At 45.3% G+C, this 230686-nt stretch carries 145 protein-coding genes, 2 pseudogenes and 1 riboswitch (2 of these 148 only partly in view); of the genes and pseudogenes, 95 read left to right on the top strand and 52 right to left on the bottom strand.

Annotated features, from left to right (window positions below):
• The 18 genes and pseudogenes from ACXAD8_RS07320 to ACXAD8_RS07235 all read left to right on the top strand — a co-directional run.
• Nucleotides 1-2073, top strand: partial view of an amino acid adenylation domain-containing protein gene (locus ACXAD8_RS07320; RefSeq protein ID WP_475226700.1) — the 3' portion only. Its footprint begins 4353 nt before the window's first position; 2073 of the gene's 6426 nt are visible here — the last part of the coding sequence; its start codon lies off the left edge, out of view; the stop codon is at nucleotides 2071-2073.
• A 2-nt stretch (nucleotides 2074-2075) separates the two neighbouring features.
• Nucleotides 2076-13421, top strand: a complete 11346-nt coding sequence (locus tag ACXAD8_RS07315) for an amino acid adenylation domain-containing protein (protein WP_475232907.1) — start codon at nucleotides 2076-2078, stop codon at nucleotides 13419-13421.
• A pseudogene (locus tag ACXAD8_RS07310) lies at nucleotides 13387-22746 on the top strand (amino acid adenylation domain-containing protein); the annotation flags it as partial. The gene ACXAD8_RS07315 and the pseudogene ACXAD8_RS07310, both read left to right, overlap by 35 nt.
• Nucleotides 22732-24681: a non-ribosomal peptide synthetase gene (locus ACXAD8_RS07305; protein WP_475232905.1), complete on the top strand. Its 1950-nt coding sequence runs from the start codon at nucleotides 22732-22734 to the stop codon at nucleotides 24679-24681. The pseudogene ACXAD8_RS07310 and the gene ACXAD8_RS07305, both read left to right, overlap by 15 nt.
• A gap of 3 nt (nucleotides 24682-24684) precedes the next feature.
• Nucleotides 24685-40668 (top strand): amino acid adenylation domain-containing protein, encoded by a 15984-nt coding sequence (locus ACXAD8_RS07300; protein ID WP_475226697.1) that lies wholly within the window; start codon nucleotides 24685-24687, stop codon nucleotides 40666-40668.
• Nucleotides 40665-56978 carry a non-ribosomal peptide synthase/polyketide synthase gene (locus ACXAD8_RS07295; RefSeq protein ID WP_475226696.1) on the top strand — a complete coding sequence of 5438 codons (16314 nt, stop codon included), beginning with the start codon at nucleotides 40665-40667 and terminating at the stop codon, nucleotides 56976-56978. The genes ACXAD8_RS07300 and ACXAD8_RS07295 overlap by 4 nt, the downstream gene beginning before the upstream one ends.
• Entirely contained in the window at nucleotides 56975-64603 is a 7629-nt protein-coding gene (locus ACXAD8_RS07290; RefSeq protein ID WP_475226694.1) for an amino acid adenylation domain-containing protein, read from the top strand. The genes ACXAD8_RS07295 and ACXAD8_RS07290 overlap by 4 nt, the downstream gene beginning before the upstream one ends.
• A gap of 160 nt (nucleotides 64604-64763) precedes the next feature.
• Nucleotides 64764-66302, top strand: a complete 1539-nt coding sequence (locus ACXAD8_RS07285) for an NAD(P)-binding domain-containing protein (RefSeq protein ID WP_475226692.1) — start codon at nucleotides 64764-64766, stop codon at nucleotides 66300-66302.
• A gap of 73 nt (nucleotides 66303-66375) precedes the next feature.
• Complete coding sequence (locus ACXAD8_RS07280; protein ID WP_475226689.1) at nucleotides 66376-67392, top strand: TauD/TfdA family dioxygenase; 1017 nt, start codon at nucleotides 66376-66378, stop codon at nucleotides 67390-67392.
• Nucleotides 67393-67398: 6 nt separating this feature from the next.
• A complete protein-coding gene (locus tag ACXAD8_RS07275; RefSeq protein WP_475226687.1) occupies nucleotides 67399-68226 on the top strand; it encodes a DUF6875 domain-containing protein in 828 nt (275 codons plus the stop codon).
• A gap of 72 nt (nucleotides 68227-68298) precedes the next feature.
• The gene (locus ACXAD8_RS07270) at nucleotides 68299-69249 is read left to right on the top strand and encodes a TSUP family transporter (protein WP_475226685.1); all 951 of its coding nucleotides are present in this window, start codon (nucleotides 68299-68301) and stop codon (nucleotides 69247-69249) included.
• Nucleotides 69242-70033: a 4'-phosphopantetheinyl transferase family protein gene (locus ACXAD8_RS07265; RefSeq protein ID WP_475226682.1), complete on the top strand. Its 792-nt coding sequence runs from the start codon at nucleotides 69242-69244 to the stop codon at nucleotides 70031-70033. Before ACXAD8_RS07270 ends, ACXAD8_RS07265 begins: the two co-directional genes overlap by 8 nt.
• 120 nt (nucleotides 70034-70153) lie before the next feature.
• Nucleotides 70154-70393, top strand: coding sequence for a TIGR02647 family protein (locus ACXAD8_RS07260; protein ID WP_229528940.1), 240 nt, complete (start codon nucleotides 70154-70156; stop codon nucleotides 70391-70393).
• Nucleotides 70394-70530: 137 nt separating this feature from the next.
• Nucleotides 70531-71280 (top strand): ABC transporter ATP-binding protein, encoded by a 750-nt coding sequence (locus ACXAD8_RS07255; protein ID WP_475226680.1) that lies wholly within the window; start codon nucleotides 70531-70533, stop codon nucleotides 71278-71280.
• A complete protein-coding gene (locus tag ACXAD8_RS07250; protein WP_475226677.1) occupies nucleotides 71273-73750 on the top strand; it encodes an ABC transporter permease in 2478 nt (825 codons plus the stop codon). The genes ACXAD8_RS07255 and ACXAD8_RS07250 overlap by 8 nt, the downstream gene beginning before the upstream one ends.
• Nucleotides 73751-73864: 114 nt before the next feature.
• Nucleotides 73865-74986 (top strand): type 1 glutamine amidotransferase domain-containing protein, encoded by a 1122-nt coding sequence (locus tag ACXAD8_RS07245; RefSeq protein WP_475226675.1) that lies wholly within the window; start codon nucleotides 73865-73867, stop codon nucleotides 74984-74986.
• 44 nt (nucleotides 74987-75030) lie between these two features.
• Nucleotides 75031-75732, top strand: a complete 702-nt coding sequence (locus ACXAD8_RS07240) for a response regulator transcription factor (RefSeq protein ID WP_475226673.1) — start codon at nucleotides 75031-75033, stop codon at nucleotides 75730-75732.
• Between the two features lie 4 nt (nucleotides 75733-75736).
• Complete coding sequence (locus tag ACXAD8_RS07235; RefSeq protein WP_475226671.1) at nucleotides 75737-77023, top strand: sensor histidine kinase; 1287 nt, start codon at nucleotides 75737-75739, stop codon at nucleotides 77021-77023.
• Between the two features lie 16 nt (nucleotides 77024-77039).
• On the opposite strand, the gene ACXAD8_RS07230 is transcribed toward ACXAD8_RS07235, so the two are convergent.
• Nucleotides 77040-77858, bottom strand: coding sequence for a hypothetical protein (locus tag ACXAD8_RS07230; protein ID WP_475226668.1), 819 nt, complete (start codon nucleotides 77856-77858; stop codon nucleotides 77040-77042).
• Nucleotides 77859-78138: 280 nt separating this feature from the next.
• On the opposite strand from ACXAD8_RS07230, the gene ACXAD8_RS07225 reads away from it, so the two are divergent.
• Genes ACXAD8_RS07225 through ACXAD8_RS07185 form a run of 9 tightly spaced genes read left to right on the top strand, consistent with a single transcriptional unit; the run spans nucleotide 78139 to nucleotide 89189 of the window.
• Entirely contained in the window at nucleotides 78139-79767 is a 1629-nt protein-coding gene (locus ACXAD8_RS07225; RefSeq protein WP_475226666.1) for a TldD/PmbA family protein, read from the top strand.
• Between the two features lie 32 nt (nucleotides 79768-79799).
• On the top strand, nucleotides 79800-81167 hold the full coding sequence (locus ACXAD8_RS07220; RefSeq protein WP_475226663.1) for a TldD/PmbA family protein: 1368 nt from the start codon (nucleotides 79800-79802) through the stop codon (nucleotides 81165-81167).
• 6 nt (nucleotides 81168-81173) lie between these two features.
• Nucleotides 81174-81872, top strand: a complete 699-nt coding sequence (locus ACXAD8_RS07215) for a DUF4159 domain-containing protein (RefSeq protein WP_475226660.1) — start codon at nucleotides 81174-81176, stop codon at nucleotides 81870-81872.
• A gap of 10 nt (nucleotides 81873-81882) precedes the next feature.
• Nucleotides 81883-82878, top strand: a complete 996-nt coding sequence (locus tag ACXAD8_RS07210) for an AAA family ATPase (protein ID WP_475226658.1) — start codon at nucleotides 81883-81885, stop codon at nucleotides 82876-82878.
• A 15-nt stretch (nucleotides 82879-82893) separates the two neighbouring features.
• Complete coding sequence (locus tag ACXAD8_RS07205) at nucleotides 82894-83790, top strand: DUF58 domain-containing protein (protein ID WP_475226656.1); 897 nt, start codon at nucleotides 82894-82896, stop codon at nucleotides 83788-83790.
• Complete coding sequence (locus ACXAD8_RS07200) at nucleotides 83787-84890, top strand: BatA domain-containing protein (protein WP_475226654.1); 1104 nt, start codon at nucleotides 83787-83789, stop codon at nucleotides 84888-84890. The genes ACXAD8_RS07205 and ACXAD8_RS07200 overlap by 4 nt, the downstream gene beginning before the upstream one ends.
• Nucleotides 84887-87166 carry a hypothetical protein gene (locus ACXAD8_RS07195; RefSeq protein ID WP_475226652.1) on the top strand — a complete coding sequence of 760 codons (2280 nt, stop codon included), beginning with the start codon at nucleotides 84887-84889 and terminating at the stop codon, nucleotides 87164-87166. Before ACXAD8_RS07200 ends, ACXAD8_RS07195 begins: the two co-directional genes overlap by 4 nt.
• A complete protein-coding gene (locus tag ACXAD8_RS07190; protein ID WP_475226649.1) occupies nucleotides 87163-88914 on the top strand; it encodes a hypothetical protein in 1752 nt (583 codons plus the stop codon). The genes ACXAD8_RS07195 and ACXAD8_RS07190 overlap by 4 nt, the downstream gene beginning before the upstream one ends.
• Nucleotides 88872-89189, top strand: a complete 318-nt coding sequence (locus tag ACXAD8_RS07185; protein WP_475226648.1) for a GIY-YIG nuclease family protein — start codon at nucleotides 88872-88874, stop codon at nucleotides 89187-89189. Before ACXAD8_RS07190 ends, ACXAD8_RS07185 begins: the two co-directional genes overlap by 43 nt.
• A 45-nt stretch (nucleotides 89190-89234) precedes the next feature.
• Here the strand turns inward: ACXAD8_RS07185 and ACXAD8_RS07180 are convergent, their stop codons facing one another.
• The 4 genes from ACXAD8_RS07180 to ACXAD8_RS07165 all read right to left on the bottom strand — a co-directional run bounded on the left by ACXAD8_RS07180 (nucleotide 89235) and on the right by ACXAD8_RS07165 (nucleotide 93121).
• The gene (locus tag ACXAD8_RS07180; protein WP_475226646.1) at nucleotides 89235-89837 is read right to left on the bottom strand and encodes an NADPH-dependent FMN reductase; all 603 of its coding nucleotides are present in this window, start codon (nucleotides 89835-89837) and stop codon (nucleotides 89235-89237) included.
• On the bottom strand, nucleotides 89834-91606 hold the full coding sequence (locus ACXAD8_RS07175; protein ID WP_475226643.1) for an aromatic amino acid hydroxylase: 1773 nt from the start codon (nucleotides 91604-91606) through the stop codon (nucleotides 89834-89836). Before ACXAD8_RS07175 ends, ACXAD8_RS07180 begins: the two co-directional genes overlap by 4 nt.
• Nucleotides 91607-91804: 198 nt before the next feature.
• Nucleotides 91805-92497, bottom strand: a complete 693-nt coding sequence (locus ACXAD8_RS07170; protein WP_475226641.1) for a substrate-binding periplasmic protein — start codon at nucleotides 92495-92497, stop codon at nucleotides 91805-91807.
• A gap of 96 nt (nucleotides 92498-92593) precedes the next feature.
• Nucleotides 92594-93121: a nicotinate-nicotinamide nucleotide adenylyltransferase gene (locus tag ACXAD8_RS07165; protein ID WP_475226639.1), complete on the bottom strand. Its 528-nt coding sequence runs from the start codon at nucleotides 93119-93121 to the stop codon at nucleotides 92594-92596.
• A gap of 368 nt (nucleotides 93122-93489) precedes the next feature.
• Here ACXAD8_RS07165 and ACXAD8_RS07160 point away from each other — a divergent pair, with 368 nt between their 5' ends.
• The 6 genes from ACXAD8_RS07160 (at nucleotide 93490) to ACXAD8_RS07135 (ending at nucleotide 107180) form a co-directional block, all read left to right on the top strand.
• Nucleotides 93490-94959, top strand: a complete 1470-nt coding sequence (locus tag ACXAD8_RS07160; RefSeq protein ID WP_475226637.1) for a COG3014 family protein — start codon at nucleotides 93490-93492, stop codon at nucleotides 94957-94959.
• Nucleotides 94960-94975: 16 nt separating this feature from the next.
• Nucleotides 94976-95596 carry a penicillin-binding protein activator LpoB gene (lpoB, locus tag ACXAD8_RS07155; RefSeq protein WP_475226634.1) on the top strand — a complete coding sequence of 207 codons (621 nt, stop codon included), beginning with the start codon at nucleotides 94976-94978 and terminating at the stop codon, nucleotides 95594-95596.
• A 76-nt stretch (nucleotides 95597-95672) separates the two neighbouring features.
• The gene (locus ACXAD8_RS07150; RefSeq protein ID WP_475226632.1) at nucleotides 95673-97097 is read left to right on the top strand and encodes a DUF6844 domain-containing protein; all 1425 of its coding nucleotides are present in this window, start codon (nucleotides 95673-95675) and stop codon (nucleotides 97095-97097) included.
• Nucleotides 97072-98304: a CsgG/HfaB family protein gene (locus ACXAD8_RS07145; protein ID WP_475226630.1), complete on the top strand. Its 1233-nt coding sequence runs from the start codon at nucleotides 97072-97074 to the stop codon at nucleotides 98302-98304. The genes ACXAD8_RS07150 and ACXAD8_RS07145 overlap by 26 nt, the downstream gene beginning before the upstream one ends.
• A 239-nt stretch (nucleotides 98305-98543) precedes the next feature.
• Nucleotides 98544-102506, top strand: coding sequence for a reprolysin-like metallopeptidase (locus ACXAD8_RS07140; RefSeq protein ID WP_475226628.1), 3963 nt, complete (start codon nucleotides 98544-98546; stop codon nucleotides 102504-102506).
• 210 nt (nucleotides 102507-102716) lie between these two features.
• Nucleotides 102717-107180, top strand: coding sequence for a S8 family serine peptidase (locus ACXAD8_RS07135; protein ID WP_475226625.1), 4464 nt, complete (start codon nucleotides 102717-102719; stop codon nucleotides 107178-107180).
• Between the two features lie 89 nt (nucleotides 107181-107269).
• Here the strand turns inward: ACXAD8_RS07135 and ACXAD8_RS07130 are convergent, their stop codons facing one another.
• On the bottom strand, nucleotides 107270-108190 hold the full coding sequence (locus ACXAD8_RS07130) for a TIGR01777 family oxidoreductase (protein ID WP_475226623.1): 921 nt from the start codon (nucleotides 108188-108190) through the stop codon (nucleotides 107270-107272).
• A 2-nt stretch (nucleotides 108191-108192) separates the two neighbouring features.
• Nucleotides 108193-108558 (bottom strand): dihydroneopterin triphosphate 2'-epimerase, encoded by a 366-nt coding sequence (folX, locus tag ACXAD8_RS07125; protein ID WP_475226621.1) that lies wholly within the window; start codon nucleotides 108556-108558, stop codon nucleotides 108193-108195.
• A 143-nt stretch (nucleotides 108559-108701) separates the two neighbouring features.
• On the opposite strand from folX, the gene ACXAD8_RS07120 reads away from it, so the two are divergent.
• Nucleotides 108702-109778 (top strand): AI-2E family transporter, encoded by a 1077-nt coding sequence (locus ACXAD8_RS07120; RefSeq protein ID WP_475226619.1) that lies wholly within the window; start codon nucleotides 108702-108704, stop codon nucleotides 109776-109778.
• On the opposite strand, the gene ACXAD8_RS07115 is transcribed toward ACXAD8_RS07120, so the two are convergent.
• The 3 genes from ACXAD8_RS07115 to pdsR all read right to left on the bottom strand — a co-directional run bounded on the left by ACXAD8_RS07115 (nucleotide 109760) and on the right by pdsR (nucleotide 113543).
• Nucleotides 109760-110530: a hypothetical protein gene (locus ACXAD8_RS07115; RefSeq protein ID WP_475226617.1), complete on the bottom strand. Its 771-nt coding sequence runs from the start codon at nucleotides 110528-110530 to the stop codon at nucleotides 109760-109762. The genes ACXAD8_RS07120 and ACXAD8_RS07115 overlap by 19 nt on opposite strands.
• A 146-nt stretch (nucleotides 110531-110676) precedes the next feature.
• Nucleotides 110677-112827 carry a proteobacterial dedicated sortase system histidine kinase gene (gene pdsS / locus ACXAD8_RS07110; protein ID WP_475226615.1) on the bottom strand — a complete coding sequence of 717 codons (2151 nt, stop codon included), beginning with the start codon at nucleotides 112825-112827 and terminating at the stop codon, nucleotides 110677-110679.
• Between the two features lie 23 nt (nucleotides 112828-112850).
• The gene (gene pdsR, locus ACXAD8_RS07105; RefSeq protein WP_475226613.1) at nucleotides 112851-113543 is read right to left on the bottom strand and encodes a proteobacterial dedicated sortase system response regulator; all 693 of its coding nucleotides are present in this window, start codon (nucleotides 113541-113543) and stop codon (nucleotides 112851-112853) included.
• A 427-nt stretch (nucleotides 113544-113970) separates the two neighbouring features.
• On the opposite strand from pdsR, the gene pdsO reads away from it, so the two are divergent.
• From pdsO to ACXAD8_RS07085, 4 genes are all read left to right on the top strand, one after another.
• Nucleotides 113971-114741 (top strand): sortase-associated OmpA-like protein PdsO, encoded by a 771-nt coding sequence (pdsO, locus tag ACXAD8_RS07100; protein WP_475226610.1) that lies wholly within the window; start codon nucleotides 113971-113973, stop codon nucleotides 114739-114741.
• Nucleotides 114742-114750: 9 nt separating this feature from the next.
• Complete coding sequence (locus ACXAD8_RS07095; protein ID WP_475226608.1) at nucleotides 114751-116889, top strand: VIT domain-containing protein; 2139 nt, start codon at nucleotides 114751-114753, stop codon at nucleotides 116887-116889.
• A complete protein-coding gene (locus ACXAD8_RS07090; RefSeq protein ID WP_475226606.1) occupies nucleotides 116879-117484 on the top strand; it encodes a class GN sortase in 606 nt (201 codons plus the stop codon). The genes ACXAD8_RS07095 and ACXAD8_RS07090 overlap by 11 nt, the downstream gene beginning before the upstream one ends.
• Before the next feature lie 198 nt (nucleotides 117485-117682).
• A complete protein-coding gene (locus tag ACXAD8_RS07085; protein WP_475226603.1) occupies nucleotides 117683-119332 on the top strand; it encodes a methyl-accepting chemotaxis protein in 1650 nt (549 codons plus the stop codon).
• Here the strand turns inward: ACXAD8_RS07085 and ACXAD8_RS07080 are convergent.
• From ACXAD8_RS07080 to ACXAD8_RS07060, 5 genes are all read right to left on the bottom strand, one after another.
• The gene (locus ACXAD8_RS07080) at nucleotides 119329-120660 is read right to left on the bottom strand and encodes an ATP-binding protein (protein WP_475226601.1); all 1332 of its coding nucleotides are present in this window, start codon (nucleotides 120658-120660) and stop codon (nucleotides 119329-119331) included. The two genes, ACXAD8_RS07085 and ACXAD8_RS07080, sit on opposite strands and share 4 nt — an antisense overlap.
• Nucleotides 120657-121331 carry a response regulator transcription factor gene (locus ACXAD8_RS07075; RefSeq protein ID WP_475226599.1) on the bottom strand — a complete coding sequence of 225 codons (675 nt, stop codon included), beginning with the start codon at nucleotides 121329-121331 and terminating at the stop codon, nucleotides 120657-120659. The genes ACXAD8_RS07080 and ACXAD8_RS07075 overlap by 4 nt, the downstream gene beginning before the upstream one ends.
• Nucleotides 121331-121576, bottom strand: coding sequence for a PepSY domain-containing protein (locus ACXAD8_RS07070; RefSeq protein WP_475226596.1), 246 nt, complete (start codon nucleotides 121574-121576; stop codon nucleotides 121331-121333). Before ACXAD8_RS07070 ends, ACXAD8_RS07075 begins: the two co-directional genes overlap by 1 nt.
• Before the next feature lie 98 nt (nucleotides 121577-121674).
• Complete coding sequence (locus tag ACXAD8_RS07065; protein ID WP_475226594.1) at nucleotides 121675-122259, bottom strand: glycine zipper 2TM domain-containing protein; 585 nt, start codon at nucleotides 122257-122259, stop codon at nucleotides 121675-121677.
• 89 nt (nucleotides 122260-122348) lie between these two features.
• Complete coding sequence (locus ACXAD8_RS07060; RefSeq protein ID WP_475226592.1) at nucleotides 122349-122792, bottom strand: hypothetical protein; 444 nt, start codon at nucleotides 122790-122792, stop codon at nucleotides 122349-122351.
• A gap of 309 nt (nucleotides 122793-123101) precedes the next feature.
• Here ACXAD8_RS07060 and ACXAD8_RS07055 point away from each other — a divergent pair, with 309 nt between their 5' ends.
• Complete coding sequence (locus ACXAD8_RS07055; RefSeq protein WP_475226590.1) at nucleotides 123102-123698, top strand: 1-acyl-sn-glycerol-3-phosphate acyltransferase; 597 nt, start codon at nucleotides 123102-123104, stop codon at nucleotides 123696-123698.
• An 81-nt stretch (nucleotides 123699-123779) separates the two neighbouring features.
• Here the strand turns inward: ACXAD8_RS07055 and ACXAD8_RS07050 are convergent, their stop codons facing one another.
• The 7 genes from ACXAD8_RS07050 to ACXAD8_RS07020 form a co-directional block, all read right to left on the bottom strand.
• A complete protein-coding gene (locus ACXAD8_RS07050; protein ID WP_475226588.1) occupies nucleotides 123780-124493 on the bottom strand; it encodes a SapC family protein in 714 nt (237 codons plus the stop codon).
• A gap of 132 nt (nucleotides 124494-124625) precedes the next feature.
• Entirely contained in the window at nucleotides 124626-125750 is a 1125-nt protein-coding gene (locus ACXAD8_RS07045; RefSeq protein ID WP_475226586.1) for a GGDEF domain-containing protein, read from the bottom strand.
• 55 nt (nucleotides 125751-125805) lie between these two features.
• Nucleotides 125806-126417 (bottom strand): PqiC family protein, encoded by a 612-nt coding sequence (locus tag ACXAD8_RS07040; RefSeq protein ID WP_475226584.1) that lies wholly within the window; start codon nucleotides 126415-126417, stop codon nucleotides 125806-125808.
• A 7-nt stretch (nucleotides 126418-126424) separates the two neighbouring features.
• Nucleotides 126425-128086, bottom strand: a complete 1662-nt coding sequence (gene pqiB, locus ACXAD8_RS07035; protein WP_475226582.1) for an intermembrane transport protein PqiB — start codon at nucleotides 128084-128086, stop codon at nucleotides 126425-126427.
• Nucleotides 128083-129201, bottom strand: coding sequence for a paraquat-inducible protein A (locus ACXAD8_RS07030; protein WP_475226579.1), 1119 nt, complete (start codon nucleotides 129199-129201; stop codon nucleotides 128083-128085). Before ACXAD8_RS07030 ends, pqiB begins: the two co-directional genes overlap by 4 nt.
• Nucleotides 129202-129327: 126 nt before the next feature.
• On the bottom strand, nucleotides 129328-130764 hold the full coding sequence (gene pyk / locus ACXAD8_RS07025; RefSeq protein WP_475226577.1) for a pyruvate kinase: 1437 nt from the start codon (nucleotides 130762-130764) through the stop codon (nucleotides 129328-129330).
• A gap of 189 nt (nucleotides 130765-130953) precedes the next feature.
• Nucleotides 130954-131799 (bottom strand): MurR/RpiR family transcriptional regulator, encoded by an 846-nt coding sequence (locus ACXAD8_RS07020; protein WP_475226575.1) that lies wholly within the window; start codon nucleotides 131797-131799, stop codon nucleotides 130954-130956.
• Nucleotides 131800-132055: 256 nt separating this feature from the next.
• Between ACXAD8_RS07020 and zwf the strand changes: the two genes are divergently transcribed.
• The 5 genes from zwf to ACXAD8_RS06995 are packed head-to-tail and all read left to right on the top strand — an operon-like array spanning nucleotide 132056 to nucleotide 137699.
• Nucleotides 132056-133546 (top strand): glucose-6-phosphate dehydrogenase, encoded by a 1491-nt coding sequence (gene zwf / locus ACXAD8_RS07015; protein WP_475226573.1) that lies wholly within the window; start codon nucleotides 132056-132058, stop codon nucleotides 133544-133546.
• A 22-nt stretch (nucleotides 133547-133568) separates the two neighbouring features.
• On the top strand, nucleotides 133569-134249 hold the full coding sequence (gene pgl, locus ACXAD8_RS07010; RefSeq protein WP_475226571.1) for a 6-phosphogluconolactonase: 681 nt from the start codon (nucleotides 133569-133571) through the stop codon (nucleotides 134247-134249).
• A 9-nt stretch (nucleotides 134250-134258) separates the two neighbouring features.
• Entirely contained in the window at nucleotides 134259-136088 is a 1830-nt protein-coding gene (gene edd, locus ACXAD8_RS07005) for a phosphogluconate dehydratase (protein WP_475226570.1), read from the top strand.
• Entirely contained in the window at nucleotides 136085-137038 is a 954-nt protein-coding gene (locus ACXAD8_RS07000; protein ID WP_475226569.1) for a glucokinase, read from the top strand. The genes edd and ACXAD8_RS07000 overlap by 4 nt, the downstream gene beginning before the upstream one ends.
• A gap of 4 nt (nucleotides 137039-137042) precedes the next feature.
• Nucleotides 137043-137699, top strand: coding sequence for a bifunctional 4-hydroxy-2-oxoglutarate aldolase/2-dehydro-3-deoxy-phosphogluconate aldolase (locus ACXAD8_RS06995; protein ID WP_475226567.1), 657 nt, complete (start codon nucleotides 137043-137045; stop codon nucleotides 137697-137699).
• A gap of 80 nt (nucleotides 137700-137779) precedes the next feature.
• Here the strand turns inward: ACXAD8_RS06995 and ACXAD8_RS06990 are convergent, their stop codons facing one another.
• The 9 genes from ACXAD8_RS06990 to gap all read right to left on the bottom strand — a co-directional run bounded on the left by ACXAD8_RS06990 (nucleotide 137780) and on the right by gap (nucleotide 147075).
• Nucleotides 137780-138685, bottom strand: coding sequence for a hypothetical protein (locus tag ACXAD8_RS06990; protein ID WP_475226565.1), 906 nt, complete (start codon nucleotides 138683-138685; stop codon nucleotides 137780-137782).
• A gap of 2 nt (nucleotides 138686-138687) precedes the next feature.
• Nucleotides 138688-141069 (bottom strand): fimbria/pilus outer membrane usher protein, encoded by a 2382-nt coding sequence (locus ACXAD8_RS06985; RefSeq protein WP_475226563.1) that lies wholly within the window; start codon nucleotides 141067-141069, stop codon nucleotides 138688-138690.
• Nucleotides 141059-141775 (bottom strand): fimbrial biogenesis chaperone, encoded by a 717-nt coding sequence (locus tag ACXAD8_RS06980; protein ID WP_475226560.1) that lies wholly within the window; start codon nucleotides 141773-141775, stop codon nucleotides 141059-141061. The genes ACXAD8_RS06985 and ACXAD8_RS06980 overlap by 11 nt, the downstream gene beginning before the upstream one ends.
• 118 nt (nucleotides 141776-141893) lie before the next feature.
• Entirely contained in the window at nucleotides 141894-142400 is a 507-nt protein-coding gene (locus ACXAD8_RS06975) for a Csu type fimbrial protein (protein WP_475226559.1), read from the bottom strand.
• Between the two features lie 56 nt (nucleotides 142401-142456).
• A complete protein-coding gene (locus ACXAD8_RS06970; protein ID WP_475226557.1) occupies nucleotides 142457-142951 on the bottom strand; it encodes a hypothetical protein in 495 nt (164 codons plus the stop codon).
• A gap of 481 nt (nucleotides 142952-143432) precedes the next feature.
• On the bottom strand, nucleotides 143433-143930 hold the full coding sequence (locus tag ACXAD8_RS06965; protein ID WP_475226555.1) for a Csu type fimbrial protein: 498 nt from the start codon (nucleotides 143928-143930) through the stop codon (nucleotides 143433-143435).
• A gap of 282 nt (nucleotides 143931-144212) precedes the next feature.
• Entirely contained in the window at nucleotides 144213-144719 is a 507-nt protein-coding gene (locus ACXAD8_RS06960; RefSeq protein WP_475226553.1) for a hypothetical protein, read from the bottom strand.
• A gap of 21 nt (nucleotides 144720-144740) precedes the next feature.
• Nucleotides 144741-144835, bottom strand: a riboswitch (cyclic di-GMP riboswitch).
• Nucleotides 144836-145141: 306 nt separating this feature from the next.
• On the bottom strand, nucleotides 145142-145981 hold the full coding sequence (locus ACXAD8_RS06955; protein ID WP_475226551.1) for a D-hexose-6-phosphate mutarotase: 840 nt from the start codon (nucleotides 145979-145981) through the stop codon (nucleotides 145142-145144).
• Between the two features lie 98 nt (nucleotides 145982-146079).
• Complete coding sequence (gene gap / locus ACXAD8_RS06950) at nucleotides 146080-147075, bottom strand: type I glyceraldehyde-3-phosphate dehydrogenase (RefSeq protein ID WP_475226548.1); 996 nt, start codon at nucleotides 147073-147075, stop codon at nucleotides 146080-146082.
• A 380-nt stretch (nucleotides 147076-147455) separates the two neighbouring features.
• Here gap and malQ point away from each other — a divergent pair, with 380 nt between their 5' ends.
• The 5 genes from malQ to msrB all read left to right on the top strand — a co-directional run bounded on the left by malQ (nucleotide 147456) and on the right by msrB (nucleotide 156114).
• Nucleotides 147456-149660, top strand: coding sequence for a 4-alpha-glucanotransferase (gene malQ / locus ACXAD8_RS06945; protein WP_475226547.1), 2205 nt, complete (start codon nucleotides 147456-147458; stop codon nucleotides 149658-149660).
• A 54-nt stretch (nucleotides 149661-149714) separates the two neighbouring features.
• Nucleotides 149715-151904 (top strand): 1,4-alpha-glucan branching protein GlgB, encoded by a 2190-nt coding sequence (gene glgB / locus ACXAD8_RS06940; RefSeq protein WP_475226546.1) that lies wholly within the window; start codon nucleotides 149715-149717, stop codon nucleotides 151902-151904.
• A gap of 2 nt (nucleotides 151905-151906) precedes the next feature.
• A complete protein-coding gene (gene glgX, locus ACXAD8_RS06935; protein ID WP_475226544.1) occupies nucleotides 151907-153970 on the top strand; it encodes a glycogen debranching protein GlgX in 2064 nt (687 codons plus the stop codon).
• A gap of 219 nt (nucleotides 153971-154189) precedes the next feature.
• Complete coding sequence (gene gndA, locus ACXAD8_RS06930) at nucleotides 154190-155716, top strand: NADP-dependent phosphogluconate dehydrogenase (RefSeq protein ID WP_475226542.1); 1527 nt, start codon at nucleotides 154190-154192, stop codon at nucleotides 155714-155716.
• An 11-nt stretch (nucleotides 155717-155727) separates the two neighbouring features.
• Nucleotides 155728-156114 carry a peptide-methionine (R)-S-oxide reductase MsrB gene (gene msrB / locus ACXAD8_RS06925; RefSeq protein WP_475226540.1) on the top strand — a complete coding sequence of 129 codons (387 nt, stop codon included), beginning with the start codon at nucleotides 155728-155730 and terminating at the stop codon, nucleotides 156112-156114.
• A gap of 120 nt (nucleotides 156115-156234) precedes the next feature.
• On the opposite strand, the gene ACXAD8_RS06920 is transcribed toward msrB, so the two are convergent.
• Nucleotides 156235-157053 (bottom strand): DUF2989 domain-containing protein, encoded by an 819-nt coding sequence (locus tag ACXAD8_RS06920; RefSeq protein WP_475226538.1) that lies wholly within the window; start codon nucleotides 157051-157053, stop codon nucleotides 156235-156237.
• Between the two features lie 200 nt (nucleotides 157054-157253).
• On the opposite strand from ACXAD8_RS06920, the gene ACXAD8_RS06915 reads away from it, so the two are divergent.
• From ACXAD8_RS06915 to ACXAD8_RS06865, 11 genes are all read left to right on the top strand, one after another.
• Entirely contained in the window at nucleotides 157254-158702 is a 1449-nt protein-coding gene (locus tag ACXAD8_RS06915) for a glyceraldehyde-3-phosphate dehydrogenase (protein WP_475226535.1), read from the top strand.
• A gap of 90 nt (nucleotides 158703-158792) precedes the next feature.
• The gene (locus ACXAD8_RS06910) at nucleotides 158793-159323 is read left to right on the top strand and encodes a TlpA family protein disulfide reductase (protein WP_475226534.1); all 531 of its coding nucleotides are present in this window, start codon (nucleotides 158793-158795) and stop codon (nucleotides 159321-159323) included.
• Nucleotides 159324-159398: 75 nt separating this feature from the next.
• Nucleotides 159399-160526, top strand: coding sequence for a M14 family metallopeptidase (locus ACXAD8_RS06905; RefSeq protein ID WP_475226532.1), 1128 nt, complete (start codon nucleotides 159399-159401; stop codon nucleotides 160524-160526).
• 30 nt (nucleotides 160527-160556) lie between these two features.
• The gene (locus ACXAD8_RS06900) at nucleotides 160557-162233 is read left to right on the top strand and encodes an alanine/glycine:cation symporter family protein (protein ID WP_475226530.1); all 1677 of its coding nucleotides are present in this window, start codon (nucleotides 160557-160559) and stop codon (nucleotides 162231-162233) included.
• An 86-nt stretch (nucleotides 162234-162319) separates the two neighbouring features.
• Complete coding sequence (locus tag ACXAD8_RS06895) at nucleotides 162320-162649, top strand: zinc ribbon domain-containing protein (protein ID WP_475226528.1); 330 nt, start codon at nucleotides 162320-162322, stop codon at nucleotides 162647-162649.
• 11 nt (nucleotides 162650-162660) lie between these two features.
• The gene (locus ACXAD8_RS06890) at nucleotides 162661-162942 is read left to right on the top strand and encodes a YeaC family protein (RefSeq protein ID WP_475226525.1); all 282 of its coding nucleotides are present in this window, start codon (nucleotides 162661-162663) and stop codon (nucleotides 162940-162942) included.
• Nucleotides 162932-165739, top strand: a complete 2808-nt coding sequence (locus ACXAD8_RS06885) for a DUF349 domain-containing protein (protein WP_475226523.1) — start codon at nucleotides 162932-162934, stop codon at nucleotides 165737-165739. Before ACXAD8_RS06890 ends, ACXAD8_RS06885 begins: the two co-directional genes overlap by 11 nt.
• A 487-nt stretch (nucleotides 165740-166226) precedes the next feature.
• The gene (locus ACXAD8_RS06880) at nucleotides 166227-166535 is read left to right on the top strand and encodes a hypothetical protein (protein ID WP_475226521.1); all 309 of its coding nucleotides are present in this window, start codon (nucleotides 166227-166229) and stop codon (nucleotides 166533-166535) included.
• A gap of 249 nt (nucleotides 166536-166784) precedes the next feature.
• Nucleotides 166785-166937 carry a hypothetical protein gene (locus ACXAD8_RS06875; protein ID WP_475226519.1) on the top strand — a complete coding sequence of 51 codons (153 nt, stop codon included), beginning with the start codon at nucleotides 166785-166787 and terminating at the stop codon, nucleotides 166935-166937.
• A gap of 872 nt (nucleotides 166938-167809) precedes the next feature.
• Entirely contained in the window at nucleotides 167810-168235 is a 426-nt protein-coding gene (locus tag ACXAD8_RS06870; RefSeq protein WP_475226518.1) for a hypothetical protein, read from the top strand.
• Between the two features lie 115 nt (nucleotides 168236-168350).
• The gene (locus ACXAD8_RS06865) at nucleotides 168351-169040 is read left to right on the top strand and encodes a hypothetical protein (protein WP_475226516.1); all 690 of its coding nucleotides are present in this window, start codon (nucleotides 168351-168353) and stop codon (nucleotides 169038-169040) included.
• A gap of 326 nt (nucleotides 169041-169366) precedes the next feature.
• On the opposite strand, the gene ACXAD8_RS06860 is transcribed toward ACXAD8_RS06865, so the two are convergent.
• Nucleotides 169367-170350, bottom strand: a complete 984-nt coding sequence (locus ACXAD8_RS06860; protein WP_475226515.1) for a transposase — start codon at nucleotides 170348-170350, stop codon at nucleotides 169367-169369.
• 20 nt (nucleotides 170351-170370) lie between these two features.
• On the opposite strand from ACXAD8_RS06860, the gene ACXAD8_RS06855 reads away from it, so the two are divergent.
• Nucleotides 170371-170910, top strand: a complete 540-nt coding sequence (locus tag ACXAD8_RS06855) for a GNAT family N-acetyltransferase (protein WP_475226512.1) — start codon at nucleotides 170371-170373, stop codon at nucleotides 170908-170910.
• Between the two features lie 112 nt (nucleotides 170911-171022).
• Here ACXAD8_RS06855 and ansA read toward each other — a convergent pair whose 3' ends face one another.
• Together ansA and sppA are read right to left on the bottom strand one after the other, a co-directional pair.
• Nucleotides 171023-172033 (bottom strand): asparaginase, encoded by a 1011-nt coding sequence (ansA, locus tag ACXAD8_RS06850; protein ID WP_475226510.1) that lies wholly within the window; start codon nucleotides 172031-172033, stop codon nucleotides 171023-171025.
• Nucleotides 172034-172288: 255 nt separating this feature from the next.
• A complete protein-coding gene (gene sppA / locus ACXAD8_RS06845) occupies nucleotides 172289-174148 on the bottom strand; it encodes a signal peptide peptidase SppA (protein WP_475226508.1) in 1860 nt (619 codons plus the stop codon).
• A 139-nt stretch (nucleotides 174149-174287) separates the two neighbouring features.
• Here sppA and ACXAD8_RS06840 point away from each other — a divergent pair, with 139 nt between their 5' ends.
• Together ACXAD8_RS06840 and ACXAD8_RS06835 are read left to right on the top strand one after the other, a co-directional pair.
• Nucleotides 174288-176318 (top strand): oxidoreductase, encoded by a 2031-nt coding sequence (locus tag ACXAD8_RS06840; RefSeq protein WP_475226505.1) that lies wholly within the window; start codon nucleotides 174288-174290, stop codon nucleotides 176316-176318.
• 161 nt (nucleotides 176319-176479) lie between these two features.
• Entirely contained in the window at nucleotides 176480-178042 is a 1563-nt protein-coding gene (locus ACXAD8_RS06835) for an FG-GAP-like repeat-containing protein (protein WP_475226503.1), read from the top strand.
• Nucleotides 178043-178105: 63 nt separating this feature from the next.
• On the opposite strand, the gene ACXAD8_RS06830 is transcribed toward ACXAD8_RS06835, so the two are convergent.
• A complete protein-coding gene (locus ACXAD8_RS06830) occupies nucleotides 178106-178657 on the bottom strand; it encodes an NAD(P)H nitroreductase (protein ID WP_475226501.1) in 552 nt (183 codons plus the stop codon).
• Between the two features lie 147 nt (nucleotides 178658-178804).
• Here ACXAD8_RS06830 and ACXAD8_RS06825 point away from each other — a divergent pair, with 147 nt between their 5' ends.
• Nucleotides 178805-179008, top strand: coding sequence for a hypothetical protein (locus ACXAD8_RS06825; RefSeq protein WP_475226499.1), 204 nt, complete (start codon nucleotides 178805-178807; stop codon nucleotides 179006-179008).
• A gap of 48 nt (nucleotides 179009-179056) precedes the next feature.
• On the opposite strand, the gene ACXAD8_RS06820 is transcribed toward ACXAD8_RS06825, so the two are convergent.
• Nucleotides 179057-179317 (bottom strand): helix-turn-helix transcriptional regulator, encoded by a 261-nt coding sequence (locus tag ACXAD8_RS06820; protein ID WP_475226497.1) that lies wholly within the window; start codon nucleotides 179315-179317, stop codon nucleotides 179057-179059.
• 484 nt (nucleotides 179318-179801) lie between these two features.
• Between ACXAD8_RS06820 and ACXAD8_RS06815 the strand changes: the two genes are divergently transcribed.
• On the top strand, nucleotides 179802-180197 hold the full coding sequence (locus ACXAD8_RS06815; RefSeq protein ID WP_475226495.1) for a hypothetical protein: 396 nt from the start codon (nucleotides 179802-179804) through the stop codon (nucleotides 180195-180197).
• Between the two features lie 2 nt (nucleotides 180198-180199).
• On the opposite strand, the gene asnS is transcribed toward ACXAD8_RS06815, so the two are convergent.
• The 5 genes from asnS to ACXAD8_RS06790 all read right to left on the bottom strand — a co-directional run bounded on the left by asnS (nucleotide 180200) and on the right by ACXAD8_RS06790 (nucleotide 185304).
• Nucleotides 180200-181597: an asparagine--tRNA ligase gene (asnS, locus tag ACXAD8_RS06810; protein WP_475226493.1), complete on the bottom strand. Its 1398-nt coding sequence runs from the start codon at nucleotides 181595-181597 to the stop codon at nucleotides 180200-180202.
• 180 nt (nucleotides 181598-181777) lie between these two features.
• Nucleotides 181778-182524: a substrate-binding periplasmic protein gene (locus tag ACXAD8_RS06805; protein WP_475226491.1), complete on the bottom strand. Its 747-nt coding sequence runs from the start codon at nucleotides 182522-182524 to the stop codon at nucleotides 181778-181780.
• Between the two features lie 232 nt (nucleotides 182525-182756).
• Nucleotides 182757-183035, bottom strand: a complete 279-nt coding sequence (locus ACXAD8_RS06800; RefSeq protein WP_475226489.1) for an eCIS core domain-containing protein — start codon at nucleotides 183033-183035, stop codon at nucleotides 182757-182759.
• A 184-nt stretch (nucleotides 183036-183219) separates the two neighbouring features.
• Nucleotides 183220-184410 (bottom strand): amino acid aminotransferase, encoded by a 1191-nt coding sequence (locus ACXAD8_RS06795; RefSeq protein ID WP_475226487.1) that lies wholly within the window; start codon nucleotides 184408-184410, stop codon nucleotides 183220-183222.
• Between the two features lie 120 nt (nucleotides 184411-184530).
• The gene (locus tag ACXAD8_RS06790) at nucleotides 184531-185304 is read right to left on the bottom strand and encodes an NRDE family protein (protein WP_475226484.1); all 774 of its coding nucleotides are present in this window, start codon (nucleotides 185302-185304) and stop codon (nucleotides 184531-184533) included.
• A gap of 366 nt (nucleotides 185305-185670) precedes the next feature.
• Between ACXAD8_RS06790 and ACXAD8_RS06785 the strand changes: the two genes are divergently transcribed.
• Nucleotides 185671-186915, top strand: a complete 1245-nt coding sequence (locus ACXAD8_RS06785; protein ID WP_475226481.1) for a cystathionine gamma-synthase family protein — start codon at nucleotides 185671-185673, stop codon at nucleotides 186913-186915.
• A 50-nt stretch (nucleotides 186916-186965) separates the two neighbouring features.
• Here the strand turns inward: ACXAD8_RS06785 and ACXAD8_RS06780 are convergent, their stop codons facing one another.
• From ACXAD8_RS06780 to ACXAD8_RS06770, 3 genes are all read right to left on the bottom strand, one after another.
• Nucleotides 186966-187280: an isoamylase early set domain-containing protein gene (locus ACXAD8_RS06780; RefSeq protein ID WP_475226479.1), complete on the bottom strand. Its 315-nt coding sequence runs from the start codon at nucleotides 187278-187280 to the stop codon at nucleotides 186966-186968.
• A 217-nt stretch (nucleotides 187281-187497) separates the two neighbouring features.
• Nucleotides 187498-189852: a carbohydrate binding family 9 domain-containing protein gene (locus ACXAD8_RS06775; RefSeq protein ID WP_475226476.1), complete on the bottom strand. Its 2355-nt coding sequence runs from the start codon at nucleotides 189850-189852 to the stop codon at nucleotides 187498-187500.
• 219 nt (nucleotides 189853-190071) lie between these two features.
• Nucleotides 190072-190356 (bottom strand): RNA recognition motif domain-containing protein, encoded by a 285-nt coding sequence (locus ACXAD8_RS06770; RefSeq protein WP_338292025.1) that lies wholly within the window; start codon nucleotides 190354-190356, stop codon nucleotides 190072-190074.
• Between the two features lie 427 nt (nucleotides 190357-190783).
• Here ACXAD8_RS06770 and ACXAD8_RS06765 point away from each other — a divergent pair, with 427 nt between their 5' ends.
• The gene (locus ACXAD8_RS06765) at nucleotides 190784-191722 is read left to right on the top strand and encodes a GGDEF domain-containing protein (RefSeq protein ID WP_475226474.1); all 939 of its coding nucleotides are present in this window, start codon (nucleotides 190784-190786) and stop codon (nucleotides 191720-191722) included.
• Between the two features lie 4 nt (nucleotides 191723-191726).
• Here ACXAD8_RS06765 and cysZ read toward each other — a convergent pair whose 3' ends face one another.
• Nucleotides 191727-192467, bottom strand: a complete 741-nt coding sequence (gene cysZ, locus ACXAD8_RS06760) for a sulfate transporter CysZ (protein ID WP_475226471.1) — start codon at nucleotides 192465-192467, stop codon at nucleotides 191727-191729.
• A gap of 179 nt (nucleotides 192468-192646) precedes the next feature.
• Here cysZ and smc point away from each other — a divergent pair, with 179 nt between their 5' ends.
• From smc to ACXAD8_RS06740, 4 genes are all read left to right on the top strand, one after another.
• The gene (gene smc / locus ACXAD8_RS06755) at nucleotides 192647-196114 is read left to right on the top strand and encodes a chromosome segregation protein SMC (RefSeq protein WP_475226469.1); all 3468 of its coding nucleotides are present in this window, start codon (nucleotides 192647-192649) and stop codon (nucleotides 196112-196114) included.
• Nucleotides 196115-196174: 60 nt separating this feature from the next.
• Nucleotides 196175-197458: a cell division protein ZipA gene (zipA, locus tag ACXAD8_RS06750; RefSeq protein ID WP_475226466.1), complete on the top strand. Its 1284-nt coding sequence runs from the start codon at nucleotides 196175-196177 to the stop codon at nucleotides 197456-197458.
• Between the two features lie 85 nt (nucleotides 197459-197543).
• Nucleotides 197544-199580: an NAD-dependent DNA ligase LigA gene (gene ligA, locus ACXAD8_RS06745; protein WP_475226464.1), complete on the top strand. Its 2037-nt coding sequence runs from the start codon at nucleotides 197544-197546 to the stop codon at nucleotides 199578-199580.
• Between the two features lie 290 nt (nucleotides 199581-199870).
• A complete protein-coding gene (locus ACXAD8_RS06740) occupies nucleotides 199871-200695 on the top strand; it encodes a flagellin N-terminal helical domain-containing protein (RefSeq protein WP_475226461.1) in 825 nt (274 codons plus the stop codon).
• Between the two features lie 15 nt (nucleotides 200696-200710).
• Here ACXAD8_RS06740 and ACXAD8_RS06735 read toward each other — a convergent pair whose 3' ends face one another.
• A complete protein-coding gene (locus ACXAD8_RS06735; protein ID WP_475226459.1) occupies nucleotides 200711-201508 on the bottom strand; it encodes a PhzF family phenazine biosynthesis protein in 798 nt (265 codons plus the stop codon).
• 102 nt (nucleotides 201509-201610) lie between these two features.
• On the opposite strand from ACXAD8_RS06735, the gene ACXAD8_RS06730 reads away from it, so the two are divergent.
• From ACXAD8_RS06730 to ACXAD8_RS06720, 3 genes are all read left to right on the top strand, one after another.
• Nucleotides 201611-202189, top strand: a complete 579-nt coding sequence (locus ACXAD8_RS06730) for a pyridoxine/pyridoxamine 5'-phosphate oxidase (RefSeq protein ID WP_475226456.1) — start codon at nucleotides 201611-201613, stop codon at nucleotides 202187-202189.
• Between the two features lie 16 nt (nucleotides 202190-202205).
• Complete coding sequence (locus ACXAD8_RS06725) at nucleotides 202206-202667, top strand: GNAT family N-acetyltransferase (protein ID WP_475226453.1); 462 nt, start codon at nucleotides 202206-202208, stop codon at nucleotides 202665-202667.
• A gap of 121 nt (nucleotides 202668-202788) precedes the next feature.
• Nucleotides 202789-203166: a hypothetical protein gene (locus ACXAD8_RS06720; RefSeq protein WP_475226450.1), complete on the top strand. Its 378-nt coding sequence runs from the start codon at nucleotides 202789-202791 to the stop codon at nucleotides 203164-203166.
• On the opposite strand, the gene bioA is transcribed toward ACXAD8_RS06720, so the two are convergent.
• Nucleotides 203151-204434, bottom strand: coding sequence for an adenosylmethionine--8-amino-7-oxononanoate transaminase (gene bioA / locus ACXAD8_RS06715; protein ID WP_475226447.1), 1284 nt, complete (start codon nucleotides 204432-204434; stop codon nucleotides 203151-203153). The two genes, ACXAD8_RS06720 and bioA, sit on opposite strands and share 16 nt — an antisense overlap.
• Before the next feature lie 123 nt (nucleotides 204435-204557).
• On the opposite strand from bioA, the gene bioB reads away from it, so the two are divergent.
• From bioB to bioD, 4 genes are read left to right on the top strand one after another with little or no spacing between them, the layout of a single operon-like run.
• Entirely contained in the window at nucleotides 204558-205619 is a 1062-nt protein-coding gene (gene bioB, locus ACXAD8_RS06710) for a biotin synthase BioB (RefSeq protein ID WP_475226445.1), read from the top strand.
• A 6-nt stretch (nucleotides 205620-205625) separates the two neighbouring features.
• Nucleotides 205626-206804 carry an aminotransferase class I/II-fold pyridoxal phosphate-dependent enzyme gene (locus tag ACXAD8_RS06705; RefSeq protein WP_475226442.1) on the top strand — a complete coding sequence of 393 codons (1179 nt, stop codon included), beginning with the start codon at nucleotides 205626-205628 and terminating at the stop codon, nucleotides 206802-206804.
• The gene (locus ACXAD8_RS06700) at nucleotides 206798-207700 is read left to right on the top strand and encodes a methyltransferase domain-containing protein (protein ID WP_475226439.1); all 903 of its coding nucleotides are present in this window, start codon (nucleotides 206798-206800) and stop codon (nucleotides 207698-207700) included. Before ACXAD8_RS06705 ends, ACXAD8_RS06700 begins: the two co-directional genes overlap by 7 nt.
• Nucleotides 207697-208386, top strand: a complete 690-nt coding sequence (bioD, locus tag ACXAD8_RS06695) for a dethiobiotin synthase (RefSeq protein ID WP_475226437.1) — start codon at nucleotides 207697-207699, stop codon at nucleotides 208384-208386. The genes ACXAD8_RS06700 and bioD overlap by 4 nt, the downstream gene beginning before the upstream one ends.
• Before the next feature lie 130 nt (nucleotides 208387-208516).
• On the opposite strand, the gene ACXAD8_RS06690 is transcribed toward bioD, so the two are convergent.
• Together ACXAD8_RS06690 and gloB are read right to left on the bottom strand one after the other, a co-directional pair.
• Nucleotides 208517-210187 (bottom strand): lytic transglycosylase, encoded by a 1671-nt coding sequence (locus ACXAD8_RS06690; protein ID WP_475226434.1) that lies wholly within the window; start codon nucleotides 210185-210187, stop codon nucleotides 208517-208519.
• 31 nt (nucleotides 210188-210218) lie between these two features.
• Nucleotides 210219-210980, bottom strand: a complete 762-nt coding sequence (gloB, locus tag ACXAD8_RS06685) for a hydroxyacylglutathione hydrolase (protein WP_475226431.1) — start codon at nucleotides 210978-210980, stop codon at nucleotides 210219-210221.
• A 91-nt stretch (nucleotides 210981-211071) separates the two neighbouring features.
• Here gloB and ACXAD8_RS06680 point away from each other — a divergent pair, with 91 nt between their 5' ends.
• Nucleotides 211072-211827 (top strand): class I SAM-dependent methyltransferase, encoded by a 756-nt coding sequence (locus ACXAD8_RS06680; protein ID WP_475226428.1) that lies wholly within the window; start codon nucleotides 211072-211074, stop codon nucleotides 211825-211827.
• A gap of 67 nt (nucleotides 211828-211894) precedes the next feature.
• On the top strand, nucleotides 211895-212968 hold the full coding sequence (locus tag ACXAD8_RS06675; RefSeq protein WP_475226426.1) for a methyl-accepting chemotaxis protein: 1074 nt from the start codon (nucleotides 211895-211897) through the stop codon (nucleotides 212966-212968).
• A 67-nt stretch (nucleotides 212969-213035) separates the two neighbouring features.
• On the opposite strand, the gene ACXAD8_RS06670 is transcribed toward ACXAD8_RS06675, so the two are convergent.
• Nucleotides 213036-213713: a TMEM175 family protein gene (locus ACXAD8_RS06670; RefSeq protein ID WP_475226423.1), complete on the bottom strand. Its 678-nt coding sequence runs from the start codon at nucleotides 213711-213713 to the stop codon at nucleotides 213036-213038.
• A gap of 230 nt (nucleotides 213714-213943) precedes the next feature.
• Between ACXAD8_RS06670 and ACXAD8_RS06665 the strand changes: the two genes are divergently transcribed.
• Together ACXAD8_RS06665 and ACXAD8_RS06660 are read left to right on the top strand one after the other, a co-directional pair.
• The gene (locus ACXAD8_RS06665; RefSeq protein ID WP_475226421.1) at nucleotides 213944-214222 is read left to right on the top strand and encodes a type II toxin-antitoxin system Phd/YefM family antitoxin; all 279 of its coding nucleotides are present in this window, start codon (nucleotides 213944-213946) and stop codon (nucleotides 214220-214222) included.
• On the top strand, nucleotides 214219-214545 hold the full coding sequence (locus ACXAD8_RS06660) for a type II toxin-antitoxin system RelE/ParE family toxin (RefSeq protein WP_475226418.1): 327 nt from the start codon (nucleotides 214219-214221) through the stop codon (nucleotides 214543-214545). Before ACXAD8_RS06665 ends, ACXAD8_RS06660 begins: the two co-directional genes overlap by 4 nt.
• 26 nt (nucleotides 214546-214571) lie before the next feature.
• Here ACXAD8_RS06660 and ACXAD8_RS06655 read toward each other — a convergent pair.
• Nucleotides 214572-214808: pseudogene (locus tag ACXAD8_RS06655) on the bottom strand (helix-turn-helix domain-containing protein); the annotation flags it as partial.
• Nucleotides 214809-215059: 251 nt separating this feature from the next.
• On the opposite strand from ACXAD8_RS06655, the gene ACXAD8_RS06650 reads away from it, so the two are divergent.
• The 13 genes from ACXAD8_RS06650 to ACXAD8_RS06590 all read left to right on the top strand — a co-directional run.
• On the top strand, nucleotides 215060-216049 hold the full coding sequence (locus ACXAD8_RS06650; RefSeq protein WP_475226416.1) for a helix-turn-helix transcriptional regulator: 990 nt from the start codon (nucleotides 215060-215062) through the stop codon (nucleotides 216047-216049).
• Nucleotides 216050-216136: 87 nt separating this feature from the next.
• On the top strand, nucleotides 216137-216535 hold the full coding sequence (locus ACXAD8_RS06645) for a TerB family tellurite resistance protein (protein WP_475226414.1): 399 nt from the start codon (nucleotides 216137-216139) through the stop codon (nucleotides 216533-216535).
• A complete protein-coding gene (locus ACXAD8_RS06640) occupies nucleotides 216532-216816 on the top strand; it encodes a YkgJ family cysteine cluster protein (protein WP_475226411.1) in 285 nt (94 codons plus the stop codon). Before ACXAD8_RS06645 ends, ACXAD8_RS06640 begins: the two co-directional genes overlap by 4 nt.
• The gene (locus ACXAD8_RS06635) at nucleotides 216813-217649 is read left to right on the top strand and encodes a GTPase domain-containing protein (protein ID WP_475226408.1); all 837 of its coding nucleotides are present in this window, start codon (nucleotides 216813-216815) and stop codon (nucleotides 217647-217649) included. Before ACXAD8_RS06640 ends, ACXAD8_RS06635 begins: the two co-directional genes overlap by 4 nt.
• A gap of 11 nt (nucleotides 217650-217660) precedes the next feature.
• Nucleotides 217661-218041, top strand: a complete 381-nt coding sequence (locus ACXAD8_RS06630) for a hypothetical protein (RefSeq protein ID WP_475226404.1) — start codon at nucleotides 217661-217663, stop codon at nucleotides 218039-218041.
• 1 nt (nucleotide 218042) lies between these two features.
• Nucleotides 218043-219725, top strand: a complete 1683-nt coding sequence (locus tag ACXAD8_RS06625; protein WP_475226402.1) for a dynamin family protein — start codon at nucleotides 218043-218045, stop codon at nucleotides 219723-219725.
• Complete coding sequence (locus ACXAD8_RS06620; protein ID WP_475226399.1) at nucleotides 219722-221254, top strand: GTPase; 1533 nt, start codon at nucleotides 219722-219724, stop codon at nucleotides 221252-221254. The genes ACXAD8_RS06625 and ACXAD8_RS06620 overlap by 4 nt, the downstream gene beginning before the upstream one ends.
• Nucleotides 221255-221475: 221 nt before the next feature.
• Nucleotides 221476-222135 (top strand): hypothetical protein, encoded by a 660-nt coding sequence (locus tag ACXAD8_RS06615; protein WP_475226397.1) that lies wholly within the window; start codon nucleotides 221476-221478, stop codon nucleotides 222133-222135.
• A gap of 161 nt (nucleotides 222136-222296) precedes the next feature.
• On the top strand, nucleotides 222297-223799 hold the full coding sequence (locus tag ACXAD8_RS06610; protein ID WP_475226395.1) for a sigma-54 interaction domain-containing protein: 1503 nt from the start codon (nucleotides 222297-222299) through the stop codon (nucleotides 223797-223799).
• A 57-nt stretch (nucleotides 223800-223856) separates the two neighbouring features.
• A complete protein-coding gene (locus tag ACXAD8_RS06605; protein WP_475226393.1) occupies nucleotides 223857-227312 on the top strand; it encodes a DEAD/DEAH box helicase family protein in 3456 nt (1151 codons plus the stop codon).
• Nucleotides 227313-228284, top strand: a complete 972-nt coding sequence (locus ACXAD8_RS06600; protein WP_475226391.1) for a virulence RhuM family protein/type II toxin-antitoxin system death-on-curing family toxin — start codon at nucleotides 227313-227315, stop codon at nucleotides 228282-228284.
• Nucleotides 228285-228329: 45 nt separating this feature from the next.
• Nucleotides 228330-229883, top strand: coding sequence for a type I restriction-modification system subunit M (locus ACXAD8_RS06595; protein ID WP_475232903.1), 1554 nt, complete (start codon nucleotides 228330-228332; stop codon nucleotides 229881-229883).
• Nucleotides 229880-230686, top strand: partial view of a restriction endonuclease subunit S gene (locus ACXAD8_RS06590; protein WP_475226389.1) — the 5' portion only. 366 nt of this gene lie beyond the right edge of the window; the window shows 807 of its 1173 coding nt (coding positions 1-807); the start codon lies at nucleotides 229880-229882; its stop codon lies beyond the right edge, outside the window. Before ACXAD8_RS06595 ends, ACXAD8_RS06590 begins: the two co-directional genes overlap by 4 nt.

Below are 230686 nucleotides of genomic sequence, written 5' to 3'. Positions count from 1 at the left end.
CCGCAAACGCTGTCAGCCAAGTTTGATTTAGATATCAATTTGCAAATGACACCACAAGGGTTAAAGGCGCATTGGGTATATGACCAAAGCTTGTTTGCAAAAGAAAGCATCGCAGTATTAAGTCAACATTTTTCCTGCCTGTTAGCCTCCATGGCCAGACAGGCTGAGCATAGTGATTGCCTGTTAACCGAACTCGATATTCTGTCGGATTGTGAAAAGCGGTTTTTGTTATCCGATATACAAGGGCGACAAGTCGACATTAATGGTGGGCAATCTATTCATCATTTATTTGAAGCACAGGCGGCCGCACATCCAGAAGCAACGGCTCTGGTGTACGGTGAGCAGAGGCTGAGCTATCAGGCGCTAAACGAGCGAGCCAATCAACTGGCTCATTACCTGTTGGCCCATTACGAGATTACCCCGGACAGCTTTGTGGGACTGTGTGTCAATCGCTCGCCAGAAATGCTGGTGGCTATACTGGCCATTCTCAAAGCTGGCGGGGCCTATGTGCCGCTGGACCCGGGCTATCCACAGGAGCGTCTGGCTTTTATGTTGTCGGATACTCAGGCTCAGGTGGTGCTGACCCAGTCGGATGTTATTGAGTCTTTGGCGGGATATGAAGGTGAGAAGCTCATCATAGAAGCGTTGACCGCTGAGCTTGCACATTATCCGGTAAGCAACCCACAAACCGCTGTTTTATCTTCGCATCTGGCTTATGTGATATATACCTCCGGGTCCACAGGGAAGCCGAAAGGCGTGATGATTGAACATGGCAATGCTGTGGCGATGCTGAGTTGGGCACAAAGCCGCTTCAGCCAGCAGGAATGTGCAGTGGTATTGGCGTCCACTTCAATTAACTTTGACCTGTCAGTCTATGAACTGTTTTTGCCACTGAGTCTCGGGACTCAGTTGTATCTGGTGGACAATATTCTGTCGATACCGGCATCGGGTCTGAGCAGTATTACGCTGGTCAATACTGTCCCTTCAGCGATAACGGCGTTGCTGGAGCAGGGACTGATACCGGACCAGGTAAAAACCATTAATCTTGCCGGTGAGCCGCTAAAGAAAAACCTGGTCAATCGGTTACTGGCCCGGTGTCCGGGTGCACGAGTGTGTAATCTGTATGGTCCGTCAGAAGATACCACCTATTCCACCATGGCGTCATTTGAATCACCACTGGAGTCGGAGCCGTATATTGGCAAAATAATCGACAACAGTCAGGCTTATGTACTGGATGAAGAACTGTCGCTGGTACCGTTTGGCTGTGTGGGCGAGTTATATGTGGGCGGTGCAGGTGTAGCACGAGGTTATCTGAATCGCGAAGCGTTAACGGCTGAGCGTTTTATCGCTAATCCGTTCATAGCCGGGGAGCGTTTGTATCGTACCGGCGACCTGGTGCGCTATCTTCTCGATGGCAACCTGATGTATCTGGGACGTAATGATGACCAGGTAAAAATCCGTGGATTTCGCATAGAACTAGGGGAAATCGAAAGTCTGATTACAGCTAATGCCGACATTGCGGCATCATTAGTGATGGCTAAAGAGGTCGCGGGTAGTTTGCAGTTGGTTGCTTATATCCTACCCGCAGAAAGTATTAAGGTGCAGCAAGCGCAGTTAATCACACAGCTGAAATTGGAGTTAGCACAGCAATTACCCGCTTATATGGTGCCGGGGATTGTTATTCCTGTATCGAGTTGGCCACTCACCCCAAATGGAAAAATTGATAAGAGTGCGCTACCCAACCCGGGTGAAAGCGAGCTTATGACAGCGGTCTGTGAGCCGCAAAATGATACTGAAGAGCGGCTCACTGTGATCTGGGGACGGTTGTTATCGTTGGATATTCAGAAGATCAGTACCGAAGCAAACTTCTTTGAGATCGGAGGGCACTCTTTATTGGCCACCAGGTTGTTATCTGAGGTTAACAATGAGTTTGCCATAAACTTATCCCTGGACGAGCTATTTAAACGCCAAACAATAAAACAAATTGCAGAACTTGTTCAGGGTATCCTGGCTTTTAGAAATGTTGTGCAGGAACAGCACGAAGATGCAGATTATGAGGAGTTTTCACTGTGAGTATGGAACAACTATTCAACGCCCTGCAGCAGGCGGGTGTTATTTTTCAACCTACTGAAGACTCATTTAATTTAAAGTTACCAAAAGATTTGGCTCCGGCATTAAAGCAGCAGTTGATTGAGCACAAAGTTGAATTTAAAACTTATCTGGCAGCGTTAAGCGCACAGTCTAAATCGAAAGCACAGATCAAGCCTTACTCTGGTGACCAGTCTACCCCGGTGCCTGCTTCTTTTGCGCAGCAGCGCCTTTGGTTTTTGCAGCAGCTTGATACATCTGCATCGCAATATAATATGACCGGTGTCTTTGAAGTGCAGGGCAAGCTTAACCTGAAATGTGTAAAACGCGCTTTTGAAACCATTATTGAGCGACATGAAATCTTGCGCACGGTTTATCGCGAACATGCCTCAGGTGTTATTCAGCACATTCAGCCAGTTACAGACTACAGCTTTGAGTTACAAGAGTTTGCTTTACCTGACAATGAACTGCATCCGCTTAACAGTACGAGCCAACAGATAGTTAGTCAGTTTTGTGAGCTGGGGTTTGATCTTTCCCATGAGCTGATGTTGCGGGTGGGGTATATCCATACCGGCAGCGACAGCGGCCTGTTGTTGCTGAACATGCATCATATCGCCTCAGATGGCTGGTCGATGGACGTACTGAGTCAGGAGTTTTTCAGCCTGTATCAGGCGTATGAAGCCGGACAGGATAGTCCATTAGCCCCGTTGTCGATACAGTATGCAGACTATGCCCGCTGGCAACGGGAAACCTTAAGTGGCGAATTGCTGGAAACCCAACTGGCTTACTGGACAGAACAGTTAGCAGAGCTGCCGGCGGTACACAGTTTACCGCTGGATTACAGCCGCCCGGTGAGAAAACAACATCAGGGAGCCCAGGTTAAAGGCCAGCTTGATGGTGAAGTGGCCGGAGGATTACTGGCACTGGCACGGCGTTACAACATGACTCCCTTTATGCTGTTGCACGGCGCCCTGTCACTGGTGTTATCCCGCCACAGCAACAGCCATGACATTGTTATAGGCACTCCGGTGGCCAATCGTCTGCAGGCGGAAGTCGAACCCCTGATAGGCTTTTTTGTGAATACCCTGGTGTTGCGTCTGGATACCCGCCAGGCGACCCTGTCGGATTATCTGCAGCATGTTCGGGAAGTGAACCTGCAGGCACAGGCGAATCAGGATGTACCTTTTGAGCAACTGGTGGAGCGTTTGCAGGTGCCTCGCAGTCAGGCTCACAGCCCTTTGTTTCAGATAATGCTCAGCAGTAATAATGACTATGGGGTGCAGGCATCCGGTCAGGACATAGCTTACGCACTCCCTGAGGTCAGTTTTTCTGCGTACCGAGACGGTCAGGTACAGGCCAAGTTTGATTTAGATATTACCTTAAGCCTGAGTGAGCAGGGCGTGGGGCTGGACTGGGTATATGATTCAGCCCTGTTTTCAGAGCAGCGTATATCGGCATTGAACGGCCACCTGATGCAGATGTTACAGTCAATCGCAGCAGCTGAGGCGGATACCCGATTAGCCGCATTAGAGATGCTGTCAGCCGAAGAAACGCATCAGTTACTGAGCATGTTGCAGGGACCCCGCCGGGCTTATCCGCAGCAGCAGTGCATTCATCATTTATTTGAAGCCCAGGTGGCCGCACATCCCGAGGCAACGGCTCTGGTATATGGTGAGCAGAGGCTGAGCTATCAGGCGCTAAACGAACGGGCCAATCAACTGGCTCATTACCTGTTGGCTCATTATGAGATTACCCCGGACAGCTTTGTGGGACTGTGTGTCAATCGCTCGCCAGAAATGGTGGTGGCTATACTGGCGATTCTCAAAGCTGGCGGGGCCTATGTGCCGCTGGACCCGGGCTATCCACAGGAGCGTCTGGCTTTTATGTTGTCGGATACTCAGGCTCAGGTGGTGCTGACCCAGTCGGATGTTATTGAGTCTTTGGCGGGATATGAAGGTGAGAAGCTCATCATAGAAGCGTTGACCGCTGAGCTTGCACATTATCCGGTAAGCAACCCACAAACCGCTGTTTTATCTTCGCATCTAGCTTATGTGATATATACCTCCGGGTCCACAGGGAAGCCGAAAGGCGTGATGATTGAACATGGCAATGCTGTGGCGATGCTGAGTTGGGCACAAAGCCGCTTCAGCCAGCAGGAATGTGCAGTGGTATTGGCGTCCACTTCAATTAACTTTGACCTGTCAGTCTATGAACTGTTTTTGCCACTGAGTCTCGGGACTCAGTTGTATCTGGTGGACAATATTCTGTCGATACCGGCATCGGGTCTGAGCAGTATTACGCTGGTCAATACTGTCCCTTCAGCGATAACGGCGTTGCTGGAGCAGGGACTGATACCGGACCAGGTAAAAACCATTAATCTTGCCGGTGAGCCGCTAAAGAAAAACCTGGTCAATCGGTTACTGGCCCGGTGTCCGGGTGCACGAGTGTGTAATCTGTATGGTCCGTCAGAAGATACCACCTATTCCACCATGGCGTCATTTGAATCACCACTGGAGTCGGAGCCGTATATTGGCAAAATAATCGACAACAGTCAGGCTTATGTACTGGATGAAGAACTGTCGCTGGTACCGTTTAGCTGTGTGGGCGAGTTATATGTGGGCGGTGCAGGTGTAGCACGAGGTTATCTGAATCGCGAAGCGTTAACGGCTGAGCGTTTTATCGCTAATCCGTTCATAGCCGGGGAGCGTTTGTATGGTACCGGCGACCTGGTGCGCTATCTTCCTGATGGCAACCTGATGTATCTGGGACGCAATGATGACCAGGTAAAAATCCGTGGATTTCGCATTGAATTAGGTGAGATTGTCAGTCAGACAGAAGCATCAGAGCTGGTGGAATCGGCAGTAGTCATGGCCCGGGACATTGCGGGCAGTCCGCAACTGGTGGCCTGGCTGAAACTGTCGGAGGGTGTCAGTGATGGTCCGGAGCTGTTATCTCGCGTCAAACAGCATCTGCTGCAGTGTTTACCGGCCTACATGGTGCCGGAAATAATGCAGACAGTGGTGCAATGGCCACTGACCCCCAATGGTAAAATCGATAAAAAGGCGTTACCGGATTTTGCTCTGGCAGGTCAGGTCCGTGACTATGTGGCACCGCGAACCGCCACAGAGCGCGCGCTGTTACCCATCTGGACGGATTTACTGGGACTGGAAGCCGACAGCCTCAGTGTCACGGCTAATTTTTTTGAATTGGGCGGACATTCGTTACTGTCGGTACGCCTGATAGCCCGGATACGGGAACAGCTGTCACTGGAAGTGAGTGTCCCGGCGTTATATGAGTTTCCCAGTATCGCCGGTATTGGCCAGTGGCTGGATGAAAATCAGAGCGGGGTTGTGCGCAGTAAGGTAACGGCGGTAGCCCGTCCTGACGGAACAGAGCAGACCTCCTTTTCCCAGCAACGGCTGTGGTTTATCGACCAGTTACAGGGCGGCTCACCGGAGTACCACATGCCCTCAGTGTTTGAGGTCAAAGGTCGCCTCGACCTGACGCTGGTTGAAGCGGTGTTTAAGACCATTATCGAGCGTCACGAAGTACTTAGAACCGTCTATTTTGAGCGGGACGGTCAGGCGTTACAGCGTATTATGCCGTTATCAGAGGTAGCATTTAGTTTACGTCAGCTGGATGTGTCAGGTCTCACGCGTGAGACACAAGACAAACAGATGAGTGCCTTCCGCTCTGAGATTTGTGAGCAGCCGTTTGATTTAAGTCAGGAGCTGATGTTGCGGGTGGGGTACACCCATACCGGCAGCGACAGTGGCCTGTTGTTGCTGAACATGCATCATATTGCCTCAGATGGCTGGTCGATGGACGTACTGAGTCAGGAGTTTTTCAGCCTGTATCAGGCGTATGAGGCCGGGCAGGATAGTCCATTAACACCGTTGTCGATACAGTATGCAGACTATGCCCGCTGGCAACGGGAAACCTTAAGTGGCGAATTGCTGGAAACCCAACTGGCATACTGGACAGAACAGTTAGCGGAGCTGCCGGCGGTACACAGTTTACCGCTGGACCACAGCCGCCCGGTGAGAAAACAACATCAGGGAGCTCAGGTGAAGGGCCTGCTTGATGGCGACGTAGCCGGACGATTACTGGCACTGGCACGGCGTTACAACATGACTCCCTTTATGCTGTTGCACGGTGCCCTGTCACTGGTGTTATCCCGCCACAGCAACAGCCATGACATTGTTATAGGCACACCGGTGGCCAACCGTCTGCAGGCGGAAGTCGAACCCCTGATAGGCTTTTTTGTGAATACTCTGGTGTTGCGTCTGGATACCCGCCAGGCGACCCTGTCGGATTATCTGCAGCATGTTCGGGAAGTGAACCTGCAGGCACAGGCGAATCAGGATGTACCTTTTGAGCAACTGGTGGAGCGTTTGCAGGTACCCCGCAGTCAGGCTCACAGCCCCCTGTTTCAGATAATGCTCAGCAGTAATTCTGAATTTGAGGTGGCTGCTCCCGATAGTGCAATCATTCGCAAGTTCAGGCAGGCAGAACTTAAGGTTAACGAAGATCTGCAACTGCAAAGCAAGATGGATATTGAGCTGACGGCCAATATCAGCCCGCAAAGTATTGCACTGACCTGGTTGTATGATACAAACCTGTTTTCTCAGGAGCATATTCAGCAATTAAATGAACATCTGAAAAGCCTGTTAGCGCAGTTATCTGACGTGGCACAAACGGTCGATGAGCCGATTTCACTTTCTCAATTACAAATTTTATCTGCCGCAGAGCAGCAACATCTGATACAGGAACTTAACGATACTCAGATGGATTATCCAGAGTCTGTCTGCGTACATCAGTTGTTTGAGCAACAAGTAAACCGACACCCAGATAACGTCGCAGTGCAATACGAGGAGCAAAACTTAACCTATCAACAATTGAATGATGTCAGTAATGCTCTGGCGCGCCATCTTCGCGCTTCCGCCCAAATAGTCCCTGATGCGCGAATAGGTTTATGCGTCGAACGCTCATTAGAAATGAGTATCGCTATTCTGGCCATTCTTAAGGCTGGGGCATCCTATGTTCCGTTAGATCCTGATTATCCGCAAGAACGCATTGATTCTATGTTGCAAGATGCCGCACCGGATGTGGTGCTGTGCTTATCCGGGCTTACAAATCGATTGAAAAATTATAGTGGCAAAGTCATCAGCGTGGACGGTCTGGCTGGATTTGCTATTGATTCACAATCAAAGTTGGCAGATACCGAGTTAAGCAGCGCTTTAAAGCGTTATGAGAAAGATAACCTAACGGTTGAAGAAACGGGAGTAACAGCCAATCACCTGGCATACGTTATCTATACTTCGGGATCTACCGGTAAGCCTAAAGGGGTCATGAACGAACATCGCGCTCTGGTGAATCGACTTCATTGGATGCAGCGAGCTTATCCTATTGGTTCCGATGACCGGGTTCTGCAAAAAACGCCCTTTAGTTTTGACGTATCGGTTTGGGAGTTGATATGGCCATTATTGGTGGGCTCACGGATTGTTTTTGCCAAACCTGAAGGACATAAACAACCGGAATATCTGCAACACCTGATTCAGGAAAAGCAAATAACCACGCTGCACTTTGTTCCTTCTATGCTCAACGCCTTTTTGGAATTCACTGACTGGTCAGGATGTCAGGGAGTGAAATACGTGTTTTGCAGTGGTGAAGCCTTAAGTGCGGAACTGGTAAAACGATTTTTAGGGAATGCCGGGAGCAGTCAACTGCACAATTTGTATGGTCCCACTGAAGCGGCGATCGACGTGAGTTACTGGGACTGCCGACAGTTTCCCAACACACATACGGTTTATATAGGCAAGCCGATTGATAACATTCAGCTTTATGTTCTGGATGAATCAATGCAACTGGTACCCAAAGGTTGCACCGGAGAACTGTATATTGGCGGTGATGGTGTGGCCAGAGGTTATCTGAACAGGCCCGAACTTACTGCTCAGCGTTTCGTGAAAAATCCTTTCAGAGAGGAAAATCGATTGTACCGTACCGGCGATCTGGTGCGTTGGAGTGCAGCAGGTCAATTGGAATACCTTGGCCGCAATGACCATCAGATTAAAATTCGCGGTTTTCGCATTGAGTTAGGTGAAATTGAATCCGTGATTGCACAGTGCGCTGAGGTCACCAATTGCCTGGTGGACGCAAAAGAGTTGGGCGGAGAGAAAGTGCTGGTTGCTTATATCGCCAGCGACACCCAGGATGAAGAGGGATTGAAGGCTACAATTCGGTCTGCGATTCAGGAGACCCTCCCGGCCCATATGCTGCCCGGGTATTTTGTTGTTTTAGCGTCGTTACCGACTACTGGCAATGGAAAATTAGACAGAAAAGCGTTACCCATTCCAGATGTCATCAGAAGCGGGAAATATCTGGCGCCGGAAACTAACCTTGAAGTCAGGCTATGTCAGTTGTGGCAAACGGTATTAGGCGCACAGCAAGTCGGAATAACTGACAATTTCTTTGAGCTGGGTGGTGACTCTATAGCGGTGATTCGGTTAGTGTCTATTGCCAAAAAACAGGGGTTACTGTTTACAACGCAACAGGTATTTGCCAACCAAACTATCGCGTCTTTGGTTACTGTGGTAAGTCAAACCGCTGGTAATGAGTCTGTCGCATCTCAAGCCGCAACCGGCGAGCAGTTGCTATTGCCTGTTCAGGCGCGCTTCTTTCAGCAACAGGAGCAGGGCCTGCAACACTACAACCAATCAATGGTAACCAGGGTACCGAACAACCTGACACCTGCCGGGCTGTTGTCTTTAGTTGAAGGTGTATTCCAACGTCACGATGCCTTAAGGCTCAGTTTTCATCAGCACAATGATAACTGGCAAGCTCGTTATCCTGATTCCTTATCTCAATTGAAAAAGACTATTCAGACATTGTCACAGCAGGCCTGTATTGTTGAAATTTTGCCGGAGAATAGCGCTGAACATGAAGAGTTTATGCGGGAAAAAGGCGGTTACTGGCAGTCAACTTTAGATTTATCGTCTGGCCCGCTATTGCGTTTTGTGTTGTTCGAGCATGACAACAAACAAGCTCGTCGCTTACAGATTATCGCTCATCACCTGGTCATTGATGGCGTCTCCTGGCGGATACTGTTGGCGGATTTAGAAGAGCTGTTTGGCAACCTCGATGCTGGCAACTTTAACGCTGAAATACAGGGCGGCAATTTGCAAGGGTTTGCCAGACAATTGCATGAAAAAACGCATCAAGGCGAATTTGCTGATGAGTTAGCATTTTGGCAAGAACAATTACAGCAACTATCAGGCACAATCAAAAAAGATAAGAGTAATACCGGCATGAGCCGTTATGCTTCAGTGCGCAAATTGGAGCAGAGTTTAAGTGATGACTGGGTGCCTGGCTTAACCAGTGATTGTTTAACACCCTATAACAGTCAAACTCAGGAGTTGCTTCTGGCCGCGGTATTCCTGGCCTTTCATCGTTTCAGTGGTGAGCGGCAATTTACCTTTAGTTTAGAGGGGCACGGTAGAGAAAACCTTTTTGAGAGCTTAGATGTATCTGAAGCCTTGGGGTGGTTTACCAGTATTTATCCATTGTCGATAGCTCCCGTCAGTGACGATAATGAGGCAACCTTGTCTGTTGCTGAAGCCATTATTTCTGTTAAAGAGCGGCTGCGAAAGGTGCCGAAAAAAGGCATGAACTTTGGGGCTTTAAGGTATCTGTCCGAAGATAGCCAACTGTCAGAACTGTCCCAAAATCAGATTATTCCGTTGCTGTTTAACTATTTGGGTAAATTTGATATGCAGAGCAACAATGACTCTGTATTTGTGGTCACTGACGAAAAGTATGGTGCTGAGATTTCGGCTTCGTTGTTGCGGGAGCATGATCTGGAACTAAATTGCTGGTTTGAATCAGATAAGCTGGTTTTGAGTCTGGAATACAGTGATGAGCAATATTGCGAGGACACTATGGTGCTGCTTATGCAGCAAATCACCGCTGCCATTGCTGATGTTAGCACACATTGTTTGGCCCACACGGGGCGTGAGCTTACGCCTTCGGATTTTCCATTGGTGCAACTGGACCAGTGTCATCTGAAGCGATTGCAACAGCAATTCACCTCAATTAAAGATATTTATCCGGCTACGCCAGTGCAGACTGGCATGTTATACCACACTTTGCTCAATGCTGATGCGTACATTAATCAGTTGGTATTTGATCTGACCGGAGAGGTGGATTTAGCGTCTTTTCGTCAGGCATGGCAAGAGGTTGTGAACCGCCACAATATATTCAGAACTGTGTTCCTTCAGGAACCCGAGTGGCTGCAGGTGGTATTGCATGACAGTCGTCTGCAATGGCAGGAGCATGACTGGCGGCACTTGTCAGCGCAACAACAAGATCTGCAATTTGATTTGTTTCGACAGCAAGACCGACAACTGGGATTTGAATCACTGACGGCTCCCCTTAATCGGTTACAGGTGATTAAACGCGACGATAAAATCACAGTGGTCTGGAGTCATCATCACGCGCTGCTAGATGGCTGGTGTCTGCCAATAGTTTTTGATGAAGTGATGACTGAATATCATCGCATCACAGCAAGCACTTTATCGTCAAATGAAATAAACAGACCCCCCAGCTCTGGTTGCAGTTACAAAGAGTACATTGCCTGGCGTCTTCAGCAAGACAAATCCCGTTCGATAGATTATTGGGCAAACTACTTAGGCGATTTTGAAGCAGTAACACCGTTATTTGGCTTGCAGAATGTGTCTTCTGATAGGGAAGACGCACAGCCTCAGTTAATGCAGAAAAGTTTACACTGCAGTGCTGAACTAACCATTTCATTGCTTAAATTGGCACAACAGAGCCAGACCACGATAAACACCTTATTACAGGTGGCTTGGGGGTATTTATTGCAACAATGCAGTGGCGAAAATGATGTGCTTTTTGGAGCAACGGTGTCCGGCCGCGATGTGGCGCTTGAAGGCATTGATGAAACGGTGGGGTTATTTATTAATACTTTGCCGGTTCGCATTCAGTTTCAGGCGAAGAATACCCTTCGCACCTGTCTTAAAGCCGTTTTCGAAGAGTTCCAGAACAGTAATCATCATGGTTTTCTGGCGTTATCTGATATTCAATCACAATCTCTGGTACCTAATGGGCGTTCGCTGTTTAACAGCATCCTGGTGTTTGAAAACTATCCAGTGGATTTGTTAACGAGCCAGCAGTCAGATACTAAAGGTATCGGCATAGAGAATATTCAGTCGGAAGATCACAATGGCTACAAATTGAGCCTGGTTGCCAACGTAAGAGAGCAATTGGAAATTAAATTTAAGTATCTGGAAGGGGATTTTGAAGGACCAATTGTTGAGCGTTTGATGGGCTACCTTGAGCGTATACTGAATTGTTTCCCTGAGTGGCTGGACAGGCCACTACAAAGTCTTAGTTTACTGGAAGAAGCGGAACAATCTGAACAATTGGCGAGAGGTGTGGGGTTGCCAATCGAAGCAACCGGATTGGCATTTCATCAATTATTTGAGCAGTGTGTAAGCGGTAATCCCAATGCGGTTGCATTGGAGTTTGGTTCGCATAAAGTTAGTTATCAGGAACTCAACGAGCGCGCCAATCGACTCGCCAGATATTTAATTATGCAAGGCGTTAGGCCTGGTAGCATGGTGGGGATTTGTATTGAGCGCAGTGTCGATATGATGCTGGCTATTCTGGCTACGTTTAAGGCAGGTGCCGCGTATGTGCCTTTTGCAGCGCAACATTCATCGGCACAAATTCATTATATCGTCGAAGACGCAGGTATCGAATTAACCTTAACCAGTAGTGCCATGTTGAAACAACTACCTGAGTCTGTGTTGTCCCATATTCAACCATTAGCTATTGACAATAATGAGATTTATAGTAGTTTTTCTACGGCAAATTTAGTTCTCGATGCGGTTGGCGATTTTTCCGGCCAGTTGGCGTATGTCATTTATACATCTGGTTCCAGCGGCAAACCCAAAGGTGTCTTAATAGAACACAGTTCTCTCGTATCTTATATGCAGGGAGCGCAACAAAGTTATTATCATGCTGAGTTGGAAGGCAGTATTCTGGCTACCTCGATTTGCTTTGATGGGACTTTGCCGTGTTTGTTATTGCCACTGGTTGTAGGTGGCCGAATCGCGTTGACTGATGAAGATAACTACATTGCTGAAACCCAAAAATATCTCACGCGTGAGTCAAATTGGTTGTTAAAACTAACACCCTCACAAGGGGAATTGTTTGCTTCGGAGTTTCAGGTTGACTCTCGACAGACCCAAAAACACGTGTTTGTATTTGGTGGAGAGCGACTGGAAAGTGGCTTAGTTAAAGCATATAAAAACGCTTTTGATGGGGCGCAGGTTTACAATCACTATGGGCCAACAGAGTCAACAATTGGCAGCTGTTATTTGCACATAGACGAGGTGTATGAACCGATACCAATCGGCAAACCGCTACCGAATCGGCAGCTGTACGTTATGGGGCTGTTGAATAAAAACTTATTACCTTCAGGGGCAATAGGTGAATTGGTGCTCGGTGGCTCTGGGGTAGCCCAGGGTTATCTCAATAAACCTGAGTTAACAGAAAGCCGTTTTATTGCGAGTCCTTTTAATGACAACGAACGACTCTATCGCACAGGCGATATAGTGCGTTGGAACAAGGATGGCTTGTTGGAGTTTTTAGGTCGAAAAGATGACCAGATTAAAATACGTGGGTATCGAATAGAGTTAGGTGAGATTGAGCATAAGATACGGCAGTGTGACAGCGTTGTTGAAACTGTGGTTGTCACCCAGGTTCACAATAAATCAACACATATAGTCGCTTATGTCGTCGCCGCCAAACATGATCCCGAAAAAGGAAAGCTGGATTCGATTCTCAGATCGCAACTGGCTTCACTCTTGCCTGAATACATGCGTCCTAAGGCGATAGTGGAAATGGATAGCTTCCCATTGACAACAAACGGCAAAGTCGACCGGCGCCAGTTACCACCGGCGGAACTGTCAATTGGGAACGAGTATAGCGCCCCGGAAACGCCAACCGAAGAGATGTTGGTTGGGATTTGGCAAGAGGTGCTATTTGCTACTGATGATACATCAGAAACTAAGGCCACCAGGAAAATTGGAGTACTCGACAACTTCTTTGAACTGGGTGGTCATTCGCTATTGGCAGTGCGAGTGCTGAACCTTATCGCGAAAAGGCTCAACGTGGAGCTGCCAATGATAAAGCTATTTGCCGAACCCAACATAAGGGCGATGGCAAGAACTATTGATATTCAAATTATCAAAGAGAATAACAAAAGCAGTTGCAATGATGAAAACAGACAAACAGTTATGGAATGGTGAGTTTGAGGCCGCAGAATTAATTAAGTTATTAAATAGTGAGGGGATATACCCTTACGTTTCTGACGGAAAGCTGATGACGCGCTCAAATAGCGCAAATATCAATAGTGAAATCATCAGCCTGATCAAACAACACAAACAAAGTTTGCTGGATTTTTTAAAAGAAGATGACGAAAGCCCGGTTGTGGAAAACCGGGTTTCTGCTATTAGCAGAATAGCGAACCGCAGTGGTGACTTACCCTTGTCTTTCGCTCAGCAACGTCTTTGGTTTATTGAGCAACTGGAAGGCCATAGCACCCAGTATCACATTCCTGCAGGACTGCGACTGGTGGGAGCCCTGGATATTTCGGCATTGCAGTTCGCACTCGACAGTATCATTGAGCGCCATGAAGTCTTACGTACCATTTATACCAATGTCGATGGCGAAGGCCGACAAACAATACAAGCCCCTGCTGCGGTAGGAATCAAACATATCAATTTGCTTTCTGAGAACGGCGAAAGAGAACTGCGAAATATCATAGAGCAGGAGATTGCCACTCCGTTTAACCTGTCTTCAGATTTGATGCTTCGCTGCACTCTGGTTAAAGAAGCTGATGATGTCCATGTGCTTATTTTTACGTTACATCACATTGCGGCGGATGGCTGGTCGCTGGGAATTTTGATTAATGAGTTCATTAATTTTTATCAGGCGCGGAGCCGGGGGGAGCAGTGTCAGTTGCCTGCCCTAAAAATACAGTATTGCGATTATACACATTGGCAAAGGGAATACCTGAACACCAATAAATCTCGTTTGCTAGATTATTGGCGCACGCAATTAAAAGACATCCCGTTAGTGCACAGCATTCCATTGGATTATTCACGACCCGCAGAGCAAACATTTAGTGGTGCGGTAGTCGAAGATTGTATCCCGCTGGAATTAACCAAGGCACTTGAGCAACTGTGTCGTCAGCAAGACTGCACTTTGTTTATGTTGTTGCAGTCGGTATTCGCTTTGCTGTTGAGTCGTTACAGCAATGAATCTGATGTAGTAATGGGCTTCACCTCTGCTGGCCGTGTGCATCCTGATATTGAGCCTTTGGTTGGTTTTTTCGTCAATACCCTGGTCATTCGCACAGATGTAGACCAAAGCCTGACTTTTGAGCAATTACTAAAAAACAACAAAAATAACATACTGTCTGCTTATCAGCATCAACACTTACCTTTTGATCAATTAGTGGAGGAGCTTAACCCGCCTCGCAGTTTAAGCCATAGCCCACTCATTCAGGTGCTCTTTTCATTACACAACAATAGCGACGAGTCGCTTAAAATGGATGATATTGAGATTCAACCAGTACCGGTGGTTGAATCGGCAAATCAGTTTGAACTGGAATTAAACGTTAAGGAAAAAGCAACGGGTATCGAGCTGAGCTGGTTGTTTAACGCCCGCTTGTTTGAAAAGCAAAGCGTCGCTCATCTGTCTCATTGCTATATCACTCTACTCCAGGAAATCGTTAAGAAGGTTAATTTACCGGTTGGTGAATATCCTTTGCTGTCCAGACAGCAACAAGATGCGATTGTGGCTCAAGGTTCCGGAGAAACGGTAATCAGAGACAACAGCTCTGTTGTCAGCTTATTTGAAAAACAGGTTGAATTAGTGCCAGATGCCCCGGCAGTTTCTGGTCCAGACGCGACATTGACTTACCGGCAATTAAATCAGCAGGCGAACCAATTGGCCCGTTGTCTTCAGGCTCAGGGAGTTGCTACCAATAGTTTGGTGGGTATCTGCTTAGAACGCTCCGAGTCGCTATTGGTGGGGTTGCTGGGGATTTTAAAAGCCGGCGCAGCTTATGTGCCATTTGACACTAAAAACCCGGAAGAGCGCATTGCCTTTATGTTGCAAGACTCTGAGGTGTCGGTAGTGATCACGCAAGAAGATCTTGTAGCTCAGCTGCCGTTTGATGAGGTGTTACCTTTGGCATTAGACAGTGACTTCTGTGTCAATTTGTTAAGTAACTTTTCTGATGAAAACCTGCCACAAGAGTCACAAGCGAAGCTGTCCGACCTGGCTTATGTAATTTATACATCAGGCTCAACAGGACAACCTAAGGGCGTGAAAATCACTCACGCTGGTTTGCAAGATTACTGTCTGTACGCCGCTTCTTGCTATTATCAGCCTGGCTTAGCGGGTTCGTTACTGGTGACTTCTCACAGCTTTGATATCACGGTTCCGGCTCTGTATTTACCTTTGCTCAGTGGTGGTAGTGTTTCTTTGTTACCCCCTGAAGATGAAATTCTGCAGCTCTCAACGCAACTGCAAGGTGATAGCAGTAATTACCTGGTGCGCATGACTCCGGTACACGTGAAAGCCGTGTTGCCTATGCTGCAGAAAAACCGCTTTGAATCTAAGGCTAAACACGTCTTTGTTATTGGTGGCGAAGCCTTGACTGCGGATGTTGCTAAACAGTTGCAACAGTGTTTCCCACTTAGTCAGATTTACAATCACTACGGTCCCACCGAAACAGTCGTAGGTTGCAGTATATTTGATGTTACGGGAAACCTGGACAAGTTGCACAGCACCTGTCCGATCGGAAAGCCAATGCATAATACCCAACTACTGGTGTTGGACAGCGCCGGAAATCTGGTGCCGAATGGGGTCTCGGGAGAGCTATACATAGGCGGTGTTGGTGTTGCTCAAGGATATTTGAATCAAGCACAACTTAGCGCTGACAAGTTTGTCACCTGTGCGTTGCAACCCGAAATGCATTTTTATCGTTCGGGTGATTTAGTTCATTGGAGTAAAGACGGACAAAACCTGTACTTTGATGGCCGAATTGATCAGCAAGTAAAAATTCGAGGATTCAGAGTCGAAACCGGAGACATCGAAAACAAGCTTATTCAGTTGCCGGGAATTCTTGAGGTAGTAGTAGATGTTTTTGCCACGGAAAGTGGGGACAACCAACTTGTGGCTTACGTTGTGCCGGAAGTTATTGAAGAATTTGAAGAGGAAACGGATTTTAAACACTGGCAGTACAGCCAGGGCAAAATTTATCGCAACGCTCTGCAGGGGAGTATTCCTGATTACATGATCCCAGGGGTGTTTACTATACTGCAAGAAATCCCCCTGAACGCCAACGGTAAGGTAAATCGCAAGGCCTTGCCTGCGCCTGATTTTCAGACTTACCAGAGTTATGTGGCGCCAGAAACTGAGATGGAAGTGGCCATTGCTGAGATTTGGCAGGATGTCCTGAAAATGGACCGAATTGGCATGACCGAGAACTTTTTTGAATTGGGTGGTCATTCTTTACTGGCTACCCGTGTAGTCAGTGAGATCTCAGAGCGTCTGAACAAAGAAGTGCAAGTCAGAGCTTTGTTTGAATACCCCTGTATTCGTGAGTTATCTGCCTTTATCGAAGCACTGGAGCATGTTGCCTTTAAGGAAATTGTTGCTGTAGAGCGGGACTCTGAATTGTCGCTGTCTCTGGCACAAAAGCGCTTGTGGTTTATAGAGCAATTTGCTCAATCCAGTAGCCAATACAACATTCCTGTTGCTATTAAAATGACAGGAGAGCTGGATAAAGCGGCACTGCAAAGTGCGCTAAGTAAAATTGTTGCGCGCCATGAAGTATTGCGTACTTGCTATCGTCCGGTTGAAGGCGAGTGTCAGGTCTACATCGAACGCAATGCCGTGTTTGTTACCGAAGAGCTGGATTTGAGTCAGAAGGCTTATGAGCCAGAGGATATTCAGAAGATAATTTCTACAGAAGCCAATAAACCTTTTGATCTGAGCAACGACCTGATGATCCGGGGGCAGCTGCTCAAGCTGGCCGAAGCACAGCATATCCTGCTGATCACATTGCACCATATCGCCTCAGATGGGTGGTCAAAAGGGATACTTATTGAAGAGTTTGTGGCCCTGTACCAAGCCTATGCTATGGGAGCATCTGATCCACTGCCACCATTGCCTATTCAATACGTCGACTTTGCAGTATGGCAACAGGAGTTGTTATCCAGTTCCAAATTTATTGCTGATTTAGAGTACTGGAAATGTCAATTGGACGGCATGCCGCAAGTGCATGGATTGCCCCTCGACTTTGCAAGACCTGCTGAGCAGACCTTTAGTGCAGGTCAGTTACAACACAGTATCGAGTCGGACATAACACAGCAGTTGAATCAGCTGGCACAGCGACAAGGAGCCAGTATGTTCATGTTAGTGCAAAGCGCATTGGCATTGCTTATTGGACGTTGGAGTAACGAAAAAGATGTGATTATCGGTAGCCCGGTGGCCGGCAGGGAACACAAAAACCTCGAACGACTGGTGGGCTTTTTTGTCAACAGTTTGATTCTAAGAAGCAACCTTTCCGAAAATATATCGTTCGAAGAGTTTCTGACTGCCCAGAAGCAAACCGTACTCGAAGCCTTTGAGCATCAGCATGTGCCGTTTGATATGTTGGTGGAAGAACTCAATCCTGAACGCAACCTCAGTTATAGCCCGCTGTGTCAAATTAGTTTGACCTATGCTGCTCAGGAGCAAGACAACCTTGAGTTGCCGGGCATTAAAGTGGAGCCTCTGGATAGCGATACACAACGGGTCAAACTGGATATCGATCTGCACATTGCAGAAACAGATGAGGGGTTAACCATTACCTGGTTATACGCTGACAAATTATTCCGCAGTGAGACCATTGCACGTATGGCTAAAGGGTTGGAAAGTTTGCTCTTGGGTATTGCCGCTCAACCAGCAACGCCAATTTATCAATTGCCATTGCTGACAGAGCAAGATAAACGTGAAGTGCAATCCTTCAGTCAGGTAAGCAAAGCTCATCAGCAAGAATTACAAAAACAGGGCTTATTTCCCCAGCATCAATCTATTGTCACATACATCGAACAGATTAGCGCTGCCACTCCGGATGCCATCGCGTTATCTCATGGACAGCAGGAACTCAGTTACCAGCAATTGAATACTCTGGCTAATCGCCTGGCCCGATACCTAATCGCGCATGGTGTGCAACCGGAAGAAAAAGTTGCCCTGTGCTTTGAACGTCGCAACGAGATCATTGTAGCTATGTTGGCGGTGTTGAAAGCGGGGGCTGCTTTCATTGTATTTGAGCCTGATACACCATCACAGCGATTTTCTTTTATGCTCCAGGATGCTGATATTAAGCTCGTTCTGGGACATGATCTGGCAATGGCCAGGCATGATTTATTAAAGCAAACAAAGGTGCCATTGGAGCTTACTGATACTGCCTGGCTTGATGACTATTCAGGGCAGGTATTGTCACCAGATGAAGTGACTTATCAAGCCGACCAACTGGCTTATTTAATCTACACCTCGGGGTCCACTGGAGAGCCTAAAGGCGTTGAAGTAGAGCAACGACAACTGATCGCAGCAACACTGAGCAGACATGTATTTGTAGCTGAGCCAGTAGGCCGGTTGGCATCCATGGTGTCATTTTCCTTTGATGCTTCGCTGGGCGCTATTTTCTGGACATTAACCACCGGAGGAGCCCTTGAGATTGTGGAGCCTGAAACGGCAAAAAATCCCGATGCAATTATTCGTCTTGTGGCTTCAGTGTCTCTAACTCATGTACTGATGCCTCCGGTGATTTACCGCGCCGTGTTAACCGAACTCAAGCGAAGAGAGAACAATGAACACAGTTCTCTAAAAGTCATCATTTCTGGTGGAGAAGCCCTGGACCGCACATTGACAGCTGCTCACTTTGCAGAACCTTGGGGAAATCAGGCTCGATTTTATAATGACTATGGCCCCACTGAAGCCACCATCTGGAGTTCTGCGCATTTGTGCCAGCAGGACAAAAATGCTGAATCAGTGCCTATTGGCGTAAGCCCTGGCCATGCAGATCTTTATGTTCTGGATGAATACTGTGCAATGCAACCTATTGGGGTTGTGGGCGAGCTCTATATTGGTGGTGCAGGTGTGGCAAGAGGCTATCACAACAGACCGGAATTGACTGCTGAGAAATTCATCAGCGATGCGCTGGGCGACGGACAACGAGTCTATAGAAGTGGAGACCTGGTCAAGTGGCAAGCGGATGGTCAATTGGCCTTTATTGGCAGGGTTGATGATCAGGTGAAATTACGCGGTTTCAGGATCGAATTAGCTGAAATTGAAGCATTGCTCAAAGCTCAGCCTGAAATTGCTGATGCCACTGTGGTGATTAGAGGCGAAGGTGCCGAAAAGCGAATTGCGGCTTACCTGATTGCCAATGAAGAGAATGCCAGCCAGGAACTGCAGGAGCTATTAGCTTCAGTGCGCAATCGCTTATCAGCCAAATTACCTCATTATATGTTGCCATCTGGTTATTTATGGCTGTCTGAATTTCCGCTAAACAAAAACAATAAGATTGACAAAAGAGCTCTGCCTGAGCCGAATTATCAGGTGGCCCAGAGTTATTCTGCTCCTCAAAATACCACGCAACAGGTTCTCGCTGAGATTTGGCAGTCAGTCTTAGGACTTGAGAAAGTGGGCATCACAGATAATTTCTTTGAGATAGGCGGTGATTCTATATTGTCTATTCAGGTTGTTGCCCGAATCAATCAGGCCGGTTTTCATGCCACCACAAAGCAGTTGTTTGAAACCCAGACAATCGAGAAACTAAGTGCCAAACTGACATCCGTAGCTGATGTTAGTTCACCCAGAGCTGTTGCTGAAGGGGAATATGCATTATTGCCAATACAGCGTAAGTTTTTTGCGGAAAAGCCACAACAACAGCACTTTTACAATCAAGCGGTATTGCTTGAAACACCTGATGATCTGGATGCTGATAAGTTACAGCGCATGATGCAGAGCATTTATCAGCGACACGACACCTTGAGACTTTCCTTTTATCAAGAACAGGGGCAGTGGCGCGGTAAGTTTGAAAAAGACTGTCAGAATCGAGTGGCACAAAGTTGTGTAGTAGAGCAGCTCAGTGACAGTGAGGAATTCATTACCGAGCGTTGTCAGTGCTGGCAAACCCAATTTGATTTAACACAAGGCCCTCTCATTCGGGCGGTGTTGTTTGTCGAGCCGGATAAACAAAATACCTACAAAGCAAATCGGTTATTTCTGGTGGCACATCATTTAATTATTGACGGTGTTTCCTGGCGTATACTTTTGAATGATCTGCAATCTGCCTATGAACAATTGCATAATTCAGATATCCAATTGCCAGTTGCCACTGATAATATCCAAACTTGGAGTAATGCTTTACTGGAATTATCAGAGAGCGATGCTTTGCAGCAAGAAAAGCAGCAATGGTTGAGTTGCTTTTCAGCCCCTGGGCAGGCTTTGCCGGTAGATATGGACTTGGCCGATTACGGCAGTATCGAAAGTCAGGCTATGCTGGATATTGAGTTCTCTCAGGCTCAAACAGAAGCGCTGCTAACCCAGTGTAACCAAGCCTATCACACTCAAATCAACGATATTTTACTTGCTGGTGTAGCTCGTGGTCTGCATCAGTGGAGTGAGAATCAGACCTTTGATTTTATTCTTGAAGGGCATGGAAGAGAGCATATTCGCGATGATCTGGACATTACACAGACTTTGGGTTGGTTTACCAGCTTTTATCCTTTGCGCATAACTTGCCACGATGATTTGCAACAACAGGTTTGTGATATCAAAGAGCGGATCCGCAATATCCCTGACAATGGTTTGGGTTATGGCGTTTTGCGCTATGTCAGTGCCGATGCAGAAATTAGCCAGCTTGATGCCAATATTTGCAGTGCCATTGCATTTAACTATTTGGGGCAATTTGACCAGACACTGAATTCAAATTCGCTGTTTAAAGCCGCGAAGGAAGACATTGGGCAGTCCAAGACCTCAATGGGCAACAGAATGCATCAACTGGGCCTCAATGGATTGATAACCAACGGCGTGCTCACATTCAAACTGGATTACAGTCGACAGCAATATCATCAACAGAGTATCGAGTCTCTGGCGGGGTACATTAAACGGGGCATTAGTGATGTTATTGCTCACTGTTCCAGTCAAAGCAACAGCTTGTTTACGCCGTCGGATTTTCCAAATGCTGCTGCATCGACAACGCAGCTACAGCAATGGCAACAGCAATATCCGGATATTAATAAACTCTATCATGCCACGCCGATGCAAAAAGGGATGTTCTACCACAGCTCAATGGACTCCGGAGCCTATGTAAATCAAACATATCCGGTTATTCGTGGGCCACTGGATTTGGCGGCATTTGAACAGGCATGGCAGCGAATTATTGTCCGTTACGATGTGTTTAGAACGGCGTTCGTCGGTAATGCGACACTGCTTCAGCAATTGGTTTGTCAGCAAGCCAAAATGCCTTTTATTGTAGAGGACTGGCGGCATCTAAGTGCGGAGCAACAGGTTCAGAGTTTTGCAGAAAAACGCGCAGAAGACAAAGCCCGGGGCTTTGATTTAGGGCAACCGCCGTTGATGCGCATGACAATTTATTGATTAAGTGATGAGCGTTATCAATTATTGTGGACCCATCATCATATGTTGATAGATGGTTGGTGCTCCGGACTGGTGTATAAGGAAGTTATGGCTTTGTATAGTGCAGAGCAGTCAGGCAAGGAGTTATCACTTGCTCCGCCGTTGGCTTTTGAAGACTATATTCAGTGGTTATTGAAGAAAGAGCCCACCGCTGCGCAGCGTTATTGGCATGACAAATTGCAACAGTTTGAATCTCCTACTGCTCTGGCGATGGATAAGTGGGGCGATAAATCACAGGCTGGTTATCAGCAGCAGATAATGTCCTTGTCCGAGGCAGCGACTCAGTCGTTGCAGCTATTTGCTAAACAGCAAAAGACCACAATAAATACCTTGTTGCAATATGCATGGGGCTACTTGCTGCATCGCTACAGCGGCGACCGGGATGTATTGTTTGGTGCCACAATTTCTGGTCGTCCAGCGGATTTATCTGGCGTCGAATCCATGGTGGGGTTGTTTATCAATACCATACCGGTCAAGGTTTCCTTCGAGCAAGGAAAAACGCTGCAAGAGCAACTGGAAGATTTACATCATGCGTTTCAGTTGGATATTGAGCATGGCTACTTACCACTGATTGATATACAGGCTCAATCTAATGTTTCAGGCGATGCCAATTTGTTTGATTCTCTGGTGATTTTTGAGAATTATCCCTTTGACCCTGAGGAACAGGGAGAGCCACAGGAACATGGCTTGTCTATGGAAAGCAATGCCACTGACGAACAAACCAATTACAAGCTTACCTTGTCGGCCAATATTCGTAAAAACCTGGTGTTAAAACTCAACTATCGCGGTGAACTGTTTAGCTCTGAAGCAATCGCCGCTGTCTTGCAGCAGTTGCAAAGTGTTTTAACTCAAATGGCGACACCGGATGTAACAAACGTGATGCAATTATCGCTAAACAACTACCAGAACCAAATTGAGTTGTTAAGCGGTAAATCCATTGCATTTGAGTCGCAACGCATTTGTGACCAGGTGGACAAACTCACACTGAGTGCAGCGGATAAGATCGCGGTACAGGATGCCAATAACTCTCTGAGTTATGGTGAGATTCGCGAGCAAAGTGACATCATAGCCCAAAATTTAAATGATAAGGCAATTGGTCGAGGTCAGGTTGTAGCTGTGTGTTTGTCTCGCAGTGTCAGGTTGTTGCCGACGCTTTTAGGGATTATGAAGTCAGGCGCAGCTTACCTACCTATCGATCCGGCAACACCCGAAGCCAGGGTTAAGCATATGCTATCTGACAGTGCCGCGGCGATGTTGATTGCTGATAAAACTGCACTGGATTCGGCCGTGTCAGATGCTCAGCATCTTATCCCGGTTATCGATATTGATGCGCTGCTACAGTCTCAAACAACTTCCGTTGTGGTTGGTGATTCTTCCTTACCCGATGGGTTCTCTATGGAAGATACTGCCTATGTTATCTATACCTCAGGTTCTACCGGGCAGCCCAAAGGTGTCGCGGTATCTCACGCGGCGCTAAACAATTTTATGCAGGCGATGCATGAAGTATTGGAAGGCGCGTTGAGTGCTTCTACACGCCTGTTGGCGGTAACCACGCTGTCTTTTGATATCGCCGGGTTGGAATTGTTTGGTCCGCTGATACAGGGTGGCACGGTTTTCGTTGCTGGTACCGAAGATGTCGCAGAGCCAGAAAAAATCGCGCGTTTGTTGTTGGATTATGACATCAACCTGATGCAAGCCACACCAGCCACCTGGCAATTATTAGCGAATGCCCAATGGCAGGGGAAAGCTGATCTCAATGTGTTATGCGGCGGTGAGGCCTTGCCGTTAAAGCTGGCACAGTTTCTAGAGCGCAACAGTAAGTCAGTGTGGAATTGTTATGGTCCTACTGAGGCCACCATATGGTCTATGGTGTGTCCGGTTTCTGCCCAGGTATTGGAGCAGGATGGCGGTGTTAAGTTGCGTGGCTCATTAGCCAATTACCAGCATTTTGTGCTGGATGAATATTTAAGACCCGTGCCAACAGGCGCAGTGGGTGAGCTATTTATAGCGGGAGCCGGACTAGCCCAAGGTTATGTTAACCAGGCGTCTCTGACGGAGCAACGGTTTGTCCAAAACCCCAATGATGTGCAACAGACACTGTATCACACGGGTGATCTGGTCAGGTTAGGGGCTTGTGGTGAACTGGAATTTATTGGTCGTACCGATGACCAGATAAAAATTCGTGGCTATCGCATTGAGTTAGGTGAGATTTGCGATGCTATTACTGCGCTGCCCGATGTGAAACATTGTGTCGTGAAAAAAGCGGAACTCAATGGCCAGCTCGGGCTGGCGGCCTATATCGAGACAGACGCTGGCTTTAAAGCCAACAACGAAGTGCAATGGTTGCAGGAAATAAAAGCTAAATTACAGTTGACGTTGCCACATTATATGGTGCCTCAGGCTATGCAAAGAGTGACACAATGGCCACTTACTGCAAATGGCAAAATAGATAAAAAAGCGTTGCCGGATATTAAAGTCACAGTGCTTGAACATCAGGAACCTGAAACCGAAACAGAGCGCACGCTAGCCAGCATCTGGGCTGAATTATTTGCTTTGGATGTGTCGCAGCTAAGCACCAACACCAGCTTTTTTGAATTAGGTGGGAACTCGCTTCTGGCAGTACAGATTGCTAATGCTGTCAATAAAACACTGGATTGTGAGATTAACGTCAAGGATATTTTCAAGTATCAAACTGTATCCCAGTTAGCCTTGTTTGTTGATGCACTGTCTATCCAACCACAATGGACATCTGCCGAGTTCGGCCAGGATGAAACCGCCGAACTTGAAGAGCAGGAGTGGTAATCAATGTCTATCTTCAAATTGTTTGATGTATTAAGAAAAAACCAAATCGAAGTATTTTTAGACCAAGGCAAGTTAAAGACTACTGCCCCGGCGGGCAGAATTACGCCGGAAATAGGTCAGCTGATACGCGAGAACAAAGATGAATTGATCGAGATTTTGTCACGACAGGCGAATCACCGCAGTCGAGCAACTCAGGTCAGGATACCCAAAGCACCGCCGTTGACGGAGAATATGCCAGGCCATCCATTGTCTTATGCACAACAGCGTTTGTGGTTTATTGAACAATTTGAAGATGTTGATGGACTCTACAATATTCCCATGGCGTTTGCCCTTCAGGGCCCATTGGATTTCGCTTTGTTGCAACAAACCTTAGACACCTTGGTGGAACGTCACCAGGTACTCAGAACGACATTTCTGGAACATCAGGGAACGGGATTGCAAGTTGTACAGCCTGCGCGAGCTATGGTTATCGAACGATTTGATATCAGGGAAATGCCCGAGCAGGAGCAAACTGAATTCACCCGCACTAAGGCACAACAGGAAGCTACCGCGCCTTTTGACCTGGGTGAGGATCTGATGTTGCGCTGTATGTTAATACAGCAAGCTGAACAACAATTTGTAGTGTTGTTAACCATGCATCATATTGCCGCTGACGGCTGGTCCACCGGGATATTGAAAAACGAATTTATCGCGATTTATTCCGCGCTCAAGACGGGGCATAAAAGCCAATTACCGCCGTTGGAAACTCAGTATCTGGATTACAGCTATTGGCAGCGAGAGCAATTGGCTGGAGAGCAAAAAACACTGTCACTGCAGTTTTGGCGGTCTTATCTGAATGGGATCCCGAAAGTACACAGTATTCCACTCGATTTTCCCCGGGAGTCAAGTGAGTCGGGGTTGGCCTCAGTGGTGGAGCTGGATTTGCCCGGGCAACTTACTCAAGCGTTGAAATCTTTAGCGCAGCAGCAGAGTGTCAGTTTATACATTTTGCTGCAAACGGCATTATCATTATTTGTCAGTCGCTGGTGCAATGAACCGGATGTTGTTATCGGCAGCCCGGTTTCAGGTCGTTATCATCAGGACATTGAGCCTTTGATTGGATTCTTCGTTAACACCCTGGTGTTGCGAACAAAGGTTAATCAAAATTCAGAAGACGGACCGGCTACGGACTTTCTCGCGTTGCTGCAAGACAATGCGAAACAAGTTTTGCAGGCCTTCAGTCATCAGCATATTCCGTTTGAGATGTTGGTAGACCAATTAAAGCCAGAGCGTAGCCTATATCACAGTCCACTGATTCAAATTCTGTTTAGTATGGAAGAAGCGGGTACACAGACTGGTGACTTGCCGGATCTGACGCTTTCCGGCTATGACCAGGGAGTGAGTGTCGCAAAATACGATTTGGAGATTGTCGCGCTGGTCTCTGAATCCGGTATTAAGCTGAAGTGGCAATACGATACTCGCCTGTTTCATGAAAACTCCATGCGCAGTATGTTGGATAGCTTCGCTGTCATGTTGTCTGGCATTGCGGAGCAACCAGATATGCCTGTTAGTCGCTTGCCCCTGGTACAGCAAGAACAAGAAAGTCGCATCAATGCCACAGCGACTCAACAATTGCAGGCACAACAAGGTTATTTATCCGCGAAACCGGTGCACCAGGTGTTTCAGTCGCTGGCAACTTCTCAGCCGGACAAGCTGGCAATCTTGATGCAAAACACGCAAATGAGCTACCGACAACTGGATTGCGAATCAAACAAACTGGCTCACTATTTGATTTCTGTAGGCGTCGGCAAAGGCGATTGCGTTGGAGTGTGTTTCGATCGCAGTCTGGGGCATTTTGTGAGTCTGTTAGCACTGTTCAAAGTTGGTGCGGTATTTGTCCCGCTGGATGCTAATTTTCCGCAGGATCGGATAGAAATGATCCTCAACGATGCTGATATTCAAAAGGTGTTAACAACCCGGGAACTGGCATCACAATTGATACCCTTCAAAGAGCGAGCCATTCCCCTGGATGGCTTAGTCGAACTGCAGAGTATGCCTGATGCTCGAGTAAGGGGAAGTGTGATTGGCGGTTCAGATTTGGCCTACATAATTTATACCTCAGGCACAACGGGACGGCCAAAAGGCGTAATGTTAGAGCACAGTGCACTTGCTGCTCATTGTGTTTCTGTGAATGAGCACTATCAGCTTACTCCACAAGACAATGTATTGCAGTTTTCTGCCCTGGCCTTTGATACTGCGCTTGAGCAAATCTTTGCCGCCCTTACCAGCGGTGCAACTCTGGTAGTAAGAGGTAACGAACTCTGGAGTGAATCAGAGTTTGCCAACTTCATTACAAAGCATCAGGTGACGGTGGCTGACTTTCCACCCAATTACTTTTTATCGCTATTGAAGTCGCAGCGCATTGCTTCGGATTTTTGGCGAGATTCCTCATTGAGGATTGTGATTCTGGGCTCAGATGTATTTCCCGCTTATGTGTTTAACTATTGGTGTGAACAACAATTATTTTCTCATTGCCGTTTAATCAATGCCTATGGTCCAACGGAAACCACCATTACTTCATCAATACACGAATTTGCCCAAGACGATGACAGGGAAGCTGCATTGTCCATCGGTAAACCATTGCCTGGCAGACAGTATTACGTAGTCGATGCCAACGATCAGTTGCTACCACAAGGTGCATGTGGTGAATTATTGATTGGGGGGATCGGCCTGGCTAAAGGTTATTTACATCAGCAACAGCTAACGCAACAAAAATTTGTTACAGCGCAATCGTTTGCTCATCTTCCTGAGCACGTCGGACGGCTTTATCGCACTGGAGATTTAGTGCGCTGGTCGGCTAATCAGACGGTACAGTTTATTGGCAGAACCGATGAACAGGTGAAAATACGCGGCTTTCGCATCGAATTAGGTGAGATAGAAAACAGTATTAACAGCTTTACTGGCATTGCCACTAGTCTGGTATTCATCACTGAACACAACAGCCAGCAATATCTGGTGGCTTATGCAGAGGTTGAAGACGGCAAATACTGTATTCCGCAATTTGAGACTGAATTAAAGGAATATGTTGCCAGAGCATTACCTGCTTACATGGTGCCGTCTGCGTTTGTTCTGATGAACGCATTTCCAATGACGGATAGCTTAAAAATTGACAGAAAGGCCTTGCCGAAACCCCAAATTAGTCTTAGCCGGGATTATGTTGCCCCTACAACTGACACTCAGGCTACATTGGTAGCAATTTGGCAAGACATATTGGATTTAGAAAAGGTAGGGATCCAGGATAACTTTTTTGAACTGGGCGGCCATTCTTTACTGGCCACCAGGGTGGTGAGTGAGGTTGCCAATCGTCTGGCTAAAAAAATATCAATCCGTAGCTTATTCGAGTTTAAAGATATCAAAGCGCTTGCCAGCCACATTGATGGCATTAAGCAGCAGCAATACCAGCGAATTCCAGTGGTATCCAGAGAGCAGCGGCTGCCACTGTCATTTGCCCAACAGCGCTTGTGGTTTATTGACCGGCTAGAGCAGGGTAGTAGCCACTACAACTTGCCTTCTTCATTGCAACTGAGTGGACAGCTGAATTATCAGGCTGTGCAGGCCAGCCTGGATCATTTACTGCAACGTCATGAAGTATTGCGTACTACCTATCAAACCGATGGTGATGATGTTTTTCAGGTTCCCGGGTCAGTGCAACGTGTGCCTGTGAATCAGGTGGACCTGACCCAATCGCATGATTTATCAATATCCGAACGAATTCAGAAGGCCCATAAATTGGCACTTGAAGAGGCGTTTTTACCTTTCGATTTGGCGGCAGACATCATGTTGCGTTGTACCTTGATCAAGATAGCGCCCATGGAGCATGTTGTGTTGTTTACCACCCATCATATTGCTTCTGATGGATGGTCTACAGGTATTTTAGTCGACGAATTTGCTCAGCTGTATAGCCACTATTGTGGAGCCGATGCCGATCAGCCTGTGCCTTTGGCACCTTTGCCCGTTCAATATGCCGATTTTGCCAGTTGGCAAAGAATGAGTTTTAGCGAAAAGTCATTGCAGAGCGAGCTGAATTATTGGTTAGAAAAACTTTCAGGGGCGCCAAAACAACACAGTTTACCGTTAGACTTTTCACGTAAGGCAGAGCAATCCTACAGTGCCGGTAAGGTGGAGATAACCCTGGATGGACAGCAACTCAATGCTTTAAAGCAAATGGCGTCAGATCAAGATGCAACTCTGTTTATGGTGCTGCACACAGCATTGGCGGTTTTAATTTCTCGTTGGAGCAATGAGTCGGATATTGTCATCGGGACACCGGTTGCGGGACGAGTACACAAAGATTGTGAACCCTTAATTGGTTTTTTTAACAATACGCTGGCACTGAGAACGCAAATTCCAGCAGGGTGTCAATTCGAGCAACTGTTGGCACAGGTTAAACGCGAAGACCTGGATGCATTCAGTAATCTAAATGTTCCCTTTGAAATGCTGGTTGAGCAACTGCAAGTTGAGCGAAGCCTGAGCCACAGTCCGTTGTTCCAAATCATGTTGATATTGCAGAATTATCAGGAAGAGTCTCTGACGCTGCCTGATATTGAGCTGAAACCTTTTGAAAAAGAACAAAACCTGACCCACTTTGATTTAGGGCTAACAGCTGTCGAGCACGACAATAAGTTGCAAATTCAATGGAACTTCAAAGATACACTTTTCCGTCCTGAGACAGTGACAAAGATGGCTGCAAGTTTTGCCAGGCTTCTGCAACAAGTTACAAGTGCGCCTGAGTTATCATTGGATGCCTATAGTCTGGTTCCTGCCAATGAATTACAGAAGTTGCAACAATGGCAAACCGGCCCACAGCAGAAAATGGGGCGCTCTTTAGATGTGGTGACATTATTTGAGCGCCAGGCCGCTATCACACCTGATGCGATTGCTGTGTCCATGCACGATGAAAGCATCGATTACGCTACACTTAATCGACAGGCGAACAGGCTGGCCCATTACTTCCTTGAGCAAGGAGTGGGTTCCGGGTCCTTGATTGCTATTTATATGCCGCGTTCTTTGCCGCTGTTTGTCGCCATGTTAGCGGTAATGAAGGCCGGTGCCGCCTACATACCGGTGGAGCCAAATACTAAACCGGCCAGGTTACGACAAATTATTGAGGATGCCGAAGTCAGCTGCTTGATATTGGAGGAAAAAGGCAGTGCAGGAGCTCTGGTATCTGACACCGGTGTGAAGACTCTAAATGTTGATTTAACGCTAAATCGGTTGGACAGCTATAGCGAAGACAACCCAAGTCAGTCGCGCACTTTACGGGATTCTGCCTACGTTATTTATACATCAGGCTCAACGGGTAAACCCAAGGGCGTTGATGTCAGCCACGGTGCTTTGATTGATTATTGCCGCTTTGCTTTGGACAATTATTATAGCGAGTCATTGCAGGGTGCCATTCTGGTGACCTCCCACGGATTTGATATCAGTGTTCCGGCTCTGTGGTTACCGTTATTGCGAGGTGACCGATGTGTGTTGACCTGGCCTGAACAAGAGCTCAGTGATTTATCTGAGTTATTGATACAGCAAGCTGGTTCAGCTTCCACTGAACAGGGGGCATTGCTGAGAATGACACCAATGCACGTTAAAGGCCTGCTGCAATTGCTACAGCAAAATACAGCGGGTGTTGCCAATCAGTTTAACTTGCCCTATACCTTTGTCATTGGTGGAGAACGCCTTACTAACAACTTAGCCAGAGCGTTGCAGGACGCTTTTCCCAATAGTCAGATTTACAACCATTATGGTCCAAGTGAAACCGTTGTGGGCTGTGCTATGTTTGATTACAGTCGTTATCAACACTGCAAGCGGTTGGCAGATCTGGAAAGTGTTCCTATTGGTATGCCAATGGAAAACACCTGTTTGCATGTGTTAGACCAGAATTTACAACCAGTACCTGTTGGTGCGGTAGGCGAACTTTATATCGAAGGCCCTTGTGTGGCTAAAGGTTATATCAATGCTCCAGCTTTGACCAAAGAGCGATTTATCCCTGTTTCTGAAAGCACTGACTCGCGCATGTATCGTACCGGTGACCTGGTACGCTGGATAGGTGCAGATACGTCGGATGATGGCTCAGCTCTGCCTCCGGTCCTGATGTTTATGGGCCGCTGCGATGAGCAGGTCAAATTACGCGGTTACAGAATTGAGTTAGGTGATATCGAAACTGTAATCAGAGATTCAGGGTTGGTAACTGATTGTGCGGCACACATTATCGAGGATGAGCAAGGTGTTCAGCAGTTGCTGGCTTATCTGGTAGTGGAGCCAGCACTATTATCTAGTCCAGAGGAACACGCCGGGCTTATTAGTGCGGTAAAACAGTGTCTGGAAAACGTGCTGTCTTCCTATTCTGTGCCATCCCATTTTATGATGTTGGATGCGCTGCCTTTGAACGCCAATGGCAAGTTAGATCGTAAATCGCTACCCAGACCAAAACTTGAAGTCGCTGCTGAAAACTTCGTTGCCGCTGAAACCAAAACAGAAAAGTTGCTTGCTGATATTTGGGCGGATTTGCTCAAACTCCAGGTGCAAAATATCAGCACAGAAGCAAACTTTTTTGAATTGGGAGGCGATTCTATTCTGTCAATTCAGATCGTTTCCAGGGCAGCTCGTGCTGGGCTGCACTTTACTGTAAAGGATATTTTTGAGCAGCAAACCATAAAGCGCCTGGCAAAAGTGGCCAGAACCGGCAGCAAAGTAAATGCTCCGCAAGTGCCAACTGAGGGAAGTTTACCCTTGTTACCAATCCAACGGGCCTTTTTTGAAGATGATGTTGATTTGCATCATTACAATCAGGCGGTTTTACTTAAAGTGCCAGGTAATTTAACGCTTGAGTTATTACAGGAAATCGTTACCCGATTAGTGGAAAGGCACGATGTACTGAGATTGCGCTTTGCACAGGATTGTTCTGCTCAATCGGATAAGCAAGTTGATTGGGCAAGCGAATATTTACCCTTTAGCGCAGAAAGAGTCCGGGAATTGGTGGCTGCCATCGCTCAGGAGAAACACTGGATGGCGCCTGAATTCACGGGCTTATCTGAGTTTTGTACTGAAGTTCAGACCAGTCTGAATCTGCAAAATGGACCTTTGATGAGAGCGGTGTTAGTTCATTCGCAGGAAAGTGAGCAAAATGAAGCGCGTTTACTGTTGGTGTTACACCACTTGATAGTTGATGGGGTTTCCTGGCGTATTTTGCTAGACGATATACAAACCTTGTTTCAGCAATCGATGCAGGGTGCAGCATTAAAGTTAGGGGCGAAAACCTCTTCTTATCAACAATGGTCTTTGTTTTTGCAGGAATATGCCTTGTCTGAAGAGGTACAGCAACAGCGAGACTATTGGGGTAAAGTAACGCAGACTTATACATCAAACTTGCTGTCTGCTTTACAACATCAAGGTGCAGGCCTGGCTACTGCAACCGGTAAAAACCAAATGGGGTCAGTGCAGTTCAAACTGGATGCCAATGTCACCAAACAACTTTTAACTGAATGTGGTTCTGCTTATCGTACTCAAATTCAGGAGTTATTACTTACTGCAGTTTGTTTAGGTATCCAGCAATTTTGTGGCGATCAACAGGTATCCATTGATATGGAAGGCCATGGTCGTGAGTCCTTAATCGAGTCGCTTGATATTAGCGAAACTCTGGGCTGGTTCACCAGTATTTTCCCGGTTCATCTGACCTTACAAGATGCGCCATCTAACCCAAAAAATGCCATTGAGGCGGCAATATGTGCGGTCAAGGAGCAGTTCCGGGTCATCCCGAATAAAGGTATTGGTTACGGCTTACTTAAATATATTGCCAAAGTGCCTGAATTAGTCACGGCCCAATCTTCAGTGTTAAGTTTTAATTACCTGGGACAATTTGACCAGTCTGTTAATGAGCAAAGCCTGTTTTCAGCGGCATCTGAGGGCGTTGGTCAGTCGATTAGTAGCAACAGAACTGATAAACACCTTTTGTCGCTGGTGGCTGCGGTAATCTCCGGTGAAATGGAATTCAGTATTAGTTTCCGCGACGCACAATTTTCTGTATCCAGAATCAGCGCTTTAATGCAACACATTGAGGCCGCAATAGGGTTGATTATCGAACATTGTTTAAGCCAAAAACAGGGCCGTTTTACGCCATCTGATTTTCCTTTGGCAAAAGTGACACAGTCACAACTTGATAACTGGATCCCTGAACAAGCGATGGCCGATATTGAAGACTTATACCCTGCTACGGGAATGCAAAACGGGCTATTGTTTCACTCAATGGTAGAACGAGGAAGTTATACCACGCAAACGCTGTTGCGTTTTGATGAACTGAATGTCGCTGCATTCAAAGCCGCATGGCAAGCGGTCTTTAGCCTTCAAACCATTTGCCGCACAGGGTTTGTCGGTCTGGAAGAGGGCAATACTCACCAGTTAGTTTACCGTCATGTTGAGTTGCCATGGCGAGAGCAGGATATCAGTCATTTATCATCTTCCGAACAGCAGGCGGTGATTGAACGCATAACTCAGGAAGAAAAGTCGGCGGGATTTGATTTCTCTGTGCCACCACTGATTCGAATTGTGGTGTTGAACTTAGGTCAGGGTGCACAACAAATGATTTGGTCCCACCATCACGCGTTACTCGATGGTTGGAGTACACCACTGGTTTACCAGCAAGTTGTTCAGTGCTATTCGGCAATTTGTCAGAATGAGCCATTGCCTCAAGGAGAAACCGCACATTATCGCGATTATGTGGCCTGGTTGCAGGCGCAGGATAAGCAAAAAGCCCTGGCTTATTGGCAAACACAGGTTGACAGTATTGAGCACGTAACACCACTGCCGTTACTGAACTCCCACGCTAATGCCAGAGCGGGGCAGTCTCAGGCCCGCACAGCACATATTAATTTTGCACAGAATATCACCGCTGAACTTGAAACTTTGGCGAAGCGCATGCGGGTGACCATGAATATTCTGGTCCAGGCTGCATGGGCCACGTTATTGTCACGACATGCCAATCAATCCAGAGTGGCTTTTGGCGCCACCACATCGGGACGTCCTGCGGAATTGCCACAGATAGAGCAAACGGTAGGGTTGTTTATCAATACGCTACCTGTCGTGGCAGATATTCCGACAGGTTGTAGTCTTGAGACCTGGTTGCAAGCTCTACATCAGAGCCAAATCGAAAGAGATCAGTATCAGTATGTGCCATTGCATGAAATTCAAAGGTTGGCAGCTGATAATCAGGGGCTGTTCAACAGTATCCTGGTGTTTGAAAATTACCCTGTTGACGATGCAGTAAAACAAGACAGCGTGTTAAAGGTTACTGACGTTAAATCCATTGAGGGGGCAAACTATGCCATGGCTCTGGTTGTCAATAAGAGTAATACCCTAAACATCCGGTTAGAGGTAGATGCTGAACTGTTTAACCAAACACAGTTGGCGCTTATTGCGGAGCGACTAGAGTTACTGATTCTGAGCTTTACGCAGCTGGCTGATGAGGCTTTGGTAAGCGATTTGGACATGATGCGAGCCGAAGAAAAACATCGACTCATTCATTTAAGTGATGCCGCGGTTTGTGAGTATCCGGATGACTTACTCTTGCATCAGGTGTTTGAAAATATCGTTCGCGAACACGGCTCCAGTGTGGCAATCGTGCACGAGAACTACAGACTGACTTATGATGAATTAAACCAACAGGCAAACCAACTGGCGCATTATTTGCGAGAGCAAGGTGTCGGTCATGAAACCCCGGTAGGGATTCTGATGCCTCGCAGCCACCAGGTGATGATTGCCATATTGGCGGTTCTAAAAGCGGGTGGCACATACGTGCCTTTAGATCCCGCTTATCCAACGGAACGTCTGTCTTATATGATGCAGGACGCCGAAATTGGCTGCTACCTGGTTTGCGGTGAAGTTAATCAGGAGCTTAAAAACTTATTGGCTGGCACTGTAATTAATATGCAAGAGTTGGCCTGGCAGTCTGGAGTTGCCAGAACAGATTTGCCTTTATTGCGGGAACAATCGCTACGTTCTCTAGCGAATATTATTTATACCTCCGGATCTACAGGTAAACCTAAGGGGGTCATGGTACCGCACGGAGGATGTGTTAATCTTGCCGAAGCACAAAAGAGTCTCGGCGTTACATCTGAATGTCGGGTTTTACAGTTCTCATCCATCAGCTTTGACGCTATGACCTGGGAATGGCTAATGGCTTTGACTCACGGATCAGCTTTGTATGTTTGCCCGGATGAAATCCGTACACTCCCAGAACAATTGTCTGAATTTTTAGTGGAGCACAAGATCACCAATCTGGTGCTGCCCCCGTCTTTGCTACAGCACCTTCCCTGGCATGAAGATTATGCGTTTACTGCATTGGTTACGGCCGGTGAAGCTCTGAATCAGTCTTTAGCTGATGTCTGGGCAACTAAGTACAGCATGTTTAATGCCTATGGCCCTACGGAAACCAGTGTCTGCGCCAGTGTGGCTCGCGTTGAACCTGGAAAACCCGTAACCATTGGTAAAGCAATCGCCAATACCCGATTGTATGCTGTCGACGATGCCTTGAATCTGGTTCCGCCCGGCGCAATCGGACAATTGTGTGTTGCTGGTAATGGCGTTACGGCTGGCTATTTAAACAAGCCTGAATTAACCCAGATAGCGTTTGTTGCGGATCCGTTTTACCGGGAAGATAGCCAGCCCATGTATAAAACCGGAGATCTGGTCAGGCTGAATGAAGAGGAGGAGTTTGAGTATATTGGTCGTCTGGATACGCAGGTAAAAATACGCGGATTTAGGATTGAAGTCAGTGAGATTGAGTCTGCTTTAAACCAGTGTGAAGGGGTTCGCGAAAGCATCGTTGTGGTGCGCACCCTTGATGCAACCAAACGCCTGATTGCTTATGTGGTCCCAGAGGGGGAGGTCACTGACGAGGCCGAATATAGCGCTTGTCTTAAGAATACTCTGAAAGAAACTCTGCCTGCGCACATGGTGCCCTCTGCTTTGGTTTGCATGTCAGCTTTGCCTCTGACAGTAAACTTTAAAGTGGATAAGAAAGCGTTACCAATGCCAAAGAGCGATATGGACTGCGCCTTTGCACCGCGGACTGAACAGCAACAAATCATTGCTCAAGTGTGGCAAGAATTGTTGGGGATAGAGCAAGTAGGGTTGCAGGACAACTTTTTTGAAATTGGTGGCGACTCAATACTGGCGATTCAGGTGGTTTCCCGTTGTAATGCTCGTGGCCTGAATATCACCACTAAACAATTGGTGACCAGCCAGACTATTGAAGCTTTGGCCAGCCAGATAGAAGACAATCCAAAACTTGTGCAGGAGCAGGGGCCGGTTTCCGGAGAGTTAAGTCTGTTACCGATTCAGCGGCATTTTTTGGAAGCTGGACACCCACAGATACATCATTTCAATCAATCGTTAATGTTGCAAGTGCCTGAATCCCTTACAGCCGGCCAAATAGAGCAAGCCATTCAGGCTATTTTAGAGCGTCATGACGGCTTGCGGTTGCAGTTCTGGCAGGACAAGGGGAACTGGAAGGCTGAATACCTGTCCTATACCACCGCAACATTACAGCAGTGCTGTATTACTGATGTCATATCTGACGAGGGCGATTTCAGTGAACTCGTCACTGAGCGGGCAAATTATTGGCAACGTCAGTTTGATCTGGGAGCAGGTAACCTGTTTAAGGCGGTGTTAATTGGCAATCAGCAACAGCGCAGATTGTTATTGGTGGCACATCACCTTGTGGTGGACGGTGTTTCCTGGCGAATCATTCTATCCGACCTGCTGCTGGCAATTAACCAGGTGCAACAAAATAAGCCCATTGAGTTAGCAGCTAAAACTTCCTCTTTGCAGAAATGGGGGGCTGCCCTACAAGCAATGGCTGACTCGCAAGTTATCGAGACACAGCAACATTATTGGCGAAAGCAGGTATGTGACAACTACAGTCCCTTAATGACTGATTTTCCAATACATGGAAGCGCTCCTTTGCACACCAGCAGGACGGTCACCAGGTCATTGTCTAAAACCCAAACTAATGGACTATTGAAAGACACTAATCAGGCCTATCGTACCCAGATTAATGAGTTACTGTTATCAGCCTTGTCGCTGGGAGTGGCTCAATGGCGTGACCAGCAAAGCCTTATCGTTGCGCTGGAAGGGCATGGCCGGGATATGCTGGAAGATGAGTTGGATGTTACGGAAACAGTAGGCTGGTTTACCTGTCTTTATCCGCTGCGCCTGGAAGCTGACAAGGAATCATTGTCTTCTCATCTTAAACAGGTGAAAGAGACCTGTCGTTCAGTGCCGGGCAATGGCTCTGGTTACGGAATATTGCGTTATATCAAAGGTCTGGCGGAGTTTGAGGGGACACAAGAACTCAATGAGCCGGATATACTGTTTAATTATCTCGGACAAATTGACCAAAGCTTTGACAACGGGGCAACTGTGACCCTGGCAGAGGAAAGTGATGGTCAAGCCATGAATCCAGATATGAACAGAACCTGTAAATTGGGCGTCAGCGGCAAAGTATTGGATGGTCAACTGCAATTGAGTTTTGATTACAGTGAGCTGCAATTTGAGCGCCGTAGCATTGAGCAGTTAGCCAATCTGGTGAATCAGTGTTTATTGGAAATCCTACAGCACTGTGCCGGGCAAAAGCAACTTGGCGTAACGCCATCAGACTTTCCCTTAGCCCGGGTTTCGCAACCTAAACTAGATGATTTATTCAATAAAAACAATAAGATAAAGGCACTGTATCCCGCTACACCAATGCAGGAAGGTTTGATTTTCCACAGTATGTTGGAAAAAAGCGCTTATGTGACACAAAATTATCCGATTATTCGGGGTAATTTAATCCCGGCTGTTTTCAGAAAGGCCTGGCTTGCAGCGATTGCACGCCACGATGTGCTGCGTACTGCTTTTATTGAGATTGAAGGGCAATGGTATCAGCAGGTATCTCAGAAGGCGTCTTTACCCTGGTGCGAGCTAGACTGGAGTGAATTGGACGAAGAGCAACAAAAGGTTGAGTTTGAAAAACTAAGAATTGAGGACCGAGCTCAAGGTTTTGACTTTCAGCAAGCTCCGGTAATGCGGATTACTTTGGTTAAATTGGCTTCTCAGCGTCACCAAATCTTGTGGACACACCATCATTCATTACTGGATGGATGGAGTCTTCCAGTGCTGTTTAATGATGTGTTGCAACACTACGCTAAATTTTCCACAGGTCTTGAGTTGGAAGCCCCGAAACCTGCCAGTTACCAGGATTATATCCGGTGGTTGCAGGCACAATCCAAAGAGCAAGCTCTGACTTATTGGCAGCGGTTACTAAGCGATGTTGAAGGACCGACAGAATTGGTTTTCGCGGATCATCCGGTAAACAAAAATGACCACTTAAACAGTTGTAGCCTGCAACTCGGGGCTACGGAAACAGCGCAATTAAAAAATCTCACGCGTGAGATGAAAGTGACTATGAGCACTTTATTGCAATTTGCCTGGGGTTGTTTGTTGCACAAGTACAGCCAGGATGAACAGGTGATATTTGGCACTACTATCTCGGGTCGACCTGCACAGGTAAACGGTATTGAACAGATGGTCGGATTGTTTATTAATACTGTTCCTGTGGTTATGACTTGCGATGAGCGAAGCATTGCAGAGATTATTTATGAATTACAGGAACAATCCGCTCATAGCAATGACTATGGTTATCTGTCACTACTGGATATCCAACAACAATCTTGCATCGCCCATGGCGATAGCTTGTTTCACTCGGTGATATCAGTAAACAATTATCCGCTCAGCAGCAATGAGGGTACATCTGAAGAAGCAACGGATCTCATTATTGAGGAAGCTTTCAGCAGTGAACAAACCCATTACAACTTATTGTTAAACGTCGATTTGGGCGACAGCATTGATCTCAAGTGTACCTGGCAGGGTGGGTTATTTAGTGAAGCCCAAATCCAGCGCATTCTAGGTCAGTTACAACTGGTATTGTCGCAACTACCCAAGCTATGGTCAGCTCCGGTTCGAAGGTTGTCGATCCACACTGAGTTGGATTATCAGCAATTGCAGGAGTGGCAAAATTCTGAATCGAGTGAGCTATCTGACCTCTGTATTCATCAACGATTTGAACAACAGGTTCAACAACAGCCGCTAAAAACAGCCCTGGCCTTGCATGGCAAGCACCTATCCTACGCGGAGCTTAATCGACGGGCCAATAAACTTGCGCACTATTTGCAAGCACAAGGCGTGGCTTCAGAGGACTTTGTCGGGATCTTTTTTGAGCGCTCTTTCGACATGATTGTGGCTATTTTAGCTATTTTGAAAGCCGGTGCCGCCTATGTCCCGTTAGATCCCAACTCCCCTAAAGCTAGATTGCAATACATAGTGAAAGATAGCGGAATTCGCATATTATTATCACAACAGGCATTGCACCCTGAATTACTATTCTCTAACATAGCCTGTATCACGTTGGATGAAGAAAGCCATAGCCAAAAGATTGCGGCGTGCAATGATGGCAATGTCGATGTACCGAAGACACTGAATCCTTGCAGTCTTGCGTATATGATTTATACCTCAGGGTCCACCGGGGATCCGAAGGGCGTAATGATTGAGCACCGCAACGTAGTTCGGTTATTTGATTCGACACAAGAAACTTACAATTTTAGCGGTAGTGATGTCTGGAGCCTGTGCCACTCTATTGCCTTCGACTTTTCTGTATGGGAAGCTTTTGGCGCCTTGCTCTATGGTGGACGCCTGGTCATAGTGCCGTCAGAGATGACCACCGCTTATGATGAGCTATACGAGCTGTTGGTTGAACAGCGGGTAACTGTTTTGAATCAGACGCCCGCAGCGTTTAATCAATTGAGCTTTATTGACCAGAAGCGCAATAAAGATATAAGCCTCAGGGCTGTTATCTTTGGTGGAGAAGCGCTGGTGTTATCGAACCTGGCATCCTGGGTATCGCGTCGCGGTGATGAAACTCCACGCTTGTACAATATGTATGGGATTACTGAAACGACTGTACATGTCACCTGCAAACAGATTACAGGGGCAGATATAGAAGCAGGTAAGGGAAGCATTATTGGACGCGCTATAGATGATTTGAGCATTTATTTGCTGGATAGTGAAGGTCAACCTGTATTGCGGGGAAGTACCGGTGAAATGTATGTGGGCGGGCCCGGTGTTGCACGGGGCTATTGGAACAACGAAGCGCTTAATGAATCGCGCTTTGTGCGCTTTACGCACCTTCCGGAACAAAGGTTATATCGTTCTGGAGACATCGCCAGATATCTGGGCGAAGGCGAGTTCGAATATCTGGGACGTTGTGATGATCAGGTCAAAGTTCGCGGATTTAGAATTGAACTGGGTGAGATTGAGCAGCAGTTAATCCGATTGCCGGAAGTTAAATCAGCCGCCGTGCTGGCACCGCAAGATGAGCATGGACAACGCTATCTTGTGGCTTATGTAGTGGCTGAAGAAGGGAGTGATTTCGAAGACACTGACGGCACAGCACTGGCTGACTTGGTTAAAAATAAACTGGCCCTGGTATTACCCGAATACATGGTGCCGCCATTTGTGATGTTTTTGCCATCGTTGCCACTTACCGGCAATGGCAAACTAGATCGCAAAGCGTTACCGAAACCACAAGTTACAGTTACCGCTGCCGAGTATGTGGCTCCGGAAACTGAGACGGAATTAGCAATTGCTGAAATATGGTCTGAGTTATTAGCCATCTCAGCAGAAGAACTGAGTATTGAGGAAAACTTTTTCGACCTTGGCGGTCATTCTTTGTTAGCCACAAAGGTGCTTATGCGAATTGAGCAAAAGTGGTCTATCGATATCGCCATTCGGGAGTTGTTCCAGCATCAAACAATAAAAGCACTGTCCAGTTATCTGGACGGGATCCGGTCTGAAGCTGCCTTACGAGAGGAGGTCGTTTTAGACCTCGATACAGTGGATGAAACGGAAATAATTGAACTATGAAGCACTTGGACATCATTGCGGCCTGTAAACAAAAAAATATAAAGCTGGCACTGAAAGAAGATCGTTTGGTTTTAGTTGATGAACAAAAAAATATCACTCCAGATCTACTTGCCGAATTAAAAAAATACAAAGCGGACATTATTGCCTGGTTACAACAGTCGCAAGCTTCTTCATCGAGTGAAATCCCAGCGGTTTCACTGGAGCACTACCCCTTGTCCTTTGCGCAGCAAAGATTGTGGTTGGTAGATCAGATTAGTGAGGGCAGCAGCCAATACAATATTGCAATGGCCTTCAAGCTTACCGGAGCGCTGGACAAGGATATCGTGGCGCGTGTTTTTAGTGAAATTGTTGGTCGCCATACTATACTGCGCAGTGTTTTTGTGATGCATGATGAGGGGCCCAGACAGGTAGTTCAGGACGCTCAGTTCTGCATGGACTACCTTGATTTTACAGCTCTATCGGATGATAAAAAACAAGACAAGCTGGCAGAAAAAGTCACCAGCGAAGCAAACTATGTTTTTGATTTAGAACATGATTTGATGTTGAGAGCGACCCTGGTGGCGCTATCAGAAACAGAGCATGCCATTTTGCTGACCATGCATCACATTGCATTTGATGGTTGGTCTACGGGTATTCTGTTAAAAGAATTTATCACTTTATATCAGTCATTTAGCGCAGGTGAAAACAGTCCATTACCTCAATTACCGATACAATATAGCGATTTTGCTCACTGGCAACGACATACTTTGGATGCGGGTGGTAATAAGATCGCAAAGGAATTGAGCTACTGGAAGCAGAATCTGGATGGTGCACCGAGCTTACATAGCCTGCCATTAGACAGAAGTCGTCCGGCCAGACAAGATTTTCGTGCCGGAGTTTTCAGTCACAAATTGAGTGCCGCTTTAACACAACAAATCAAAGCCTTGATGCCGGGCCGTGACACCAGTTTGTTTATGGTGCTGCAAAGTGCTTTTGTACTGTTTCTGGCGCGTTGGAGTCAGGAGCGGGATATTGTTATCTCTTCTGCTATAGCAGGTAGAAACAACAAGCAAGTGGAATCGCTAATCGGGATGTTTATTAACACCCTGGTGTACAGAACTCAGCTGTCAAATGAAATGACATTTGAAGAGCTTTTGACATTGTGTAAAAGCAACACCCTGGCGGCTTTTGAGAATCAAAATATCTCCTTTGACGCTCTGGTGGAAGAGCTGAATCCTCAGCGGGACATGAGTTACCCTCCGATTTCTCAAATCAGTTTTGCATTTAACAATAATGAAGTGGGTGAGATTAGCCTGCCAGAACTCAGTATTGAGCGATTGAGCAATGATGATGGCGTGGTCAAATATGAACTGGAGCTGCACCTGAAAGAAATGACCAGTGAACAGGGAAGTGAGCTTCTCTTCAACTGGACTTATGCCCGCAGCTTATTTGACGAAGCAAGCATAGCCCGTATGGCCTCAGGCTTTGAGTCACTGTTGCGCAGCATCGTAGCACGCCCTGATGGTTTGTTGTCGGAATTTGCGATTCAGAGTGAGGCGGATGCAGAGCGAATGCTGAAGCAGGGCGAAGGCAGACACAACAGCGAAGGCCGTCATCAGACCCTGGTGTCGTGTTTTGAGGCGCAGGTAGCGCAGACCCCGGATGCTGTGGCGGTCTGGTATCAGGAAGAGTCAGGTGAGTGCAGCAGTCTCAGTTATCGCGACCTGAACCGTTATGCCAATCAGTTAGCGGACTACCTGAGCGAGCAGGGCTCAGGTGTCGGAGACTTTGTGGCGGTGTATGTCAGTCGTTCAGTGGAATTACTGGTGGGGCTGTTAGGGGTACTGAAAGCCGGAGCGGCCTATATTCCGATAGAGCCCTCCAGTAAACCGGCCAGAATCAGTCAGTTACTGGAAGATGCCGGTGTCGAGCTGGTACTGACCAGTGCCGGTATGTTGTCAGGACTGCCGATAGCCAGCGTGGATGTACTCATGCTGGATGATGTTGTCCGGGAAGGGGCGTTGTCAGATTATGCCGACAGTAATCCGGAGCCAGTAGCGACACTGACAGACAGTGCCTATGTCATTTATACCTCCGGCTCCACCGGTACCCCCAAGGGTGTGGAAGTGAGTCACGGTGGCTTAGTGGATTATCTGGCGTTTGGTCTGGAGGCATATTACCCCACCGGCGGTGACGGCTCACTGGTGGTCACTTCTCATGGTTTTGATATCAGTATTCCCGGTCTGTTCCTGCCGTTGATGCAGGGCGGTTGTGTGAGATTACTGAGTGTCGGCGATGAGCTGAATCATCTGGCAACGGAGCTGCATCAGGGGGATTCACATCGCTATCTGATACGTATGACCCCGATGCATGTCAAAGGACTGCTGAGTCTGATGGATGCGGACAGCACAGTGACGGCAGAGCATGTCTTTGTGATAGGCGGTGAAGCGCTGAGTGTACGGGATGCCAGACAGTTACAGGCGCGTTTTCCCGGGAGTCAGATATACAACCATTACGGTCCGACGGAAACGGTGGTGGGCTGTAGCCTGTTTGACTTCAGTGCACAGGCAGACAATCTTGATGAAGGCGCAGTTTCGGTACCGATAGGTCGGGCGATGGACAATACCCGTTTGTACGTGCTGGACAGTGAGCGTCAGGTGTGTGCCGAAGGCATGGTGGGTGAGCTGTATGTGGGTGGCCCCTGTGTGGCCAAAGGCTATTTAAACCGACCGGCGCTGACATCGGAGCGCTTTATAGCGAGCCCGTTTGTGGCAGGTGAGCGCTTATATCGCACCGGAGACCTGGTGCGTTGGCAGGCGGGTGTGTCGGATGCGGCAGACAGCCAACTGGTGTTTGTCGGGCGTGCCGATGAGCAGGTTAAGATACGGGGCTACCGGATAGAGCCGGGCGAAGTCAGTTCATTGATAAAGGCGCATCCCGGCGTGTCAGACGCAGTGGTTGTGGTTTCCGGTGAAGGCGAGCAGGCCCGGCTTGTGGCCTATGTGGTGAGTCAGGAAGCTGAAGAAGAGTCGGCTTTAATACAGGATATCAGTCATGCCCTGGGTCAGGTATTACCGGAGCATATGATACCTTCGGGAATGATGTTGCTGGCAGCTTTGCCATTGACGGCTAACGGTAAACTGGACCGACGGGGATTACCGGATATTGCTCAGCAAAGCGAGCAGGCTTATGTGGCACCGCGCAACGAACTTGAGCTACAGCTGGCCGAATTGTGGCAGAGTCTGTTGGGTGTTGAGCAGGTGGGAGTGAATGACAACTTCTTTGATTTAGGTGGACATTCTCTGCTGGCCACCAGAATGATCAGTAGCATTGCGAAAATGTTGGATAAACGGATACCTTTGCGAACGCTGTTTAATAACCCCAGTATTCGACTGTTAGCCAATGAACTTCAGCTTAAAAAGCGAGAAACCTTTACGGCAATTCCGCTGGCAGACCGACGCGAACCTTTACCTTTATCCTTTGCTCAACAGCGCTTTTGGTTTGTCGACCAATTTGAAGGCAATAGCAGCAAATACAATATGCCTTTCGCCCTGAAAATGACCGGGCAGCTTAACTATACTGCAATGCAAAGGGCACTGGATACTCTGCTGGAAAGGCACGAAATACTGAGAACTGTGTATCGTGATGAGCAACAACTTATTAATCCCGCCAGCGCTTTAGATATACATCGAATAGATTTACGCGAAGAGGCAGTGAATGACTCACGGTTGCGTCACTTTGCCGAAGAGGAAGCCGCAAAACCCTTTGACCTGAGTCAGCATCACATGTTGCGCTGTAGTTTGTTGGTGTTAGCCGAACAGGAGCATGTTTTACTTTTCACCTTGCACCATATCGCCACAGATGGTTGGTCTAATGCGATATTAGCCAAAGAGTTTGTAGCTCTTTATGGCGCGTTTGCCCAAGAGCAACAATCGCCATTGTCACCTGTTCCCTTGCAATACGCAGATTTTGCCAGTTGGCAGCGCAATACTCTCAGTGGCGAAAAATTATCTCAGGAACTCGCCTACTGGACTAATAAATTAGCAGACTTGCCCGTTGTTCATCAGTTGCCACTGGATTTTGTCAGACCTGAACAACAAAGTTTCTCCGCAGGAACCTACACCTCGACATTACCCGTGGTAACGCTCAAGGCTTTAAATCAATTGGCGTCCCGCCAGGAAGCCAGTCTGTTTATGCTGTTACAATGCGCCTGGTCAGTGCTGATTGGTCGTTGGAGCAATGAGACTGATATTGTTATAGGTAGTCCGATAGCCGGACGGGCACATGCCAGTATGGATAATTTGGTGGGATGCTGCATTAATAATCTGATTTTCAGAACGGATTTGTCAGGGACGCCGCAATTTTTAGAGCTATTGTCGCAGGTTAAACAGTCTACGCTGGAAGCCTTTGAGCATCAGGAGCTGCCATTTGAGTTACTGGTCAATGAACTTAATCCGGAGCGAAATTCCAGTCACAATCCATTGTGCCAACTTAGTTTTACTATGCACAACAATGAGGCTGTCAGTTTCTCACTGCCGGGTATAAAAATTGACGGTATAGAGCGAGAGACTGAATCGGTTAAAAACGACATTGAACTGCATGTTGTGGAAGCAGAAGATGGCCTGATGATTAAATGGGTTTATGCTGATAGCCTGTTTAAGGCCGAAACCATTGCACGTATGGCGGCTGGTTTCGAGCGTATGCTAAAAACCCTTTGCCAGCAACCGCATCAGGAAATTACCAAACTACCGGTGTTCTCGATGGAAGAAGAGCAGCGACTGATGTCGCTGGGGCAGTCTGATGCCACATTGCTGGAACGTATCACTGCTGAAAATCTCTGTTTGCATGAATACATCGAGAAGATGGCAGCGCTGCACCCTGACCGCCAGGCAGTTGTTTTTGCGGATGTCACCTTGACTTACCGGCAACTCAACGAAAAAGCCAATCGTTTAGCCCATTACTTAGTTGAGCAAGGCGCAAAAACCGATACTTTAGTTGCCGTCTGTATGGAACGCAGTGCTGATCTGGTAGTGGCAATTCTGGGGATCATGAAATCGGGTGCTGCCTATGTTCCGATTGAACCTACTGATCCCGAAGACCGCATCCATTTCATGTTACAGGACTCTGCCGCCAATATTATTGTCACGCAAAGTTGGCTGCTGTCACAGATACCTGCTTATGAGCAGAAACTCATTCCTGTTGACGGTCAAATGGGAGAAACCATGTTGTCTGGCTATAGTGATGACAACATTAAGCCGGAGTCTGTCAATTTGACGCAGGATAATCTGTGCTATGTTATCTATAGCTCAGGTACTACCGGTGAACCCAAAGGCATTGAGATCGAACATCGTCAGATTGTCGCCTCAACCCTAAGCCGAACTCCGTTTTTCGGTGGCCCAGTGGAACGCTTTTTGACCCTGGTACCTTTCTCATTTGATGCCTCTTTGATTGGTCTGTTCTGGAGTCTAACCAGTGGTGGTACATTGCACGTATTGGATGCAGACGATGCGAAATCGTCAAACTGCATCATCAATACGGTTGAGCAGCAAAAAATCACCCATATCGGCATCCCTCCCGTGTTGTATCGAACGGTACTGGCGCAACTGGAGCAAAATGGAAACCGGAAAGCCAGTAGCCTGCAGGTAATAATTTCGGGTGGCGAAGCGTTAGATAAACAGCTTAAAAACCTCCACTTTCAACAACCCTGGGGCAAAAACGCATCCTTTACCAATGAGTATGGTCCTACTGAAGCCACGGTCTGGAGTACTGCACATCAGTGCACCGAAATACAATCAAGTACCAGTGTGCCAATAGGCAATACGCCCGGACACGCCGATCTTATTGTGGTAGATGCAAACAATGCACTGCAGCCCCTGGGGGTTACTGGAGAGCTGTTAGTTGCCGGAGCCGGTGTGGCAAGAGGTTATTTGCGCAATTCAACACTAACCGCAGAAAAGTTTATCTCCTGTCCATCAGGGAGTCAGCAGCGTGTTTATCGCACCGGGGATCTGGTGCGTTGGCTACCGCAAGGACAGCTGGAGTTTATTGGCCGCATAGACGACCAGGTTAAAATCAGAGGATTCCGTATCGAATTGGCGGAAATTGAAGAGTGTTTGATGCTGCATCCAGAAGTATCTCAGGCCATCGTAATTGTAGATACGCAAAACCATGATAAGCGCCTGGTGGCTTATGTGGTGCCCAGGACAGAAAATGACGACGAAAATCAGGAAGCCAGACTGATACAAACTTTGCGACAGCATGTCCGCAGTAAATTACCTTCTTACATGCTGCCTTCCGCTTTTGTGTTAATGGCAACATTACCGGTAACCGGCAACAATAAAGTGGATAAAAAAGCCTTGCCTTTGGCTGATTTTCAGGCCGCTCAAAATTATGTTGCCCCAGAAACAGTACTACAGGAAACCCTGGTACAGCTCTGGCAATCATTGCTGGGGCTGGAACAGGTGGGTATTGAAGATAATTTCTTTGAGATAGGTGGCCACTCTTTGATGGCGACTAAAATGGTCAGCGAAATCGCCCATTCCCACAACAAAGAAGTGCCAGTTAAAGCGATATTTGAAAACAGCACAATTCGAACGCTATCGGCACACCTCGAGGCGCTTGAGGAAACCACGATATCCGATATTGTGCCGGTAGATCGCAGTGGTAAATTACCGCTTTCATTAGGGCAACAGTCAATTTGGTTTATCGACCAATTCGACAACGGTAGTGCCCACTACAATATGCCCATGGCGTTGCGACTGGAAGGTCAACTACAATTGCCAGCATTGCAAAGAGCTTTGAATTCTGTGTTGCAACGGCATGAAGTTTTGCGCACGGTATACTCGTCTGATAGCGCTGAACAAATAGTGACTTCCCGCAATTCTGTTGAAATTGATTTCATTGACCTGAGCGGTCAGGAAAATACGGGAACGGAGATTAAAAAACTAGTTCGTGAGGCTTGTACCAAAGCCTTTGATTTAAGTGTGGATTCTATGCTGCGTTGCCGTTTATTGCGCATAGCTCAGGAACAACACATATTGGTTATCACCTTGCATCACATTGCCTGTGATGGGATCTCCATTGGGATTTTAGCAAAGGAAATAAGTGCTTTATACAATGCCTGTCTGATAGGGCAGGAGTCACCTTTGCCGCCTCTGCATCTGCAGTACGGCGATTACGTTCATTGGCAACGAAGTGACAAGCAAACTGAGAACAGGGCCAGCAGTTTGGCGTATTGGCAAACGCAACTGGCTGATATTCCCTTGGTACACGACCTGCCACTGGATAAAAAACGTCCTCAGAAACAGACATTTTTAGCAAGTACGGTGCATCTGAATTTAGCCAAAACCGAATTCCGTGCCTTGCAAGAACTGGCCAATAGTCATCAGGTGAGTTTGTTTATATTGATGCAAACGGCTTTTGCTCTGCTCATTTCCCGCTGGAGTAATCAGGATGATATCCTGATCGGGTCGCCGGTATCCGGTCGAGTACACCGCAATCTGGAGCCTTTGATTGGCTATTTTGTCAATACTCTGGTTATCCGTTCTAAAGTAAAACCTGAGCAATCATTTAAGGACTTTTTAGCACAAAATAAAACAACCATATTGTCAGGCTTTGAGCATCAGTCAGTGCCTTTTGAAGCGATCGTGGAAGAGCTGAATCCGGAACGCAGCATGGCGCATTCACCGCTGTTTCAGATCCTGTTTGGTTTGCAAAAAGCTCAGCAATCTGATTTGTCATTAACCAATCTCAACGTTATTCCTGAGCAGGCCGACAGTCAGTTTGTGAAGTTCGATCTTGAGGTCAATGTCACCGAGGCCGCTGAAGAGCTTAAAGTCAGCTTTAAATATGCTCAGGCGTTGTTTGATGAAACCACTATACAAAGACTGGCGGAATCTTATCGTTTGTTGCTCAATGCCGTTGTAGCGATGCCTGAGGGAGTCGTTAGTGAGCTGCCATTGTTGTCGCTGAAGGATCAACAACAGCTAAATGACTGGAACGCCACCGAAACGGATTTCCCCGATGCACTGTGTTTACATCAACTGTTTGAAGCACAGGCTGTAGCCCATCCCGCGCGCATTGCCACAGAGTGTGAAGGACAATCCCTTACCTACCGAGAACTGGATGCCAGGGCCAATCAGCTTGCTGGCTTTTTATTAGCCAGAGGCGTACAGCCGGAGGCACCGGTGGCCTTATTACTAGACCGCTCTTTGGATATGATAGTGGCGATTATAGCTGTTCTGAAGTCTGGTGCTGCTTATGTTCCTGTCGACCCGGATTATCCAGCAGATCGCATTGCATATATGCTGGAAGATTGTGGTGCCAATATCATACTGACACAGTCACCTTTAGTTGCCTTATTACCAGCAAATGCACCTGATTGTGTTGAATTAGATGCCCCTGATTTATTGACAGGTTTTGAGCAAAAATCTCCGGACATACAAGCGCTGCATGCTGGCTTACTGGCGAATATTATTTATACGTCCGGATCCACTGGTAAGCCCAAAGGCGTAATGGTTGAACACCGGGCTCTGGTGAATCGTATTGATTGGATGCAAAAACAATATCCTTTACAACCGGATGATGTGGTTTTGCAGAAAACCCCGTACAGTTTTGATGTCTCTGTGTGGGAGCTTTTGTGGCCCCTGATGGTGGGAGCAAAACAGGTATTTGCAAAACCCCAGGGTCACAAAGACCCTGAATATCTGAAAGGATTACTGGCTAGTTGTGAGATAACTACTTTGCATTTTGTTCCCTCAATGTTAGCTATTTTTATTGAACACAAGGGATTTGAATTTGCCAGTGCATTGAGACGGGTATTTTGTAGCGGTGAAGCGTTGGGAGCGCATTTAGTTACTCAGTTTTATCAGGCTACCCGGGACATGAGCAGTCAGGGCGTGGAATTGCACAACCTGTATGGCCCAACAGAGGCCGCTATCGATGTAAGTTACTGGGATTGTCAAAATCTTGAGACAAGCGGAAACGTGACGATTGGCAAGCCAATTCATAATATTCAGTTACACGTGTTAGACCAAAACCAACAGCCTGTACCAGTGTGTGTCGCAGGAGAGCTCTATATCGGCGGGATTGGTCTGGCGAGAGGCTATGTCAATAAACCGGAAGTGACAGAGGCGCGGTTTATTTTGTCCCCGTTCAACGAGACTGAGCGTTTATATCGCACCGGTGATGTGGTGCGTTGGTCAAATGATGGCAATCTGGTTTACATAGGTCGAAACGATGATCAGGTGAAGTTGCGGGGTTTCAGGATCGAGCTTGGAGAAATCGATACACAACTCACTAAGTTACCTGGCATAACAAACGCGAGGACCGTTATTCGCAAGGTTGCTGCAGTAGATTCGTTGGTGTCTTACGTGGTACCTGAGTCTCAGCAACTTGATTCAGTCGATGAACAACTGTGCCGACGGGCTTTGCAACAAACGTTACCTGATTACATGATCCCTGCTGCAGTGGTTGCCTTGCCGTCTTTGCCATTGACCAGCAACGGAAAACTTAATGTTAAAGCTTTACCCGAAGTTGAAGTGTCGCAATCTGTTAAGTATGAAGCAGCAGAAACAGTCACTGAGGAGATGTTGCAATCTATCTGGCAGGAAATCCTGAAACAGGAGTCAGTCAGTGTAACAGCAAACTTTTTCGAAATTGGCGGGCAATCATTATTAGCCACCCGTGTTGTCAGCGAAATTGCTCGTCGTTGTCACAAAAAAGTATCTGTCAGAGCAATGTTTGAATACACGAACATTCGCGTTATGGCTAAGTACATTGACAGCTTATCGAGTGATAAAGAAAGCGAAATTTTCAAAGCGGATCGCAATGTTGATATTCCACTGTCTTTCGCTCAACAAAGATTGTGGGTGCTGGATCAGATGGCTCAGGGCAGCTCGCAATACAATATGCCTGCAGCGTTGTCACTGAAAGGCGAGTTAAACATTGATGCTTTGCAATTCGCGTTAGATACCATAGTACAGCGACATGAAGTGCTGAGAACCAGATATAAGTCACAGAACAGGCAGCAAGGTGACTTAAATGAAGGCGTGGTAGAAACGGCAAATCAGGTGGTTTATCCTGCCAGCCCGGTTCCATTACCAGTTACCGACCTGTCACAAAAAGCTGATGGCAACGAGCAGGTGCGAGAATATATTCGCAATGAAGCCCGGCTGAGCTTTAATCTGGCGGAAGATTTGATGTTGCGGTGTCGCTTACTCAAACTGTCGGATGTTGAACATATTTTACTGTTTACTCTGCACCATATTGCCGCCGATGGCTGGTCTTTGGGAATATTAGTCAAAGAATTCAGCGAACTTTATCAGGCTCACAGCAACAACCGTTCAGCAAAATTAGCCACTTTGCCAATGCAATATGCTGATTTTGCCGCATGGCAATACAGCGTGGAGCAGTCCGAGCAATTTGAGCAGTCGCTGTCGTTTTGGCGAGAAGAGCTGAAGGATATACCTGTTTTACATAATCTGCCTTTGGATAAATCTCGCCCGCAGATACAACGTTTTGATGGTGCTGGTTTTATACAGCCTTTATCCGCTGAACTTGGCAGTAAATTAAAATCGTTGGCTAACGAGCAGGGTGTCAGTTTATTTATGTTGCTCCATACAGCATTTGCACTGCTTTTGAGTCGCTGGAGCAATGATAAGGATATTGTTGTAGGAACACCTGTCGCAGGCAGAACGCGCAGCGAACAAGAGCCTTTGATTGGTTTGTTTGTTAATAGCTTGATTTTAAGGTTAAAAGTTGCGCCGGAATTGCCTTTCAGCGAACTTCTGGCTCAAAATAAAACCAGTATCCTCAATGCTTTTGCTCATCAAAATGTGCCCTTTGACAGATTAGTTGATGAACTGAACCCCTCCAGGAGTTTGAGTCATAGTCCTGTTTTTCAGATTTTGTTTGGAATGCAGAATAATGAGCAGGTAGACGTAGAGTTACCAGGCCTGGATGTGGCTACCATGAGTAGCGATCTGACAGTGGTGAAAACTGATCTGGATGTGAATGTCACGGAAACTGAACATGCGTTGCTCATTAACTGGCGTTACGCCGACAGCTTGTTTGTTTCCGAAACCATAGAAAACATGGCAGCGAGCTTTGAGTGGTTATTGACTCAAATTACGGCTGACGTGCTTCAGGTAAATAGTGCTTACTCCTTGTTAAGTCCTGAACAAACTGAGCGCTTGTCCTTGCTAAGTGGCGGTATAGCATGTGATTCAATACCATCGCAATTGAGCAACCTGACTATTTACGAAGTCTTAGAACGCCAGGCAAGATTGACTCCCGATGCCATTGCCGTGGAAGCTGAATCCCATCAAGGGGTAACTTCAGTGACCTTTGCCCAGTTGCTGGCCGCGGGTCAACAACTTGCTACTTTGTTGCAGGCAAGAGGAGTGCAGCGAGGGGATTTCGTCGGTATATGTACCGAGCGCTCTGTTGATATGATGGCAGCTATCGTAGCAGTGTTTAAACTCGGGGCCGTATACGTGCCTATGGATCCAGAACTGCCTTCTGAGCGTCTTAATTATATCATTCAGGATAGCAAGGTTAAGTTGGTTGTTGCAGAACAATTGACCGCACACAAATTACCTGAGAGTGCTGGTCCACTATTAATCGACCAGGAGCTTACGCAACAAACTCTCTGGCATGAGAACTGTGACGCTATTCAATTAGAGGCGCCGGTTACCTGTAAAGCAAGGGATCTGGCTTACGTCATCTATACCTCTGGTTCCACTGGAAATCCCAAAGGGGTAATGGTTACTCATGGGCAATTTCTATCTACTTTTAATGCCATGCGTCAAATTCTGGATGTGAATGAGCAGGACCAGTTTCCTTGCCTTGCATCACAATCATTTGATATTTCGATGCTTGAGCTGTTTTTACCAGTGCTCTGTGGCGGGACAACTCAACTGATTGCCAGAAAAACGGTGCAGCAGTTAAATCAGCTGATCGCCTTAACCCGTCAGGCAACTATTTTTCATGCGGTGCCTAGCCTGATGCAGTTATGGCTGGAGCAGGTTCGCATTGGCGACTTCAGGCAGCTCTATCCTGAACTTAGGGTTGTCTTGGTGGGAGGTGATGCCGTTCCCAAATCCTTGATAGAAGATCTGATGGCCTATTTGCCCGGCGTCACAGTTGTGGAATTGTATGGGCCCACAGAAGCAGCCATTTTGAGTAGCTGCTATATGCCACAAGTTAATCCTGTGGATGTGCCCCACTGCATCGGAAAACCTTTTGGGCATGTTGCGATGCACATTTTAGACGAATACGGAAATCCGGTACCACGAGGAGTGGTGGGTGAACTTTATATTTGTGGACCTAACGTGACCAGCGGATATCTGAATAATCCTGAATTGACGGCTGAAAAATTTGTCGCCAAGCCGGAACTCGGTGAGTTTAATAGCTATCGCAGTGGCGACCTTGCACGTTACTTACCAGACGGGCAAATTGAGTTTATTGGCAGAGGTGACAATCAGGTAAAAGTGCGCGGTTATCGCGTGGAATTAGGTGAAATTGAACACTGTATCACCAGCCATCCAGCTGTTGAAACAGCGCTTGTATTACTGGACAAAAGTAGCGGCGGTGAAGCCCGAATTCTGGCTTTTGTCACGCCAGTTGAAAAGCAAAACAACGACTCGAGTGAAGAGGCACTTAAGTTGAATTTGACAGAGCATGTCGCTACAGCATTGCCTCAGTACATGCTACCTAATACCTTCCATGTGGTAGCCAGTATGCCTTTAACCAGCAATGATAAAATCGACAGGAAAGCGCTTTTGAAGATGGCTGCAGAGCAGCAGTCTGCCGATTATGTGGCAGCTGAATCTGCAATGGAAATCAAGTTGCAGGCAATCTGGCAAACAATCTTGCAGCGGGAAAATATCAGTGTGCTGGACAATTTCTTCGAGGCCGGTGGCAATTCGTTGTTGGCTACCAGACTAGTGTCGGCTATCAGTCAGCAATTGCATAAAGATGTGTCAATTAAAGCCATTTTTGAATTTCCGCAGATACGTGCATTGAGCCATCATCTTGAAAACCTGATGTCCAACACGTATTTAGCACTCGAGAAACGTGACTCTGAGAACTTGATACCACTGTCTTTTTCTCAACAGAGATTGTGGTTTATTGACCAAATGGAAGGTGGCAGTGCTCAATACAATATTCCGGCGGCGTTCATGTTGCGTGGTGAGTTTAATTTGTCTTGTTTCCGACAAGCTCTGAATACTATGGTGGAACGCCACGAGATCCTGCGTACTACCTACCAGGATTGGGATGGGCAGGCGATTCAGGTGATTAATGAGGAATTTGAAGTTCCTGTTATCGAATTACCATTAGGGTCACAGGAGAGCCAAGAAGTACAAATTCAGCGTTTTATCAACGAAGAAGCTAATCGCAGTTTCGATTTACAAAAGGATGTGATGTTGCGCAGTGCTTATTGTGCCATTGCAGAGCAACAGCATTTGATTTTAATAACGACCCATCATATTGCATCAGATGGTTGGTCATCGGGGATTTTTGTCAAAGAGTTCTCGGCCATATATCAGGCGTTATTAAAGGGGCAAAAGCCGAATTTACCACCGCTAAAAGTGCAGTATGCAGATTATGCAGCCTGGCAGCGCGATACATTTGATCAGCAACGATTGCAGCAAGAATTACAGTATTGGAGCCAGCAGCTCAACGGATTACCAACTGTTCACAGCTTACCCCTGGATTTTGCCAGACCTAAAAAGCAAGATTACCAGTCGGCTCAGTGGCAACTACAAGTGGATAGCGAGTTATTACAACAGCTGAATACTCTTGCTCAGTCCCATGGTGTTAGTTTGTTTATGTTGTTGCAAACAGCATTTGCTTTGCTATTAGGTAAATGGAGCGGAGAAACTGACATCGTAGTGGGGTCGCCGGTTGCTGGTAGATTACACAAAGATGTTGAGCCATTAATTGGGTTTTTTAATAACAACCTGGTGTTTCGAACTAAATTAGATAAGCAAGAGCGTTTTTCGGAATTATTGAGCAGCTCAAAGCAGGATATATTGGCTGCATTTGAGCATCAAAATGTGCCCTTTGAAATGTTGGTGGATGAACTTAACCCCGAAAGAACTCAGCAGCATAGCCCGTTATTTCAGATAAAATTTGTATTACAAAACATGGAATCGGGTTCGCTGGAATTAAGTGATTCACAGTTACAACCTGTGCAAAGAGAGCAGAATGTCTCTCACTTTGATTTCGATTTAACCGGGATCGAATTTGAACAGGGGTTATTGTTAAACTGGAGCTATAAAACCAGTTTGTTCAGACAGAGTAGCATAGCCCGTATGGCCTCTGGCTTTGAGTCACTGTTGCGCAGCATCGTAGCACGCCCTGATGGTTTGTTATCGGAATTTGCGATTCAGAGTGAAGCGGATGCTGAGCGAATGCTGAAGCAGGGCGAAGGCAGGCACAACAGCGAAGGCCGTCAGCAGACCCTGGTGTCGTGTTTTGAGGCGCAGGTAGCGCAGACCCCGGATGCTGTTGCGGTCTGGTATCAGGAAGAGTCAGGTGAGTGCAGCAATCTCAGTTATCGCGACCTGAACCGTTATGCCAATCAGTTGGCGGACTACCTGAGCGAGCAGGGCTCAGGTGCCGGAGACTTTGTGGCGGTGTATGTCAGTCGTTCAGTGGAATTACTGGTGGGACTGTTAGGGGTACTGAAAGCCGGAGCGGCCTATATTCCGATAGAGCCCTCCAGTAAACCGGCCAGAATCAGTCAGTTACTGGAAGATGCCGGTGTCGAGCTGGTACTGACCAGTGCTGGTATGTTGTCGGGTCTGCCGATAGCCAGCGTGGATGTACTCATGCTGGATGATGTTGTCCGGGAAGGGGTGTTGTCAGATTATGCCGACAGCAACCCGGAGCCAGTAGCGACACTGACAGACAGTGCCTATGTCATTTATACCTCCGGCTCCACCGGTACCCCCAAAGGTGTGGAAGTGAGTCACGGTGGCTTAGTGGATTATCTGGCGTTTGGTCTGGAGGCATATTACCCGACCGGCGGTGACGGCTCACTGGTGGTCACTTCTCATGGTTTTGATATCAGTATTCCCGGTCTGTTCCTGCCGTTGATGCAGGGCGGCTGTGTGAGATTACTGAGTGTCGGCGATGAGCTGAATCATCTGGCAACGGAGCTGCATCAGGGGGATTCACATCGCTATCTGATACGTATGACCCCGATGCATGTCAAAGGACTGCTGAGTCTGATGGATGCGGACAGCACAGTGACGGCAGAGCATGTCTTTGTGATAGGCGGTGAAGCGCTGAGTGTACGGGATGCCAGACAGTTACAGGCGCGTTTTCCCGGGAGTCAGATATACAACCATTACGGTCCGACGGAAACGGTGGTGGGCTGTAGCCTGTTTGACTTCAGTGCACAGGCAGACAATCTTGATGAAGGCGCAGTTTCGGTACCGATAGGTCGGGCGATGGACAATACCCGTTTGTACGTGCTGGACAGTGAGCGTCAGGTGTGTGCCGAAGGCATGGTGGGTGAGCTGTATGTGGGTGGCCCCTGTGTGGCCAAAGGCTATTTAAACCGACCGGCGCTGACATCGGAGCGCTTTATAGCGAGCCCGTTTGTGGCAGGTGAGCGCTTATATCGCACCGGAGACCTGGTGCGTTGGCAGGCGGGTGTGTCGGATGCGGCAGACAGCCAACTGGTGTTTGTCGGGCGTGCCGATGAGCAGGTTAAGATACGGGGCTACCGGATAGAGCCGGGCGAAGTCAGTTCATTGATAAAGGCGCATCCCGGCGTGTCAGACGCAGTGGTTGTGGTCTCCGGTGAAGGTGAGCAGGCCCGGCTTGTGGCCTATGTGGTGAGTCAGGAAGCTGAAGACGAGTCGGCTTTAATACAGGGTATAAGTCATGCCCTGGGTCAGGTATTACCGGAGCATATGATACCTTCGGGAATGATGTTGCTGGCAGCTTTGCCATTGACGGCTAACGGTAAACTGGACCGACGGGGATTACCGGATATTGCTCAGCAAAGCGAACAGGCTTATGTGGCACCGCGCAACGAACTTGAGCTACAGCTGGCCGAATTGTGGCAGAGTCTGTTGGGTGTTGAGCAGGTGGGAGTGAATGACAACTTCTTTGATTTAGGTGGACATTCTCTGCTGGCCACCCGGTTTATTGCTGTACTGCGTAAAGAGTTGAACGTTGAGTTTAGTATCCGTCAGCTGTTTGATGCGCCAACCATTGCACAGTTAGCTTTACTGTATCAACAATACCAGGATTCTCAGCAAGTAGCGAAGAAGCCGGTTGAAGAGGACGTAACCGAGGAAGGCTGGTTGTGAGTATTGCTAAACTCCTTAAAACCGCCAGCGAAGCTGGCGTATTCCTGTTCTGTGAGGATGGTAAGCTGGGATATAAACTCACAGTTGACAGTTTTCCTGAAAGTATCAAGGAACAAGTAAAGGCTAAGAAAACGGAAATCATTGCCTATTTAACTGAGCAAACCTCAATAAATTCAATGGGCAAGGAGCAAGCCGCTATCTCGCCCGTTGATCGAGACGGGTTATTAGCAATGTCGTTTGCGCAGCAGCGACTCTGGTTTATCGACCAGCTACAATCAGGGACACCTGAATACAATATGCCGGCGGCCATAAACGTTAATGGACGCATCAACAAAGATATATTGGCGAATGTGTTTCGCGAGATAATTACCCGACACGAGGTATTGCGTACAGTCTATGTGGAACAAGACGGGGTTGGTTATCAGCGAATAAACAAGGAATTTAATTTTTCTTTAGCTGAGCATGATTTACGGTCTTTGCCCGAAGAAATAAAGCAGGAAACGCTGGCTAGCTTAATTAAACAAAATGCTAGTCAGGTGTTTGATTTGGCTAATGACCTGATGCTTAAAGCTAGCTATGTTGATATTGACAATAATAGCGGCATGATTTTGTTTAACATGCACCATATCGCCTCAGATGGTTGGTCAATCCAATTGTTAATCAAAGAGTTTATGCAGTTGTATTCGGCATATTCCAATGGCAAGAGCAGCCCGCTGGCAGAGCTGAAATTACAATACGGCGATTATGCGAGTTGGCAACGCACCTGGTTAAATGAGCAGGAGCTGGCCAGGCAGCTGGATTACTGGAAGTCACAATTAGCGGATGCGCCCCCGGTTCATGAGCTTGTGACCTGCAATCCCAGGAGTGCCGGACTTAAAGTCAGCACTGCGGCGCTGCAAAAACGGCTGACAAAAGCGGTGTCACAACCCTTATTGTCAGTTGCAAAACATTTTCGTTTAACACCTTTTATGTTGGGACATGCTTTGCTATCACTGGTCCTTGCCCGGCATAGCCAACAAAACAAAATTGTGGTTGGCACACCCATTGCCAATCGCCTTCAGGAAGAACTGGTGCCTTTAATAGGTTTTTTCACTAATACGTTGGTGTTAGCCGCTGAAGTTAATCACCAATCCTTAGCGCAGTATTTTAATCATATTCGTGATTTACACCTGGATGCGCAAACTTACCAAAATGTTCCTTTTGAGCAACTGGTTGACGCACTTAAAATTCCCAGAAGCAAGCATTATTCACCGGTATTTCAGATATTGCTCACTACCAGTAATGACTTCGGTGTGTCAGAGAAAGAGCCAGCCAGTTTTCCAATGCCAGAACTAACTTTTTCAGTGGCTGCAGAACAAGAGGTTCAAACTAAATTTGAGATCACAATTGATATAAGTATCAATGAAAACGGCGTAGCAATTAAGTGGCTTTACAACCAAAATTTGTTCGAAGCAAAATACATTGAAAGGTTAAATCAACACTTGTGCAATCTGCTAACTTGGTTTGCCAGACAAGCGGAAACCGCTGCATTTGCACGTCTGTCAGAGGTTCGCCTCACTGATATCAGTATTTATTCTAAAAATGAAGCTCAGTTGTTAACTCAAGCATTATCAGGACAGCACAGTGAAGCAACTGACTGGAAATCAATTTCACGTTTATTTGAACAACAAGTTGCAGTTACACCAGATGCGATTGCTCTGATTTGCGAAGATCAAAAACTGACATTTTCTGAATTAAACCAGCGCAGTAACCAGCTAGCCCATTACTTGCTGGAAACCTATAAACTCAAACCTGACAGTCTTGTGGGCTTATGTACTGAACGTTCAGTTGAACTTGTTATTGGAATCTTGGCTATTCTTAAGGCTGGCGGGGCTTATGTACCTATGGATCCGGGGTATCCTAAGGAACGCCTTGAATATGTGGTAAAGGATACCGCCGCTGAATTGATTCTGAGCCATAAAGCGGTTTTACCTGTTGTAGAAGCTTTCAATACCGAAATATTGTTATTGGACGCCCTACCTGAAGCGGTGCAGCATTATCCGGTAGCGGATGTATCCCATGTGCAACCGGGTAAAACTGATTTGGCTTATGTGATTTATACATCAGGCTCTACCGGTAAACCTAAGGGAGTAATGGTTACACATGGTGGGGTGAGTAATCTGGCTCAAAGCATGAAGTCTTTGCAGTTAGGCGAGAAAGGACCTGTTGATTCAAACTGGGGCTGGATTGCTTCATATGCCTTTGATGCTTCTGTGCAGGGTTTGACACAGTTGTGCCTGGGCCAGGGTTTGGTGATATTGGGGGATGAGGCGAAAAGAGATCTGAATTATCTGATAAGACAAATTCAGCAGCACAATATTGGCGTGCTGGATTGCACTCCTGCCTTATTGTCTCTCTGGCGCATGCAAGCTCCCGCGGGAAGTGTGATTGATGCCAGAATAGATGTGGATTTGGTTATCGGTGGAGAGGCTATCGATGACGATTTATGGCAAGATTTGGTGAGCTGGCAGGACAAAAACAATAACCTTTACAGAGCCTTCAATGTATATGGCCCCACTGAATGCACGGTTAATAGTTGTTGGACACAAATTACCGGAGACACTCCCAATCTCGGCGGAATGCTGCCCAATACTTACGGACTTGTTCTGGATGCACAGCGCAATTTGACCCCGATGGGAGCTGTTGGTGAATTGTACATCGGTGGCTCCGGTGTGGCTCGCGGGTATTTGAACCGGGAGTTACTGACCACTGAACGCTTCATTAACAATCCCTTCCCGCAGCCAGATGGAATGCTTTCTTCAGGCCCCCTCTATCGCACTGGTGATCTGGTGCGATTGTTATCTGATGGTTCGCTATGTTATGAAGGACGAGCTGACGACCAGGTAAAAATCCGAGGATTTCGCATTGAACCCGGAGAAATTTCATCTACTTTGAATCAGTTGGACTACGTTGATTCTTCGTTGGTCATGGCCCGGAACATTGCGGGCAGTCCGCAACTGGTGGCCTGGCTGAAACTGGCGGAGGGTGTCAGTGATGGTCCGAAGCTGCTATCCCGCGTCAAACAGCATCTGCTGCAGTGTTTACCGGCCTATATGGTGCCGGAAATAATGCAGACAGTGGTGCAATGGCCACTGACCCCCAACGGTAAAATCGATAAAAAGGCGTTACCGGATTTTGCTCTGGCAGGTCAGGTCCGTGACTATGTGGCACCGCGAACCGCCACGGAGCGAGCGCTGTTGCCCATCTGGGCGGATTTACTGGGACTGGAAGCCGACAGCCTCAGTGTCACGGCTAATTTTTTTGAACTGGGCGGACATTCGTTACTGTCGGTACGCCTGATAGCCCGTATACGGGAACAGCTGTCACTGGAGGTGAGTGTACCGGCGTTATATGAGTTTCCCAGTATCGCCGGTATTGGCCAGTGGCTGGATGAAAATCAGAGCGGGGTTGTGCGCAGTAAGGTAACGGCGGTAGCCCGTCCTGACGGAACAGAGCAGACCTCCTTTTCCCAGCAACGGCTGTGGTTTATCGACCAGTTACAGGGCGGCTCACCGGAGTACCACATGCCCTCAGTGTTTGAGGTCAAAGGTCGTCTCGACCTGACGTTGGTTGAAGGGGTGTTTAAGACCATCATCGAGCGTCACGAAGTACTTCGAACCGTCTATTTTGAGCGGGACGGTCAGGCGTTACAGCGTATTCTGCCGTTATCAGAGGTAGCATTTAGTTTGCGTCAGCTGGATGTGTCAGGTCTCACGCGTGAGACACAAGACAAACAGATGAGTGCCTTCCGCTCTGAGATTTGTGAGCAGCCGTTTGATTTAAGTCAGGAGTTGATGTTGCGGGTGGGGTACATCCATACCGGCAGCGACAGCGGCCTGTTGTTGCTGAACATGCATCATATCGCCTCAGATGGCTGGTCGATGGACGTATTGAGTCAGGAGTTTTTCAGCCTGTATCAGGCGTATGAGGCGGGGCAGGATAATCCATTAGCACCGTTGTCGATACAGTATGCAGACTATGCCCGCTGGCAACGGGAAACCTTAAGTGGCGAATTGTTGGAAACCCAACTGGCTTACTGGACAGAACAGTTAGCAGAGCTGCCGGCGGTACACAGTTTACCGCTGGACCACAGCCGCCCGGTGAGAAAACAACATCAGGGAGCCCAGGTGAAGGGCCAGCTTGATGGTGACGTAGCCGGACGATTACAGGCACTGGCACGGCGTTACAACATGACTCCCTTTATGCTGTTGCACGGTGCTCTGTCACTGGTGTTATCCCGCCACAGCAACAGCTATGACATTGTTATAGGCACACCGGTGGCCAATCGTCTGCAGGCGGAAGTCGAACCCCTGATAGGCTTTTTTGTGAATACACTGGTGTTGCGTCTGGATACCCGCCAGGCGACTCTGGTGGATTATCTGCGGCATGTTCGGGAAGTGAACCTGCAGGCACAGGCGAATCAGGATGTCCCTTTTGAGCAACTGGTGGAGCGTTTGCAGATACCCCGCAGTCAGGCTCACAGCCCTTTGTTTCAGATAATGCTCAGCAGTAATAATGACTATGGGGTGCAGACATCCGGTCAGGAAATGACTTATGCACTCCCTGAGGTCAGTTTCTCTGCGTACCGCGACGGTCATGTACAGGCCAAGTTTGATTTAGATATTACCTTAAGCCTTAGTGAGCAGGGCGTAGGACTGGACTGGGTATATGACACTGCCCTGTTTTCAGAGCAGCGTATATCGGCATTGAACGGCCAGCTGATGCAGATGTTACAGTCAATCGCAGCAGCTGAAGCAGATACCCGATTAGCCGCGTTAGAGATGCTGTCAGCCGAAGAAACGCATCAGTTACTGAGCATGTTACCGGGGCCCCGCCGGGCTTATCCGCAGGAGCAGTGCATTCATCATTTATTTGAAGCCCAGGCGGCCGCACATCCAGAAGCAACGGCTCTGGTGTACGGTAAGCAGAGACTGAGCTATCAGGCGCTAAACGAGAGAGCCAATCAACTGGCTCATTATCTGTTGGCCCATTACGAGATTACCCCGGACAGCTTTGTGGGACTGTGTGTCAATCGCTCGCCAGAAATGGTGGTGGCTATACTGGCGATTCTCAAAGCTGGCGGGGCCTATGTGCCGTTGGATCCCAGTTATCCGCAGGAACGCCTCAACTATATTATGGCTGATGTAAAACCAAAACTCGTTTTGGTACAAAAGGCGTTATTGCAAAAGGTAGAGTTCCAGAAAGAAACTGAACATTCGCATATTCTGCAATTTGAAGCACTTTTCTGTACTGAAGGTGGTGCACTTTCTTGTAATGATGAGGTCGCTAAATTCAGTGTTTGCAATCCGCGCATCAGTCATTTAACCAGCACTAACCTGGTGTATCTGCTTTATACCTCGGGCTCTACCGGTAAGCCAAAAGGTGTGATGATCCAACATAAGGCTGTCGTTAACTACCAGCAACATATAGCTGAGTGTTATGCCATTGACAGGGACGATAGGGTTTTACAGTTTTCAAATATTGCTTTTGATATTTTTGTCGAAGAGTATTTTGGCGCTTTGTGTCATGGTGCGACACTGGTGCTGCGCGATGAATCTTGTTTGGAAGGCGCTCGTGCTTTTTCTGATTTTTGTAGCAAAAATCGGATTTCCGTGGTGAGTTTACCTACTTCATTCTGGCTGCAATTGAATTATGGACAGGATGTGGTGGAGTCGCCATTATTGCGAATGGTCATTGTCGGAGGAGAAGCCTTACCCTATAGAGCTACACAGGATTTTTTTAATAAAACCCAACATGCTGTTTCCCTGATAAACAGTTATGGGCCAACAGAAGCCACTATCACTGCCTGCACTTTTAGTATGCAAGAGTTACCTGATGGCGAATCGATACCAATTGGTAAAGCCAATGCAAATTACAGCCTATTGGTGTTGGGTCCTAACCTTGAGTTTCTTCCAATTGGCGCAATCGGCGAACTTTTTATCGGAGGGGATAGCATTGCGTTGGGGTATTTGAATCAAAGCGAAGAAACGCAAGAGAGGTTTATCGAAAACCCACATTACAACGAGCGGTACGAACAATTACCGAAGCGAATATACCGCAGTGGCGATTTAGTTCAGTTGTTGCCTGATGGTAACCTGCTATTCGAGGGAAGAGTGGATGAACAGGTTAAAATCCGAGGCTTTCGTATTGAGCCTGCCGAAGTCACAGCCGCCTTGGAGTCTATCACTGATGTGGATTCTGCCCTTGTAGTAGTACAGAAACAGGGGGAGTCGCAGAAATTAGTGGCTTACGTCAAACCTGCAGTAAAACCTGATTTTGAGCAGCGGCTGGTATCATGGTTACATGAAGCAATGAAAAACACTGTGCCACAATACATGAGACCGGACGGTATTGTTTTGGTGGAGCATTGGCCTTTAACACCTAATGGCAAAATAGACAAAAAACAGCTTCCAGCCTTTACTGGTGATAAAAATGATGATGAGTACATTGCTCCTGGTTCGCAAACAGAAATTTTACTTGTAGAAATATGGGCAAGATTGCTACAGCTTGATGAGAGGACGATCGGTATCAGGGACAATTTCTTTGAGTTGGGAGGGCATTCGTTATTATCCATTAAACTAATGGTAGAGATACGCTCTGCTTTCTCAATCGAGCTACCAGTCCCTGTTCTTTATGCTAATCCCACTATTGAATCCCTGGCATCATGTCTTTTTGCTCAGTCAATGTCTGACTCTGGTGAATTGGCTTCCGAGCTTTCTCAGCAGAGCGAGACAAACTACCAATTTGCAGAACGTCAGGCTAAGCCTCATGGGCCCGCTAGTCCAGAGAAGCCATTTGTTACTTTGGCTGACACTAGTGGCAAACCCCCTCTGTTCTTTTTTCCGGGAGTAGGGCTGGATTCTTCGTCTTTTATACCCTGTGTAAAGTATTTAAAACAGGAATTCGCCATAAAATCATTTGAATTTGGTGATGTCGATGGTATAAATATTACCTATAATGATTTGGACGAAATCATATCTGTATGTGCTCAGGAAATTCAGTGTTCCACTAAAGGTGATATTGTATATTTAGTGGGGCATTCGTTCGGTGGATGTATCGCATTTGAATTAGCCAGAAAGCTGGAAGCTTGTGGTATGCAGGTAGGGCTGGTATTGCTTGATTGCTACCTGTATCAGGATAAGGCCCTCAAGAACAACTCACTTGCAGATGAAGCGATTGAACTGCTCCACAGCAGAACAAAAGCCCGGGCCCTGGACGAACATGGTTGCCAGCACAAAACAACGAAAAATAAAAAGTACGACTTGTTAAAAATGATGCAAAACGAGTTCGGTAATGCTGATCCGGATTTACTCAGTACGATACTGGAAAATAAGTTATTGGCATTGCAGAAACAGATTGAAATCTGGCAAGGGTATCAACCGTATGATGCTTTTAAAGGTAAAATAAATTTAATTTGTGCGTCTAAAGGTTTGGCGGTTGAGGGTGAAAGTGAATTGAAGAGCGGCTATCAACCATATAGCCAGCAGCCTGTTGCCGTGCAATCAACCCCAGGGGAGCACCTGAGTATGTTAGCAATGCTTAATGCTCAGGCTCTTTCGGAAAATATCAGACGTGCATTTGGCTGAAGTTTAAGTTAGCTGCCTGGAGGCGCAGTAAAATACCTCCAAAGATAGAATTTTTGAAAATGGGTTCGCATTCAAATCAGGCGAGGGGTTACTTTTGTCTGTTTAAGGGTGCGCGCATTGTTAACTAAAAGTACACACTAAAAATAAAATGGAGCGTTACATGTTAGACGTAGTTGTCATTGGTGCGGGCCCAGCTGGAGTCCAGGCAGCATATTTTTTAAAGCAAAAAGGGTTTACATTTGAAGTTTTAGAACGAAACGATTGTGCCGGGTCATTCTTTAAAACATTCCCAAGGCACAAAACTCTTATTTCGATCAATAAGCGCTATACAGGTAGCGATAACAGAGAGTTTAACTTAAGGCACGACTGGAACAGTTTGTTGTCGGAGAATGCTCCGTTATTCAAAGAGTTTGACGAAAAGTTATTTCCAAGTTCTGATTCACTATTGGAGTATATGACCTCTTTTATTGAATCGGAAGAATTGGATATTACCTACAATGCCGATGTAAAAGAAATCAGCAAAAACGATGGTGTTTTTAATGTTGAATTGACTTCAGGCAGAAATATTCAGGCGAAAACGGTGATCGTGGCCACTGGTTATACTAAGCCGAACATTCCTGATATTAAAGGTATTGAACATGCGGACGAATACTCCTTTTGTTCAGTAGATAAAAATGACTTTATTAATAAAAAAGTGCTGATTATCGGGAAAGGCAACTCCGCCTTTGAAACCGCTGATAACTTAGTTGAAACTGCTGCTGTTATTCACTTATCCAGTCCTAATTCGCTTAAACTCGCCTGGTCGAGCCACTACGTTGGTAATCTAAGAGCGGTGAACAACAACATCCTTGATATGTATCAGCTGAAATCTCAGCACGCTATTATGGATGCTGATATTGAAGAAATCGTTAAAACCGAAAATGGCTTTGAGGTTACCTTCAACTATAAGCATGCCGAAGGCGAAGTGGAAACTCTGAAGTATGATTATGTGCTGAGTTGTGCCGGATTCAAGTTTGGCGCTGACATTTTTGCGGAAAACTGTATGCCTGAACTCGCGTATATGGGTAAGTTTCCGAAAATGAATAATGGCTTTGAAAGCTCTAATGTGGAAGGTTTGTATTTTGCTGGTGCATTGATGCACATGTTGGATTACAAGAAAGCGACATCTGGTTTTATTCACGGTTTCCGTTACAACGTTAAGTCACTCATCGAAATACTAGAAAATAGAATTCTGGGCAAAAACATTCCTCATAAACTGGTGGAAAATGATGATGAAATACTAGGTAAGTATATTATCGACAGAGTCAATGTGGTTAGCAGCTTATGGCAGCAACCGGGCTTCCTGGCCGAGTTTTTCCGCCTTGGCAAAGGTGATATTGAGCATCATGAAGCCATGCCTCTGGAATACGGAACTCAGGATTATTTTGCAAACGACGATGTGCTGGCATTGACCTTCGAATATGGTCAGAACCACGATGGAGATATCTTTTCCCAGAATCGAATTGCTCGAGATAACCTGAACAACGCTGAGCAAAGCCAGTTCTTACATCCGGTTTTACGTCACTTCAAAAACGGAAAACTCATGAGCGAGTTCCATGTGATCGAAGATCTTGAGGCTCACTGGACATACGGTGAGCATTTAATTCATATCACGGAATATTTAAACAAGGAATTAGAGTTCAACTTTTCTCCAGCCTAAGCTGGATTGCTGCGGACAACATTTTGTTTGTCCGCAGTAGTATCTGAATAAACTCGCTAATACAGTATCTGCAATGATAAACAACAATAATAAAGAACTAATACTACAAGAGGTGGCAGGGCTACCAATTTTGTTAGAAGTCGATACGCAAGGGAAAAAGGCGATTGAGTGGGCCAAAGAAAATAGCCAGTCTGTGCAGACGCTATTGGAGAAAAATGGCGCACTACTCATCAGAGGTTTGCGCATTCCCGGCAGTAAACCATTCTCGCAATTATTAGAAACGCTGTTTGGGCAAGAGTTGTTGACCTACAGCAATAGGTCTACTCCCAGAACCGAACTAAGAGGAAACGTCTATACTGCCACCGAGTATCATTCTGACCAGGTAATCGCACAACACAATGAAAATTCCTATACCAACAAATGGGCAATGAGATTGGGGTTTTTATGTTTACAAACAGCGGAGTCTGGAGGTGCGACACCGATCAGTGATAGCCGATTGCTTTATCAAAAGTTACCGCAAGAGATAATCGAACGATTTGAACAGCACAACATAAAATATGTGCGTAATTATTCGGATATCGATGTTCCATGGCAGGAGGTTTTTCAGACTGAAAGCCGAAGCGAAGTTGAACAGTTTTGTAGCGACAATAACATTGAATTTACATGGCTGGACAATGGCGGACTGCGCACCAGTCAGGTTAATCAGGCGACAGCAATACACCCAATAACGGGAGAAAAGGTGTGGTTTAATCAGGCTCATTTGTTCCACATAAGTAATCTCGAAGAGAGCACCCAGAAGCACTTGCTTGAAATAATGAGAGAAGATGAGCTACCCAGAAATACTTACTATGGTGACGGTACGCCTATTGAAGCCGAGGTTTTGCAATTAATTCGGGACCTCTATGAAGAGACCAAAGTGTCTTTCACCTGGCAAAAAGGTGATCTGTTGCTATTGGATAACATGCTATTTACCCATGGTAGAGAGAGCTTTACCGGAGAGAGAAAAGTTTTGGTGGGGATGGCATCACCAATGACGGCAAAACTTTGTGAGACTTCATTGCCCCTTACTGAAAATCAAATTGCTGAGTAATACATCATGATTAAAGACTTAGATAATAAAACGATGAACACCTTTAGATCGTCTGATACCAGAGTAAACGGTTGTCCCGTTAATGGTAAAGATGTAGCCAGCAAAGTTATCCCGGATGAGATTTTCAAAAGTACTTCACCCATCGTGTCGTTGCGCCCTATTTCAAAAGTAATGGAGTCCAGTGCTAAAGGCTCACCGCTCTGGAAAACTTGTGAATGGATAAAGAATTTCTTAGCCAGACCTCATCAGGAATTGGGGCGAAAAGGCTCTGTATGCCCATTCATTCCGACATCATTGCAAACTGATGGTTTGTGGCTTGCAGAAATTACCGACAATGATCTCTCCGTGGATGATATCGGAAGTATGTTTTTGCAATATCGAGAGTTATTCTTAAAAACTGAGCCTGTTCAGGGAGCTGGCGCGTTAAACAAGGCATTTATTATTGTTTTACCAAAACTGGGTGAAAATGCGGCTCGTATTATTGATGAAATTCACGGCAGATATAAAGAAGAATTTGTCGGTATGGGTTTGATGTTGGGGGAATTTTACATGGGTAATCAAAGTCCAGGGTTACACAATGAAGACTTTAAACCAATGTGCAGCCCCTTACCTGTTTTGGGGATAAGGTATATGGCTGACCTGGATTTACCATTTTTTACCCGAGACGTTATTCCACCGCTTGACCGGATATTCTATTTGCGGTCATACATTCAATCGCTTTCGGGTAAATTAAGTAAAGCCAAATTAAACCGGGCGTTGGATGCCTTGGTGCAAGCTGAGTTAGAGGTCAGAGCGCAAGATACATTGGACATTCCCTCTGCCCAGTTAGTTTAACCATAACAATATGTTGTATCTCATGCGTGAGATAAAAGTGAAAAAAATTGCTGCGTTGAGAAGTGTTTTATAATGAAACTGGATGTTCGATTTTTCTCCCTGTTAGTAGCCTGTCTACTGCTGCTTTGGGTGGCTTTTATGTCACATTTCGGGTTGTTTGTGGTGTGGCAAGACTATTGGTCAAGTGCGCTTGTCATGGTCTTTGGTTCATTCGTTGCGGGCTCAACGCCTTTAGGCGGAGGGGCAGTAGCATTCCCTGTCTTTTCTAAGTTTTTTGCCATTGAAGCAGAGCAGGCCAAAGTGTTTTCTTTGTTTATTCAATCAGTTGGAATGACCTCTGCGACTTTATTTTTTATATTCTCTCGCATCTATATTAATTGGAAGGTGTTGCTGGCATTGTTGCCCACCACCATAGTTGGGTTTATATGGGTTATGTCTGGCCCATTATTAGTCAATACAGAAATTAAATTGCTCTTTAGTATTTGTGCGCTTATTACTGGCATGTTGTTGCTACTGTCACATAAAAAAGGCGATAGCGACGAAAAGCAGGTGACAATCTTAGGACTGGCCTTAATGGGTGTTGCCGGTGGTGCATTGGCCGCAACACTGGGGGCTGGAGCGGATACCATGTTGTTTTTCTGCCTGGCAATACTGTACCGTCGACCAGCCAAGCAAATTATTCCCACAACTGTTACCTATATGGCGCTTACTTCGATAATTGGCAGCACTTATATCCTGACATTTGAACCGGAAATTATTTCTGCTTTTGTGTCCAATAGTTGGTTAGTGGCTGCTCCGGTAGTACTGGTATTTGCACCTATTGGCGGGTGGGTTATGTCCAAAGCTAACCCCAAAGCACTGTTGCTTTTTATTAAAATTGTATTGTTTGCCGAAGCCAGTTCAACATTGTTTTTCTCGGAACTCTCATTTACTCAGGCGATGTTACTATTGGCAATACTGGTATTATCTTTTAGCTATTTTGTGAAAAATTTTAACCTTGTGTTCAGAGGAAAGAATGCCTGAATTGTGTTTGACTAATATGTGTTTGGCCGGACAAGCAACCAGATTAGAGAGCGATAACTTTATCCTTTCACATGGCGAATTTCATTTGCCTGATATTCATGGGGCCAGGGTTTATAACTGCAATTTTGCCGTGGATAATTATCATGACGGCTTGTTTCAGAATTTAAATATTCACCTTCCTGAGCATTTGTTAAACGCTGTGAATAAAAGGAAAGCTGAATTTTTGGCAGGACGTTTTTGTGCTGCTAATGCAATGCAATTGCTTGGAATAGACAATCGAACGCTTGAAGTTGGCGAGAATCGATGCCCCCGATGGCCGGAAACCATGACTGGCGCTATTACCCATACTGGTAATTCTGCGAAGTGTATTGTCGCACAATCTGCCTGGTCAGATGTAGGTATCGATGAAGAGGTTTGGTTGTCATCTGATGTTGCCGAACAAATATGTCATCAAATTCTGAATGCCAGGGAAATTGAAATTTTGCGAAATACTGGTTTGCCATTTGAAAAAGCCGTCACTATGGTGTTTTCTGCCAAAGAGACCTTATTCAAAGCATTTTATCGACTTATTGGCGAATATTTTGGTTTTGAAGCTTTTGTGTTGGTGACTGAAGTGTTGGGTAAAAAAAGTGGCGTATTGAGGTTTTACCCAGATAGCAACATGGCTCAACGACTTAATTTAACAACACCAGTTGCGGTTAATTATATAACTCAGGCAGACGGTATTTTGACCTACTACTTACCTGATGTTAATCAAGACTATTGGCTGGAAACTGGCGGTTAAATCGTTATCTGTAACAGCCTGTTTGTGTAAACGTCAAAAACTAAGCATATTTTTGTGGTGTTCAAGGTCTAATTTGCACTACACTCATTTTGACCCTAATAAATTCTAAAGAGAGTGTGAATGAATCAGATAACACCAGAAATGAAAGATGAAATAGAGTTGATCCTGAAATTCCCTAACCAAAGTTTGGATCAGGGCCTGAAAATTCATCACGATGCTGACCCTGCCATGGTTGATGCCGCACAGCGATTGTTTCAAAAGGGGATTATTACTCAGGCTGACGGTGGTTATCTTACCCATCTGGGGCATGATTTGCAGGAACACGCCACTACACTTATCACCGCGTTGAAAGGACACTAATCGCTTCAGACAATCCAGGCTACTCAATCCAGAGTAGCCATGCCAATAGCATTGCCAGTTAGATTGGAATGAGTTTTCACAACTGTTTCACACGCTGACATTTAGGCTGACATCGTCCACACAACGGAGTTTCAACAATGTCAGTCAGCAAAGTTAATTCGGGTTTTATTCAGTTAAACAATGTTAGCCAGTCGTTTACTAGTCAGGGCCAACAAATCACCTTGTTTAGCCAGCTTGATATCGCTATTCACCAGCGGCGTTCTTACGCTATAACCGGACCGTCTGGCTCCGGTAAATCTAGCTTATTAACCCTGATGTCCGGTTTAGCACAGCCCAGCACAGGGAGCTGCCAATACCACGGTGTCAGTGGTATTCAGCCCTTGTCGGAAATCAGAGATAAAGTGGGCTTTATTTTTCAGCAGTTTCACTTACTGCCTGAGTTAACTGCATTACACAATGTGGCACTACCGCTAAAGCTACGCGGGCAACGGGACGCCACTAAAAAAGCTACAGAGTGGCTGGAAAAAGTGGGACTTGGCAATCGTCTGACTCACAAACCGGCACAACTAAGCGGTGGCGAGCAGCAACGGGTAGCGATTGCCAGAGCACTAGTGTTTGAGCCTGAATTTATTTTTGCTGATGAACCCACAGGCAACCTGGATAGCGCTTCGGCAAAAGAAGTGTCTGAAATCCTGTTTTCCTGCTGTCAGGAACGAGGAGCTGCGCTGGTGATGGTGACCCACAGTGAATCGTTAGCGGCGCAGGCGCAACAGATACTGGCGTTTAACGAAGGCAAGTTAGCGTGGGCTAGTCGCGAAAAAGATCGGGCTATGGCAGCAACACAAACAGAATCGTCAGTAGATTCTGAGGCGGTGCAATATGCTTAATCAAAATCTACTTCTGGCCTGGCAGTTTTTCTCTCAGGAAAGAGGCTATCTGTGGCAGCGCTTTATCGCCTGGACGCAAATCATACTGATGGTATTTATGGTTACCCTGAGTTTGACCAGCGCTTCTGTTCAGTCTTATCTCGCCGGGAATCTGAATAATCTTTTGGGGGCTGACCTGGTGTTGCAACACAGTCGTGCATTGACAGGAAAACATCAGCAAGCACTTTCGGAATTCTCTGAACAAATAGTGTTAACCCGGAGTATCAATACTACGCTGACCTTCAACGAGCAGTGGCAAAGAGCAACATTGAAAGCGGTTGGGGAAGACTATCCGCTGCAGGGCGAGCTGAGGGCTGGAAGCTCCGTTGAAAACCCAGAAGTTCAGTTGGTGGGCCCGGCTTCCGGAGAGATATGGTTGGATTCAAGATTGATGGCCGGTCTGGCAGCGCAACCGGGCAGTGTGCTGCAGATTGCTGGTGTCGATTTTATCGTGAGCAAAGTTTTATTGCATGAGCCGGATCGACTGATGGAGGGACACAATGTACAAATGCGGGCTTTGATTCATCAACAGGATTTGGCTGCTCTCAATTTTTCTGAAAATTTATTGACTCATCGTTATCTGGTGGCGGCTTCAGGTGAGCAAATTCAGCAGATACAGGACTGGCAAAAACAGGCGCTACCCGCTGCGACCCTTTATCATAAAAAAGGGGCGCATCCACTGGCGTTGTTTTGGCAAAGAACTGAAAACTTTATTGGTCTGGCGTCTATTATTTTGTTCTTCATGGCCGCTATTGCAATGCAGCAATTGACTCGGGTAAAACTACAAAAAGAGCAATTCTTTGGTGCAATTTGTCAAAGTTTAGGAGCCAACAAAAAAACGATTTTTCAAATTTCCCTGATGAAGTGGCTGTTACAGTCAGTCGCGCTGATCCCCTGGGTTATGCTGCTTTCGCTGGTTTGTCACTGGCTATTACTGGGCTGGTTGGCTGAAACATTTCAGGGTTTAAGCTGGCAGCCAGACTGGCTTTTAGCATTCTCTACAACATTGCTGATATTGCTGGTATTTGCGGCATTCCAACTGCCGGTCTGGTTAGGTGTGGCTAAGTCTTCTGTGTTGCAACTAATACTCAACCAGGCGCAAAAATTGAATCAGGGCATCGCCTGGTTGTGCGCGCTGGTGGTGCTGGCGGGTATCGCCGTCGCCTATTCTGACAATGGCTTATTAACCACTATGGTATTGGGTACTATGGCGGCCAGTATCCTGATGATCATGTTGTTGAGTTGGCTGGTCCTGTCGCTGGGAGAGTGGTTAACACGCAATATTTCCGGTTTGGTGCCGTTTGCATTTTTCATGATGAAACAACGCCTTATCACGAAAAGTACACAGATTTTAGGTGTTGGGTTATGTGCATTTCTGCTGTTATTTACCTTGATGTTGTTACGTGATTTGGGCAGCAGTATGGCCAATTATCAGCGCCAGCACGACGGTAATTTGTTAGTGTCCCGGGCCAGTGCAGAACAGATGCGTGACCTTGTAACCTGGACAGAAGAGCAGGGCATCAGTATAAGACAAAATAAGCCATTCATGTATGGCAAGCTCATTCGAGTGAATGGACTGTTGCTGGACGACTTCAGTCAGAAGCCCAGTGACAGTATGTCCACTTTACAGCGGGAAATTCGGTTGCATTGGACGGACGCCATTCCGGCCAATAATACGTTGTTAAATGGGCAGTGGTGGCAGCAATATAGTGACAACTGGCAGCAGATTTCGGTAGAGCAGGAGGTATTAACCGATCTTGGGCTTAACATCGGCGATAAATTGACTTTTGCCATTGCAGAGCAATCGGTTGAGTTTGATATTGTCGCCAGTCATGGTTATAAACCCGGCGCAGGCGCAATTACATTTTGGGTACAAATGCCAACCAGCGCGGTTACTCATCTGTCCGGTGAGCATTATACCATGGCCAGTCTTGAGCTACAGGATGCTCACTTTCCTATGTTGGCACAGTTGTGGCAAAAACATCCTTCGTTACGCATGGTTTCCTTACAAGAAATGATGCAGAACTTTGACAATATGCTCAGAATGGTCACCCAGGTGGTGAGCGGATTCGCATTCTTAATTATATTGCTGGCCACTATTGTGATCCTGTCTTCTATTCAAGCCAGTGAACGCAAAGACAGAAAAAAGAACAGTATTATCCTGAGCTTTGGTTTTTCCCGTAAAACCTGTTTGCAACTGACCTGCCTGGAATGGTTGATTACCGGGGTTATTGCTGCAGGGGGCGCTATCTTTGGTACCTGGTTAGCTGGCTGGTTGATTTATCAATCACAGTTCTCTATGACCTGGCAGCCAGATTTTCTGTGGTTAGCGCTGACACTGCTCACCATATCAGTAGCAGTGGTGGTGCTCGGAGTATTGGCCAGCAAACACAGTTTAAACAGTTCAGTTCGAGAACTTATGACGGACTGAAAAAAACTTTTCCCCTTGCTCAAAAATGGCTCTATCTGAGCCATTTTTCACATCTGTTTCACGCCCCAGATTTTATGCTTTTAAACGCTTAAAACGGTAATTGGAGATTCGAATATGAATGTATTTAAAGGTGTACTAAGCGTATTGATAATTCTTGTTGGATTATTGGCAGGAAGCAATGCCTTAGCAACAGAACAGCAACGGGTGTTGATGGTACTCAGCGGATATGGCGAAGCACAAGGTGAAGTAAAGCCCGGCTATGAATTTGATGAATTTTCTAAAGCTTATTTGGTGTTTAAACAAAATGGCTTGTCAGTGGATATCGCCAGTCCACAAGGAGGCAAAGTTGAAGCCGATAAATATGATCCGGAAAAACCCTACAACGCTTTGGTTTTAAAGGATGAAGCGATTATGGCTAAGCTGGATAACACTCTGGCATTGGCAACCTTGAATGCAAAGCACTACGACGCTGTATTTATTGTGGGTGGCAAAGGTGCAATGTTTGATTTACCCAAAGATCAAACTCTGCAAACCCTTATTGCTGATATTTATCAGCGCCAGGGCGTGGTAGCGGCTGTTTGTCATGGCCCTGCTGCATTAGTAGACGTTAAGCTCAACGATGGTAGTTATCTGGTGGCAAACAAAGCGGTTAACGGATTTACTAATCAGGAAGAGCAACTGTTTGGTAAAAAGTGGCTGCCTGAGTTTGAATTCATGCTGCAGGACAAATTGATCGAGCGAGGTGGTAAGTTTCAGTCTTCCGATATTATGCTTAGCCATGTGGCTGTTGAGGAGCGCCTGATCACCGGCCAAAATCCGTCATCCACAATATCTGTGGCTGAAGAACTGGTTAAATCCTTAGGTCTTGAGCTGAATTCACTGCAATCGTTTCGAGACGATCGCACCCTTGCGCTGGTGGCAAAGTTCCTTGACGGTGACTCTGAAGCTCTGCAGATATTGGCCAGCGATGCGGAGCACTATCATATTCCGTTAGCGGGAATGTATGGTTACTATTATCTGGCACTTGCTGAAACCGACCAGCAACTGCACAATGCACTTCAGTTGATGCAGGCGGCACAAAAAAACATAGCCAATCCGCAACTGGATATTCAAATTGCAAAAACTCTGCGAAAGCTGGGGAATAATCAGGCGGCAATGACAACCTTGAATGCGATTCTGGCTAAACACCCAGATTTCGAACCCGCCAAAACCATGCTGAATACGCTGACTTTGTAAAGCAACCTCCTTCGGGAGCGCTAAACGCGATAAAAGGAATAACAATGACACAACTCCCTTCTTTGCAAATCCTACTGGTGGAGGACCAGTTGAGCATTGCCCAAAACATAGCTGAGTTTATGGAACACAAAGGCCATGTTATGGATTTCGCCGGGAAGGGACCGCAAGGACTAGAGTTAGCGTTACAAAATTACTATGATCTGGTGATATTAGATCTTAATTTGCCTGGCATGGATGGCCTGGATGTCTGTAAGCACATCAGAGAAAAAGCTGACAGGCATGTACCCATCCTGATGTTGACCGCAAGAGACAGTATTGCCGACAAGGTGTCGGGATTTCACAGTGGCGCAGATGATTATCTGACCAAACCCTTCTCTCTGGAAGAATTGGAAGTACGTTGTCTGGCGTTATCGCGACGGCACGTGCTGAATACTCGAGAAGTCATTGAACTAGGACCGCTGCAAATCGACAGAAAGCGCAAAACGGTGGCCAGAGAGGGGCAATCTGTGGCATTGAATAGTATGGGATTTCGCATCTTGATGGTTTTGGTAGATGCCTATCCCCAGGTGGTGAGTCGTTCTGAGCTGAGTCACAAATTATGGGGTGATGAACCTACCGAGTCCGATTCTCTGCGTTCTCATATTTACCAATTACGCAATCTTTTAGATAAGCCATTTGCCAGTCAGTTAATTAAAACCGTATTTGGTGTTGGCTTTACTTTAGATATCGAAAATACGGAGAGCTAGGCCGATGCAGTTAAATGGCAAGCGTTATCACAGTCTGAGTAAGCGTATTGTCTTGCAGTTTTGCTTATTTACTGTGGTCCTGTCTTTCATCTTTGGCGCATTGACCTTTCTGTTGATGTACGTCCTTGAAGATAATTTCATCGAAAAAGACATTGCGCGACAGGCGGAACAACTTATCACTGAATATCAAGCTAACGGCACCTGGTCGCAACCAGATAATGCTAGGATGAGTCTGCATTTTTCGAAGCAAACATTTCCCGAAGAAATCAGAGAAATAGCTCTTCTGGAGCCAAGACGCATAGAATTTTATGGCGAGCAGGGACGACACTACCATGCAATGAGACTGCATGATTACCCAGATATGTATTTACTGGCTGAAGTCAGCGCCGACCTGCAAGTGCGCAAGATTCGCAAGGGTATTTTGGTTTTATTGGTAGTCAGCACTGTGCTGGTGTCACTCATTGCCTGTATGTTGGCCTGGCTGGTGGCTCGAAAAACCACTAAACCATTAAAACAGCTTGCGGAGCTGGTGGATGGTGTGGCACCGGAACAGATCCCCAAACAGTTTGCTGAACAATTTCCCAATAATGAAGTGGGCGTGTTGGCGGTAACACTGGAACAAACCTTGGGTCGAATCAGTGAAGCACTCAGTCGAGAAAAGCACTTTACCCGTGATGTCAGCCACGAGTTGCGCACGCCACTGGCGGTAATTAAAAATGCAGTGGAATTGGGACGAAGTCAAAAACAAGCTGATCAAAATGAAACGGATAACAACAGCGACAAAATACTAAATCGTATTTACGAGGCCGCCAGTCAGATGGAAAAGACAGTGCAGGCGCTATTAATGTTGGCCAGAGAAGAACACAATGCAACGCGAAAGCAAACCGTTGCCCTGATGCCGATTCTGGAACAATCCATTTTGGATAACGGCGTCCTGTTAAAAAATAAGCCAGTGGATATTGATGTTTCTGAAGATTGTGAAGTCACCGTAGAGGCCGCCCCTGAAATGCTAAAAGTGTTGCTAGACAACCTGTTAAGCAACGCTTTTCAATATACTGATTCTGGTGAGGTACGCATTGATTTTAGCAATGGCAAATTGATTATTCAGGATACAGGGCCTGGGATTGAGCCAGGGATTTGCGAAAAGGTCACCGAAGCCGGCGTAAAAGGCGAAAAAAGCACAGGCTTTGGCTTTGGGTTGTCTATTGTTAAACGCCTTTGTGAGCACCAGGGCTGGCAAATTCAGGTGGCAAACCAACAAGGCACCCGGATCACTATTCAGTTTTGCTAACAGGGTGCCTGAATTTTTATTTCTTCTCTGAATGTGTAATGGCTGCTAATTTATTTGTCTGTGTATCTGGCACATACTGGTAATCACTGTAGGTGTCTTTAGACACTTCATCTATTTCAGTAAAAAATGCCCAACTGCCTTTCATCGTCATGTTGTTCGATAGTGGCAATATGGAAGTGTCTATTTTTTGAAAATTAAACTGAATAGCCAACTCGCTAATTTTTGCACTAAACATAGGGGAGAAAGGCGCGGTATTGGCAATATCAATGGACTCGATAAATTGCTGTTGTTTGTTGTATGTTAACAGACCCTGCAGGTGGTTAGAGGCTTCATCGCCTAGCTGAGATAGTGACACCTTAAAGTTCGCACGTAAATAGTCGTCGTCTTCACTTTCTAATGTCAGCGTAGGGATCTGAATTAGCTCTTTTAGGCTAAAGGAGAAATTCGACTCCTGCGATTCTGTTTTCTTGTCATACTGTTTTTGTCGTTTTTGCTGGTAATTGCGCTGCTCTTTATCAGAGGGAGTTTCGCCATTGAGCTTAAGCAATACCCAGCGTTGTCCTTTGGGTAAACTGGCATCGTAACGTTCAACTCTGCTACTGATATCGCCTTCTTCGTTTTCGTAGCGTTCCACTAAGCGAGACCAGTTACTGCGTGGTGTCGCTTCGAACGCTGCAATGGCCTGAGCTATAACCGCTGTTAAGTCGGTTGCAGCAGAAACTATCTGTTGTGGCTGACTTGGGTTTTCAACTTGAGTTGCTGTACCAGCCACTGGGCCAGTTGAAAAGACTGCCAGGGCCAGTGCACCAGACCATATTTTATTGTGATTACGCATATATTTCTCTTTTTACCGGGTTAAGAAACCCAAAGCTTAAAAGTGAAAATGTGAAACCCGCGTGAAAATGTCTTGCACTCAGTTTAATGACCGCAATGACATTGCTTTCAGCTGTTCCCATATGCTGTTCAGGCCATGTTCATATCTGGCAGAAACATTTTGAAAATATTAACCGCAGTAAATCGAAAGCCCCTCAGTTGACCTTGTGCTTCATTCCTGACAGTCTGACACGCTGCTGTAAATTTAAAAACAATAACACTTAACGACAACGAGGTTGGAAATGGACAGACGGGAATTTGTGAAAATCGCCGGTGTGGGCACTGGCGCCCTGATGTTACCTGTGATGGGTAATGTTGTTGCCGAGGAGCAATTGCTCGATAAACCGATGGACGTGCAGTTTAAAAAGAAACTTGCTGATGTGGCACTCAATGCCGCGAAAGCAAAAGGCGCTACCTATTGTGATGTGCGCATAGGGCGCTACCTGAATCAATTTGTCACTACCAGAGAAAAGAACGTAGATAATATTGTAAATACTGAATCTGCGGGTGTAGGGATTCGGGTAATCGTCAACGGTACCTGGGGTTTTGCAGCCAGTTCCAAAATGGATCCAGATTCAGTGGCGAAAACCGCAATGCAGGCCTGTGCTGTTGCCAAAGCTAATTCTAAATTTCAGGATGAACCCGTCAAACTGGCGCCAGTGAAAGGGGTAGGTGAAGTGTCTTGGCAGACGCCTATCAAGAAAAACGCCATAGAAATTCCAATCAAGGAAAAAGTGGATTTGTTGTTGTCGGTAAATGATGCTGCGATGGCTAACGGGGCTAACTACATCACCTCGATATTGTTCCTCGTGAATGAACAGAAGTATTTCGCCTCCAGTGATGGCTCCTACATTGATCAGGACGTGCACCGTTTATGGGCTCCGTTTTTTGCCACATCGGTAGGTGAGGGCGGATTTAAAACCCGTAACAGTCTGGGGAATCCTGTGGGTATGGGCTTTGAATATCTGGATGGTAAAGAAGAAGACAAGATCCGTGTTCAGGGCGCGAATATCGGCTATAAAAATTCATACGACATGCTGGAAGATGCTGCTGAAGCCGGTAAGCAACTTAAAGCCAAATTAAAAGCGAAGTCTGTTGAACCTGGTAAATATGACCTGGTACTGGACCCGGCTCACCTGATGTTGACCATTCACGAGTCAGTGGGGCACCCACTGGAACTGGATCGGGTATTGGGTTACGAAGCGAACTATGCCGGAACCAGCTTTGCTACTCTGGACAAATGGCGTTCCGGTAAATTCCAGTACGGCTCTGACATTGTTAACCTGTTTGCAGACAAGACTCAGGAAGGCTCTCTGGGCTATGTGGGTTACGACGATGAAGGTGTTAAAACCAAAGAATGGGACCTGGTTAAAGATGGTATTCTGGTGAACTACCAGGCCACTCGTGACCAGGTGCATATGATTGATCAGAAAGAATCACATGGTTGTTGTTATTCGCAAAGTTGGGCAGATGTGCAGTTCCAGCGGATGCCGAATGTCTCTTTGCGACCCAACGAAAAGGATATTTCTGCAGAAGATGTTATTAAAGACGTGGAAGACGGTATTTATATCGCCGGTCGCGGCTCCTTTTCCATTGACCAACAACGCTATAACTTCCAGTTTGGTGGTCAGTTATTTTATGAAATCAAAAATGGCAAGATCACCGATCAAATCGAGGATGTTGCTTATCAGTCCAATACTCAGGAATTCTGGAACAGCTGTACTCAACTAGCTGGTAAATCAGATTATCGCCTGGGTGGTTCTTTCTTTGATGGCAAAGGCCAACCCTCTCAGGTGAGCGCTGTATCGCACGGCTGCCCCACCACCCGATTTAACAATGTCAACGTTATCAACACCGCGCGTAACGTGTAAGCACTGACAACAATTAGAGAGGATTTTATAAAATGGCTATTATCAGCGAAAAAGAAGCAAAAGAATTATTGGTCAAAGTGTTGTCATTCTCCAAAGCCGATGAATGCGAATGTAATTTATCCGGCAGCCTGGAAGGCAATGTGCGTTATGCCAGAAATACGGTATCTACCGCTGGCGAAGTAAGTGATGTTACCCTGGTAGTACAATCTTCTTTTGGTAAGAAGACCGGTGTGGCAACGATAAATGAGTTTGATGACGCCTCACTGAAAAAAGTGGTGCGTCGCTCGGAAGAGTTGGCCAAACTCGCACCGGAAAACCCTGAGTTTATGCCGGTCCTGGAACCGCAGAAATACAAAAAGGTCAATGGACATTCTACCACTACTGCGGCGATTACCCCTGACATTCGGGCCAATATGGCCAACGACAGTATCTCTTTGTCGAAAAAGGGCAAGCTGGTGGTATCCGGCTTTATTAATGACAGCGAATCCTTTGTCGCCATCATGAATAACAAGGGACTATTTGCCTACGATACCAATACCAACATCGATTTTACTGCGACATTGCGTACCGAAGACGGTAAAGGCTCTGGCTGGGTAACCCGTGATTTCACAGACTCATCTAAACTGGATACTAAGTCAGCCACAAGCATTGCCATTAAAAAGGCCAAAGGCTCGGTGGATGCTAAGGAAATGGAGCCCGGTAAATACACAGTGATCCTGGAGCCTGCGGCCACAGTGCAACTGATTTCTAACATGTTTAATGCCATGGATCAGCGCAGTGCCGATGAAGGGCGAAGCTTTTTGAGTATTAAACCCCAGGATCGCAAAGAAGACGGCCCACTGAACAAGCTGGGACAGAAAATGTTTGATGAGCGGGTTACTCTGTATTCTGATCCGCAAAACAGCGAAGTTCCTACGGCCCCCTTTGCTGCTGATGGTCATGCGGTGGACAAAACCGTTTGGATCGAGAAAGGGGTAGTGAAAAACATGCCGAATTCTCGTTACTGGGCGCAAAAAACCGGAACCGAATACAAGCCGACTCACTATACTGGCGGTGGTATATTTGGTGGTAATACCCAGATTATTATGGAAGGCGGCAATGATTCGCTGGAAGAAATGATTAAGAACACCCGCAAGGGCATTCTGGTTACCCGCTTGTGGTACATTCGCCAGCTCGACCCGCAGTCCCTGATGTACACCGGGTTAACCCGTGATGGCACATTTTATGTGGAAAACGGTGAAATTAAGTATCCGGTGAAGAACTTCCGTTTCAACGAAAGTCCTATCATTATGTTGAACAATATTGAAGCCATGGGTAAACCAGTGCGAATCAACGGTGGTCTGATTCCGCCCATGAAGATCCGCGACTTTACCTTCAGTAGTTTGTCAGACGCAGTGTAAGTCGATATGCACATTAAGCGGCGACGCTTTTTACAACAGTTAGCGGCCTTATCGGCCGCTTCTGCTTTCCCCCCTCTGAGCTTTGCAGACGATTACGACTTTTACTTTACCCGTTTGAGTTATGAATCTGGCGATTGGGATGTGGATGAGCGCACTCCGGCAAATATTTTAAATTCGTTAATTGAATACACTCACCTGAGAGTGGACTTGACCGAGCGAATTTTGCCGTTGGCAGACCCGCGTATGTTAAATAGCCCTTTCTGTTACATGGCAGGGCATAAACTGGTGCAGTTTAATCTGGAAGAGCGCAATAACTTTGAACAGTACGTGCGCAATGGTGGTTTCGTGTTTGTAGACGATTGCAATCACGATATCGACGGGTTATTTGCCCGTAGTTTTGAACAACAAATGGCGGACATCTTTGGTGAGTCTGCATTGAAAAAAATCCCCAATGATCATCCATTGTATTCCAGTTTTTTTGCTTTTGACGGACCACCGAGGACGTCCTACGAGTTGAATGGCTGGGGAGATGATTTAGTGCATGAGTATCTCAAAGCCATAGAGATTAACGGTAAAATCGCCGTACTTTACAGTAACAAAGATTATGGTTGTGAGTGGGACTATGACTTTCGCAATAAACGCTGGTTACGGGTGGACAATACCCGTTTTGCTGTAAATATCGTCATGTATGCACTGACAGCATAGGAATAACAAGATGGAAAACAAATCGCTGCAAAATAAATCATTGGATAGCCTCCAGTTAGTAGTTGAAGAAATTGGTAAACGCATCGTTGGCCAGAAAACAGTAATCGAACAGGTACTGGTGTGCTTGTTAGCCCGAGGCCATTGTTTGCTGGAAGGCGCACCAGGTCTGGCTAAAACTCTGCTGGCTTCGTCGTTGGCTGAGACCCTGGAGCAAAGTTTCCAGCGATTGCAATTTACACCTGATTTGATGCCCAGCGATATCGTGGGTACCGAATTGCTGGAAGAGATACACGCCACCGGCAAGCGGGAATTCAACTTTATTAAAGGACCAGTGTTTACCCATTTTTTACTGGCTGACGAAATCAACCGTACACCGCCTAAAACACAGGCCGCGTTACTGGAAGCCATGCAGGAAAAACAGGTGACCTATGCCGGGAAGCGTTATTCATTGCCAGATCCTTTCTTTGTTTTGGCAACTCAAAATCCGGTGGAACAATCGGGTACCTATCCTTTACCAGAAGCGCAATTGGACCGCTTTTTAATGTTGGTAAAGGTGGATTACCCCAGTGCTAAAGAAGAGCTGCAAGTCCTGCAGCGCACCACAGGTAATTATTCGGCTACCCTGAATGCGCTGTTGAATTCCGAACAGATCATCGAATTACAGCAGCTGGTCAAAGAGGTAGTAATTGCACCGGAATTGTTGGAGTTCGCAGTGCAGCTAGTGCGCAATACCCGACCGGTGGAAAGCACCCATGAAATGATCAATAAATATGTAATTTGGGGGGCAGGACCAAGGGCCGGGCAGGCTTTGGTATTGTGTGCTAAGGCCAAAGCACTGATTGCCGGGCGCTTTGCTGTGACCCTGGATGATTTAAAATCTGTTGCCGCCAGTGTGTTGCGACATCGAATTCTATTAAACTTTCATGCTGAAGCAGATAAGCAAAGCGCAGACGCCATCATTGAGCAGCTCTGGCAAGACAGTCTCAAAGGCCAGTCGTTTTTGTAATTGGGAACTGATTTCATGGCGTTACCCGAAGAGCTGCTGGCACTGTTGCAGTACGATGATCTGGAGTTTGTTTCTCGCACCATTGCCGAAGGTTATTTAAGCGGTCATCACCCCAGTGTACGCAAAGGCGTGGGCACCGACTTCAACCAGTATAAGGTGTACCAACAGGGAGATGAAGCCGCCAAAATTGACTGGAAGCTGTTTGCCCGTAGTGATAAGTACTTTGTGCGGGAGGCTGAGAGGGAAAGTGAAAGAAGCATTCACTTTATTCTGGATAGCAGCGCTTCTATGAACTTTATCAGCCAGACTCAGGGAACCCTTAGCAAATTTAGTTATGGTAAGTATCTGACCGGAGCGCTGGCTTATCTGGCGCAGAAACAAGGCGATCCTTTTTCACTGACATTAATCAATAATAATGGTCCGGATATTACAGGAACTGGCAGTGGGCGGACTCACTGGTACAGGGTGTTGCATACGCTACAGCAACACAATAGCAACGGTTCGTTTCCCAAGAACAGCTGGCAATCACATCTTTCTGGCCTGATTAGCAAAGCCTGCATGGTGGTGTTTATCAGTGACTGTTATCAATCAGGTACTGAAATCACTGACTGTCTGTCTCACCTCAAGCATCAAAAAAATGATGTACTGCTGTTTCACCTGCACTCTGAGGAGGAGTTGCAATTTGATTACCGTGGTTTTATTAAATTCGAAGATCTGGAAACCGGCGAAATCAGAAAGGTTAATGCCAACAATGTTAAAGCCGGATTTTTAGCAGAACAACAAGCCTGGCTAGAGCAATTGGCCAGCCACTGCGACCAGCGGGGTATCAATCTACAACGCTTGTCGGTGGACCGCGATTTCAGTGAAGCCATCAGCCACTTTTTACAGCAGCGCACGAGGCACGGACGATGAGTTTCTTAGTGCCTTTGGGCTTGTTGTTTGCGGTTGCGATAGTGGTGCCGGTTATCATTCATTTGTTGGATCCCGACAAAGGCAAACACATCTATCTGGGCAGTTTGCAATTTTTACTGAAGGCTAAACAAACTCAGCAGCCCAACTACCGAATTCAGCAATGGCTATTATTGTTGTTGCGCTGTGCGATGATCTTGTTGCTGGCTTTGCTGCTGGCGCAATGGTTATTACCAATCCCCAAATCCTCGCAAACTTATGTCCTGGCACCCAGCGACTGGCCGGTGAATTTCTCAGGACAACATCAAAACCAATATGCAGACCTCTTGAGTGAGGGAGCCAGACTTATAAGCAAAGACTTTAGTGGTTCAGAATTAATGGCGACCCTGGCGCAGTTGCCACCTGGCAGTCAACAACATGTATTTGTTACTAATAACGTTGCACTATTGCCGGAAATGAGAGTAGCGGGCCGGGATAGTATTTACTGGTACATAGCTGAGCAGTATCAGGGGCCTGCGGATACCGCACGCTGGTTAATTATAGCATCTGGCACGACGCAACCGCTGGCACAGCAAATGGCGCAGAAACTACAGGCTTTGCCAAAGTTACAGGTGGATGTGCAATTGTATTCAACCAGCAGGGCTGAAACTCATAGTTATGATATGTTAATCAATCTCAGTGGACAGCCATTGCAGCAACAGCTTCTATCTGCATTAAAGCCCGCCGCACAGCTACTGAGTCATGCAGAAGAACCCTATGTAGACTCTCTGGACGCTGAATTTACCGAAGATGGTACTCCGCTGACGCTGAGCCGGGTATTGTCAGGACGGATACAGCATTTGTTTCATCCGCAATTGCTTGAGCAACTGGAGACCTGGATACAACAACCCTGGTTTGCGCATTCTTTATTTGCTTTGTATCTCAAAGCCAGTAACGAAGGTCCCATGGCGGCAAATGTTGTCAGCGAACAACTAGAGCAATCTCAATCCAATGTGCCGATTAAACAGCCCTGGAACGAACTATTACTGTCTCTGTTATTGTTGCTGTGGGCTTTAGAACGACTGCTGAGTTTCCGACTGAATCAACAGAGGCTGGCAGAATGAATCAGTTGGCCGTATTTCAGTCGATTTTGCGCAGACGCAGAGTCTCAGAAGCAATCCTGTTATGGTTATCTTTGTCACTGTTTTGCGCGTCTTTCGGCAAAATGCTGGTGGATATACAAGTTCTTAATTCTGTGTCGTTAGCCCTTGGTGCTGTTGGGCTGAGCAGTGCCTTGCTTTTGTTGGTATTTATCCTATCCGGTAGGTTTAGTTTGGTGCCATTGCAGACATTGGCCAGGCACCTGAATCAACATTTTGATTCTCTGCAATACAGCACTCAGCTGTTATTGCTAGAACGTGACTTAAATCGTTTGGAGCAGTTGCAAAAAGCCAGAACTCAGGCGATGTTGGGTCAGATAACCCTGGAGCAATTTAAACAAACACTACCACCGTTTCATTATAAAAAGGCGGCGATACTGTTAATACTCTCTACTGTACTCTGGCTGCCACTGTATTCGTCCACTTTACCAACCAAAGAGCCAGGTAATAAGCCACAATCTGTCGTGCTGCAGAAAACCCAGGTGCGGGTCAATGCCCCCGATTACATGCAATTGCCGGTTCAACAATCTGAGCAGCTTAATATCGAAAGTTGGCAAGGCAGCGAAATTGAGTGGCTATTGAGTTTTAACCAGCCGGTTGATTTGCTTACTTTGAAGTTATCCGACGGTGAAACACTGATACCTCAATGGCAGGACAACACAGCGCGATTTAAAACGAGAGTGACCCAGAGTCAGAGTTATCATTTGCGGATAGCGGATAAGGTGTATCAACAGGGCTTTTACAGCATATTGGTGCAGCCAGACCGACCACCCAATGTGCGCTTTTCAGAATTGCCTTCATCTACCTTGGTGTTTGCCAGAGAGCAACAACCGCAATTGCAGCTAAGCATGGTACTCACTGATGATTTTGGATTGTCAGAGGCCAGAGTGAGAATGTCTTTAGCTCGAGGCAGTGGGGAGGCGGTAAAGTTTCGTGACCTTGAACGGCCATTAGATAATTTTCAATCCAATAAAAAGCAGCAGGCACTGCAAATTGACTGGGATTTAACAAGTCTGGATATGACTCCCGGCGATGAGCTTTATCTGAGTATTGTGGCCTGGGATAATTTACCGTCAGCTCCACAAGAAGGTAAGTCTCCCACCTTGATTGTGAAATGGTTGGATGAAGAAGCCGCGACAATCACCGCGGAGGGCATAGTGACGGACCTGGAATTAGAATATTTTAAAAGCCAGCGACAAATTATTATTGAAACCAAACAGTTGATGCAGGACAAAGAGCAACTGGACAAGGCCGTATTTAATGAAACCTCCCGTCAGCTGGGACTGGCCCAATCGGATCTTAAGCAACGCTATGGACAGTATTTAGGAGATGAATTTGAAGGCGTCGACATGTATGTGGAATCGGATCCTGAGCACCATGAAGACGAGCACGAACATTCAAAACAGCACCACAAAGCACAAGAGCAACAGCCACAAAGTCAGTTTGCACCACATCTGAACTCTGGTAGTCATGAGCATGAATCCGAGACAGAGCAATCCCCCAAGCCTGAATTATCGCATCAGGCAGGGCATGGACATCATGAGCACGGTGAAGACAGCACCAGTGGTGATTTGAGTGGCAGGATGGCTCTAATCAATCAATACGGACATAATCATGGCGATGCCGATATTGGTCCGGTAATTAAATATAATCCCAGAGCTTATATGAAGCGCTCAGTGGAACAAATGTGGAGTGCCGAATTACACCTGATGTTGGGAGAGCCGGACAAGGCATTACCATTTGAAGAAGAAGCTCTGAAGTATCTGAAACTGGCGCGCCAGGCGGATCGTATTTTCGTTAAACGGTTGGGATTTGAACCGCCACCTGTTTCAGAGGATAAGAGGTTAACGGGTGAACTCGATGAGGTGTTAAGCCCGCAAACAGAAGTGCAGTTTCAGGCAGATGATAATAGCCAGGCACTATTGTTGAGCGCCTACCGCGCGGTAGCGTTGGGAAGCGGTGCTGTGGATGCGGATACAGCAAAATTATTAACAGAAGTACTGGCATGGATTAGAACTCAGGTTCCGTCCCGTCCTGCGTTAATCCAGACCCAGGTACAAATGGAGACGGTGCTCGCCAACCAACAATACCAACCGCCAGGTTGTCAGGACTGTCAAACACAACTGGCGCAAAAATTCTGGCAGCTACTGGCTGAGCCACAGGCGGTACCTTTTATCTATCACCGGGATTATTTAAGTTCGGAAGTAATTGACACCAACCAAACCCAGGAGGCATTGTGATTGTCGAGGCGCTTTCATGGTGGCAATGGATGTTGTTATTTGCTCTGTTGCTGATTGGCAGTTTTGCATTGCGATTGACCCTGAAGCAAGGCCAAAACAGTGCTTCTGCTAATGCCCTTGTTGTGCTGGCCTATGTGGGTATTGTGCTGGCAATCAGTGGCTTAATACTGCAACCCAAAATAGCGGATAACGAAAAGCAGATGATCACACTGCATCTGCCGAATGCCCAGCCTATGCAGGTGTTGCCCAAAGGGCACAACCTGAGTATGGGTGTTAACCCCGATTTTCCGGATATGTCCACGGTAATGAGTTTACAAGCCCTGTCGGTGTTATATCCAAACATGTCGCGCTTACAGCTAAATGGCACGCAATTACCATCCTATGCGCTGTCCCAATTAGGTGTAGACAGCATCATTGCGATGCAAGAGATACCACAACAGGGATTGAGCCAGCTTAACTGGCAAAAGCAATTGTATCGGGGCCAAACCTTAACCATTGAAGGGAACTATCATTTCACAGACAAGCCGTTACACAAGCTGACATTGTTGGATATTGCCGGAGAGGTGGTAGCGAGTATTACCGTTAAATCCGGTGACTCTTTTGTTTTTCAAATACTGCCTAAGGCTGTTGGGCCGGTACATTATCAATTAAAAAATGCTGACGACGCTTTACTGGCGGATCTGCATCTCTACGTGCAAGACGGGACTCAGGAAAATACCCTGATTTGGGCTTCAGCACCTGATGCCGAACTCAACAATCTGAAAAACTGGTTGTTGGCTGGTGGCCAGTCGGTGCTGACAAACATCGACATCAGCGCAAACAAAACTCTGACGCAAAAATCCGATAGCGCGCAAACTCCTGAAAACAGTCGACTTGTTGTGATGGACGGGCGCAAGCTGACCCGGCTAAATTCCCTGCAATTGGCGAGTCTGGAGGATGATATTAAAAGCGGGAAAGGACTTATTGTTTTGGCAGATACGGAGCTGCCTGATTTTGCCTGGCTGCAGAAATTGGGCATTGAATTGGAAAATTATCAACGCGAAGAACAAAATGTTCAGCTGTTTAGCTTGCCTGATTTTCAGTTTGACGCGGCACTGAATGTGGCGGATTTAGCTTTTTCGGATACTAGTGCTGAAAATGCCTTAATTTACAATGGCCTGGGGCAGGTGTTAGCGGTTAAGCAGCGATTAGGCGCTGGCCACATAGTTGTCAGCTTGTTATCCGACAGCTTTACTTTGCAACGTCAACAGCAACAAACTGCATACAGTCGTTACTGGCAAACACTGATCTCTGCTGCATTGCCAGTCCATGAACAGGGGCGTATATTGCCTTTGCAGAAAGGTGTGATTACTCATGTGAATTTGCGCACCAAAGTCTGTGCATTGGTAACTAATCCCAATGCCAAACTCAGGGTTGAATCTGCAAACGAGAGCTATTTTGTTCCCTTATCTACATTGCCTCAAAGAGAATCAATGGCCTGTGGCTATTTCTGGCCGACGCAACCCGGTTGGTATCAATTGATTCTGCAAGATGGCGCTTTTACTGATACAGCCGGGATCTATGCTTATCCTGCTGATGCTTTTGCGGATATCCACTCCTTTCAGCTGCATCAATACATCAAGGAATTAGACAACTACAACAGAACTAAAGAAGATAAATGGGAAATCCACTATCGTCCTGTTCCTGCTTATTGGTTTGCCTTGTTATGGCTTGGCAGCGCCGCTTATCTTTGGTGGCGAAAACGCTGATGTGGTTTGTTTATCTGTTAAGAGTGAAAAAAACACAGGCGCTGTATTGTGGTATTAGTAATGACCTGGAGAGCCGAATGGTTGCCCATCGCAAGGGGACGGGAGCTAAATATCTGCGCAACAAACCCTTTGAAATGGTGTGGTTTATGGCAGTTGAAGGACGTTCATTGGCATCAAAATACGAATACCAGATAAAAGCATTAACCAAAAAACAAAAAGAGAGGCTGGTAAAACAGGCACCAAAACCTATTTTCTTTGATTTTTCTGATGAGTAATAAAAAAGCACCACAAAATGTGGTGCTTGTAGTGAACCAGTTTTATTACATACCGTTTGGAAAATCACTCATGTCTGGCATCATTTCACGTGCGGTGCGCAACGCATCAGAATAAGCCAAAAGCATTCCGGCACAGGCTAAAGCGCGTTTGCCAATGTACTCTTCAGATTTCTTGTCGTCATCTTCTTTACCGTTGAAAATGCTGCTTACGTGGCGCACTATCAGGTGTTCCGGCAGGTAGCACAAACGACTGTTTTTGTAGCTGCTGGTACGCAGTTCGTTGATGGGATAACTGCCACCGACGCCCGCTGATACTGAAACAATCAGGCCTGGTTTATGAGCAAATTGCTTACTGGTAAATAACAAAAACAGGTTTTTAAGGGCGGAGGGTACCATGCCATGCCACTCAGGGCTTACCACCACAAAACCATCAGAGGATTCAAGTTGCTTTGCTACTTTATCGATAACCTCTTTTTCATCAGCTGTGTAAGATTCGCTCCAGAAAGGTAACTTTATTTCGGCTAAATCGATAATTTCAACACTGTCGCAGTTGGAGTGGGCTTCCAGTTTTTCTTTCATCACCTTGGAAATTTTCAGGCTCTCAGAACCTTCGCGGTGACTGCCGGAGATAATGGTAATTTTATTCATGCATTTGCCTTTTGCGCTGCAATTCTGTTTAACCCATAGCGGATCAGAATTTGGTTTTCGTGAGTTTCGTTATTTAACAAGTGGTTTAATCTGGTTTCCAGATCTCCGATTAGTGCCTTGTCCGCATTAACTTTGACGGCCAGCTCTAAAAGCTCAAAGATCAATAACCACTCATTCTCTACCGCATTTTGACAGGAGCGGATCAATTCTTCCACTTGAGTCGCAGTAGTGCTTTGATCTTCGCGGTATTGTCGGGTTTTTTGATATAAAGAAAACAACTGTGTTGTCACTTCATCGTAATCGCCGGCGATTGTAGCGGTATCCGAAGGATTGTTGTAAAGCGGATACTGGGCCGGGTCTGCTGAGCCACCGTACACCGAATCTATTTTATAACCAACCGCCATGTCAAAGGTTCCCCAGTCGGGATCGAACAAGGTGTTGTCGTCCAGATCGGAAACCCGGCAATCTTCGAAAGTGAATAACAGGTTTTTGCCATCGCGGCGGGTTATGTTTTTCAACAAACCTTTAACGGTAACACCAGATAGGAAGTTAAGCGTGACCCGTTTGCCTATCTCAATGCCTAAGTCACGTAAGTCATCCACGTGATAAGTGGACAAACAATTAGGGATTTGTACCAGTTTACCAACTGGACTGCCAAAGCCATGCTCGTGATACTCGATGCCATGACCGGTAAGTTGTTGCTCATCGTAGGCCAGTTGTGTTGGTCCGGTTGTTTTAATGTAAACCGGGTTGCCCATCGGATCGTACATTACATCGGTAAACAACCCGCTGACTTCCAGACCAGAGTTATAAACCGCAGTATTTACGGTCTCTGCCTTAATGGCCATGTCCAGTCCGTATTTACCGCCTTTGTAACAAGCCAGGTTTCTGGCAAATTCTTCGGCAACCTGACTGAGATGACGACAACTTCGCGCCACAAATAACTGAGGTTGCTCGCGGGTGATATCATAGTCTGTAGCTATGGCACGTAACGTCAGTGGGTGCTTTTTAACTTTTTCATCGTCCAGGCAGTTCAGGCTTTCTCCCAGTGAGGACAGCAAACCGGCGCCATAGATTTTATAATCATCAACGGTGCCCACTAAACCATACTCAGTGGTCCACCATTGCAGGCGGGACATCAGGGCTGCCTCAGAAAGTGGCTCTTCTTTTTTACGCTCAATGGCGTCTTTCAGGTGAGCTTCGGCAGCTTCGATTTCCTCGGCTTTTGCATTGGGACTCTCTTTCACGATAGATAAAGAGCGGATCGCTTCATAAACCTCAATATCGCCTTTATTGGTAATAACGCGACGACCTAACTCACCCATGCGTTGCAAGTATTCGGCATAATCGATATCGATAATAAAGGGAGCATGGCCCGCAGATTCGTGAATAATGTCCGGTGCTGGTGTATATAACATATGGGCATAGGAGCGAATGTTTACCGCTACTACAAGAACCCGGTGTGCCAGGAACTCAATAAAAATCGCAGGGGGGATAAAACCATCTACGACAGCTGCGCGCCAGCCGATTTCGCTAAGGTGTTGGTTCATCACCTCAATTTGGGGAATTTCTTCTATGTTGATACCTGTTCTGCGCAACCCTTCAAGATAAATAGGATGGGCTGACTCACTCAGGTTTTGTACCAATTGATGCATCAGAAAACGCCATACGGCTTGATCTCTTGGGGTGTAAAGCTGATAGTCTTGCCATGCAATAAAGGGGCGTAAATGTGAGGGCAGGCTGTCGATAATTTCTTGCTGTGAATTCACCTTGGATTCCTCGAATAAGATTTGCTCTTGGCCGTCTGCTGCACTGATTTAAAGCTGGTGGTTTAATTTTAGACGCGACGGCTGATGTTGGGGCACAAATCTAGAGAAATTTACTGAATGCAACAATAGAGCGGCGGGTTTGATATTAGCTTTACATGTTAAGAATTATTTACATCTTTGAATATTTTGTGCTTTTTATCAATCAAATAGCTGGCTTAGTTGTTCAATCACTGAGTCGCTGACCGAGGGGTTAGCTGCCAGCCAGGTATCAAATCGCATTTCGGGTAAGGGCAGTTTGTGACTGATTGTTTTTCCTTCTGTTAGGTAATCACGAGCCATCATATCGATGATATCAATATCCTCCACCACAAAATCGACTTTGAGTTTGTTGAGCAATCGCCAGGATTCTGTGATATCGGCGGTGACAAACAGGTTTTCATTTTCGGAAAATCCCATTTTTTTGAGATAGCTGTGGGCGATATCGTTGCGTTGCACAGCAATGGTATAGGCTCTGACGTCATCCAGGCTTTCGGCGATGATAAGTTCATTGATGCTTATCAAAGCAAAGTTAAATGAGTGCACTACTCCAATCCACTTAAACAGATGTTCACGCTCTGGAGTACGGGCAATATTGCTGATGAATACATTTTGTTCCGTCGCGGCCAGACTGTAGGCGCGATTCCATGGATAAACTTCGAATGAAGCTTTTAATTTGGCGGCCTTGAATTTCGAGCTAACCGCTAAGGCAACCGGGCCGCGTAATTCATTGTTGGCAATAAATTGAAATGGAGGGGAGGGCTCCATAACGACGCGAAACTCAGCCTGCGAGAAACCGCTGAAAAAAAGCATGATTAAAGCCAGCAATGTTCCCGACTTAGTTGTTAAGCTCATTCATGATACCTTTTACATCAAGGCAGACATAACTTTAGTAAAGTACATAGTCCAAGGTAACGCAATAAGATGTGTTTTTTATGACATATTGGTAACTTAGTTGACGGGTTTGTAGTAATTGCTGTTATAAATAATATTGGCCACTCCCTCTGTGACTAATTGGGAAATGGACGAACCATCCGCTATCGCTGTGCGAACCAGGGTTGAGCGAATAGCCTCTCTTTCGGGTACCGCAATAAGCTGCCATTGCTGAGTTATTTCTTCGGCCTTGTAGAATTTGTGCCAATTAGCCTGGTTATCCGGTCCAATGACAAATGCGAAGCTGTGTTCAGGGTGACTGTTTTGCAGATGAGTTAATACATCCCAGGTGAACACGGGTTTGTCTGCCTGAGCAATTTGTTTTTCTACGGCGCAAATGTACACATTGGGATTAGCAATATCATGATGAAAGGCGTTAAGTAATTTAAGGCGGGCATCATAGTCCAGCATTTGTTTACCAAACGCGTGCTGAAAAGAGGGTACTAACCAAACCTGATCAAAACCTTGTTGTAAGACATAATTGATGGCATCCAGGTGGCCTAAGGTTGGTGGATTAAAAGCCGAACCGAAAACTGCTACTTTCATTTAACGGTGAGATTTATTTCATTGAAATGATGTTGTGATACTGGCAACCATATCATAATTTGCGACATTTACTATTTGTCATAAAAAATTCATGCCTTTTGAGCCCGTTTATCGATGCAGCTTAAATACAGATAAATCGTGCATAAATCATCCATTTCTGTGTTTATAATTTCGGTTTAGTGTCATTACTGTGTTCTGAAATATATGTTCAGGTCATTGACAGCTTTTTTAAAAGTTGAGTATATTTAACCCGCAGGTCTGATTTGTAAGCAATTGTTACCAGGCCCTGTTCAGGGATTAATAAAAGAAAGGGATTTTTTGGTCATACCCTTCCCCCTGTTTATTCAACACAAGTTTCAGGAAATAAAATGAAAAAAGTACTAATTTGCATTTTGGTGGCAATGGCGATCTCCGGTTGTGCGTCTACAGGAAATGGTTCAAGTCCATTATCCGGTTTAACCTCAGGATTAGGTGGTGCGTTCAAATCAGATAGTGACTCAGTCAAATTCAGCAAACACATCGCTGCTGGTAGCGTTGATAATGCCCTGATATTAGCACTGGAAGAGGCTGATTATGATGCTGAGAAAAAAGTACTGGATGATCAGCTTTGGGGTATGCAAGCTGCGGCCATTTATCGCATGCAAGGCGACTATGTGCAGTCCAATCAATTCTTTGATTTAATCGAAGACATTATGTACAGCGAAGACACCGAGAATGTGGTGGAATCTGCGGGTGAAAGCATTGCTTCATCATTGACCAATGACACCTACATGGATTACGAGCAGGCGGTTTATGATTCAATAATGGTGAACACTTATAAGGCCATCAATTTCACAGCATTGGGTGACCATGCTAACGCCAGAGTTGAATGGAATCGAGCGGATGACAGACAACGTCGAGCCGCAGATTTCTTTGCCGAGCGAATTAATGAGAAGAAAGACGCCCAGGCCCAGGCAGCGGAAGAAGAGCAAGAAAAACTTGAGTCTGAAGAAAACAATCAGTCAGAAGATAATGTGGAAAAAAGTCTATCTGAGGCCGAAAAAATTCTGGCTAAAGAGGGCATTGATATGTCGGAGTGGTCTGCCTATGAGGGCTATATCAATCCGTTTTCGACTTTTATGCATGGCTTATTTTTCATGCTGACGGCCCAGGATTCTGCGGATTTGGGTAAAGCAGTAGACAGCTTCAAACGGGTTGCAGGTATCACCAATAGCACGGTGGCAAACGAGACTCAGGCACTAGCTGAACAGGTTCAGTCCGGCGATGCTCACCTCAATTCCATTAATAAAACCTGGGTAATTTTTGAATCTGGGGAAATGGCGAAACTGGATGAGTTCCGAATTGACCTGCCAGTGTTCCTGGTATCCAGCAATGTGAATTATGTGGGTATGGCATTGCCCAAGCTGGTGGAACAGCCAGACTATTTTAATGGCTTCACAGTAAATGGCCTGTCTTCTGAAGTGGTGGCTGATATGGATAAAATCATCAAGGCGGAATTTAAAGAAGAGTTCCCTTTGATTTTAACTCGCGAAATTACTCGCACTATTGTAAAAACAGTCGCTCAGAAACAGGTTAACGACAGTAATGCTTATTTAGGCTTTGCCACCGGTATTTTACAGGCTGCTACCACTGAAGCGGATACTCGTACCTGGAGCATTTTGCCAAAAACTTTTCAGGCTGTGATGCTGGATAATGATGGACAGTCTTCAATCAGCATAGATTCAGCTGGCTTAGTACAACCTGTAATGGTTGATATCGATCCCACTAAAAATAATATTGTTTATGTGAAAGCCATCAACTCAAATATTGCACCCAGTATCGAAGTTATCTCTCTTTAATAAGGAAACCAAATAAATGAAAAAGCTCTTAATTGCTACCACAATCCCGATGTTGTTGGCAGTATCTGGTTGTCAGTCTACGACTAAATATGTTTCAACCCATGATGAAGATACTGTGGTTATGGGACTGGCGCAGAGAGATTTTGAAGCAGCTGCCAATCAGGCGCTGGATGAAATCATCGCCAGCCCATTGTTGGTGCATCCTGATGCCGATAAAGGTGGACGTTACATTTTGTCTATCTACAACATCATTAACGACACCACTCAGCGCATTGACACCGATCAACTGGTGAAAAAGATCCGTGTCGGTCTGTTAAATAGCGGAAAGTTTTTGACTACAACGGCAGTGAACTTTACTGGTGCCGGACCTGAAGATACCAGTACGGCAAAATCACGTGAATTGCAAAACTCCAGTCTGATCAACCAAAACACCACCAAAAAAGATGGTCAGGTTTACGCGCCTGATTTCAGCTTGAGTGGCAAGATCATTCAGCGAACCAGTAAAGTCAGCAGTTCAAAACAACTGGTTGAGTATTATTTTCAGTTGACCATGACGCAACTGGAGACCGGATTAGCTTATTGGGAGGGAGAATATCCCATCGCTAAAACAGGTCGCAATGACTCTGTTTCATGGTAATTAGTGAGTAAAAACTGAAAAAGGCTTGTTAAAGCCTTTTTCTTTTTTGCCTAAAAACAACAAGAAAGGAATGCTTATGTGTAGCACTAAACATGTTTTGAATCTTATTTTTGGAATCACCTCTCTGACGCTTGCCGGACAAAGTGTAGCTCAATCAACCGCACAGGCGGGAGAAGTGCTGGATATTGTGATGCTTGAAGAGCAAGCCCAACAGCCTGCCGCCACCGGACAGGAAGTCGTCGAGGCGCAAGAGGAAAGGCCGGCGGATGCTGCTGCCTATGTAGATGAAAAAGCCCAGCAATATATCAGAGATAAACGCCGTAAATTTGCGTCACAGAATAAACAAGTATTTATGCATGCAGGGACTGCACTCATTAGTATCAGGCCTACTGAGGCCAGTTGGGGCGATGCTCGTGTTTTGGCCTACACTGAGGCGATGCAAAAAGCCCGCGAGGCTATGCTAAAACAGCTTTACACAAGTGTGGCTACCGAAACCATTCGCAAGAGCTTTAAATCCAATCGTTTACCGGAATTTACAGCAGAAGAACTGCAAGCTCAAAGTCAGTTTGAAGCTTTACTGGATAAGATTGTAGCCCTGGCTGATGCCACGGTGGATGGCGAATTGCGGGAACTTGGGGTTAACCCTGAGGAATATGATGCGGCCCCGCCTTCAAAGCGCAAAACCATGATGCAAAAAGCCGTTACCCAGACGGTTGAAACTGTGTCAATGGGGGACATTACCGGCACCCAGATTATGAAGTCTTACGAGAAAACAGACAGCAATGGCAATACCGCCGTATCTGTTGTTATCGCCACCTCGGTTAAGAAAAAGAACTTCCTGGCATCGCTGCGCAAGAGCAAAGGCAATATTGAACCGGAGCCGGAAAAGGCAAAACTGCCGGTATTGGATTATCTGGAGCAACATCAGGACAATCTGATGTATCAGATAGGGACAAAAATTCACTGGGATGAAAAGGGCTATCCGGTACTGCTGTCGTTTGGAATGGCAGGCAATGATTGCAATCCTGCTGACTATGAAGAATGCGTAGATAATCGCGAATTCAGTTACCTGGATGCCGAGCTAAATGCATTTGCTCACATCGCGGAAACCTATAACCTTGTGGGCAGAGTGGAAGCGGCCAGTAGCAGTACCAGTGACAAATCCCGAACGGCTTCCGCAACTATGAATTCACCGGGCGATATTGAAACTCAGGAGCAGACAGTGGCTAAAGTCATTAAAGAAATCAGCCAAATGTCGAAAGTTAGCTCGAATGTTAAGGGGTTGGTGGGATTGCAACAGGTTAAACGTTGGAGTGCCAAACATCCGGTTACTAATCGTGAAATTAATGGTGTTGTTTTGATGTGGCATCCGATGGCTGAGCAGGCCACTCGTGCATTTAAAAACAACAAAGAACTTAAGAAAAACAAATCATCAGGAACTCAGGCGACCATAACGCCAGTGTCAGGTGAAAGTGATGGAGCTGATGATGACGACTTTTAAAATTATCACTACGGCAGCTTTATTGCTGGTTAGTCATCTGGTCTTAGCAAAGGATGTCGCGGTGGAGTTAACTGCCAGGGGGCTGACCGAAGAAACTGCAATTGAAAAGGGCCTGGTGAGTGCGATTGCACAGGTTCATGGGGTTGATGTTAACAGTCAGTCGTGGCGTCAAGCCAATAAGCTCAAAGTTAACGGTGAATCGGTTGTCAGTGTTGCATTGGAAAACATCACCACCATGAAAACTCGCGGGCAAATCAAAAGTTATGAGGTGCTCAATAGCTTTTGTGATGAAGAATGCGAAGTGGATTTGCGGGTCGTTATTCCTAAGTATGACAGCCCCGGCTTGTCACCTGATAAGCGCCGTAAAATGGTGGTTGCACCATTTGAGGGGCGCTTTGGTAAGGAGTTTGCCGAGAACCTGCAAACCCATTTAGTACAATCCCGTCGTTTTGCCGTGCTTGACCGTGAGCACAATACCGAATACCAGAAAGAAAAAGCGCTACTGATGAGTGCAGACACGCCGCTAAGTGAGAAGGTGCGTTTATCTCAGGTGTTGGGACTAGATTATCTGGTGGTCGGTGAGGTGGCATTTTTCGATGATTCTCGCACCGAAGTGAATGAGTTTACCGGCGAGCGCAGTGAAATTCTCGATTTGTACAGCGAAGTCAGTTACAAGATCATTAATCTTGCCACCAGACAGGTTAAATGGCAGGACAAGACTACTCTGGACTCAGATATCACTGATCTTTATACCGCATCAAAGATTTCTCGTGATATTGTCAATGCCATCTATCCGCTAAAAGTGGTTTCAAATAGCCATAGTTCTGTGGTGCTTAATCAGGGCGGCAAAAGTCTGGAACCAGGGGAGCTGTTTGATGTTTTTGTGTTGGGAGAAAAACTGATAGATCCCTACACTAAAGAGTCTTTGGGTCATATGGAAATTCCGGTTGGACAGATAGCTGTTGTCAGAGTTACCTCGAAGCTGGCATACGCCAGTGTTGTTGCCGGGAATATAGAAGATATGGTGGCAGGCTCTATTGTTCGCCTGAGCAATGACATACCTGTATATCACGATGCTGAAAATCAACGCCTAATTCCTGAAAGCCCGAATCACAACCCGTCTTCAGCCGGTGGTATTGTAATCCCATCAACTAAAAGCAAGCCCAAGCCGTCGCCATCCGGTGGCGTGATCATTGATAATCAATAGAGTCATTAACAGCGTCCTTGAAAACTCAGGGGCGCTATTATTGTGAATTTATCTGGAATATTCCGTTTCCTACAGACGTTTTACCTCAATAACTCTTATTTATACTGATTGGTATTACTCTACAACTGACCAGATTTAACAAAATAATGCTGTGAAGTCATCTTAGCTTGTTTTTTGCGCTATGCTTAGGGCTGGTCTGGACCAGATTAAAGGAAAAATCGTCGATGGGAATTACAACATTGAAAACCTTAGGAGCCGTGGCAATATTCTGCGTCTCCTCAGCGTCAGCTAACCAGTTCTGGCAGGAAAATAACAGTAAGATTGATATTCAGGGGCAAGCGGTAAACGCGCGGGCCAGTGATGCGCGTTATGTTACTTTTCAACAGGATTCATTGAAGAAACATTTCATGCTGGGGCAGGAGCGTGTGGAGCTTGTGATCCCGGCTCCTGATGGTAAAAGCCTGCCTCTGACATTAGTTAAAGATAGTGTTATGGCGCCAGCGCTGGCTGCTAAATATCCGGGCATCCTTTCCTACAAGGCTTTGGATGCAAAAGGTGAGAATATCGGCCGCTTTAGCTATAGCCACAAAGGCTTACACGGTATGTATCGCTATAAGGACGACTGGGCGTTTCTGGATCCGCAATTTACCAATCAGACAAGTCACTACATTAGTTATCTACGCAGCAAAGCTGAGCCGATTTCAGAACATCGGTTTACGGAAGACTTTTCTAAACTAAAGCAGTATTTTGTTGACAAGAAAATGCCTGTTCAAAACAGAGCATCAACCGGAGATACTTTGCGGACTTATCGTCTCGCAGTCTCTGCGGCTGCAGAGTATACTGCCTTTCACGGTGGTACAGTAGAAGATGGCTTAGCTGCAGTTAATGCCATGGTAAACCGTTTAAATCAGGTCTATCTGGTGGATTTAGCGGTGCAATTTGAATTGGTAGACGGCAATGATGCGCTGATATTTACCGATGCTCAAACGGACCCGTTCAACAATGATACCGACGACATCGATTTAAATTCAGATGTCATTAACAATGCCATTGGTTTTAATAACTATGATATTGGTCATATCGTTAATACCGCAGGAGGCGGTCTGGCTGGACTCGGTGTTGTTTGTACTACCAGCAAAGCTGTGGGCGTGACTGGCGACCCTTTCCCAACCAGCGATTCCTTTTACATTGATTATGTTGCCCATGAAATTGGTCATCAGTTCAGTGGCAACCATTCCTACAATGGTACTGCAGGCTCTTGTGGTGGTAACCGCAATGGTGGTACTGCCTGGGAACCTGGTAGCGGCACCACCATCATGGCTTACGCCAATATTTGCGGTTCTGAAAATGTCCAGAGTAACTCCGACGCGATTTTTCACATCGGTTCCATCGAAGAGATTCGCAATTTCATCGATAATGGCTCAGGTGGTAACTGCGGAACTACCTCCTCCTTAAACAACAATCAGCCTACTGTGGATGCTGGCAGTGATTATGCTATTCCAGCCAATACGCCATTTACCTTAACTGGCTCGGGAAGCGATCCTGATGGGGATGCCGTAACCTATATTTGGGAGCAACTGGATACTGGCTCGGCATCTTCCAGTCCGGATACCATGACAGATAATGGTTCTCGTCCGTTGTTCCGTTCTTTTACTCCCCAAAGCACACCCACCAGAACATTGCCGCAGCTGGCTGATGTTTTATCTGGCAGTACTACAATTGGTGAAGCTTATGCCACAACAGCGCGGACATTGAACTTCAGGTTAACGGCCAGAGATGGCAAGGGCGGCGTCGCTACCGATGCAATGGTGGTCACTACTGTGGCTTCTGGACAAGGGTTTTCATTACTGAAACCTAATTCAGACATCAGCTGGGAGGCGGGACGACAATCGCTGTTATACTGGAATACGGCAGGCTCCCAAAATGCGCCAATCAGTTGTAGCTCAATAGCGCTGGATGTCAGCGATAACGATGGTAGCAGCTTTAGCTCTGTGGCTAGTGGCATTAATAATGATGGCCTGGCCGTTCTTACTTCACCTCAAACAACAGGAAGTTACCGCTTCCGTTTATCTTGTGAAGATAATATTTTCTTTACTATTTCAGAGCAGTCTATTTCTGTTGTCTCTGCTACTTCCACTGATTCTGATGGCGATGGCATGTCGGATAGTTTCGAGAATCAAAATGGACTTAACGCGAATGATGCTTCTGATGCCGCCGGAGATCTGGATTCCGATGGTCTGACTAACCTTGAAGAAGCATTGTTGGGTACCGGAGTGAACAACGCAGACTCTGATAGCGATGGTTTACCTGATGCCCTGGAGGTATCGATATTCCTGGATCCTACAGATGCCAGTGATGCTGACGGTGACCTGGATGGTGATGGTACTTCCAACCTTGATGAATATTTGGCAGGCACCGATCCCAATGATGCCAGTTCAAACCCCTTTAGTGATGAGGTTAACTTTGATTTTGAAACAACCACAGAATTGGCCAGATTTAGTTTTAACGGTGATTCCCCCTGGAGTCGAGTGTCTGATGTGGCGTCTTCTGGTTCGAGTAGTTTAAAAGCTGCTGCAATTTCCGATAATCAAACCAGTGGGCTTGATCTGTTAATTGTAACAGGGGCGGGTTTGCTGAATTTTGATGCCAGGGTATCCAGTGAAGCCGACTATGACTTTCTGGTGGTCTATGTTGATGGAGAAGCTGTACAAAGTATATCTGGAGAACAAGACTGGCAGACTTACAGCATTTCTGTAACGGCTGGGGCCCACGTAATTTCCTGGCGATATGAAAAAGATCAGCTTGTATCTGATGGCGATGACACCGCCTGGATAGACAATATCGTTGTCCCCATTAATACTCAAACCTACATTAATGATGTGGATTCGGTAAATACCGGTGGTCCGTTCAATTTTGAAAGTCCACAGGGGCTGGACAATTGGGCGTTGGGAGATTGGAGCTTCGCAGCAGGTTCTGCGGGTGACGGTGCTTTTAGTCTTGGTTCCGGGAGTATCTCAGATGATGGTTCATCAACGATAAGTTATACCAATACCTTTGAGTCGGGTACTGCCAGTTTTTATGTGAAAACGTCCACTGAGTCCGGCTATGATTTTCTTCACTTTTATGTAGATGGGGAACTCATTGATAGTTGGTCAGGTGAAAATGATTTCTTCATGGTTTCGCAGCCTTTGTCAGAAGGACAACATACCTTAACCTGGACTTATGAGAAGGATGGTTCGGTCTCTTCTGGTGACGACAGGGCTTATCTTGACCTGGTTACCTTACCTGTTTCTGAAGACACTAATACCGGGAACTCTGCAGTCGCGTTTGACTATGATGGCGATGGTAAAGCGGATATTGGCGTACGCCGACCTTCCAATACCATGCAATACATCTTGCAATCATCAAATGAAGGTATTTTGCGAGAGCGTTTTGGTCTTGCCCTAAACGACATTCCGGTATCTGGCGATTTTGATGGCGATGGCGTTGCTGATGTGGCGGTGAGACGCCCATCTAATCAATACTGGTACATTAAGAACAGTTCTGATGGTGAAATTCAGCGATTTAACTTTGGCAAACAGGCGGAGGATATTCCGGTGCCGGCTGATTATGACGGTGATGGTATAACCGATATTGCGGTGCGCAGGCCGTCCAATCAGTACTGGTATGTTTTGAATTCCAGCGATGGTGAAATTCAGCGCTTTAACTTTGGCAAACAGGAAGGCGATATTCCGGTGCCGGCTGATTATGACGGCGATGGCAAAGCAGATATTGCAGTGCGCAGACCGTCTAATCACACCTGGTATATTTTACGCTCCAGCGATAACGAAATAGAGCGAATTGTATTTGGTCGTGACGAGGCTGATATTCCGGTACCTGCGGATTACGATGGTGACGGTAAAGCGGATGTGGCGGTGCGTAGGGCTTCCAATCAGTATTTTTACATACTGAACAGCTCTGACGGAGAAATTCAGCGCATCAACTTTGGCAAACAGGCGGAAGACATTCCGATCGTTGCGGATTATGACGGTGATGGTAAAGCTGATGTGGCAGTGCGCCGACCGTCGACTCAGTACCAATATATCTTGCGCAGTAGTGACGGCGAAATAGAGCGCCATCAGTTTGGCCGAAATTCAGCCGATATTCCGTTGGCGGGTCCGGTACTCACCCGAATGGCTATGGCGGCTGCAGCTAGCGATTAATTGAGTCATTTTTTTATGGGCCGCATTCGCGGCCCTTTTTGCATTTTACGCTGATGGTAAATTGAGCAATAAACTGTAACCGCTTACAAAATTTGCCTATATGGCTGATTTATATGGATTATTTTCAATTTGATCGATGAGTATGTCTGGACAGACCAGAGCTGCTTTTCTATATTAGGCCACGTAAAATTACAACAATTAAGGAAAGAAATGGTATTACATGGCAAGAACTTATGCACAATTGCGGTTGCGGTCAGTGCCGTTTTCACAGCATCCACAGGAGCTTCTCCATCATCACTGAAAGAGTTGCAATCGCAACAGCCGATGTCATCACAAAGCGCAAGAATTCTGCACACCAATGATAATGCGAATGTTCAGATTAAGCACCGGATGCAACTGTCGCAGTATATTATTGAGTTGCAGGATGAGCCATTAATCCAAATTAAACAACAGACACAACGTGCGGTAGGAAAAGGCCGAGCAGCAAAAAGCCATATCCAGCAGAAACTGGTTCAGCATCGTCAGCGAGTTGAGCGGGCACAAGCAGTACTGATCAGTGAGTTAAAACAAAGCCAGTTAATCGACAAGGTCGTTCGTCAAAACAGCAAAGTTCACAACTCTGTGGTGGTACAGGGAGACTGGCAAAAAATCCGTTATTTAAATAAGCACCCTGCAGTCAAAGCCATTTACCCTGTGCAAATGGTGCAAAAGTTCTTACAAGACAGCACTCAGATTATCAATGCCGACGACGCCTGGAACCAAACCGATAGCGCTAATCAAAGCCTCACTGGTACAGGGATAACTGTAGCTGTTATCGATACCGGGGTTGATTATAGTCACGCCGACCTCGGTGGCTGTTTTGGCGCAGGCTGTAAAGTCGTAAGTGGATATGACTTTGTTGAAAATGATGATGATCCAATGGATGTAGATGGTCACGGAACACATGTAGCAGGTATTATCGCCGCAAATGGCAATTTGAAAGGTGTCGCGCCAGGAGCCTCCATTATGGCGCTTCGGGTTTTAAATGACGAAGGTTTTGGTAGCAGTTCCGATATCATTGCAGCAATCGAGTATGCCATTGATCCTGATGATGACTTAATGACCGATGATGGCGCGGATGTAATAAACCTGAGCCTGGGTGGACCGGGAGAGTATCAATCACCTGGCAATGTCGCAGTAGAAAATGCCGTCGCTGCTGGCATTGTTGTGGTCGCCGCCGCCGGAAACTATGGCAGTTATGGTGATATTGCCGCGCTTTCTCCGGCCTCTGCATTATCGGCTATTACGGTGGCATCCAGTACTAAGCAGGATCAGGTATCCGGGTTCAGTTCCAAAGGGGGCGGTGCCAGTTATCAGCAACTTAAGCCGGAAATTATTGCACCAGGCTCTGATATTGTGTCATTGCAGGTGGGAGGCGGAAATGTAACATTGAGCGGTACCAGCATGGCTGCCCCTCATGTGGCCGGTGCGGCTGCGATAATGAAACAAAAATTTCCGGATGCCACACCTCAGGATATCAAAGCCAAGATGATATCTTCTGCCATAGATCTAGGTGCTGATGCATATTCTCAGGGCTACGGGCGCCTGGACGTGACGGGGGCACTGGCTCAGGCTGTGACTATATTTGATGCCGGGCTGGCGTTCGGAAGGGTAGATGATTCTCTTTCCGAAATAGAATATGCGGCCTTTGTAGAAATAAAAAATGACAGTGCTGAGGACATTAGTTTTGATTTGATTTTACCCGATAGCTTGCCTGAGCAGGTTTCTGTATTGCTGGAGCAAACGACTATTAGCGTCGCAGCAAATAGTGCGCAAAGACTGGAATTTAGCGTATTGGTGAATTCACCTGGAGAGATTATAACGCCGGACAATGTTTCAACTACTTACTTTTCCGCACTGCAATTTGTTTCTCCCGAGATGAGATTATCCGTCCCGGCCACGTTGGAAAGAGGCTATCGCTTAACATTGACACACGACGGCTTAAATCCGGCGGGTTTATCCGTTGACAGTATTGACGGACTTAACTTTGCGTTTGACTATATTTTCCCGGAAGAGACTCGCACTATTTTTACGCCAGAGACAGAGGTGTATGTCCGTGTTGAGCATGAGCTTGAACCCTCTGAAATAACTCACCTCAACATACCTGTGCGAGGAGAAAACGTAGCGGTTTTAGTAGATGGTTACGAAGAGCATGTATTGGTCATGGATGAGAACAAAAGTGTCAATATATCGCCATCGAATTTAACCCATCTTGTCGGCTTGGGAGAGGCCCTTGATGAGCAATCGGTTGATATTCTGCCCTCGGCCTTAACCGCAACCACAAACCTCTTTAGTTTTATCGAATTTTCGCAAAACATTGGGTTTGTCAGCGTTGAATATCGCAGTCAGTTATTTTTTGATTCTCCTGACCCGGCAGAAAGAGTGGCCTATTACACCGCTCTGGGAAGTATTGAGGACAAGATTGATTCACGTCTTGTTGAACAAGTCCGGTTTCCGGCATTGCGCAGTGACGATTCAGACACCTTTGTTCAGCTCGTACACGACTTAAATTCCACTCAGAATTTACTAAAAACGTACACTCAGGGGGAAAAACCTGAGATTACCCTTACGGGTTTTGCGGATACTGATATTCCCTATGTGGCTGCTGATCTGAGCGCGAATAGCACATTACTGCCTTCATTTTACCTGGCAACGGATAAAAACGAGATTCAGTTCACTCAGCTTGCGAGCAGTTCACAGGATTTTGCAGCGCGGCTGCATCTGGGCTTTGCCAACGAGTTCGGAACAGGCTGGATGACTCCCTATGCCAGCAGCGAAAGTTTCAATTTCACTCTGCAATCTGACATCAACACGGTATCCCAGACGAATGTCATTGAAGATTTTCAATATCAATTTAATGCCTCTGGGTTAACCATGAGTAAACCAATTGAAGTGGGAACAGACTACCTGATGGATTTGCGTGGGTTTCACTTCACCAACGGGCGCGGCCAGGCTTATCATTCTGGGCTCAACGCACAGTACAGCGTGGCCTGTGTAAATGGTGGTGAATTGACTGGTCCATTCGATACCCTGAGTTTATATCTCAACACCAGCCAATGCGATGTTAGTTCTGTGACGATTAACTGGCAAACCAGTTTATATGGTGAGTCATATCAAAGCAGTGCAACTTATGACATCGCCGCCAATACGGGACCTATTTTTCCCGGCTTGATTAGCGCTATTTTTGAGGATGGTGAAGTGACTACGGATCTGATTATTAGTGGTCAGCAAAACACCGTATATCTGGCATCTGATGCTAACTTTAACAGCCTGAATCTCAGCTCATTGGAGTACAAGCTGGATGACGGGCAATGGCTGTCGCTGACTACCGAGTTCTCAGATTTGGTTGAGTTTAATCACATGGCGACACTGCCTACCGGGGAGTTAGAAAGTCAGGTGTTGTCATTGCGCATAACCTATACCGACAACAGTAACCTGGGAAGTGTAACTCAGGAAATTAATGGTGGCTATTTGCTGCACCCCCCCTCAAGTGGGATTACAGACGATCTTGACGGTGATGGCATTGTTGATGCCGAAGATGACGATATTGATGGTGATGGCATTCCCAATGAGATTGAAGAGACTTATGAGTTAGACCCCAGAGATGCCAGCGACGCATTAACTGATTTAGATAATGATGGTTTGAGCAATCTGCAAGAGTATCTTTTGGGCACTTCCATGGTTAATCCTGATTCAGATGGCGATGGTATTCCTGATGGTGAAGATGCTTTTCCACTGCAGGGTTCATCCGCAGTTGCCTTTGATTACGATGGTGATGGCAAAGCAGATATTGGTGTACGCCGACCTTCCAATAACATGCAATATATCTTGCAGTCATCGAATGAAGGTATTTTACGAGAGCGTTTTGGTCTTGCCCTAAACGACATTCCGGTATCTGGTGATTTTGATGGCGATGGCGTTGCTGATGTGGCAGTGAGACGGCCCTCTAATCAATACTGGTACATTAAGAACAGCTCTGATGGTGAAATCCAGCGATTTAACTTTGGCAAACAGGCTGAGGATATTCCGGTGCCTGCTGATTATGACGGTGATGGTATAACCGATATTGCGGTGCGCAGGCCGTCCAATCAGTACTGGTATGTTTTGAATTCCAGCGATGGTGAAATTCAGCGCTTTAACTTTGGCAAGCAGGAAGGCGATATTCCGGTGCCGGCTGATTATGACGGCGATGGCAAAGCAGATATTGCAGTGCGCAGACCGTCTAATCACACCTGGTATATTTTACGCTCCAGCGATAACGAAATAGAGCGAATTGTATTTGGTCGTGATGAGGCTGATATTCCGGTTCCTGCAGATTATGACGGTGACGGTAAAGCGGATGTGGCGGTGCGTAGGGCTTCCAATCAGTATTTTTACATACTGAACAGCTCTGACGGAGAAATTCAGCGCATCAACTTTGGCAAACAGGCGGAAGACATTCCGATCGTTGCGGATTATGACGGTGATGGTAAAGCTGATGTGGCAGTGCGCCGTCCGTCGACTCAGTACCAATACATTTTACGCAGTAGTGACGGCGAAATAGAGCGTCATCAGTTTGGTCGTAATTCTGCGGATATTCCACTAGCGGGTCCGGTACTCACCCGAATGGCTATGGCGGCTGCAGCCAGCGATTAATTGAGTCACTTTTTAATGGGCCGCATTAGCGGCCTTTTGATGTGATCCACAGGCTAAAATTGGCGAACCTCCTGACTGCCTGAAACTTATTATAAATTCAAATCCTCTAATGCCGTTTTCAGTTTTGGGTACATAAATTTAAAGCCCGCTTTAATGAGCTTTTCTGGTACTGCATTTTGTCCGGTAGTGAGTAAGTCTGACATTTCTCCCATCATGATTTGTAGCACCTTTTTCGGCATAGGGATCAAGGCTGGGCGAGAAATGACTTTTGCCAGAGTTTTGCTAAAGGTTTTGTTGTTTACCGATTCTGGTGCGGTGAAGTTAAATGGGCCCTGACATTGATGATTGTGTATTAGATACATCACCCCTCTGGCCATATCTTCCAGATGAATCCACGGCATATAGTGGCAGCCATCACCAATTGGGCCACCCAATCCAAACTTGAAAGGCGGTAGCATTTTGTCCAGCGCACCACCTTTGTTGCTGAGCACAATGCCTGTGCGTACCAGGCACACGCGAGTGTCTGTGGCGGCTGACAGGGCCAGAGATTCCCATTTTTTGCACAGTTGATGGCTAAATTCGTCATGAACATCCGCATAGTCTTCTGATATGGGCTTGTCATCCTGACGACCGTAATAGCCTACGGCTGAGCCACTAATAAATACTTCTGGCGGGGAGTTGCTGGCTTTGATTAAATCTGCCAGACGCTTGGTCATTAACCACCTACTATTTTCCAGGGTTCGCTTTTGTTCCTTACTCCAGCGCTTGTTGATAATCGGCTCACCAGCGAGATTAATCACCACATCAAACTCATCCAGATTTTTGAGGGCATCCAGACTGTTAACCCATTCAGCTTTTGCAGCGACCTGCGGACCGTAAAACTTTCGCAAAAGCTTCTTAGCTTTATTCACATCTCTGCTGACCCCAATCACTTCATGCTTTTCTATTACCGCATGTTTAATGATTTCTCGTCCTATTAGTCCAGATGCACCGGTCAGCAGTATTTTCATGATTACTCTCTATAGCAACTAAGGGTTAATGATACGGAATCCGCAAAGCGTAGCGCGTGGGGTTTGTCAATTTCCACTGAAGCATAAGTTACCCACTCGTGCTCGCTGGCAATTTCCAGCACGTCTGAAGTGAGCTTTTCCAACAATGAAAAGCGATTATTTTCTACATGAGCAATAATTTTTTTGGTAATGGTTCGATAGTTTAGCGCATCATTCATTTTGTCCGAGTCGGTAGCGCTGTCGGCGGGATAATGAATGACAACATTTACCACAACATCTTGCTTGTTGTTGATTTCATCTTCCTTAATGCCGATGAAAGTCCTAAGGCGTAGGTTTTTAATTCTTATTACTGCTTGATTTAAGTTCATTCTGAGTTTCAATTTCCTGCTGCTCTTATGGCATTTTACACCATAAAAACTGAATATAACTGGTTAACACAAAGCCTATCTGCTACTTTTTGCAAAAAGTTAACAGGCCCTAAAGCTTGTACTAAAAACTATGGGAAAATTACATGGAAAATCGTCTACCTACAACAATTAAGGTGTTATTGGTTTGCGCCGCCCTGGTGATAATACTTGCCGGAGTGAAGGCAGCAAGTAGCATCGTCGTGCCCTTTTTGTTGTCGATTTTCATTGCCATGGCCAGCCACCCGATAATTAAGTGGATGAGCAAATACCATGTTCCCAAAGGTATCTCAGTACTGTTAGTAATACTGACTATCGTGGTTTTTGGATTCATGTTAGCGGGATTGGTAGGCCAATCCATGAATGATTTTTCTGAAAAGATGCCTTTGTACAAGCAGCAGTTACAAAACGAGTTTGTCTGGGTAGTGACGCAACTGCAAAGTTTTAATATTCAGATTAACAAAGAGCAATTACTTTCTTACCTGGATCCGGGCATGGCAATGAATGTAGCTACTAACCTGTTGTCTGGATTGTCTGGTGTGTTAGGTAACTTTCTGTTGATACTTCTGACGGTTATTTTCATGCTGATGGAGGCTGACAGTGTGCCTCATAAAGTTCATATTGCGCTGGATGACCCCACCATGCGGATGAACCAGGTGGATAAGGTATTAGCTTCCGTTAAGAATTACCTGGTAATAAAAACCGTGGTGAGTTTAGGTACGGGGGTATTGGCGGGTACCTTTTTGTATGTGCTTGGTTTAGATCATTACTTTTTGTGGGGTGTACTGGCGTTTTTATTAAATTATGTTCCAAATATCGGTTCTGCCATTGCCGCAATTCCCGCGGTTTTACTGGCACTTATTCAATTGGGTTCTGCCTCTGCCGGTATCGTGGCCATTGGGTATATTTTCATTAATACCGTAATGGGCAATGTTATTGAGCCTAGATACATGGGCAAAGGATTGGGCTTGTCTACATTAGTGGTGTTTTTATCATTGATATTCTGGGGTTGGCTGCTGGGTACAGTTGGTATGTTGCTGTCAGTACCTTTAACCATGATTGGTAAAATCATCCTGGAATCCAATCCGGATACTCGCTGGATTGCGCTTTTGTTGGCAGGTGGAGATATCAGTAATGAAGTTTCCGAGGAACAACACCCGGAATCTCAGAATCCAGGGGCTTGAGAAAAGGGGAGAACATTCTTAAGTAATGCCTGATATTTCTCATTCTGTATAAGTTTGAAGTGAGTTTCGATTATCAAATCGCTTATCTGTTTTTGGAGCTTGGGGTTGGCGGCCAGATACAAAACCGGATCGGGCGTTGGTAACTGAATCTCTGTTACAGTTAGCAAGTCCGATTGATAACCAAAGTGCACCAGAATTTGAGGTGTAATGGAGGGTTCGTAAAAAACAAAGTCTACCAATTGCGAGGTCAGCATTTTCAATAATCGCGACGAAGAGTTTACTAATAAAAGCTGCTCAGATTCCGTAAACCCCGCTTCTTCTAACATGTTGTGGGTAGACAATGCCCGTACCGCAGCGACTTTGTAGTTTTTGAGTTGTTCGAATTGCACAATGTTTAATTCCGGGCGGCTGGTTAATCTGGCAATTTGTAATTGTAATCCTGCCAAGGGTATTAACCACTTGTACTTGTCTTCCCGCTCTGCAGTACGACCAATAGCGTATATTAGCGAATTGGTATTTTCCTGACTTTGTCTTTGCGCCTGAGCCCAATTCATCATCAGAATTTCGTAAGGTTGCTGGGTGGCATCTAATAAGGTTTGTATCACCTGTGTGGCACGGCCGGCGGGCTTGTCGTCTTCCAAATGTTGTACACCATAGGTAATTCCGGCATAAACCTGAATTGGCTCTTGGCTTTGGGCGGTTGTTGTCAGCCAGCAGCCAGTACAAACTAATAAAAATTTAACGACATGCATTTGGTTTAGCGTTTGTTACTTTCAAATTAATGTCCCTGAGGCCGCGCTGAGGGCAAATATATAATGGAACTGGTATAAGTATTTGCCATATACAAAATTTCGCAAGTGGATTCAGCTGTTCTGCCAATAAATTCATCAGAACAAACCTAAAATAACAGTATTACTTCCACGCCTGATTGGTCGTCTAAATTGCGTATTCGGATTTTTGCCTTATGGTATTCGGCGATGATTCGGGCGATAAACAAACCCAGCCCCAAGTGCGGTGTGTCTTGTTGTTGAACGTGGCGTACCGATATCATGGAGTCAAACAGCTGTTCCTGCATATCCTCAGGAAGCAATGCGCCCTTATTGGCAACTCGTAGAACCGGCCTTTGATGTTCGGCAATTAAGGAAATATCGATGCGACCACCAGAAGGGCTAAAATCAACCGCATTAGCTGTGATCTTGTCCAGCATTTGCACAAACAGATCTGGTGCACCTGTCAGCATCAATTCCTTATAGCGAAAATCGCAATAAAACACCCGTTCAGGGTAGGCTAGCTGATAGCCATGAGAGCAACTTTCCAGTAACGCCACTAAATCAAACTCTTCGGGCTCAGTGGCCTGAAGTGCGTTTTCTAACCTGGAAGCCTCGCTCATATTTGTGAGTATCTTGCTGAGCCTTTGGATGCCTTCCTGTGCCCGACTAATGTAAGGTTGCTGTTGTTCGGTTGGCGATTCCAGGCTCAGATTTTCCATGGAAGATTTGACAATGGCCACAGGCGTGCGCAATTCATGGGATAAGCGAGACGCCATTTTCTCCAGGTAATTGTGATATTGCTGCAGCTTATCCAACACACTATGAAACGTTCGCGATAAATCGCCAATTTCATCCTGAGTGTTAGAGACCGGAATGTTAGTCAGTATTTTGCCATTCCCGTCGATGGCCTGTTCGGTCTGATTGCGCAGTCTGCGAATTCGGGATGAAATCCGCGATGCAAATAAAAACAATGCTAATGTTCCTAAAATCATCACAATCAGAATGATGTTAAACAAGTCTTCCAGGGCCTTGTTTTTTAGGCTTCTTATGCCGTTGGTGGTTTGTTCTACAACGACCGCCCCCAACACTTTATCGTCCAGATAAACCGGGTGTGCTGCTGATAAGATAACTGCCTTATTATCTGGTGTCAGGCGCCATAAGCTGTCTGCAACACCTTGCAAGGCATTGTCTATGTCCTGACCTTCCAGCGCATAAGCGTCTGTCAGCTCATCAACAAAATCCTCAGGAGGACGGGTTAAAATATTGTAATAGAGCGGGAATAAATATTTTTGTTCAAACTCCTCCCACAGGTTCTCTGGTGGCAAAGGTTTCGCCAGGCGAGCTTCAAGGCCAACGGAAGAGAAAATATCACCGGAACGAGCCATTACGCGTTTGTGTTTGTCTACTACCCAAACTCTGGCTCCGGAGTGTTGTAGCCCTTTAACTATGCGTTCTATTTCCGGTGAGGGGACTAAAACCGTTCCTAATGAATCTGGTTGTGCTGGATTGGCTGTACCGATTTTTAGTTCTACATGCGGCGAATCGATGCTATCAACATCATTGATCTCAAAAGCAATTTTATCCGATAGCATGGCAAGCGGAATACGCAATTCAATGTTGTAGCCTTTTTCTGTTATTTGCCAGTGGCCCTGAATACGGGACTCAATACCCAGCGGTCTGAAGGAATCATTGACGGGTGGTAATTCCCAGGCGTTAACCCAGCCGGAATCATAATTGGATATCAGGTAGCGGTGAAAGCGTTTGTCTCTGTCTGTCAGTGCTATATGTAAAAAGTCATTGCGATCTACTCGCAAGCTATTTTTATCACGCATTACCGTTTGGTCATCGGTGACTTCAAAAAACGCGTATAGATAGACGTCGTAGATCCCAACCATGTGGGTAAAGTGCATGTCTTCGGCCTGGTAGTTTTCGACTTCGCCTAGTACGTATGATTCGCCGTAGTTTATTGCCAGATGCCTGTAATCCAGCCAGTCAGCCAGTCGACCATCTAAACGAATGGGATCCACAATGCGATGGGCATAGAGATCGCGCCCGGGAATCACATCTTGTTGATAGCTGGCCTGGGTATCGAACAAAGCAGGGCGTTCATGCAAGGCGGTGGCTACGGCCCTGGCAGTACCCATCAGAGTTTGTTCCTGACCCAATAGCAGGTAATTTTCCAGTTCCCACATGTACTTGTACCCCAGCCAGGGGATGGTAAACAGGAACGAAGAGAGTATCAGTAGCTTGAAACGGATACCGACGCGAAAATGCCACATGTAGATTTAACCGATATCTTGGCTTACTGACTTTTCCAACGATAACCCATGCCGTAGACCGTTTCTATACGATCAAAACTGGCGTCAGATTGTTGGAATTTGCGTCGGATGCGTTTGATATGAGAGGTAATGGTTGTGTCATCCACTACCATGCGGGATTCATCCATCAGTTGTTGCCGACTTTTAACATGCCCTGCGTGTCGGGCAATAGCGAATAGCATCCAAAACTCGGTAACGGTCAATTCTACGGGTTGTTGTTGCCAACAAACTGTCATGCGATTGGTGTCCATGCTTAAATCACCTGACTCCAGAACATCGTCTTGATTGACGGGTTGTTTCAGTAATTCAGTTCGGCGAAACAAGGCAGCAATTCTGGCTAATAAATGGGGCAGACTGATATCTTTGGTCAGGTAATCATCAGCGCCCATCCGCAGGCCGCAAATGGTGTCATAATCGTTGTCTCTGGCGGTAAAAAATATGATGGGAAGAGAAGGCGACTGGCCGCGCAATTGTTGGCATAGCGTAAAACCTCCATCAATTTCCTCTTTCAGACCAATATCAATAATGGCCAAATCAGGAAGTCGTTGCTGAAAGGCCTCAGCAGCACTACTTCGATCCTCATAGCAAAACACTTCATAACCTTGTTTACTTAGGGCTGCGTGATAATTATCTCTGATGGCGAAGTCATCTTCTACCAGGGCGATTCTTTTGGACATATAAACTTCTTAAATTGATTACCAAGACAATAATAAATCATTGAGCAACAAATGCAGTCTCTGTTCCTGATAACTCTCCAGGTTTAGATAAAACAAAAATGCAATAACAATAATGGAGCTCAACCAAAGTATTCCTTTTACACGCTTTCCATTCATCGTCTTTCTCATTTCTCAGGTTGGGTTCTGGTTGTGATTATGACCCTTAGCATAATAAAAAATTCCAGCTGAACCAGAGTTAAATGTCTTCGTGTGGTAATTTCCATTTTTTCGCCACATTTGGGCTCGTAAATGTCACTTTTTTAATTCAATCCATCGCGACATATTGTTGCCATAATTGCTCGCCACATTGCCATTTTTTTTCCATCAAACGGCCATCCCACAGGTTTTTAATAGTAAGCACACAAAGCAAATACCATTGAGGTGCATTATGAAAAACAACACTATGACAAAAACTGTACTGACATTATCCATTTTATCTTCCTTCTGCCTTTCGGGCTTTGCACAGGCGGCCCCTCAGGTTGACTATAAAGAACAGGAAGAAAAGAACATCCTGATTGGCATGGGTAGTGGCGCGGCAATAGGTGCTGGTATCGCAGGTCCGGTAGGTGGAGTTATTGGTGGTGTATTGGGGATTTTTATTGGAGAAGACATCACGGATAAGGCCCAAAACAAAGATTTGCTAGCCCGACTAAGTCACTCAGAGGCCGAACTGCTGGCAATGCAGAAAGACTATGAAGCTACCTTATTGGCTTATAAACAATTGCAGGCTCAGCAGTCTGGCGTTCAGGTAGCTGCCATGGAAAAGTCCAGCACACCTGTTATCCTGGCCGAGTTTTTGGAGGCTCAGGCAAATATTCAGTTCAAAACTGCGTCCTGGCAATTAGAGCAACACTATGTTGAACAATTGGACAAAGTGGCTTCGCAATTAAAACGAGATCCCAAGCTGGTGGTGCAGCTATTTGGCTATGCCGACCGTCGCGGTGACGAAGAGTACAACCTGCAACTATCAGAGAAGCGTGCCGACCAGGTGAAGCGCTACTTATTGTCTGTAGGTGTAGATGCTGCACAGATTGAGACCGCTGGTTATGGCGAAGCTCAGCCAGTGACAGTAAAACAAACCTGGGAAAATGACTTTTTTGATCGCCGGGTGGTGGTTCGATTGACCTCCGATGATTCTGTGATGACAGCTAAACAATAGGGGAATAAAGTGCGCAGCCATCATCTGGAATGGGGAAGAGGGCAGTTGGCCATCATTTCCCGGTGTTTTAAAACAGCTTTTGATTGGTTCAGGAAATCGTTAGCCATGCTTCAGGGCATGGCTTTCCTGGCATTGTCGTTATGGGCTCTCTGGTTATCATTACCTGCAACCGCTGACGAGCATCAAAAACGACAGTCTCAATGGGAGTTATCAGTTATCAACGGCTTGCTGGTGTTTAAACAGCAAACGACTTCAGAAACCCAAATGTCCGCTGATGAGGATATACAAGCCCCTGACGCTGAAAAGCAATTGCAAAGTTCAGAGGAGTCGCAGTCGACTCCCATGATACTAACCTCTGAGTACAATGATTTCGCTACTGAAGTCTCCGGAATTGTGGCGCGCTCAACTTTGGTTCAGCGATTCAGAAATCCTGGCGACGAGGTACTACAGGGGCGGTATCAGTTTCCTCTCCCTGAGGATGCAGCGGTGGATTCCCTCATAATGCGCATTGGAAAGCGTGAGATAGTTGGCGTAGTGAAAGAGAAGCGAATAGCAGAGGCAACTTTTCGACGAGCGCAGCAACAGGGGCAGCGTGCATCAATGGTTAGCCAGCAACGTGCAAATTTGTTTAGCACTGAATTGGCAAATATCGGACCTCATGAAGAAGTGGAAATCGAAATTCAATTTCAGCAAAGAGCGCGCTATGTTGATGGAGAGTTCAGGTTGCGTCTGCCCACAACCTTTATTCCGCGGTTTGGCGCCCCCGATCTTGAAGCTTCAGGTATTGCCTCAGAGAATTTGCCTCGTCTGGACATGAAATTTAAATTACATGCTCAGCGTGAGTTGGCATACCTTGAAAGCCCACATTTTCCCGTTCATCAAAGTCATGACGCTAACTTTAGTTATGACGTAAAACTCAAGTCTCCGGCCATTGCCGACAGGGATATGGAACTAGTCTGGCGATATCAAAATGCACAGCCAGAGGTTTTACATTATCGGGAGGCCCGGTCTGACGGTGAATACGGCCTGTTAATGGTGTTACCGGGGCAACAGGTTCCTCAATACGATTTAGCTCGCGAAGTTACCCTGGTGATTGATACATCTTCTTCTATGGGAGGGCAGGCGATAGAACAGGCTAAAAAGGCATTATTGTTGGCTATTGATGAGTTAACGGAACAAGATGCGTTTAACATTATTGAGTTTAATTCCTCGGCTTCAGCATTATGGAATTCGGTAAGGTCTGTCAATGCCAGTAGCAGACAGAGCGCCAAAGATTTTGTGAAGCAGTTAAAAGCTGATGGAGGTACGAACATCTATGAGGCATTTGATCTAGCATTGCTGACGCAACAGTCCGCAGAAGGGCTTCGGCAAGTGGTTTTTGTTACCGATGGCGCAATTGGTTATGAAGACAGTATGTTGACGGAAATTCAGTCCCGTTTAGGGGACACCCGTCTTTTTACCGTTGGCATTGGTGCGGCTCCAAATAGTTATTTTATGGTGCAGGCGGCACAGTTGGGCAGGGGAACATACACCTACATATCCTCACCACAACAAATAGAGCAGCGTATGCAACAGCTACTCAGAAAGTTAGCGCAGCCAGCTTTAACTGATCTTACTGTATACACGGATATTGAAGCTGAAGTTTACCCTGAAATTATTCCGGATTTGTATCAAGGTGAGCCCATTGTCATCGCATATAAAGCGCCATCGGCTGTAACTGATGTTCGTTTCTCTGGTCGTTTAGGGGATTCGGCATGGCAACAAACTCTGGAGTTGGATTATTTGGCGAAGCACAGTGGCATTGCCAAATATTGGGCAAAGGAGAAAATACAGGACCTGCTCGGCAAACAACGGCTTATGTCATTCAGCGATATACAAAGTGAGCAGAATTTTCAGCAAAACATTGTGCGGGTGGCATTGCAGCATCAACTGGTTAGCCCTTACACCAGTTTAATTGCGATAGACCCAACATTTAACAGCAACCTTAACAAATATCCGTTGCTGGCGCAGATGCCCTCTACTAGTTTGGATACAGAACACAGGTTTCTTTTATCAGGCATGTTATTGCTAATGGCAGTCTTATTAACGATTTGGCACTGGTTTTCAATCAAACATTCGGATAACTCAGGGGCAAGTCATGTTGCGTAGTGAGCCATTATATGAAGCCAGAGCCCCTTTTTTTACCTGGCGTAAGACGTTAATAATTGTATTGTTGCTGGCTGGCTTTTGGCAGTTTGGGCAGGGTGTCTGGATTCAGGCGAAAGCGTCTTTGGCACAGTTGTTAATTGCTAAGTCCTGGCAAGAAACCTTGCGTACGGAACAACCTTCGCCGCCCTGGCCATGGGCCGACACCTGGCCTGTTGCCAGACTGAGTATTCCGGCTCAGGGTAAACCGTTATATGTGCTGGCCGGCAGCTCTGATGCAATCATTGCCTTTGGGCCGGGACACCTTGTACAGTCAGCTTTTCCGGGACAACCCGGCAACAGCGTCTTGATTGGCCATAGGGATACGCATTTTGCAATTCTTGAAACGGTGCAACCAGGAGAGCTGATTGAGGTGGAAACACTGTATGGCAAAACTCTCTATCGTGTAGACTCCGCACGCATTACACACCAAACACAGGCTGGTATCGTAGAGGAAACATTAGCCAGTAGCTTAACATTGATCACTTGTTATCCCTTTAATTCCGTTCAGTCGGGTACCGATATGAGATACGTTGTAACTGCCTATAAGGTTAACTAGATTTAGATAGGTACTTTACTCAAAAGCCTAATTTTATTGATTGTGAGCGCTTTCATACTTTAGTCTAAAAATCACCGATGAGGCTGGTTTAGCTCAACTTAGCCTGCTATTTTCGGGGCTGGAAAAGTTCTACTTTTTGATTTTTTACTTATGTTTTGCCAGTTTACGATCGCACAAAAAATTTATGCTCAGGGTTTCTTGCAACTGTTTGTCATGCTTCTGATGGGGGGCATTGCCATCTATCAAATGATGAATCTGGGGAAAGACGTCATTGATATCGCCGAAGATGATATTCCCCTAATGCAACAATTCACCAAACTCACCGAGCATCAATTGGAGCACGCCATTTATTTTCAGCGAGTGCTGGTAAATGCCGCACTATCTAAACAGGGAAACACAAATCGATTGACCAAGCTTTCTGCCGCCAGTGACAAAGTCCGCGAACTTCAATCGGTGATTTCAAAGGAAATTGCTAATCTGAACCAATTTATTCAGGCGGCACTGAAACGATCCCACTCTGAAAAGGCTAAAGCTGAATATCAAAAGATAATTCGTTTTCTGGAACAAGCCAAAGGAGAGTTGCAACTTTTGCACAATGATACCAATCAGGCTATTTCATTGGCGAAATCGGGGCAGTTTGAAGCTATAGTGGAATTAGAAGGCAGTATCTATGAACGTGAAAAGAAGATTGATTACCAATTAATCAAGCTGCTGGATGAAGTGCAGGGATTTACCAAGGACAGAGCTGTTCAAGCAGAGAACAAAGAACTGTTTGCACTGAAGCTGTTGATAGTTACATCGGTCGTAGCAGTTGTGATTGCAATTTTCTTACCCTTAGTGGTTAGCCGTTCAATTGTTTTGCCTATACGGAATCTAATTGAAAGATTAGAGCAGGTGGCTGATGGCGATGGCGATTTGACTTATCGCTTGGACGAAAATAGAAAAGATGAGTTGGCCGAAGTGGCCAAGGCTTTTAACCATTTCCTTGCAGTACTCAATACGACAATTAAGAAGGTATCACTACAGGCAAACAAACTTGCTGATATTTCAGAGCTAAGTTCAGAAACATTATTGGAAACTGGAAAGAATGTCGATAAGCAAAAGCAGGAAACTGAAATGGTCGCTACCGCTGTGGAGGAAATGGGGGCTACAACCAATGAAATTGCACGCAATACCAGTGATGCCAGCCAGGTCTCTGAGATGGCCAAAAAAAAGGTGCAGGATGGCAAAAACATCGCATTAAACACCAGGGATATCATCACCCGCCAGGCGGGAGAGGTGGATATGGCTGCAGAGAATCTGGAAAGTTTGTTAAACGAAACAAATAATATTGGCACAGTAACAGATACAATTCAGTCCATTGCTGAGCAAACCAATTTATTGGCACTAAATGCCGCGATAGAAGCGGCCAGAGCAGGAGAAAGCGGTCGAGGATTTGCTGTAGTTGCCGACGAGGTAAGATCACTTGCTCAAAGGACTCGCGAGTCCACGATTAATATCCAGGATCTGGTGGAACGGTTACAGGAAAAAGCGCAGCAAGCCGTAAGTAGTATGGAGAGTACCAGAGAGAGCACGCTGGCCTGTCTGGAAAAAGGTAAACAGACGTCTCAATCATTTGAAGAAACCGCCAGCGCAGTAGTGGAGATCTCTGATTTTAATAATCAGATCGCTGCGGCTTCAGAGCAACAGGCCATGGTAACCCAGGAAATAAATCAAACTTTATCCAGTATTATGGAGTTAGCGGAGAAAACTTCTCAAGGGGCAAAGACAACATTACAGTCTAACGAAACCAGCATGAAGGAGTTGGATAGCTTGCGTAGAGAAATTGCCAGCTTTAAACTTGCTTAAATTGCCTGGCGCGGAAATTTTAGGGTGATTTTTGCGCCCCCGTACTCAGATGTCCCCATTTCTATCTGCCCTTGGTATGCTGAAACTAAATCTGACACGATGGCCATCCCAATGCCTTGTCCTGATTCGTAGCTGTCCAGGCGCTTGCCGCGCTCAAGCAGCAGATTTTGTTTATCCTGAGGTATCCCCGGCCCGTCATCACTGACAGATAGCTCCAAAAAATTATCGCTTTGCTGGACTTCAATGAGAACTTTTTGTTTGGCGGCTTTACAGGCATTGTCCATCAGGTTGCCCAGTAGCTCCATCAGGTCTGTGGCGTCTCCGGAAAACTCGGCATTGTCGATAATTTCGTGCTCAATGACGATATACTTTTCGGCGTACACTTTCTCCATCGCCGCTGTGAGCTTATCCACTAAAGGTTGCAGTGCAACACTCTGATTCCAGCGACTACCCGTACCAGCCACTGCTCGTTTTAGTTGTCGCTGAATAATTTGATCAATTTGGGTTACCGGCTCTTTACCATCGTCTGGCAGGTTTTTAAGACCTGAAAGTACTGCAAGCGGTGTTTTCAGACTGTGAGCCAGATCTCCCAGGCTGTTTTTATAACGCTCTCGCTGGTTTTCTTCCGTGCTGAGTAAATGGTTGAGATTATCTTTTAAGGTTTCAAGCTCGGGGGGATACAGTTGAGTAATGCGGGTGTTGCGTCCCTTCTTGATAGCAGTGATCTCATTTACCAATTTATTGATAGGTTTTAAAGCGGTGTTTAAGGTAAATACCAATAATAGTAACAAGAGTGCGGTGATAACTCCTAACCAATTGAGCAGGGTAGATTCGAAGCGAGCGATTTCCTCATCATATGTGGCTTTGTCCATGAATACATGAAATGCCACAGGCGATAAACCTATGTCTGTTTCAAATTCAGCGGTGTAGCTATAGCGAAAATAAGTCTTTTGTTTTTCTTCATCGGGAATCGTCACAAATTGCGATTTGCCGGCTATCGGAAAATTTTGAATTTCTGGCCATTGCCAGTTAATAGCTGACATGGATTTCCAAACCAGCTTGTCATAATTGTGAATAATGCCGTAGATACCTGAGTCCGGTAAATTAAATTCTCCATGAATCATAAGTTCGGGCATATAGACGGCTTTTCCCTCTATTTCGAATTCAGATATCAAAGTTAAACTCAACAACCTCAGCCGCTCAAACGTAGCCTGATGGATACTGGCTGAATAAGCTTGCTGCAACGCATAATTCATTAGTGGGATAAAAAACAACAGCGCAATAAGCGCTGCTGTAAAAGTGCGTACTTTTAAGGAAATTGGCTTCATAATTGGCGATTAATGCGATATCCGCGGCCTCGAAGCGTCTCGATGGGTTTATAGCTATTGTCAGGGTCTAGCTTTTTGCGCAATCGACCCACAAAGACTTCGATGACATTGCTGTCCAGATCAAAATCCTGATCGTAAATATGTTCGGTTAATTCGGTTTTGGAGATGATCTTTTTGGGGTTCATCATTAAATATTCAATGACTTTGTACTCATAAGCAGTCAGATCCAAAGACTCGCCATTCACCAAAACTTCCTGAGTAACCGTGTCCAGTGTTATCGGGCCAATTTCCACTTTAGGACTGGATTGTCCAGAGGAACGCCTGATCAAGGCATTAACTCGGGCCAATAACTCCTCCTCCTGAAAGGGTTTAGTCAAATAGTCATCGGCACCGGCATCCAGCCCTTCCACTTTTTCTTGCCAGCGATCCCGGGCAGTAAGTATTAAAACCGGGCAACTGATGTGCTTTTGGCGGATCCGTTTTAGCAATTCAAAACCGTCTATTTCTGGTAAACCTACATCCACAATGGCGGCATCGTAGGGGTATTCTTCAAACAAGAATTGAGCCTTTTTGCCATCATCCGCTAAATCTACACTGTAGCCTTGTTTTTGCATCAGCTGATCCAGCTGGGTCAGGAGGCGTGCATCATCCTCTACAATTAATATCCTCATTAACTTCGTCCTTCTTGCCGCTCTTCAGATTTTTTATTAATTTCGATAAATATGACTCTACCGGAGCTTTGTAATATTTTGACCCGGTACTTGTCACCAAGTTTTTCTACTTTCAGCACTCTTCCTGAGACCTGACGTTGTGCTAATTTAGCCGCCTCCGCTTTACTTCTCGCTGACTCAGAGGCCATGCTCTGAAGACTCAAAAACAGAAAGGCGATAAGCGTTATATACTTCAAAAACTGCATTAAATTTTCCGAAAAATTTAGGTTACCTAATGAACAGTGCAGATACATTAAATCTTACTTTGGCTGTTCACTCTTTTGGCAACCTCTAGTGTAACCTCTTATTTTCTTTTGTACATTGTTGGGGAGACGCTTACTTCCAGCCGAATTCGATTACCCGGATGGTGCCTGGTAAAAGTGCTGAATCGTTCCCCTTTGTAGCGATAAACTACCTCATAGCCTTTCAATTTTTTGCCATGATGGGAGTGATGCCTGTGATGTGAACAATGTTCATCGTAATAGCGAACATCATTGTGATACCTGTCATCACGGTATTCGTTATAATAGCGTGTATCATGGTCGCGACCTACTTCGTGTCCAATAACGCCCCCCACTATAGCTCCGGCGACCGTAGCTATGCCTCGGTTCTTACTGTTCTTGCCCAGTGTGTTACCCACCACACCGCCCAAAACTGCACCGGTAAAAGTGGATGCATCTGAAGAATGGTGATTGTAGTGGGAGTAGGTTCTTACTTTTTTCTTTCGGCATTGATAATGTGGATGAGAGTGATGCCCATGACCACTGTGAAAAACGGGCGTTACTTTGATGACTCTGCCATAGTCGTAATAACTGTTGTGTTTACCAGCGATTGCCGTTGCGCTGGTGAACAGCAGTAATGTTGTCAATCCGATCAATATGCGTTTCATAATGACTCTCCTCAGTATGTAAAATAACTTTAGAACAGTCTCGCTGAATAACTGCTGAACTTTTATTAACCACAGAAATTATTTGTCTGTTAGACCTTGCTAATGGGATTTTCGCAATGAGCAAAAATTGTGTGTTTTTTATTGTAGGTGTAGACGTGTACAGACAAAGGGATATCTTTGATTTGCTCCCACATCACGTGTTTATTGGATGACGGGCAAAGTGACATTTGCAGATATTTTTCCTGATCACTTCTGCTCATGTTGAGTTTGTCTGGAATTTGGATATAGGCGTTAATAGTACCATTGACTGCCTGAGCGCCCTGATAGTACCAGTTTCCGCCAAGTATAGTGGTACGAAAGGCGGCATTAACACTTCTTAGCATAGGTTCGGTGACAGTTTCGTCGGAGTCAAAACTGATTTGAGTGGCAGCATTGCTTTGCATACAGCCAGTCAGCAACAGGCTACAGGTGATGGAAAAAACTACTAAAACGAATTGTAGGCTTTGTTTTTTGGCACGAATTACTATGCTCATTGTACTGCTCGAAAATCATCCATAGTGTCCTTCTATCGGCTGATAAAGAAAACCCTAAAGGAAATTTTTATACCGACATGTTATACTTGTTAAAAGGTTGTGTTGTATTTGTTATATGAGGGTGTGGATATTTTCTGGAGAAAAGCGGTCTTAAACACTATGTTAGTGAATTAGATCCAATCATGTACGAGTTTTATGCAACGGGTTTTTCAGTTTTTTAGTTTTTTATGTCTGGCATTTATTAAGCTTTTTGCCAGTGTCTTCTATGGCGGTAGGCCTGTGTGGTTGAGCGCCGAAAAGGAAGAAGCGATGCAACAAGTTAAATTATTGGTTTTTTTGAATCACACCAGCTTGTTTGAGCCACTGTTTATCCGATTTGCGCCCTGGTCATGGCTCTGGACCTTGTCTCACAAATTAGTCGTGCCAGGCGCTGACATCACCATGAAACGTCCCATGGCAGGACGTATATTAAAGGCGCTGATGCCTGGTTGTATACCGATAACCCGCAAGAATGATCATTCGTGGATGTACTTTTTAAGTCAGGTAAGTGAGCAGAAAGTCACCGCCATATTGCCCGAAGGCAGAATGAAGCGGCGCAATGGTTTGGATAAATTCGGTAAACCCATGAGTGTTCGCGGCGGTGTAGCCGATATTTTGCAGTGTCTGGATGATGGCAAAATATTGTTTGTCTATTCCGGTGGACTGCATCATGTGCAGGCGCCAGGAGATAAATGGCCTAACTTGTTTAAGACCTTGCGGGCGAATCTGGAGCTGGTCAATATTAAAGACTACAAACAGCAGCTATTAAAAAAAGCCGATAGTTTTATAGAGCAACAAAGTACCTTTAAACGACAAGTTATCGAAGACATGAACCGCAGGTTAGTGGAGTGCGTACCGGGCAATTAGCCCAATAAGCGCAAATCATCGGCAATAAAAAAGCACTTCCGAGGGGAAGTGCTTTTTGCAACTGGAAAGAGGATATATTGCTTATGCGTTGTTTAACAAAAACGCTTTTCTCTTCATCAGGTTGTTCATCTGACGCATAGAGTACAGGTGCGTGTAAATTGACGGCAACATGCCTTTTTTACGCAGGCTCAGGAAGTCCTCGTCAGACAGGGCGTTTAACTTTTCTTCATCAACCATGGCTACGCCGTCTACAGACATGCGCTTGTCACCGATATTGACAGAAATATTGCGAGTGATGAGTAAGTCTCTTTCAGCCAACTCTTTAGCAAACATCGTGGTGATGTGCTCTTGCTCCAGGTATTTAGCCATGGCTTCTTTTTGCTTTTTAAGGAATTCTGTTTCTTCACCGTCTTCCAAAAATAGCGCCTGACCTTCTGATTCAGATACCTGGTGATGCTCAACATCAATGGCTATGCCGTACTGAGTTTCGTCTTCAGGGTTTTTCAACAAGCCAAATGGAGCATGAGTATATCTCGCTGGCATATACGACGCGTCCCATTTGGTGTCTTTTACAAACAGGTTTTCACCGCGCTCAATACCCATTAAAGCGACTACTTGATATTGTTGGGTATTAGGGTTTTGCACAAAGCAAATTGGAAATTCAACCGCGGCATTAGCAAATTCAGCAATCACCAAAGGTAACAGGTTTTGCTCTTTCAGGTCACTGACATCTGAATTAGGTTTAACACGCAGGTTTTGATGTAATTTATTGTTTAGTTGTTCTATCTTGGCCATTGCCACTCCGACTCTTTGAACTTTTAAAAATCAGGAGCACATACTAAACGGTTCAGTGTATTAGGCAACCTATAAAGCGATAAAAAAAGCAGTTTCTACTGCATTTATCTGCGTCTGTTGTCACACCATAAATTAAGCAGAGGAATCCAGGGAGACAGGGTCGTTGGTAGGGGCTTTAATTACTGGTTGAAATTGATCGCGTCCGTTGGCTTTTGCTTTGTATAAATATTCATCTGCTTTGGCTATGGCGTTTTCAATATCACTCTTTTTAGTGGTAATTTCACTGATACCCATACTGACGGTAATTTCGAACAAAGCCCCTTCATACTCAATTGCAGTGGACTTGATTTTATCGCGAATTTTGTTGGCAACGGTTTGTGCTTGATAGCTGGTGGTCTGCGGTAATACAAACAAAAATTCTTCACCTCCCCAACGTGCAACGATGTCTTGCTTACGCAAAGTTTCCTGAAACAGTCTGGCTAATAAAACCAAGGTTTTATCACCCGCTTCGTGCCCAAAACTATCATTAACCTGCTTAAAATGGTCCACGTCACACAAAATGATAGCAAGGGGAGTGCAGTTGCGTTCCACACGGCGCATTTCACAATCCAGTTTGTCCATCGCGTCGCGACGATTAGAAAGTTGGGTTAGGTGGTCCAGCTTCGCCATTTGCTCGTATTTGTTGCTCATTTCCTGCATAAAGTCAAAAGACTGTTGGCGGGAGTGTTCGTAAAAAGCGGATAAAAAAGTGATGGAGAGAAATGAATAAAGCAATCGGGTCTTAAATTCGTAGGTATAAGAGGTTGCCAGTAACTGCTCACCAGGGAAAAACATAATGACGCTGATGATGATCACAAAAATCGAAATGGATAATAAGCCTTTTTTTAATCCGCTAAAAAACAATGCAACTGGGGAAACCATAAAAATCCACAAGGGGCCGGTATTGTCTTTTCCACCGGAATAAACCAGATAAATCATTAAGGCAAACAAACTGTATAAAATAATGTTTGAAGCTAAGCGAAAGTTACCGGTAAATTTTTGATAAAGATGTGCTAGGTAATACACGAAACTGGCAAGTAATAAGACACCGGCCAGCAACCATTGTTGGTTGATTAAGGCTGCAACTGACATGACCGCTGTAATGCTCAAGCCCACTAAACCAAACAGATTTACAGTAAAAATTTTACGGTTCGATTCTGAATCATATCTGTCCTGAACACCCGTTCGCAGATATCGAGTCAGTATTTTTTTTAACATTATTAGCTACAGTTCTGGTACGCGAAATTTAACTTACGTTAATGCAGTATAGTAATTATTGCTTTGAGTGTCTCTGTTGTGGCGGCAAGTTTTGACTAAAGTATGAGTGGATGTCATCGCTAAGCTGCTTCAATAGTTGATATTGCATCTCAACAGAATGGGAAAAGCCATCTGACTGAAGATTTTTTGAATAGCTAAAGTCACGAGCGGAGTGTGCTTTACCATCCATATATAATACCCAGGAACCCCTTAAAACTGCCTGACCCGAATCGGTGGGGTAGAGCTGTTGGATATCAATGTTAAGTTCGTATCCTGGTTTATTCGTGGCGCTTTTGACGAACTCAACGATATACCAGTTCGCTCTGTGGCTATTGAGTCCATTCACTAATACTGAATGAATACTCTTCATGGGAATCTCAGCCCAAAGGTGCAGGTCCGCAAAATGCAAGCGGTTACTACCGGTTTGCACCACCATTTTATTTTGTTTTAAATAATCAGGCACTCGCAATTTTAACAGGATGTCAGTAGTGGCACTTAAATCTCTGATTTTATGAGTATCAGGGCCGTGATTTAGCTCAGTTTTCAGCTGATAATAACTGAAGTTGGCTGGTTGGTTGGCACAAGCACACAATAATATAACCATTAATACTAGAGTAACGATTTTCATATTCTGATTAATTCCTTCGGGCTTTAGGGATTATGTCAGTTTCTCCGGGTTCCATTGGGAATACCAGGCTATTGGGGGTTTCATTTAGCTGTTGTAAAAGCGGTTTCAATTCCAGCATCAGTGCCTGAAATTCCAGCAACAATTCATTGATTCCGGCATTAGTTTCAGAGTTCCCTGAATAAGTGTTGGCCAGTTGTTCAATGGCATGAAGAGATTGCTGCATTTGGCTAATCAATGCCTCTTCACGGCTCTGCTGTAATAGCTGATTTAGCTCTGAACCTGACTGTTGCAGGGTTTTGGCGGTTGCATCAAATTGCTTAAGTGTTAGGTTGAGATTGTCAGCCATAGATTCAAATGGCAGTTCATTAATCTTATTCAAAATGGATGAGATTTTTTGCGTCAACTGTGCAAATTCATTGGAAATTGTTGGGATGACAGGTAGACCCGATATCGCAGTGATTTCTATCGGCGGCATATTTTTATAGTTTTGTAGATCAACATATTGGCCTCCGGTGATCAGGTTCCCGGTTTCAAGCGTCGCTCTTAAGCCTTTTTGTATCCACAGTGTCAGTTGTTCGGTTACCCAATCTACACCTTCTGGTGAATCTTCAGAGGACACCATGCCCGGGAATATGGCAATGATGATAGGGATCTTATAACCGTCTTCCAATAAGCCATTTTTTTGCTCCTGGGTGACATTAATTTGTTCAACCTCTCCGATAGGCAAGCCTCTGTACTCTACTGGGGCACCAGGCTTAAGTCCGCGCACAGAGTCTTCAATCAGTAACGCAAAGCGCGCTTTGTGTTTGAAGCGGCGGGCGTTTGCGTCAGTCTGACTGGCGTGGATATCAAAATAGGCCCTTTCCTGAATCACCTCACCTCTGGATAAGCCATCAGGAATACCAAAGGTTACGCCGTTGGTCAGCAGGGTCTCGACGGTTCCGGTATGGATAGTCAGACCTTCTGCCCCTAATTCAAGTCGCACTCCACTGGTATCCCAAAAACGGGTATTTGAAGTAATTAACTGATTATAGGGCGCTTCTATAAAGGCGTTGTAATAAACAATACGCTCTTCCAGATTGAAATAAATATCTTCGATTTGACCAACTTGTAATCCTTTATAAATAATGGGGTCGCCTTCTTTGTAGGCAAACTCATCATTGCTGTTGAGGGTGACATGTAATCCCGGTGTGCCAGCAGGTGTTACTGGGGGATCTTCCAGGCCTTCAAAAGTAAACTGCTCAGTCCCGGACATGCCAGGTGCTAACTCGATAAATGGGCCGGATAAAATGGTACTTAGCCCTGTTACACCGGACAGGGATACTCTTGGGGTGACAACCCAAAAATTAGCATCTTCCCTAAGTAAATGGGTTTCATCCTGGTTAATTCGCGCTGTAACTTTAACGCCGGGGTCATTCTTTCTCAGCTGAATACTGGTGACAGTGCCAATGTCGACGTGGCGGGTTTTAATTTTGGTTTTACCGGGCTCCAGACCCTCTGCAGAGCTAAAGTAAATGGTGATTTCCTGTCCCTGGTTGCTGATTTGGTGATATACCAGCCAGGCACCAATAAATATGGCGACAATAGGTAACAGCCATAATTTGGAAATACTATGCAATTCTTCTGCATGAGCGTGATGAATTTCTTCGTTGTTTTCTTTATCTGTCATACTGGGTTTGTTTGCCATAATAATTTTGAATCAAAACTCTTTGCTGCGAACATGGTCAAGATAACCACGCCCGAAAAGGCGAGGGCGGCCGGGCCCGGGTAGATAGACATTGTGCCTCCCAATTGCACCAGGCTAACCAATATCGCAACCACAAATACATCTACCATTGACCATTTACCTATTAACTCGGTAAGTCTGTACCAGCTCATCTTATGTTGAGGACGCTTTATATTGCCGTGTTGTACTGTCGCATTTAACCAACACAAGATAACCAGTTTCGCCACTGGCACAATAACACTGGCAGTAAAAATAATAATGGCAATGGGATATGAGCCGGATTCCCACAGCAAAAATACGCCACCCAGAATGGTAGAGAGTTCAGACTGACCCAGCAAATTAGTTTCCATAATGGGCCAGAGATTGGCTGGTACATACAATAAACAAGCGCTGAAGAGTAACGCCCAGGTCTTGTGAATACTGTGTTTTCTGCTTCTGGGTTTTGCTTTTACAATGGCTTGGGTGATTTCGCGAAGCTGGTATTCGTCGAGGTGTAATAAAGTGAGGGTACTAAAGCAAACAAACGCACAAAAGGTAAAAAAAGAGGGGCCAAAGGATACGTCTGCAAGAGATACAATCTTTACCAGACTCACCAAAACACTGATCAAAAAAATATCTGCCATATTCCAGGGAAGCAGTTGGAACACAAAATGTGTCAGGCGACGGTTAAATGGTTTATTGCTGTTTAGCAAAACTGACAGTGAAAGAAAAAGCAGGCTTGCCAGTACGATTGCCGGAATGAACAAAATAAAGAAGGATTCAATAATCGCCAAAATCAGATAATTGTTACTGACCAGCACACCTAATCCGGTGGGAATAGATATGGATTGCGTTTTTCCGGCGGCAGTAAATGAGATAAATTCAAAAGGTAAACTAAGTAAAAGAAATACTAAAGCGGTCAGAGAGAACAGGGCCACTTTTTGGATCGCATTAGCTCGCTTGGAGGTCAGTAAAAATCGACACCTGGGGCACTGTATCTTGTGCTTAACGGGCAGGTTATGTACTCGCACATTGGCTGCACATTCGTGACAATGGATGGTGTAAGTTGATTTCTCCATAGTACCAGGTGATGAGCACTTTACACTGAGTGTGCATCAAATTTCCCTGGCCTGCAAACAACAAATGATTGACCAAAAACCAAAAAGCCGACACTGGGTCGGCTCTGGCACAAAAAGTAGCTCTGATTAGGGAACCGTCACTATCTTGCAGCCATTGGTGGCACCGATAGTCTCCATGGCGTCGCCGTAAGTCATGATGAATTGATCACCGGACTCCACCAGGCCTTTTTCCTGCAAACAGTCAATGACGTCGTTCTTCAGTTCCCCCGGAGCACAGTGACTGGAGTCAAAGTAAACGGGTTTTACTCCCCTAAACAGCGCCATTTCATTCAATGAATGCTCGTGACGTGATAAACCGTAAATTGGCAGAGAGCTGGTTATACGCGACATCAATTTGGCTGTATTGCCGCTCTCGGTCAGGGCAACTATAGCTTTGATAGTTTTCAGGTGATTAGCGGCATAGACTGCCGATAATGCGGTGGTTTCGCTGATTGTGGTAAATTCTTCCGTTACTCTGTGCTTCGAGATTTTAACGCTGGGATGAGTTTCTGCACCTTCACAAACCCGTGCCATAGCTTTAACGGTTTCCACCGGGTAATCACCTGCGGCAGTTTCAGCAGACAGCATGACCGCATCAGTACCATCCAGAACCGCATTGGCGACATCCATCACTTCTGCGCGAGTTGGCATTGGACTGGTAATCATGGATTCCATCATTTGAGTGGCAGTAATAACTACTTTGTTTAGCTGGCGAGAACGTGAAATTAACTTTTTCTGTACTCCAACAAGTTCCGCATCTCCAATTTCCACACCCAGATCTCCCCGGGCTACCATTACTGCATCACTGGCTTCAATGATATCGTCCATGGCTTCATCTGTTGCCACCGCTTCCGCGCGCTCTACTTTAGAGCATATTTTGGCATGACAGCCTGCCGCTTTAGCCAGCTCTCTGGCGTAATTCAGGTCGGCACCAGAACGAGGAAAAGAGACCGCCAGATAATCCACGTTCATTTTTGCCGCAGTTTTTATATCTTGTTTGTCTTTTTCGGTCAGTGCATCCGCAGAAAGACCACCACCCTGACGGTTTATGCCTTTATTGTTAGAAAGTTTTCCACCTACGGTAACTTCGGTGTGCACCTTAGCACCTTCAACCGCAGTGACTCTCAGTTGTATTCTACCGTCATCCAGCAATAAAACGTCGCCGGGGCCAACGTCATTGGGAAGTTCTTTGTAGTCGATACCAACAGATGTTTGCGTGCCAGATTCGCGATCCAATTCAGCATCCAGAGTAAAGGCATCGCCTACATCAAGCTGTACAGCACCCTCTTTAAATTTAGCTACGCGAATTTTAGGTCCTTGTAGATCCCCCAAAATGGCCACGTATTTACCCAGACGCTTCGCTGCATTTCTGACCTTTTGAGCGCGATTGATATGGTCTTCAGCGGTGCCGTGTGAGAAGTTCATTCGGACAACGTTTGCTCCCGCAGCAATGACCGCTTCAATACGTTCATCGGTATCGGTAGCGGGACCCAGAGTGGCCACAATTTTGGTTCGTCTTAACATCTTTTTCTGCTCGCTTAGGTGGAAATAATGAGAATCAGGGGCGTTTATGGCGCCCTGAATATCCAGATTTGTAATTTTATTACAAAATACTAGTCTAAAATGAGAGATTTGTGAAACTCATCTGAAATAAATTGAGATTTTTACTCAAGACATCGGATGAGTTTCTGCAGAGATTGGTGAGAATTTGCCTTATCGCTTGTCAAAGCGAGAGTCTCTTAACGAGTCTTTAACTCGCTTCAGGTTTTCTCTGAATTTTGAGCCTCGACGCAGGGTAAATCCGGTGGCTAAGATATCAATTAAAGTCAACTGTGCGATACGGGATGCCATTGGCATATACATATCAGTATCTTCTGGCACTTCCAGCGACAGAACCAGGCTGCATTCATTGGCCAGTGGGCTGTTAATTGCGGTTATACCTACAACTGTTGCGTCGTTGGCTTTGGCCAGTTGGGCTAATTCCACCAGGCTTTTGGTACGACCGGTGTGAGAAATTAAAACAACGACATCGCCTTCGGTACAATTCATACAACTCATGCGTTGCATCAATATATCTTCAAAATAGATAACCGGCACATTAAATCTGAAGAATTTGTTCAGGGCGTCGTGAGCCACAGAAGCCGAGGCCCCCAGGCCAAAAAACGATATCTTTTTGGCCTGTGTTAGCAGGTCTACTACGCGGTTAATGGCATGAATATCCACAGACTGTCTCGCCACTTCCAGGGCTGCCATGGTGGATTCAAATATCTTTTTGGAATATTCCTCCGGCGTATCATGCTCTTCTACATGCCGGTTAACATAAGGGGTGCCATTGGCCAGGCTTTGTGCCAAATGCAGTTTAAAGTCAGGGTAGCCCTTGGTATCCAGTCTGCGACAGAAGCGATTAACTGTGGGTTCACTGACATCTGACATCTTTGCCAGGGTAGCAATACTGGAGTGGATCGCGGTCTGAGGGTTGGCTAATATAATTTCTGCCACCTTGCGTTCAGACTTGCTAAAAGCCCCTTTTTGTTGAGCAATCTTTTCTAGAATATTCATGCGCTCTCGAAATATTTAATTATACTTGTTGTTTACTGCGTTTTTCGGCTGTAATTCTTTGACATGAAAATGTCACATAATTACAAACTAAGGCTGACATTAAATGAACGCTTCGTCAAAATTATATGCATTTGGTTGTAAATTTACTACAAATATAGTTTACTGTCGCTATATGGCTAGGGTAAACGTGTTAAAATATAGTAAAATTACAGCACGTATCTGTACCTAACTGAGTTTACTACAAAAGGTTATTTCTATGGCGCCTAATAAAGTAATTGAGCCTTGTGATTTTGTATTGTTTGGAACCAAAGGTGATTTGGCTCGTCGAAAATTACTGCCTTCCTTATACGAGCTTGAAAAAGCCAAACTGATCCACGAGCAAACCAAGATCATTGGTGTTGCCCGCTATGAAGTTACACAAGAAGAATATGTTGAGCTGGTAAAAACAAATATTGAAAAGTTTACCGGTAACTCCCTGTGCAATGATACCTGGGAAAGATTTAGTGCAAAGTTAGAGTATGTACAAATCGATATGCAGGATTACGACAGTTACTCTTTGCTGCAAGGCTGTATTGATGAGTCCCGCACCATGGTGTGCTACCTGGCGACGCCGCCTTCCATTTATGGTGATATTTGTAAGGGCATGAATGCCGCCGGTATTATTGACCCCAGTGTACGGGTCGTATTGGAAAAACCCATCGGCCATGATCTTGAAACTTCCAAAGTGATCAACGATCAGGTTGCTGAGTTCTTCAAAGAAAGTCAGATCTACCGAATTGACCATTACCTGGGTAAAGAAACCGTACTTAACCTGATGGCGTTGCGTTTCGCAAACTCTATTTTCGCCACTAACTGGGATCACAATTGCGTCGACCACGTGCAAATTACCGTGGCTGAATCCGTTGGGATCGAAGGTCGTTGGGGATATTTTGACGATGCAGGTCAAATGCGCGATATGGTGCAAAATCATCTGTTGCAAATCTTGACTTTGATTGCCATGGAGCCGCCAGCCAGTCTCGATGCTAATAGTGTTCGGGATGAAAAATTAAAAGTATTAAAATCTTTGCGTCCTATCAACGCTTCAAATATCCGTGAAAACACCGTCCGTGGTCAATACACCAGCGGTTTTGTGCGCGGAGAAGAGGTACCAGGGTATCTTGAAGAAGAAGGGGCAAACACTGAGAGTGAAACTGAATCATTTGTTGCCCTAAAAGTAGAGTTGGATAACTGGCGTTGGGCTGGTGTTCCTTTCTATCTGCGCACCGGCAAACGGATGCCTCGCAAGGTGAGTGAAATTGTTATTTATTTCAAACCACAGCCTCACAACCTGTTTAAAGATAGCTTTAATCAGTTACCACCTAACAAGTTGACTATCCGCCTGCAGCCCGATGAAGGGGTTGAAATCACGGTAATGAACAAGGTGCCTGGATTGACCAGTTCAGGTTCTATGAATCTGCAAAAGTCCAAGCTGAACCTGAGTTTCTCTGAGGCCTTCGATACTAAACGTATTCCAGATGCCTATGAAAAGCTGTTGCTGGAAGTCTTGCTGGGTGATCAGTCTCTGTTTGTTCGTCGTGATGAAGTCGAAGAAGCCTGGAAGTGGGTGGACAGCATTTTGGATGCCTGGAATAAGAGCAACGAAAAACCCGAACCTTATCAGGCGGGTACCTGGGGACCTGTAGCATCTATTGCTTTGTTGGCACGTGAAGATCGCGCCTGGTATGAAAGTAAGATCACAAAGAAATAGATAATCGGGTTTAGAGGTAAAAATGAAACAAACGCTATACAGAAACGCAGAAGAGTTAACCGTCCACTTTGCAGGTAAAATAACTGCCATTTTGGACGCTGCTATTAAGGCAAAAGGGCAGGCCAGCATCCTGGTTTCAGGAGGTCGCACCCCTTTACCACTTTTTAAGGCTTTGTCTGAATCTGACATTGATTGGTCAAAAGTAGTGATCAGCCTCGCTGATGAGCGCTGGGTGAGTCCCGAAGATGATGCCAGCAATGAAAAGCTGGTGCGCGCTAACCTGTTGCAAGGTAATGCTGCATCCGCCACTTTTATTGGTATGAAAACCGAACATGAAAATGCCGCTGATGCGGTTGTAGAATTGCAATCTCGTTACGAGCAAATGAGCTGGCCAGTTGACGTGTTAATTCTGGGTATGGGAGAAGACGGACATACCGCGTCTTTGTTCCCTTGCTCTGAGCAGATTCAGGATGGCTTAAAAACCAGTGCGAAATTGTTAGCTGTACAACCCACAACTGCGCCTCATCAACGCATGTCATTTTCATTAAATGCTCTGCTTCAGAGCGAGAATATCTTTTTACACCTCACCGGTGAGAGCAAAAAAGCCGTGCTTGAGAATGCTCTGGCTGGTGATAATGCACTTGAAATGCCCATTCGAGCGGTCATCCAGAACGCTGATGTCGAACTAGTCTGGGCTCCTTAGGAGGAATTCATGAATACCCTTATTCAGGAAGTAACTCAGAGAATTGAAGAACGCAGTAAAGCCACGCGCGCTGCTTATTTGAAGAAAATTTCTGACGCCAGACAACAAGGCCCGCATCGCGGCGTGTTGTCTTGTGGTAACCTGGCACATGGTTTTGCAGCCTGTAGCAAAGAAGAGAAAGCTGATTTAACCAGCATGTTAAAGGCTAATATTGCCATTGTATCTTCGTACAATGACATGCTTTCAGCCCATCAACCCTATGAGGAATATCCTAAACGCATTAAAGAAGCAGTGCGTAACATAGGCAGTGTTGCCCAGTTTGCCGGTGGTGTACCGGCCATGTGTGACGGTGTCACTCAGGGTACACCTGGAATGGATTTGAGTCTGATGAGCCGTGATGTCATTGCACAATCAACGGCTGTAGCACTGTCCCACAACATGTTTGATGGTGCCCTGATGTTGGGTATTTGTGACAAGATCGTACCCGGATTGCTCATTGGCTCATTGGCCTTTGGTCACCTGCCAACGGTATTTGTTCCAGCGGGTCCTATGCCTTCGGGGTTACCCAATAAAGAAAAGGCGCGAATTCGACAGTTATTTGCCCAGGGCAAAGTGGGACGTGACGAATTACTTAAAGCTGAATCTGAGTCTTATCACTCTGCGGGAACCTGTACATTCTATGGCACTGCCAATAGTAATCAGTTGGTTGTTGAAATGATGGGATTACACTTGCCGGGTTCGTCATTTGTTAATCCTGGTACAGAGTTGCGCGACGCTCTAACTGATGCAGCGGCAGTGCAGGTAACTCGTCTAACTGATCTAGGTGATAACTACTTACCTATTGGTCATATTGTTGATGCTAAGGCTATTGTTAATGGCTTAGTGGGATTGCTGTCTACAGGCGGTTCTACTAATCACACTATGCACCTTGTGGCCGTTGCCAGAGCCGCAGGTTATATCATCAATTGGGATGATTTCTCCGATATTTCCAACGCAGTACCATTGTTAACTCGTATCTATCCAAACGGTTCGGCTGATATCAATCACTTTACTGCTGCCGGTGGTATGTCTTTATTATTTAAAGAGTTACTGGATGCGGGCTTATTGCACAATGATGTTAAAACCATTTGTGGTGATACTCTGGATAAGTATCGCATGGAGCCGAAAATCCTGGATGGGGAACTGACCTGGGTGGAAGGGCCCACTAAGTCCATGGATAAAGAAGTGGTTGCTTCTGTTGCTGCGCCGTTCAAACCCGATGGTGGATTAACGGTACTGAACGGCAACCTTGGTCGCGCCGTTATCAAAAACTCTGCAATGAGAGCCGGTTCTGAACATATCAAAGCGCCAGCGGTGGTATTTGAAGACCAATTCGAACTGGACGCAGCCTTTAAGGCCGGTGAGTTGGACAAAGATTGTGTTGTAGTAGTGAGATTTCAGGGGCCGAAAGCCATCGGCATGCCTGAGTTACACCGCCTGACTCCGCCTTTAGGCGTATTACAAGACAAAGGTTATCACGTCGCTTTGGTTACTGATGGCCGTATGTCTGGTGCATCAGGTAAGGTACCGGCTGCAATTCATGTTACCCCGGAAGCATGGGACGGTGGTCTAATTGCAAAGGTGCAAAATGGCGATGTGATCGAGTTAGATATTGGCACTGGAGCGCTAACGCTGCACGTGCCAGAAGATGAATTGGCAAAACGAGAAATCAAAGCTGCAGATATTGCGCACCACCAGATTGGTATGGGACGTGAGCTGTTTGGTGGCATGAGAACCCATTTGAGTAAAGCGGAAGAAGGAGCTTGTTCCTTGTTCATTGAACAGGAGCAAGGGGAATGACCGCTTGTTTTGTCGCTGACGTCGGTGGTACCAACATCCGTCTGGCTCAAAGTCAAAACGGAAAGCTGACTTCCATTAAAAAATACCTGTGCAATGACTTTGAAACTATTGCTGATGTTATCAAAGCCTATATGGCTGAGTTTCCATCTCAGAAATTTGTAGCGGGTTGCATTGGCATTGCCTGTCCGGTGAACAGTGATTTGATCATTATGACCAATCACACCTGGCGCTTTTCAGTAAAGACTCTGCAGCAGGATTTAGATCTGGAATGGCTACACGTTATTAACGATTACACGGCCGTTGCTATGTCCTTGCCTGTGTTGGATGCCAGTCAAAAAGTTCAGATTGGCCCAGGCGAAGTTAAGGCCAGAGAAAACATTGCTGTTTTTGGACCGGGTACGGGTCTAGGGGTAGGGCATCTGGTGCCGGTATCTGAAGGGTGGCAGTGTCTTGATGGCGAAGGTGGCCATGTGGATTTACCCATCTATAACAAAGACGATTTGATTGTTTGGGAGTATCTGCGTGACAAATACGGCTATGCATCGGCGGAAGAAGCCTTATCGGGTCGCGGGCTGGTACAAATTTATGAAGCAATTGCGCTGAATCGCAAACTGGCCGTGCGTTTTACACAACCAAAAGAAATCACTGCTAATGCCTTAGATGGTAGTTGTAATGTGTGTTTGTCGGCACTGAATCGCTTTTGTGAATTAATGGGCACATTCGCCGGTAATCTGGCATTAAATGTCGCAGCTCATGGCGGTGTATACATTGCCGGTGGCATTGCGCAAAGATTTGTGGATTTCCTGAAATCCAGTGACTTTAGAACACGTTTTGAAGCCAAAGGGCGCTTTCAACAATACGTGGCTGATATTCCAACCTTTGTTATCACAGAGGCTGATCACGGTTTGATTGGCACTGCTGCATATCTGGAACAGAATTTTAAGGGTTAATACTATGAGTAATAATTGGCTCCGCAGCTCTGCGGATGTTTTCGCCCAAGGTCCGGTTGTACCGGTTTTGGTAATTAAAGAACTGGAATATGCTGTGCCTTTGGCAAAAGCGCTTATTGCTGGTGGCATTAAAGTTTTGGAAGTGACATTGCGTACCCCTGTGGCACTGGATGTGATTGCTAAAATCGCTAGGGAAGTTCCCGAAGCGGTGATTGGTGCTGGAACAGTAACCAATCGTGAGCAACTAAAAGCCGTCACTGAAGCTGGAGCGCAGTTTGCGATCAGTCCGGGATTAACTCCGGATCTATTAAAGGCGGGGAAAGAAGGTAGTATTGCTTTGATCCCAGGAATAGCCTCAATTTCAGAGTTGATGGTGGGATTAGATCACGGCTATGATCATTTCAAATTTTTTCCGGCAGAAGCATCAGGTGGTATTAAAGCGATTAAATCCATCAGTGGCCCGTTCCCCGATGTGACATTCTGTCCTACCGGTGGTATCAGCCCTAACAATTATCTGGATTACCTGGCTTTATCTAACATCAAATGTGTTGGTGGCTCTTGGTTAGCCCCAGAAGATGCCATGGCATCCGGTAACTGGCAGCGTATTACCGAACTCGCAGAAGAGGCTGTTGCCGGCGCTAAAACGGTTAGCAAAAGCTAAACAAGTTCTTTATCCCCAGAGCGTCAACACGCTCTAATAAAAAACCAGCAACGTTGCTGGTTTTTTATTAGAGCGTGTAGTTATCTGGCACTCACTGTCACTATCAGGTTGTCGATATAACGCCCTGCTGGTTTAAAGTCGACGTCAGTGACTTTGACTTTGAACGGAATTGAACTGGTGGAGAGGGGATTATAATTAGTGTAACCCCGAGAAAAGCTGCTCCCAGCATCGAAGGTACTGCCATCCATTGTTACCTGATAGGGGATTAATGCCGCGCTGTTTTGATGTTTTAAGCCACCATTTTCAGAAGCCACTGACACATTGTAATGAATATTAGAATAAATATTAATATCCCAACTGGCAGAGCTACCGTTATACAGGTTGCCTAGCTCGACATAATAAAAACTCCCCGAACCCGATACCACTGAGTTGGTGGGCACGCTGACATCCAAAACCGAAGGCACCTCGGCAGATACCGTTGTCCATACTTCTGGAGATATATGGTAACCATAATAAGTGGCTACAACACTGGTAATACCGTTGTAATTCCCGGCTATTTGGGCTTCTGTGCTGCGCAATTGCGCCCATACCCGCAAGCTTTTAACTCTGTAAACGGGCACTGCCCAGGCGATGCGACCGTTAATGGAGTATTGGGCAAAATGGTTGCGATGTTTGTCTACCAAATCTGTTTCTATATAATCCTGGCCAGAACTCAGTACTAGCGAAGTGTTGTTATCGGTATAAAACAAAATATGGGTGACGCAATCATCGGTCCTTTCCGAAAAGCGAACTTTTATCGGGATCGTTTGCTGATTGCGTCGATTTGCACGCCATGAGAGTGTGTCTGTGGTAACAGTAAAGTCCGTTGGGCAAAAGTCATAATAATCTGAATCAGCGTAGACCTGACCGGAAAAGGTGCTGGGAAGCAAAAGCAATATCACTGTACAAGCGAAGCTTTGCTGCATGCCATTGATAAGTACATTCAACCTCATTGTGCCTTGGTCTCACTGTTGATTTTTTGTAGCTTTACTATGCCTAATCGAATCAAACTAATATCTCCCTCGGGTATCTGGATATTGGCTACGCTATCTCCGAATTTAATTTGATAGTCACCGACACCAATACCTTCAATGACGAAACGCCCCTTGCGATTGGTAAATAAGGTCGCAGAAAAGCCTTCCCCTGTGATTGTGCCTCGCTGTAACGATACCGGATTGTTGTCTGAATCTTTGACATAACCCAGTGCGGTATATGAAAGATCCGAGCCAATAGTGATGACATGACCCGTATTTGTACCACCCACTATACTATAGGTCCCGGGTCCCCAATCATAGCCAAGTGGCACGTTGAGAGCATTAATATTCACAATGCCCTCGGTATAACTGGAGCCAATATTGACTAACCCTCCGATGCTTGTGCCTGCTGAACCGGTGCTTGTGCCCGTAGGCGAAGGGTTGATCTGCACATCCGCTTTCTCCAGCGTAGGGTGAGTTTCTACCACCGCAAATGGCGTTCTGATATTGCTGCCAATGCCCACCTTTCCATCAGCTATGCCAACAGACGTTGACAGGTTTACCCGGTAATCATTGGAGCGAGACAAGGAACTGCGTTCCTGTGTCCGGGCGCTGACATCAAGCCTGAATCGGTTATGAGTGTAACTGCCGCTTAAATTGTAAGACTCAAGGCCTTTGGACTTATTCGCCTCGATACTGTAACCATAATCATTTTGGTAGTTGCGATTAATTTTGGAGTAACTGGCGCGCAAGTTGTCATTTTGACTGCGATAATCTACTCGTTTCCGGGTCAGGTTTTTGCTATTAAATCCCGACCAGTTAAAGTTTAAAAACAGACTGTTTTCGTCATCAGTGATGACTCTGTCGTTGTTTTGACGCTGATATTGCAGACTTACTCTCATGCTCTGATATCGCCAGCTAAGCTGGGCATTGATACTGTCTGAGGTGCTGTTCACGTCGTTTATCGTGCGTCTGGCGTTAACGCTAAAATCAAAACGGTCATTGATGAACCAACTGTAGTTTACCGAATAAGTTTCATCAGAGTTAGAAGCCGGCGAGTCCAACCAGGGAGATTGTACAAAGTTTTTCCGTTTTTGATAGCTAAGACGCAGATTGGGCACGCCAAAATTGGAACTGCCTAAAACTGTATGTTCAGTATCCAGCGAGATGGCAGAGCCGGGAGTATCCTGATATTCGCTGGTGGTCATTCTGAAGGTGAAATTACCAAAGGATGTACCTGTGGTTACCGTGGTACCCACCAAGAAGTCGCCGTCAGCGTATAGGGCATTAACGCCTGCGGTGATGGTATCTGTCAGACCTGCCTCATAGAAGCCCGCCATAACCAATGGGTCGAGATAATCATACCGGAAGTCTCGGAACTGGCTGGGGTAACCCACTTTAAAAGCCCATACGGTCAGTCCTTTTTCTAGTAATTGGGAATTAAAAAAGGTGTTAAAAGTGAAGGATTCACGCTCTCCATTGGCGTAAGTGGCCACCACCTCAACATCGTTTTGGCCGGTGCTTAATGGCAGGTCGTTGAGGTCATAACGACCAGGATTTAATCGCACTTTTGCCACAATATTGTTGTTAACCAGTACCTGTACTTCGCCCGCTTGCTTCATATAAAACTCCTGCGAGTTCGAAGGACTGATGCGTTTTAATGGTTGCAATTGCTGGTAGGGTGTTGAAATACTTAAGCCACCGGCATTGAGAGCGGGCAGGTGACCTTTGTTAAAACTGGATATATCGCCAACTTCAATGCGTCGGGGTTTACTGAAATCATCCTTGAATAAGGTCACCTCACCGCGATAAAGCTCGCTATCGTCATCTTCATTTTCATAAAACACCGACCAATTAAGATTATAACCGTCATGGCCACCAAAATTACTTTGTGCAATCCAGTCAATGGCGAGGCTGTCTTCCTGAACATTTGATTTGTCGACACGTAAATTGAAGTCATTCAGGATAGACCAGTTCGCAGCAGGACTGGGAGTGGCCAGATAGTTACGATTGCCGTAAGTGAGTCTATCCACTGCCATGGCATCCGGGGATAATTCTAATACAACGACAAGATCCTTGGTGTTGAGTGTCAGGGAAATGCCGCGCTCTTCAAGTCGCGCCATGGACAATTCACCCTGACTATTGTTCAGGAAACGTTTGGTTTCTTCGCTGAGTAATTCAGAAAGGGGCAAAGCCAATGCGTCACCTTCAACACTGTGCAGGCTAAAGTTCTCCAGTACAAAGGTGACTTCACCTACTTTTTTTTCTTGCCACTGCACAGGCAGACTCATGCTGTACATAGCAGCATGAGTGGTAAAGCTTAAAAAGAAAAATAGCAGTAATGCGCTATTTCGCATTATTGGCCGTCACCAGTTTTACCTGTGTTGGCAGTGCGTCCTCTGTAACCAGTTCGCTAAGATCTATAGATAACTTATGCTCTGGCATTAAATAGGTGACAGGCATTTTTTGTTGCAACCATGTCCATTCGCCTTGCGTCTCGCCATTCACCTGGATGGTGCTTTGAACCAGGTTTACCACTGCATCACCGTTGTTGATAATCTCTAGTTTACAGTTATCTTGTGCCTGGCAATTTAAGGTCTGGGCTAAGGCTCCCGTGCTCTCTGGTTGAGAGACAAATACCAGGGTGGCAAAATTGAAAATCATGTTGACCTGGGATTCCTGGCCTTGCTGTTCAATGGGCAGTTGTTTAAACACAATGCGATAGGATTGAGTTTTTTCAAAATCGACATCGCCTAAATACTGAGCGCGAAAAACCTGATATCCATTGGCAGGTACGTCCATTTGCGGTGGCAATACGATAAAGTCATCTTCTGCTTCTGTCAGTATCTCTTGCTGATTTTCATCGAAACTGCGTTTGTAGACCACTACTTCAATAGGCACCGAGGTATCACTGGGGTTGATGACTCGATAGGTTATTGCAGAGCGATTTCCGCTGGTGTGCAATTCAGCTACCATGGGTTGAACCTGGTAAGCAAAAGTGCTGACGGAAACAATTGAAAGAGTTAAAGCGAGTAACCATTTGACATGGCGTAACTGAAGCATGAGCGCACTCCGACCGATTATTTTTATACTGGTAAGCAAAAGTCGGCATAGCGCCGACTTTCGTTATTTTTTATGTGCCCATTTATAACTCAAATTGGGTTTTGAGTCATCTGATACCTTAGTTGTAAGATACCGTTACTGAGATGGTATCAGAGTAAGTTCCGGCATATTCATAACCTGAAACCTGAGGTCTGATAGAGATAGATTTCGATTCTGATTCACCTGAGGTGCCAATACCCGATGCCTGGCTTACCGTTCTGGCTGTTGATAAATCTAATCCTGTACCGTTTGCGGTATCAGCAATGTCTAGTAAATAACTAATATCCTGACCACTGTTGGTACCGTTTTTCAGTTTACCATTGTTTAATGACGAATATGTCGTGCTGGCTGTGCTTTGTCCGGTATTACACCAGATTTCTACAGAAGCCACACTTTGCGCTTCGGAAGAGGCCAGGTTTAAATCCAATGCGTCATTGCTCAATGTGTTGTCAATTTTACATTCAGACGCAATTTCGCCACCGATATCAAAAGAAGTATTGTCATCGGCATCAAGCGCAATTTTAGCATTAGCGTTTAAAGCGGTGAAAGCAGCGATAGCGATAAGTGTTTTGTTAATAGTTTTCATGATAATCCCCTAAAATTTTAACTGAGTCGTTTGTTGTTATTCGTTTAATTTGTTTCTTAGTTGTAAGCCACGGTGACTTCGATGGTGTCAGAGTAAATACCTGCATACTCGTAACCGTTAACTAAAGGCTTTACCGCAATTGAGCGCGTAGACTCTTGACCTTCTGTACCTTTACCTACTACCTGGTTTACCGTTTGAGCAGAAGTTAATGACAGGTCATTGGCGGTGCCGGAAATATCGATGGAGTAGGCGATTTTTTTGCCTTCCTTGCTCACCATGAAACCACCGTTTTGAGAAGAGTAAGTGGTTTTAGCTGTGCCTTGTCCGGTGTTACACCACAAAGAAACAGAAGCGGTGGTTTGAGCTTCGCTTGAAGAAAGATCTAACGTTGTGGATCTTTCTGGCGAATGATTAGTTACTTTACATTCTGATTTGATTTCACCGCCGATATCGAATGACGTATTGTCATCAGCGTCAAGAGCAATTTTAGCGTTTGCGTTTAAAGCAGTAAAAGCAGCGATAGCGATAAGTGTTTTGTTGATAGTTTTCATTTTTCTGGCCTCTCAAGCATTCGTTTTAATTTAAGTTTTGGGGTTATCCCCGTTCGAATTAACTAATGCAGATGTGGTGCCAACTTTTTTAAAAGGCGCTAACTTTTTCTCGAAATCAAATTCGCTGAAATGGAAAAGGTATTAAAAACAATAAGTTAAACTGTTTTTAAATAACTAAAATAAAATTAATTTTTATGAAAAACCGATGAATTATCCAGATATTCGGTTTCAAATCACACTTAGCCTATTCAAAAAATTGACACGCATTTGACGGTGAAACTCTGGAAATTACAGATGTCATATTTTTGGCAGTCAAAAACCTGACGCATTAAAAAATAACTACGGTGATTTAAGTCAAAAATGTTTAAAAATCGGTTTTTCTATGCTTGTTTTTCGAGTGTAGGGGTACTTCTCCTGTTTGGTTACGAATTCGCTTTCCAAACAAGATGAGGGGAATTAAATCAGTGGCAGGTACTTATAACTACTTATAAGAAACGGTAACCGCAATGGTATCACTATAGGAACCACTGGTTTCAAAACCGTTCACCTGAGGAATAATGGCAAGATTACTGCGTTGACTATCACCCTCTGTACCGGTACCGCTGTTTTGCTGAACCGTTTGAGGGGTGGCAAGTGACAAAGCATTGGCATTGTCGCCAACATTAACGTTGTAAGCGATCTGGTTACCAGCATCGTCCACCAGAAACCCGTTATTTGCCGAGGAGTAAATGGTATCTGCGGTATTTTGTCCGGTATTACACCAAACAGAAATAGTGGCCGCATTTTGAGCTGATGAACTGCTTAAATCGAGGGTGGTTGCAATATCTGAAGATTGATTGGCAACTTTACATTCCGCTGCAATAGAGCCACCAATATCAAACGACGTCTGTTCTGTTGCGTCGAGAGCTATCTGAGCGGAGGCATATATTGCTGGATACAATAAGCCACACAGCGAAATCAGTACTCGTTTATTTATCATCACATCATCTCTAAAGTCGAACTTGCGGATTGCAGTAATAACATACAAACCATAAGCTCTGTGATAACTCCATGCTCAATTGCGTCAGAGTTGTTTGATACCTTCACACCTTAAAGACTATATCGGCAAAAATTCTGGTTCTCAAGCCACAATCTTACATTTATTCTGAATTTTTCTGATTTATCCCATTCCTCATATTGTTTGGTTATTTCAATGTTGGCGCTGACTATTTGCCAAAACGAACATTGAAATAACAAGGCTCCCGAAGGAGCCTGGTTTTGATTAGTTAACTGCAACAGTTACGGTAATAGTATCTGAGTAAGTACCGGCATATTCATAACCATCAACAGTTGGTCTGATAGAAACCGTGCTGACTTCGGTGCTGCCGCTGGTGCCAAAACCTGAGGTTTGCGCGATTGTCTGAGGGCTGCTCAGGTCAAGCCCTGTGCCATTGGATGCATTAGAAATATCAAGTAAATAGGCGATGTCCTGACCTGTGTGGTCAGCATTGATTAGCTTACCGGCGTTGGACGAGGTGTAGGTGGTGCTGGTACTGCTTTGACCGTTGTTACACCAAATTTCAACACTGGCAATGTTTTGTGCCTGAGAAGAAGAAAGATCAATCGACGAGGTCAGTGTGTTAGTACTGTGAGTAACTTTACAGACTTCTTCAATCTGCCCACCGATTTGGAAAGCGGTTTCATTAGTTGCTTCTAAATCCATTGCTGCGTTGACGTTTAAAGCTGCAGTCACTGAAACTAAAGCAACGGTTTTTGTAAATGTTTTCATTGTTTTATTCCCAAAGGTTGATTGTGCAGCCCGGCTGTCTCTTGCTCGTTCTCCTAAAAACTGAGAGACCCGTGGATTTCCGTCCTTACCTCGCGATAAGTTTGGCAGGTTTAAAGCGTTCGGGAATTTCTTAGCATGGCTTGTGCCAACTTTTCAGAAACTGTTTTTTTTATTTGTTTTTAATTGCTTTTTAATTTTCAAGTCATTGAAATATATGGTTTTAAATGCCTTGTTATACTTTTGTCTAATAGGTGGGTGGAAATCAAAAAAGAGGCAACAGGAAGATTATGGAGTGGCTTTTTCAAATTTTTGACGGCCAGTATTTGCCGCTTTTGGAGATGGGGAAATGTCTCAATGGCCGCTATTCAGCCAGAAGCATTATCTGCCTGAATAGCACGAGGATTAAATATTTGTACGGTGGGCTAAAGTACAGATTGGCTCAGAATATGAGCCTTGCCGGGCAGGATCTCTATTGCCGTGGTAATGGCGGCCTCAACACAAACAAACTGTGTAAAACCATCATTGGGAATATTAATGATTGTGCGAACCAGTTCCTGACCAGGGTTCCAAATCACCAGGCTGTCATGCCCCTTGTTCGCTATCCTGGTTTGACACTCATTGTCATGAATAGTGACATTCTCGTTCAACGTTTCATGGATACGGTCTACTTCACCGTCAAAAACATAGCTTTCCGGGCTATCCTGATAGGCGAAGTTTTTGGTTTTGTCACGATAACGACCAGTCAATCCGGTTAATCTGACGTTCTCCAAATTGCCTACTTTAAAGTAACTATGCAGCGCTGCCGTAATAGAGAAGGGGCGTGAATCTGTATTGTGAGTGGTTAACGACATGGAAAGGTTTTCGCCCACAACTACGGTAAACAGTAATGTTGCCGAGAAGGGAAATCCCGGCTCACCATCGCACTGAAAGGTCAGCTTTATCTCAGTTTCTCCAGAGGCAAGAGTATTGAGCTCTGACAGCTTCCACAAATTATTACGGACGAAGCCATGAGAGGGCAGGTTGGCGGTTTTATCTGGGAACTGATTGGAGAACCAGGGCCAGCAAATCGGGGTGCCGCCGCGTATGGCCTCATTACCTTCAAGGCTGGCCTGAGGACTTAACCATAAACGTTCGCGCTTATCCTTTTTGGGCACAAAAGACATAACATGCGCACCGAACAGAGAAATGCGGGCTGTGGCGAACTGGTTTTCAATATTGATAATTTGGTTATTCGACAGTGAATCTATAGAAACTGATTGCATAATCTTAAGCTTATTTACTTTTTTTGCTAAAGGGGACTTTGTGGTGACAATAAAAAAGGCGACCAATGTCGCCTTAGATTACTACAGTGTGCTGTGAATTACCTGGCAATGTGCACGGCCAGGTCTAACACCTTGTTAGAGTAACCAATTTCATTGTCGTACCAGGAAACTAACTTAACAAAAGTGTCAGTCAGGGCAATACCCGCTTTGGCATCAAAAATTGAGGTACGAGTATCACCTATAAAATCTTGTGATACTACTTCGTCTTCGGTGTAACCTAAAATACCGGCCAGTTCACCTTCAGAAGCATCTTTAATGGCAGCACAAATTTCTTCGTAGCTGGCAGGTTTTGCCAGATTTACAGTCAGATCAACGACTGATACATCTGGAGTAGGGACTCTGAAAGCCATACCCGTTAATTTACCGTTAAGCGCAGGGATGACTTTACCTACTGCTTTTGCCGCACCGGTAGAAGAAGGAATGATGTTCTGGTATGCACCACGGCCGCCGCGCCAATCTTTCATAGACGGACCATCAACGGTTTTTTGTGTTGCAGTAGCGGCATGAACAGTCGTCATCAGGCCATCAACAATACCAAATTTGTCATTGATAACTTTCGCCAATGGCGCAAGACAGTTTGTTGTGCAAGAAGCGTTAGAAACAATGTCCTGACCTTCATACTCGTTGTGGTTCACACCCATTACGAACATTGGCGTAGCGTCTTTTGATGGCGCTGATAATACGACTTTTTTGGCCCCAGCTTTAATGTGGGCGCGCGCTGTCTCGTCAGTCAGAAACAGACCAGTGGATTCTACAACCACGTCAGTGTTTAATTCATCCCACGCCAGGTTGGCAGGATCACGCTCAGCAGTAACTCGAATCGCTTTACCGTTGACGATGAGTTGCCCACCTTCTACCTCTACAGTTCCTTTGAATCGGCCATGGGTGGAATCGTACTTAAGCATGTACGCCATATATTCTGCGTCTAAAAGATCGTTGATCCCAACGATCTCAATATCATCTCTTTCACATGCAGCTCTGAAAACAAATCGACCGATACGGCCAAAGCCATTGATACCTACATTAATTGCCATGAGTATTCCTCGCGATCTCGGTATAGAATGAAAATAAATTACAAAAATTATGTCTTAATACCGACAAAATAGCAAAATTATTTCAATAAATGTTGTTAAATTACATTATTCGTAGTGAAAATTTCTTTTATCTGTTTTATTTTAGACCTTGTAAATTGGTCTATTATTAAAAATTTGTTGTCTGAATACGTTTGCAGTCACACTCTAAGCTGTTTCGGATCGCTAACGGGTGTTGATAGAATAGTTCACTTAAACGATTTTGAGACAAGCTAACTTGTAAGCGTTTGGAGCATAGTCATGGGCATAGATAGAATTAATGTCACAGGCTTTGTGAAGACCACACCGTCCAGTGTTAGCAATGAATAGGAAGCTAAGCCAGCATGACCCCATCTGTGATTGAAAAATTAGTAGAAATTCGTGGCATTGAGTCGAACTATGTCGACGCTTGGGGGAAACCCGCTACGGTGAGTGAAGAGAGTAAAGCCAGATTATTGGAAACTATGGGTTATACGGTTTCTGATGAAAGCGTTTTACAAACAGAATTAAATCAGTTTGTTGCTAATAATTGGATGCAGCCGTTAAATCCTGTACAGGTGAATCGCGAAGGTGAGCAGGTGGTCTGTGCCGTGCGCTTGCCAATTGAATTGGTCAATGACAGTTATGATCTGCATTTTGTACTGGAAGATGGTACCGAACTGCATCAAAAAATTGTGCCCTCAGACGGTGAGTTAATTAATGTTGCGCACATAGATGATATCGAGTTCCAGGAATATATCGTCGATATCCAGCATACCTTACCTCTGGGATATCACGATCTACAGTTGCTGGGAGATGACGGCGACAAAATAGCCGAAATGCGCCAGATTATTGCCCCTAAATCATGCTATAAGCCTGATAACATTGCGGAAGGTAACAAGGTTTGGGGTTTAAGCGTTCAGTTATATTGTTTGCGCAGCGAGAAAAACTGGGGAGTCGGTGATTTTTCCGACCTGACGTATCTCATCAAGGAAAGTGGCCGTCAGGGAGCGCAGTTTGTCGGACTTAATCCGATTCATGCTTTATATCCCGCCAACCCCGACGCTTGCAGCCCTTATGGTCCATCTTCTCGCCGTTGGCTCAACTTTATCTACATCGATGTCACTAAACTGGATGGTTATGAAGACGAAAGTGTACAAGCGATCGTGAATGCCCCTGAATTTCAGGCTGCGTTAACCCACGTCAGAAATGTAGACTACGTTGATTACGATGCGGTGGTTAAATTAAAACTCCAGGTACTCAACGCGGTGTTTGAAGTTCAGTGGAAAAAGTCATTGAGCAAAAATACCAAACTCAATAGAGCCTTTAAGGCATTTATTGCTGAGGGCGGAGAGAGCCTGGAAATGTTGGCAACGTATGATGCTATCCAGGAAAAGCTGGCCAGCGAAGGCAAAGCCTCATGGGGTTGGCCGGTATTCCCTAATGAATTAAATGAATTTCATAAGCCAGGTGTAGAAAAGTTTTTTAAAGCTAATAGTAAAACGGTTAAGTTTTATATGTTTTTGCAGTGGCAGGCTGCGTTACAACTTGAAGCCGCTCAGAATACGGCATACCAGTCAGGCATGAGCATTGGAATTTATCGCGACTTGGCTGTTGGTGTGAGTGAAGGTAGTGCCGAGATTTGGGGTAATCGCGATCTCTACATTACAGAAGCCAGTGTTGGTGCGCCGCCTGATGTGTTAGGTCCATTGGGACAAAACTGGGGCTTGCCACCTATGGATCCAGAAACATTATATCAGCAACAGTATCAGCCGATTATTGATCTGTTTAGTTCCAATATGAAATCCGCGGGTGCGCTTAGAATCGATCACGTAATGGCGTTATTGCGTCTGTGGTGGGTGCCTAAAGGCGAGAATGCCAAAGCCGGCGGTTATGTTTATTATCCAGTTGATGATTTGCTGGGAATTCTGGCTCTGGAAAGTCATCGCAATGAAAACCTGGTTATCGGTGAAGATCTGGGGACTGTGCCGGACGAAATTCGAATTAAACTGGCTGAAAACGGTGTACACTCTTATCGGGTGTTTTTCTTTGAACAGGCTAAAGATGGCGGTTTTTACTCACCTCATCACTATCCGGTGCAGTCAATGTCAACCTTGACCACCCATGATATGCCTACCTTGACGGGGTTTTGGCACTGCCTGGATCTGGAAAAAGGCAAGGAGCTGGGACTGTATCCCAGCGATGAGATCCTGCAGGAACTCTACACCAGTCGCCACGACAATAAACAGCAAATTCTGGATACTCTGCACGGACACTTCTCTATTCCCGATTGGATGGGACGAGAGGTTGAACATGTGGGTATGGTTAAAGAATTGAATCATGGTATGCAGTATCACATGGCTAAAGGCAGTAGTGCCTTATTGAGTTTGCAGTTGGAAGACTGGTTGGAAATGGACAAGCCAGTGAATATTCCGGGCACCTTTAAAGAGTATCCAAACTGGAAGCGCAAGTTAACCCGAAATCTGGAGCAAGTTTTTACAGATCCGGTTTTAAATAGTCTAGCCTTAGGGTTAACTGAATCCAGAAATAAAGCGTCAGAGAACAGTTAATGTCCTGCTGAGCGCCCTGAACATCATCCACAATGAGCAAAAATGGGTAGATAAATGCAAATAGTTGAAAAGTTAGAAGTAGCCAATTGTGGTTCGCCTTTTGAAATATTGGGCCTGAAAGAATCTGCAAATGGGCGCACACTTACGGTTTGGAAACCCGGTGCTAAATCGGTAAAAGTCAAAGATTTAAGCACGGGTAAACTGCTGGGCGAAATGACCGCAGAAAATGAAACCGGACTATTTGTGGTTGAATTCGAAATTGCAGATGAATTCTTCTACTCATTAGATATTGAAAACGATGAAGGTGGATTTAATCAAATCGACCCTTATCAGTTTCAGGAGCAGGCGTACCACGCAGTCCATTTTGTGGATCATCAGCCTGAGAATGTATACAACCAACTGGGCGCTCAGGTGCTATCGGTTGATGTTGGGCTGGATAAGCCGATAACCGGTACCAGGTTTGCGGTATATGCGCCCAATGCTTCTTCGGTTGCGTTGGTGGGTGACTTCAACTGGTGGAATGGCTCAACGCATCCTATGCAGAAAACCAGCATGGGATATTGGGTTTTGTTTGTTCCTGGCGTAACTGCCGGCGTTAAATACAAATATCACGTCAAAGACAGCCACGGAAACGGGTTGCCTCATAAGGCTGATCCGGTAGGCTTTCAGGCAGAACAATACCCGTCTCACGCTTCGGTGGTTTACGACCACGAAAGCTATCAATGGCAAGACACTGACTGGATGCAGCGAGGGCAGGGCAGTGTTTACGAAAAGCCGATGAGTGTTTATGAGGTGCACTTGGGATCCTGGCGCAAGAAAACTGACGAGAATGGTCAGCTGACTTATTTGTCCTATAAAGAGCTGGCAGAACAGTTGATTCCTTATGTCAAAGATATGGGCTATACCCATCTGGAAGTGTTGCCAGTACACGAGCATCCCTTTGATGGCTCCTGGGGCTATCAGCCGGTAGGGCTCTTTGCGCCCACCAGTCGCTTTGGTGATCCAGATGAATTCAAATATTTTGTCGATCAATGTCACCAGAATGGAATTGCCGTTATCATCGACTGGGTGCCAGCGCACTTTCCTGAGGATGGTCATGGGCTGGCGCGTTTTGATGGCACTCATGTTTACGAATATGAGGATCCGCGCAAAGGCTGGCATCCCGACTGGAACTCTTGCATTTACGATTTTGGCAAAGACACAGTTCGCCAGTTTCTGGTGGCTAACGCCCTGTATTGGGTGGATAAGTTCCACATTGACGGCTTAAGGGTCGATGCGGTTGCGTCTATGTTGTACCTGGATTACTCCCGTAATGATGGCGAGTGGATACCCAATGTGGATGGTGGTAACAAAAATTACGAAGCTATCAGCTTATTGCAGTGGATGAATCGAGAAGTTTATCAAAAGCATCCCCATGCTATTACTATTGCTGAGGAGTCCACATCCTTTCCTAAGGTTTCGCGTCCCATTTATGACGGCGGCCTGGGCTTTGGCTTTAAGTGGAACATGGGCTGGATGCACGATACCTTACATTACATTGCCAAAGATCCGGCCTATCGACGCTATCACCACAATGAAATTACTTTTTCCATGGTGTATGCCTTTGACGAAAATTTTGTCTTACCTATTTCTCACGACGAAGTTGTGCATGGCAAAGGCTCTTTGTTACGGAAAATGCCCGGTGACGAATGGCAACAGGCGGCAAACATGCGCTTATATGCCGCTTTTATGTATGCTCACCCAGGTAAAAAGTTAAACTTTATGGGCAACGAAATTGCCCAATCTGCCGAGTGGAATCACGACAGTTCCATCAACTGGCACTTGCTGGAGTTCGATAAACACAAAGGTATCCAGAGCTTGTATCGGGATCTGAATCATCTTTATCAGCAACAGCCAGCGTTGCACGAACAAGACTGTCACCATGAAGGGTTTGAATGGATAGACCATCACAACTCCGAGCAAAGTATTCTTTCTTTTGTCAGAAAAGCCAAAGAAGGACGAGAAAAGGTGTATGTGGTGAGTAACTTTACGCCTATTCCTCGTGAAAAATTCAGGCTGGGGGTTTTAGACGAAGGAAGTTATGAATTGTTGTTGTGCTCCGACGACAAAGATTATTGGGGCAGTGGCTTCGATTGTAAGGTTGCGGTTAGCTCTGAAGCTGTCGCCTGGAACGACCGTGAGCATTCAATAAACATTAGTATACCACCCTTGGCGACTCTATACATTTTATACAAAGAACAGTAACAATGGCACAGCAATGGACACTTGATACCGGGGCGCCTTTTCCCATGGGCGCTACGCCGGATAGCGAAGGATGTAATTTCTCACTCCATGCTCCTGATGCTGAGGCTGTTCATCTGTGTCTGTTTAATGGGAAGGAAGAACCCATTGCAGAATTACCGCTGCCCAAGAAAACCGGCAAGGTTTGGCATGGCTTTGTAAGAGGCATTAAACCTGGGCAGCTATACGGTTATCGTGTGCACGGTGCTAATATGCCGCAGTTGGGGATGCGCTTTGATGCACAAAAGTTATTGATTGACCCCTACGCGGTCAGGCTAAATCGCGAGCTTATCTGGAACAAAGCTCAATATGATGGTGATAGTGCAGCCATGATCCCTAAAGCCGTGGTTTGTGTATCTGACTTCGATTGGGAAGGTGTAGCAAAACCAGGCTATGGTCTTGAAGAAACTATCCTGTATGAAACTCATGTCAAAGGGCTAACAAAGCTTAACCCGGAAGTCCCTAAACACCTCAGAGGCACTTATTTAGGGGTTGCCAGTCGGCCAGTTATTAAGCACTTAAAAGATTTAGGCGTCACAGCTGTACAACTGCTGCCAGTGATGACCTCAATGCCAGAGCCATTTATTACCGATAAAGGACTGACTAATTATTGGGGTTATAACACCATCAATTATTTTTCACCGGATGCCAGATTTGCTATCGAAGATCCGGTTAGTGAATTTAAAACCATGGTCAAAACCCTGCATCAGGCAGGAATAGAAGTTATTCTCGATGTGGTATACAACCACACCGCGGAAAGTGGGGAGCAAGGACCAACTTTGTCTTTTAAAGGCATCGATAATTCCGCTTTTTATCTTTTTGAGATGAACGAACAGGGTGCCGTTGATTTTCTGCAGTACAGTAATAATTCTGGGTGCGGAAACAGTGTCGATATTTCTCATCCTTATACTATGCGATTGGTGTTGGATTCCCTGCGCTATTGGGTTGAAGAAATGGGCGTTGATGGCTTTCGCTTTGATTTAGCGGCAAGCCTCGGACGAGATCCACACGAATTCTCTGCCTCATCGGGTTTTTTCAAAGCATTGAGACAAGACCCGGTTTTACAGCAAGCCAAGTTAATTGCCGAACCCTGGGATATTGGACATGGTGGTTATCGACTGGGGCATTTTCCCAGTAACTGGCAGGAATGTAACGATAAATACCGGGACAATGTACGGGCCTTCTGGCGCGGTGACAAAGGCCTTACCAGCGAGTTTGCGACACGCTTATTGGGTTCCAGAGATGTATTCAAGAAAGGGCACCGTTCTATTCATTCTTCGGTGAACTTTATCAGTTATCACGATGGTTTTACCTTACACGATTTGGTGACCTATCGGGAAAAACACAATGAGGCCAACCTGGAGCAAAACCGGGATGGTCACGGGCACAACGTATCTGAAAATTATGGCGTGGAAGGGGAAACCCGCAAACCCGCGGTTATCGCTATTCGAGAGAGACAAAAGCGCAACTTGTTCGCCACCTTATTGTTATCCCAGGGGATACCCCATTTGCTGGGTGGCGATGAGTTAAGTCGCACGCAACAAGGTAACAACAATGCCTATTGTCAGGACAATGAGATTAGCTGGTACAACTGGAAACTAAACGAACGCAAACAAGACTTTTTAAAGTTTTGCCAGGCCGTCGTTGCATTGCGTAAAAACAGTGTTTTGCTGCGAAACCTTAACTTAGAAGATGACAGTTTTTGTAATCGTCACAATGTAGTCAGTGTTGGCTGGTATCGACCTGATGGTCGTCGCAAAGTAGAAGACGATTGGCACGATGCTGACAACCAGGCTTTTGCTGTGGAGTTGCAGGGTGACGACCAGTCAAATGAACACTGGCTACTGTTGTTCAATGCCAGCGATCACGACGTCAGATTTAGTTTACCCGAATTAACAAATGATATTGCCTGGCGACTTAAACTGGACACCCGCTACAGTAAGTTGCGTGATTTACCGGAGATATCGGTAACAGGTCACTTTTTACAATCTGAAAAAAGCATCAGCATATTTAGAAAACGTAAAAAATAAGTCACTTCTCCTATATACCCAAATCACCTCAAGATGCTAGCTCTGAAACAGTATCTTGAGGTGATTTGGGTATAAAGGATTGTTTACAGCCTGAATAGCCATCTCTGGGCTGCAAAAGACATCAGTAATGGTTATAATGCAATGCCATAACACTGCACACTATTGGTACCTTACTCATCTTCAGGTAACAGGTACGCCTTATTAAGGATTTCTCAGAATATGTCTGATTCACTTTGCAATATCGGTTTTATTGGTTTGGGTGTCATGGGAAAAAATCTCACACTAAATCTTGCCGACCATGGTTTTAAGATCGCCTGTTTTGATCTTGATAGTAGTAAGATTGATGATTTAATCGTCACCGACAAACAGGAAAATCCCCAGGGTGAATCGCGCATTGTAGGCTGCTATTCCTACACCGAATTGTTACAAAAGCTCACCGCACCTCATTTAATTATTCTTTCAGTACCAGCTGGAGAGCCTGTTGATCACGTATGTCATCATTTGATTGATGCTGGTATCGAAGCGGATGATATCGTTATTGATACGGGCAATAGTCTATGGACCGACTCGGTGGCCCGAGAGAAGAAATATAAAGGTAAGTTTATCTTTTTCTCTACTGCCGTTTCCGGTGGTGAAGTAGGGGCCAGATTCGGGCCTTCATTAATGCCTTCCGGCGATCCCTATGCCTGGACTCGCATTGAACCGGTATTTACCGCGATTGCCGCAAAAGTGGACCCTGAAACCGGAAAGCCCATTGAATCCAACGTTCCGGGTAAACCTGTAAAAGGCGGGGAGCCCTGTGCCACTTATATTGGACCAATTGGCGCAGGCCACTACGTAAAAATGGTGCATAACGGCATTGAATATGCGGATATGCAATTGATCTGCGAAGCCTATGACCTGATGAAAACAGGACTGGGCATGAGCAGTCAGGAAATCGCAGAGATTTTCACTGAATGGAATCAGGGCATTCTCAACAGTTACCTGATGGAAATCAGTGCAGAAGTGTTATCCAAAATTGACGATGAAACCGGGCAACCTCTGGTCGAATTGATTATGGATAAAGCCGGACAAAAAGGCACCGGACTGTGGACAGCTGTTAGTGCCTTGCAGGTGGGAGCACCCACTCAAACTATTGCTCAAGCGGTATTCGCCAGAAGTTTGTCCAGCCTCAAAGCAGAAAGAGTTGCTGCCTCAAAAGTATTGTCTGGTCCACAACAGTCGCAGCTGTCTGCTGAAGACAAACAGGCCGCCATTACTGCGCTGAGAGATGCTTTATATTGCTCAAAAATATGTTCCTATGCGCAGGGCTTCCAGTTAATGGCGATGGCAGCAAAAGAGCACGGTTGGAAACTGGAGTTTGCTGAAATAGCCAAAATCTGGCGGGCAGGTTGTATTATTCGCGCCGTGTTTTTACAGTCCATTACCAATGCTTATGAGCGGGATGAAGAACTAGCCAATTTACTTTTAGATCCTTTTTTCGCTGAGCAGCTTATAAACTTACAGCAAAACTGGCGTAAGACCATTGCCGATGCCACACTGATGGGCATACCTTGTGCGGCAATGTCGTCGGCACTAAATTATTTTGATTCTTATCGCCGGGAAACTTTACCTGCTAACTTATTGCAGGGGCAAAGGGATTATTTTGGCGCTCATACTTATGAGCGTGTTGACAGTACGCCGGGCAAAAAGTATCACACAGAGTGGAATATGCCGGGGCAACCGCAAGTTAAAATAAAACGTTAAACTGAGGTGTTATGAAACTAACTGAGCAACAATGGCGAGACAAACTCACAGCTGAAGAATATCGCGTGTGCCGTGAAAAAGGCACTGAAAGGCCTTTTACTGGTGATCTGTTAAATGTGACAGAGCAGGGCGATTATTGCTGTAAATGTTGTGGCGCTGTGTTGTTCCGTTCAGAACACAAGTTTGATGCCGGCTGTGGCTGGCCATCCTTTTTTGAAGAAGCAGAACAAGGTAATGTTGGCTATCACGAAGATCACAGCCATGGTATGCACCGTGTAGAGATCGTGTGTAAAAACTGTGATGCGCATCTGGGGCATGTCTTTCCTGATGGTCCTGAGCCCACCGGCAAGCGTTATTGCGTGAATTCAGTTTCTATGGCATTCACTGCAAAAGACTAAGTCCTCAGATTGTACAGATATTTATACAATACGGTTATAAATTAGAAGAAAATTAATTTTTGTAATTCTCTTTCAAAATAACTGGCGTATCTGCCACAAAACTTCCTGTTCCAACCCTGTTTAATAGACAAAAGGTTTGTGTTCAGGTGCAACAAATTTCCCAGAACGAATGTCACTGATATAATCGTCGGCAATATCTTCCAGGCGATTAGGGCGTTTGCCAACCTGTCTTACCAGCGCTTCAATCTGGGCCAAATCCAGGTCTCTTACTCCGTATTCCTTTGCGATATATGCCCACACGTAGGCTCTGGGGAATCGCTCTTGCTTCAGAAATATGGTGGACAAACTGTAAAAAATTTCGGGATCTACGGTATCGCCTGATTCGTATAGCTCCAGGGCGTGATAAAGGATGTTTACGGTTTTATCCAAATCTTTTTTGACGTAATACTCAGCAAGCTTCACTTGTAAATCAGGCTTTTCCAGTTCTCCGGTTGTTTCAAGCGCAAGGAAATTATTCATCGATTCTTCTTTGCCAAACCGCGACCAGTGGTAGTGCAACAGGTAAGGATCCTTTGAATCTTTGGTGTCTCTGGCCAACTGTGCCAGTTGACGTCTTGCCGTAATGACACCTTTCACCCGGTCGGTTTTCTTTTCTTTGCGCTTTATGTGTTCAATTTGCGCGGCCTTTCCAATACACACTTTGTAGTCTTCAAACTGCAGCAGTAATTGGTATTTCAGTTGATCTGAGGGGGCCTGAAGATTTGCGTATCTGGAACGAATGATTTCAGCTTTTTCTTTTCGGCAATGGGCATCGGAATTCAGGTCCTGACACATTTGTGGATAGTCGCGACAGATTTGAGAAATGGTTTTTTCGCCAAAGAATGCGTTTTCACAACCGAACAGAAACAAAGAAATAAGCAGAAGACACAGTAAACGCATGTGAGGCGGTACCCTTTGGTGGAAACTTACAAACATAATGCTGGTTAAACTACATTTATAGCCTAAACATGAAAATTTAACACAATTTTGTGCAATGCATAGCTTCCCATAAAATAGCCGCCCTTCAATTGATTAGCAATGTTAAACCGGAAGAAATCAACATTTGTGATTCTTTCATGACCATGAGGTAAACAACAAACATGAATCAGCAGTTAGAACAGGCGTTATTAAATAGTTGGCAGGAACGTCAGGAATATGCGGAGCAAATGCTTCCCTTACTGGGCAAGCTGTACCGTAATTTCGCTGTTGAAGTGACGGTTTTTGGAAAGCCGCTAATGGGGGCCAGTGTCATTGACATTATTAAGGCACACCGTAGCGTCAGACTACACAAAGAAGAAAAGCTGAAGGTCAGATACAGCTTTGCTGTGTTAGAAGCGCTTTCAAAAATGACCTTGTCTCCGGCAAAAGTGGATATTGGTAAGTTGGCCTATGGTTTTTATCACGAAGATCGCGCCGAAGGCCTGGATATGGAAGCCTACCTTGAGCGCGAATTGGAAGGTGTCGCCGGTTGTGTTGATAATCATGCGCCGCAAGATGTTGTGTTATACGGTTTTGGTCGTATCGGTCGTATCATGGCGCGCTTGCTGATTGAAAGACAGGGCGAAAATAACAAATTAAGATTACGCGCTATCGTTGTCAGAGGCGGCAAAGATGGTGACCTGGAAAAGCGTGCCAGTTTGTTACGCCGGGATTCTGTACACGGTCCATTCAATGGCAGCATTACCGTTGATCACGAAAGAAATGCACTGAAAGCCAATGGCTCTTATATCCAGGTGATTTATGCCAACAGCCCGGAAGAAGTGGATTACGAACAATACGGTATCAAGAATGCGTTGGTTGTTGATAATACCGGTGTCTGGCGAGATCGCGATGGCTTGTCCAAGCATTTAGCCTCTAAAGGCGTTGCTAAAGTATTACTGACTGCACCGGGTAAAGGTGACATTAAGAATATCGTTTATGGTGTAAACCAGGATGATATCGAAGCAACTGATCAAATCATGTCTGCAGCGTCCTGTACAACCAATGCTATCACTCCGGTGTTAAAAGCGTTGGATGAAAAGTACGGTATCCGCAACGGTCATGTTGAAACCGTGCACTCTTACACTAACGATCAGAACCTGATTGATAACTTCCACAAAGCAGAACGTCGTGGTCGCAGTGCTTCGTTAAACATGGTTATTACTGAAACAGGCGCAGCGAAAGCGGTTGCCAAAGCCTATCCAAAGCTTGCCGGGAAACTGACCGGTAATGCCATTCGGGTTCCTACACCAAATGTTTCTCTGGCCATCCTTAACCTGAATCTGGACAAGTCCACTTCCAGAGAAGAGATCAATGAGTACCTGAAAGAAGTTTCTCTGAATTCAGAATTACAGGACCAGATCGATTACACTGCGTCTACTGAAATCGTTTCTACTGACCTGGTTGGCTCTCGCGCTGCTTCAGTAGTGGATTCTCAGGCCACAATCACTTCTGATGACCGCGTTACCCTGTACGTGTGGTATGACAATGAGTTTGGTTATACTTGCCAGGTAGTCAGAGTTGCTCAGAAAATGGCGGGTCTGGCATTTCAGCATGTGCCAAAATGGTAAAACTGTTTTAAAAAGTTTTTGAAATAAAAACCCGGCTCGCCGGGTTTTTTGTTATTCGGATACTGCGTTATACCATTGAGGAGTGATAGTTTGCCGGCAATAAGAAATAAGTGGCTTCGTTGGACAGTAGAGCTTTTGCTATTGATGGCCGTTGTGTGGGCTATTAGTGCCTGGCAAAGTCGCAATATGTTAACCAGCAACGGCAATTTAAAGGTTCCGGAAATCAACCTGGTCAGCCTAGAAGGAGGTGTGACTCCGATAACCGAAAAAGGCAAGCGAACCTTGTTGTATTTTTGGGCACCCTGGTGCCGGGTATGTGCAATCAGTATCGGCAGTTTGCAAAATATCGATGCCGATACCCTGAATGTGGTGACCGTAGCGATGGATTACGAATCTGTGGAGGCGGTGGAGAATTTTGTCACAAATCACGAAATGCAAAGTCCGGTCTTGTTAGGCACCCAATCGCTGAAAAGTAGCTTGCAAATTCCAGGTTATCCCAGCTATTACCTGATAGACGAAGAGCAAAATATCGTTGCTAAAAGCTTTGGACTGAATACTTCCGTGGGCATAAAAGTGAACAACTGGCTTGCACAACTTAAGGAAACCACAGAAAAACCCTGATAAGCCCTGTTTTGTTTGGGCTTGGTGGGGTTTTGTGCTAGATTATTCCGCGTTTAAATTCCGGGAATAATAATAATGAGAATAAGCGCCAACTTTGATAGTGGCAACATTAAAGTGCTGAAACAGCAGGCCGCCGATGATATCGAGCTGCAAATCAACAAAGATAATAATTCCGACTTTTTTCAGTGGTTCCATTTTTGCCTGGAATCCACCGCGATGCAGTCCCATGTTATTCGCATAACTAATCTTAAAAATTCCGCTTATCCCGATGCCTGGGATGGTTATCAGGCAGTCGCTTCTTACGACAGGGAAACCTGGTTTCGGGTAGACAGCAGTTTCTCCGAAGGCACGCTGACCATAGAGTTTACCCCAGAAAACCAATGTACCTGGTTCGCTTACTTCGCACCCTACAGTTACGATCGTCATCTGGATTTAATTGCCTGGTCTCAGGCGCAAAATAACTGTAGTGCAGAGTTCCTTGGTCATACCCTGGACGGCAGAGACATGACTTTGTTGACCGTGGGTAGTGAAGGTGAAGGCAAAAAGCGCATCTGGCTGACAGCCAGACAGCATCCAGGTGAAACCATGGCGGAATGGTTTATGGAAGGGTTATTGGAGCGCTTGCTAAATGAAGACGATGCTATGTGTCAGGCGCTTTTGGCGGATTGCGTGTTCTATATCGTTCCCAATATGAATCCTGATGGCTCAGTTCGTGGTCACTTGCGCACCAATGCCAATGGCGTCAATTTAAACCGGGTTTGGCACGATCCCAAAGAAGCCAGTGAACCAGAAGTCTTTCACGTTTTAAATAAGATGCATCAAACAGGTATTGATCTGTATCTGGATATTCACGGCGATGAGGCCATTCCCTACAATTTTGTAGCAGGCTGTGAGGGCAATCCTGATTACACTGAGCGGTTGGCAAAGCTGGAGGCAAGCTTTAGCGAAATTTTGCTGACTGTTACGCCAGAATTTCAGACCACCCATGGTTATGACAAAGACGCGCCAGGTGAAGCCAATATGACTGTTGCCTCAAATGCTGTGTGCAACTACTTTGACTGTTTGGCGCTCACGGTAGAAATGCCATTTAAAGATAACGATAAGCTGCCTGATCCCGCTTATGGCTGGAACCCTGATCGCAGTAAACGCTTTGGTGAAGATATGCTCACCGCCATATTCAATATTAAAGAACAATTAAAATAATAACGGAATAACAAGTAAGAGGGTAAAGCTTTGGAAGCATTAGGAAATTTTTTATTACTGTTAGATAGCTATCTCGGGAGTTCATGGTGGTTCCCGTATGTCTTATTGGGAACAGGTTTGTTTTTTACGCTGTATCTGAAGTTTCCCCAGATACGTTATTTCAGACATGCGCTGCGCATAGTGTCCGGTAAATACGACAAAAAAACTGATGAAGGTGATACATCTCACTTTCAGGCGCTGGCTACAGCGTTATCAGGTACAGTGGGCACAGGTAATATCAGTGGTGTGGCTTTAGCCATATTCTTAGGTGGACCTGCAGCACTGTTGTGGATGTGGGTTACCGCGTTTTTGGGTATGACCACCAAGTTTGTGGAAGTAACACTGTCGCACAAGTATCGCGAAAAGACCGAAGACGGCACCATGGCGGGTGGTCCTATGTACTTTATGGACAAACGCCTGAATATGAAGTGGTTGGCAGTTGGTTTTGCTATCGCCACTGTAATTAGTTCGTTTGGTACCGGATCACTACCTCAAATCAATGGTATTTCTACCAGTATGGAAGCCACGTTTGGTATTGAGCCAATCTTAACCGGTGGTGTACTGTCTATCTTGTTAGCCCTGGTTATCCTGGGCGGTATTACTCGTATTGCGGCGGTTACCTCCAAAATTGTGCCCTTCATGGCCGCTCTTTATATTGTCGGTGCTCTGGCGGTTATCTTCTATAACATCGAAAACATTGGTCCATCCTTTGTTTCTATTTTTGAGTATGCTTTCACTGGCTCAGCTGCTGTTGGCGGTTTCTTAGGTGCCAGCTTTGCTTACGCCTTTAACCGTGGTGTAAACCGTGGATTATTCTCAAATGAGGCTGGACAGGGTTCTGCTCCTATCGCTCACGCGTCAGCCAAAGCCCATGAACCCGTATCAGAGGGTATGGTTTCCATTCTGGAACCTTTCATCGATACCATTCTTATCTGTACTTTAACCGGTCTGGTTATCCTGTCTTCTGGTGTCTGGAACGAGAAATTCGAAAACCAGTTTGATCGCACAGATATGCTGATTATTGCTGGTCAGTATCAACAAGATAATGATGCGAATAAGCTGGAACTCTACAAGTATTTGAATGACGATGGCGAACACACAGTGGAACCCTTCAACGGTAAAATTGAAGTGGTAGCAGGTAAGGCACTGGGCAATGATTTTACTATTATTAATGCCCGTTCAATTGCTGAAAACGTCAACTTTAGCCTGAGCAGTAATGAAGATCCTTTCACCGGTACATTGAATGTTGTCGATGGTAAACTGGTAAAAGAAAATATTGTTGTTACGGGTAAATCTCTGATCCACTCGGCTACCCTTACTACCAAGGCCTTTACTCGAGGATTCTTTGGTGAATCTGGACAATACATAGTGTCAATTGGCTTGTTATTGTTTGCCTTTTCTACGGCTATCTCATGGTCATATTATGGCGACCGGGCAATGACCTATTTGATTGGGCCAAGAGCAATCATGCCTTATCGGATATTCTATATTGCTGGTTTCTTCTGGGCTTCGTTCTCAGATACCACCTTGATATGGTATCTGTCATATGTGGCAATTGTAGTGATGACCTTGCCAAACCTGTTCGGCATCCTTATGTTACGAAAAGAGATGCGTGAAACAGTGGACCAGTATTGGCAAGATTTTGAGAAAGAACAAAACTCAAAATAACTGATAGCGCGGCCTGAGCCGCGCTTTTTTACTTTTCCCTGAACTAAACTTTTATTTCTGAACCAAATTCGGAGTGTTATTTATTAATGTCGATCGTTAATTGCATGTCCTGCAACAAAAAGATTTCCAGTCGCGCTGAAACCTGCCCACATTGCGGGTTTTCAAAAAGTGGTATGACTCAGGATGATGAAGAGCGCAAAAAAAGACACAAGCATTTTCTTAAAGTTCAATCCATAAATAACCAGGCTGCTCTGGCCGTATTAATGTTTGTTGCCGGCTTCGCGTACATGTATTGGGGCGGCGTTAGCCCTACTGAAACAGAATGGTATATTGCCATGAGTATTTCGGGCATTGGCTTTTTTTGGTATATCATCAATCGCGTGCGAATGGTGATTTTAAAGCGATCTAAGCGATAGAAATTACGGTTATGACACCAGAATCACTTCTCAGAGCAATGACACCGGAGATATACGAGCGGCTGCGCCAGTCGGTTGAAACCGGTAAATGGTTAGATGGCAAGCCCTTGTCAGAAGAGCAAAAAAATACCTGCATGCAAGCCATAATGATTTATCAATCAAAGGTGCTTGCCAGTAAAGAGCACATGACGGTAAACGAAGCTGGTGAAATCGTGCACCTGTCAAAGCAAGAATTTAAACAACAATTTAACTCACAAAACGATATTGCGCGGTTTAAGCAAAATGATTTTTAGCAAACTTTTTCAACCTAAATACAAGCACAAGGATCCATTGGTACGCATTCAGGCCATTGGTGCACTCTCCGCAGAAGAATCGCAGCACAAATCGGTTTTACATGAGCTGGCGTTTAATGACAGCGACAATCGCGTCAGTGTAGCGGCCTTAAACAAGCTCAATAATTTTGATCTTTGGTGGAAGATGATGGAAATCGCCAAAGATGAACGCCTGGGTAAACATGCCAGAAGCAAGGTAGAAGACGCTTTGCTGGGCAACAATGACATCGTTATTAGTGAGCAGGCACGCACTGCATTTATCAAAGAATGCAAAAACAATTCACTGTTAGAAACGCTGTTGCAAAAGCAGGCGATAAAAGACAGCGATACGGAGATGTATCTGAGTGTGCTGAACAGGTTAAATAAACCTCAGTTAACACTTCGCACCTTGCTAACCACAAACAACAAGGATTTACAGGAAGCCTTGTTTTCTAATGTGCAAGACGAATCTGAGTTAGCCAAGATTGCGAAAAAAGCAAAGGATCCGCAACTGGCTGAAAACGCCCGATTGCGATTGGAAAAGATTCAGGCTGAAAAACAACGCCCAATCCAGTTAGAAAAAGAGGTTAAGTTAACGCTGTCTAAACTGCTCGCATTAGCTGAAGAATCTGATTTCCAAAAATTTCAGCGGACATGGCAGGAATTGCAACAGGAGTTTCAGCAACAAAAGTCGCAATTTAGTGTTTTTACCACTGAACTTGAGCAATCTCTCAACGAGAAATTTCAGGAAATTGAGCAAAAGCTGAATGCTAAATCACAGCGCTTACAAGGCGATTGGGATGTTCAGCAGGAATTGGCCCGAACCAGTGCTGCTCTGAAATCTGCCTCAGAGCGCTGTGAAAATGTGCTTTCACAGGTGGAAAATGCCTTATTGACTCATGCCGCGGAGATTACCCTCGGCGAGCTTGAATCTTTCAACGAACAGATTAGTCAGGCTGAGCAGGACCTCAACGAAATGCTCTCGGCAAAGTTAACAGATGCCGAGCGCAGAGGCATTGAAGAGCTGGTCAATAAATTGATGACCAGCCGAACCAGCCTGGACTCGTTACCTGCTCTGCAACAGTCGCTTAAGCAAGCTGAAGAGCTGATACAGCAGTTTAATAATTTAACTCTGCCCGATGATGTCAGTCAGATTGACGCTGCTCAGATGTATCTCAATGAAACAGCAGAGCGTTGGAATGATATTACTTCCGGGTTCAGCTCCATTTGGCCGAAGACAATTAAACAGCAATGGTCGGAATGCCAGAAAGAGTGGAAAAAGGCGTTAAAACAATTGCGCAATGAACTTCAGGAGCGCACTTCCAGAGTACGGGGCAAACTCAATGGCATAGAGCGGGCCATTAGCCAGGGCAGATTTAAAAATGCGATGCGCAGCTACGAACAGGTTAAGCTGGATTTTGCCAACTTACCCGAAGCGCAACAAAGCAGATTAAACCGCCAGTTTGATAAAGTTAAACAGCAGATCGAAAACCTGCAAGATTGGCAGGCTTATATCGCGACACCGCGCAAACCCGAATTGCTGAAAGAAATAGAGCAACTCGTACTCAATCCGCTGGATCCGGAAACTCAGGCTGAACGAGTCAAGGATCTCAGAAAAGAATGGAACGCGCTTGGCGTTGTAGCTAATGAAACCGATGAAGTGCTAAACAATGCATTTAATCTGGCTTGTGAAGAAGCGTTTAAGCCTTGTCGGGAGTTTTACGCTGAGCAGGAAAAACAGCGCCTGGACAACCTGCAACAGAAACAAAAACTGCTGGATGAGCTGGAGCAAAGTCAATCTGCTGATAATGTGGTTGAGTTGAGCAAAGCCTTGCGCCAGATGCAAACTGCCTGGAAACAGGTTGGGGCGGTGGACTATAAAGACCTAGAATCACTTAATGCCCGCTATCAGCAAGTTGTAAATCCGATTAAAGAAAGAGTAAATCAGTTTTATCAGGACAACGCGCAATTAAAACAAAGCTTGTTGCAAAAAGCAGAGGCACTGTTAACCCTGGAAGACCTCAAAGAAGCCACAGAATCTGCTAAGAAAATACAACAAGAGTGGAAGCGAATTGAGTTTGCTGGACAACGCTTAGAGAATAAATTGTGGGCCGATTTCAGAGCCATTAATGACAAGATCTTTGCCAGACGAGATGACGCTATCAACGAACAGAATGACGCGGCCAAAACCCGCCTTTCTGAAATCGAAGCGCGTTTAACAGAAACACAGCAAGCTCTCGGGGCATCAGCCAGCAAACAAGAGGTTGAAGAGTTTCTCAACAAAGAACTACTGTCTCTTATTCAGGAAGTGCAGACGTTACCCCGAAAACTCAATAGTGATGTTTTTAAACTGGCCCAGAAAATCAAATCTGAGCTGGAAGAAAAGCTGCTTTATTTGGGCGATAGTCAGCGGATTGAGCAATACCGGGCGGTATTTTCGGCATTGGCAAATTGGCAGCAAACTGAAGTGCCAGCCAGTGCGTCTGAGCTTCCCAATTACTGGCGTCAGGCATTCCACACAGCCAGTCTGGTGGAACACGAACTCAGTGAGTTTAACCGTCACCAATTGCTGATCTTACTGGAATTGTTGCAGGATAAAGCATCACCCGAAGTAGACAGTGCTGAACGCAAGCAGTTGCAATTGCAATTGATGGCATTGAAACTTCAGGAGGGAATTAACCTGGATCATGATGAAATTTTAAGAACCTGGATCGCTCTGGGACCATTATCCGAATCTGATGTTAAATTACTGCCCCGACTAGAGGGTTTATTCGCGTAGATTCGATTTGAACTAAAGGGATGCAGTGAGTGCCGCATAATCGGCATTCACTGCGTCCATGTTCAACCAGCCCTACAAATTCATTCCTCTTGCCTATCGCCAGGTGTTACCTGTTCTTTTGGCTTATTTCGCGAAAGGGCCTTTTGTTCTGGTTTCTAACATCTTATTAAGGTTTTAAAATGGGGGGATGATTTAGATGGCTCTTTTGGCTTACTTTAAATTCACAAAAAATTCAAATAAACCAATAAAAAGTAGGGCTTTTAATAGAAAAAACTCAACATTCTATAGGCGCAAAATACATACAGCTTTTACCTTGTTTGTTAGACGACACAAGTTCGTATTTCGCTAGCAGTAGAAGAGTTGGTTCGGCGTACAACTGGCTTAGTAAAAGGCTTTCAGAGAAGCGCCGGAAATTGACATTGCAGGTTAGACGAATTAAGTTCGTGTTTTAACACGAACTTTGTTCGTCTAATAATAGTTAGTAGCCATGGAAGATATTGAGTTCATCAGTTTTGAAAGGCTTATTGAATTCGGACTGGATTCGGATTCAACACTCGAATTTAATGGGTATAGAACAGGTATTAGACCAAACCACTGGATTCGTAATAAACAATATACTGTTATTGGTCAAATTGACTTTCTCGACTGTGAATGGTTAAAACCGGGGGAATCGTGCCGAGCTATTTGCTCTTTCTACGCTCCTAAACAAGATGAGAGACTCTTTGTATCAGGTTTTAAGTGGGACATTGGGCAAGGGGCTATAATAGTTGGCTATGGCAAGGTCTTATCGGAGTAATGGCTACTAACAAACCACTAAAGGCTCTCGCTTCGCTCGCTGGGACAGTAACACGTAGGCTCTGTCGCTTCGCTTCTGATTTTAGCCTACGTATTACTGCCCCTTAGTGGGGCGTTAGCTACCATCAAGGATTTTGAGTGAACAGGATTTTTCAGTCGAGATTTATAAGCGGGTTTATTAGGTGCACTCTTTACTTTTCATTGATTCACTTCGGTCAATATGTATTTAGTATTCCCGATGTGGCAATGGATGGCTGCGGCAGAACTGGGTTTCCAAGAATATTTTTCGAATATTGCTATTGGAGTGGTGGTCACTTTCTCAGTGGCAGCTTTTTGTTCAATATTGTCTTCTGGCTATTATGTGCAGTTTGCACAGGGCTTTATTGGCGTTTCAAAAAAGTAGCTATCGCAAATAATGGTAGCTAACAAAAAATTTTAAAATTGGACGCTTACTTGCTGGCTTCCCCTCATTCTTCGGGTAGTATAGCCAGCAAGTAACCGCCCTTTAAATTAACCGTTAGCCCCCAGTCTTAAGAAAAAGTTTTTCGCTGGTACTGCGGCAACTGATGGTACCAGCATTCCATCGCCAGCAGCCAGTTGTTTCCAGGTTATTTCAGTGCAGCACCTGCCCATTTCATAAATACACACACTCTTCACTCATGCAGTGCAGTTCACAAAAACATGGCACTTTCTGGTTGCTGTTTTGGCAATGGTTGTTTTAAGGTAGGGGTAAATTTTAACAACAGCGCTTTATTCGGTGCGGGCGGCAAAGCCGCGTAAGTATCGTTAAAGGGCTAACAAACGGTGCAAATCGGACAAAATCTCGCTGGCTCCCCCTCATTCTTCGGGTAGTATAGCCAGCAATATTTTGCCGTTTAACCGAGGCCGTTAGCCCCGGTCTTAAGAAAAAGTTTTTGGCAGGTATCGCGGCAACTTATGGCAGCTGCATTCCATCGCCAGCAGCCAGTTGTTTCCAGGTTACATCCGCGCCACACCTACCCATTTCATAAATACACACACTCTTCACTCATGCAGTACAGTTCACACAAGCAGGCAAAATTCCGGTTGCTGTTTTGGCAATGGTTGTTTTAAGGTAGGGGTAAATTTTAACAACGGCGCTTTATTCGGTGCAGGCGGCAAAGCCGCGTAAGTATCGTTAAAGGGCTAACAAACGGTGCAATTCGGACAAAATCTCGCTGGCTCCCCCTCATTCTTCGGGTAGTATAGCCAGCTCCATTTTGCCGTTTAACCGAGCAGTTAGAGGGCCTTAAATTTATGCGTTTTGTGTTGCTTTCATTAGTCTTACCATTTTTGTTTGCTTGCTCCTCAACAATCCATAGCTATGGGGATAAAACTTCAAATTCTGCAGTTTTAAGAGGTCCATACCATGTCGATGTGACTGCTATTGATGAAAAGTTCCCCTCCAACAGACCTGATTGTACTGGTCCCGTATGTACAAAGGGCTTTGAAATACATCTTCAAAAAGGTGCTCATTCGATTGATGTTGCATTGGCAACAGGAAATGCCAGCTCAAATACGGTTCGTTTAGCTTTCTACGCAGAAGCAAATGGTGTGTACGAATTCAGGCACTCGGAAACCGCTGATGTTGTAATAAATGAAGACGGTACTTGGAAGCCTGTTATTATCGATACAAAAAATAATAGAGTGATTTCATACTATAAAGATGTGCTTGCCCTCTAACAAAAAATTTTAAACTTGGACGCTTACTCGCTGGCTTCCCCTCATTCTTCGGGTAGTATAGCCAGCAAGTAATCGCCTTTTAAATTAACCGTTATAAGCCTTTAGAGTATTGAGCATGGAAGAAAATAAATTTTTTAAATTAGTATGGCGTTTTAATGGCTTACTAATTTCAGTAGCGGGTATGCTAGCAATCGGTGTACTTTTGTTTGCTATGTACCAAATATTCAAAGATGTGACGAGAGAGCGAAACACTCAAAATATTGTTAATGTCGAAGAAACAGGAGAAGTAAAGGAAAGTTGGAGGCTTGGCCATGTAACGAATCTATCTAGCCATAAAACACTTATGATTCCATTAAACTCTGATCAAAGCTTCAACCGTGGTTATTTCAGTAAATCTTCTAATTCCACTCGAAACTACCTTTTCATAAATACTGAAACTAATTCAAATCAATGGTTATTTGATCACACAAATTATCTTATCGAGACTGCCAATCAGTTAAGAATTGGAGATTACAACTCCAAAGAGCCTGTCTTAGCTATTCTATATTCTTTAGTAAAATTAGACACAAATAGTGATAATCGTCTTACACCAAGTGACTTAACAACTATTGCTATTTCCAAACCTAATGGCTCAGGTTACAAAGAAATACTAAAAGATGTAGAACAATTAATTGGCAATACTCTGTTATCTGAAACCGAGTTATTTATGATCTATCAATTAAATGGTAAGTCACTTAGTTCTACGCTCAACTTAACTAATTTTGAGCTTAGTAACACAAAAGAACTGCCTAAAGTCGGCTTATAACAAACGCCTCAACAAAGGACGCAAAAAGCTTGGCTTGCGTCACTTCGTTCCTAATTTTAGCCAAGCCTTTTTCGCCTGTTAGGCGTAACTAAACAGGACAGCCACCTTAAGATTGCCACCTTAAGATTATTCAAGGCACTATTCTTGACGGGTTTTATATTTCCGTGTTTTAAAGGAAATTAGCGGTAAATTTTTAGGATAAGTCGTTGATTTTTATCGGTTGCTGGAATTGTTTGGGTTTTTAAACTCTGGGTCCGGTAGAAGAAACGGCATCGGGCCTTACCTTGCGATAATTCTGCTAAAAATTGGATTTACGGGACTTACTTTCAGCCAAATAATCGGATAGCTGTGTTTTTATCTCTGAGTCGTTTTAGTTTGTGTCGATGTCGATAGGCTTCAAGATAAGATTCACTGCCAGCAGCGTGATGAAAACAGACTTCAAATTGAGTAGTGAGTTCCTGCCATTGCTCGGGTTTGAGGTTGAGACGTTCCAATATTGCTGGTGTTGATTCTTCAATTGAGCCACGTTTGTTGGGTAAGATAGCTCTGCCCGTGATATCAACCAGCTCCAGATAGTCGGATAAATGGAATGGCAAACCATGTGACATATCCTCTTTGATATTGCCGACAAAAGGTGTCAGGTATTTGGGGGTTTTACCGGCTTTGGCTGCATTGATACGATACTGAATGCTGGTGTGGTCGGATCCTTCCGGTGTTTCAGCCATTCCGGCTCTGATGGGGTTTAAATCCACGTAGGCCATACAGGCTGCAAGCGCGGCTTCATCTAACAAAGCCTGCGATTTGAATCTGCCCTCCCAGAATCTGCCGGTACACTTGTCTTCCTTGTTAGCCTCTCTGGCTATGTATTCATTTAAATAGCGCATAAACCAGCTGATATCCGTCAGCCGTTGCCGCCATATGTCTGCGGTTTCCTCTACCGTGAACAACTGAGATTCGTGCATCTGCTTTCGTTGTTCCGGATTCAAATACTGATGACTCAGTAAGGTGCCATTACTGAGCCTGTGCCAGCGGCGGATCACTTCTTCGGTATCCCAACCGTCAGATAAATCTTTATGTATATGCAATACCAGATGAGTGTGATTGCTCATCACTGCATAGGCACAGACATCAATAGCAAAAATTTGAGATAAGAAGTGAATACGGTCTTCAACCCACTGACGACGGTGCTCGTAACTGGTTCCGGTTAACTTGTCTTCGCCACACAAGAAAGCTCGCCGCACACAACGGGAAACACAGTGGTAATAGGGTGTATCTTCAAGGCAGATTTGTGCCTTCCTGGCTTTTGGCATGTTAACTCTTCCTGAGTTTGATGAATGAAGCTTCTATTTTGCACAAATCATTGAGTTTGGAAACTGTACTGAAGTACAGTTATGATGGCTGTCCTGTTACGAGGAATAAGGAAATAACATTGATTGAGTTGAGAAAATCGTTAGAGGCAGAAATTCCCCGTTTCATAGAAATGGAACGCTCAGATGAAGCTTCAAAATTTATAATTCCGCACACCTTAGAAAAGCACTTGTCTGAAATAAACAAAGAAGATGTTCTTTACTTATCAATTTATAAAGACGATGTGCTTAAAGGATTTTTCATTCTTTCTTGTGGAACAAATCAAGATGTAGAGTTTCGCAGGGTTGTTGTTAGTTCAAAAGGCGGTGGAATAGGTCAAGAATCGATAAAGTTAATGGAAGAATACTGTAAAGACAACTTAGGTGCGAGGCGAATTTGGCTGGATGTTTTTGCTTTTAATGAAAGAGGCCAGCATATCTACAAAAAGCTTGGGTATCAGCAGTTCGGCACAAAAGTGCATGAAGGGAAACAGCTACTGCTATTTGAGAAACAGCTCTATTAAACCAATCAATTGGCCACCTGACCTGCCAATTACCAGTTTGGTTGGCAGATCAGATGCTCTATTGTTGTGCAAATACTGAAAGCGCAAATGCTTGCAGATTTTTCTACACCGCTCAGGCGGTTAGTTCCCCTTTGATATTACTGCTCATTTTTTCTCTGGAAAGATCAAAATCTAAACCAGTACTGAGCAGGTAATGTAATTTGGCTAGTGCTGCTTCTGGTGTCATGTCCATGCCTGATACGACACCGACTTGCTGCAATGCTTTGCCGGTAGCATAACCTTCCATGTTGACTTTACCGTGCATACATTGGGTGCAATTGACCACCATGATTTGCTTCTCATAGGCACTTTTAAGCTCTCGTAAAATGCCTTCGTTTTGCGGTGCGTTACCAACCCCATAACTCAACAATATCAAGGCTTTCACTGGCTGCATCAGGGTATTGTGTATGACCTTGTCACTGATACCGGGATACAAAGTGATAACGCCTACTGGTTGTGGCGATACTGGCTGGACGGTGAGCTGCTTACCTTCTGGAAGAGAGACTTTACCGGCTACAACCTCAATGTTGATACCTGCCTGCAGTAGCACCGGGAAGTTGGGGGAGGTAAAAGCGTCAAAGCCATCTGCATCCGTCTTTCGACTGCGGTTGCCTCGCAGTAATTTATTATTAAAAAACAAGGACACTTCAGGAATAGGGAAGTTGGCCGCAATATAGAGCGCGTTTAATAAATTGGTTTGACCGTCTGAGCGCAGCTCAGCCAGTGGAATTTGTGAACCTGTTACAATGATAGGCTTATCCAGATTGTCCAACATAAAGGATAGCGCAGACGCCGTATAGGCCATGGTGTCGGTACCATGCAAGATAATAAAGCCATCAAACTGCTGGTAATTTTGCTGAATATCCTGGGCAATTTGCATCCAGTGAGACGGATCCATGTCAGAAGAATCGATGAGCGAGTCATATTCATGGATGATGAATTCTGGCATTTCACTGCGGTAAAACTCTGGCATTTTGGCGACGGTATCTGCCAAAAAGCCTTTTACCGGCACGTAACCTTTACTGGATGGTTGCATACCAATGGTGCCACCTGTGTAGGCCACATATATTCTTTTCTTTTGCATGATGAGATCTTGATTAAGGATAAGAAGCTGCTGAATTATGCCATCGAAGATAAGTGGGGTTAAGGCTTTTAAACAAGAAAAGTCAGCAGATTGAAAGAAAAAACCGGGCTTCACTGCCCGGTAAAAGAGAATTGATAATACGTTAACCGTTGATGATAATATCACCAACTGTCATCAAATTTAAAGTACTTTTTTTGTACAATCTGTGCCCGTTACTAATCAAGGACAAATACCTTCCCTGGCTACTGTTAGTTGTTAGTAATCGCACATGATGCACAGAGCATACATGCCTTTGGGATCGTTCAGACGCCCAATTTTTTCATAATCACTTACAAGCTGTTGCATCATATTCATTAAACGATTGTCACTGTCTACCGTAATTGCTTTGGCAATCAATGATGAGCTACTGCCAAACAGTTCTTTCCAGAATAGCTCCGAAGCTGTAAGTGTGCGTTCAACATACTGGATATCATAGCGTTCCATATTGGCTAATTGGGCTGCAGATTGCACCGCATCGTGTAAATAACCAAGCTGATCCACCAGGCCCAGTGTTTTTGCTGTTTCACCAATCCAAACCCGTCCCTGAGCTATTTCATCAACGCGCTCAAGAGACAGGTTGCGGGAGTCAGAAACGAGTTCGATAAATTGCTCATACCCGTGCTCGATACTGCGTTGGAAGATATTGCCAATAGCAGGATTGAGAGTTCTGGCAGGAGAAAACGCTCCGGAAAACTCAGTTGTGCCTACGCCATCGGTATGAATGCCCAGCCATTCCAGGGTGTCTTCGTAGGTCAGGAACATACCAAATATGCCGATAGAGCCGGTAATCGTGGAGGGGGCGGCCCAGATTTCATCTGCGCTGGCAGATATCCAATAGCCTCCTGAAGCGGCCATGGAACTCATTGACGCTACCACAGGTTTGCCAGCTTGTTGCAATAATTTTACTTCCTGGCGAATAACTTCGGAAGCGAAGGCACTGCCGCCAGGAGAGTCAACTTGCAGCACTACTGCTTTGATAGAGTCATCGAGGCGCGCTTTTCTCAACAGGCGGGCTGTGCTGTCCCCGCCGATAGTACCAGCTTTTTGGTTACCATTTAAAATGGTGCCCTTGGCGACGACTATGCCAACCTTATCTGTACCGTTATTCATCAAGACGACAGGCTTCACCACTTGCAGATATTGCTCAAAGCCAATATTGGCATAACCTTTCTGAGAGCTATCTTTGCCAACTAATTCCACCAACTCCAGTCGCACTTCTTCTCGAGTCTTTAGCGCATCAACCCAATTATTTTGCAAAGCGTACTGCGCAAAATCACCACCGGCACTTTCAAACTTTTGCATAAAGTCGCTGATTTGTTCGTCAAAGTTTTCAACGCTGAAGCCTCGCGCAGAGGCGATGTCTTGCTTGTATTGAGTCCAGAGGCTATTCAGCCAGGCTTCGTTGGCTTGCTTTGCTTCTTCAGACATATCATCGCGCAATACCGGTTCAACTGCGGATTTAAAAGTACCCACCCGAAACACATGGGTTTTAGCTTTGAGTTTTTCTAAAGCGGATTTGAAATAGGTCTGATAGCGGCCAAAACCGTCCAGGAACATAAAGCCCATCGGGTTCAGATAGAGGTGGTCGGCATGACTCGCCAGGTAATATTGACCCTGGGTGTAAAAATCGCCAACGGCATATACCGGTTTATCTGCCTGTTTAAAGTCTTCTATGGCCATGGCGATTTGTTTTAGCTTATCCATGCCGGCATTACCCATACCGTGCAGGTCCAATACCATGGCTTTAATGCGATTATCCTGTCTGGCATTTTCGATAGTCAGCAGAATATCACGGAGTAAGACTTCGGGGTTTTCTTCGCGTTGATCAAACGCCTCTCGCATAAATTCGTCAAACGGCTCAACCGATTGTTTTTGGATAACCACATCACCGTATAGGTTAAGGACTAATGCGGAGTCTTTGGGGACGCTAATTTTCCCATCATCAGACATCAATGCGGCAACCACAAGCACCACCAGGCCAATAAAAACAATATTAAACACTAAGTTTCTGAGGAAATTTAATAGTGTCCATATGCCGGTAAAAAAGGATTGAGTCCAACTTCTGTCTCTAGACATAATTCTCTCTAAATTAAACAACTGTCTATAATCGTACCTAATGTCAAAACAATAACACAATGTGAAATGTAATTTTTTATGTTGTTAAGCTTGTCAGATTCGATACACTGTTTTGAAATACAGGTAAGACCAGTTAATTATGAATAAAAATCCTCACTACCCACACTTATTCGAACCCCTTGATTTGGGCTTTACAAAACTTAAAAATCGTACCCTGATGGGCTCGATGCACATCGGTCTTGAAGAAGAGAAGGGAGGGCATGAAAAAATGGCCGCCTTTTATGCTGAGCGGGCTGCCGGTGGCGCAGGATTGATCGTTACCGGTGGAATTGCGCCTAACTATCAAGGTTGGGTCATGCCTTTCGCGGCTCGCATGACGAAAAAAAGTCATGCCAAAAAACACAAGGTAATAACGCAAGCTGTACATGAACACGGCGGCAAGATTTGTATGCAGATCCTGCATACGGGTAGATACGCTTATCATCCGTTTGCAGTTGCCCCATCGGCATTAAAAGCTCCGATAAATCAATTCAAGCCAAAAGCATTGTCGGCGAGAGGTGTACGCCAAACGATTAAGGATTATGGTCAGAGTGCCTTAATGGCTAAAGAGGCGGGCTATGATGGCGTCGAAGTTATGGGCTCTGAGGGGTATTTGATAAATCAGTTTCTGTGCCCCAGAACTAATCATCGCGAGGATGAATGGGGTGGCAGTTTTGAAAATCGCGCGCGATTTGCCGTAGAAACAGTGAAGGCCGTCCGGGAAAGAGTGGGAACCGACTTTATTATCATTTTCCGCTTATCCATGTTGGATCTGGTGGAAGGTGGCAGCAATTGGCAGGAAGTCGTAGCGCTGGCTAAGATGATTGAAGCGGCAGGGGCTACTCTGATAAATACCGGGATTGGTTGGCATGAAGCTCGCGTACCCACCATTTCTACTTCCGTGCCAAGAGCGGCTTTCACCTGGGTTACAGAGCGACTCAAAGGTGAAGTGAATATTCCATTGATCACCACAAACCGCATCAATACGCCAGAAGTGGCGGAACAAATTTTGGCCAGTGGTCAGGCGGATATGGTGTCTATGGCCAGACCTTTTTTGTCGGACTCAGATTTTGTCAATAAAGCTGAGCAAGGTAGGGGCGATCGCATAAATACCTGTATTGCTTGTAATCAGGCTTGCCTGGATCACGTTTTCCAGCGTAAACGCGCCTCCTGTCTGGTGAATCCACGTGCGGGATATGAAACTGAATTAAACTTCCCACTGACCAATCACAAGAAAAAGATTGCGGTTGTGGGAGCAGGACCAGCCGGATTGGCGTTTTCTTGCTATGCCGCCGAGCGAGGCCATGAAGTCCACTTGTTTGATAAGGCCGAAGAAATTGGCGGTCAGTTTAACTATGCCAAGCGCATTCCTGGCAAAGAAGAATTTTATGAAACCCTGCGTTACTTTAAACATCGACTTGAGGATGCCGGCGTTAATGTTCATTTGGGAAGTTTGCAAACTGCGGAAAGTATCGCTCAGGGGGGCTTTAACGAGGTAGTTCTGGCTACGGGGATTAGGCCGAGACAGCTGGATATTCCCGGGATAGAGCACGAGAAAGTGATGACTTATCTTGATGTGTTGCGCGATAACAAACCGGTAGGTCGCAAAGTGGCCATAATTGGTGCCGGCGGGATAGGCTTTGATGTGGCAGAGTTTATCGCTGAGGAACACTCGTTAACGGTTGAGCCGGAGAAATGGCTTAAGAACTGGGGCATTGACAAGGATTACAAAGAGCGCGGAGCACTGACACAACCAGAGCATGAGCCCTGTGAAAGAGAGATTTATCTGCTGCAACGCAAAGCCAGTAAAGTGGGTAAAGGCTTAGGAAAAACCACTGGTTGGATCCACCGTGCCACTTTGCAGCAAAAAGGCGTGAAGATGATGCCTGGCGTAACCTATCAACGAATCGATGAACAAGGGTTGCATATTTTGGTCAATGAGCAACCTCAGGTTTTGGATGTCGACCATGTGGTTGTTTGTGCCGGACAAGAACCTTTTAAAGCGTTTCACAAGGAATTAGCTGAGCTTTCAGATGTCAAAGTACATATTATCGGTGGAGCCGATGTTGCCGCTGAGCTGGACGCTAAGCGGGCAATCCGACAAGGGGCAGAGTTGGCTGCAGTGATTTAATGCCAATGCAACTCTCATTTTTACAGATGTAGGTATTTGAGTTAGCTTGTGGAACCTGTTCACATTTTATTAAATACTTTTTGCTTATAGCGGCTACACTTGACACACTGATAAAAAATTTGTTTTTTGATAAATTCAGGTTTATTGAGTAGGTGGTGGTTATGAAAAGTGTTAAAAGTCCAAGCAGGCTGCTTGCTTTGCAAAAGGTGGCAGTATTGCCAGTTATCCTCTTGACTGGCTTTATTGCAACAGAGGCTCACGCTAACCGTTTTGGTTTGGGTGCTGGGGATAACGCCACAGGTAGGACAGGATTAACTTGTGCTCAGTCTGGGTGCCACACGTCGGGCCAAAATTATAACTCTTCGTTATCGTTTAGTGGAGAAACGACAGTTACACCTGGCAGTCTTAACGATGTCAGCTTAATTTTAAGCTTTCGTCCACCTTCCAATATATCTGCGCCGGTGGCTGGATTTCAGGCTGAATTGTCTGATTCAGATGCTTCATTAATACCGGGAGAGCAGCAGAAAAATGATGCTATCGGTAGGTTAACCCATACCAGTCCGCAATTTACCTCCAATAATACTGCTACCTTTACTTTTCAGTGGCAGGCACCTGAGGTAGAAGGGAGTGTTACTCTGTTCGCTTGTTCTCAACCAGCAAACAATGACTTTTTCCAGACCGGTGACGATGCGTCCCCAGCCTGTATCGAACAGGTCTTTACTGTCGCTGAAGAGGAACCGACAGAACCGCCTGTAGAGCCAACTAGCTTTGTTGCCTATGATTATGATGGCGACGGTTTAGCCGACGTTGGGGTGAGACGCCCTTCAACTCAGTTACAATATATTAGTAATTCCTCAGATGGTGAAATTCAGCGGCATCAATTCGGTAGAAATAGCGCAGATATTCCTGTGTCAGGAGACTTTGATGGTGACGGCATTGCGGATGTTGCGGTAAGAAGACCTTCTAATTACTTTTGGTACATTCAAAATAGTTCAGATGGTGAGTTGCAGCGTATCCAGTTTGGTAAGGATGAAAATGATATACCCGTACCGGCAGATTACGATGGTGATGGCATTACCGATGTAGCGGTACGCCGTGCCTCTAATCAGTTTTGGTACATTCTGAATTCCAGTGATGGTGAAATACAAAGATATAACTTTGGTAAACAAGAAGGCGATATTCCGGTTCCTGCAGATTATGATGGTGACGGTATTGCTGATGTAGCCGTCAGAAGACCGTCCAATTTCACCTGGTATATATTGCGCTCAAGTGATGGCGAGATTGACCGAATTGTGTTTGGCAGAGATCAGGACGATATTCCGGTTCCTGCGGATTATGATGGTGATGGTAAGGCCGATGTTGCGGTTCGTCGTGCGTCAAATCAGTTTTTCTATATCCTGAATAGTTCTGATGGTGAAATCCAGCGTATTAACTTTGGCAAGCAATCTCAGGATGTGCCGATTGTGGCCGATTACGATGGTGACGGAAAGGCCGATGTGGCAGTGCGCAGACCCTCAACACAGTTTCAATATATCTTGCGCAGTTCGGATGGGCTGATTGAACGGATTCAGTTTGGCCGACAGTCTACGGATGTTCCATTGGCTGGTCCAGTATTGCAGCGCATGCAAATGGTGACTGAGGCTAATATGGCTGAAAGACAAGTTGCTGAAGAAGCTGCAGAGTGGTGGGATATGGACTTTATTCAGGTAGAGCCTGAGCAATAGTGTTAAAAAGCGTCAGGCTGTGCAAGCACTGCCTGACGCAATAATCCTGAAGCTGGTATCAACCTATCGCCAGTGCTCAAAAAAGTCCTCACAGACGCTGTTGTCCTTTTCAGGACTCTCTACAGCAGGCGTCCCCAGGTAAAGAAACCCCACAATTTCATCTTGCTCTTCCAGAAACAGTGCGCTTTTAAGATTCTCGTCCTGAGCATAGGCGCCAGTTCGCCATATCCCCTGGAACCCTTGCGCTATGGCAGCCATTTGCATGGAGTTTATGGCACTAGCTGTAGCTGCTACCTGTTCCACCCATGGTACTTTGGGGTGCTCCTTGTATTGCATGATAGCTATGATGACCATAGGGGCTCTCAATGGCAATTCTGGTGCCCTTTCAATATCCCGCTCACTCATGTCACTGGCGATTGCTGCTTGTTCGAGAAGGTCGCCTAGTTTCTTTCTGCCATTGCCTTCACAAATAATGAATTTCCATGGTTTAAGTGAAGCGTGATCAGGGGCTCTGAGCGCGGCTTTTTTAATGTTCTCCAGCGCTTCACCGCAGGGAGCTGGTTCTTTCAGCCTGGGTTGTGATTGTCGAGTAGTAAGTAGTTCAATAGCATCCATTGTGAGGGATCCTCCCATTCTTTCGGGGCCAGTATTCGCTGCTTTATAACGAATCATTTGACGATTTTCAATGGGCAAGGCTATTCTGTTTTTAAAGGTATACACGATTTAACAGAATTGTTCATTAACACTGGCGGGGTAGCTGAAATGACAAAAGGCAAACAAAGTGGCTTTAGTGGCTTTTTTAACCGCCATCAGAAAAAAGTTAATGCTAAAGAGCCAGTGGCCAAAGTATTGTCGCAATATGCGGAGCAGGATCTTGAGCGAATCGCTGTCCTAATCAAAGAATGGATGCAGCGAGATGAAAAAGAAAAGCTTTCTGCAGCTTCTGAAAGGAAAAAAAAGCGATAACGTATCGGGGCAGAGCTGTCTGCCCCAGATCGCTATTTTGAGGAAGAATTACGCACCTTCAGATGCAGACATTAAATCAATCTCTGCATCGGCATTATCTCTCTCAATGTACATTTTGATCAGTTCAGCTGGTTTGAAGCCACATGCCATAGACATAGCTAAAAACTGATTCATGCTCGGTGAACCAACATTCTTTTCCCAATTCTCATAAGTCTTACGAGTTTTAACGCCCGCAAATTCGGCCATTTGTACAGTTGTCTTGCCTGCTCTTAAGCGCATGATGCGCAAATCAGTACCAGTGATAATCATAATAACGATCCTCTTTCGATAAAGTTAAATTTGAACTACCGATTATTTCTTCTCAGCACAGTAATGGTAAAAAATATTTTGTGGGACGAGATTAACATGCCTAAAAAAAACCGCGTAAAATGCCTAAGTGGCTGAATTATATTGAAAAATAGTTTGAAAAAAGTTTGCCGGTGCCGTATTCATTGGGGTTGAAAAGAGAATTCACATAACCGCTCATCATGTTTTTGGGAATGATAACTTCTCTCATTTGTTTCTGCGGTGTGGTTAATTTGCCTATTTGTGAAACCTGAGATTAAAAAATGAACAATGTAAATTATACTTTATGTGTATATAAACGATTTTTTAATTAATATTTATTATTTAGATTGAGTGGATTTTATCCCCTTATTCGGGTTAACTGAGTACATTGAATGTAGGTAATATCCTACAAGGGGCTTGGCTTTTTTCATACATAAGCAGGTTCCTTTTTTGAAAGGGGGAAGTTTTGCAAGATAATCGATTACATTTAGCCTTATACGGGTTGGATAATGAAGAAGGGAGTTTTCTCGAATCGTTGCGCCTGGATTTCGATTTAAGTCTGTGCCGCTCAATTGAAGAATTGCAAACAGTATGCGCAACCGGGCAAGCCAATGCGATTTTGTTGACACAGAATCAGGAACATTTGTTAACGGAGCTGCAGAAGTCAGAAAACGCGTTAATAATTCAGGATATGCCTATATGCGCTTTGAACAGCAAGTCATTGTGTAAAACAGTAGGTAGTTTTAATTTTGTGGGTCAATGGGGCAATAGCAAATTGTACTCAGAGAATTTCAAAAAGATTGCTACTTTCCTGTTTACAAAAAAGGCACCGGAATCGGTGCCTGATGTGCAGTTTGCCTAGACTTAATATTCAGCTGTCCCTGGAGTTCTGGGGAACGGAATAACGTCACGCACGTTTTGCATTCCGGTTACGTAGGCTACCAGGCGCTCAAATCCCAAGCCAAAGCCCGAGTGGGGGACGGTACCGTAACGTCTCAGATCGCGATACCAACCGTAGTCCTCTTTTTCCAGATCCATTTCTTCCATGCGCTGATCAAGTACATCCAGACGCTCTTCACGCTGGGATCCACCAATGATTTCACCAATTCCAGGCGCTAAAACATCCATTGCGGCTACTGTTTTTCCATCCGGGTTCATGCGCATGTAAAAGGCTTTAATGTCTTTGGGATAGTTTTGCATGATGATGGGCGCACCAACATGTTCTTCCGCCAAATAGCGTTCATGCTCTGACGCCAGATCGATTCCCCATTCAACAGGGAACTCAAACTTCTTGCCTGATTTTTGTAAGATCTCAATAGCATCAGTGTAGTCCATGCGCACAAAATCTTGTTCAATTACCTTTTCCAGGCGAGAAATGGCGTCTTTGTTAATGCGTTGAGCAAAGAATGCCATATCGTCAGCTCTTTCCTCTAGAACCGCTTTAAAGACGTATTTCAACATGTCTTCTGATAACTGGGCGATGTCAGCCAGGTCTGCAAATGCAACCTCTGGTTCAATCATCCAGAACTCTGCAAGGTGACGACTGGTGTTGGAGTTTTCCGCTCTGAACGTTGGGCCAAAGGTGTATACCTTGGAAAGTGCACAACAATAGGTTTCAACGTTTAATTGGCCTGAAACGGTTAAAAACGCTTCTTTTCCGAAAAAGTCTTTGGAGTAATCTACTTCGCCTTTGTCGGTTTTAGGCAGGTTTAGTGCATCCAGGGTCGATACTCTAAACATTTCACCGGCACCTTCGGTATCACTGGCAGTAATGATTGGCGTGCTTATCCAGTAATATCCGCGCTCATGGAAGAACCTGTGAATGGCTTGAGAAAGACAGTTTCTGATGCGGGTTACCGCACCAATAACATTGGTTCTGGCTCTCAGATGTGCGTGTTCTCTCAAAAACTCGATACTGTGGCGTTTAGCTGCCATGGGATAGGTATCTGGATTCTCTACCCAGCCCAGAATATCAACTTGTTCTGCTTCTATTTCCAGAGCCTGACCAGCACCTTCTGATGCTTTCAGTAGCCCTGAAACAGCCACCGAGCAGCCTGTGGTAAGCTTTTGGATGTCTGCGTAATTCTCCAGGGTATTCAACGCGATGACCTGAACCGGGTCAAAGCAGCTGCCATCATGCACTGCAACAAAGGATAAACCTGCTTTAGAGTCGCGACGTGTGCGAACCCAGCCTTTAACTACAATTTTGTCTCCTGCTTGGTACTTTCCTGAAAGTACCTCTGCGACGGCGGCGTGTGCCATTCAAATCTCCACTTGTGAATCATTTATGTCGCGAAAGCGACTATATTAGGTTATTTACGCTGCGGTGCAGTTTAACACTTGCACAACGTCTGGATACCGTATGTTACTTTTTGTTTCCTGTTAAACAAGCACAATCACAGTAAAAAATGACATTTTTTAAGGAATTTGGCTCAAAACCGGTTATTCCGATGTTTTTTGGGCCAAAGGAGAGGCCTGTGGGCCGATATAATGAGACACAATCGCCATTAACTCACCGGAGTTACTCAGGCTGGCTATGGCTTGGTTAATGTTGCTTAGCAGATGTTGATGTTCTTTGCGCAATCTGATGTGTAAGTCACCTTGTGAATGCAATGTGGCCAGTGCGATTTCCACTTGAAGGTGTTCTGCCCAATATATGGCCGGAAGATCGCCTAAAATAGCCGCCTCGATTCTGCCTTTGCGCAGTGCCTGAACGAGCTGATATTCCGAGTTAAAATCGACCCGCGAGAATAGGTTATCATTGTTGTACAGGTATCCTCGAATCGTACCTATTTGTTTGCCATAGCTTTGTTCCACAGTATTGAACAGGTGTCTGTTTTCAGGAAGAGTAACGATATATTCTTTAATCTCGATCATACCGTCGCTGAGCACAAACTCTGGCGATATTTGTTGTTCCGGAAACCAACTAGGACTGACGACATCAAAGTCTAGTTCGCCATTACTCATAGCTAATAAAGTTCTTTTGGGAGGCAATGAAATGGGCTTTCCAACAATGCCGGCCCGTTCAAGGATCTTTGGTATAAGTTCTGCCACTATGCCGGGATGTTTTCCATCTGGAATAAAGTAGGGATACCAGGCATTTGAACCGGAAATATCGTATCGAAGCTCAACATGTTTCGGGTGAGCGCTTCGCTCCGGAAATACCATAGCATCGACACTCAAATTCAAGGTTATGCCGAGTATTAACAATAGAATGGAGGAACTGATTTTTTGCAGTAGATTAAACGCCTCCGGGGATTGTAATCGATTGCAACAACGCAATACTTCGTAAACTCCTCTGACCATTGTCGAATAAGGAAGTTCTTAACGCAATGCTACTTTTGTCTGATTACTGTAGACCGGATTTGGCGTTACAAAACTTTCACTGATAACCAAGGTTACTTATGAAAGTACAATGAGACTATTTTCGGCCTTTATTCTGGATAGCAGCGTCACCAATCGAGTTGGTCTGTGCGACTCGCCCTTGTCTTTGCTGAACAACGTGGCCCATTTCGTGAGGTAACTTTTGACTATTTCCCGGAGCTACGTGGATATCGTTCCCCTGTGCATAGGCATGTGCCTGCATTTGTTTAGGTTTAGCGGAATTGGTATGTATTCTGACATCGGAGAGATTAACTCCGGACATCTGCTGTGCACCCTTTTCCAGGCTTCCTGAAACACCGTTTCTACCATTTGCCATAATATTCTCCAAACGTTACTGATTTCATCTTAGCATCAGATTACAGGGAACTCTATGATGAATGCGCGGGCTTATAAATAGGCAAAAAACACATACTTATTTTTGGTAATGTTTCGCGAATGAAGCTACTTTTCTGCGGGTAATAAAAAGCCCGGAGAATTCCGGGCTCCATATTTATAGTATTTTAAAGGACTTTTACCAATGCTTCAGCGAGGTCATCCACATTGCTTAGTGATATACCGGCAATGTTTACCCGGCTGGAGTCAACAAAGTAAACGGCACTGTCTGCGCGCATTTGTCTTACCTGTTCCGGGGTAATACAAAGGAAAGAGAACATGCCTTTTTGTTGCGTAACAAAACTAAAGTCCATTGCTGCGCCTTTGTCCTGAAGCTTTTTCACCAATAAAGCGCGCAGGTCTTGCATGCGATTACGCATTTCTGAAACTTCCGACTGCCACAAGGCTTTCAACTCATTGTCATTCAAAATAATGTCAACCAGCGCAGCGCCCCATGAAGGTGGCATAGAATAGTTAGCTCTTGCTACGGACTGAATCTGAGTTTGTAGATTGCGGCGAATTTCATTGGACGCAGTTACTACGCAGGCCATTCCGGTGCGCTCACGGTACAAACCAAAGTTTTTAGAGCAAGAGGCTGATAAAATCAACTCTGGCAGGTTTTCGGATAACAAGCGGATACCATAAGCATCTTTATCCAGGCCATCACCAAAACCTTGGTATGCCACGTCAATGAAAGGAATAAAACCGGTTTTTTGTGCAGCTTCCAGAACTGCCTGCCATTGGGATTGGTTTAGATCTTGTCCTGTCGGATTGTGGCAGCATCCGTGTAATAAAACGATATCACCTTTGTTTACCTTGGCGAGAGTATCCATCATGGCATCAAAACGGATACCGCGACTTTCTTTATCGAAGTAGGGGTATTTCTCAATTTTCAAACCGGCTGTTTCAAAAATTGGAATATGGTTTGCCCAAGTTGGATCGCTTACCCAAACAGTTGCGGTGGGATTACCTCTGGCAATCAGTTCCGCCAGTATCCTCAGCGCACCTGTTCCGCCAGGCGTTTGTACTGCTGCAATTCTGTCTTCTAAAACGGCAGGGTGAATGGCACCAAACAACAGCTCTTTCATGCCTGTCAGGAAGCCAGCAACGCCCTGAGGTGCGATGTAGGTTTTTGTGGATTCGGTGTCCAGAAGTATTTGTTGAGCTTTAACGACGGATTTCAAAATTGGCGTGTTGCCAGCTTCGTCTTTATATACACCTACTCCAAGGTCAATCTTCTTAGGGTTTTGATCTTCTTTGTAGGCAGCTGATAATCCCAAAATTGGGTCCGCAGGCAAGGGCGGTAATACTTCGAACATAATAATCCTCTGTGAGTTTCGGTACCGGACCAATGAAAGCATAAATAAGGTCGGTATTATGACACTTTGTTTTTTATTTACGAGTACTGTTGCGCCTTAATTACCGTAAAAATCTGACTATCATTGACCAAACTGTAATAAGTGTTCTGTTTTGTTGCCAGTTATCTGTCCTGATTGGTCAAATGTACGTTCTTGCCAAAAAGCCGTATGCTGTCGGGTTACCCAAAATAAGGTGGATGTTCTGGTGCCGTAACCTTCTGTATTGATGAAAATCGAAGATAACTGCTTTTCCCATACTTCCGGTACTCCTGTTTGGGGGAGCAGATGGTCCTCGGCTTTTTCTTCATTGCGCAGTAGCTGGAATAGTTCTTCTGGCTCAATCTCTTGTTGACTTTCACAATAGGCTTTTAAGGCTTGAACCCCTTTATTAATTTTAGGCCAGGGAATGTTGAGGTTTGCGTTGGACAAACCATAAAAGCCCGGCCCTAAAAATTGCAGGGAGTCTTCATGATTATTGTAAACCGCCAAATCATCCCATTTTCCGAATAATAAGTTGTAACCATTGAAGCGGGTTCTATTTTTATGCAGGAATTGAACATATTCGGCTCTGATATGTGGTTTGGCGAGATAGTCCAGGACTAGTTGACCACGACTTTGCGCTTCATCTTTATTGAGTTGTGGTGCCCGGATGTTGGTTAAAGCACTGACATAGCCGCTTTGTGTTACCCCCATCCAGGTTCCCCCTGCCTGCAGGTCTTTTCCAGCTAAAAGGCCGGGGTACGCTGACCAGTAATCGCTGCTCAGTGTGGGGCGTTGGTAGAACTCATCGCGATTGGCCGCAATGATCAAAGGATATTCAGGGTGTTGTTCTACGGCTATAAATAAAATACACATGCAAGATTCACTTTCAATCTGATCTAAAGTTAGTTTTTTATCTCTTAAGAGACAGTTTTTAAGTATTGGCAATTTCAGCTAAATTTAGACGCACAAAGTTTTCCTCTGGTAGCAATTTAATATTTTCAGGTCATGGTTGCCTTAAAAATGCCTAATAGATCGGGTACTAATGCAAAGGTACTCAACTTCTTATGGCAGATACAAGCAGTGATGCCGATATTCATGTATTCGGCAAATCAAAATATCAACACGCTCTATGTAATAGCAACTCAAAACAGCTTTTCTTTTGTTTTTATGGTAGCTTCATGTGATTCTCGTGAACTGAGCCTGCTGGCTTGATAATTTTCAACATTTATAGATTTAACCATGTCTGACATCCTTAAAAATAAAGGGTTTAACACCCGCTTGGTGCATTCCGATCGCTTGTTGAATAGACCGCAAGACGGTGCTGTTCATCAGGCCACAAACAATTCTGTTTTGTTTGATTTTCCTGATATCCAGGATTTGGTGGATATATTTCAGGGTAGGGTTGCCGGTCACGCCTATTCCAGACAATCTTCTGGTTCCATCGATGCCTTACAGAATATGATTACTGAATTGGAAGGCGGCGTTGGTTCCTTAACTTTTGCTTCCGGGATGGCGGCGATCACCACGGCATTTCTGGCCTTGCTGCAACAAGGTGATCATTTAATTATGAGCCAGTTTGTATTCGGCAACACCAATAGTTTCATCGGTACGATGCAGCGTTATGGCATTGAAATTACTGTGGTTGATGTCACAGATGTTAAAGCTGTGGAGCAAGCATTACAGCCCAACACGCGGGCAGTCTATGTTGAGACCATTGCTAATCCTGTGACTCAGGTGGCGGACTTGTTACCCATTGGCGAATTGTGCGAACAGAAAGGGTTAATATACATGGTGGACAACACCATGACCCCGGCCTATATATTCGATGCCAGGTCGGTGAAGGCCTCTTTGTTGATGGGCTCTCTGACTAAATATTATGCCGGTCATGGACAAGTGCTCGGCGGTGTAGTTGTGGATACCGGGCTGTATGACTGGTCTCAGTATGCAGGCATTCAGGAAGGTTTCAGAGCGTTGCCAGTGGCCATGCAAGGGCTGATGCAAATTAAGAAAAAAGGACTTCGGGATATGGGGGGCTGTCTGACTTCAGACTCGGCGCATGCCATTTCTATTGGTATGGAAACCCTGGCATTACGCATGGATAAAACTTGTGCCAATGCCCTTCAGCTCGCTGAGTATTTGCAAAAACATCCGAAAATTGCCAATGTTTATTATCCGGGGTTGGCTGAACATCCGCAGCACGATAAAGCGGCTGAGTACTTTTCTCAATTTGGTGGCATATTGAGTTTTGACTTGATTGATGCTGTTGATTGCTTCGGTTTTATGAATAAGTTGCAGCTGGTATTAAACGCCACTCATCTGGGTGATACCAGAACATTGGCTATTCCAGTCGCACATACCATTTATTACGAAATGGGGGCGGAAGTAAGGTCTGAAATGGGGATCAGTGACAACATGATCCGCCTTTCCATCGGCATTGAAGATATAAACGATATCATTGCTGACTTTGAGCAGGCCCTGGCATAGGTCCTAAGTCTTATTTGTTGGGGAGATCATATCTCCCCAATGAGACTGTGCTAAGAGATGGTTGATACCACTGAGTCATCATCATAGGAAGATTCAGAAGGAATGTACTTGTCGGCTGCCCAGTCATTTTCCCAACTTTCTCCATTAAGCAGGTAACGGAATCGAAACTCTTTACCGGCTTCTAAATCGACAGTTTGCGTAAATCCACCATTTTTTAGTTTCTTCATTGGCGGAGCCTTGCTATCCCAATCGTTAAACTCTCCCATCAGTTGCACTGAATCAGCGCTTTTTGCCTCTTCCTGGGTCAGTTTAAACGTTACCTTGCAAACAGGTTTAGATTTCAGAAATTTTTTAGTGAGTGCCATGCTGTGTATCCTAAGTTTAAATTGTAATTTAATTACATAATGTGCTCATTTATACCGCAAAAAACAAAAAAAATCATCTTAAAGTGTAATTTAAGAACTTGATTTGTGCGAAAGCAACAGTTTACTCAGGAATTTTTGCAATTGTATTGCCAGCTTTGGGCCCGACAGCACAATTAAGCCGGGGTCGGACCACTTAAGCGTTTATTTGGAAGGTGGATTACATTAACCAGGCATAGCTGAATTTGACAAACAGGCTTCGGTCATCCTTTTTCAGGCTGTCCAGGCGGTCATCCTCAAAGGCGTAATCTGCGTAGCCGGCAAAAAACACGGTTTGTGGGTTAATTTTATAACTGTAAATTAATTGAGTGGCGATATCTGCGTATGACTCATCAGGCATATCATCCGGGGACCTGCCTGGTTGGTTATCCAGGTTGTGGCCTATTTTGGTATAAATCAGGTTGAGTTTGATACTGTTTCTGACGTCCAGATTGTACTTTAATCGCATATCTGCCTGGTGGGCAGTAAACACTTCGGCACCATCTGCTTCGAGCTGTTCGTATAGGTAGCGTACTTCCGCTCTCAAATGGGCATTAATGCTGTATTCAAATGCCGGACGCCAGGTAAAGCGATCGGCCAATCGGTTGTTGGCGAAATCAATTTGTTTGCCGAATACAAATTCATTTTCTAAGAACAAACCTGAAATAGGTTGAATATTGCCATACACAAAACAAAAGTTACGGTCGAATAGAGTGGTATTGCCCTTGATATCCAGCTTTGATGCGTCTAATCGCTTACCTACGTGCTCATTGGCTACACAGCCAATTTCTGCATACGACTGCATGGGACCGTTAACACTAAATCTGGCTTCTACTTCTCGTTCAATCACCTCACCGGCTTCATTGTGAGTGATATCCCAGTCTCCCTGGAATTCCGAACGCGTCCACCAGTCATCTTCTTCGCCGTACCACAGTAAGCCACCACCAATAACCATTTTGTTATAGTCAGCGCGACTTTCAAAGCCCAGGTCTGCCCGGTGCTCTTTTCCTATGGCGCGATAGTTTGCATACATAAACCAGTCGCGTTCTTCGTGATTATATCCCAGGTACCAGGCACTATCATTGAGACCGGTATTGTCTTGGGTTCTGAGTACTTGTTCATTGGCAATACAGTCTGAGAAAGTACATTCTATCTGTTCCAGGCGGCAGTCATCTTCCTCACAAAAATCGTTACTCAGCCATTCCGGGTATTCGGTATCACTGACAACATACTGGCCTTTGATGGTGTCCTGCGTAGTAATTTTATAGGTGACATCAACTGAGCCTGTGTAATTGTGATAGTCATCAGAAGTTCTGAATGTGCCTAATAATCCCACGGACAAATCGGCATTGGCATCGTAACGGTAGCGGACAGCAGCATTATTGCTGTCCTGGTCAAGTTCGGCGATACCGGAACTGAGGTTACCTGGCACCAAAAAAGTGGTATTACTATCGTCAGCAGCAAACAGGCCAAATGTGTGCTTGCCTGATTTTCCGGTCAGCTTAGCGCCGACATCTGGTGCCCCAATATTTCGGGTATAAACCATGTCAAACTGACTATTGAACATATCCTGATTTTCTAAAAAGAACGGACGCTTCTCAGGAAAAAACAACGTGAAGTTATTGTTCAGACCTAATTGTGCTGAATCGGCTTCCACTTGCGAAAAGTCAGGATTAATAGTGGCATTTAAAAATATGTCGGAACTGATTCCCCATTTGATATCAAGTCCAGGTTCAATATTGGATTCGCTGGCCCAGTCACTAAAATGGTAGGTTTCGGGGACCTCTTCTGATTCTTCCAGTTCCCGACTTTGGCCATAGCCAAGCACCAGGGTAGGTACTATTGCCAGCGATTTTCCTTGCTGCATACCTTCGAAGCCATTGAGTTCCTGCATTTGGCAAGCCCAACAGTCGTTGTTGCGATCGATTTCCATGTTGGAGATGCGTTGTCGTTCGTTACGCGGGTAAAAGCGTAAAAATTCCACAGCCCAGGTTTGTTCGCCTTGTGTTGGCTTAAAGTTAAAATTGCGCAGCGGAATAGCCATTTCCACGGTGTAACCCTGATCATGTATTCGGCCTTCGGATTCCCAGATGCCATCCCAGGCATCGCTTTCACTGTTTCTGATGACATTTTCAATACTGTCTAGCTGAACACCCAGGGGATTAACAAAAAACTGAAATACCAGGCGGTGATCATTATAGGGATCCAGCTTTATACCGACCAGGTCATCGCGCCAGATTTTGTCACGATCGTTGTAAAACGCTCTGATATCTTCAGGGTTAGGATCGAAAGCCTGAAATGCAATATAAAGTACCTCTCCGTCTTCAAAGTAACTTACATGAGTTTGCACAGAGGGGGGAATATTCTCCTGAGGCCAGGTTATGTTTTTGAGCTCTAATTTCGCAGCATGCTTCCACGCGGTTTCGTCCAATACACCATCAACCTGAATTGTATCGATAATTTTTGGAACATTTGGAGGAGTTGCCTTTACTCCCATGGATAACAACAGGCATAGCAGCCCCACAAAACGTCGCATCGGATTCCTTAATGTTTTTATTTGCTCTAAAAATAAAGGGCTAGAGAATAGTAAGAATTTTAGTTCTGTAAATGCACAACGCCACTATTGGTTGTGTTTTATGTCAATATTTCGTAAGGAAATGTAAATATTTATTAATTTTGGAGGGGTGTCTACTAATTAATCGCACATACTAAAAACGCTCCATTGGAGCGTTTCTTCTTAAACCGGGAAAAACGATTAATAACGTTTTCTTTGGCCACCACCATTGTGGGTGCGTGGCTTCGGTGGACGAGCTTCATTCACAACAACAGCTCGACCGCCAACTTCTTTGCCATTCAGGCCTTCAATTGCGCTTTCGCCATCTTCTTTTGATTCAAACTCAACAAATCCAAATCCCTTTGAGCGATTGGTTTCTCTTTCCATAATGATCTTAGCAGATAAAACATTACCGAAAGGGGCAAACGCTTCTTCCAACTCGGCATCAGTCAACCGGTAGGACAAGTTACCAACGTATAATTTCATGATCTCTTCTCTTTGACTGTTGTAGTAATACGCCATAAGGCTCCAACAATCAAAGTCACCTAATGCCGCGAGTGCCGCCTCAATGCTTCACCCAATCCCGTTTCGCAGTCTGATGCAGCATTGGGTAAAATGCAACACAAATTTTGTTAAATTATTATTAATCGCAAATGACATGTATCCCTTGTGTGCTGTGCTTCTTAGTAAAATCAAGGGTTGCCAATAGGGGAATGATTAATGTTAATTCTTGTAACTGGTTAGGGTAAATTTAAAAACCCAGCCGAACAGTCGGTTTGCTCAAAAAATGTGCCATCTTTTCATTTGAAGTCAAATTTCATTTAACTGCAGTTTAACTGACACATTGCCGTCATTTAAATCTCTTATTTTCCTGCGAGCAGTTATTCGCATTCCTTTAAAAATAAGCAGATAAATGAACCCCATTAAACTGACTGAAACTTTTCGTTTTTCCTCGTTATTAGCACTTGTCGTTGTGCTGTGTATCTGGTTAATGGTGTTGTTTCACGTTAATGCTGACTCCCCGGTTTTAAAAATTAATTATTACGATGTGGTCAGCGAAATTTTCTCAATTTCTTTTGTCCTGCTGTTACTGGGGGTAAATATTCGGCTTGAGTCGGAAACACGTGAATCAAAATTGTTGTTTATTGGGTTTTGCTTCATGTTGGTGGGGGATGCACATGATCTGGCTGATGAATTTGTAAATATCAGGCCGGAATGGATTGCGCTGTTATTGGAAAATGTAGCCACTAACCTGGGACTGGTGGTGGTCGCAGTGGCTATTTTTTATTGGTCGGGTCGCTATAAAGAGCAATTACAGTTGTTAAATAAACAAAAAGAGGTACTCACTGATGCCAGTAACACTGATCCGTTAACTAAACTCTATAATCGCCGCTTTCTGAACAACGATTTTATTCAAAACATGTTGGGCTCCAAGGCTCAAAATCCACGCACTTTGCTGTTGTTGGACCTGGATCGTTTTAAGTCGGTAAATGATAATTATGGTCATGGTACGGGCGATAAATTGATTATGCTGATTGCTGAAGTTATCAAGAAGGAAATTCGTCAGCAGGACTATGCATTTCGTTATGGTGGAGAAGAGTTTCTGGTGGTATTAAATTGCCATCACGAAGTGGCACATAAGGTGGCAGAGCGGATCCGTACTCAGTTTGAGGCGGCCAGATTTGATGTCGCAGATGGTGCGCTGCACAAAACCGTTAGCATAGGACTATACGAAATTCCTCAAAACTCGTCATTTGAAGCGGCGCTTGATATTGCCGATAAAGCGTTATACCAGGCGAAAAACAGAGGCCGAAACCAAGTGGTTTCGGGCACCCAAAATAGTTTTGCCTGATAAATTAGTTGATATAGCGATCCCGGTATTTATCTACCCACATAGCGGTTGCGCCGCAAATTGCCACTGGCATGACGACGAAATTGACGATTGGGATCATAGAAAAAAAGGTCACCGTGATACCAAATAAAAAGGCGTCTTTTTTGTTTTCGGCTAAATGTTGGCGCATCCTCTTAAAGGGAACTTTGTGATTGTCGAAAGGATAATCGCAATACTGAATAGCCATCATCCAGGCAGTAAATAAAAACCAAATGACCTGCCCAAATACTGGCAAAATAAAAAACAGCAGCAAATAACCGACAGCGCGTGGAATATAATAGAGTAGCTTTACCACTTCTCGCCCCAGTGTGCGTGGGATGTCTTTTAACAGGTCGACAAAGCCGCCACCTGAAATAGGTTGACCGGTCAGGATTAATTCAATGCGCTCTGCTAATAAACCGTTAAATGGTGCTGCAATCCAGTTGGCCAAAGTACCGAAAATAAACGCGGAAAAAAGCAGAATAATGAGCACTGCCAGTGGCCAGATTATGTAGGCGAGGCCCTCTTTTAACCAGTCGAGCCAACTCGGTACCCAGTCGGTTACTTCTTTCACTAACGGATCTATTTGTCCAAACAAATAATAAAAAGCAACACTGAATAGCAACACATTAACTAATAGCGGCACGATCACGAATAAGCGTACACCTGGTCTGGAAATTAAATCGAAGCCCTGAAAGAAATAGTCTAATCCGGATTTGTTACTCATAGTTTCCCTGTTCTTTAAATCTCCCCCTAATGATAACGAATGCACTGAGTCGATTAAACCTGTCTGTAATGGGGAATTGTTACAGATATTGAGAAGTGGTAGATTAGCCGAACTGAGCCCGGAAAAACAAAAACAATCTAGCGTGCTACTTCTTTTACCTCATAAAGGCCAACTAAACGATGCGTCTTAATAAGATTCGTCTGGCCGGATTTAAGTCCTTTGTGGACCCGACAAACATCCCGTTTCCGGATGATATGACTGCTATTGTTGGGCCAAATGGCTGTGGCAAATCCAATGTAATCGATGCCGTTCGTTGGGTACTGGGAGAGAGCTCTGCGAAAAACCTGCGTGGCGATGCCATGACCGATGTCATTTTTAACGGTTCTTCTTCTCGCAAGCCAGTGTCACAGTGTAGCGTTGAGTTGGTTTTTGATAATTCCAGCCAACGTATTCAGGGTGAGTATGCAGCCTTCAATGAAATCTCAGTAAAACGGGTAGTCACCCGCGATGCCCAATCTAATTATTACCTCAACGGAGCCAGGTGTCGGCGCAGAGATGTCACGGATTTGTTTCTGGGCACCGGGCTTGGACCGCGTAGTTATGCCATCATTGAGCAGGGCATGATCTCTCGCCTGATCGAATCTAAACCGCAGGAGTTACGGGTTTTTATCGAGGAAGCGGCTGGCGTTTCCAAATACAAAGAAAGGCGCAGAGAAACTGAAAATCGCATCCGTCATACCCGCGACAACTTAGACAGGCTAGGTGATGTTCGCACTGAACTGGGACAGCAGTTAGATAAGTTGCAGCGCCAGGCCGCTGCGGCAAAGCGTTATACTGAACTCAAAGCCAAAGAAAGAGCCTACAAGGGCCAGCTAGCCGCAATTCGCTGGTTAAAGCACAGTGAAAAAATTGCTCAGCTTGAGCAACAGGTACAGCAACAGGATGCGGACATCGAAGCCTACATTGCCAAGCAGCGCGGCGATGAAAAAGAAATCACCGAACTTCGTGAGCAGCAGCAAGAAGTTAAACAGCAAATCGCTGATATTCAGCATCAATTTTATTTGGTGGGCAATGAAATCACGCGACTGGAACAAAATAAGATCTTTCGATTACAGCGCGAAAGCCAACTCAATGAAGAGATTAGTGTTGCTGAAACCTTATCTGAAGAACTAGCCAATGGCCTGGAACAAGCACAGGAACAGGCATTGCTTTTAGCTGAGCAACTGGAAGCTTTGGAGCCAGAAGCAGAAATATTGAATGAAGCTTTGATGGCTGCCGAAGAGCAATTAGCCCGGTTACAAGATGAATGGTTAGAAAAACAGAAATCCTGGCGCAGTGCGGATCAGCAATTCACCCATCTAAAACAACAGGCGCAAAGCCGACATAGCCGGATTCAGGGATTGCTGCAGGTGCAATTGCGTACCGAACAGCGTATCAAGGAATTGCAGTCTGAGCTAAACCAGGATCTGGATCCACAGCTGCTCAGTGAGCTAGAAGAAGCCGGATTGCACAGGGAAGAACTGACTGCAACAGAGCATCAGGCGCAACAAGTTTGCCAGGATTTGCAGCAACAAAAAACTCAGTTGCAGACTGAGCTGCAAACTCTGCGAGTTGAGCGGGAGAGCCAGCACAAGACACTCAGTCGTCTGGAAAGCCAGCTGGAAAGCAGTCAATTGCAATATCAACGGCAATTCGAAACCGAAGGTGAAGAGAAGGACTGGCTTCAAACGCAACAGGAAGCTCAGCCACTGTGGCAAGAGTTGCAAGTGGCCGACGGTTGGCAATATGCGATTGAAACTGCGGGGCAGCAATGGCGAAATGCCTGGATATTGACTAAAGAAACCGGTGAAGGAATTCCAAAAGGTCTGCAGCTGTTTGCTGCTGAGCGCATGAGTAATCACAAACAACCAGGTACATTGGCTGAAAAGTGCCTCAACAGCTTGTTGCCACAGTGGTTAAATACCATTCGGGTTGCCGATAATGTTGAACAAGCTCTGCAAATCAGAGCAACTTTGGCGCCTGCTGAAAGTGTGATTACCCAGTCTGGTGAGTGGTTTGGGGCAGACTGGCACATATCCGGGATGGACACTCGAGAAGAGAGCCCATTACAACTCAAAGCACAAATAGCCAGTTTAAAAAGTCAGCTTGAAGAGCAAAACCGGTTAACCGAGGACCTGGACCGGGACTTTGGCCTCAAAGAGGCTGAACTGGAAAGCGCCACGACACAGTTGAAGGATGCTGAGCTGGTACTACAGTCTAATAAATTGCAGCAACAACATCTCGCGCAACAAATCCGTTTACTGGAAAGTCAGCGCCAGCAGCATGTGCAAAAGCAAGGAAGGTTAGAGGAAGAGCTCGCACAGCAACAGGAACAGTTGGAAGAGGAGAAAATGCAACTGGAAGAGCTGGCCATGGAAGTGGAAGAGTTGGAGATGCAGATTGCGGAACTCGAAGAAGGCCATGGCGACATAGAGCATCAGCGCAGCCTGTATGAAGACAAACTGGCCAATGCAAGGATGACGGTGGAAAATACCCGCACTCAACAACACAGTATTGCTTTAAAGTTGCAGGATTTGCGCTTCCAGTCTGATGCTAATAACAACAAACTGCACACTGGCAATGTGGAAGCTCAGCGCACACAAGAAAAACTCACACGCCTTAGACAAGAACTCAATGAGTTGTTAGCGCCAGGGCAAGGGCAGCAAGGCAAGCTGGATGAACTGTTAACGCAAAAACAAAACCTGGCTGATAATCAACTGGCTCACAATCAAAAATTACAGACATTAGAAGAACAATTGGCCGACGCTGAAAAAGGCCAGGTAGGTGTTCAACAACAGGTAGAAAAAATGCGTGCTGAGTCACAGTCTCTGCAGTTAGAGATTGAGCGAAATCGCACCAGGGCCAATACTTTTGTGGAACAGTTGCAGGAAATGCAGCAATCCCTGAAACATATTCTTGAAAACCTGCCAGACGACTGTGAAGAAGAAGCCTGGCGAGTGGAGCTGGAAAAAACCACTTCAGCATTGCAAAAATTAGGGGCTGTTAATCTGGCGGCAGTAGATGAGTACGAAGTGCAGTCTGAACGAAAGCAACATTTAGATACACAAAACGACGATCTTGAAGCTGCGCTGGAAACGCTTGAAAACGCCATCAGAAAAATCGATAAGGAAACGCGAACTCGCTTTAAGGAAACCTTCGAGAAGGTCAACGAAGACGTAAAAATGCTGTTTCCAAAGGTATTTGGTGGTGGTGCCGCCTGGCTGGAACTTACCGGCGAAGATCTTCTGGAAACAGGGGTCACTATAATGGCCAGACCGCCAGGAAAGAAAAACAGCACAATTCATTTGCTTTCTGGTGGAGAAAAAGCCCTGACCGCTTTATCATTGGTTTTTGCAATATTCAGGCTAAACCCGGCACCATTCTGTTTGCTTGACGAAGTAGACGCTCCTTTGGATGATGCTAACGTAGGCCGATTTTGTAAACTGGTTTCCGAAATGTCGAAAACCGTACAGTTTATTTTTATAACCCATAATAAAATTGCGATGGAAATGGCTTACCACCTTACCGGAGTGACCATGGCGGAGCCGGGAGTATCTCGAATCGTTGCTGTGGATGTGGAAGAAGCCGTGGCTATTGCAAATGCATAATATTGAAAGCGCCAAACAATAATAAAATATGCGCTATTAAACAAAGGGTGACCATATAAAATGGATGAATTCCGACTTGCGCTAATAGGTATTGGTATCTTCGCCATTGTGGGCATTTTGGCTCACGGTATGTGGACGATACGGAAAAATAACAAAGCTAGAAACGCTGATAATGAAACTGAAGCCTCTGCCGAACGCTCAGAGCCTGGCATCATTATCAGCGATGATGATCCGTTACTCTCTGCTGATGAAAAAGTTGATGGCCTGCACTTTGAGCAGGAATCTGCTGTTGAGCATGATCCTTTAGTGGGCGACGCCCCTCTGTACGCTGATTCCGATATTGAGTCTGTTCCTAAAAAGCCTGAATCCAGAGCAGCCAACAGTGCGCCGAATGAAAGTTTTGATGAAGACGGAATTGGTGCCGTTCGGGTTGTATCTGAACCTGCAGCAGTAAAACCTGCTGCTAAAACAACTGCTAAACCATCCGAACCCGAAAATATTGAACAGCCGGTGGCCGAAGCTGATGCTGGTGACATGCCCGAACCACCATCCAGTTTGTTGAAGAAAGACACTGCGGCTAATCGCAAAGTATCCGCTGATGATATCCCTATGATTGACACCTCTATCGAAATAGAGGACGCCCCGCGTCGCGGAAGTGCATTAAAAAGTGAGCATACCCGCACCGAAGTGGTGGGTGGCAATAAGTTGGGCCGTAGCACTGACTCTATCGCTGCAAAAGCGAAAAAGCTGGTGGGCCGAAAATCTGACGATAGCGAAACAAAAAACAAAAAGGCCAAAGTAGCGGATAAAGATCGCGATCAATATGGTCTGGACCTGGAAACCTCTCCGGAGCGAGAGTCTTCAATAGACAGAAATCAGGCGACAGATAAACCAGCAGCCGAAGATACCCAGCAAAACGAAGTGTTGATCCTGAATGTACGAGTACCTGAAGGCAAAGTAATCCAGGGGGCGGCATTATTGCCGTCTTTGTTAACCTTGGGATTTAAGTTCGGTGAGCACAATATGTTTCACCGTCATGCAGCCAGTAATGGCAAAGGGCCGCGCTTATTTACATTGGCTAACATGTTTAATCCAGGCACCTTTGATATTGATAATATGGAAAACTTCAATACCCGCGGCTTGTCGCTATTTATGACTTTGCCCATCGAAGCCGATGCCCATCAGGTCTTTAACATGATGCACAATGCTGCGCGTAAACTGGCTGATGAATTTGGTGCTCAGGTTCTGGACGGTCGACGCAGTGTGTTAACCAAACAGAGCTTGCAGCAATACGTCGAGAAAATCAGAGAGTTTGAACGGCGCCGTATGATCCGCCGAGCCTGATAAAATTCTGTGTTGATGGGCGGCGCAAAGCCGCCTGAAAAAACGCTATAATTCCCCAAGAGATTGAATAAGGTACATTTTCATTATGTCTGCTAACGACAGTCTGATTAGTGAATTGCAATCACTAAAAAACCAGCTAAACGAATACAATTATCAATATTATGTGCTGGATGAACCCACGGTGCCGGACAGTGAATACGACAGGCTATTGCGTCGGTTACAGGAAATCGAAGCTGCCCATCCCGAACTCATTAGCGCCGACTCTCCAAGCCAAAAAGTAGGCGGGGCACCACTGGACGCTTTTCGTCAGATCACCCATGAGTTACCCATGTTGTCGCTGGACAATGCCTTTAATGAGGACGAGTTATTCGCTTTTGAAAAACGTCTGAAAGACAGGTTAAAACGCGATATCAGCATTGATTACAGCTGCGAGCCAAAGCTGGACGGTCTGGCGGTGAGTATCTTGTATGAGAATGGGCAGTTTGTCAGGGCGGCGACACGCGGTGATGGCCGTGTAGGTGAAGATATTACAGCTAATGTGCGCACTATAAAAAATGTGCCACTGAGCTTGCGAGGAGATGATTACCCCGAGCGCCTGGAGGTTCGCGGTGAAGTCTTTATGTCACTTGCTGGCTTTGCGGCGTTAAATGCAGCGCAAAAGGCTAACGATAAAAAAGTCTTTGCCAATCCAAGAAATGCAGCTGCAGGTAGCTTGCGGCAACTTGATTCGCGTATCACCGCATCGCGACCTTTGATGTTTTATGCCTATTCGGTGGGAGTTGTGGAAGGCGAGGTACAACCGCTTGCTGAGCAACATGCAGAACGTTTAAACCAGCTTGCAAAATGGGGTATGCCATTAAGCCCGGAAGTGGCAGTAGCGAAAGGGGCTAAAGGCTGTCATGAATACTATCAAGGTCTGGCTGAGAAACGAGCGGCATTGCCCTATGAAATTGACGGAGTGGTATTCAAGGTAAACGATATCGCCTTACAGCAAGAATTGGGGTTTGTGGCCAGAGCACCGCGCTGGGCGATAGCGCATAAATTCCCTGCTCAGGAAGAAATGACAAAGCTGCTGGATGTTGAGTTTCAGGTGGGGCGAACTGGTGCTATTACGCCGGTAGCCAGACTTGAACCTGTATTCGTGGGTGGCGTAACAGTTTCTAATGCCACTTTACACAACCAGGACGAAATCGCCAGATTGCAGGTGAAAATAGGCGATACTGTTATTATTCGCCGCGCCGGGGATGTTATTCCTCAGGTGGTATCCGTAGTTCTGGAGCAACGTCCAGAAGATGCCAGAGACGTGGTTTTCCCGGTAACTTGCCCTGAGTGTGATTCTCACGTAGAACGACTGGATGAAGAAGCGGTGTTGCGCTGTACCGGTGGTTTAATTTGTCCGGCACAGTTAAAGGAGTCGCTCAAACATTTCGCGTCTCGCAAGGCGATGGATATTGATGGTTTAGGCGACAAACTGGTGGAGCAACTGGTGGATATGAAGCTGGTTCAAACTCCCGCTGATTTTTTCCGTCTGGAAGTGGCGTCGATTGCTGCCATGGAGCGCATGGGTGAAAAGTCGGCCACCAATATCATTAATGCATTAGAAAAAGCGAAACAAACCAGTTTGCCTCGGTTCCTGTATTCTTTGGGTATTCGCGAAGTCGGTGAGGCGACAGCCGCGAATCTGGCCAATCATTTTAAAACGCTTGATGCAGTGATGAATGCCACTCTGGAACAACTGGTTGAAGTGAACGACGTAGGGGAAGTAGTGGCGACCCATGTCCGGCATTTTTTTGCTGAAGAGCACAATCAAACCGTCATCGAGCAGTTACAGGCGCTAGGAGTTAACTGGCCTGATATTGAAGATAAGTCCGATACGCCGCAACCATTGCAGGATAAGACTTTTGTGTTGACTGGTACGTTAAGCGCGATGGGCCGCAATGAGGCTAAAGCAATTTTGCAAAACCTGGGGGCCAAGGTATCTGGCAGCGTCAGTGCCAAAACTGATTATCTGGTGGCTGGCGAAAAGGCGGGTTCAAAACTCACTAAAGCGCAGGAACTTGGGGTGGCGGTGTTGACTGAAGAGGATATGCTGGCACTCTTTGCAGAGCATCAGGTTCCCTGAAGGCTGAATAAGCCACGGACGCTGCCCGATATCATGTCGGGCAGTTTTCACTCCCTCAATGCTGATAATGGCATAAAAATCACTTATTAAACTAAATACCTCAATATCCACGCCGATACTCTTAATGAGGAAGGTAGTGTTTTCTCCGTTATATCGAGAGCTTGCGTTGTGAGGACGCATGTTTTTTAGCATCTTGTTTTATTACTGCGGTTGGTTGTGGCGGCTGTGTGCTGTCGTTCGCCCGTTGCTTGCCGGTGTTCGTGACTAAAAATAAATGAAAGGGGGTCCCTGTGACCTTGTTCGTGAATACGAACGTATCTGCTTTGATAGCTCGAAATACCTTGTTTGATGCCAACTCAGCGTTGAACGTGTCGTACGAGAGGCTGTCATCCGGGTTGCGTATTAACAGAGCCGCTGATGATTCTGCAGGACTGCAAATTATTAATAAATTTGCGGCGCAGCGGGATGGTTTGATTCAAAGCGTGCGCAATGCCAATGATGCCATCTCAATGACCCAGGTGGCTGAAGGCTCTTTGAAAGAGGTAACGGCATCATTGCAACGGATCCGGCAATTGGCTGTTCAGTCCCAAAGCGGTATTAATGGCTCTGCGGAGCGAAGCGCAATTCAGCAAGAAATTAACGCACTGACATCCGAAATGAGTCGGGTAGTTAGTGATACCAATTTTGCTGGCAACGCAATTCTTTCCGGTTCTTATTCGGCAAGGTTTCAGATTGGCGCTTTTGGTGGCCAGACGATTTCAGTCAACCTTTCCCGCAGTGGTGGTTTTGGACCTTCAGGCATAGGAGTGGGTAGTGTCGATATCACCACTAACTCTGGCGCATCGGCGGCATTAACGGCTATTGATGGTGCAGTTTCGGCAGTGGGGCAGGAAAGGGCTGATTTGGGTGCCTTGACCAATCGCTTTCAATCTACCATTCGCAATCTGACCAATGTGCAGTCCAATCTGGCATCTTCCATGAGCCGCATTCAGGACGCAGACTATGCCGTAGAAGCTTCCAAACTCACCAAGGATCAAATTATTCAGCAAGCCACGATAGCGATACTGCGACAGGCCAATAGCTATCCGCAAACTGCCCTGCAATTATTACTCTGATAATCTTCGAAATAGTTATTCTGGTAACTGAATTACACCCCTGAGATAACGCTGCGCCCTCCCTGAGACATAAACCCATTCTCCTTGCACATCGCAATACAAGGTTCCACCTCGTTTGGATGCCTGATGAGCCACCAATTGTGACTTTCCTAAGTGTTCGGCCCAATAAGGAGCCAGACTGGCGTGGATAGAGCCGGTAACAGGATCTTCATCACCGCCATTTGCGGGCCAAAAGTAACGGGATACAAAGTCGTATTGCGTCCCTGGAGCTGTGACCACCAGATCTAATGGCGCAAGTTGTTTCACCAATTCCAGATCTGGTAAGCATTCAAAGACTTGTTGTTCTGATTCATAGATAGCGTGCCAGGCCTGTACACTTCTGAGAAATTGTTTTGGTTTTACCTTTAGAGCATTTTCTAAAGCCTCTGGCACCGGAAGCTGTGATTCCAGCTTTCGAGCTGGAAAGCGCATGGTAATCTTGCCGCTATCAGATTGGGTTATGTGCAAGGTTCCGACACTTTTAGTATGGATTTGCAATTGTTGTAATCCGGGTACGGCATCGAAAATCACCCAACATGCTGCCAGTGTGGCGTGACCACAAAAATCAATTTCTGTCAGGGGAGAAAACCAACGAATTGTATACTCTGATTGGCCTTTTTTAACCAGGAAAGCAGTTTCGGCAAGATTGTTTTCGCTGGCGATCTGCTGCATCAGATTATCAGGTAACCAGCTATCGCGAATGATCACCGCAGCCGGATTGCCGGCAAAAAGCTGCTCAGTAAAGGCGTCAACAACGTGAATTTCCTGTTCCATATAAATCCTGGTTTGTATTTTGTTTCAATTGGTTACAGTAATTTCGAGGGTACTGGTGTACTCTTTTGCTCGGTTTTAATGTATCTGCAATGGAAGCTAATTATGTACGATCCAATAGAGCGCTTACAAGAAATCTGGTCAGAGGCAAAAAAACATACTCTGTTGAAACAAAAAAGTGCTATTTGTGTTTCAACTATCAATGCCGATGGTTATCCCGATGGACGATTTGTAGATTTAAAGCGGGTATGTCATACGGGAATCGTGTTTTGTTCTGGATATGACTCTCAAAAAGGTCAGGATATAGCGCGCAACCCTAAAGTCGCCATCACAGCCTGGTGGGAACTGGTGGGTTATCAGGTGCGTTTGTTTGGTCAGGCGGAAAAGATTGAAACTTCACTGGCAGATGAATTTTGGCAATCGCGCAATCAAAGTGCCAAAGTAATTTCTGCTCATTTGTCACAAAGCCAGCCAGCCGATTCGATACAAGCAATTGCGAAAGATTACCAGAAGGCAGAAGAAGTGTGGCGAGATAAGGCCGTTCCCCGGCCGGAGAATTGGGGAGGCTTCAGCGTTATGCCACAGCAAATTGAATTGCTACATTTTGAAGAATCACGCCTGCATCAAAGAGAACACTTCACAAAACAAGGAACTCAATGGCAATATCAGGTTTTACAACCCTAATCGTAATAAGCCGCTAATGACAGACAATACAGATAATGCTCCTCAAAAGCTTGAACTCAGTGATGATAAACAACTACTTGATGTGGAATTAATTCATGACTATTTAACCAATCACAGTTACTGGGCAAAAGGTATTTCTCTGGAACGTGTGGTGGTTTCTTTGGAGAACTCCTTGTGTATCGGTGCCTACCTGGGCACGCAGCAGGTTGGGTTTGTGCGGGTTATTACGGATTATGCTACTTATGCCAATATAAAGGATGTTTTTGTGGTGGACGCTTATCGCGGTAATGGGATCGCGCGCGAATTAATGCGATTTACGATGGCTCATCCACATTTACAAGGCTTGCGCCGCATGACTTTGACGTCCAGTGATGCTCAGGGATTGTACGCAAAGTTCGGTTTCACCAGTATTAACAAGCCTGAAACCCATATGGAAATTCATCGTCCTGATATATATACCCAAATCACCTCAAGATGATAGCTCTGAAACAGTATCTTGAGGTGGTTTGGGTATACAGCCAGTTGTCAGAATAACTCGGGTATCAATAATTACCTGATCTTGCCGCTATAATAGATACAGCTGCGCAGTGGGAGTAACTATGGCAGATAAGTGGGACGGCATTGACCGAAGAATGACTTCAAAAAAGCATGACTTTTTTTATCGATTAAGTCGTGTCGGCAGCATTGTTTCCTGGGTTTTATTTGTCAGTGGACTGGTGGTGTTCCATTATGCCAGACCTGAGCGGGTGTCCGGTGTTCAGCGCTTTTGGGGTGTTACCGGCAGAGAAGAGTGGAATGACGCTCTACTGCCCTGGCTTTACGCACTATTTTTGTTTTGCATTTTGTTTGGCGTTTCCATGTTGTTGTTACGCCGATATCGCTACCGCCGCCAGAATGAAAACTGGGCCAGCGGTTTGATATTTTTAGTGCTGGTGGCTTCAGCCTTTGTTATTGGCGTGTATCAGGCGGTTAGTTGAGCCACCAATTGAGTTAATACCTGAGTCACCTGACTCAAATCTTGCTCCGAAATAACGTAAGGCGGCATGACATAGAGCAGCTTGCCGAAGGGGCGTATCCACAACCCTCGCTCCACACAGAAGCGTTGGACAGCTGCTACATCGACGGCCGAGCGCATTTCTATTACCCCTATTGCTCCCAATACTCTGACATCTGCTACCGCTGCAGATTGTTTACAGGGGGACAGTTCTGCCTTTAACTGCTGTTCTATCCGCAGCACCTGTTCCTGCCATTGGCCTTGTTGCAGTATGCCTAAGCTGGCGTTTGCCACTGCGCAGGCTAACGGGTTGCCCATGTAAGTCGGACCATGCATGAACACGCCAGGTTGCCCCTGACAGACTCCCAGGGCAACATCATCATTGCACAGGGTTGCCGCTAATGTCATATACCCACCGGTCAGCGCTTTGCCCAAACACAGAATATCGGGGCTGATACCGGCATGCTCACAGGCGAACAGTTTACCGGTGCGACCGAAGCCGGTGGCGATTTCATCGCAAATCAGCAAAATATCGTATTGATCGCATAATTGTCTGACCCGGTGCAAATACTCCGGATGATACATTCTCATACCACCGGCTCCCTGAACCACAGGCTCCAGGATCATAGCGGCTATTTCGTGGTGATGATTTTCCAACATATCAACCAGCGGACCCATTTCGTCTTCATTCCAATGCTGCCCAAAGCGGGTTTGTGGTGCCGGAGCAAATAACTGTTGATTAAGTACCGGAGCAAATAATGAATGCATACCATTGGTAGGATCGCTCACCGACATGGCGGCGAACGTATCGCCGTGATAGCCATTGCGCGGTGCAATAAACTTATGCTTGTTCTTATTGCCCTGACAAGCCCAGTATTGCACCGCCATTTTCATGGCCACTTCCACTGCCACTGAGCCGGAATCGGCTAAAAACACGCGATTTAAACCATCAGGTGTCATATCTACCAGTTTTTTACACAAGGAAATGGCCGGTTCGTGGGTAAGACCGCCAAACATAACGTGTGCCATTTTTGCTAACTGCTGTTCGGCAGCCGCATTTAATTCCGGATGATTGTAGCCATGTACCGCTGCCCACCAGCTACTCATACCGTCGATAACCTGATGGTCGTTTTCCAGAGTAAGGCGCACCCCGGAAGCGGATTTAACCGGATAACAGGGTAAGGGAGAAATGGCGGAAGTGTAGGGGTGCCAGATATGCTGTGTGTCGAATTGAACGTCAATAGAGGACAAAATACTCACCGTTAGATTAAAAAGCAACCAAAGGTAAACTTTGGGCCATTCTTTAAGTTGACAAATTAAATGGCGATTTTAGACTAAGCAGGCAAAAAATAAAGCGTGATTACAGGAATCTCCATGCTCAATCAAAATGAATCTGCCACTCAGTTACGTCACGACTGGACGTTGGCTGAAGTTAACGCCCTATTTAATATGCCTTTTAACGATCTGTTGTTTCAGGCGCAAACTATTCATCGCCAGCATTTTGATCCCAATCAGGTGCAGGTAAGCACCTTGTTATCCATTAAAACCGGAGCCTGTCCGGAGGATTGTAAATATTGTCCGCAAAGTGCCAGATATGACACTGGCCTGGAAAAAGAGCGTTTACTGGAAGTTGAAAAAGTACTGGAGACTGCCAGACACGCGAAAGCGACTGGTTCAACACGATTTTGCATGGGCGCCGCTTGGCGTAACCCCAAAGAGCGAGATATGCCCTACCTGGTGCAAATGATCGAAGGCGTAAAAGCGCTGGGTCTGGAAACCTGTATGACTTTGGGTATGTTAAGTCGTGACCAGGCGTTGGCATTAAAGCAAGCCGGTCTGGATTACTACAATCATAACCTGGATACATCTCCAGAATTTTACGGCGAGATTATTACCACCCGCACTTATCAGGAGCGCCTGGATACCTTGAGCAATGTCAGAGAAGCCGGTATGAATGTTTGTTCTGGTGGCATCGTGGGCATGGGTGAAGGAGCTAATGACCGTTCGGGACTATTAATGCAACTGGCGAATCTGGAAGAACATCCGGAAAGCGTACCAATTAATATGTTGGTAAAAGTTGAAGGCACGCCTTTGCAGGACCAGGAAGATCTGGAGCCGTTTGAATTTATCCGTACTATCGCCGTGGCGCGGATCATGATGCCTAAATCGCATGTGCGTTTGTCAGCAGGGCGTGAGGCTATGAACGAACAAATGCAGGCGATGTGCTTTATGGCGGGTGCAAATTCAATATTTTACGGCTGTAAACTGCTTACTACGCCTAACCCGGAAACCGACAAAGATTTGTTACTGTTTAAAAAGCTGGGAATTAACCCTGAAAAAGGCCGAGATTACTCGGATGAAGCTCATGAGGCAGTGCTGCTTGAGGCTGTTCAGGAGCAAAAGCAAGACAAGTTGTTCTACGACGCGGCTCAGTAGCGCGCGATGCCGTTCGCACACATTCACTCGGCTATTGCTGAACGACAGCAGCAAAATCTGCTGCGACAACCGGTGGTAGTTGACGCCGTTCAGGGTGCTGCTTTGCAAATCCAGGGTAAAACTTACCTGAATTTCTCGGGCAATGATTATCTGGGTATGAGTCAGCATCCGGATGTCCTCAGAGCATTTGCATCTGAGCTACCCGCAGGTTCAGGAGCCTCTCCTGTGGTGACGGGGTATAGCAAGGCGCATCAACAACTGGGTGACTATCTAAGCGAACTTACTGGTCAGCAAGCGGTGATGTTTTTCAGTTCTGGCTTCGCTGCTAATTACGCCGTGTGTAAAACTCTGATGTGCCACTCAGAAGGCCTTATCCTGGCCGATAAACTCAGCCATGCGTCCTTGATTGACGGTGGTTTGTCGGCCGATGCTGCACTGAAACGTTTCAGGCACAACGATATGGAACACCTGCAGGGTTTGTTAGGCATGGCGAAAAATACCGGAAGTAAGGATATTTTGGTGGTGTCTGAAGGGGTGTTCAGTATGGACGGTGATCAGGCGCCAGTGGCTAAATTGCTGCAACATACCAGGCAGCATAATGCCTGGTTAATGCTGGATAATGCCCACAGTATCGGGGTTTTAGGTGCTGAGCAGTTTGGCCTTGAGCACAACGGCGAGACTCAGAAACCCGAGATTATCATGGCTACCTTCGGCAAGGCTGTGGGTACTGGCGGAGCCTTTGTGGCAGGTTCAAAAGAGCTAATTACTTATTTGCAGAACTTTGCCCGTCATTATGTGTACAGCACAGCTTTTTCCGCTGCCCATGCACATGCCACGCTAACCAGTTTGACAACGATTGAAAAAGAGCCACAGCGACTGGCCCAGTTAAATTCAAATATCGCTGTATTCCGGGAAGCCTGCCAGCAAAAGGGGATAGAAATTGCTGAGTCAAAAACCGCTATTCAGCCGGTTATTATCGGTTCACCTAAAGCCACGATAGATATCAGTGAGTCATTGCGTCAGCAAGGGTATTGGGTAACCGGTATTCGTTATCCGACAGTGCCAAAACACACAGACCGATTAAGAATAACCCTGTCAGCATTACACCAGGAAAACCACATTAAATCCTTAGTGGCTTGCCTCGCCGAGGCTTTGCAAAAAAATAGCGGAGCTTTGACATGTTGATGGCAGATGATTACAAGCCAGAATCTGATGGTACTGTAAGTATTCCAAATAGCTGTGCAGATTCTTCAATATCTGCCGACTCAAAAGCTGCCAATGCTATGAAGCAAGCTATTGCCTGTCGCTTTGGCGAAGCCGCCGCGCAATATGACAGTCACGCCATTATTCAACGGGAAATCGCTGATTATGCCCTCAGTTTAGTGGCGTCGCTTTCTCCTTCTCAAAAGACCTGGTCGCAGGCCATAGATATTGGCTGTGCCACCGGCACTTACACTCTCAGGTTGTTAGAATATGCTCGTGAGGTAACCGGCCTGGACCTATCTGAGGGCATGATCAACTATGCCAAAAATCATCATGCCGGTAATCGACTTAACTGGGTTGTATCAGACGCTGAAGCATTACCCTTGCGCAATGATAGTGTGGATTTGCTTTACAGTAGTATGGCCTTGCAATGGCTGACCAGTCCCGCAAATGTAGCCAGAGAGTGCTTTCGGGTTCTGTCTCCGCAGGGCAAGGGGACGATTGCTGTGGTCGTGGATGGCTCTCTGAGTGAGATAAATGATAGCTGGAAGTCGATTGCTCAAACCTCACCGGTTAATCAGTTTATGCCAGCCAGCCAGTGGCAAAGTGCTTTTCAGGATGCTGGTTTTAGCGTAACGCTTCAGCAAAAAGCCTTTACCTCCTGGCATAGTAATGTTTTTGAAGTGCTACACTCCATTAAAGATATTGGAGCAGGTGTGGTAGTCAATAGTCAGAATCATGGACGATTGAATAAGCGAAAACTGACTATATTAAACACTAGTTATCAGAATCATTTTGCTATTGAAGGTCGGTTGCCACTAACCTGGCAAATCGCTTTCCTTAGTTTTTGTAAACCTCAATCGGAGAATATAGCTTGAGCGTTTTTTTCGTAACCGGAACCGATACCGAAGTAGGTAAGACGTTTATTTCGCGCACCATAATGCACATTTACGAGCAAAAACGTAAGACCTGCGTCGGCTTTAAGCCCGTAGCTTCGGGGTGTGTTGAAACTCCTTCAGGTCTAAGAAATGAAGATGCATTGAGTTTACAGGATGCCAGTACCATTAATCTCAGGTACGACGAAGTTAATCCATATGCGTTCAAGGATGCGGTTGCACCCCATTTGGCTGCACAACGAGCAGGCCGTAAAATCTGTCTGAAGACGATATCCGAGGCTTATGAAAAGCTGATAAACAAACAATCAGATCTGACTATTGTGGAAGGCGCGGGAGGCTGGCGCTTACCCCTGGGCGAAAAGCGCTTTATGTCGGATTTTGTCAAACAATACGATATCCCTGTTGTCATGGTGGTGGGAGTGCGACTGGGTTGTATCAATCACGCTTGTATGACCGCCGAAGTTATTGAGCAGGATGGTCTTAAGATAGCGGGTTGGGTAGCCAACCACGTTGATGCCGGAATGCCGTTTTTAACGGAAAATGTTAAGACCTTAAAAGAGCATCTGGACATGCCGTTCCTTGGCGAAGTGCCGTTGGTTAAAAGCCCGAAAGAAGCCGCACATTATCTTGATGTCACGCCATTATTGCAGTTTGACATGGTGGCCTGAGCTAAGGTTTTCTCGACTTTCATTTAGCCGCGGCGTATGAATAAATTCAGGCCTATAAGGGGAGATTACACTTTAGTAGGACAGCGATGCTTAAATCACGCATCGCTGTTGGAATGAAATCTGACCAACACTAGGTGCGGGTAACATCCACAAAGATCTTCAGTTTCTGTCCGGGTTGCAGGTATTTGTTCTTATTCAACTGATTCCATTTGGTCAGGTCGCTGACTGCAACATTGAACTTACCGGCAATACGGGCCAACGAATCGCCTTTGCGTACCGTGTAGGTAACGGTCCGTACAACTGCGTTATCAGCTTGCATTTCACTGACCTTGTTTACCCATATCACCAGCTTTTTGCCAGGTTTTAACGGATCGGTTGGTGCCATACCATTCCATTTGGCCAGACTGCGCAGATTTACATTGTATTCGCGACTGATATCCCACAAGGTATCACCACTTTTAACCGTGTGTTGCAGTTGGTATGAACCGCGTTTTTCCGATTGTTTAGCCAACAGGCGTTGTTCTTCTGACAGAGAGTAATAATCCAGCGACTTAAGCGCCACAGGTATCATCAGGTGATCACCGGCTCTGATTACATTGCCTCTTAATTCATTCACCTGTTGAATGACATCAACTGAAGTGTGATATTTTTTCGCTAGTTTTAGCAGGCTGTCACCGGATTTGATTTTGTGTCTTACCCAGTTAAGGCGCTGGCGCTCGGACTTTTCACCCAGCGCTAATTCAAATTGCTCAATCTTATCAATAGGCAATAATAAACGATGAGGACCGTTTGGATCAGTTGCCCAGCGGTTAAAGCCTGGATTCAGTGAATGCAGTTGTTCAACGGTTAATCCTGCCCATTCTGCCGCCATGGCCAAATCAATTTGAGAGCCAACATCGACTACCTGCGTTACGTCTTCATTTTTAAGCGTTGGCCAGTCGAAATTAAGTTCATCAGCACGGTTTAACAGGTCTGATAAAGCTAATAGTTTGGGCACATAGGCACGAGTTTCGCGTGGTAAATCCAGATGCCAAAAATCAGTTGGTTTACCCGCTCTTTTATTGCGTTTGATGGCATTTCTGACTCTACCTTCGCCACTGTTATAGGCGGCTATGGCGTGTAACCAGTCACCATCAAAAAACTTGTGTAGATATTTTAGATACTTGATTGCGCCATCTGTCGCCGCCAAAACATCGCGTCTGCCATCAAACCACCAGGTTTGTTTTATGCCAAAGCGCTTTGCTGTGCCCGGGATAAATTGCCACATGCCAGCTGCTCTGCCATGAGAATATGCGAAAGGATCGAAAGCACTTTCTACAATGGGTAACAGGGCCAATTCCATGGGCATGTCAGCTGCTTCAAGTTTCGTTACGATATGTTTAAAAAATGGAGCTGCACGCTTGTTAACCCGTTGCATATATTCAGGGTGTTTGCGATACCAGGCTTGTTGATTCCAGATACGTCTGTCGTCAGGGATATTCATAGACAATTGATAGCGCACTTGTTGCCATAAATCGTCTCTTTCTACACCGTCTTCTTCGGTTACTTCTTCAACTTGGGGTACTGAGCTTATCAACTCTTCCAGCTCGGTTACCGGGTGAATGATCGGGTGCGTACCTTCACTGTTTTCGTCACAGTCAAAAGTCAGATCCGCTACGTCAGGCGTAATATCACATTCATCGGTATATTCTGCTGCCAGAAAATCAGGGGTATCGGTATCCTGCGAGTCAAAGGGCGACGTCAACTGGCAACCCTGGATAACAAGAGGCAATAAAAGGGGAATGAAAACTCTGTAGGTCACGAATTAATCCTGTTGGTTAGTGTGATCTTCATTAAAACTGGTCTTTGAGTCGGCGCACGGCGGCAAATGTCTCGATATCATTGCCGGGGATGCTACCGGTTTTTCTCTGGACTGCTTTTACCATTTGTGATTCGGAAACGCGCAGGTATGGGTTCACCTGTTTTTCCAGTTGCACAGTAGTTGGCAATGTTGGCACATTCTGTTGTCTTAACAAACTGACTTTGCGCTCATAGTTTTGCAGTGCCTCATCTTCAGGCAACAAGTCTAGCGCGAACGCCAGATTAGCCTGGGTATATTCATGAGTGCAGTAAATTTTGGTATTTTCCGGCAGTTTAGCATAGCGTTGCAATACCTTGTGCATTTGCTCTGGTGTACCCTCGAACAGACGGCCGCAACCAGCTGAAAACAAGGTATCGCCACTGAACAAGCCGACATCACCATAAAATGCAATATGCTCTCTGGTGTGGGCCGGGACTTCCATAACCTTAAATTGCAGGTTAAGTGGCTCCAATATTAGCTCATCATTTTCACTGACGGCTTTGTCTATGTGGGCAATGCGATCAGATACCGGGCCAATCACTTCTATGCCTGCCTGCTTTAACTGGGCTACACCACCAATGTGATCCGGGTGATGGTGGGTAATTAAAATATGAGTCAGTGTCAGCTTATGCTTTCTCAGATAATCTTGTACCGGCGAGGCATCACCTGGATCCACAACGACGGCATAGGTGTGATTGTGCAGGCACCAAATGTAATTATCACTGAAAGCCGGGATCGGAAAAACGTTGATCATATCCTGTTTAAAAAACTATTGTTCTTGGCAAAGTTGCCATAATATAACGTTCTTGAGTTCATACTGCTAATTTGATTTTTACGGAATACTATTGTTTAGACCTGCATTACTGAGTAGAAAACTGGTTGCTCCGCAATCCTGGCAAGCGATGCCCCACTCAGAGGCGTTGAAAGCCGTTTATGAACAGCAGCTTTCTCCGATTATGCAGCAGTGCTTTGGTTATCACCTGATAAAACTGGGAGGCCTAAGCCACTCTTTAACCTTATCTGGATGTCCGATTAAGCATCAGGTATGCCACGCCTATCAGGAGAGTGGTGACGGCGGTGTCGTGGCCTTACCTACGGATTTACCCTACCGAGAAAAAAGCGTAGATGCCGTATTAATGACCCATGTGCTGGATTACTCTGCCGATCCGCATCAGGTCTTAAGAGAAGTGGACCATTGTCTTATTCCCAATGGACATCTCATCATAGTTGGTTTTAATCCTTACAGTGCTGCCGGCGTTGCACGCTGGTTACCCATTAAAAAAGATAGTCCACTGCACAGGGCACGTTTCTTTAGTCGTTCAAGAGTTATTGACTGGCTGTCGTTAATGGGATACCAGGTTACCCTTGAGAAACGCTTTTTGTTTTCTGAAATGTTATACAGCAAAGACTTAAATAAAACTCGCAAATGGCAAACGAATGCTCAAAAATATTTATCTTTTTTTGCTTCTGTGTATGTAATTGTAGGGAAAAAGCGAGAATACCCTCTATCTTTAATAAAGCCGAGTTGGAAACCTGTACCCAAGTTTTCCCCGGTTGGCGCGAGCCTGAGGGTAAAGAAAGAAATTTGTAAAAATGTCTGATGCTTTTACGACATCAGACGATAAATAAACACACATATATTGTTTCAATAACAAGAGAATAGACCCTATGTGGTGGTTAAAAAAAAGTAACGAAGACGATCTCCGTCAAATAAAACAATTAACCGATGAAAATCAGACGCTGAATCAGCGTATTTCTGCTCTGGAAAAACAACTGTCAGATGCGGAAATTCTGTTGTCTGAAACACAACAAAAAGACTCGGGCGAGAGCAAACTCGCTGAGAGTTTGTTGCGCGGCAATGCGCAACTCAATAACATGAAAGACCTGTTGCAGGATTGCGCTGGTGTGTTGTCATCACAATCGGATAGTCTGGCCAATACCGATGATTTGTTCAGCGGCTCGGCTGAAATGTTAGACGAAGCGGTGAGCGGCCTGAGTCAGATCGACAGCATTGCTGCAAAAGGGGTGACACATGCGGGCGAGCTTTCCGGACTGGCCAGCAGTATCAGCAACTTTGTTGGTGTGATTAACTCAATCGCTGAACAAACTAATTTGCTGGCGTTGAATGCCGCGATAGAGGCTGCAAGAGCCGGAGAAAGTGGCCGGGGTTTTGCGGTAGTGGCAGAAGAAGTCAGAAACCTCGCCATGCGCTCTTCAGAATCTACCCAGGAAATTAATAACCTGGTGGAAAAGATAGAAGAGGGCACCCAAAATATCGAATCGAACATTAATGATGTGTCGGAAAAGTCACGCGTTTTAGTTGAGAAAACCCGTGAAGTAAAAAGCAAGGTGTCTCAGGTCTTAAGCATGTCAGGCTCAATGCGTGAAACCATCTTATCCACGGCCGATAAGAGTCTTTTAGCTGTCGCTCAGGTGGAAGTTTTTCACGCTAAAGGCTTGGTTTACGAAAGCCTGTCTGGCCGCGGGCGTGGCAACTTGCCAGGTAAGGACGATTCTGAATTAGCTCGCTGGATGCAACGGGATGGTCAGGATAAATACGGCAAACTGAGTGAGTTTAAATCCAGTCAGCAAGCAATGCAGAAATTTTATGATGTTTCTAAACAAGTGGTATCAGCTGCTGCCAATGGCGTGAATGAAGCCACAATGGAAAGGGTTCAGAAAATGGAACGCGCTGCAGACGACTTTTTGTCATCACTGGTGCGGCTAAGCAACAAACTTTGATTGTGCATCTTTATTGTAAAAAAGGTGCAAATCCAACCGGATTTGCACCTTGTTAAACCTTAACAATCTACGCTGTTTTCAGGCCAGATTTAATCAGTTTATCCTTTAGAATATAGTTTTGCGGGAACAGTAAAAAGTAAGTAAAGCCCGTAAAACCTATCCATTTGGTAGGAACGAATATCGCCAAAACCAGGGCTAATACGCAAATACTGGCGGAACTCAGCCATAACCAGGCTTCTGTTTTAGCAACAAACCCCTCGTCATCCGTTAATTTAATCTCCTCGGCCTGGCTGGCAGCATGGGCATACAAACCGGCAAACGTCAGGCTTAACATAAAAAATCCAACGGCATAAAAACCAAACAGAAAACGCACCTGCCAGGCGGCTTTAAAATCCATGTTAAACGGAAACCATCCTTGCGACACAAAGCCCATTAAACCTTGCATCATCAAGCGTAACGGATAGATATACACCAGCACCAGGAACACTAACAGACAACTTAAAAAGATGGTTTTGTTGTCTTCCAAACCATATTTTCGGCACCAGGTAGCATGCTCATGCCAAATCCAGGCAAGGATCGCAAAGCTGGCCGCAAAGGCAGGAATATGTTTTGCCGCATCCTGTAACTCAGCAAATGTGCTGGGGATCGAATCTACTGAAATTACCAGCATAGAAACCGCAAAGGCAAACGCCGCTGCAACAAAGGTTTCTATACGGCTCATGCTGTCGCCACGAAACTCTGACATGAGTATGTTCCCTTATTTGATGTAATTTTTATTTTTCTCTGAAGTTAGTTTGCCACAGGTGAACGAGAAGGGGGAGATTAAAGTATCTGGTTGTCGGGTTGCTCCAAGGGAGTGGGGTTAATACCAATCAGTAATAATATGGGGACCGTTCGCTACCTGGTTCCAACAGATGTTTTAAATTGACCGGTGACCCGTTTAAGGACTATATTTGGTCTTAATGAGAGGTGTTTATGAAATTATCAGATCAAATCAAACCTATTAGCTATCTGAAAGCTCATGCTGCAGAGGTCGTGCGTAACCTGTCGACTCAAATGGGACCCTTAGTGATCACTCAAAACGGTGAGGCTAAGGCTGTAATACAGGACATCAAAAGCTATGAGCAAACACAAGAGACTATGGCGCTGCTAAAGATGTTGGCACTGGGTCAGCGTCAGATCGACGAAGGAAAGGTTAAGCCTGCGGGTGATGTCGTTGCTAAGCTTCGTAGCCGGAGCAAGAATCGTAAATGAGTTATCAGGTATTTCTCACCGACGATGCCGCCTGCGATCTTGAGTATCTATACGACTATATCGAATCTCATGATGCCCCCGCAAACGCTGATTATGTTCTCGACAAAATCGAGGAGACATTTTCAAGCCTTGCCAACAACCCAGAGCGCGGGACTTATCCAAACGAGTTGCTTGCTGTCGGCCTCCGAGAATATCGAGAACTCTATTTCAAACCCTACCGTATTATTTATCGAATTATTGGAAAGCATGTTTATGTGATGGTGATCGCTGATGGCCGTCGCGATATGCAATCTCTTCTTCAGCGTCGCTTGCTTCAAGCTTAAATGGTGCAAAATGGGGTCAGGTTCGCTATCATAGGTTCGAGATCTTTCACTGTTAATCCTTTGCGCTCCATCTCAAACTTAATGGCTTCAATAGGATCGGGTAAATCCATAGGAAAATGTCTGGCCTCGTAGGCCTCTATAAGCGTTACCATTACATCCAGCTTTTCACCTTCTGGTGAGTCAGGGGCAGCCATCATCAGGCTTTCGACTTCCTTTAATGCCGCTCGGTAGTCGGCATCAGATTTAATTGGTTTGATGTCCATAGAATTTACCTCTCGTTTTTTACCTTAATATCTACAGTAAAATGGCAACAACTTGAAGAACAGCTCACGCAACGACCTTGCGTCAGAAAAAATCTCACCGTAACCCCCATACGACACAATTTGTCAGATCGCCCTATTAGAATCGGTTTTCAATATAGATTTGGGGTTGACGGAGTGTTGATTTGAAACTACTTTTGATACTTCACGGATGTACGGCGTATGCCTCACAAAAGAAAAATGGAAGTATCGTTATGGCTACCCGCCCGACTACCAGCGAAACCCTGACACTTGCTTTTGAAGTGTTAAAGCGCATTCCAAAACGCCGTAAAGTCTCAGCATCAGAATTGCACCAGGAACTCAAAGAGGCTGGTATTGTGCGTGATATCCGCACCATTCAGCGGAATCTGGAAATGCTGTGTGAGCATTTCAATATTGAAAGAGACACCCGCTCAAAGCCTTATGGCTATTCCTGGCAAAAACACAGTGAGGGATTTTCACTTCCCAACAGTCTTTCTCCGCAGGAGTCTCTCTTACTAAGTCTGGCGGAACAATATCTTAGTCATTTATTACCGGGCAATGTCACAAGCTCTTTGCAGGGATTTTTCACTGAAGCTCGTCAGCAACTTGCCCCTGGTCAGAATACAACAAAAGAGCGCGAGTGGTTGCAAAAGGTGAGAGTTGTCAGAGAAACCCAACCACTGATACCTCCTGCGATAGATACCGATGTATTCAATACCGTCAGTTATGCTTTGTTTCATGACAAATGGCTCTCTATTGATTATAGCAATGCAAAACAAGAGCAGAAAAAAGTCCGCGTTATGCCATTAGGACTGGCACAGCAAGGCCCTCGACTCTATCTGGTTTGCCGATTTGAAGGGTATGAGAATGAACGCAGTCTGGCACTTCATCGAATACGCAATGCGAAAAGTTCCAGCTTTGATTTTGAGCGGCCCAAAAACTTCAGGCTCAGCCAATATGATGCTGATGGTCGTTTTGGATTCGGTGAAGGAAAAAAATGCTCAGTGCAATTCTGCATAACTAAAGAATCAGGCCGCCATTTACTGGAAACACCCCTGTCAGAAAACCAGCAGACTCAGGAATTTTCAGACCACTATCAGGTAGTTGCCACAGTAGTGCATTCGAAACAATTAGAACAGTGGCTAAAAGGATTCGGAGAGGATGTTTGGGATGTAACGATGAGGGATGTTGCAGACGTAAGTGATGAATATGTTCTCCAGTAAATTACAAATTGAATCAAGAGGTTATTTACAAAAGGTTGTGGAGCAAAACTCCATTAGTTGAAAAATCAATACACCATTAGGATTATCATGTTTTTAAATAGACTTAACATTGAAGAAAAAGAAGCCTTTTTGCAACTAGCGCATCATATAGCTCACACTGATGAGCAATTTTGTCAGAAAGAGCAGTTGATGATCGACAAATATTGTATGGAAATGCAGATGGATGATGTGGATTATCATGCTGAAACATTTGATTTAGAAAGAACGCTATCTTTGTTTGGAGAAGATAATCACAAAAAAATTGCGCTTCTTGAAATCATGGCATTGGTTTATTCAGATGGAACATTGCACCAAGCCGAGGAGGAGGTTCTTAATCAAATGGTAAGTTCATTTGATTTAAATCCGAACCTTGCGGTTGTATATAAAGAGTGGGCAAAAAGTATATTGTCTTTATTTATTCAAGGTGAGGCACTTATCCACCTGTGACTTACCCTTGCACAAAGTGCGGACTTTGTTGCCAGCACATAGAACACGTGGTCGAGCTAAGAACATTCGATTTGGGAAACGGCACATGTCGTTATTTTAGCCCTGAAATTGGATGTAGGATCTACGACGATAGACCTTTAGTTTGCAATGTAGAAGAATATTTTGAACTGCTTAAACCTGAGTTTTCATCGAAGCATGACTTTTATCAGATTAATGCCAAAGTATGTAACGAGTTACAAAGCAAACACAATTTCAACCTAATTTACAGAGTAAAATTATGAACTCTTTTGACACTGAATTAGATTGGTTGATTAAATTAGTTCCCTCTTCTGAGAGGAATCTGAAACGCCTTTATCAATCAATTAAAACACCAAAAGAATTAAAAATAGCCGTATTCGGTAAGTATAATCATGGGAAGAGTACGCTTTTAAACGCTATTTGTGGCGATGAAATATTTAAAGCGGCTGATAAAAGGGAAACTACCTCAATTCAAGAGCATAAATACAATGGTGTGACCTGGGTTGATACCCCCGGATTGGATGCAGATACGTATGGGAATGACGATAGTAAAGCCATGGATGCAGCATTTGAGATTGCGGACTTTATCTTTCTGGTACACAACGTTAAAGCTGGTGAGTTAGACAAATATGAATTAGATGTATATGAAAAACTCACGCGACTGGACAATAACTATCGTAAAAAACTATTTTTGGTACTTACCCAGATCGATCAAATACCGAGTGATGAGGATAAGCAAAAAATTTTAAATGAAATAAAAAAACAACTGCCTGAAATGGAAATATTTGAAGTTTCCTCAATTCGTTATATAAGGGGTATCAAAGAGAATATAAATAAATTTGTTGCACTGAGTGGAATGAATGTCCTACTTGAGCACATTGATAATCTCAAAAATCAATTAAAATTACTTAAAAATAAAGAAAAAAAACGCCTTAAAAGAAAAGCGAATTTGGAGCTCAGTACACTAGCTTGGTCTGAAGAAAGAAAGTTGATTACATTAGAGCATGAAATAGAAAAGTTGCGTTCTGAATTTAAGGGGGCAGTTTATAAATCACAACAAACAATAGCGAAACAAGCGAAAGAAATGGACTTATAAGGAGAACAATTATGCCGTTACCATGGCTTATCGGAGCTGCAGTAGTTGGTGTTGCTGTAGCAATTATTTCATCAGATGAGGACGATACAGCTTCTCGCCGAGTTACTACTCGTTCCGATGACAGCGAAGAAAAGAAACAAAAAGTTAAACAAGAAAAGCTTAATTCGTTTATAGAAAAACAAGCTGAAGCACTCGCAAAGAAATATCAACTTGAAGACACCAAGTGTTTAAAAGTCAAATTGGCAGCATTCAATGATGTAGATGAAATTCTTGATGTCAGTGAGTACATAGCTGTGTCAAAAAAGCATCAGGAGTTGCAAGGACGTAAACGTGCAAGCGAAGAAAAATTGTTGGAATTAAAGCGTGCCTTGGAAATGATAACGGAGGTCTAAAGTGCAGAATCCATTAATTCAATCTTTAAATTCGTTTGAGAGCGAGTTTAAAAAGTTGGAACGAGCGGAGTACAATATATTAGCGTTACGTGAGGAATTAATAGACAAACTCTATAAGTTATCTGCACCATCACAGCTCAAAAAAAATAATTCTCTATCCATATTACTCCAAAAAATTAAGCAGGAATTATCCGATGCAGTAAAACAATGGTCAATTCAATGGGATGGATGCACAGCGATGCGTGCCATTTCTGAAAAATATCAAGACAGAATTATCTTATTGGTTTTTGGTAAAGTTAACGCAGGGAAGAGTTCATTTGCAAACTATCTTGCCTCCTGCTTCACAGATGAGGACGTTAATTATTTTTATTTGGATCGGGGAACAAGGCATTACAATAAGGAAAAATTTAAGGAAGGGGCAACTGAGACTACTGCCAGAATTCAAGGGGTAGAGTTAGGATCAAAATTGGTTCTATTAGACTCTCCTGGCTTACACTCTGTAACAGATGAAAACGGTGATTTGACGCGTAAATTCACTGACAGCGCAGACTTAGTACTTTGGATAACACCTTCTACTTCTCCGGGACAGGTGCAAGAACTAAAAGATTTAAAAAAAGAACTCGAATCAAATAAACCGTTATTACCCGTTATCACTCGCAGTGATTTCATCACTGAGGACTTTGATGAAAACGATGAACTAGTTCAAGTTATTGAGAACAAACCCCAAAGTAATAGAAAATTGCAAGAAGATGACGTTGCGGAGAGAGCCAAGCAAAAGCTAAATCAGGCAGAGCAACTCAAATCACCTGTCTCCATATCGGTTCACTGGTATAAACAGTCAGACAAGAATGAATCAGCGTTAAGAGACAGTGGCTTATTTGCGTTGCTTGAGTCGATAGGTAAAACTATGGACGAAGCCAGAATATTTAAGAGTAAAAAGGCTCATCAGCAAGTGGTTAATTATCTGGAAAACGCAGTCTTAGGCGGTATTAATCAAAATATTGCGCCACAATTAAGTAATCTAAATTCACTACTAGAAGAACAGAGTTCTGGACTCGAATGTCATAAACAAGATATCTGCAGCGATTTGCAACTTGAACTCGTTGAGCTTATTCCTGACTGGGCTAATGAGTTCAGACAAGATAAAGACACGAAGAAATTAGCTCTAAACATTCAAAATCACCTTGAAACTGAGTTATCTAAACGAATTAATAGCGTTATTAAAACTTTTATTTCCCAAGTTGAGCCTGTACTTATAAATATTAATCCTGATCATTTAGGTAACTATGAAGATATAAAAGTAAGTTATGAAGAAACCATTGGTTACAGTAAGAAGGCAGCTTCATCAGGTATAGGGTCAGGGGTAGGAATGGCAATAGGGATGATGATTGCAGGACCAATTGGTGCAACGGTTGGGGGGGGCGTTGGCGGATATCTTGGAAACAAAGTTGGTGATACTTTTATTGAAACGATAACTCGCACAACATCAGTTGGAGTTGGTGCTACGCAGATTACTACCCAAGCTATTGAATGCATTTCAGAGTTACTTCCAAAGGAAGTCGACAAAGCTTTTAAAAATTGGGAACAAGTGCTGGAACAACTCAATGAATATTCAGCAAAATTTACATCTCACATATGCGAATTTGAAGAAGAGATAATTAGACAGAAGGAGCTGCTGAAATGACTACTAGTATAGGTTTAAATAAACTTGTTGAACAATGCCAACCGCTATCTGATCGTTATTTAGGTAAACAGCGTACTGGAAAATTAATAGAGGAATTAAGGGAATCGTTTGCAGAGTCTCGTCCGCAGATAATGTTATTTGGCGCATATAATGGAGGCAAAAGCAGCTTAATAAATGCATTAATCGGTGAAGCAGTTGCGCCTGTCGCGGATATTCCTGAAACAGATTCTGTTAATCAATATAAATGGAATGGATGCACTTTACTGGACACTCCAGGAGTAAATGCCCCAATAGAACATGAAGAGGTAACAGCACACCAAATAGAACGAAGCATGTTGATGCTGTTTGTTATAAGAGAGGGAGATCAAGATGTCAAAGATGTTTACCAACGCATGTTCGATTTTATCAAAAGAGGTAAAAAGCTCTTTATCGTTTTCAATCATCAACTCACTGGTGGTGATCTTGAGAAGGCGCTTACCAAGTTAAATGAGCAACTTTTTATGCTGGCTGCTTGTTACAACATTACCGACGAACAATTATTTCAAATAAACATTATTGCCGTTAATGTCAAAACTGCTATGACGGCAAAGCTTAAGAACTCAGAGAGGCTAGCCCAGCATTCGGGTATTATAGATTTTGAGCAGCAATTTCATTCGTGGCTTTCCCTATATGACAATGAAACAGGGTATCTCCAACAGATTAAAGGTATTGTGAAAAGCTGTTTGTTGAAACCAATAACAATTGCGATACAGGAAGAAGCACCCAAGCCATCAACCATTATAGAAGAAAAACAGCAATTACGAGAAACAGCCGTAAAACAACAGGGACTGTTGATTAGCAAGGTAAATAATTTTATTCGCTCTAAAGAAATAAATATTCGCGCTGAGGTTGGGGAGCTGTTTAATAGAGAACGACAAGAGAACGAAGTAAATTCTTCCATGCACAGTATCTGTCAACGTTTATGTGACGATGCATCTAATTTTATTGAACAAAACTTTGAAAATTTACCGATTGGAGATACTACGCTTTCTGGTTCTCCCGTTAGTCTAGGCAACAATGACGATACTTCGAACGTTAATGTTACTGAACTTGCCATTGATATGTTCAAAAAAGCCGACCACAAAAGCATAGTAAAAGAAAGTTTATTGCAGTTACGTAAGTTGAAAATCCCAGGTATCAAGGGGCGTTGGGGTACAACACTCGACAAGTGGGCTGGAAAGGCAGCACCTTTAATCCAAGTTGGAATAGTCCTTTGGGATATAAAGAGAGCTAGTGATGCTGAAAATGAGTATAACGAGAAAATACGCAAACAACAGTTTCAGCTTCAGAAGGTAATTGAATCAGGCACAGAAAATATAATTAGTGGAGTACAGGAGGCATGCAAAAATGCCATAGACCTACACTACACAGAGATAACGGATTCTATTTCAGATGAAATAGATAAGGAGCAAGAGCAAGAACAGCAAATAGTTTTGGATTTGGAGTTGATTCTTCGATATACAGATGAACTTGAAGCTATAACGATCTGATTTTTGGTGAACAAATTAATTTGCATATTTGATAGTCCAAATCGTCAGCAAGAGCGAAACCAAAACTTTAGCGCCGAGAAGTGCTGCTATCACTGTACAAAATAGGCAGGTTCTAACGTTTAATGGAAGGTTCTGTTGATGATTTTTATGTTTATGCCCATTGTGTACATGAGGAAACAAGGTGTTAGCTTTTATTCTACTCTCTAAAACAAGGATGTCAGATGTCTAAATCACAAGTCACAAAGCTCGATAAACTCGCCAGAATTCGCTTGTCAAAACACTTTTTTCTACGTGATTTTTTGTATTCAGAAACTGCTGCCGCGCACGGATTAAATAATATCCCTGACGATATCGATTTGGCTGTGGCAGCCGGTACGCAGCTTTGTGAAAAGGTCCTTGAGCCTATTCAAAGCGCATGGGGTCGTATTCATATCCGCTCGGCGTTTCGAAGCTGCGAAGTCAATCAGAGAGGCAATGAGCTTGGCGCGAACTGTGCCAGCAATGAAAGTAACTACGCCGGTCATATCTGGGACAGGCGCGATAAAGAGGGCTTTATGGGAGCTACGGCCTGTATTGTTATCCCAGCTTATCTGGACTATTACGAAAGTACAGGAGATTGGACATCATTAGCATGGTGGATACATGCCCATATCCCGGAATATAGCAGCCTTTATTTTTTCCCTAATTTATGCGCCTTTAATGTATCTTGGCACGAAAATCCAGATCAGCTCAAGCAAATCAGCACCTATATTATCGATACAAATACAAGTCACAAAAAACAGATATTAAAAGCCGGAAAGGAAAGCGACTTTTACAAGAGCATCCCGCTTGAGAAGCGCTACACTGCCTGCGAAGCCCTGTTAAATCCCAATAAAGTTTAAATCTGGATGAGCGCTACATTGGATAACAACACTAATTTGCTGAACACTTGTACCAAGTCGAGATTATTTTTATCAATGATGCCAGAACACATACACCAAAATGCAAATTATTTTATTCTGTGCAAAAATAATTGCTCTTTTTCTAAATCGAGTGGGTCTATGTGAATACCTTGTTAACCTGGTTAGGCAGCGCTGACCTTGAAAATATGGCAAATGGGAAACCAGCCGCCATTGCCACTATGGCTTTGGAGCATCCGCAAGTGTTCAACAACATCGTTGTACTTGCGAATTCATGGCATGACAAATTGCTACCATATCAGGAATGGCTATCACGCTGGCTGGAGGACAATGGGAGACCCTGCGAAAGCATTCAGGTCAAAACCGTTAAACTAACCAGCCCTGTCCACTACCCAGATATTTTTGCAGTCACTGAGCAGTGGATATCACTACTTGCGGAAAAGAGTGATACCGTGACGATTAATGTTACTTCAGGTACGCCAGCCATGTCAGTGGCCAGTGTTCTCATTGGCAAGGCAAAAGATAATGTATCTTTTTATCAATCTTCCAAAGATAACGGTATTTCAGAAGCCATCATCCCTGTTGACTTTGGCCAACAATACTCCAGGTCCGTTGCAAAAAATGTAGCTTCTAAAGCAGTATCGACCTCAGATAACTTAGTCACATTTGATTCTATTGTCGCTGAAAGCCCAACCATGAAACAAACCGTTCAGCAGGCTAAAAAGCTGGCAAAATCCGAAGTGCCACTTTTGATTCTCGGTGAGACCGGCTCAGGTAAAGAAAGCATGGCCAAAGCCATCCACTCAGGAAGCTTCCGGGTAAATCAACCGCTTCGAATTGTAAACTGTGGCGCACTACCAGAGTCGCTGGTGGACTCTATCCTGTTTGGTCATGTCAAAGGTGCATTTACCGGCGCACTGTCAGATAAAAAAGGACTGTTTGAACAGGCCAATGGCGGCACCTTGTTTTTAGATGAAGTGGGGGAGCTTAAGCCAGACACCCAGGTAAAGCTCCTGCGTGCGCTTCAGGAAGGTGAAATTAACCGAGTCGGTGATGACAAAATTATCAATGTGGACGTCAGAGTTATCGCCGCCACACACCGAGACCTGGTGCAAATGATGTTAAATGGTGAATTTCGCGAAGACTTGTTCTATCGTCTGGCCGTGGGTATTATCAAAATCCCATCGCTTAGAGAAAGAGTTGCTGATATTCGCCCCCTGTTATCGGAATTTTCGGCTAAAATTAATACCACATCTCAAAAACAGCCTGACTACAAAAGTAAAATAATTTCCGAAAAAGCAATATTATTTATCGAAGAACAACCCTGGCCGGGCAACATAAGAGAACTATGGAACACCTTGAATCGTGTTTTTATAACCTCTGACAATACGAATGTCGGGGTTAGTGATATTCAAAATGCGATCATAAAAAGAGGATCTGAGGCAAATAGCCCTTCCATATCTTTGGTGGCTGGCCAACAGGTTGATGTGGAGCAAGTCATTGATGGTATTAAGAAAAGATACATAGAGGCGGCACTGTCAGCCACTGCAAATCACTACACAAAGGCGGCAAAAATGTTAGGTTTGAGAAATCGACAGACGTTGATGAACTGGATAAAAAATCTGGGAATAGAGCAAACAAAATAACACGTGGTTTAAAATTGGCATCAAATTAGCTCATATGGGAGCAAGGAAGTAAATGGAATGAAGCAATCAATGAATTTTGAACACATCCAAAACAAATGGCCTGAGTTGCATCAGCTTGCTGCATTTGCAGAAGATTATGTGATCAGTGATCCACAAAGTGCTTTAGTGAAATTACGCTGCTTTGCTGAAAAAGTGGTTGGCTATTTGTATAAGGAGCTTCGCCTTCCGGTTTTCCCTAATTCCAACATTTATGACAAGTTAACCTCAGACGACTTCACCAGTGTTGTACCTGATTTAATTACCGACAAACTACATGCGATCCGCAAAAGCGGCAACCAGGCAGCGCACGAAGGCAAAGTCGATCAACAGCAAGCTATCTGGATATTAAAAGAGAGTTACTTTGTCGCCAGTTATCTTTTCATGGCTTATGCGGGAGGCAAGCAAGAAGATTGTCCAGAATTTACTGTTCCTGAGCAAACAAAACCAACAGACCAATCTGGTGCAGAGTTCGCTAAAAAGAACAAGCAACTTGAAAAACAACTCGCTGAAAATGAAGCACGATTAAAGAAAGCGCTAGAAGAGCTGGAAGCATCTCAAAAAGCACAAAAGCTTGCGCAAATTGAAGCATCCAGGCTTAAACAAGTTATTGACGCCGAAAAAGTCAGCCAGGTTCGATCACTGAATAAGCAAATCACATCAAGCTTTAAGTTTGACGAGGCTGAAACTCGTGCCCGTATTATTGACTTGGATTTACGCGCCGCGGGCTGGAATGTATCACTAAACGAAACCAGTACTGATGAAGTGGGCAAAGAAGTTGATTTGCCACATCAGCCAACGAATAGTGGAAACGGCAGAGCTGATTACGTACTGTGGGATGATGATGGAAAGCCATTGGCGGTTATTGAAGCAAAACGCACCCGTGAATCGGTCGAAAAAGGCCGCGAGCAAGCAAAAATCTATGCTGATGCCCTGGAAAAGGAATTTGGTCAGCGCCCTGTCATATTCTATTCAAATGGCTACGACATCCGTATCTTAGATGATGCCCAAGGCTATAACAGCCGGAAGCTTTACGGCTATTACTCAAAAGACTCATTGCAATATCTCATAAAGCAACGAACTTTGAAAAAAGATCTCAACCAAACGCCTATTGATACCGATGTTGCAGGTCGACTTTACCAGATGGAAACCATATCGCGTGTCTGTGAACGTTTCACCAACAAACATCGCAAGTCCCTTATCGTACAAGCGACGGGTACGGGTAAAACACGCGTATCTATTGCATTGGCAAAACGCCTGCTAGACGCAGGTTGGGCAAAGCGCGTTTTATTCCTTTGTGACCGTAAAGAGTTACGTAAGCAAGCGGGCAATGCTTTTAACGAATTTACCAAAGAGCCGCTGTACGTGGTGGGTAAAAGCAAAAAAGAAGCCGCGAGCAGTGCCCGTGTTTTTATCGCCACCTATCCGGGCATGATGCGTATCTTCCAAAAGTATGATGTCGGCTATTTTGATTTGATTGTTGCTGATGAATCCCATCGCTCCATTTACAATATTTACGGTGATATTTTTAAATACTTTGATGCGTTAGAAGTTGGCTTAACTGCAACTCCAGTTGAAATGGTGTCTCGTTCAACCTGTCAGCTATTTGGTTGTGATTTTAAAATGCCAACGGCCAATTACCCGCTAGAACAAGCGATTGAAGACGGCAACCTGGTACCTTACAAAATCGTCAGCTTTACCACTAAATTCCTGCGTGAAGGGATCAGTAAAGATAACCTCACCGACGAGCAAATTGCCGAGTTAGAAGAACAAGGTATCGATCCTAACGAATTAGACTTCGATGCCAAACAAATCGATGAAGCGGTAAAAAATAAAGATACCAACCGTGTGATATTGCGAAATCTGATGGAAAAAGGTTTACGTGATAAAGACGGGCAACTGCCCGGTAAAACAATTGTCTTTGCGCGGAATATCGCTCACGCCGAACTTATGGCTAACCTATTTGCCGATATGTATCCGCAGCTAGGTAGTCACTTTTGCCGAGTTATTCACTCGAAATATGAACGTGCTGAAGAGCTGATTGACGATTTCAAATCAACAGAAGAAAACGGCATTCGTATAGCCGTCTCGGTTGATATGCTCGATACAGGTATTGATGTGCCTGAATGTGTCAACCTCGTCTTTGCCAAGCCAATTAAATCGAAAGTAAAGTTTTGGCAGATGATTGGTCGTGGTACGCGTTTATGTAAAGATCTTTATGGTGCAGGCAAAGACAAAACCCACTTCTTGATTTTTGATCACTGGGAGAATTTCGAATACTTCGATATGGACCCGGAAGAAGAGGACGTTAAACAGTCTAAATCGTTAACGCAAAAATTATTTGAATCACGCTTATTGTTGGCTGAAACCTCACTTAAAAAAGCCGATGTTGCAACGTTTGATGAAGTGATAAAACTCATTCATCAAGATGTATGTTCACTTGATATGAATACCATAGCTGTGCGAGACAATTGGCGGGTGGTAGAAGCGTGCAAAGATGAAAAGTACCTCAACCAGTTTGCCCCAGAAACCAAAGCCAGTCTATACGAGCATATTGCACCACTGATGCAATGGCGCAACATTATGGGCCAGTCAGAAGCGTATAAGTTTGATAATGAGATCGCCATTATCCAAACTTTGCTATATACCGACCCAGGCCAAATCGACCTTGCGCGACGAGCCTTGATGGCGAAAATTGAAAAGCTACAAATGCACTTAAATGAAGTGCGTGCTAAGGCAAGTTTTATTGCTGATATTCAAAAAGAGGTGTATTGGCAAAACTTAACAGCATCGTTAGACGGTTTTAAAACACTGGAAATCAGCCGCAAGGCATTGCGTAGCGTTATCCACTTGAGAGAAAAGGGGATTCAGCCACCTTCACAAGAAGTTATTCTGGATGTCAGAGAAGATGAAGCAGACTATCAGGTAACAGAGCGGCCTACTAAGATAGTGTCGATTGATTATCAGATCTTCCGCCAGGAAGTGGAGAAAACCTTAACCCCCCTATTTGCAACCGATAGCGTGTTACAAAAAATCCGTGCAGGTAGCCCAGTTACCGAAGAAGACCTTGCTCGATTAAATGCCCTGGTTCACGTCCAAAATCCGAATATTGATTTAAATACCCTAAAAGAATTTTATCCAGATTCAACGGCAAGCTTAGATAAAATTCTGCGCACCATTGTGGGCATGGATAAAGAGGCCATCGAGCAAAGCTTTACTAATTTCGTACAGCAAACTCATACCCATATGAATGCCAAACAACAGCGTTTTATTGGGTTATTAAAAAATCACCTGGTGCGCTATGGCGTCATCAAAATAGATCAGCTTTACGATGCACCATTTACGCAAGTGCATGACATGGGCTTAGATGGCGTTTTTAGCCAAGCACAAGCCGATGTGATCGAGCAGTTTATTAAACAGTTTGATGTTGAATTGGGAGATAAAAACCAAAGGGTTGATAAAGAGGTAAGAGTGTAAATGGCTAATCAGATAGAAGTCTTTCAAAATGAAGATGGCAGCCTACGGTTAGCTGTGCCATTACAAGACGACACTATATGGTTATCTCAAGCCGATATGGTGTTACTTTTTGATAAAAATAAAAGAACCATATCAGAGCATATACGCAATATCTTTAAAGAGCGGGAATTGATAGAAGAACAAGTTGTCCGGAAATTCCGGATAACTGCTTCGGACGGCAAAACTTATCAAACTAATCATTATAATCTTGATGTAATCATCTCTGTTGGTTACCGAGTCAAGTCACAACAAGGTGTAAAGTTTCGCCAATGGGCGACTAAAACCCTTAAACAACATTTACTACAAGGCTACACATTAAACCAGGACCGTTTAACTCAAAACGCTAACGAACTTGAAAAAGCCTTATTACTCGTAAAACGCGCGGCAGCCTTACCACAAAACAGTGAATTTGGTGCGGGGCTTGTAGATATAATTGCCAATTACACCCAAACCTTTTTATGGCTACAGCAATACGATGAAGGTTTATTAGAAAGCCCGAAAGGTCAAAATGGTGGCAAGCTCACACCACTTATCGATGCAAAAAAAGCGATAAATCAACTCAAACAATCCTTAATGGCAAAAGGGGAGGCCACACCATTATTCGCTCAAGAACGCGACGATGGCTTAGCAGCCATTTGGGGCGCTCTGGAGCAAACCGTATTTGGCGAACCTGCTTACCCAAGTGTTGAAAGTAAAGCTGCGCACTTATTGTACTTTGTCGTCAAAAACCACCCATTTAGCGATGGCAATAAACGTACTGCGGCATTTTTATTTATCGATTTTTTAAACCGAAATAATCGTTTATTAAATGACAACTACCAACCCGTTATTAATGACACTGGTCTCGCAGCAATAACTTTACTCGTGGCCGAATCTAAACCAACAGAAAAAGACACCATAATCCGCTTAATTGAAAATTTATTAAGCCAGTAACAGGAACATAGATACCAAATGATCACAGGTTAGCTTAAAAGCAAAATAGACAAACTTTGGGAAGAGTTTTGGACGGGCGGTATTACCAACCCGCTAACGGTAATCGAGCAAATTACCTTTTTAATGTATGCCCGTATGCTAGATATGAATGAGCAAGCCGATGAAAAGCGTTTCGCCAGAACCCAAAAGCCCTTTACACGCCGATTTAATGACGACGAACAGCACTTGCGTTGGCAGAACCTACGTCATTTAGGCGCGGAAGAGCTTTATAAAGTGGTTAAGGACGAGCTATTCCCGTATTTCTCTAAAGCCAATGATGATGAATCAACCGAAGGCGCTATTTTCAACGAGTTTATGAAAGACGCGCAGTTGATGATCCAAAAACAGTCGTTATTGGTTAAAGCGGTAGAGATGGTTAACGACTTGCCACTAGAAAACTCTGATACCAAAGGTGACTTATACGAATATCTATTAAGCAAGTTAACCACGGCAGGTATTAACGGCCAGTTTAGAACGCCACGCCATATTATTCGTGCAATGGTAGAAATGATGGACCCGGATAAAAACAGCCGTATCTGCGACCCATCGACGGGCACAGGTGGCTTTTTATCGGTGTCTTACGAGTACTTACTTGAAAAATACACCTCAACCGACGCCATTGAACGCGAGCCGCTATTTGATATTGATGGCAAGCCGCTGCTCGACAGCAACGGTAAACAGCTGGAAAATATTCTGTATTCGGGTGATTTAATTAACGAAGAGGCCCGCAAACACATCGACACCGATATGTTCCACGGCTTTGATTTTGATGCCACCATGTTACGTGTTGCCGCAATGAACTTAGTGATGCACGGCATTAAACAGCCTGATATCCATTATCAGGACACCTTAAGCCAATCCTTCTTAGAAAAATTTCCGAATGAAGCTAAAGACGGCATGGAAATTATTCTCGCCAATCCACCGTTTAAAGGGTCTTTAGACGAGGAAGACGTTTGCCCTGAGATTTTACGTAAAGTAAAAACCAAAAAGACTGAGTTGCTATTTGTTGCTCTAATCGAACGTATGTTACGTGTGGGTGGTCGCAGTGCGACTATCGTACCTGACGGTGTGTTATTTGGTTCATCTAAAGCGCACCAACAATTGCGACAATTGCTGGTGGATAATAACCAGCTTGAAGCCGTAATTTCACTGCCAAGCGGTGTATTTAAACCGTATGCGGGTGTATCAACGGCGATTTTAATATTCACCAAAGGCGGTACTACCGACCATGTATGGTTTTATGATGTGCAGGCGGATGGCTTCTCGCTAGATGATAAGCGGACACCAATTAAAGATAACGACCTGCCAGATTTAGTTGCACAATTTAAAGCCCGTGACAAAGCGGTAGCTGAAACCGAAGCAAATGATAAAACCCGAAAAGCGTTTTGGGTAAGCAAAGAAGACATCACATCAAACAAATATGACCTATCCATCAACCGCTACAAAGAAGTGGTTTACGAAGAAGAGCAGTATGAAGCGCCAAAAGTGATATTGAGTAAGTTGGTGGCGTTGGAAAATGAGATTTTGGCTGATTTGAAAGCGCTGGAGGAGATGCTGTGAGTTGGCCAACAGTACAAGCATCAGAGTTGATGTTGAAACGAGGTGGTTCTGTTAACCCGATAAAATTTCCAGAAGAAACATTCGAGTTATTTAGTATACCCGCCTATGATTCAGATCAACCAGAAATTCTGTTGGGTAGGGATATAGGCTCTTCGAAGAGTTGTATTGAACCAAATGATGTTCTTCTCTCTAAGATTGTTCCTCATATAAGACGTTGCTGGGTCGTTCCCGATAAAATGGTGCATAGGCAGATAGGCTCTGGCGAATGGATCATATTTAGAGATGAGCGTTTCTATCCCCGATTTCTCAAGCATTTCTTAACTTCAGATGGTTTTCATCATCAGTTCATGAATACCGTTGCTGGTGTCGGGGGATCTTTAGTGCGAGCACGTCCCGCGTTTGTTGAAAAAATTAAAATCCCACTACCACCACTCAAAGAGCAAAAACGCATCGCCGCGATTTTAGATAAAGCCGACAGTGTGCGCTGCAAACGCCAACAAGCCATCGACCTCGCCGACGACTTCCTCCGCAGCGTCTTCCTGGATATGTTCGGCGATCCTGTTTTAAATCCGAGGGGATTACCTCAAGTTAAGTTAAATGAACTCTCAGACGTAATTTCTGGTTATGCGTTTAAAAGCGCTGAATATATTGACGATGGTGAAGATTCGATAAGGCTTTGTCGTGGAGCCAATACCTTGACTGGATATTTCGATTGGAAAGATACGGTCTACTGGAATAAAGAAAAATTAGCTGGAATTCAAAATTATAAAATAAAGTCTGGAGATGTCATTTTGGCAATGGAC

The organism is Planctobacterium sp. AWH2_060 (genome assembly GCF_056158425.1).
This window is presented reverse-complemented; position numbering and strand designations above follow the sequence as displayed.

Coding starts and splice junctions, on each gene's coding strand:
- ACXAD8_RS07315 (WP_475232907.1), top strand. CDS start 2,076: ATGGAACAACTATTCAACGCCCTGCAGCAGGCGGGTGTTATTTTTCAA.
- ACXAD8_RS07305 (WP_475232905.1), top strand. CDS start 22,732: ATGGCGACACCGGATGTAACAAACGTGATGCAATTATCGCTAAACAAC.
- ACXAD8_RS07300 (WP_475226697.1), top strand. CDS start 24,685: ATGTCTATCTTCAAATTGTTTGATGTATTAAGAAAAAACCAAATCGAA.
- ACXAD8_RS07295 (WP_475226696.1), top strand. CDS start 40,665: ATGAAGCACTTGGACATCATTGCGGCCTGTAAACAAAAAAATATAAAG.
- ACXAD8_RS07285 (WP_475226692.1), top strand. CDS start 64,764: ATGTTAGACGTAGTTGTCATTGGTGCGGGCCCAGCTGGAGTCCAGGCA.
- ACXAD8_RS07280 (WP_475226689.1), top strand. CDS start 66,376: ATGATAAACAACAATAATAAAGAACTAATACTACAAGAGGTGGCAGGG.
- ACXAD8_RS07275 (WP_475226687.1), top strand. CDS start 67,399: ATGATTAAAGACTTAGATAATAAAACGATGAACACCTTTAGATCGTCT.
- ACXAD8_RS07270 (WP_475226685.1), top strand. CDS start 68,299: ATGAAACTGGATGTTCGATTTTTCTCCCTGTTAGTAGCCTGTCTACTG.
- ACXAD8_RS07265 (WP_475226682.1), top strand. CDS start 69,242: ATGCCTGAATTGTGTTTGACTAATATGTGTTTGGCCGGACAAGCAACC.
- ACXAD8_RS07260 (WP_229528940.1), top strand. CDS start 70,154: ATGAATCAGATAACACCAGAAATGAAAGATGAAATAGAGTTGATCCTG.
- ACXAD8_RS07255 (WP_475226680.1), top strand. CDS start 70,531: ATGTCAGTCAGCAAAGTTAATTCGGGTTTTATTCAGTTAAACAATGTT.
- ACXAD8_RS07250 (WP_475226677.1), top strand. CDS start 71,273: ATGCTTAATCAAAATCTACTTCTGGCCTGGCAGTTTTTCTCTCAGGAA.
- ACXAD8_RS07245 (WP_475226675.1), top strand. CDS start 73,865: ATGAATGTATTTAAAGGTGTACTAAGCGTATTGATAATTCTTGTTGGA.
- ACXAD8_RS07240 (WP_475226673.1), top strand. CDS start 75,031: ATGACACAACTCCCTTCTTTGCAAATCCTACTGGTGGAGGACCAGTTG.
- ACXAD8_RS07235 (WP_475226671.1), top strand. CDS start 75,737: ATGCAGTTAAATGGCAAGCGTTATCACAGTCTGAGTAAGCGTATTGTC.
- ACXAD8_RS07230 (WP_475226668.1), bottom strand. CDS start 77,858: ATGCGTAATCACAATAAAATATGGTCTGGTGCACTGGCCCTGGCAGTC.
- ACXAD8_RS07225 (WP_475226666.1), top strand. CDS start 78,139: ATGGACAGACGGGAATTTGTGAAAATCGCCGGTGTGGGCACTGGCGCC.
- ACXAD8_RS07220 (WP_475226663.1), top strand. CDS start 79,800: ATGGCTATTATCAGCGAAAAAGAAGCAAAAGAATTATTGGTCAAAGTG.
- ACXAD8_RS07215 (WP_475226660.1), top strand. CDS start 81,174: ATGCACATTAAGCGGCGACGCTTTTTACAACAGTTAGCGGCCTTATCG.
- ACXAD8_RS07210 (WP_475226658.1), top strand. CDS start 81,883: ATGGAAAACAAATCGCTGCAAAATAAATCATTGGATAGCCTCCAGTTA.
- ACXAD8_RS07205 (WP_475226656.1), top strand. CDS start 82,894: ATGGCGTTACCCGAAGAGCTGCTGGCACTGTTGCAGTACGATGATCTG.
- ACXAD8_RS07200 (WP_475226654.1), top strand. CDS start 83,787: ATGAGTTTCTTAGTGCCTTTGGGCTTGTTGTTTGCGGTTGCGATAGTG.
- ACXAD8_RS07195 (WP_475226652.1), top strand. CDS start 84,887: ATGAATCAGTTGGCCGTATTTCAGTCGATTTTGCGCAGACGCAGAGTC.
- ACXAD8_RS07185 (WP_475226648.1), top strand. CDS start 88,872: ATGGCTTGGCAGCGCCGCTTATCTTTGGTGGCGAAAACGCTGATGTGG.
- ACXAD8_RS07180 (WP_475226646.1), bottom strand. CDS start 89,837: ATGAATAAAATTACCATTATCTCCGGCAGTCACCGCGAAGGTTCTGAG.
- ACXAD8_RS07170 (WP_475226641.1), bottom strand. CDS start 92,497: ATGAGCTTAACAACTAAGTCGGGAACATTGCTGGCTTTAATCATGCTT.
- ACXAD8_RS07165 (WP_475226639.1), bottom strand. CDS start 93,121: ATGAAAGTAGCAGTTTTCGGTTCGGCTTTTAATCCACCAACCTTAGGC.
- ACXAD8_RS07160 (WP_475226637.1), top strand. CDS start 93,490: ATGAAAAAAGTACTAATTTGCATTTTGGTGGCAATGGCGATCTCCGGT.
- lpoB (WP_475226634.1), top strand. CDS start 94,976: ATGAAAAAGCTCTTAATTGCTACCACAATCCCGATGTTGTTGGCAGTA.
- ACXAD8_RS07150 (WP_475226632.1), top strand. CDS start 95,673: ATGTGTAGCACTAAACATGTTTTGAATCTTATTTTTGGAATCACCTCT.
- ACXAD8_RS07145 (WP_475226630.1), top strand. CDS start 97,072: ATGGAGCTGATGATGACGACTTTTAAAATTATCACTACGGCAGCTTTA.
- ACXAD8_RS07135 (WP_475226625.1), top strand. CDS start 102,717: ATGGTATTACATGGCAAGAACTTATGCACAATTGCGGTTGCGGTCAGT.
- ACXAD8_RS07130 (WP_475226623.1), bottom strand. CDS start 108,190: ATGAAAATACTGCTGACCGGTGCATCTGGACTAATAGGACGAGAAATC.
- folX (WP_475226621.1), bottom strand. CDS start 108,558: ATGAACTTAAATCAAGCAGTAATAAGAATTAAAAACCTACGCCTTAGG.
- ACXAD8_RS07120 (WP_475226619.1), top strand. CDS start 108,702: ATGGAAAATCGTCTACCTACAACAATTAAGGTGTTATTGGTTTGCGCC.
- ACXAD8_RS07115 (WP_475226617.1), bottom strand. CDS start 110,530: ATGCATGTCGTTAAATTTTTATTAGTTTGTACTGGCTGCTGGCTGACA.
- pdsS (WP_475226615.1), bottom strand. CDS start 112,827: ATGTGGCATTTTCGCGTCGGTATCCGTTTCAAGCTACTGATACTCTCT.
- pdsR (WP_475226613.1), bottom strand. CDS start 113,543: ATGTCCAAAAGAATCGCCCTGGTAGAAGATGACTTCGCCATCAGAGAT.
- pdsO (WP_475226610.1), top strand. CDS start 113,971: ATGAAAAACAACACTATGACAAAAACTGTACTGACATTATCCATTTTA.
- ACXAD8_RS07090 (WP_475226606.1), top strand. CDS start 116,879: ATGTTGCGTAGTGAGCCATTATATGAAGCCAGAGCCCCTTTTTTTACC.
- ACXAD8_RS07080 (WP_475226601.1), bottom strand. CDS start 120,660: ATGAAGCCAATTTCCTTAAAAGTACGCACTTTTACAGCAGCGCTTATT.
- ACXAD8_RS07075 (WP_475226599.1), bottom strand. CDS start 121,331: ATGAGGATATTAATTGTAGAGGATGATGCACGCCTCCTGACCCAGCTG.
- ACXAD8_RS07070 (WP_475226596.1), bottom strand. CDS start 121,576: ATGCAGTTTTTGAAGTATATAACGCTTATCGCCTTTCTGTTTTTGAGT.
- ACXAD8_RS07065 (WP_475226594.1), bottom strand. CDS start 122,259: ATGAAACGCATATTGATCGGATTGACAACATTACTGCTGTTCACCAGC.
- ACXAD8_RS07060 (WP_475226592.1), bottom strand. CDS start 122,792: ATGAGCATAGTAATTCGTGCCAAAAAACAAAGCCTACAATTCGTTTTA.
- ACXAD8_RS07055 (WP_475226590.1), top strand. CDS start 123,102: ATGCAACAAGTTAAATTATTGGTTTTTTTGAATCACACCAGCTTGTTT.
- ACXAD8_RS07050 (WP_475226588.1), bottom strand. CDS start 124,493: ATGGCCAAGATAGAACAACTAAACAATAAATTACATCAAAACCTGCGT.
- ACXAD8_RS07045 (WP_475226586.1), bottom strand. CDS start 125,750: ATGTTAAAAAAAATACTGACTCGATATCTGCGAACGGGTGTTCAGGAC.
- ACXAD8_RS07040 (WP_475226584.1), bottom strand. CDS start 126,417: ATGAAAATCGTTACTCTAGTATTAATGGTTATATTATTGTGTGCTTGT.
- pqiB (WP_475226582.1), bottom strand. CDS start 128,086: ATGACAGATAAAGAAAACAACGAAGAAATTCATCACGCTCATGCAGAA.
- ACXAD8_RS07030 (WP_475226579.1), bottom strand. CDS start 129,201: ATGGAGAAATCAACTTACACCATCCATTGTCACGAATGTGCAGCCAAT.
- pyk (WP_475226577.1), bottom strand. CDS start 130,764: ATGTTAAGACGAACCAAAATTGTGGCCACTCTGGGTCCCGCTACCGAT.
- ACXAD8_RS07020 (WP_475226575.1), bottom strand. CDS start 131,799: ATGAATATTCTAGAAAAGATTGCTCAACAAAAAGGGGCTTTTAGCAAG.
- zwf (WP_475226573.1), top strand. CDS start 132,056: ATGGCGCCTAATAAAGTAATTGAGCCTTGTGATTTTGTATTGTTTGGA.
- pgl (WP_475226571.1), top strand. CDS start 133,569: ATGAAACAAACGCTATACAGAAACGCAGAAGAGTTAACCGTCCACTTT.
- edd (WP_475226570.1), top strand. CDS start 134,259: ATGAATACCCTTATTCAGGAAGTAACTCAGAGAATTGAAGAACGCAGT.
- ACXAD8_RS07000 (WP_475226569.1), top strand. CDS start 136,085: ATGACCGCTTGTTTTGTCGCTGACGTCGGTGGTACCAACATCCGTCTG.
- ACXAD8_RS06995 (WP_475226567.1), top strand. CDS start 137,043: ATGAGTAATAATTGGCTCCGCAGCTCTGCGGATGTTTTCGCCCAAGGT.
- ACXAD8_RS06985 (WP_475226563.1), bottom strand. CDS start 141,069: ATGCGAAATAGCGCATTACTGCTATTTTTCTTTTTAAGCTTTACCACT.
- ACXAD8_RS06980 (WP_475226560.1), bottom strand. CDS start 141,775: ATGCTTCAGTTACGCCATGTCAAATGGTTACTCGCTTTAACTCTTTCA.
- ACXAD8_RS06975 (WP_475226559.1), bottom strand. CDS start 142,400: ATGAAAACTATTAACAAAACACTTATCGCTATCGCTGCTTTCACCGCT.
- ACXAD8_RS06970 (WP_475226557.1), bottom strand. CDS start 142,951: ATGAAAACTATCAACAAAACACTTATCGCTATCGCTGCTTTTACTGCT.
- ACXAD8_RS06965 (WP_475226555.1), bottom strand. CDS start 143,930: ATGATAAATAAACGAGTACTGATTTCGCTGTGTGGCTTATTGTATCCA.
- ACXAD8_RS06960 (WP_475226553.1), bottom strand. CDS start 144,719: ATGAAAACATTTACAAAAACCGTTGCTTTAGTTTCAGTGACTGCAGCT.
- ACXAD8_RS06955 (WP_475226551.1), bottom strand. CDS start 145,981: ATGCAATCAGTTTCTATAGATTCACTGTCGAATAACCAAATTATCAAT.
- gap (WP_475226548.1), bottom strand. CDS start 147,075: ATGGCAATTAATGTAGGTATCAATGGCTTTGGCCGTATCGGTCGATTT.
- malQ (WP_475226547.1), top strand. CDS start 147,456: ATGACCCCATCTGTGATTGAAAAATTAGTAGAAATTCGTGGCATTGAG.
- glgB (WP_475226546.1), top strand. CDS start 149,715: ATGCAAATAGTTGAAAAGTTAGAAGTAGCCAATTGTGGTTCGCCTTTT.
- glgX (WP_475226544.1), top strand. CDS start 151,907: ATGGCACAGCAATGGACACTTGATACCGGGGCGCCTTTTCCCATGGGC.
- gndA (WP_475226542.1), top strand. CDS start 154,190: ATGTCTGATTCACTTTGCAATATCGGTTTTATTGGTTTGGGTGTCATG.
- msrB (WP_475226540.1), top strand. CDS start 155,728: ATGAAACTAACTGAGCAACAATGGCGAGACAAACTCACAGCTGAAGAA.
- ACXAD8_RS06920 (WP_475226538.1), bottom strand. CDS start 157,053: ATGCGTTTACTGTGTCTTCTGCTTATTTCTTTGTTTCTGTTCGGTTGT.
- ACXAD8_RS06915 (WP_475226535.1), top strand. CDS start 157,254: ATGAATCAGCAGTTAGAACAGGCGTTATTAAATAGTTGGCAGGAACGT.
- ACXAD8_RS06905 (WP_475226532.1), top strand. CDS start 159,399: ATGAGAATAAGCGCCAACTTTGATAGTGGCAACATTAAAGTGCTGAAA.
- ACXAD8_RS06895 (WP_475226528.1), top strand. CDS start 162,320: ATGTCGATCGTTAATTGCATGTCCTGCAACAAAAAGATTTCCAGTCGC.
- ACXAD8_RS06890 (WP_475226525.1), top strand. CDS start 162,661: ATGACACCAGAATCACTTCTCAGAGCAATGACACCGGAGATATACGAG.
- ACXAD8_RS06885 (WP_475226523.1), top strand. CDS start 162,932: ATGATTTTTAGCAAACTTTTTCAACCTAAATACAAGCACAAGGATCCA.
- ACXAD8_RS06880 (WP_475226521.1), top strand. CDS start 166,227: ATGGAAGATATTGAGTTCATCAGTTTTGAAAGGCTTATTGAATTCGGA.
- ACXAD8_RS06875 (WP_475226519.1), top strand. CDS start 166,785: ATGGCTGCGGCAGAACTGGGTTTCCAAGAATATTTTTCGAATATTGCT.
- ACXAD8_RS06870 (WP_475226518.1), top strand. CDS start 167,810: ATGCGTTTTGTGTTGCTTTCATTAGTCTTACCATTTTTGTTTGCTTGC.
- ACXAD8_RS06865 (WP_475226516.1), top strand. CDS start 168,351: ATGGAAGAAAATAAATTTTTTAAATTAGTATGGCGTTTTAATGGCTTA.
- ACXAD8_RS06860 (WP_475226515.1), bottom strand. CDS start 170,350: ATGCCAAAAGCCAGGAAGGCACAAATCTGCCTTGAAGATACACCCTAT.
- ACXAD8_RS06855 (WP_475226512.1), top strand. CDS start 170,371: ATGAATGAAGCTTCTATTTTGCACAAATCATTGAGTTTGGAAACTGTA.
- ansA (WP_475226510.1), bottom strand. CDS start 172,033: ATGCAAAAGAAAAGAATATATGTGGCCTACACAGGTGGCACCATTGGT.
- sppA (WP_475226508.1), bottom strand. CDS start 174,148: ATGTCTAGAGACAGAAGTTGGACTCAATCCTTTTTTACCGGCATATGG.
- ACXAD8_RS06840 (WP_475226505.1), top strand. CDS start 174,288: ATGAATAAAAATCCTCACTACCCACACTTATTCGAACCCCTTGATTTG.
- ACXAD8_RS06835 (WP_475226503.1), top strand. CDS start 176,480: ATGAAAAGTGTTAAAAGTCCAAGCAGGCTGCTTGCTTTGCAAAAGGTG.
- ACXAD8_RS06830 (WP_475226501.1), bottom strand. CDS start 178,657: ATGGATGCTATTGAACTACTTACTACTCGACAATCACAACCCAGGCTG.
- ACXAD8_RS06825 (WP_475226499.1), top strand. CDS start 178,805: ATGACAAAAGGCAAACAAAGTGGCTTTAGTGGCTTTTTTAACCGCCAT.
- ACXAD8_RS06820 (WP_475226497.1), bottom strand. CDS start 179,317: ATGATTATCACTGGTACTGATTTGCGCATCATGCGCTTAAGAGCAGGC.
- asnS (WP_475226493.1), bottom strand. CDS start 181,597: ATGGCACACGCCGCCGTCGCAGAGGTACTTTCAGGAAAGTACCAAGCA.
- ACXAD8_RS06800 (WP_475226489.1), bottom strand. CDS start 183,035: ATGGCAAATGGTAGAAACGGTGTTTCAGGAAGCCTGGAAAAGGGTGCA.
- ACXAD8_RS06795 (WP_475226487.1), bottom strand. CDS start 184,410: ATGTTCGAAGTATTACCGCCCTTGCCTGCGGACCCAATTTTGGGATTA.
- ACXAD8_RS06790 (WP_475226484.1), bottom strand. CDS start 185,304: ATGTGTATTTTATTTATAGCCGTAGAACAACACCCTGAATATCCTTTG.
- ACXAD8_RS06785 (WP_475226481.1), top strand. CDS start 185,671: ATGTCTGACATCCTTAAAAATAAAGGGTTTAACACCCGCTTGGTGCAT.
- ACXAD8_RS06780 (WP_475226479.1), bottom strand. CDS start 187,280: ATGGCACTCACTAAAAAATTTCTGAAATCTAAACCTGTTTGCAAGGTA.
- ACXAD8_RS06775 (WP_475226476.1), bottom strand. CDS start 189,852: ATGCGACGTTTTGTGGGGCTGCTATGCCTGTTGTTATCCATGGGAGTA.
- ACXAD8_RS06770 (WP_338292025.1), bottom strand. CDS start 190,356: ATGAAATTATACGTTGGTAACTTGTCCTACCGGTTGACTGATGCCGAG.
- ACXAD8_RS06765 (WP_475226474.1), top strand. CDS start 190,784: ATGAACCCCATTAAACTGACTGAAACTTTTCGTTTTTCCTCGTTATTA.
- cysZ (WP_475226471.1), bottom strand. CDS start 192,467: ATGAGTAACAAATCCGGATTAGACTATTTCTTTCAGGGCTTCGATTTA.
- smc (WP_475226469.1), top strand. CDS start 192,647: ATGCGTCTTAATAAGATTCGTCTGGCCGGATTTAAGTCCTTTGTGGAC.
- zipA (WP_475226466.1), top strand. CDS start 196,175: ATGGATGAATTCCGACTTGCGCTAATAGGTATTGGTATCTTCGCCATT.
- ligA (WP_475226464.1), top strand. CDS start 197,544: ATGTCTGCTAACGACAGTCTGATTAGTGAATTGCAATCACTAAAAAAC.
- ACXAD8_RS06735 (WP_475226459.1), bottom strand. CDS start 201,508: ATGGAACAGGAAATTCACGTTGTTGACGCCTTTACTGAGCAGCTTTTT.
- ACXAD8_RS06730 (WP_475226456.1), top strand. CDS start 201,611: ATGTACGATCCAATAGAGCGCTTACAAGAAATCTGGTCAGAGGCAAAA.
- ACXAD8_RS06725 (WP_475226453.1), top strand. CDS start 202,206: ATGACAGACAATACAGATAATGCTCCTCAAAAGCTTGAACTCAGTGAT.
- ACXAD8_RS06720 (WP_475226450.1), top strand. CDS start 202,789: ATGGCAGATAAGTGGGACGGCATTGACCGAAGAATGACTTCAAAAAAG.
- bioB (WP_475226445.1), top strand. CDS start 204,558: ATGCTCAATCAAAATGAATCTGCCACTCAGTTACGTCACGACTGGACG.
- ACXAD8_RS06705 (WP_475226442.1), top strand. CDS start 205,626: ATGCCGTTCGCACACATTCACTCGGCTATTGCTGAACGACAGCAGCAA.
- ACXAD8_RS06700 (WP_475226439.1), top strand. CDS start 206,798: ATGTTGATGGCAGATGATTACAAGCCAGAATCTGATGGTACTGTAAGT.
- gloB (WP_475226431.1), bottom strand. CDS start 210,980: ATGATCAACGTTTTTCCGATCCCGGCTTTCAGTGATAATTACATTTGG.
- ACXAD8_RS06675 (WP_475226426.1), top strand. CDS start 211,895: ATGTGGTGGTTAAAAAAAAGTAACGAAGACGATCTCCGTCAAATAAAA.
- ACXAD8_RS06670 (WP_475226423.1), bottom strand. CDS start 213,713: ATGTCAGAGTTTCGTGGCGACAGCATGAGCCGTATAGAAACCTTTGTT.
- ACXAD8_RS06665 (WP_475226421.1), top strand. CDS start 213,944: ATGAAATTATCAGATCAAATCAAACCTATTAGCTATCTGAAAGCTCAT.
- ACXAD8_RS06660 (WP_475226418.1), top strand. CDS start 214,219: ATGAGTTATCAGGTATTTCTCACCGACGATGCCGCCTGCGATCTTGAG.
- ACXAD8_RS06650 (WP_475226416.1), top strand. CDS start 215,060: ATGGCTACCCGCCCGACTACCAGCGAAACCCTGACACTTGCTTTTGAA.
- ACXAD8_RS06645 (WP_475226414.1), top strand. CDS start 216,137: ATGTTTTTAAATAGACTTAACATTGAAGAAAAAGAAGCCTTTTTGCAA.
- ACXAD8_RS06635 (WP_475226408.1), top strand. CDS start 216,813: ATGAACTCTTTTGACACTGAATTAGATTGGTTGATTAAATTAGTTCCC.
- ACXAD8_RS06630 (WP_475226404.1), top strand. CDS start 217,661: ATGCCGTTACCATGGCTTATCGGAGCTGCAGTAGTTGGTGTTGCTGTA.
- ACXAD8_RS06620 (WP_475226399.1), top strand. CDS start 219,722: ATGACTACTAGTATAGGTTTAAATAAACTTGTTGAACAATGCCAACCG.
- ACXAD8_RS06615 (WP_475226397.1), top strand. CDS start 221,476: ATGTCTAAATCACAAGTCACAAAGCTCGATAAACTCGCCAGAATTCGC.
- ACXAD8_RS06605 (WP_475226393.1), top strand. CDS start 223,857: ATGAAGCAATCAATGAATTTTGAACACATCCAAAACAAATGGCCTGAG.
- ACXAD8_RS06600 (WP_475226391.1), top strand. CDS start 227,313: ATGGCTAATCAGATAGAAGTCTTTCAAAATGAAGATGGCAGCCTACGG.